The organism is Pseudomonas sp. NPDC096925 (assembly GCF_044762545.1).
Lineage (GTDB): Bacteria > Pseudomonadota > Gammaproteobacteria > Pseudomonadales > Pseudomonadaceae > Aquipseudomonas.
The window spans coordinates 166,302-394,357 of the sequence record NZ_JBIWEM010000004.1 but is presented as its reverse complement, the minus strand read 5'-3'; the positions used below and the strand labels follow the sequence as shown (position 1 = coordinate 394,357).

Here is a 228,056-nt window from a genome sequence, read left to right as displayed (position 1 = left end):
AAGGCTACGCCTTGGGCGCCGACCAGCTTTGCCTTGCGCAACAGCCAAGGCCGGGTTTCCTGGTCCTGGAAGTTGTGCAAAGCCGCCGCCAGCAAACTGTGCTGTGACTTGTAGGTTACCGTGGGTTGATACAGTTTCTCGGCGGCCGAAGGCAGTTTGAACTGCTCTTCGATCAAGACGAACGCCTGCCGAGGATCGACCTGCTCCAGCCCCGCGTCGCGCAAGGCCGTTTCCAGCCGCGCCAGGGCAAACGTCTCGATCGAAGGAACAGGCTGCATTACCTGGCGCAAACGCTCGGCGCAGGCCTGCTGGGCTGACAAGGCCTGGCGAAAGGCCCGCGCATGCGCAACCTCGGCATTGACGAGCCATGAAGGTAGTTGTCGCGCTATCAAGTGATCGACAGAGGTTTGGGCGAAGGAATGAATGGCAGCCACAGAGGGATCTCCAGTCTGGAAAGCCCGGATGTGAGCACGTGCGTTGATCCACCCCGCGGTAAATATGTCGAGCTTGATACAGCTCGCCGATCAGCCATTCGGGTTTCCGAACGCCATCCCGGCATTCGTTCGGAAACCCGTCACGACACAGCGAGCCTGCAGCATGAAAAATCGCTTGTATCCCTCGGAATATGCGACGTTATGATCGATATCAGGGCTTGGCACGACTCATGCTCTACACTTGGTAGCCGAATGCACTCGCTTCTTGCGGTATTCGTTGAACGAAAGAGTCCGCCAACGGCTCCATAAAAAAAACAAACACGTCGAGGAAAATTTGATGCGTATCGTTCGTCAATTGCTGGGCGCCGCCATCGCGGCCGCTGTGATCGCTTCGCCGGCCATGGCCGAAGAACTGACCGGCACCCTGAAGAAGATCAAGGATTCGGGCACCATCACCCTGGGCCACCGCGACTCCTCCATCCCGTTTTCCTACCTGGCCGGCAAGCCCGAGCCCGTGGGCTACTCGCATGACATCCAGCTGGCTGTCGTCGACGCCCTGAAGAAGCAACTGGGTACGGACATCAAGGTCCGCTACAACCTGGTCACTTCCCAGACCCGCATCCCGCTGGTGCAGAACGGCACCGTGGACCTCGAGTGCGGCTCCACCACCAACAACGTCGAGCGCCAGCAGCAGGTCGGTTTCTCGGTCGGCATCTTCGAAGTCGGTACCCGCCTGCTGACCAAGGTCAAGGACGGTCAGCCAGCATACAAGGACTTCCCGGACCTGGCCGGCAAGAACGTGGTGACCACCGCCGGTACCACCTCCGAGCGCATCCTCAAGGCGATGAACGCCGACAAGCAGATGAAGATGAACGTGATTTCCGCCAAGGACCACGGTGAAGCCTTCAACATGCTCGAAAGCGGCCGCGCCGTGGCCTTCATGATGGACGACGCCCTGCTCGCCGGCGAAATGGCCAAGGCGCGCAAGCCATCGGACTGGGTCATCACCGGTACCCCACAGTCGTACGAAATCTACGGCTGCATGGTGCGCAAGGATGACGCCGCCTTCAAGAAAGCGGTCGATGACGCCATCGTCGGTTACTTCAAGTCGGGCGAAGTCAACAAGAGCTACGACAAGTGGTTCCAGCAACCAATCCCGCCAAAGGGCCTGAACCTGCAGTTCCCGATGAGCGACGAGCTGAAGAAACTGATCGCCGAGCCGACCGACAAGGCCGCGGACGAGAAGAAGTCCTGATCCCCAGCCAGTGGCCTGCTGCGCTGCAACGCGCGAATTAAACCTGCAGGCCACCTGTTAGTGTCTAACCTTTCATCCGAGGGCCTTACGCCCTCGGATGCTGGAAGGTGCCCGTGAAACAACCGTCTGAGGGGAAATCCCGATGAATTACAACTGGGACTGGGGCGTGTTCTTCAAGTCCACCGGCGTGGGCAGCGAAACCTATCTGGACTGGTACGTCACCGGTCTGGGCTGGACCATCGCCATCGCCATCACCGCCTGGATCATCGCCTTGCTGCTGGGTTCGCTCCTCGGCGTCATGCGCACCGTGCCGAACCGTGTGGTAGCAGGTATCGCCACTGCCTACGTGGAGCTGTTCCGCAACGTGCCGCTGCTGGTGCAGCTGTTCATCTGGTACTTCCTGGTGCCGGACCTGCTGCCAGAAGGCCTGCAGGAATGGTTCAAGCAGGACCTCAACCCGACCACCTCGGCGCTGATCAGCGTGGTCATCTGCCTGGGCCTGTTCACCGCCGCCCGCGTGTGCGAACAGGTGCGTACCGGCATCCAGGCGCTGCCCCGCGGCCAGGAAGCCGCCGCCCGCGCCATGGGCTTCAGCCTGTCGCAGATCTACACCAACGTGCTGCTGCCGCAAGCCTACCGGATCATCATTCCGCCGCTCACTTCGGAATTCCTGAACGTGTTCAAGAACTCGTCGGTGGCGTCGCTGATCGGCCTGATGGAACTGCTGGCGCAGACCAAGCAGACCGCCGAATTCTCGGCCAACCTGTTCGAGGCCTTCACCCTGGCCACGCTGATCTACTTCACCCTGAACATGGGCCTGATGCTGCTGATGCGCATGGTCGAGAAGAAAGTCTCGGTGCCCGGCCTGATTTCCGTAGGGGGCAAATAAATGGACATGGATTTCAGCGAAATCATCCCGGCCCTGCCTGCCCTGTGGGAAGGCATGGTCATGACCCTGCAGCTGATGGTCATGGGCGTGGTCGGCGGCATCGTCCTGGGGACCATCCTGGCTTTGATGCGCCTGTCGTCGAGCAAGCTGCTGTCGAACGTGGCCGGTGCCTACGTCAACTACTTCCGCTCGATCCCGCTGCTGCTGGTAATCACCTGGTTCTACCTGGCGGTACCGTTCGTGCTGCGCTGGATCACCGGCGAGGACACCCCGGTGGGTGCCTTCACCTCCTGCGTGGTGGCATTCATGATGTTCGAGGCCGCGTACTTCTGCGAAATCGTCCGCGCCGGTGTGCAGTCGATCTCCAAGGGCCAGATGGGCGCCGCCCAGGCCCTGGGCATGACCTACGGCCAGACCATGCGCCTGATCATCCTGCCCCAGGCCTTCCGCAAGATGACCCCGCTGCTGCTGCAGCAGAGCATCATCCTGTTCCAGGACACCTCGCTGGTATACACCGTGGGCCTGGTGGACTTCCTCAACTCGGCACGCTCCAACGGCGACATCATCGGGCGCTCCCATGAGTTCCTGATCTTCGCCGGTGTCGTGTACTTCCTCATCAGCTTCTCCGCTTCGTGGCTGGTCAAGCGTCTGCAAAAAAGGATCGCCGTATGATTTCCATCAAGAACGTCAACAAGTGGTACGGGGACTTCCAGGTACTGACCGACTGCAGCACCGAGGTCAAGAAGGGTGAAGTGGTGGTGGTATGTGGCCCGTCGGGCTCGGGCAAGTCCACCCTGATCAAGTGTGTCAACGCCCTGGAGCCGTTCCAGAAAGGTGACATCGTGGTCGACGGCACCTCGATTGCCGACCCCAAGACCAACCTGCCCAAGCTGCGTTCGCGCGTTGGCATGGTGTTCCAGCACTTCGAGCTGTTCCCGCACCTGTCCATCACCGAGAACCTGACCATTGCCCAGCGCAAGGTGCTCGGCCGCAGCGAAGCGGAAGCGACCAAGAAGGGCCTGGCCCTGCTCGACCGCGTCGGCCTCGGTGCCCACGCCAAGAAGCACCCCGGCCAGCTGTCCGGCGGCCAGCAGCAGCGCGTGGCCATCGCCCGCGCCCTGTCGATGGATCCGATCGTCATGCTGTTCGACGAACCGACCTCGGCGCTGGACCCGGAAATGGTCAACGAAGTACTGGACGTGATGGTCGAGCTGGCCCACGAGGGCATGACCATGATGTGCGTGACCCATGAAATGGGCTTCGCCCGCAAGGTGGCCAACCGCGTGATCTTCATGGACAAGGGCAACATCATCGAGGATTGCCAGAAGGAAGACTTCTTCGGCAACCCGAGCGCCCGCCACGAACGTACCCAGCACTTCCTCAGCAAGATCCTGCAGCACTGATTTTGCTTCACTGAAGCGGTCGGCGCCGCTGCCCTTTCGGGCAGCAGGCGCTGGTCGTGACAAGGCCACTGTGATGAAATGCGATCCTTCGCTTCTTCTCCCTGCCAAGCCTGCCGTGAAATCCCGCCTCCTCCGCCAATTGCTGTTGCCGCCACTGATCATCCTGCTGATGGTCGGCCTGGGCATGGCTGGCTACCTGATCAGCGAGAGCAACGGCATCCGCACCCTCAGCGAAAACGGCGAGCGCCAGCTGGAGCTGCACGCGCGCACGGTCGAGAGCGAAATCAGCAAGTACACCTACCTGCCGAGCCTGCTGGAGCTGGAAGACAGCGTCTCGCACCTGCTCACCGACCCTGACGGCGGCTCGCGGCAGACCGTCAACGAATACCTCGAAGGCCTGAACCGGCGCAGTCGCAGCCGGGCCATCTTCGTCCTCGACACCAACGGCCGGGTCCAGGCCACCAGCAACTGGCGCGATGCCGACTCGTTCCTCGGCGAGGACCTGTCGTTCCGGGCCTACTTCCAGACCGCCGTGCGCGGCGAGCCCGGGCGTTTCTACGGTATCGGCAGCACCACCGGCGAGGCCGGCTATTACCTGGCCCATGGCCTGGAAGAGCACGGCAAGATCATTGGCGTGGCGGTGATCAAAGTGCGCCTGGACACCCTCGAGGAGCGCTGGCAGCGTGCCCGCCTGGAGGCGTTCGTCAGCGACGAGAACGGCATCATCATCCTCTCCAGCGACCCGGCCCGGCGCCTGAAGTCGGTACGCCCGCTGACCCCGCAAATCAAGGAGCGCCTGGCCCGAAGCCTGCAGTACTACTGGTGGCCGCTGAACGAGCTGCAACCCCTGGCCCGGGAAACCCTGGCCGATGGCGTGGAAAAGCTGACCTTCCCGGCCAACAGCGAAACCGCACAGGGCAAGGCCCACGAAGTGGCCTACCTGGCCCAGACCCGGCGCCTGGCCGATACACCCTGGCACTTCACCCTGCTGACCCCGCTGCAGGACCTGCGCCGCGAATCCATGGTGCAAGGCATCCTGGTGGGCGTGGCCTTCGCCTTGTTGGCGATCCTCGGCATCGCCTGGAACGAACGGCGCAAGGTCATCGCCACCCGCCTGGCAGCCCGCGAGGCCCTGCAGGAAGCCAACAGTCAGCTGGAGCGACGGATCGCCGAACGCACGGCCGACCTGCGCGCCAGCAACGAACGCCTGAAGGGCCAGATTCGCGAGCGCCGGCATGCCGAGCAAACCCTGCGCCACGCCCAGGATGAGCTGGTACAGGCCGGCAAGCTGGCCGCCATCGGGCAGATGTCGACCAGCATCGCCCACGAACTGAACCAGCCGCTGGCCGCGCTGCGCACCCTGTCCGGCAATACCGTGCGCTTCCTCGAACGCGGGGCGCTGGAAACCGCCAGCACCAACCTGCGCACCATGAACGACCTGATTGACCGCATGGGCCGTATCACCGCCAGCCTGCGCTCGTTCGCCCGGCGCGCTGACGACAGCGGCCAGGCCTCGCTGGCCAAGGCGGTGGACGCAACCCTGCAGGTGCTGGCCAACCGCATCAGCGCCTGCCACCTGCAGTTGCACAATCAGTTCGAGGACCAGCAACTGGCCATCGACCAGACCCGCCTGGAGCAGATCCTGGTCAACCTGATCGGCAACGCCCTGGATGCCATGGCCGCCCAGCCACTGCCGCAGCTGTGGCTGGAAGGCGAGCTGCAGGGCGACAAGTACCGTTTGCAGGTGCGCGACAATGGCCACGGCATCGACGCCGAGGCGCGCAAGCACCTGTTCGAACCTTTCTTCACCACCAAACCGGGCGAACACGGCCTGGGCCTGGGCCTGACCCTGTCGGCGAGCCTTGCCGCCGCCGCCAAGGGCAGCCTCAACGTCGAGCACCCCGCCAGCGGCGGCACGGCCTTCGTCCTGGCCCTGCCGCTGGTATCACCCCCTAGCGAATCGGCAGAGCACCCATGAACCAAGCGCCTCTTACCGTCCTGATCGTCGAAGACGACCCGCATGTGCTGCTCGGCTGCCAGCAGGCGCTGGCCCTGGAAGACATCGCCTGTGAAGGCGTGGGCAGCGCCGAGCAAGCGCTGGAACGCATCGGCGACGACTTCGCCGGCATCGTCGTCAGCGATATCCGCCTGCCGGGCATCGATGGCCTGGAGCTGCTCAACCGCCTCAAGGCCCGCGACCGCAGCCTGCCGGTGGTGCTGATCACCGGCCACGGCGATATCGACATGGCGGTCGGCGCCATGCGCAATGGCGCCTACGACTTCATGGAAAAGCCCTTCTCCCCGGAGCGCCTGGTCGACGTGGTGCGCCGCGCCCTTGAACAGCGCGGGCTGTCGCGCGAAGTGGTGGCCCTGCGCCGCCAGTTGGCCGAGCAAAGCAGCCTGGAGGGGCGCATCATTGGCCGCTCGCCAGCCATGGAGCACCTGCGCGAACTGATCGCCAACGTTGCCGATACCTCGGCCAACGTGTTGATCGAAGGCGAGACCGGTACCGGCAAGGAACTGGTCGCCCGCTGCCTGCACGACTTCAGCCGCCGCCAGGGCCAGCCGTTCGTGGCGCTGAACTGTGGCGGCCTGCCGGAAAACCTGTTCGAAAGCGAGATTTTCGGCCACGAAGCCAACGCCTTCACCGGCGCCGGCAAACGCCGCATCGGCAAGATCGAACACGCCAACGGCGGCACGCTGTTCCTCGACGAAGTGGAGAGCATGCCGATCAACCTGCAGATCAAGCTGTTGCGCGTGCTGCAGGAGCGCACCCTGGAGCGGCTGGGCTCGAACCAGAGCATTCCGGTGGACTGCCGGGTCATCGCCGCCACCAAGTCCGACCTGGATGCCATGGGCCAGAGCGGCCAGTTCCGCAGCGACCTGTATTACCGGCTGAACGTGGTAACCCTGGAGCTGCCGCCGCTGCGCGAGCGCCGCGAAGACATCCTGCAGCTGTTCGAACACTTCCTGCAGCAGTCTGCCCTGCGCTTCGACCGTGAAACACCTGCCCTGGACAGCCAGACCCTGTCGCGCCTGATGGCCCACGACTGGCCGGGCAACGTGCGTGAGCTGCGCAACGTCGCCGAACGCTATGCCCTCGGCCTGCCGGCGTTCAAGAAAGGCCCCAGCGGTGGTGCCAGCCAAGGTCTGGGCTTTGCCGAGGCGGTGGAAGCGTTCGAGCGCAACCTGCTCAGCGACGCCCTGCAACGCACTGGCGGCAACCTGAGCCAGGCCAGCCAGGAGCTGGGCATGGCCAAGACCACGCTGTTCGACAAAGTAAAAAAATACGGCCTCGGCTGACCTCAAACCCAACCTGGAAAGACAACGTGGACCTGGTATTCAAAGCGGCCCTTGGCGCTGGCGTGGTGCTGCTGCTGGCGGTGCTGTCGAAGACGCGCAATTACTACATCGCCGGGCTGGTGCCGCTGTTCCCTACCTTCGCCCTGATTGCCCATTACATCGTCGGCAAAGGGCGCAGCATTGCCGACCTGAAGACCACCATCCTGTTCGGCATGTGGTCGATCATTCCGTACTTCGTGTACCTGGCGACCTTGTATGTGCTGGTCGACCGCCTGCGCCTGGAGGCATCGCTGGCACTGGCCACGGTGGCCTGGCTGATGGCCGCGACCGTGCTGGTGACCTTGTGGGTGCGGATGCACTGATCGGAATCGGCGCTGGCCTCTTCGCGGGTAAACCCGCTCCCACAGGTTCCTCACATTGCCTGAGGTCTGTGCCGTACCCGTGAAGAGGCCAACGCGGATTCAGAGCCCTGCGATATGCGTGACATCCTGCCGATGCGCCTGCAGGTAGGGCAACACAGCCCCCAGCAGCGGCGCCTTGAACGGCTCCTGGAAGCGGTGCGCCAACCCCGGTATCAAACGCAACTGGCTACCTTGAATATGTGCCGCAAGGTGCACGCCATGCATTACCGGCAGCAATGGGTCGGCCGTACCATGCACCACCAATGTCGGCACCCTCAACCGGTTCAATAGCTCGACGCGGCTCGGCTCGGCCAGGATTGCCATGATCTGGCGCTTGGCCCCGTCAGGGTTGAACGCCCGGTCGTAGGCCACGGCCGCCTGCTGCAGCAAGGCTGCACGGTCGTCATGCACCTCGGGGCTGCCCAGCGCCGCCAGCAGGTCGGCCTGCTGTTCGATGGCCACTTTGCGGTTCGGCGCGCTGCGCCGGGCCAGCAGTTGCACCAGCGCCGGATCCGGCGCCGGCAACCCCGCCGCCCCTGAACTGGACATGACCAGCGTCAGGCTGCGCACGCGCTCGGGCGCCATGGCCGCCAGGTGCTGGGCAATCATGCCGCCCATGCTCACCCCCAGCACGTGGAACTGGCGCACGCCCAACGCATCCATCAGGCGCAGACCATCGTCCGCCATGTCGGTCAGCGTATAAGGCGCAACCACCGGCAGGCCCAGTTTGTAGCGCAGCAATTCGACCGTCAGGTTGGCCGACGGTGGCAACTGGCTCCAGCGTGACAGGCCGACATCGCGGTTGTCATAGCGGATCACCCGAAAGCCCTGGCGGCACAATGCCTCGACCACATCGTCCGGCCAGTGGATCAGCTGCCCGCCCAGGCCCATCACCAGCAGCAAGGCAGGGTCGCGTGGCGCACCGACACTCTGGTACACCAGGCTGACCGCCCCCAGCTCGGCCCGCTGCACCGGCACCTGGGCGTCACAACGCTGTTCAGCGAAACTCGCAGGTACGCCGAATACACAGAAAAGAAAAAGCCAAAAAGCCCGCATGAAAGAAACACCAGAATGCAGATCCCCAGTAGAGCGCGAGTCTGATGAATTCTGTTCGGGCGCGCTGCCACAGTTCAGTGACAGTTTGATGACTCCCGCCAGGCGGTGCGACCGAACGCCCAGTCGACAGGCGCGGCAACATGAGGGAAACTCAACTCATTCCCTGTTTCCTCAAATCCACACCCCGGAGTCAGCTGTGCTGGAGATCCGTCACCTGAAAACCCTTCATGCCCTGCGCGAGGCCGACAGCCTGGTGGAGGCTGCCGAGCGCCTGCACCTGACCCAGTCGGCGCTGTCGCACCAGTTCAAGGAGCTGGAAGAGCGCCTGGGCCTGCCGCTGTTCGTACGCAAGACCAAGCCGATCCGCTTCACCAGCGCCGGGCTACGCCTGCTGCAACTGGCCGATGCCACCCTGCCGCTGCTGCGCAGCGCCGAACGAGACATCGCGCGCCTGGCCGGTGGCACCGCCGGGCGCCTGCACATGGCCATCGAATGCCACAGCTGCTTCCAGTGGCTGATGCCGACCATCGACCAGTTCCGCGATGCCTGGCCGGAAGTGGAGCTGGACCTGGCCTCAGGCTTTGCCTTTGCCCCGCTGCCGGCCCTGGCCCGCGGCGACCTCGACCTGGTGGTGACCTCCGACCCGCTGGACCTTGCGGGCATCACCTACGTACCGCTGTTCACCTACGAGGCGATGCTGGCGGTGGCCAACCAGCATCCGTTGGCCAGCAAACCCTACATCGTGCCGCAGGACCTGCTCGACCAGACCCTGATCACCTACCCGGTGGAGCGCGATCGCCTGGACATCTTCACCCGCTTCCTGGAGCCGGCCGACATAGAGCCGGCCGCCGTGCGCACGTCGGAGCTGACGGTGATGATGATGCAACTGGTGGCCAGCGGCCGTGGCGTTTGCGGCATGCCGCACTGGGCGCTGCACGAGTACAGCTCGCGCGGGTATGTGAAGGGCAAGCGCCTGGGCGAGAAAGGCCTGTTCGCCACGCTTTACGCCGCCGTGCGCACCGACATGCTCGATGCGCCGTACATGCGCGACTTCTTGCTGACAGCCAAGGACACCTCGTTCGCCACCCTCGATGGTGTCAGCGCGGTGCGCTGACGGCCTGGCGGTACAGCGGCAGGATCAGATCGCGGGTCAGGGGAGCCAGGTGCATGGCGGGTACCTGGTCAGCGGCCAGCCAAACCACCTCTTCGATCTCCGCGGCCGGGCGCACGGCGGCGGCGCTGTCGACACGGAACAGTTCGGCCTGTACCTCGAAGCCCGGCTCGTTGGCGGCCGGGGCGCTGAACTGGCCCAGGTGCACGGCCTGGGCCGGGTCGAGGTGCAGGCCCAGTTCCTCATGCAGCTCGCGCACCAGCGCCTGCAGCGGGGATTCGCCAGCATCGATCTTGCCGCCAGGTTGCATGAAGGCCTGGGTGCCGCGCTTGCGAACCAGCAAGGTGCGGCCCTGGGGGTCGATCAGCAGGGCGGCGGCGATGCGGATGGTCTTGGGCATGGGCTGGGCTCACTTGAAACAATGGCCGGGGAGGATCCCATGGGGGTCCTGACCTGACAAGGCCAGTGTTTCCTGTGCCGGCCCTTTCGCGGGCACGCCCGCTCCCACAAGTCCTGCGCAGCACCTGTGGGAGCGGGCATGCCCGCGAAAGGGCCGCCACAGGATATAGCCGACCTGCCAGACGAACGGCCCCTTGCCAACCCGTCCCACACCCGCCATAACCAACACATGAACCTGCCCGCCAAACACCACCCGGTGCTCGAGCTGTTTCACCCTGCTGTGCGCACCTGGTTCCGTCGCCATTTCGCCACGGTCACCGATGCCCAGGCCAAGGCCTGGCCGTTGATCCACGCGGGCAATTCGATGCTGCTGGCCGCGCCGACCGGCTCGGGCAAGACCCTCAGCGCGTTCCTGGCCGTGCTCGACGAACTGTTCCGCCAGGGCCTGGAGCACCAGGGCGAGCTGCCTGCGCAAACCCAGGTAGTCTACGTTTCGCCACTCAAGGCGCTGTCCAACGATATCCGCCTGAACCTGCAAGCCCCGCTCGAAGGCATTAGCCAGGCCCTTGCGGACCAGGGCCTGAACGCCCCACGCATCAGTACGGCCGTACGTACCGGCGACACTCCGCAGAAGGAGCGTGCCGCCATGCGCAAGCTGGCGCCGCATATCCTGGTGACCACACCCGAATCGCTGTACGTGCTGATGGGCTCGGCGTCGGGCCGTGAAGGCCTGGCCAGCGTGCACACGGTGATCGTCGACGAAATCCATGCCCTGGCCGGCAACAAGCGCGGCGCCCACCTGGCATTGACCCTGGAGCGCCTGCAAGCCCTGTGCAACCAGCCACTGCGGCGTATCGGCCTGTCAGCCACGCAACGCCCGGTCGAGCGGGTGGCGCAATTCCTGGTCGGCAACGGCCGCACCTGCGCCATCGTCGATGTCGGCCATGCCCGGCAGCGCGACCTGGCCATCGAGGTGCCGCCAGTGCCGCTGGGTGCGGTGATGGCCACCGATGTCTGGGGCCTGGTCTACGACCGCCTGGCTACCCTGGCGCGCGAACACCGCACCACCTTGGTGTTCGTCAACACCCGGCGCCTGGCCGAGCGCATCACCCGTCACCTCAGCGACCGCCTGGGAAAAGAGGCGGTTGCCGCGCACCATGGCAGCCTGGCCAAGGAGCTGCGCCTGGAGGCGGAACAACGCCTGAAACACGGCCAGCTGCAGGTGCTGGTGGCCACTGCATCGCTGGAACTGGGCATCGATATCGGCGACATCGAACTGGTCTGCCAGATCGCTTCGCCAGGCTCGATCGCGGCCTTGCTGCAGCGGGTTGGACGCGCCGGCCACCAGGTCGATGGCGTGCCCAAGGGGCGCTTGTTCCCGACCTCGCGCGATGACCTGATCGAATGCGTGGCCCTGCTCGACTGCATACGCCGGGGCGAGCTGGACGAACTGCACCTTCCCCGGGCGCCGCTGGATGTGCTGGCCCAGCAGATCGTTGCCGAAGCCAGCAACCAGCCCTGGCACGAACAGGCGCTGTTCGACTGCCTGCGCCAGGCCACGCCCTACGCAGAACTCGACCGGCAACACTTTCAGGCCCTGCTGCGCATGCTCGCCGAGGGCTTCAACGGTCGCCAGGGCGTGCGCAGTGCCTACCTGCACCGCGATGCGGTGAGCGGCACGCTGCGTGGCCGCCGTGGCAGCCAGCTGACCGCTCTGACCAGCGGCGGCACCATCCCCGACAACGCCGACTACGCCGTGCTGCTCGAACCGCAGGCGCTGAACATCGGCAGCGTCAACGAAGACTTTGCGGTGGAAAGCATCGCCGGCGACATCTTCCAGCTGGGCAACGCCTCCTATCGCATCCTGCGCGTCGAGCCGGGCCGGGTGCGGGTGGAGGATGCCCATGGCCTGCCGCCGACCATTCCATTCTGGCTGGGCGAGGCGCCGGGGCGCAGCAACGAGCTGTCTGCCGCGGTGGCCCGGCTGCAGGCACAGATCGACCAACAGCTGGCGAGCGCCAACCAGGCCGAGGTGCTGGCCTGGTTGCAGGACACCTTCGACCTGGGCGAAGCCGCCGCCGGCCAGTTGCTCGACTACCTGGCCCGCACCCGCGAAGTGCTCGGCGCCCTGCCCTCGCAGGACACGCTGGTGATGGAGCGCTTCTTCGATGAGTCCGGCGGGACCCAGCTGATCATCCATTCGCCCTACGGCAGCCGCATCAACCGCGCCTGGGGCCTGGCCCTGCGCAAGCGCTTCTGCCGCACCTTCAACTTCGAGTTGCAGGCGGCAGCCAGCGAGGACGCCATCGTGCTGTCGCTGTCCACCAGCCACAGTTTCGAACTGGACGATGTGTGGCGTTACCTGAATAGCCGCAGCGCCGAGCCGATTCTTGTCCAGGCGCTGCTCGATGCGCCGCTGTTTGGCGTGCGCTGGCGCTGGAACGCCAGCGTGGCCCTGGCCCTGCCGCGCTTTGTCGGTGGGCGCAAGGTGGCGCCACAGATCCAGCGGATGAAGAGCGAAGACCTGATTGCCGCCGTGTTCCCCGACCAGATCGCCTGCCTGGAGAATATCGTCGGCGAACGGCAGATTCCTGATCATCCGCTGGTCGAGCAAACCCTCGACGACTGTCTGCACGAGGCGATGGACTGCGAAGGCTGGCTGGCGCTGTTGCGGCGAATGGAAAGCGGCACGGTGCGCCTGCTGTGCCGCGACCTGCCCGCCCCTTCGCCGCTGGCTTCGGCCATCCTCAATGCCCGTCCCTATGCCTTTCTGGATGATGCGCCGCTGGAAGAACGGCGCACTCAGGCGGTGCTCAACCGGCGCTGGAACGAGGTGCACAGCGGCGACGCCCTGGGCGCACTGGACGCCGATGCCATTGCCGCCGTTGCTGCCGAGGCCTGGCCGCAGCCGGGCAATGCCGATGAAATGCATGAGGCGTTGATGGGCCTGGGTGCCATCAGCCAGGACGAAGTGCAGGACAATGCCAGTTGGGAGCTGCTGCTCAGGCAGTTGGCCCAAGCCGGCCGGGCCTTGCGCCTGGTGGATGAAAAGCTGTGGCTGGCGCGCGAGCGGTTGAGCCTGCTGCAGGTGCTGTATCCCGGCTCCCGGCTGGAACCTGCGTTGCAGGTACTGCCAGGCTTCGATCAGGCCATCGAGCCGGACATTGCGCTGGTCGAACTGCTGCGAGCCCGCCTGAGCGGCCATGGCCCGCTGACCCGTGCGCAGATTGCGGCAGCACTTGGCAAACCGCTGCCGGCCATCGAACAGGCACTGGCCCGCCTGGAAACCGAAGGCTATGTGCTGCGTGGGCATTTCAGCCCCGGGGCAAGCGAACTGCAGTGGTGCGAGCGCCATTTGCTGGCGCGTATCCACCGCTACACGGTCAAACGCCTGCGGCGGGAGATCGAGCCGGTCAGCCTGCAGGACTTCATGCGCTTTCTGTTCGACTGGCAGCACCTGGCCAACGACACACGCCTGCGCGGCCCGCAAGCGGTGGCCGAGGTACTGGGCCAATTGCAAGGCTTCCCGAGTGCCGCTGGCGCCTGGGAGGCCGAACTGCTGCCGGCACGCATCAAGGACTACAGCCCGCACTGGCTCGACGATGCCTGCCGTAGCGGGCAGTTCGCCTGGAGCCGGCTGGCGGCGACCGTGTCGAGCAACACCTTGTCGAGCACACCGCTGGTGCTGCTGCCGCGCGAGCACCTTGGCCTGTGGCGCAGCCTTGCCCCCGTGCCAGCCCTGGATAGCCTCGGCGCACGGGCGCAACGCGTCCACGAGGTGCTGCATGCACATGGCGCGCTGTTCTTCGACGAGCTGACACAGGATGCCCACCTGCTGCCCAGCGAACTGGAGACGGTCTTGCAGGAGTTGGTAGGTGCAGGCCTGGTTGGGGCCGACAGCTTCACCGGCCTGCGCAGCCTGATCACCCCGGCGGCGAAACGCGCTTCACGCAACAGCCGACGCGGCCACCCGCCGCTGTCCAGCAGCATGTCCCATGCCGGGCGCTGGGCCTTGTTGCGCACGGGCGCGGTGGACGACAGCCAGCGTCTGGAGCACATCGCCCGTGCCTTGCTACGGCGCTATGGCGTGGTGTGCTGGCGGCTGCTGGAGCGCGAAAGCGATGTGCTGCCGCCGTGGCGCGAGCTGCTGCGCTGCTATCACCGGCTGGAAGCGCGTGGCGAGATTCGTGGCGGGCGCTTCATTGCCGGGCTGGCCGGTGAACAATTCGCCTTGCCAGAGGCGGTGGGGCTGCTGCGGCAGGTGCGGCGGCGTGAGCTGGACGGGGCACTGGTATTGGTGAGCGCCAGTGACCCGCTGAACCTGGTCGGGTCGTTGCTACCGGGGGCGAAAGTGCCGGCGGTCAGTGGCAACCGCCTGTTGTATCGCGACGGGGTACCAGTGGCGGTGCGGGTGGCCGGGCACTATTCGTACCTGGTCGAAGCGCCGGCACAAGAGCAGGAAAGCTGGCGGCAGAAGCTGCTGCGCGACACCATCTGAGTGTTTTTTGCTGTACGGGCCCTATCGCCGGCAAGCCGGCGATAGGGCCCGTACAGCCTGCACAAGGCTTGGCGAGAATGATTTTCGCTACCCCGATTTTAATTTGCACAGCCGTGCAACTTGGCTATGGTCGGGGTTTACCCCAGGCCCTGAGCCTGACCGCGCCATCGCAAGGACCCTGTATGAGCCTGTCACTTCTCAGCCGCTATGCCTTCTTCGCCGCCTGTGTGCTGTTCACCCTGGCGAGCCTGCCCTTCACCCACCACGAATGGTTGTGGCCGTTCACCCTGACCACTGCCATCCTCAGCCTGATCGGCCTGTTCGACCTGCTGCAGCAACGCCACGCAGTACGCCGCAACTACCCGATCCTGGGCAACATCCGCTACCTGGTCGAGGCCATTCGCCCGGAAATCCGCCAGTACCTGCTGGAGGCCGACAGCGACGCCCTGCCGTTCTCCCGCGCCCAGCGCTCGCTGGTGTACGCGCGGGCGAAGAACGAAGCCTCGGACAAACCCTTCGGCACCCTGATCGACGTGTACGAGTCTGGCTTCGAGTTCATCGGCCACTCCATGCGTCCGGCGCCATTGGCCGACCCGGCCAGCTTCCGGGTCGTCGTCGGCGGGCCGCAGTGCAGCCAGCCCTACTCGGCGTCGATCTTCAACATATCGGCGATGAGCTTTGGCTCGCTCAGCGCCAATGCCATCCGTGCCCTCAACCAGGGCGCCAAGCTGGGCAATTTCCACCATGATACTGGCGAAGGCAGCATCAGCCCCTATCACCGCGAGCACGGCGGCGACCTGGTCTGGGAACTGGGCAGCGGCTACTTCGGGTGCCGCACGCCGGATGGGCGCTTCGACCCCGAACGCTTCGCCGCCCAGGCGCGCAGCCCGCAGGTGCGGATGATCGAGATCAAGATGAGCCAGGGCGCCAAGCCCGGCCATGGCGGTATCCTGCCCAAGCACAAGGTAACCCGGGAAATTGCCGAAACCCGTGGCGTGCTGATGGGCGAAGACTGCATCTCGCCGTCGCGCCACAGCGCCTTCTCCACCCCCATCGAGATGATGCAGTTCATTGCCCGGTTGCGTGAGCTGTCTGGCGGCAAACCGGTGGGCTTCAAATTCTGCCTGGGCCACCCGTGGGAGTTCATGGGCATCGCCAAGGCCATGCTGGAAACCGGCATCCTGCCCGACTTCATCGTCGTCGACGGCAAGGAAGGCGGCACCGGCGCGGCGCCAGTGGAGTTCACCGACCACATTGGCGTACCGCTGCGCGAAGGGCTGCTGTTCGTGCACAACACCCTGGTCGGCCTGAACCTGCGCGACAAGATCAAGCTGGGCGCCAGCGGCAAGATCGTCAGCGCCTTCGACATTGCCAGCGTGCTGGCCATTGGCGCCGACTGGGCCAACTCGGCACGCGGCTTCATGTTCGCCATCGGCTGTATCCAGTCGCAGAGCTGCCACACCAACAAGTGCCCGACCGGTGTGGCCACGCAAGACCCGCTGCGCCAGCGGGCGCTGGTGGTGCCGGATAAAGCCCAGCGGGTGGTGAACTTCCACCACAACACCTTGCGGGCCCTGGCCGAAATGCTTGCGGCAGCGGGCCTGGAGCACCCTGCGCAACTGGAAGCCAAGCACCTGGTGCGGCGCATCTCGGCCACCGAGATCAAGCTGTTCTCGCAGATGCATGTGTTCCTGAAGCCGGGTGAACTGCTGACTGGCGAGGTGAACGGGCAGTTCTATTCGCGCATGTGGCAACTGGCGCGGGCGGACAGCTTCGAGCCGCACAGCGAGGTGGCGGCCTGATTGAACCTGGGGCTGCTACCCAGCCCACCGCGACACAAGGCCGCTCCCACAGGAGTACGCGATCTCCTGTGGGAGCGGCCTTGTGTCGCGAAAGGGCCGCAAAGCGGCCCCAGCCATTTCAGATCAGGAAGCAGTACTGGCCACACCCTGCGCGTCTTTCGGCGCCAGGCGCAAGGCGTAGTACAGCACCGTCAGCAGCACCAGGAACGCCGGGCCGATGTACAGGGCCACGCGGGTATCCTCGAAGTAGGCCATCAGGCCGACCACCAGCACCAGGAAGGCTAGCGCCAGGTACGAGCTCAGCGGCCACAGCCACATGCGGTACTTCAGTGCCTTGCGCTCGGCAGTGGTGAGGCCGGCGCGGAACTTCAGCTGCGCCAGCAGGATCATCACCCAGGTCCAGATCGCGCCGAAGGTGGCGATGGAAGTAACCCAGACGAAGACCTTCTCCGGCACCAGGTAGTTGGCCAGCACGCCCAGCAGCAGCGCGCCGATCGACAGCAGCAGCGCATTGCGCGGTACGCCGTTCTTCGAGGTGCGAGCGAAGGTCGCCGGGGCCTGGCCGTTCTGCGCCAGGCTGTAGAGCATGCGCCCGGTGCTGAAGATGCCGCCGTTGCACGACGACAGCGCTGCAGTGATGACCACGAAGTTGATGATGCCGGCGGCGGTCTTGATGCCGAGGCGCTCGAAGGTCATGACGAACGGGCTACCCTGGCTGCCGATCTCGTTCCACGGGTAGATCGACAGGATCACGAACAGCGCACCGACATAGAACAGCAGGATGCGCCAGAACACCGAGCCGATGGCCTGCGGAATGGTCTTTTGCGGGTTGCGTGCTTCACCGGCGGTCAGGCCGATCATTTCCACGCCCAGGTAGGCGAACATCACCATCTGCAGCGACATCAGCACGCCGGTCACGCCGTTGGGCATGAAGCCGCCATTGCTCCACAGGTTGGAGATACCCATTGCCACGCCGTCATTGCCGAAGCCAAAGGCAATGATGCCGATGCCGCCAAGGACCATGGCGATGATGGTGACAATCTTGATCAGGGCGAACCAGAACTCGAATTCACCAAAGGCCTTCACTGCCACCAGGTTGACCGCACCCATGCTGCCCAGCGCCGCCAGGGCCCAGATCCAGCGCGGTACGTCGGGGAACCAGATGCCCATGTAGATGGCCACCGCGGTGATTTCGGCAACGCAGGTCACCAGCCACAGGAACCAGTAGTTCCAACCGGTAAGGAAGCCCGCCAGCGGGCCAAGGTAGTCCTGGGCATAGCGGCTGAACGAACCGGCGACAGGGTTGTGCACGGCCATTTCGCCAAGGGCGCGCATGATCACCAGAATGGCCAGGCCGCCGATGATGTAGGACAGCATGATGGCGGGGCCGGCCATTTCGATGGCCTTGGCCGAACCGAGGAAGAGACCGACACCGATACAGGCGCCCAGCGCCATCAGGCGGATGTGCCGTTCGCCCAGTTCACGTTTGAGCGGGCCGCCTTCAGTGGCCTGGCCGTGGGCAGGGTGGTTGCCGACTGGCATAGCAATACAACCTCATTTTGTTATTGGATTTGACCTTCGTGCAGCACCGGCCAGGCCGATAGGCGTGGCGTTGGCTTGCCGGGCTGGCCTCGTGGGCCGGCCCGTGTACCGGAATAGAGCGGCCGGCAGGGCGAAGGGGGCAAGCAGTATAGGAAGACCGTTGTAGGAGTTTTCACTATAAATATGCAGAAATTTGGCAAGAAGTCGGGCTCTGTGGGAGCTGGCTTGCCTGCGATCAGGCGCAAAGCGCCCGCAAAATTTCCTGCGGCACCATAGCAACATCGCCGTATGAAGAAACCCACACCAAAGCCGCATAGCCCTACACCACTTTTCTCCACCTCTTACAAAATTTTCACCTCACCCGCTCAACGTCTAAGCTTCAGACAAGCAAGACGAAAATACCTGGCCGGATAGAAGACTATGGGCGCACTGTGGCAATCGGAACCAAGCAGAACGGAAGCACCCGAGATACCTCCGGCCGAGACGCCACAACCCGAATCCCCCCGTCAGCGTCGGCTATGGTGGCGGCTGATCATCCTCATCCTGCTGGTGGCGCTGGTGGCCATCGGCTTCGCTGCGTATGACGAATTCCGCACCTCCAACCTGCAGTCGCGGGAATTCAGCAAACTGGCCAGCACCCTCACCTATTCGCTGCAGCCAGGCCCCAGCGATGCCATCGTCTACCCCGGTGAAGGGCCGTTCGACAAACGCCTTGGCTACAGCGCCCTGGGCGAGTTCCTGCCGCGCCTGCTCAAGCGCGACTACCTGATCAGCGAGCAGGTGAGGTTCTCGCCGGCGTTGATGAACTACGTCGATCATGGGCTGTTCGCCCCCTATATCGAGAAAATCCAGGCGGGCCTGTCGATCACCGACTGCCGCGGCGACATGCTGTACCAGTACAACTACCCGCAACACCTGTACCCGGACTTTGCGGCGATCCCGCCGGTGATCGTCAACAGCCTGCTGTTCATCGAGAACCGCGACCTGCTCGACACCAAGGACCCGCGTAACAACCCGGCCGTGGACTGGCCGCGCTTCGCCAAGGCCGCCTACAGCCAGGTGGCCAAGTACCTGGCCTTGCCCGGCCAGTCCGCTGGCGGCAGTACCTTGGCCACGCAGCTGGAAAAGTACCGCCATTCACCGGACGGCCTGACCGTGTCCGGCGCCGAGAAGATCCGCCAGATGATTTCCGCCAGCGTGCGCGCCTACCAGGGCGGCCCGGACACTACCGAGGCGCGCCAGCGCATCGTGCGTGACTACCTCAACAGCGTGCCGCTGTCGGCAGTGCCTGGGCATGGCGAAGTGCATGGCATGGCCGAAGGCCTGCGGGTGTGGTACGGCGCCGACTTCGACCAGGTCAACCAGGCCCTGAGTTCCACCGCCAGCGACCCCGAGAGCATGGCCACGCGCGGCCTGGCCCTGCGCCAGGTGCTGTCACTGATGATTGCCCAGCGTCGGCCCTCGCACTACCTGTCCAAGGGGCGGGTCGAGCTGGCCGAACTGACCGACGCGCACATTCGCGTACTGGCCGCCAACAAGGTCATCGAGCAGCCACTGGCCGACGCAGCACTGGCCAGCAAGGCGGTATACCGCGACTGGGTGGCGCAACCGACCATCGTGCCGATCGTCACCAACAAGGGCATCAGCCTGGCACGCAACCGTCTGGCGGCCATGCTCAACCGCCCGCTGTACGACCTCGACCGGCTCGACGTGTCGGCCACCAGTACCCTGCAGTCCGACCTGCAGTTGCAGGTCAGCCAGTACCTGAAAAACCTTGCCGACCCTGAATTCGCGGCGCAGATCGGCCTGATCGGCGAACGCCTGCTCACGGCCAAGACCACCGACCAGGTGAGCTACAGCTTCACCTTGTTCGAGCGCACCGCCGACGGCTCGCGGGTGCGGGTGCAGACCGACAGCACCGACCAGCCCTTCGACATCAACGAAGGCAGCAAGCTGGAGCTGGGCTCCACCGCCAAGTTGCGGGTGCTCACCACCTACCTGGAGATCATCGCCGAGCTGCACGACAAGTACGCCGGCAAGCCTGCCGCGGAGTTGAAGAAAGTCGAAGTCGCCGAACTCGACCGCATCAGCCAGTGGTCGCTGGAATGGCTGGCGCAGAACAGCAAGAACCAGAGCCTGGACGCCATGCTCGATGCCGCGCTGGAACGCAAGTATTCGGCCAACACCGGCGAAGCCTTCTTCACCGGCGGCGGCATGCATGTGTTCAACAACTTCCGCAAGGAAGACAACAGCCGCAACCCGACCCTCAAGGATGCGTTGCGCGAATCGATCAACCTGCCGTTCATCCGCCTGATGCGCGACCTGGTGCGCTACGTGACCTACCAGCAGCCGTATAACCGTGTGCCGCTGCTCAAGGACGACTCCGACCCGCGCCGCCAGGAATACCTGGCCCGTTTCGCCGACAAGGAAGGCACCAACTACCTGATGCGCTTCTGGAAGAAATACCAGCGCAAGACCTCGCAGCAGCGCCTGGACACCTTCCTCGACAGCATGCGCGTGACCCCGCAACGGTTGGCGGCCGTGCACCGCTACCTGTTCCCCGAGGCTGGCCAGGAAACCTTCAACGCCTTCGTCCGCGCCCACCTCAAGGGCGACAAGATCGTCCTGGGCAAACTGACCGATGGCCGTCTGTCGGAGATGTACGACGCCTATGGCCCGGGCAAGTACGACCTGCCCGACCAGGGCTATATCGCCAAGGTCCACCCGCTGGACTTGTGGCTGCTCGGTTACCTGCTGAAGAACCCCGGCTCGACCTTGACCGAAATGGTCAATGCCAGCCGCTTCGAGCGCCAGGAGGTCTACGGCTGGCTGTTCAAGAGCCGCCATCAGGGCGCCCGTGACAGCCGTATTCGCACCATGGTCGAGATCGAAGCGTTCCTCGACATTCACCAGCGCTGGAAGCGCGTGGGCTATCCGTTCGACCACCTGGTGCCTTCGCTGGCCACCGCCATCGGCAGCTCGGGCGACCGCCCTGCCGCCCTCTCCGAACTGGTTGGCATCATCCAGAACGACGGCGTGCGCCTGCCGACCTTGCGTATCGACACCCTGCACTTTGCGGCCAACACGCCTTACGAGACCAAGCTGGTCACCGACCCGGACCGGGGCGTACGGATTCTGCCGGTCGAAGTGGCGCGCGCCCTCAAAGGCGCCATGTCGCAGGTGGTGGATGCGGGCACCGCGCGGCGTATTTCCGGCAGCTTCAAGCTGCAGGACGGCACGCCATTGGTAATGGGCGGCAAGACCGGTACCGGTGACAACCGCATCGAAAGCTTTGGTGCTGGCGGCCGGCTGATCGGCTCGCGCTCGCTGAACCGTACCGCCACCTTCGTGTTCTTCCTGGGTGACAACCACTTCGGCACCTTGACCGCATTCGTGCCGGGGCGCTCGGCAGAGGCCTTCAAGTTCACCTCGGCGCTGCCGGTGCAGGTACTCAAGGGCATGGCGCCGATTCTCATGCCATACCTGCAACCGGGCAATCCGAATGAGTGCAAACCGCCGCAGGTGGCCACGCACACAGCCACGCCACAAGGGGATGCATCGAACAACTAGATGATAATCATCTGCAATTAAGGGCTTGTCTTTAGATATATCTTGAGTAATATCTTACGATATATCGCAAACGACGGAGCCCTTTCCCCATGCGCGAACCTACCCCCCATGACCCCTTCGAGCGGCGCCCCGGCCGTGGCGAACGCGGCCCTCGCGTCTTCGCCCCCGGCGACCTCAAGCTGCTGATGCTGGCCCTGCTCGCCGAGCAGCCAGGCCACGGCTACGACCTGATCCGCCAGATCGAGAACCTGTTCGACGGCAGCTACAGCCCAAGTCCCGGGGTGATCTACCCCACCCTCAACTTCCTTGAGGAGGCCGAGCTGATCAGCGGCCAGGTGCAGGGCAGCAAACGCCTCTATGCCATCACTGAAGCCGGCCGCACCGCCCTGGCCGAACAGGCCGTTGCCCTGGACGGCGTGCGCATGCGCATCGAAGTCAGCAAACGCGCCCTGCGCGGCCACGACCGCCCGCCAGAGATTCATGAAGCGGTCGGCAACCTGCGCCACGCACTGCACATGCACAGCGGCCGCTGGACACCGGAAGAAATCGAGCGGGTCCGCGACCTGCTCAACCACACCGCCAAGGCCATCGCCTCCGGGCCGGCCGAACCTGTCAGGGAGACACCCCATGAGTGACACCATTCACCGCGTCAACCACGAGATCCGCCAACGCCGCCTGCAGGTGCTGCGGGTCACCGAACTGACCCCGCGCATGCGCCGCATCACCCTCGGTGGTGCCGAGCTGCAAGGCTTCACCAGCGTGGGCAGCGACGACCATATCAAGCTGCTGTTCGCCGAAACGCCGGAGCAACAGCAAGCCATCGAGGCCCGTAATCTGGGCCGAGAAGGTGGCGCACGGCCCACCATGCGCGAATACACGCCGCGGCGCATCGACCTGGTGGCCAATGAGCTGGATATCGACTTCGTGCTGCACGGCGATGGCCCTGCCTCCACCTGGGCCGCCCAGGCCGCACCCGGGCAAACCCTGGACATCGCCGGGCCGCGGGCTTCGATGGTGGTGCCGGACATCTTCGACAGCTATCTGCTGATCGGCGACGAAACCGCCATTCCGGCCATTGGCCGCCGGTTGGAGGAATTGCCGGCAGGCCGCCAGGTGCTGGCGGTTATCCAGATCGAAGACGAGCAGGAACGCCAGCCACTGCCGAGCAAGGCACAGGTGGAGGTGATCTGGGTACGTCGCCAACAGGAAGACTTGCTGGCACTGGTGAAGAACCTGACCTTGCCAAAAGGCCGGTTGTACGGCTGGGTGGCGCTGGAAAAAGCCCTGACCCGCCAGGCCAAGGCGCTGTTGCTGGAGAAAGGCCTGCCTGAGGATGCGCTGAAGGCTGTGGCCTACTGGCGTGCCGACGGGACTGCGGACGACGAATGATTGTTTATTGCCTGCACTGGCTTGCCGGCGAGAGGGCCAGTGCAGCTCAAGCCAATCTGTGCAGCCCCCGCCACCGATCCAGCCCCAGCAACACCAGCCCAATCCCCCAGAACCCCGCCAGCACTCCCAGGGCATTGAGCATCACCTGCCCATACCCCAGGCTCGCCACATCGATGAACGGGTAGGCATATACGCCAATCTCGCTCCCTCGCCACAGCGCGTAGGCAAAATACACCGCCGGGTACACCGCCCAGACCAGCAAGTGCCATAGCCGCAACCTGCCCTTGGGCACTTCGCACCACCAGTACAAGGCATAGAGCACGGGCATCACATCGTGCAGCAACTCGTCCGCCAGCCATTGCCAGCCCTGCGGTTGCCACAAGTGACGCAACAGCACGCTGTAGGCCAATGCCACCAGCACGATGCTGGCGGCCACCGCGGAACCCACCGAAGGCGACAGGAAAAAACGCTTGGCACGGCCTTCCCGGCCGAACGCCGCATAACTGAGCACCGTTGCCACCAGGGTATTGGTCAATACGGTGAAATACCCGAACACATTGATCAGGCCGCCAACCAGGCTGGCCTGTTCCTGCCAACGCGCCAGCAGCACCAGGTACACCTGCACGGTCAAACCGAACCAGCCCAGCACGGCCATGCCGGTCAGCCAGGTACGACGCGGCATGTCAGGCCTGGCGCTGCAGTTTCACGTACAACTGCTCGACCTTTTCCCGTGCCCACGGTGTCTTGCGCAGGAAGGTCAGGCTCGACTTGATGGTCGGGTTGCTCTTGAAGCAGCGTACATCGATGCGCTCGGCCAGGCCCTGCCATTGGTAGTGCGCCACCAGCTCGGTGAGGATCTGTTCGAGGGTCTTGCCGTGCAGCGCGTTGTGTTGGGCCGTGCTCATGCCAGTGCTCCATAGGAAAGATGCGCACCTTACACGAGTGTAGTGGTGGGTGGGATCAGGCGAGTCGACAGAAAAACCGCTGGCCAGGCGCAAAACCTCTGTGCTGAAATAGAGATGTTATATTGTAACAATACAAAAGCATCTGCCAAGGAACGCCCCATCCCCATGCTGTACACACCGCTTCGCCTCTCTCCCCTCGCCGTCGCGCTGTGGCTGGCCGCAGCACCCGGCCACGCAGTGGAACTCGAACCCCAGGTCATCACCGCCAACCCTTTGGGCAACCGCCAGCTGGCCGCCCCCAGCAGCGTGCTCGAAGGCGACAACCTGCTGCAACAGCAGCACGGCAGCCTCGGTGAAACCCTGAACAAGCAGCCCGGGGTCGCCTCCACCTGGTTCGGCCCTGGCGCCAGTCGCCCGGTAATTCGTGGCCTGGATGGCGACCGCATTCGCATCCTGCGCAATGGCGTCGGCGCCCTGGATGCTTCGTCGCTGTCCTACGACCACGCCGTGCCGCTGGACCCGGTCACCGTCGACCGCGTCGAGATCGTCCGTGGCCCGGCTGCCCTGCTCTACGGCGGCAACGCCATTGGTGGTGTGGTCAACACCTTCGACAACCGCATCCCGGACACCCCCATCGAGGGCATCCACGGTGCCGGTGAACTGCGCTACGGCGGCGCCGACACCACCCGCAGCAGCGCTGGCAAGCTGGAGGCCGGCAACGGTGCCTTCGCCCTGCACCTGGATGCCAACAGCCGCCAGTTCAACGACCTGCGCATCCCCGGTTACGCGCGCAGTTCCAAGGTGCGTGATGCCGACGAGCCCGGTAGCAAACACCGCCTGGAAAACAGCGACGGCCGCCAGGACGGTGGCGCCGTGGGCGGCGCCTACCATTGGGACCAAGGTTACGCCGGCCTGTCGTACAGCCACTACGACAGCAACTATGGCTCGGTGGCCGAACCAGGTGTGCGCCTGGACATGAAGCAGGACCACTACGCCTTCGCCTCCGAGCTGCGTGACCTGGACGGCCCGTTCACTTCGCTCAAGGTCGATGCCGGCTATACCGACTACGAGCACCGTGAAATCGAAGAAGGCGAAGTCCACACCACCTTCAGGAACAAGGGCTATGAAACACGCATCGAAGCCCGCCACCAACCGTTCGGGCCGGTGGAAGGCGTGATCGGCGCCCAGGTCAGCCGCAATGAATTCTCCGCCCTGGGCGAGGAAGCCTTCGTGCCGCACACCGACACCGACAGCCTGGCGCTGTTCATGCTGGAACAGTGGCAAGCCACCGAGCGCCTGAACCTGAGCCTGGGCGCTCGCATGGAGCACACACGGGTCGACCCGGATGCCAAAGGCAACGAGAACTTCGTCGATGCCGACAGCGCCAGCAGCTTCAACGCCTTCAGCCTGTCTTCCGGGGCGGTGTACCAGCTCGACCCGATCTGGTCGCTGGCCGCCAACCTCGGCTACACCGAGCGCGCCCCGACCTTCTACGAGTTGTATGCCAATGGTGCCCACGTGGCCACCGGGGCCTTTGAAGTCGGCGATGCCAGCCTTAACAAGGAAAAAGCCATTTCCGCCGACCTGGCGCTGCGGTTCGACAACGGCACCCACAAGGGCAGTGTCGGGGTGTTCTACAGCCACTTCCGCAACTACATCGGCCTGATCGGCACCGGCAACATCCGCGAGGGGCATGACCACGACCATGATGAGGATGACCACGACCACGATCACGACCATGATGGCTTCCCGGAATACCAGTACCAGGGCGTGCGGGCGCGCTTCTATGGCATCGAGGCCCAGGACCGCTGGCAACTGGTCGAGAACCGTTATGGCAGCTTCGCGCTGGAGCTCTCCGGTGACTACACCCGGGCGAAGAACCTCGACAGTGGCGAGCCACTGCCCCGCATCGCCCCGCTGCGTCTGAACAGCGGCCTGGTCTGGGAGCTGGAGCGCTGGCAGGCGCGGGTCGATGTGCAGCATGCTGCGTCGCAGCACCGCAAGCCGGCCAACGAAACCAGCACCGATGGCTACACCACGCTGGGGGCCAGCGTTGGTTACCGCTTTGACGTTGGCCAGAGCCAGTGGCTGGCGTTTGTACGCGGCGAGAACCTGACCGACCAGACCGTACGCTATGCCAGCTCGATCCTGCGCGATATCGCCCCGGCGCCGGGGCGTAGTGTGGAAGTGGGCCTGCGTACCACCTTCTGATTGCAAATGAGTATCTGTGGGAGCGGGCATGCCCGCGAAGAATCCAACGCGGTGGATGGCACCGGCTTCGCCGGTGTTCGCGGGCACGCCCGCTCCCACAAAGATCTCGCAAGCTTTGGACTGTTGCCAGATCGGCAACAATCCACTGCGACAATTTGTCTTTTTTTCTTACAACTTCCCCTATATCCTCCCCGCCGCAAGCTGAATCGCTTCATCGAAACCATCTTGTCGCCATATCCATTGGAGGGCCCGCCCTTCGATGCGCTTGCCGTTTGTTCAACAATCAAAAGATAGCGCTATCTCATGCTCCAACTGCCCAAAACCTGTTACATCGGCCTTGCCTTCAGTGCCCTGGCGACCTCCACCAGTGCCAGCGAGATGTTCGCCAGCGACTCCCCATGGATGCTCGGCGACTGGAGCGGCACCCGCAGCGAACTGCTGGAAAAAGGCTACGACTTCACCCTCGGCTACACCGGCGAGATGGGCAGCAACCTGCACGGTGGCTACGACCACGACCGCACCGCGCGCTACAGCGACCAGTTCACCTTCGGCAGCCACCTGGACCTGGAGAAGATCCTTGGCTGGCACGACACCGAATTCCAGCTGACCATCACCGAGCGCCACGGCGACAACATCAGCAACGACCGCATCAACGACCCGCGAGTCGGCGGCTTTACCTCGGCCCAGGAAGTGTGGGGCCGTGGCGAAACCTGGCGGCTGACGCAAATGTGGATCAAGCAGAAGTACTTCGATGGCGCACTGGACGTGAAATTCGGCCGTTTCGGCGAAGGCGAGGACTTCAACAGCTTCCCCTGCGATTTCCAGAACCTGGCCTTCTGCGGCTCGCAGGTAGGCAACTGGGTGGGCGGCATCTGGTACAACTGGCCGGTCAGCCAGTGGGCCCTGCGCGTGCGCTACAACCTCAGCGACGCGCTTTACGCCCAGGTCGGTGTGTTCGAGCAGAACCCCTCCAACCTGGAGTCGGGCAACGGCTTCAAGCTCAGCGGCAGCGGCACCCAAGGCGCGGTAATGCCGATAGAACTGGTATGGAGCCCACAGGTCAATGGTCTGAAAGGGGAATATCGCGCCGGCTACTACTACAGTAATGCCAAGGCACAGGATGTTCTCAAGGACAGCAACGGCCAGCCGGCAGCCCTCAGCGGCGCCGCCTACCGCAGCAGTTCGAGCAAGCACGGCTTGTGGCTCGGCGCCCAGCAGCAGGTGACTTCGCTGGCGTCCGACCAGTCGCGTGGTCTGAGCCTGTTCGCCAATGCCACGGTACACGACAAGAAAACCAATGCCATCGACAACTATGTGCAGGCAGGACTGGTGTACAAAGGGCCCTTCGACGCCCGCGCCAAGGACGACATCGGTTTCGCCCTGGCCCGCGTGCACGTCAACCCTGCCTATCGCAAGAACGCGCGCCTGGCCAACCAGGCCGCCGGCCTCGACGACTACGACAACCCCGGTTACCTGCCAGTGCAGGACACCGAGTACAGCGCCGAGCTGTACTACGGCATCCACCTGGCCGACTGGCTCACGGTCCGCCCCAACCTGCAGTACATCCGCCACCCGGGTGGGGTGTCGCAGGTCGATGGCGCCCTGATCGGCGGCCTGAAGATCCAGAGCAGTTTCTAACCCCCCCTTTTTGACCTGACGGAGAACCTACGATGAGCACTGAAGGTGCCAACAATGGAAGCCGCTGGCTACCGCGCCTGATCGGCGCGCTGCTGTTGCTGATGGGCCTGGCTCTGCTGGCCGGCGGCATCAAGCTGAGCCAGCTGGGCGGATCGCTGTACTACCTGATCGCCGGTATCGGCTTTGCCCTGTCGGGCATCCTGCTGCTGGCCCAGCGCCGCATCGCCCTGGGCCTGTACGGTCTGGTACTGTTGGGCAGTACCGTGTGGGCCCTGCTCGAAGTGGGCCTGGACTGGTGGCAACTGGTACCGCGCCTGGCCATCTGGTTCGCCATCGGCGTGGTCCTGCTGCTGCCCTGGGCGCGTCGCCCGCTGAGCGGCCCGGCCAGCAAGGCCAACACTGCGCTGCTCAGCGTTGCAGTGATCGCTTCGGGCGCTTGCGCCGTGGGCAGCCAGTTCACCCACCCCGGTGAAGTGTTCGGCGAACTGGGCCGCGACAGCAGCGAAATGGCCAGCGCCGCCCCGGCCATGCCCGACGGTGAATGGCAGGCCTACGGTCGCACCGAACACGGCGACCGCTATTCGCCGCTGCGCCAGATCACCCCGCAGAACGCCTACCGCCTGGAAGAGGCCTGGCGCATCCGCACCGGTGACCTGCCGACCGAAAACGACCCGGTGGAGCTGACCAACCAGAACACCCCGCTGAAGGTCAACGGCATGCTCTATGCCTGCACCGCGCACAGCCGCTTGCTGGCCCTGGACCCGGACACCGGCGCGGAAATCTGGCGCTATGACCCACAGGTCAAGAGCCCGGTCGGTACCTTCAAAGGCTTTGCCCACATGACCTGCCGTGGCGTTTCGTACTATGACGAAAACCGCTATGTCAGCCGCGACGGCAGCCCGGCACCGAAAATTACCGACGCAGGCCAGGCCGTGGCCCAGGCTTGCCCGCGCCGCCTCTACCTGCCGACTGCGGACGCCCGCCTGATTGCCATCAACGCCGACAACGGCAAGGTCTGCGAAGGCTTCGCCAACCAGGGCGTGATCGACCTTACCACCGGCATCGGCCCGTTCACCGCTGGTGGCTACTACTCCACCTCGCCTGCTGCGGTCACCCGTGACCTGGTAATCATCGGTGGCCACGTCACCGACAACGAGTCGACCAACGAGCCGTCCGGCGTGATCCGCGCGTATGACGTGCACGATGGCCACCTGGTGTGGAACTGGGACAGCAACAACCCGGACGACACCCAGCCACTGGCTCCCGGCAAGATGTACAGCCGCAACTCGGCCAACATGTGGTCGATCGCCAGCGTCGACGAAGACCTCGGCATGATCTACCTGCCGCTGGGCAACCAGACGCCCGACCAGTGGGGCGCCGACCGTACCCCGGGCGCCGAGAAGTACAGCGCCGGCGTGGTCGCCCTGGACCTTGCCACCGGCAAGGCCCGCTGGAACTACCAGTTCACCCACCACGACCTGTGGGACATGGATGTGGGTAGCCAGCCGACCCTGGTCCATCTGAAGACCGACGACGGCGTGAAGCCGGCAATCATCGTGCCGACCAAGCAAGGCAGCCTGTATGTGCTCGACCGCCGCGACGGTACGCCGATCGTGCCGATCCGCGAAATCCCCACCCCGCAAGGTGCGGTGAAGGGCGATCACACCTCGCCGACCCAGGCCCGCTCCGACCTCAACCTGCTCGGCCCCGAGCTGACCGAACAGGCCATGTGGGGCGCCACGCCGTTCGACCAGATGCTGTGCCGCATCCAGTTCCGCGAGCTGCGTTACGAAGGCCAGTACACCCCGCCGTCCGAGCAAGGCTCGCTGGTGTACCCGGGTAACGTCGGTGTGTTCAACTGGGGTAGCGTGTCGGTCGACCCGGTGCGCCAACTGCTGTTCACCTCGCCCAACTACATGGCCTTCGTGTCGAAGATGATCCCGCGTGAGCAGGTGGCCGAAGGCAGCAAGCGCGAAAGCGAAACCAGCGGCGTGCAGCCGAACACCGGCGCGCCGTATGCCGTGACCATGCACCCGTTCATGTCGCCACTGGGCGTACCGTGCCAGGCCCCGGCCTGGGGCTATGTCGCCGCCATCGACCTGTTCACCAACAAAGTGGTGTGGAAGCACAAGAACGGCACTACCCGCGACAGCACCCCGGTGCCGATCGGCTTGCCGGTTGGCGTGCCGAGCATGGGCGGCTCGATCGTCACCGCCGGTGGCGTCGGCTTCCTCAGCGGCACCCTGGACCAGTACCTGCGCGCCTATGACGTGAACAACGGCAAGGAACTGTGGAAAGCCCGCCTGCCAGCGGGTGGCCAGGCCACGCCGATGAGCTACAGCGGCAAGGATGGCAAGCAGTACGTGCTGGTGACTGCCGGCGGGCATGGCTCGCTGGGCACCAGGATGGGCGACTACATCATCGCCTACAAGCTGGCTGAGTAATCCAGGGATGCGGCAGTGAACCTGCTGCCGCATTTGCGGGTAAACCCGCGAAGAGGCCGGTCCAGGCATCACTCCTCTCTACACCCATCATCTACCATTGAAACCCATCCCCCCGCGCCCCATCTAAGCACCATAGTCATTCACGCAGGTGCCCCATGAGCGACCAGCAGGATTTCCCGGAACATCCCGACGAACACAGCGAAGTCGAGCACACTCCCCACCAGGCCGAAGCCGGCCACGCCCTCGCCCTGCCCGGCCAGCAGCTGCCGGACAAGGTCTACGTGATCCCCATCCACAACCGTCCGTTCTTCCCGGCCCAGGTGCTGCCGGTCATCGTCAATGAAGAGCCTTGGGCAGAAACCCTCGACCTGGTCGCCAAGTCACCAGACCACTGCCTGGCCCTGTTCTTCATGGACACCCCGCCAGAAGACCACCGTCACTTCGACACCTCGGCGCTGCCGGAGTACGGCACGCTGGTGAAGGTGCACCACGCCAGCCGCGAAAACGGCAAGCTGCAGTTCGTTGCCCAGGGCCTGACCCGGGTACGCATCCGCACCTGGCTCAAGCACCACCGCCCGCCGTACCTGGTCGAGGTCGAATACCCGCGTCAGCCCGCCGAGCCGACTGACGAGGTCAAGGCCTATGGCATGGCGCTGATCAACGCGATCAAGGAGCTGCTGCCGCTCAACCCGCTGTACAGCGAGGAGCTGAAGAACTACCTCAACCGCTTCAGCCCCAACGACCCGTCGCCGCTCACCGACTTCGCCGCCGCCCTCACCTCGGCCACCGGCAGCCAGTTGCAGGAAGTGCTCGACTGCGTGCCCATGCTCAAGCGCATGGAAAAGGTCCTGCCGATGCTGCGCAAAGAGGTGGAAGTCGCGCGCCTGCAGAACGAGATCTCGGCCGAGGTCAACCGGCAGATCGGTGAGCACCAGCGCGAGTTCTTCCTCAAGGAACAGCTCAAGGTCATCCAGCAGGAGCTGGGCCTGACCAAGGACGACCGCAGCGCCGACCTCGAACAGTTCGAGCAGCGCCTCGAAGGCAAAACCCTGCCGGAGCAGGCGCGCAAGCGTATCGATGAAGAGATGGGCAAGCTGGCCATCCTCGAAACCGGCTCGCCCGAATACGCCGTCACCCGCAACTACCTGGACTGGGCCACCGCCCTGCCCTGGGGCGTGTACGGCAAGGACAAGCTCGACCTCAAGCACGCGCGCAAAGTCCTCGACCAGCACCACGCCGGCCTCGACGACATCAAGGAGCGCATTCTCGAATTCCTCGCCGTAGGCGCCTGGAAAGGCGAGATCAGCGGCTCGATCGTGCTGCTGGTGGGCCCGCCCGGGGTGGGCAAGACCAGCATCGGCAAGTCCATCGCCGAATCGCTCGGCCGGCCGTTCTACCGCTTCAGCGTCGGCGGCATGCGTGACGAAGCCGAGATCAAGGGCCATCGCCGCACCTACATCGGCGCCCAGCCCGGCAAGCTGGTGCAGGCCCTGAAGGACGTCGAAGTGATGAACCCGGTGATCATGCTCGACGAGATCGACAAGATGGGCCAGAGCTACCAGGGCGACCCGGCTTCAGCGCTGCTGGAAACCCTCGACCCGGAGCAGAACGTCGACTTCCTCGACCACTACCTGGACCTGCGCCTGGACCTGTCCAAGGTGCTGTTCGTGTGCACCGCCAACACCCTGGACTCGATCCCCGGGCCATTGCTCGACCGCATGGAAGTGATTCGCCTGTCCGGCTATATCACCGAAGAAAAACTGGCCATCGCCAAGCGCCACCTGTGGCCCAAACAGCTGGAAAAGGCCGGCGTGGCCAAGACCAGCCTCGGCATCAGCGACAGCGCCCTGCGCACGGTGATCGAAGGCTATGCCCGCGAAGCCGGGGTACGCCAGCTGGAGAAGCAACTGGGCAAGCTGGTGCGCAAGGCCGTGGTCAAGCTGCTGGAAAACCCCGATGCCAAGCTCAAGATCGGCACCAGGGACCTGGAAGCCGCGCTCGGCATGCCAGTGTTCCGCAGCGAGCAGGTGCTGGCCGGCAAAGGCGTGATCACCGGCCTGGCCTGGACCAGCATGGGCGGCGCCACGCTGCCGATCGAAGCTACCCGCATCCACACCCTCAACCGCGGCTTCAAGCTGACTGGCAAGCTGGGCGAGGTGATGAAAGAGTCGGCCGAAATTGCCTACAGCTACGTCAGCTCCAACCTCAAGCAGTTTGGTGGCGACCCTGGTTTCTTCAACGAAGCGTTCATTCACCTGCACGTGCCCGAAGGCGCCACGCCCAAGGACGGCCCGAGTGCCGGCATCACCATGGCCAGCGCCCTGCTGTCGCTGGCCCGTGACCAGGTACCGAAGAAGGGCGTGGCCATGACCGGCGAGCTGACCCTGACCGGGCAAGTACTGCCGATTGGTGGTGTGCGCGAGAAGGTGATTGCGGCGCGGCGGCAGAAGATCTTCGAGCTGATCTTGCCGGAGCCTAACCGTGGCGATTACGAAGAACTGCCGGACTACCTGCGCGAAGGCCTGACCGTGCATTTCGCCAAGCGCTTTGCCGACGTGGCCAAAGTTCTGTTCTAGCCAGCACCGGCCTCTTCGCGGGTAAACCCGCTCCCACAGGGATAGCGCAGGGCTGAGCCCAGTGAGCCCCCTGTGGGAGCGGGTTTACCCGCGAAAGGGCAAGTACTGGCAACACAAAAGCCCACCAGCATCGGTTATCCTCAGGCCATCGCCAGCCTACGGAGCCAACATGACCGCCCTTCGTCTGCTCGTTCCCCTGAGCTTCGCCCTGCTTTCTGCCTGCGCCCAACAGCCCACGCAACCTGTCGCACTGGACGCCGAAAGCGAATGCCCGACGCGCCTGCAAGTTGGCCAGACACTGACCCTGACCTTGCCCAGCAACCCCTCCACCGGCTATCGCTGGCGCGTTGAAGACCCCGCCGCGAACGTGCTGCAAAGCCTGGGCCCAGAGGTGTACAACGCCCCCGAAGAAGAAGACGTGGTCGGCAGCGCCGGTGTATCCACCTGGCGCTACCAGGCCAACAGCGTCGGCACATCCCAGTTGGTGCTGGTTTACCAACAACCCTGGGCTACAGATGTCGCCCCGGTGCAGATCTTCGAATGCAAAGTCATCGTCCGTTGAGGGCAATCAGCTGCGGTCATACGCCATCTGAACCACCATCAGATATTCGCAGAACTCCTGCAAAGCGGCCGTGCCATCCGGCAACGCCATCGTCGGGTCGAGCTTTGCAGCTTGAGCCTGCCACTGCAGTTCCAACTTGCGAAGCTCTTGCAGCCACTCATTCTTGAGTGGCTCGACCCGGACCAACGCCTTGACGGCATCGCGCTCATCCAAGGTGCTTTCCAAGGTTTGCTGAACATGCCGCCGGTCACTCAGCGCCCCCTCGATTCTTGCATCAAGCCTGCTGCAGGCGTCACTCAAGTCACTGAATGTCTTGACCCCCTCCAGCACATCGGCATGCTCGCGCAGCTTTTGTGTTGCTGCCTTGATCACACTCAAATCGATTTTCGGATCCGTGATCAAGCCTGCTATCTGGTCAATGTCGTCATCTTTCGGTATCAGCCCCTTCAAGGCACTGGCAACAGAAGGCTTTTCCAATACCTCGATAGCCGCGACAATATCTGACTGTTTTTGCCGCAGTTCAGCCAAACGCTCATCGAATGCCACGACTTGTTGCCTATGCAGGTCGACGCGGCTTTCGAGTTCCGGCAGTAACTCAATCAAGGTGGCTAACGAGAAGAGCTCCAAGCGCTGATTTTGCCTGGCCAATACCGAGTGAAGCTGACTCAGACGATTCAGAACAGTTGCAAGTCTGTGGTGGGGATCAGCGCCTGGTTGGCTCGAAACAAACTGCCGATCCTCCAGCAACACGATAGCGCCTATCAGGCTTTCCTTGAAAGAACGCTCGACCGCAAGCAACAGTGTTCGCAAATCACCAAGTTGCTCACGCGCCCGCGGGAGCACTTTCATGCCCCATGCGTCTACAAGGCTGAATATCTGATCTTGCACTTGCTGCATGCGTACAAAATCGGGTACAGCGGCTTTAATATCTATTACGTCCATGTCAGGCATCCTCATACTCTTCAACGAGTTCATCAAACAGTTCAGACAGCGTGTGGCAGATGCTTCCTATCTTTGTCCAGGGCTTGATAACTTCCGAAAAATCATGAACGAACGCCTCCAACTGGTTCATATCCTTCAACTCGTTTGCTTCGTTTACCGAATTGTTGGCATACGAGGCCAGGAACAACCAGACATCCGCCAGACGCCGGGTTGCCGATGACAGGTCCTTGCACCTGAATTGCAAATCCCTGACCAATGTCGAGATACGCTCGAAGTCTTGGAGGGCTGGCAAGAGCTTTGCCATTTCTTGCGTCAGCTCATCACGCTTTTCGATCAGTGCATTCTTTTCTGCACGAATGCTTTCGGCTTTCGAGCCGAAGACGCCGCCGGTCACGGCGACCCCAATCGGTCCGAACCAAAGACCAGTGAATGCATAGCCCACGTTGGTAGAATAATCAGACGCCAGCTGATCGATCTTTTCATCCCATTCATCGAGTTGCTGCCGTTTTTGCATGATGACTTCACTGGAAGCCTTTTCGTCGAAATGCGCGATCAAGCGCCCCAGGCGCGGCTTGATCTCGCGCTTGATTTCACTATTGAACCAATTGGCGCGGGCGTCCACTTCATCGATGCGGCGCCGAGTGCCTTCGATTTCCCTTACCAATTCGGTAATGCCGGGTGCCAGCACACTCTTTAGCTGCGCCTGCTCCTCTTCACTCAACGCCGTGATATACACGTCGTCACCTTGTTCAGCCCTGGCTCTCTTGATCGTCAGAAATACATCGCTGCTTTCCAGGTTGTTCAACAAGGTGCCACCACGCTGTACCAGGCTCTCAGCGAACAGCTCGATTTCCGGGCCCAGTTGCTTGACGCTACGCTCGAGTTTGTCCCATTCATCGATATGCCTGTGTAGCGCACGATAAAGCTCATACACAAGCGCAGCGTCCAGCCCCAAGGCTGCGTAATCAACTTCCTTCTCGACCTGACCCAAGGTACGCGGCAACTGACTCACCACATTGGCGTACCTTTTTATTGCTTTCAGGTTCTCCGCAGTCAACAAGCCCCCTGCTTGCTGACCACTGCTCAGCCGGCTTTCAAGAAACTCAAAATAGCGCTCCGGTAGCATTTTAACTTTGCTAAGCGGATCCATTTCATCTACGGTACATTTTTCCAAGTCAGTTGCGACAGCCATTACTCACCTCAAGCTATTGACTACAGCATGCACAGTCATGCGCTTGAATTTTGTTTCTTCGTCGGCCTCGATACTGTCGCTTTGATAACGTATCGATGTGGGAAACTTCGATTTATGCTGGGCTAACTGTCCAGCCCTCTCGTAGCATTGCCATGGCAAGACGCGTGGCCTTTGGCTAAAATGCGCCTCCGTTTCACCCTGTATCGAGCCTGCCGTGAGCAAACAACCCGACCGCCTTTTCGCCCAGCCCCTGGAGCAGGTGCCCGACTTCGTCTTCAACGAGGATGTGGTGCGCGTGTTCCCGGACATGATCAAGCGCTCGGTGCCGGGCTATCCGACCATCGTCGAGAACCTCGGCGTGCTGGCTGCACGTTTTGCCCAGCCGCATACCGCGCTGTACGACCTGGGTGCTTCGCTGGGGGCCGTTACCCAGTCGCTGCGTCGCCATGTGCGCAGTGACGGCTGCCGGGTGATTGCCGTGGACAACTCCGCCGCCATGGTCGAGCGTTGCCGTCAGTACCTCACCGCCCAGGACTCGATGTTCCAGGAACTGCTGCCGGTGCAGGTGCTGGAAGCCGACATCCTGGCCCTGCCCTTCGAGCCCGCCTCGGTGGTGGCGATGAACTTCACCCTGCAATTCATCGCCCCCGACCAGCGCCTGGCGCTGCTCGGCCGCATCCGCCAGGCGCTGTTGCCCGGTGGCGCGCTGATCCTCTCGGAAAAACTGTGCTTCGCCGATGCTGAACAGCAGGACCTGCTCAATGAACTGCACCTGGACTTCAAACGTGCCAATGGTTACAGCGAACTGGAAATTGCCCAGAAGCGCAGCGCCATCGAGAACGTGATGAGGCCCGACACCCTCGAAGCCCACCAGGCGCGCCTGCGCGCAGCCGGCTTCTCGAAGGTGGTGCCTTGGTTCCAATGCCTTAACTTCGCCTCTTTGATAGCCCTGCCATGATCGATCTGTCCCCCCTCGTCCGCCGCCTGGCGGGTACGCCCCTGGCTTCCTGGTCGCAAGGCCTGCAAGCGCAACTGGAAGCCAAGCTGGAGAAGGGCCACGGTGACCTCGACCGCTGGCGCGGTGCGCTGGAGGCCCTGCCCGCCCTGCAGCCAAGCGAAATCGACCTGGTCAACGGGCTGCGCCTGGACTGCGATTGCGACGACGCGACCCGCACACAGATGCGCCAGGCACTGATGGGCCTGTCGCCCTGGCGCAAAGGGCCGTTCGACCTGTTCGGCGTGCATGTGGACACCGAATGGCGTTCGGACTGGAAATGGTCCCGGGTTGGCCCGCACCTGGACCTCAAGGGCAAGCGCGTGCTCGACGTGGGCTGCGGCAACGGCTACTACCAGTGGCGCATGCTCGGTGCCGGCGCCGACATGGTGATTGGCGTCGACCCCAACTGGCTGTTCTTCTGCCAGTTCCAGGCCGTACAGCAGTACCTGCCCGAGCTGCCCGCCTGGCACCTGCCGTTCGCCCTGGAAGACCTGCCGGCCAACCTCGAAGGTTTCGACACGGTGTTTTCCATGGGTGTGTTCTACCACCGCCGCTCACCCATCGAGCACCTGCTGGCGCTCAAGGACTGCCTGGTCAAAGGTGGTGAACTGGTGCTGGAAACCCTGGTGATCGAGGGTGACGAAAACCAGGTGCTGGTACCTGAGGACCGCTACGCGCAGATGCGCAACGTCTGGTACCTGCCGTCGGTGCCGGCCCTGGCGCGCTGGTTGCGCCGTGCCGGTTTCAGCGATGTGCGTTGCGTCGATGTCAGCGTGACCAGCGTAGAGGAACAGCGCAGCACCGAGTGGATGCGCTACCAGTCACTGGGCGACTTCCTTGACCCGAACGACCACAGCAAGACCATCGAAGGCCTGCCGGCCCCACGCCGAGCCACCCTGCTGGCGCGCAAATAAAAAAAGCGCCCGGATGGGCGCCTGAATACACCTGCGCCGAGGAGCTGTCACGGCGCAGGTGCTGTTAACTCAGTCCTTGGCCAACTCGCGGGCCTTCTCCTGTGCTTTACGCTCACGCTCGACAACGGCCTGTTGCTTGTCGCCGTACAGGCGCTGCTGGTCTTCGCGGAACGCTTGCCAGAATTGTTTCGAACGTTCCGCGCCGCCCTCGGCATAAACACTGGCGCTGCCCAGGGCAAGGGTGGCCAACAGCAGGTACTTGGTCAGGTTCATCGTGGTTGCCTCGTGATAACCGATCAGACAGGGCCATCCTAGCGAGGGTTAGCTAACGGCAAGGTGAGGCGGGGATTACAGTCTTGCAATGTGGCCCTGTGTTGTCTGTGCTGGCCTCTTCGCGGGTAAACCCGCTCCCACAGGAACTGCACAGATTTCAGCGTCTGTAAGTTCCTGTGGGAGCGGGTTTACCCGCGAAAGGGCCGCAACAGACAGCCAGATAACAGCAGCATTACAAATCCGTTATCTGCGCCGCGCGCCCTTACTCATGCCGTAACATCCTGCGCCTTGACCCTGATGCCACTACAGGGTCGAGAATCGCCCCCTTTCATCACACCGAGCCCACCCATGCGCCTACTGATCATCGAGGACGAACTGCGTACCGCCGACTACCTGCAACAGGGCCTGCGCGAGAACGGCTACGCGATCGACTGCGCCCACACCGGCACCGACGGCCTGCACCTGGCCCGCCAGCAGCCCTACGACCTGGTCATCCTCGACGTCAACCTGCCCGAAATCGATGGCTGGACCGTGCTGCAGCGGCTGCGCGCCGAATCGGCCACGCGCATCATGATGCTCACCGCCCACGGCCGCCTGGCCGACCGGGTCAAGGGCCTGGACCTGGGTGCCGACGATTACCTGCTCAAACCCTTCGAGTTCCCGGAACTGCTGGCACGCATCCGCAGCCTGCTGCGCCGCAACGACCAGCAACTGCAGCCCAGCACCCTGCGCGTCGCCGATCTGGAGCTGGACCCCGGCCGCCACCGTGCCTACCGTGCCGGGCAGCGTATCGACCTCACCGCCAAGGAATTCGCCCTGCTGCACCTGCTGATGCGCCAGACCGGCGAGGTGCTGTCGCGCACCCAGATCATCTCGCTGGTGTGGGACATGAACTTCGACTGCGACACCAATGTGGTGGAGGTTTCGATCCGGCGCCTGCGGGCAAAGATCGACGACCCGTTCGACAACAAGCTGATCCATACCCTGCGTGGCGTCGGCTACGTGCTCGAGGCACGCTTTTGAAAAACGCCAGCCTGTCACTGCGCCTGGGCCTGAGCATGACGCTGATGGGCGCCGCACTGGTGATGCTGCTGGCCTGCCTGGCCGTGTTTGCCCTCGATCACGAACTGGACAGCCGCGCACGCAAGGACCTGGCGCGCAAGATGCTGCAGGTCGAGCACAACCTGCGCGTAGACCTGCGCAGCGAAGACCTGGGCACCCGCGCCCATCCTTTGCTCGACCTGGTGATGGGGCACGACAACCTCAGCCTCAGCGTGCTGGCCCTCGAAAGCCGCCACCCGCACCTGCTCAGCCTGGGGCCAGCACTGGAATCGCAGGTTGGCGAGCTGCGCACCGAGGCCCGCCTGGCCTTTCATGCGTGGCGCGACAGTAATGGCAACCAGATACTCACCGCGACCCGGCTGATGCGCCTGCGCGACGACACCCCGGTCAAGGTGATGATGTCGCTCAACCGCGCCGACGACAACGCCCTGCTACAGGCCTACCTGCACTCCACCTTGCTCGCGCTGCCGCTGCTGTTACTGCTGATCGGTGCCGGCGCCTGGTGGCTGATGCAGCGCGGCCTGAAACCACTGCGGCACTTCCGGCGCATTGCCGGCCAGGTGTCGGCCCAGGACCTGCAACATCGCCTGCCCGCTACCGGTCTGCCGCTGGAGCTGGCAGAGCTGGCCCGCAGCATCAACGTGATGCTCGACCGCCTCGACCAGGGTGTCAGCCAGCTGTCGCAGTTTTCTGACGACCTGGCCCATGAACTGCGCACACCGTTGAGCAACCTGATGGGCAAGGCGCAAGTGACGCTGGCCCGCGAACGGGACAACGCGAATTACCGGGAAGTGCTGGAAGACAGCATCGAAGAGCTGACCCGGCTCAACCGCATCATCAACGACATGCTGTTTCTCGCCCAGGTCAGCCAACCCCAGGCCCAGGTTGCGCTCAAGCCCATGGCATTGGCCGACGAGACTGCGCGGGTCGTCGAGCTGTTTGCCTTCAGTGCCGAGCTGAAAGGGATTGAATTGCGTGTTCAGGGCTGGGGGACGGCGCAGGGTGATCGGCTGATGTTTCAGCGGGCATTGTCGAACCTGTTGAGCAATGCCATTCGGCACTGTCCCGATGGCAAGCCTGTGGAGCTGCGCATCGAGCGCCTGGGCAGCGAAGTTCGGCTGTCGGTGGAAAACCAGGGGCCTGGTATTGCTCAAGAGCATCAGTCGCGCTTGTTCGAGCGGTTTTACCGGGTGGGCTCGGGGCGCTCGCGGCTGGAGGGTGGGACCGGGTTGGGGCTGGCGATCGTGAAATCGATCATGCAGTTGCATGGCGGGCGGGTCGAGGTTAGCAGCAGCCCCTTGGGGCCTACCCGCTTTACCCTGGTGTTTCCTGCCGATTGATCGCTGCCTGTGCCGGCCTCTTCGCGGGTAAACCCGCTCCCACAGGGATCGCACACGCCTCAGGCCTGTAGGGTACCTGTGGGAGCGGGTTTACCCGCGAAGAGGCCGGTACAGGCGACCAGCGGTTAGCGCGAAGCCGCCACGATCAGCGCCTTCATCTCGGCCACTGCGGCCTTGAAGCCGACGAACAGCGCATGCGCCACCAGCGCATGACCGATGTTCAGCTCATTGATGCCCTTGATCGCCGCCACCGCCTCGACGTTGTGGTAATGCAACCCGTGGCCGGCATTGACGATCAGCCCCTGCCCCACGCCAAACGCCACGCCATCGACGATACGCTTGAGTTCCTCGGCCACTTCGGTCGGGGTTTCGGCATCGGCGTAGCGCCCGGTGTGCAGCTCGATGGCTGGCGCACCAACCCGGCGCGATGCCTCGATCTGCCGCTCGTCGGCATCGATGAACAGCGACACTTCGGCACCGGTACGCGACAGGCGTTCAACCGCCGCCTTGATCCGCGCCTCCTGGCCCGCCACGTCCAGGCCACCTTCGGTGGTCAGTTCCTGACGGGTTTCCGGTACCAGGCAGATGTGCGCCGGGCGAATCTTCTCGGCAAAGGCCATCATCTCTTCGGTGACGCCCATCTCGAAGTTCATGCGGGTCTGCAGCACATCCTTGAGCAGTACCACGTCACGCTCCTGGATGTGCCGGCGGTCTTCACGCAGGTGCACGGTGATGCCATCGGCGCCTGCTTCCTCGGCATCCAGGGCAGCCTTGACCGGATCAGGGTAACGCGTGCCCCGGGCCTGGCGCAGGGTCGCCACGTGGTCGATGTTTACGCCAAGAAGCATGCGGTTGCTGTGAGTCACGAAAGGCTCTCCTGAAGATTGAGCCCCACAGCATACGTCGTGATCAGCGCTTGCGAAACAGTTCCCGGCTGACCAGTGGTTTTGCCCCCAGGTGAACGGCCAACGCCTGGCGCATCAGGCGCTTGGCGGCGAGCAAGGCACCTGGGGCATCCCAGTCGGCTTCGGCCAGGGCCAGCAGCTCGGTACCGCGGAACAGCCCGGGTTGCACCAGTTCGATTCGCTCCAGGCCGGCATCCACACGCAAGCGGTACAGGCCGTCGGCCGTGATCGGCTGATCATTGACGTCGTGGTGCAACGAAAACGCATAACCGAGCTCATCCAGCAGCCGCCATTCGAAGGAGCGCAGCAGCGGCTCCAGCGGACGACCGGCGGCCAGGGCCTGCAGGGTCAGGGTGTAGTGCTCGAACAGCACCGGGAAAGGCGCTTCGGCGGGCAGCAGGCGCATGAGCAGTTCGTTGAGGTACAACCCGCTGAACAGGGCATCGCCATGCAGCCAGGCGGCGATGCCGGCGCTGTCCATCCGCCCGACATTCTTCAGCTCGCCACGTCCGCGCAGCTCCAGTTCCAGCGGCACGAACGGCCGTACCAGGCTGCCACCCTTGCCACGCGCACGGCGCAGCACGGCGCGCATGCGGCCCTGCGGGGTGAAGAAGTCCACCAGCGCGCTGGTTTCCTTGTAGGCACGGCTGTGCAGCACGTAGGCTGGCTGGCCGACAGGTTGTTCCATGGAAGATCACTCAGCCCAAGTTTGATGCAAATCCCTGTGGGAGCGGCCTTGTGTCGCGAAAGGGGCGCGCAGCGGCCCCAAGATCTTGGCTATTGCATAGATTCTGGGGCCGCTTCGCAGCCCTATCGCGACGCAAGGCCGCTCCCACAAAGGGGGGCCGTGCGAGGCTTACAGGTCGCCGTAACCCAGCGAACGCAGGGCGCGCTCGTCGTCGGACCAGCCGCCTTTCACCTTGACCCACAGGTTGAGCATGACCTTGGAGTCGAACAGCACTTCCATGTCCTTGCGCGCCTCGGAGCCGATGCGCTTGATGCGCTCGCCCTTGTCGCCAATGATGATCTTTTTCTGGCCGTCGCGCTCGACCAGGATCAGCGCGTGAATGTGCAGCACGTGGCCCTGCTGCTTGAATTCTTCAATTTCCACAGTGATCTGGTACGGCAATTCCGCACCCAGCTGACGCATGATCTTCTCGCGCACCAGTTCGGCGGCCAGGAAGCGGCTGCTGCGGTCAGTGATCTGGTCTTCCGGGAAAAAGTGATCGTTCTCGGGCAGGTGCTTGGCGATCTGTGCTTCCAGCGCCTGGAGGTTGTGCCCCTGCTGTGCGGAAATCGGCATCACTTCGGCGTTCGGCAACTGCTCCTGCAGCCATTGCAAGTGCGGGATCAGTTCGGCCTTCTCTTCCATGCGATCGGTCTTGTTGACCGCGATGATCAGTGGGCCGGTCACGTACTGCACGCGCTCCAGTACCAGTTGGTCCTCGTCGGTCCACTTGGTGCGGTCGACCACGAAGATCACCACGTCGACGTCCTTCAGGGCCGCCGAGGCGTTGCGGTTCATGTAGCGGTTCAAGGCCTTGTCGTTGGCCTTGTGCATACCGGGGGTATCGACGTAGATCGCCTGCACGTCACCCTCGGTCTTGATGCCGAGCATGTTGTGGCGGGTGGTCTGCGGCTTGCGCGAGGTGATCGCCAGCTTCTGGCCGAGGATGTGGTTGAGCAGGGTCGACTTGCCCACGTTCGGGCGGCCGACAATGGCCACGTAGCCGCAGCGGGTCGGGTTGCTATCAGTCATTGCCATTCTCCACGCCCAGGGCGATCAGTGCAGACGCGGCGGCGACTTGCTCGGCGATACGCCGGCTAACGCCCTGGCCACGGCTCTTGTTGTTCAGCAGCACCACTTCGCATTCGACGAAGAAGGTCCGGCAGTGCGGTTCGCCCTGGATATCCACCACTTCGTAACGCGGCAGCTCACAGCTGCGCGACTGCAGGAACTCCTGCAGGCGGGTCTTGGGGTCCTTGTTGGTATCGACCAGGGTCAGGCCTTCGAACTCATCGGCCAGCCAGGCCAGCACGCGCTCCCGCGCCGTTTCCATGTCGGCGTCCAGGTAGATGGCGCCAATCAGCGCCTCCAGGGCGTCGGCCAGGATCGACTCGCGGCGGAAGCCACCGCTCTTGAGCTCGCCCGAACCCAGACGCAGGTGATCACCCAGGTCGAAACCACGGGCCAGGCGGGCCAGGGTTTCCCCCTTGACCAGGCGCGCACGCAGGCGCGACAGCTGGCCTTCGCGGGCCTGCGGGAAGCGCTCGAACAGCGCTTCGCCGGCGACGAAGTTGAGAATGGCGTCACCGAGAAACTCCAGGCGCTCGTTGTTGCGCCCGGCGTAGCTGCGATGGGTCAGTGCCAGGAGCATCTGGTCCTGGTTCTTGAAGGTATAACCGAGCTTTCGCTCCAGACGGGCAAGGGGAGCACTCATGCAGCCACCCGTTCGTTGTTCAACGCGTTGTTCAAATCAACATCCTGAAAGACTGTTTGGCTGTGGTCCGCCGCGATTTGCGACGAATCTCCCGATCCCTGAGAACACAGCCTATGTCAGAAATGCATTCGGCGCTGCCTGCTGGCCAGCGCCGATGGGTATCAATGGATCAGACCGACCCGCGACAGGTTGGGCAGGTGGCTGAGCTTGGGCTCTGGCCAGCTCATCCACACCGCGAAGGCCTTGCCGACGATGTTCCGGTCCGGAACCATGCCGTGCAGTTCCTTCGGGATGTTCGGGTCATCCCAGTAACGGCTGTCGTTGGAGTTGTCGCGGTTGTCGCCCATCATGAAGTAATGGCCTGCCGGCACGGTCCATTGCTGGTCCGGCGGCATGCGGTAACGGCTCATTTCCTTGCGGATCAGGTGCTCGGCCTCGCCGAGCTTTTCCTTGTACAGCTCGGCGCTGCCCAGGGTGCCCGGCTCGGTGCCCACCAGTTGTTCGGCAATCGGCTGGCCGTTGACGAACAACCGTTTGTCGTTGGTATAGCGCACCACGTCGCCTGGCAGGCCGACCACACGCTTGATGTAGTTGACGTTCGGGTCGCTCGGGTAACGGAAGACCATCACATCACCGCGTTGCGGGTCACCCACCTCGATGACCTTCTTGTCGATCACCGGCAGGCGAATGCCGTACGAGAACTTGTTCACCAGGATGAAGTCGCCCACTTCCAGGGTCGGCTTCATCGACCCCGAAGGGATCTGGAAAGGCTCGACCAGGAACGAACGCAGCACCAGCACGATGAACAGCACCGGGAAGAACGACTTGCCGTACTCCACCAGCAGCGGCTCCTTGCCCAGGCGCTCGACCACCGCCATCTCGGGCTGGCTGACGCTGCCCTGGTAGTTGGCGATTGCCGCACGCCGGCGCGGGGCCAGGAACAGCAGGTCGATCAAGCCCAGCAAGCCGCAGACGAAGACGGCGATGACTAGCAACAGCGGGAAATTTAGCGACATAGGACCTAGCTATCCAACCTGAGCACGGCGAGGAAGGCTTCCTGTGGAATCTCCACGTTGCCCACCTGTTTCATGCGTTTCTTACCGGCCTTCTGCTTCTCCAGCAGTTTCTTCTTACGGCTGACGTCACCACCGTAGCACTTGGCCAGTACGTTCTTTCTGAGCGCCTTGACGGTTGTCCGAGCAATGATCTGGCCGCCGATAGCTGCCTGGATCGCCACGTCGAACATCTGCCGAGGGATCAGTTCCTTCATCTTCTCGGTCAACGCACGGCCCTTGTAGGCCGCGTTGTCGCGGTGCACGATCAATGCCAGGGCATCGACCTTGTCGCCGTTGATCAGTACGTCCAGCTTGACCAGGTTGGCCGACTGGTAGCGATCGAAATGATAGTCCAGCGAAGCATAGCCACGGCTGGTGGACTTGAGGCGGTCGAAGAAGTCCAGCACCACTTCGTTCATCGGCAGGTCGTAGCGCACCTGCACCTGGCTGCCGAGGAACTGCATGTCGCGCTGCACGCCACGCTTCTCGATGCACAGGGTAATGACGTTGCCCAGGTGCTCCTGCGGCACCAGGATGGTGGCGGTGACGATCGGCTCGCGGAAATCGGCGACCGCCGAGACGTCTGGCAGCTTCGATGGGTTGTCGACGGTGATGGTCTCGCCGGTTTTCAGTTCCAGCTCGTAGATCACGCTTGGCGCAGTGGTGATCAGGTCCAGGTCGTATTCGCGCTCCAGGCGCTCCTGGATGATCTCCATGTGCAGCATGCCGAGGAAGCCGCAACGGAAGCCGAAGCCCAGGGCGTCGGAGCTTTCCGGCATGTATTGCAGCGACGAGTCGTTCAGGGTCAGCTTCTGCAGCGCATCGCGGAAGTCCTCGAAGTCGTCGGAGCTGACCGGGAACAGGCCGGCGTAAACCTGCGGCTGGATCTTCTTGAAGCCTGGCAGCACCTCGACCTCAGGGGTGCTGGACAGGGTCAGGGTGTCACCGACCGGGGCACCGTGAATGTCCTTGATGCTGGCGATGATGAAGCCCACTTCGCCGGCTTTCAGGTCGGCGGTCTGGGTGTGTTTCGGGGTGAACACGCCCACGCTGTCGACCAGGTGCACCTTGCCGGTGGACTTGACCAGGATCTTGTCGCCTTTCTTGACGCGGCCGTGGCGCACGCGCACCAGCGAGACCACGCCCAGGTAGTTGTCGAACCAGGAGTCGATGATCAGCGCCTGCAGCGGCGCCTCGATATCGCCTTCCGGCGCGGGGATGGTCTGCACCAGGCGCTCGAGCACCTCGTCCACGCCCATGCCGCTCTTGGCACTGCAGGCCACGGCGTCGGTGGCGTCGATGCCGATGATCTTCTCGATCTCGTCCTTGACGCGATCCGGGTCGGCCTGGGGCAGGTCCATCTTGTTCAGTACCGGCATGACCTCCAGGCCCTGCTCGATGGCGGTGTAGCAGTTGGCCACGGACTGGGCCTCGACGCCCTGGCCGGCGTCCACCACCAGCAGCGCGCCTTCACAGGCCGCCAGCGAGCGCGAGACTTCGTAGGTGAAGTCGACGTGGCCGGGGGTATCGATGAAGTTCAGCTGGTAGACCTTGCCGTCCTGCGCCTTGTAGTTGAGCGTGACGCTGTGGGCCTTGATGGTGATACCGCGCTCACGCTCCAGGTCCATGGAATCGAGCACCTGGGCTTCCATCTCGCGTGCCGACAGGCCACCGCACATCTGGATGAAACGGTCGGCCAGCGTCGACTTGCCATGGTCGATGTGGGCGATGATGGAGAAATTGCGGATATGACTCAAATCACTCACGGGTCAACACTCGAAAAGGCTGCGAGCCGGACGCCCGCCGAAAAATAGCCGGGAATTGTACCTTAAGCTGCCGGGATATGGGAGATTCCTCTATCGGGCTGTACACAGCATTGGCCCCTGAATTGTGAACTTTCATGAAAAAGGGCAGCCGAAGCTGCCCCTTTTCTCCTAGCGAAGCCGCTTATTCAGCCAGCTTGAAGGTAATGAAGCTGGCACGGCCCTGACGCAGCACGCGCATCGACACCGAACGGTTCTTCGGCAGTTCCTTGGCGATTTCGGTGAATTCCTTGGCCGAACCGATGGCCTGGTTGTTCAGGTGGCTGATGACGTCACCCGGGCGCAGGCCGATCATCGCGGCCGGGCCATCCTGGACTTCCTTGATGACCACGCCACCCTTGAGCTCCAGGGCTTTCTTCTGCTCGGCGGTCAGATCGGCTACCGAAACGCCCAGGCGGTTGCTGCTGCGCTCGGCGCTGCCTTCGGCGCCGGCAGCGATGTCGGCATCGTCGTCCGGCAGTGCGCCAACGCTGATGTCGAGGTTCTGGCGCTTGCCGTTGCGAATGATCTCCAGCTTGGCCTTTTCACCATCCTTGAGGCTGCCGACCAGATGCGGCAGGTCGGCCGACATGATGATCGGCTGGCCGTTCATGCTCAGGATCACGTCACCCACCTGCAGGCCGCCCTTGGCCGCCGGGCCGTTTTCCAGCACCTGGGCCACCAGGGCGCCAGCCGGCTTGTCCAGGCCGAACGATTCAGCCAGGTCCTTGTTGACCTCCTGGATCACCACGCCCAGCCAGCCGCGGCTGACCTTGCCGTCTTTCTTCAGCTGATTGGAAACGTCGATCGCCACGTCGATCGGGATGGCGAACGACAGGCCCATGAAACCGCCGGAACGGGTGAAGATCTGCGAGTTGATACCCACCACTTCACCGTTCATGTTGAACAGCGGGCCACCGGAGTTGCCCGGGTTGATGGCCACGTCGGTCTGGATGAACGGTACGTAGGTGTCGTTAGGCAGGGTACGGCCCTTGGCGCTGACGATACCTTTGGTCACCGAATGGTCGAAGCCGAACGGCGAACCGATGGCCAGCACCCACTCGCCCACCTTGAGTTTCTCGGAGTCACCCAGCTTGACGGTCGGCAGGTTCTTGCCCTCGACCTTGAGCAGGGCCACGTCGGTGCGCGGGTCGGTGCCGACCAGCTTGGCCTGCAGCTCGCTGCGGTCCGACAGGCGGACGATGATCTCGTCGGCATCGGCTACCACGTGGTTGTTGGTCAGCACGTAGCCATCGCTGGAAATGATGAAGCCCGAACCCAGCGACTGGGCCTCGCGCTGGCGGTCGCCACGCGGCGAGCGCGGCTGCTGCGGCATGTTGCGCTCGAAGAACTCGCGGAACATCGGCGGCAGGCCTTCCAGGTCGGGCATCTGCCCGGCGGCCATGCGGCGGTCCGGCAGCTTCTGCTTGGTACTGATGTTGACCACGGCTGGCGAGGCCTGCTCGACCAGGGTAGTGAAGTCCGGCAGGGCTTCCTCGGCCTGGGCGCTGAGCACCTGGCCGAGCATCAGCACGGCGGCGAACATCGATAGGTAGGATTTCAAGCGTGGTATTGACATACGGCTCCCGTCACAACGAGCGGTAGTTTAGAAAGGCCCCTGCGCAAAGCAGGAAAGGCCAGGCTCCAAGAAGCCTGACCTATAGAAAATTTGCCGAAGGATTGCAAATGACAATGCTTTAATTTCATTTCAGCGGCATGCCTGCGCGCCTTGGCATGGCCCGCACACCAGGCCCGCAAAAGCGCACCATCACTGGCGCGCCTGGTCATCCTGAGGGCGCATCGACAGCGCCACGCGCTCTGCGGTACCCAGCGGAATTTCGCCGACCACAGTGACCATTACCCTGCCCTTTGGCGTGTTCAGCCGACGCGAAACCGCCGAAGTCGGGCCAAGCTGGGTACGCATGTCAGTACCCCCCTCATCCTTCACCGGTTCGAGGAATACCGAGAAGCGCGCCAGGCCATCGTCATACATCAGGCTGCTGACCGTGCTGTCATGCTTCGGATCGCGGCGTACCGAGCTGTTGACCAACTCGAAGCCTGGCGGCAGCCAGTCCGAACGCCAGCCGACGACCCTGTCGTTCCCGGCAGCAGCCACCTGCTGCACCGGCTTGCACGCAGCGCTGGGGCGCAGGTCATCGTCGCTGGGCAGCTCGTCGGTTTCGAGGCGGGTCATCTGGAAGCGCTCCAGCAACTGCCCCTTGTCATTGATCATCAATGAGCGCAGCGGCAGGCCGGTAGAACGGTCCAGGTGCAATTCGAAGGCATAGCGATGCTGGTCGCGCGGGGTGAGCGTCACGATCACGGCATCGCGCCCGGCGACCCGTGACTTGCCCGCCACGCTCAAGTCATACCAGCCCATCAGTTTCAGCGGATCAAGCACACGCGGCGCGGCGTCCGGGGGTGTCGTAACACCACTTGCCAAGGCCCCGCTGACGCACTCTGCCTTGCCATCCACGCGCACGATTTCCTGGGCGGCGCCATCGAGCTGCAACAGCCGCTCGCTGACCTTGCCGTCGTCGACCCTGTGCCAGATCTCGTGGGAAGAGAAGCTGCCATTGCGTTCGTAGACAAAAGAGCCCTGGTAGCTCTGCTTTTGCTCGGCCTGTGCCAGCTTGTTCAGCCACTCGCTCGCCTCGGGCGAGGAATTGGCCGCCAATGCTGGCACCGTCATGCAGCTGCCAATCAGCAGCGACAGGAGAGGTAGCGCGCGCATGATCCTCCTTACTTAACGGTTTTCCAGGCTGGCGGCGCGGGCATACGGCAATGCGGTTTCAGTGCCCTTGAGCGCAGATTCCTGAGCATGCTGGCGCAGGTAGCCTGGCAGACGCTGATCCCAGCCGGCCTGGTTCTGCAGCACGCCGTTGGCCATCGGCCCGGTCGGTTGCTCACTGCTCTCACTATAGCCTGCCAAAACGGCTGGGCCTTGCGCTTGTGGCACACTCAGGCCTTGCTGGGCAGGTTGCTGGGCAGCCAGCTCGGCGCCAGTGATCTCGTCCTGGTTGTACATGCGTACACCAGCCAGCACCGCCAGAGTGACCGAGGCAGCTACCGCCAGGCGGCCAATGCTGCGCCATGGGCCTTTCTTGACCTTGGCCGGCACGGCTTCGTCAGCCAGCGCTGCAGACACCGCCGAGGCGATATCCAGGTTAGGCAGCAGCAGCTCCTTGTGCATGGCTGCGCGGGCAACCTGGTAACGCGACCAGGTGGCACGGGTTTCAGCATCGTCTACGGCGTTCAACACCCGACGCAGTTCAAGCTCGTCCGCTTCGTTATCCATCACCGCGGACAGCGATTCCTGCAAAGCTTCACGACTCATGGCGGTTCCTCTCTTGGCTGTCGCCGCTGTCTCAGGTTTCCTGCAGCAAAGGTTGCAGGGCTTTGTCTATGGCCTCCCGAGCGCGGAAGATTCGAGAGCGCACGGTACCCACCGGACATTGCATGACACTGGCAATGTCTTCGTAACTCAGCCCGTCGAACTCGCGCAGGGTCAGTGCCGTGCGCAGGTCTTCAGGCAGCTGCTGGATGGTGCGATGGACGGTGCCTTCGATTTCATCCCGCAACAAGGAGCGTTCTGGGGACTCGAGATCCTTGAGACCATGATCGCCGTCATAAAACTCCGCATCCTCGGAGCTCACATCGCTGTCTGGCGGCCGTCTTCCACGGGACACCAGGTAGTTCTTCGCCGTGTTGATGGCGATGCGGTACAGCCACGTATAGAACGCACTGTCTCCGCGGAAGTTGCCAAGCGCACGGTAGGCCTTGATGAAGGCTTCCTGTGCTACATCCTGGGCCTCGTGGGTGTCGTGAACGAACCGCACGATCAACCCGAGAATCTTGTGCTGATACTTCAGCACCAACAGATCGAACGCTCGCCTGTCACCGCGCTGAACGCGCTCTACAAGCTGCTGATCCTCTTCCTGGGTTAGCATGAACACTCCTCAGTGAACTCGAAGGAGCGCTGCAACGGCCATCGTTCAGGCTTGCAACCATAGACTCGGGCTTTGCGCAAAAGTTCTCCCCTCCAAGCAAGTTTCCTGCAGCCCTTGGTCGGCTTGCACGGAAGACGCGGCGCGGTCACGGCCGGCTACGTCGATAATCAGGTTTCGAGTACGCAGGGACAGCCAGGACGGGCCTGCCACCCTGCGTCGCCGCGGCATGTTGTGGCGCGTGGGCAGCCTTCATAGGATTTCCGGCCATGTCGGAAAGTTCCCACAAAGGTTGTCGCGACCAGGCAAGTGGCATGGAAATTGGCCACCCGGGGCTGCTATAAAGGCAACCCGGCCAGCTTTAACGATAGTTTCACAATGCCATCGGCGCGTGACTATTGTGCCGCGCCCCTTCCAAAGAATACTAGTGTCCCGACATGAGCCAACAATTCCAACATGATGTCCTGGTGATCGGCAGCGGCGCCGCCGGTCTCAGCCTGGCACTGAACCTCCCCAGCCACCTGCGAGTCGCCGTACTCAGCAAGGGCGACCTGGCCAACGGCTCGACCTTCTGGGCCCAGGGCGGTGTCGCGGCGGTACTGGACAATACCGATACCGTGCAGTCGCATGTCGAGGACACGCTCAATGCCGGCGGCGGTCTGTGCCATGAAGAGGCGGTGCGCTTTACCGTCGAGCACAGCCGCGAAGCCATCGAGTGGTTGATCGAGCAAGGCGTGCCCTTTACCCGCGACGAGCACTACAGCGTCGACGACGGCGGCTTCGAGTTCCACCTGACCCGCGAAGGCGGCCATAGCCACCGACGTATCATCCACGCCGCCGACGCCACCGGTGCAGCCATCTTCACCACGCTGCTGGAGCAGGCCCGCAAACGCCCGAACATCCAGTTACTGGAGCAACGCGTGGCGGTCGACCTGATCACCGAACGCCGCCTCGGCCTGCCCGGCGAGCGCTGCCTGGGCGCCTACGTGCTCGACCGCAACACCGGCGAAGTGGACACCTTCGGCGCGCGCTTCACCGTGCTGGCTACTGGCGGCGCGGCCAAGGTCTACCTGTATACCAGCAACCCCGATGGCGCCTGCGGCGACGGCATCGCCATGGCCTGGCGGGCCGGCTGCCGGGTGGCGAACCTGGAGTTCAACCAGTTTCACCCGACCTGCCTGTACCATCCACAGGCCAAGAGCTTCCTGATCACCGAAGCCCTGCGCGGCGAAGGCGCGCTCCTGCGCTTGCCCAATGGTGAGCGTTTCATGCCACGCTTCGACCCGCGTGAAGAACTGGCCCCGCGCGACATCGTCGCCCGCGCCATCGACCACGAGATGAAGCGCCTGGGCGTGGACTGCGTATACCTGGACATCACCCACAAACCGGTCGACTTCATCAAGAGCCACTTCCCCACCGTGTACGAGCGTTGCCTGGCGTTTGGCATCGACATCACTCGCCAGCCGATCCCGGTGGTACCGGCGGCGCACTACACCTGCGGCGGGGTGATGGTCGACGACCGTGGCCACACCGACGTGCCGGGCCTGTACGCCATTGGCGAAACCAGCTTCACCGGCCTGCACGGTGCCAACCGCATGGCCAGCAACTCGCTGCTGGAATGCTTTGTCTATGGCCGTGCCGCTGCGTCCGACATCCAGGCGCACCTGGATGAAGTGGCCATGCCCAAGGCCCTGCCCGGCTGGGATGCCAGCCAGGTCACCGACTCGGACGAGGATGTGATCATTGCGCACAACTGGGACGAACTGCGGCGCTTCATGTGGGACTACGTCGGCATCGTGCGCACCAGCAAGCGCCTGCAGCGAGCGCAGCACCGCATTCGCCTGCTGCTGGACGAAATCGATGAGTTCTATAGCAACTACAAGGTCAGCCGCGACCTGATCGAATTGCGCAACCTGGCGCAGGTGGCCGAGCTGATGATCCTGTCGGCCATGCAGCGCAAAGAAAGCCGCGGGCTGCATTACACCCTGGATTACCCGGGGATGCTGGACGAGGCCAAGGACACCATTCTTAGTCCTCTCTGAAAGTTGTAGCGCCTGCGAGATCGAGCGCCGCCCGCGCGGCGCTTCGCGGGACAAGCCCGCTCCCACATTTGTTGCAACGTGGCCATGCCTGTGGGAGAGGCGTTGTCAGCCTGGGGGGCATGGCTTGAGGCAGGTGATGCGGCAGCAATGCCAACTCAGAAATCCAGTCAACCCACCAAGGCTGGCCACCATGGCCTGACAGGTTCGGCACGTTGCAACAAATGTGGGAGCGGGCTTGCCCCGCGAAGCGCCGCGCGGGCGGCGCTCGATCTCGCAGGCGCTGAAGCTGCCACGACGAACACCTGTCAGCCCTGACTCGCCCCCACCCCTGCCCACCTGCGCCGGCTGAACTTCAGCCGCACCCGCAAGCGCCGGTGCTCATCAGCCCCCAACGCATCACGCGGTACGCATTGGCTCCGCCCCAACCAGCACCCCGCCCGCACAAAGCGCAACACTACAAGCCCTGGCAACGCCACACTGTCCCGGCACAAGCGCACCGGCTGCCAGCCACGGGCACGGCTGAACACCTGCCAACCGCGCACATCACGGCGCAAGCCAACAACAGCATGTTCATGCGTCAGCAAAATACGTCGGGGAATGGCCCAGCCAGCGTGGGCAATACAGGTAGCGACAACAGCAAGGGCCAACCACCCGGGCAGCGGGCTCGCCCATACGGCGAACCACGCCAGTACCTGGCAACCCAGGTAGACCGCCAGCAGCAGGCGCGAGCCTTGCCAGCGGCACTCGAAGCACTCACTTGGGCTGAACACGGTCCAGGATGATGCGGACCATGCGCTGCAGCTCCGGGTCTTCGGACTCGGTGCGCTCCATGAACCAGCCGAACATGTCCTGATCCTCGCAGCTCAACAGACGCACGTAGAGTTCGCGGTCGGTCTCGTTGAGCGTGGGGTAGACTTCCTGGGTGAAAGGCACCAGCAGTACGTCCAGTTCCAGCATGCCGCGGCGGCTGTGCCAGAAAAGCCGGTTGAGTTCAGTTTGTTCGACCATGGGGCCCTCCTCGAATGGCCCGCCAGTATACAGCCAGGCGAGCGAAGCGACACCGGGCGTTGGTCTAGTCACCTACCTATTTTGTTACCGGCGTTCTATGATGGCCGCCAGTCTTTAGCCACCGCGATGACCCATGGCCGATTCCGCTTTCTTCTGCCCCCTGTCCCACGAGGGCATCCTCGCCGTCCGCGGCTCCGATGCAGGCAAGTTCCTGCAGGGCCAGCTGACCTGCAACATCAACTACCTCAGCCAGGAACACGCCAGCCTCGGCGCCCGCTGCATGGTCAAGGGGCGCATGCAGTCGAGTTTCCGCATCCTGCCCGAAGGCAACGGCTACCTGCTGGCCATGGCCAGCGAGCTGCTCGACGCCCAGCTGGCAGACCTGAAGAAGTACGCCGTGTTCTCCAAGGCCACGCTGACCGATGAAAGCGCTGCCTGGGCACGCTTCGGCCTGCAAGGCGGCGATGCGGCGCTGCAGGCGCTGGGGCTCGATGTGCCTGCAGCAGCTGGCAGCACCGTGCGCCACGACGGGTTGATCGCCATTGCCGTGTCAGCTGGCCGCGTGGAGCTGTGGGTGCCGGCGGAGAACGCCGCCAGCATTCGCCAGGCGCTGGCCGCCGCATTGCCCGAAGGCAGCCTCAACGACTGGCTGCTGGGGCAGATTCGTGCCGGGATCGGCCAGGTCATGGGGCCGACCCGCGAGCTGTTCATCCCGCAGATGATCAACCTGCAGGCCGTGGACGGCGTCAGCTTCAAGAAAGGCTGCTACACCGGCCAGGAAATTGTTGCGCGCATGCAGTACCTGGGCAAACTCAAGCGCCGCCAGTACCGCCTGGCACTGGACCAGCAGGCCATTCCGGCCCCGGGCGCCGAGATCTTCTCGCCCACCCATGGTTCGTCGGTCGGTGAAGTGGTCATGGCTGCCGGCAACGGCACAGGCTGCGAACTGCTCGCGGTGCTCAGCGCCGAAGCGGTGGAAGACGACAACCTGCACCTGGGCAGCCTTGAAGGCCCGCGCCTGCAGGTGCTGACCCTGCCCTACGAACTGGACCGCGACCGGGAAATCCAACGCTGACCAGCCTGCCCCGCCGACGTGGCGGGGCCGCACCACCACTGCGGTAGACACGCCCATGAACAAGCTGGCCGAGATGGTTCAAGCACAGTTGCTCGATGCCATCGAAAAGGATGACCTGGTCCTGCCGACCCTGCCCGAGGTTGCCTTGAGCATCCGCGAGGCAGCGGAAGACAGCGAGATCAGCGTAGCGGCCCTGAGCAAGGTGATCGGTCGCGATGCGGCCCTTTCAGCGCGCCTGATCAAGGTCGTCAACAGCCCGCTGCTGCGCGCGGCGGTCGAGGTCACCGACCTGCACACCGCCATCACGCGGCTGGGCATCAACTACAGCTGCAACCTGGCCATTGGCCTGGTGATCGAGCAGATTTTCCATGCCCGCGCGCCGGCGGTTGAGCAAAAACTGCGCGACATCTGGGCCAACAGCCTGGATGTGGCGGGTATCAGCTACGAAATCTGCCGCCGGTACACGCAACTCAAGCCCGACCAGGCCACCCTCGGCGGGCTGGTCAACCAGATTGGCGCGCTGCCGGTGCTGATCTATGCCGAAGAGCACAACGAACTGCTGTCCGACCCGGTGTGCCTGCATTATGTGATCGAGCAGATCCAGCCGGTGCTGGGCGACAAGATCCTCAAGGCCTGGGAGTTTCCGGAGCAACTGGTCAATCTGCCGAGCCAGGTACAGGACCTGGACCGACAGACCGGCAAGATCGACTACATCGACATCGTGCAGATCGCCCGCTGCATCAGCCAGCCCGGGCGCCACCGGCCGCTGGCGGCACTACCGGCATACCGCCACCTGGGCTTGCCGTTTGGTACCGAGCTGGAAGTGGATGAACTGATCGAGGCGCGGAGCATGTTGCGCTGACCGGTGTCAGCCTGTGCCGGCCTCTTCGCGGGTATAGCGCAGCCTTCAGCAGCGGCGCGGTCCCTGTGGGAGCGGGTTTACCCGCGAAAGGGCCGGTACAGGCAACACATCAATCCGCGATAAAACTCACCCGCACCCGCAACCCGCCCTTCGCACCGTCATGCAGGCTCACCTGCGCCAGGTGCGCCCGGCAGATCTCGCCAACGATCGCCAGGCCAAGCCCACTGCCCTGCGCACTGCGCCGGTAGAAGCGCTCGAACACCCGCTCACGCTCGGCCTCGGGAATCCCCGGCCCGTCGTCCTCCACCTCCAGCACCGCCGGCGCCAGCACCCGCAAGATCACGTTGCCGCCCGCTGGCGTATGGGCCAGGGCATTGTCCACCAGGTTGCTCAACAGCTCGTTGAGCAGCGTCGGCTCACCCTTCAGCCACACCGGCGCCTCGGCCTCCAGGGCCAGCGCTACCCCGCGCTTGTGCGCCAGCGGTGCCATCGCCATGCCCAGCTCACGAGCCAACTGGCCCAGGTCCAGGCGCTGCGCGCCGCCTTCGGCAATCGCCCGGGCGCCGTTCTCGACCCGCGCCAGCGACAGCAACTGGTTGGCCAGGTGGGTCAGCCGATCAGTGCCCTGGGCGGCAGCCTCCAGCGTCTGCCGCCACTCCTGCGGCTCGGCCGAACGCAAGCCCAACTCGATCCGCGCCTTCAGCGCGGCCAGTGGTGTGCGCAACTCGTGGGCTGCATCGGCAATGAACTGCGCCTGGCGCTCGAACTGGCCGCGCAAACGCTCGGTGAAGTGGTTCAAAGCCCGCACCAGCGGGCTCAGCTCACGCTGCACCTGCACCACCGGCAAGGCCCGCAGGTCGTCCGGCTGGCGCTCTTCCACCGCGGTGCGCAGGCGCTCCAGCGGCCGCAACGCGGCACTCACGGCAAACCACACCATCACCAGCGCGCCCAGCGCCAGCATGCCCAGGCGCAGCAGGGTGTCGGCCATCAAACCACGGGCCATGCGTATCCGCGCTTCCTCGGTTTCGGCCACACGGATTTCCGCCATGCCGTTCATGTTCGGCTCGCTCACTGGCTTCAGCAGGCTGACCACGCGCACGTCCTGGCCCAGATAGGTGGCGTTGTAGAACCGCGCCAACGCCGGGTAGTCGTCGGTACGTGGCGTGCCCGGCGGCGGCGCTGGCAGGTTCTCGTAACCGGAAATCAGCCGCTGCTGGATGTCCAGCACCTGGTAGTAGATGCGCCCGGCACTGTCGTAGGCGAAGGTGTCCAGGGCCACGTAGGGCACATCCGCGCTCAGCGAACCATCCCGCTGGGACAGGCCCGCGGCAATGGTCCGCGCCGAGGCCAGCAGGGTCCGGTCGTAGGCAGTGTCGGCAGCCTCGCGACCGTTCCAGTAGGCGCTCAGGCCGCTGGCCAGCATCAGCACCACCAGCAGCAAGGCCAGGTTGCCGAGCAAGCGCCCGCGCAGGCTGCCGTTGTCACGCATCGCGGTGCTCGAGCAGGTAGCCCAGGCCACGAAAGGTGACAATGGCCACCGGCTGGCCGTCGAGCTTCTTGCGCAGGCGGTGGATGTAGATTTCGATGGCGTCGGGGCTGGCCTCTTCATCCAGGCCGAACACCTGGGCGGCCAGTTGCTCCTTGCTCATCACCCGGCCCGGACGGGCGATCAGCGCTTCCAGTACGCTTTGCTCGCGTGAGGTCAGGGTCAGGTTGTCGCCACCCAGCGTGAAGCGCCGGGTGTCCAGGTCGTACACCAGCGGCCCGCAGCGTTGCTGGCGCTCGCCACCGAGCACGCTGCGGCGCAGCAGGGCCTTGACCCGTGCTTCCAGCTCGGTCAGCTCGAACGGTTTGGCCAGGTAGTCGTCGGCGCCCAGGTTAAGGCCGTGGACCCGGTCCTTGACGTCGCTGCGTGCGGTCAGCATCAGCACCGGCAGGGTCTTGCCACGGCCACGCAAGCGCGCCAGCACCTCGAAGCCGTCCATGCGCGGCAAGCCGACATCCAGCACGGCCACGGCGTATTCCTCGCTGGCCAGGGCCAGGTCGGCGGCCACGCCGTCATGCAGCACATCAACGGTCAGGCCATGGCTCTTCAAGGCCTGGGCCACGCTTTCGGCCAGTTGCAGGTGGTCTTCGACCAGCAGCACACGCATCGGAATCTCCCTGCTCGGGTGGGACGGTGGCGCGGAGTGTACCGCTGTCGGCAGGCCTGTGAAGCCCCTGTCGACAAACCTTTCACGCTGAAAGGTTAGCGAAAGGTTGGTTACCTAGCATCGCACCAAGGTCGCCCTTCGCGCCGAAAAAAGCACCAGCAAGGTGCAACGAATAAGAACAATAAACGGAGCCATCAGTGATGCTGTCATTGCAGCCGCAGGCGTTTGCGCCTACCCGTCCCTTTGCCGCACGCCCCTCCGCCATCGCCAGCGCCCTCGCGCTTGCCGGTGTCGCCCCGCTGAGCCAGGCCGCCTTCTTCGAAGACAGCACGGCCACCTTCGAAACCCGCAACATGTACTTCAACCGCGACTTCCGCGACGGCACCAGTGCGCAGCAATCCAAGCGCGACGAGTGGGCCCAGGGCTTCATGCTCAACTTCGAGTCTGGCTACACCGATGGCACCGTGGGCTTCGGCCTGGATGCGCTGGGCATGCTCGGCATCAAGCTCGACTCCAGCCCCGACCGCACCGACACCGGCCTGCTGCCGACCCACGATGACGGCAAGGCCGCCGACGAATACTCCAAGCTCGGCCTGACCGGCAAGGTGAAGGTGTCGCAGACCGAACTGAAGATCGGCACCCTGATCCCCGAACTGCCGACCCTGCAGCCCAACGACGGGCGCATCCTGCCGCAAACCTTCGAAGGTGGCCTGCTCACCTCCAAGGAGGTCAAGGGCCTGACCTTCACCGGCGGCCGACTGGACAAGGCCAAGGACCGCAACGACACCAACTGGGAAGACCTGGCCCTGAACAACAAGAACGGCCGTTTCGGTGGCTCGTTCAGCGCCGATAACCTGGACCTGGCCGGCCTCGACTACCAGTTCACCGATCGCATCACCGGCAGCTACCACTTTGCCCAGCTCGACGATATCTACCGCCAGCACTTCATCGGCATGGTCGCCACCCAGCCGTGGGGCCCGGGTACCTTCGGCGCCGACCTGCGCCTGGCCGTGAGTGACGACGCCGGCGCCGCCAAGGCCGGCAACATCGACAACACCACTGTCAACGGCATGCTCAGCTACGCCCTGGGCGGGCACAAGGTCAGCGCCGCCTGGCAGCAGCTGTCCGGCGACAGCGCCTTCCCGTACGTCGATGGTGCCGACCCGTACCTGGTCAACTTCGTCCAGATCAACGACTTCGCCGGCGCCGACGAGCGCTCCTGGCAAGCGCGCTACGACTACAACTTTGCCGCACTCGGCGTACCCGGCCTGACCTTCATGACCCGCTACATCAGCGGCGACAACGTCAGCCGCGCCGCCGGTGGCGAGGGCAAGGAGTGGGAGCGCAACACCGAACTGAAGTACGTGGTACAAAGCGGCCCGTTGAAGAACGTCGCCGTGCGCCTGCGCAACGCCACCTTCCGCTCCAACTTCGCCCGCGACGCGGACGAGGTACGGCTGCTGGTGAGCTACAGCGTGGCGCTGTGGTAACCCCATAGCGATAACTTGATAACAACAACGCTCACGGAGATTGACGATGACCTTTTCACTGCGCCGCCTCGTCCTCGCTACCGGCTGCCTGCTGCTGGCCGGCAACGCCCTCGCTGCCGAACCTAAACGCCCCGAATGCATTGCCCCCGCCTCGCCCGGTGGTGGCTTCGACCTGACCTGCAAGCTGGTACAAAGCGCCCTGGTGCAGGAGAAGATTCTCAGCAAGCCGATGCGCGTCACCTACATGCCCGGTGGTGTCGGCGCGGTGGCCTACAACGCCGTGGTCGCCCAGCGCCCGGCCGATGCCGGTACCCTGGTGGCCTGGTCCAGCGGCTCGTTGCTGAACCTGGCCCAGGGCAAGTTCGGCCGCTTCGACGAGAACGCCGTGAAATGGCTGGCCGCCGTCGGCACCAGCTACGGCGCCATCGCGGTGAAGAGCGACTCGCCCTACAAGACCCTCGACGACCTGGTCGCAGCGCTGAAAAAAGACCCGAGCAAGGTGGTGATCGGCTCTGGCGGCACCGTGGGTAGCCAGGACTGGATGCAGACGGCGCTGATCGCCAAGGCCGCCGGCATCAACCCGCGCGACCTGCGCTACGTGGCGCTGGAAGGCGGCGGCGAAATTGCCACGGCGTTGCTGGGCGGGCATATCCAGGTCGGCTCGACCGACATCTCCGACTCCATGCCACACATTCAGAGCGGCAACATGCGCATCCTCGCGGTGTTCTCGGAAAAGCGCCTGGACGAGCCCGAGATGAAAGACATCCCCACCGCCAAGGAACAGGGCTACGACATCGTCTGGCCAGTGGTGCGCGGCTTCTACCTGGGGCCAAAGGTGAGCGACGAGGATTACGCCTGGTGGAAGCAGTCGTTCGACAAGATGCTGGCCTCGGAAGACTTCGCCAAGCTGCGTGACCAGCGCGAGCTGTTCCCGTTCGCCATGACCGGCGAAGAACTGGACGGCTATGTGAAGAAGCAAGTGGCTGACTACAAGGCGCTGGCCAGGGAATTTGGCCTGATCCAGTAACACTGGCCGGAGTCACCACAATCCCTGTGGGAGCGGCCTTGTGCCGCGATGGGCCGCACGGCGGCCCCTGTCTCAGCCGATGCGATGCTTCAGACAGATCGCAGTGGCAGGTTTGCGGCCGCTTCGCGCCCGATCGCGACGCAAGGCCGCTCCCACAGGATTTGCATCTCGCTTGAGCGATCCCAACGAGGACTCTCTGATGATCCTGCAACGCATCTTCGCCCTGGCCCTGCTGGCGGTGTGCGCCGCCCTGGCCGTGATGGCCTGGCCTTACCAGGCGGCGTTTTCCTATGAACCGGTGGGCCCGCGCGCCTATCCGCTGTTGATGCTCGGCCTGATGGGCCTGGGCCTGCTGTACCTGGTGTTCCGCCCCACGCCCATCGTGCGCAAGGACGACGAGCCGGAACTGGACCGTGAAACCCTGACCAAGATCGCCGCCTGCGTCGGCCTGCTGATCGTTTTCGCCAGCACCTTCGAAGCCCTGGGCTTCATCCTCAGCGCCATCCTGGTCGGCGTGCCCATGGCCCGCCTGTACGGCGGCCGCTGGCTGCACAGCTTCATCGTGGTGGCGGGCATGAGCCTGTTCCTCTACTGGCTGTTCGACCGCGTCATGGACGTGCCCCTGCCCCTTGGCCTGCTGAGCGCACTGGAGAACTGACACATGGATACCATGAGCTACCTGGGCCAGGGCTTCGGCGTCGCCCTGTCCCCCTACAACCTGGTCACCGCCCTGTCCGGCACGCTGATCGGTACCGTGGTCGGCCTGCTGCCGGGCCTGGGCCCGATCAACGGCGTGGCCCTGCTGATCCCCATCGCCTTCGCCCTCGGCCTGCCGCCGGAATCGGCGCTGATCCTGCTGGCGGCGGTGTACCTGGGCTGCGAGTACGGCGGGCGCATCAGTTCGATCCTGCTCAACATCCCCGGCGAAGCCTCGACGGTAATGACCACCCTCGACGGCTACCCGATGGCCCGCAATGGCCTGGCGGGCGTCGCGCTGTCGCTGTCGGCCTGGAGTTCGTTCATCGGTGCGCTGATTGCCACCTGCGGCATGGTGCTGTTCGCCCCGCTGCTGGCGAAATGGGCAATCGCCTTCGGCCCGGCGGAGTACTTCGTGCTGATGGTGTTCGCCATCGTCGCCCTTGGCGGCATGGCCGGCGACAAGCCGTTGAAAACCTTCATTGCCGCACTGATCGGCCTGTTCCTGTCGGCAGTCGGTATCGATGCCAACAGTGGCGTGTACCGCTTCACCGGCGACAGCGTGCACCTGGCCGACGGCATCCAGTTCGTGGTGCTGGTGCTGGGCCTGTTCTCCATCAGCGAAATCCTCCTGCTGCTGGAAAAGACCCACCATGGCCACCAGGCGGTCAAGGCCACCGGGCGCATGCTGTTCAACCTCAAGGAAGCGGCGTCGGTGTTCATGGTCAATATCCGCTGCGGCCTGCTGGGCTTCATCATGGGTGTGCTGCCAGGTGCCGGTGCAACACTGGCGAGTGCCGTGGCCTACATGACCGAAAAACGCCTGGCAGGTGAAAAAGGCCAATTCGGCAAGGGCGACGCCCGTGGCCTGGCCGCCCCGGAAACCGCCATTGGCGCCTCCTGCTGCGGCGCCCTGGTACCGATGCTGACCCTGGGCGTACCCGGCTCGGGCACCACCGCGGTGATGATCGGCGCACTGACCCTGTACAACATCACCCCTGGCCCACTGTTGTTCGAACAGCAGCCAGACATCGTCTGGGGCCTGATCGCCTCGCTGTTCATCGCCAACATCATGCTGGTGATCCTCAACATCCCGATGATCCGCATCTTCACCCGCATCCTCGCCGTGCCGAACTGGGCGCTGGTGCCGGTGATCGCCATCATCACGGCGATCGGCGTGTATGCCGTGCATGCCACCACCTTCGACCTGTTCCTGATGGTCGGCATCGGCATCATGGGCTATATCCTGCGCAAGCTGGACTTCCCGCTGTCGCCGATTCTGCTCGGCTTCATCCTCGGAGGGCTGATGGAGCAGAACCTGCGCCGGGCGCTGTCGATCTCCAACGGCGAACTGGGCATCCTCTGGTCGAGCCCGATCAGCATGTCGGTGTGGGTACTGACCCTTTGCATGCTGACCCTGCCGCTGCTGCGCATCTGGCGCAAACGCAGCCTGCAGCGCCGGGCGATGGCCGATGCCTGATCGCTGGTTGCCGTTGTTTGTCGCAACCGGGCTGGTCGGCCTTGCTGGCGGTTTTGCCGCCAGCAAGGTCGGCTGGCCTTTGCCGTGGATGGTCGGCTCGCTGCTGGCGATCATCCTGGTACGCTGCCTGACACGCTGGCAGCTGCCGGAAATCCCCAATGGCCGCAAGTGCGGGCAGTGGATCATCGGCATCGGCATTGGCCTGCACTTCACCCCGGCGGTGATCGAGCAGGTGGCCAGCCATTTCGCGCTGATCTTCTTCGGCGCACTGTTCACCACCCTGTCCAGCGTGATCAGCGTATGGCTGCTGCGGCGCAGCGGTGAGGATCGTGCCACTGCGTTCTTCGCCAGCATGCCGGGCGGTTCGGGGGAGATGGTCAACCTTGGCGCGCGCAATGGCGCAGTGCTCAGCCAGGTGGCGGCGGCGCAGAGCCTGCGCGTACTGGCGGTGGTACTGTGCGTGCCGGCGCTGTTCAAGTTCCTGCTGGGTGACGGGGTGCCGTTGAATCACACCGGCAGCGTGAACTGGGGCTGGCTGGCATTGATTGCCCCGCTGGGCATTGCCGCTGCGTTGCTCTGGCAGCGTTTGCGCCAGCCCAACCCGTGGTTGTTCGGGCCATTGCTGGTGGCAGCGACGGTGAGCCTTGCCGGCAACCTGCAGATTGCCCTGCCCAATGGCGCCAGCCAGATCGGCCAGTGGCTGATCGGCAGCGGCCTGGCCTGCCACTTCAACCGGGCGTTCTTCCGCCGCGCACCCTGGTTCCTTGGGCGTACCCTGGTGGCTACGGCGTTGTGCATGGCGATTGCCGGCAGTGCGGCCTGGGTATTGAGCGTGATGAGCGGGCTGGATTTGCGTTCGCTGACGCTAGGGATGATGCCGGGCGGGATTGCCGAGATGAGCCTGACGGCAGAGACCCTGCAGCTGTCGGTGCCGCTGGTGACGGCACTGCAGGTGATGCGCTTGTTGTTCGTGCTGTTTCTGGCGGAGCCGTTGTTCCGGGTGTGGAATGCAACCCCGGAATGACTGTGACGGCCTCTTCGCGGGTAAACCCGCTCCCACAGGGACCACACAGGCCCTGAGGGTAGCGCTGTACCTGTGGGAGCGGGTTCACCCGCGAAGAAGGCGACGCGGTCTTTCAGGTGATCACAGCGGCGGCAATGCCCAGTTGATCGGCGCCAGCCCGCGCTGCTGGAGGAAACTGTTGGCCCGGCTGAAATGCCCGCACCCCAGGAACCCACGGTAAGCCGACAACGGCGACGGATGCACCGACTTCAGCACCAGGTGCTTGGTCCCGTCGATCAGCTTCTGCTTGCTTTGCGCATGCGAGCCCCACAACAGGAACACCACGTTCGGGCACTGCTCGCTGACCACCTGGATGACCCGGTCGGTAAAGAACTCCCACCCCTTCTTGGCATGCGACGCGGCATTGGCGCGCTCCACGGTCATGGTCGTGTTGAGCAACAGCACACCCTGCTCGGCCCAGCTCTGCAGGTAGCCATGATTGGCAATCGGGATGTTCAGGTCGCGCTGCAGCTCCTTGTAGATGTTGACCAGCGACGGTGGCGTGGCCACGCCCGGCTGCACCGAGAAGCACAGGCCATGGGCCTGGCCCGGCCCGTGGTAAGGGTCCTGGCCGAGGATGACCACCTTCACCTGGTCCAGCGGCGTCGAGTTGAGGGCATTGAAGATCAACGGCCCTGGCGGGTAGATCTCTTTGCCGGCGGCGTATTCGCTGCGCAGGAACTCGCGCAGCTGATGCATGTAGGGCTGGTCGAATTCGGCGCGCAAGGCGGCCTTCCAGCTGGGTTCGAGTTTGATGCGATCGTCGTCAGTCATGGGGCCTTCCATAAACAATGGCGCGACACTAGGTAAGCCCTTCCCGCTTGTCAAACGATCCGACCGACGACCGGCATGTTCGGCCAGGCAAGCCATACTTGTGCGATGACTTGCGCGAGGTTGTCCATGGCCATTCATTGCGAGGTACTCACCGGCGCCGATGGCGCCCGCATCGGCATCGCCACCCTGGATGCGCCCAAGGCGCTCAATGCGCTGAACCTGCCGATGATCGAGGTATTGGGCGAACAGTTGCACGCCTGGGCTCGCGACCCGGGGATCGTCTGCGTACTGCTACGCGGCAACGGTGCCAAGGCCTTCTGCGCCGGCGGCGATGTGCGTGCGCTGGTACAAGCCTGCCGCGACCACCCCGGCAGCGTGCCGCCGCTGGCCGCCGCCTTCTTCGCCGCCGAATACCGCCTGGACTTCGCCCTGCATACCTATCCCAAGCCGCTGCTGTGCTGGGGCCATGGGCATGTGCTGGGCGGTGGCATGGGCCTGCTGCAGGGCGCCAATGTGCGCATCGTCACCCCCAGCAGTCGGCTGGCCATGCCGGAAATCAGCATCGGCCTGTACCCGGACGTGGGCGCCAGCTGGTTCCTTGCCCGCCTGCCGGGCAAGCTGGGGTTGTTCCTCGCTCTGACGGGCGCGCCGATCAATGCCCACGACGCCCTTGACCTGGACCTGGCCGACCGCTTCCTGGGCGAACACCAGCAAGATGCGCTGATCGAGGAACTGCTGCAATTGAACTGGCAGGAACAGACCGCCCTGCAACTGAACAGCCTGCTCAAGGCCGAACAGCACCGCGCCTGCGCCGAGTTGCCTGAAGCCCAGTGGCTGCCGCGACGGCAGGTGATCGATCAGTTGCTTGACGTGGCCGATGCCGCCGCCGCCTGGCGCGCGCTGGAGGGGCTCAAGCACCACGACGACCCGCTGCTGGCAGATGCCGGCCAGCGGTTGCATGAAGGTTGCCCGCTGACCGCCCACCTGGTGTGGGAACAAATTCGCCGGGCACGGCACCTGTCGTTGGCGCAGGTGTTCCAGATGGAATACAGCATGAGCCTGAACTGTTGCCGCCACCCGGAATTCAGCGAAGGTGTGCGGGCGCGCTTGCTGGACAAGGACAACCAGCCGCGCTGGCACTGGCCCGATGTGGCGCAAGTGCCGGCGGCGGTGGTCGAGGCGCATTTTGCCAAGGTGTGGGAGGGGCGGCATCCGCTGGCGGATCTCGGGTAGCTTCGAGAGTCTGGGGCTGCTTTGCAGCCCATCGCGACACAAGGCCGCTCCCACAGGTACAGCGATGGTTTCCAATGCTGCGCCGTACCTGTGGGAGCGGCCTTGCGTCGCGAAAGGGGCGCAAAGCGCCCCCGGTTTTCAATTCACCTACCGCTGCCAGTTCCCCCCTTGCCCGTGCCCACGCCGCCCGTCCCAACGCCGGTCACCGTCCCCCCGCCCGTTGGAGTGCCAACGGTCATTCTGGTAGCGCTGGCTGCCACCGCGATAATCATGACGGTCCCGGTCGCGCCCATAGTCATACCGCTGGCGGTTGCCATAGTCATGGCGCGGGTTGCCATACCACTGCTGCATCCGCGGCTGCGGATAAGACCGGTAATGAGGCGCTGGCGCCGAGCGGTAGTAGTAGCGCGGCGCCGGCTGATAGTAATAGCGCGGTTGCGGCGTCACGTAATAACGGTCATAGCGGTAATAATCCGGTGATACGTAACGGTCGGAATAGTAGTGGTCAGACCGGTAATAGCCCCCGCTCTCGTAGTACGGAACGCAGGCGGAAGTCATCAGCCCCAGCAGGGCGATCAACAGGATTCGATAGAACATGGCGGCCTCCTGGACCGCTGGAGTGCCCGAACAGCGGCGCTGGCGAGCGTCGATGTGAAATGCGATCATCGACATCGAATAAGACAGTGGCGCCGAAGTGCAGTGCCATTTCTGCAACAATTTGATACATGTGAGCGGCAGCCATGCATGACAACCAGCACTGCCCCGCCTGTGGAGCCCTCAACCAGTGCAGCCTGGCCGACCCGCGTCGGGCCACCCAGGCCTGCTGGTGCTTCGGCGTGAGCATCGACCCTGCCGTGCTCCAGGCCCTGCCCGCCGAGCTGCGCGACAAAGCCTGCCTGTGCCCGCGCTGCGCCGCCGTTGAAGAACAACTCCGCTCACCCGCTTCCCACTGACCGTTTGCCATGCGCCTCGACCGTTTCCTCGCCAACCTGCCCAACCACAACCGCCAGCAAGTCCGCCTGATGCTGGCGCAACGCCGCGTGCGGGTAGATGGCCAAGTGGTCAGTGACCCGCTGGCCGAGGTGCGCGAATTCAGCCGTGTGGAGCTTGACGACCAGTTGCTGCAGGCTGGCCGCCCGGCGCGCTACCTGATGCTGCACAAGCCCACGGGCTGTGTCAGCGCCACCCAGGACCCGCAACACCGCACCGTGCTCGACCTGCTGCCTGCCGCGTTGCGTGAGGACCTGCACATTGCCGGGCGCCTGGACTTCAACACCACCGGCCTGATGATCCTGACCAACGATGGCCAGTGGTCACGGCGGCTTACCCAGCCCGCGACCAAGCTGCCCAAGCACTACCTGGTGGAAACCGAGGACGAGATTGGCGAGCACTATGTGGCCAAGTTCCTCGAAGGTTTCTACTTCGCCTTCGAAAACCTCACCACCCTGCCCGCCCAGCTGGACATCCTGGGGCCGCGCCTGGCGCGGCTGGCAATCGTCGAAGGGCGATATCACCAGGTCAAGCGCATGTTCGGCCATTTCGACAACAAGGTAGTGGGGTTGCATCGCGAGAGCATGGGGGCGATCCGGCTGGACCCGGGGTTGGCGCCAGGGGCATTTCGTGAGCTCACGGCGGATGAAATAGCCACGGTCTAGTCAGCCTGTTCCTGCCTCTTCGCGGGCACGCCCGCTCCCACAGGGATCACACCAGCCCGGAGGCCAGGGGTGTACCTGTGGGAGCGGGCGTGCCCGCGAAGAGGCAGGAACAGACCGCACGGGGTGCGTCATACGACCGCCCAGCGGCAAAAGTCACATTTTCCCCCGAACGGCACTTGCGGGATTCCCCACCCACTGCTTGAATCCAAATCGTCAGTCTGCATGTGACTACCAAGTCACGATTGCGGTCGAAGACACCTTTTGTCGGCCACCCGGGGCCTCGATGCCTTGGGGCACGGCAAATTGCCCGCCAAAAACAATACCGTCGACGCACGTGCCAAGGATCGACACAGGGCCCCCCGGTTTCTCTTCAGGCAAATGCCTACCTGTCATAAAGAACGTGCACCCTAGGTGACGCGAATACCCTTTTTGCGCCAGGAGTCGATGACATGAGGCCAGAAATCGCTGTACTTGATATCCAAGGTCAGTATCGGGTTTACACGGAGTTCTATCGCGCGGATGCAGCCGAGAAAACGATCATCCTGATCAACGGCTCGCTGGCCACCACGGCCTCGTTCGCCCAGACGGTACGTAACCTGCACCCGCAGTTCAACGTAGTACTGTTCGACCAGCCATACGCGGGCAAGTCCAAGCCTCACAATCGCCAGGAACGCCTGATCAGCAAGGAGACCGAAGCACATATCCTCCTTGAGCTGATCGATCACTTCCAGGCAGACCACGTGATGTCGTTCTCGTGGGGTGGCGCAAGCACACTGCTGGCGCTGGCGCACCAGCCGCGGTACGTGAAGAAAGCGGTGGTAAGCTCGTTCTCGCCGGTGATCAACGAACCGATGCGCGATTACCTGGCCCGTGGCTGCCAGTACCTGGCCGCCTGCGACCGCTATCAGGTCGGCAACCTGGTCAACGACACCATCGGCAAGCACCTGCCATCACTGTTCAAGCGCTTCAACTACCGGCACGTCAGCAGCCTGGACAGCCACGAGTACGCGCAGATGCACTTCCACATCAACGAAGTGCTGCAGCACGACCTGGAACGGGCCCTGAACGGCGCGCGCAACATCGACATCCCGGTGCTGTTCATCAACGGCGACCGCGATGAATACACCACGGTCGAAGATGCCCGGCAGTTCAGCAAGCATGTGGGCAAGAGCCAGTTCAGCGTGATCCGTGACGCGGGCCACTTCCTCGACATGGAAAACAAGGCCGCCTGCGAGGACACCCGCAGCGTCTTGCTCGGCTTCCTCAAGCCGACCGTGCGCGAGCCTCGTCAACGCTACCAGCACGTACAACAGGGGCAGCATGCATTGGCCATCTGAGCGCATCGGCGCCCCGTAGGTGATACCCGCAGGCTATGGGGTGCCGACAAGCTTTTTTATAACTTGGGCTTCTAATTCGTGGAGGGTTCTGGTAAAAAGTGCAGCGCAGATGCGGGTATAGTTTAGTGGCAAAACGAAAGCTTCCCAAGCTTTAGTTGAGGGTTCGATTCCCTCTACCCGCTCCACATCGCATTACCGCATGGCGTTCCATTAACGTCATCGCTGTCAAAAGGAGCCTTGGCTCCTTTTTTCGTTTCTGCCCCCTCCGTTGACCTGTCCCATGGCCATTTGCCTGCCGATCCGCTTCAATGCGTGGATGGTTTCGTGAAACATTTCGAAAGGACGACGCATGTTTCTCTCCCGCTGGCTACCGGGCCTTGCCAACCTGCTGCACTACCGCCGCGAGTGGTTCCACGCCGACTTGCAGGCTGGCCTCTCGGTGGCGGCGATCCAGATTCCCATTGCCATCGCCTACGCGCAGATCGTCGGCCTGCCGCCGCAGTACGGCCTGTACGCCTGCGTGCTGCCGATGATGGTCTACGCCCTGATCGGCAGCTCACGCCAGCTGATGGTTGGCCCCGACGCCGCCACCTGCGCGATGATCGCCGGCGCCGTGGCGCCGTTGGCCATGGGCGAGCCGCACCGGATTGCCGAACTGTCGGTGATCGTCACCCTGCTGGTCGGGGTAATGCTGATCGCTGCCGGCGTGGCCCGGGCCGGGTTCATCGCCAGCTTCTTCTCGCGGCCGATCTTGATCGGCTATCTCAACGGCATCGGCCTGAGCCTGATCGCCGGGCAGTTGTCCAAGGTGGTGGGGTTCAAGATCGAGGGCGACGGCTTCATTCTCAGCCTGATCAACTTCCTCCAGCGCCTGGGCGAAATTCACTGGGTGACGCTGCTCATCGGCATCGCCGCACTGGGCCTGCTGATCTGGCTGCCACGGCGCTACCCACGCCTGCCCGCGGCGCTAACGGTAGTGGCGCTGTTCATGCTGCTGGTCGGCCTGTTCGGCCTCGACCGCTTCGGCGTCGCCATCCTCGGCCCGGTACCTGCCGGCATCCCGCAACTGGCCTGGCCACACAGTAACCTGGCAGAAATGAAAAGCCTGCTGCGCGACGCCCTGGGTATCGCCACCGTCAGCTTCTGCAGCGCCATGCTCACTGCACGCAGCTTTGCCGCCCGGCACGGCTACGCGATCAACGCCAACCATGAATTCGTCGCCCTGGGCGTAAGCAACCTGGCAGCCGGGGTTTCCCAAGGTTTTGCCATCAGCGGCGCCGACTCGCGCACCGCGGTCAACGACATGGTCGGTGGCAAAAGCCAGCTGGTGGGCATCATTGCTGCGCTGGTCATCGCCCTGATCCTGCTGTTTTTCACCGCACCGATGGCGTGGATCCCTCAGGCTGCGCTGGGCGCCGTGCTGCTGATGGCCGGCTGGGGGCTGATCGATATCAAGTCGCTTAGGCACATCCGCCGCCTGAGCCGCTTTGAGTTCTGGCTGTGCCTGCTGACCACGGTTGGCGTGCTGAGCCTGGGCGTGCTGCCCGGCATCGTGTTTGCCGTGACCCTGGCGATCCTGCGCCTGCTGTACAGCATCTACCAACCCACCGACGCGGTGCTGGGCTGGCTGCCGGGCACCGAAGGCCAGGTGGACATCCGCAAACACAAGGATGCCCGCACCGTACCAGGGCTGGTGGTGTACCGCTTCGACGACGCGATCCTGTTCTTCAACGCCGACTACTTCAAGATGCGCCTGCTCGAAGCGGTGCAGAGCCAGGACCAGCCCAAGGCCGTGCTGTTCGATGCCGAAGCGGTAACCAGCATCGACGTCAGCGGCATCGCCGCCCTGCGCGAGGTACGCGACACCTTGGCGGCCCAAGGCATCTTTTTCGCCATCGCCCGCGCCCGCGGCACCTTCCTGCGCATGCTGGTGCGCTCGGGGATGGCAAGGGAGATGGAAGACAAACTGCTGTTCGGCTCGGTGCGGGCGGGCATCCGCGCGTATCGGGTGTGGCGTAACAGGAGCCGCAGTGTGAAGGTGGCTGAGCAAGGTTGAAGAGATGCATTGTTGCCACTGGCCCTATCGCCGGCAAGCCAGCTCCCACAGGTATTGCACTGACCTCGGATTCAGTGCAGTACCTGTGGTAGCGGGTTCACCCGCGAAGAGGCCGGCATTGCCGACACAAGGCCCTTGCCTGGATACAACCCTCGCACACCTTGCATGACATGCTAAAGTCGCCCCCGTTCCCGCTCCACCCAACGGACCCCAGCATGCCCGCACTCGACGCCACCCTCACCCCCTGGCCAGAACTCGCCGCCCTACACCCTTGCGACGCACTACTGCTGGGCAACGGCGCGAGCCGCGCGCTGTGGAAGCCGTTCGGTTACTTCTCGCTGTTCGAGGAAGCGCAACGCGCCGGTCGCAAGAAAGGCCTGGCCGTCAGCGACCAGGCATTGTTCAAGTCGCTGGGCACGGAACTGTTCGAGCCGGTACTCAGCACCCTCAACACCACAGTGCGCGCCAACGCCGCACTGGCCATCAACTCCACCGCGCCGCTGAACCGCTACTACTCAATCAAGGAAGCGCTGATCCACGCCGTACGCACGGTGCACCTGCCGTGGCCACTCATGCCGGCGGCCACCCTGGCAACCCTCAACCAGGCCCTGCGCGGCTACCGCAGCGTCTACACCAGCAACTATGACCTGCTGCTACCCTGGGCCGTGCAACACGCCCCGCACGGCTTCGCCGAACTGTTCGACGAGCAAGGTTTCTTCGACGTGCGCCGCACCAGCGGCGAAGGCACCCGGGTGCTGCACCTGCATGGTGGCCTGCACCTGCTGAAGCTGCCCGACGGCACCACCCGTCAACGCAGCGCCGACAGCGCCGAACTGCTCGATGGTTTTGCCGTGAACATCCCGGGCGAAGTGCCGCTGTTCGTCAACGAAGACCGCAGCGACGAGAAACTGCGCGCCATCCGCAACTCGGATTACCTGGGCTGGTGCCTGGGGCAACTGGCGCGGGAAAGCCAAGGGCTATGCCTGTTCGGGCAGCACCTGGACAGCAGTGACCAGCACCTGCTCGAAGCCATCCGGCTGGCCCGACCGACGCATCTGTCGATTGCCATAAGGCCGTTGAGCGAGGCATCGGTGATCAACCAGAAGCAGCATTTCATCGATCGCTTCGGGGATATGCCGGGGACAGCGCTGCATTTCTTTGATGCCGGTACGCATCCGTTGGGGCAAGCAGCGCTGGCTATTGAAGCACCGCTCACCCACAGGTGAAATGAACCCATCAGGGGCCGCTTTGCGGCCCATCAAGGCGCCGATGCCGTTGTCACCTGCACGGCCGGGCCAACTGCAATGGGCTCGGGCATCGCCACATCGCCGCCCATCTGGCGGATTTGCCGAATCTGCTGGACCCTGTTCAGGTTTTCCCAGGCGATGGGATAGTGCCCCGGCGACAACTCGATGGCGCTGCGGAAAAACTGCTCGGCCACATCCAGCTTGCCTTCCACCAGGCAGACATAGCCGACATCATTGCTGGCTTCGGCACGCTTTTCGACCTGTTCGAAGGCAGACACAGCCTCCTCATAGCGCCCCATGCGAGCCAGCAGCAACCCATAGTTGCGCCAAAGCGGTTTGTAGGTCCCGTCGTAGCTCACGCCACGTTTGTAGCGTAGCTCGGCATCGGCCCATTGCCCGGCCATGTAGTAGGAATACCCCAGGCTGTTCTGCACCAACGCCGAACGTGGATCGATGAGCTCGGCCAGGCGGTAGTACGTCTGCGCCTCGGCGAAGTTGTCGGCCAGATCCGCGAGCACCCCCAGCCCGTTGTAGGCCTTGAGCGGTGACTTGCTGTCGACCCTGAGCGCAGCCGCCCCTGTCTGGGTATTGGCCGGGTCCTTGGTGAAGCGCTGCTGATCCACGGCAACAGCCTTCAACAGCATCGCCTTGGCTTGCTCATGTTTACGCATGGACAGATTCAGCAGGCCCATTTCGGTCAGGGCATCGGGGTTTTCAGGTGCCTTGCCCAGCACCTCGGTGAAGGCCATCTCGGCCAGCTGGTTATTGCCGCGTTCGCGGTGGATACGGCCAACCCAGACCAGCGCCTCATAACGTTCGGGCGCCAGCTCAAGGACGCGCAAGTACTGGTACAGCGCCTGGTCCAGGTCACCGGCCTGGTAAGCCATTGCCGCCACCTGCATCGCCTGGTCGGGCGAGTTGCTTTGCGACTGCACCTGGTAGAGCACCGAATTGCCAGCGGAGTAGACAGAACGTACACCATTCAGGTCTGGCCCCGTGCTCTGGCAACCTGAGAGCACGGCTATCATCGTCAACAGCAAGCTGATCCTGTTCATGTCATGGCTTCCCGAACGTTTTAAGTATCCCGATGATCACCGGGCCGATGGCTACCAGAAAGAAGCTTGGCCACAGACAGAAAATTAGCGGAAAAACCAGCTTTGTCCCGATTTTCGCGCCCATTTCCTCGGCGGCCTGCATGCGCCGGTCACGAAACTCCTCGGCATAGATGCGCAAGGTAGCCGCTACGCTGGTACCGAAGCGGATGCTCTGGGCCAACAAGCTCACCAGGCCCTGGATGTCTTCCAGACCGGTGCGGTCAGCCAGTTGCCTGAGCGCTTCGGTACTGGAAATGCCGGCGCGGATCTGCGCATTGACCAACGCCAGTTCCTCGGCCAGCTCGGCCTGGCTGACCGCCATTTCTTCGGCCACCCGCTCGATCGCCTGGGGCAACGCCAGGCCCGACTCCACGCAAACCACCATCAGGTCCAGGGCGTCAGGAAAGGCCGCACGCAACCGCCCCTGCCGAGCCGTCTTGCGCTTGTCGACATACATTGCCGGCAATAGCCATCCGCTAGCAGCCCCCATGGCCACCACTCCCATGCCCGTCATCAGGGAAAGGTTCGGAACCAGTGGCAATACCAACAGCGAAACGCCTACCAGCAGCAACGGCAACAGCAAACGCACTGCCCAATACACCTGTACCGCCGACGCCGAACCATAACCCGCGTGGGTCAACAGGGTTCGAGTAGCTGACACCTGTCCATCCGTAGACGGGGTAACGCGCCGACCAACCCGCTCCAGTAGAAGCTGAAGGTTTCCTGGCGCCTCCCGCCCGGGCGCAGCGCTGGAGTGGTCACGCTTGATCAATGCAAGACGGCGTTGCAGCGGGCTCTGCAACCCCAGCACAAGCAACGTCACGGTGATGACCGCAATGACCGTGCTCATCCCGATCGCACCGACGATCAGCAGGCGTGCCAATGCCTCGTTGTCCGTCACCCCACTCAACAAACCGAGCAAATAGTCCATGACCGACGCCCCCATGCGAGAACTGCCTAAATCTGGATACGGATAATTTTACGAATCCAGAAAATCCCCACCAACATTGAGCCAAAAGCCCCCATGACCAACATTTGCCCAGTGGGATCCTTGATCAGTAACGTCAGGTAGTCCGGGCTCGTGATAATGATCGCTGCCGCCAACAGGAAGGGTATGGCCACCAACACCCAAGCCGACATACGCCCTTCGGCCGACATGGTCTTGACCTTGCGCTGAAAGCGGAAACGCCCGCGGATCAGGTTGCTCAGGCGCTCCAGTACTTCGGTCAGGTTGCCGCCGGTCTCTCGGTGAATGAGGATCGAGGTGACCAGCATCATCACCGTCATGCTGGGCATCCGCTCCAGCAGGCCAAGCATGGCCCGGCGCACATCATTTCCGTAGTTGATATCGGCGAAGGTCAGGCCGAATTCATGCGCCACCGGCCCCTTGTGTTCCTCTGCCACCAGGCGCAGGGTTTCATTGAAGGGGTGTCCGGCGCGCAATGCCCGGCACATGGCCTCCAGCGCATCCGGCAAACCCTCTTCGAACTGGGCGAAACGCTTGCCACGGTCATGGGTGATTTTCAGCAGCGGCAGCCAGAACGCCACGAACGCAGCCGCCAGCGCCAACCACCAGTAAGGAAAGAACAGCCAGGCCAGCATCCCGGCAGCCGCTGCCAGCACGAGCCCCAACAGCAGTACCCGATAGGCCCGGTACTCATGCCCGGCCTGCTCGATCATTTGCGTCAGCGTCGCCATGAAGGGTAACTGCTCGAGCCACGCCTCCAGCGGCGACAAACGAGTCAGGTATTTCTGCCGCAACACGGTCTGCATGTTCGGCAGATGGCTTGCGCGCTCCAGGATCACCAGTCGGCTGCGGATACGTTTACGTACCTTGCCCGCCTCGCCGAACACCGGCACCACCAACCCTTGGCTGAGGAGAAACACGGCAATGAACACCATGCCGAGAAATATCAGGATGTATTCACCGGGTATCTGGCTCATGGCTGACGAGCCTCCATCCATTCAGGCCTGAACATCGTCAGCGGCAGTTCGATCCCGCGCTTGGCCAAGGCATCGCGAAAGGCCGGGACCATGCCACTCGGCCGGAAGTCGCCAAGCACCTGGCCCTGCTCGCCCACACCATTGCGGACAAAAGAGAAGATCTCGGTCATGGTGATGATTTCGCCTTCCATGCCGTTGATCTCCTGCACGCTTACCAACCGCCGCTTGCCGTCTTCCTGCCGCTCCAGCTGGATCACCACATCGATGGCCGATGCGATCTGCTGACGCATGGCCTTGATCGGGAACGTGGCGCCAGACATCAGGACCATGTTCTCGACCCGGCCCAACGCATCGCGCGCGGTGTTGGCGTGGATGGTAGTCAGTGAGCCATCGTGGCCGGTGTTCATCGCCGTCAGCATGTCCAGCGCCTCGGCACCACGCACCTCACCGATCACGATACGGTCCGGGCGCATCCGCAGGCTGTTGCGCACCAGCTCCCGCTGGCCCACCTCGCCGCGCCCCTCGATGTTCGCAGGCCGTGTTTCCAGGCGCACCACATGTGGCTGCTGCAGTTGCAGCTCGGCAGAGTCCTCGATGGTGACAATGCGCTCGTTGTGGGGAATGAAACTGGACAGCACATTGAGCATGGTGGTCTTGCCACAGCCGGTGCCGCCCGAGATCAGCACGTTCAGCCGGCCCCGCACGATCGCCTTGAGCAGCAACGCGATGGCCGGGGTCAGGGCGCCCGCCTGGATCAGGCTGTCGGTATTGAGCAGGTCCACCGCAAAGCGGCGGATCGAGATACTTGGCCCATCGATGGCCAGCGGCGGGATGATCGCATTGACCCGCGAACCATCCTTGAGGCGGGCATCGACCAACGGCGAAGACTCGTCGATACGCCGGCCGAGGCTGGAGACGATGCGGTCGATAATGTTGAGCAGGTGCTGATCGTCGCGAAAACGCACATCGGTGCGCTGCAACTTGCCGAACCGCTCGACGTACACCGAGTCATGCCCGTTGACCAGAATGTCGGACACCGTGTGGTCGGCCAGCAGCGGCTCCAGCGGGCCAAGGCCAAGCACTTCATCGGTGATCTGCTTGATGATCAGCTGGCGGCTGACAGAGCTCACCGGCGCCGAATGCTCATCGAGCAGACGTTGGCAGATATCGCGGATCTGCCGCACGGCCTCGGCCTGCTCGAGCGAGTCGAGCAAGGACAAGTCCATGACCTTGAGCAGTTGCTGATAGGTCTTCTCCCGCCACTCGGCTTCCACCTGGGTGACCTGGCTTCTGGTTTCAAAAAGAACGTCCGGCGCTGAATGCTCCCAGGCCATCATCGCCTCAGCCGGATCCTTCGCAGCGCCACCCTGCTTCGACGGCGTCGATGCCTCGGGGGTGACTGCCTGTTTGCGCAAACGGTTACGGAAATCGCTAAGCATGGTTCACCCCCGAAAAACACGCTTGAAGGCGCGTTTGAACAGTCCGCTGTCAGTGGCCACCTGCTTGCCAACCAGTTCCTCGGCCATCCCACGCAGCGCCTGGGTGATCGCCGACCGAGGTGCTTGCAGGCCTAATGGCACACCCGTGTTCTGACTCTGGTTGATGACGCTGAAGTCATTGGGCAGCTTCACGATATTGGTGCAGCGCATCGCCTCGCCGATATCCTTGAGGCTGACCGGTGCCGCCTTGTCGTAGCGGTTGACCACCACCTCCAGCTGATTGCCGCGTACGCCCAGGTCATCGCGCAGAATGCGCGCCAGGGAACTGGCGTCGCGCAGGTGGTTGACGCTCTGCTGCACCACGACGTACACCCGGTCCGCCTGCTCCAGCACTGACGCGGTGATGTGGTCAATCTGCCGTGGCAGGTCCGCCACGACCCAATCATAGTTGGCGCGCGCCAACTGCAGCAGCGCATCGAGCTGTTCGGCCTGGACATCCTGCGGCAAGCACAGCTCATTGGCGCGACTGCCAAGCACATGCAAGGACGGGCTGAAATGGCTGCAGAACCCGCGCAGTGCCACCCCGTCCATCTCTTTTATCTGCTGCAACACATCCAGTTGGGTGTGCGACTGCGCGACATCCAGGTGATGCGACACACTGCCAAACTGCAAGTCCAGGTCAAGCAACAGCGCGTTGCCCTTGAGGCTGAGCTGATGCGCCAGGTTACAAGCCAGTACCGTGCCGCCGGAGCCACCCTTGGCATTCATCACGGCGATCAGTTTCCCGGTTGCCGCACTGCTGGTCTGGGTCTCCATGACCATACGGTTCAAGGCTGCCATAAGCTCCGTGGCAACGATGGGTTCCGGCAGAAAATCGCGGGCACCGGCCTGCATTGCCAGGCGCATGCCTTCCCGATCGTCCAGCAGGCCGCACACCAACAGCGGCGGGCGTTCATGGGCCGGGCGTTGCAACAGGGCTGCCAGCTCCTCACGCCACAAGTGGCCAACACGCAAGAGCAAGAAGTCGGGCTTCCGGTCCAGCCCGAAAAGCGGGTCGGAATGCCCATTGCTCACCTGGCGAACATTCACCTCCAGACCGGAGATGCGCTGACAGATCTCTTGCAACTGACGCAAGGCCAAGGCGTCGGAGCTGCTGATCAACAGACGCATCCCGGGCTTGATGGAGGTAGCGGATACGGAAGACTCCCTAAGATTCAGCATGGCGTGATCTCCGGTGCGACATCCGCCTCGGTATGACGCCCGAGGCTTTCGCGAGGTAAGGTCGCCTTGAATACTGGCAGGGTAATGGGCACCCCAAAACCTGGAATAAACAGGCTGAATTGAAAGTTCTGCAGGGTCAGCTGGACATAGCGGACAGCGGCAAACCCGGTGGCACTCACCAGATCACCGGGGTTGGCTACCAGCGCGCCGTTCTTGTCCAGGTAACGCAGGGTCAGGTCCCCGGTGTCCAGGTCGGCCAGCAGGGTACTGGCGCCACTGTTGCCGGCGCTGTTGAATATCGCCCGACGCAGCACTACCGGGTCGCTGATATTGCAGACCGCTGCCAGACGTGCGCCACGCCGAACGGATTCATTCAGCACGTTCACGGTGTAGTACAACCGGCCTATTTCCAGCACCCCGAACAACAGCGTGAACAGCAATGCGCTGATGATCGCGAACTCTACGACGTAGACGCCTTCCTGCATGCCTCTGCGCTTCATCACAGTGCCCTCATCACGGTGGTGGCAACCAACGGGAAGTTCAGCGCCGCGCTGCCTCCGATAAAGGCCGGAATGCCGTTGGCGACCAGCGGGGAAAAAACAGAGCTGATGGTCACCTGCACGTGGTCGTTGGTGCCTGCCACCTTGGCCACCTGCACAGTGATGTTGGCCGGCATGCCGGTCAGGCTGCAGGGCGGCGCGGAAGGTGCACCGTACACCGCCACTTTCTTGGTCATGCACTCGAGATCAGCGCTCACCTCGACCTTGCCCAAGGTCGAGTTCCAGGCCTGGCTGGCGACGAAGCGCGCGGCATCACGGCTGCCTTGCAGCAGACTGTTGTACTGGTAAAGCATGCGGCCAAATTCGCCAAAGGCCAGCAAGGTCAGGAGCAACAGCGGCAGGGTGATGGTGAACTCGACGATTGCCACCCCTTGCTGGCGCTGCGCACGCTTGAGCCGGTGAAGTTCCATGACAGTTCCTCAGGAGTCGATGCTCGGTGTGCCACTGCCGTTGAGAAAGGTTTTGTACAGCTGGATGATCTGCGGGCCGGAATCGTCTTGCGGCGTGGGCCCAGGTACGTTGTCGCCTTCGCATTGCTTGACGAACTGGCCGAAGATCTGCGAATTCCCGCCCGAATTATCGGCCGGCTGCACTACATAGAAGCAACCGAAACCGAGGACCGGAATCGAGGATGCCCCCGCGTTCTTGCCCGAGCAGTTGCCCACTACGATCTTCAGTATCCGCCGCTCGAAAACTCCGTTTGACTGGCACCCCGTCCCCCCGCCGGCGACACATGCGGCGCTCTGAGCGGCATAATCGTTGTAATCGAACAGCGACGTACCGCCAGCAGAGAGGTTGCCATTGCTCGAAGTGACAGGTTGGCCCTGATGCTCCAGTCGCGCCGGCGTGGTGCTGTCGTTGTACTTGATCTTCGGGTTGTCGTAGGTCGTCACCAGGTCGGGCGGATAGTCCGTCCCCTTGAACGACCCTGTGTAGTCGCCAAAGCGCGTATTCAAACCTTGAACGGAAGGGCCTACCGTGTTGCCTGGCTTGGTGTCGACGTTTTCCCCGACATTGCGGCAAACCGAGCCGCCGCCAGCCATGAGTTCGCCAACCTCCTTGCCGCCCGAGCCAAAATCGAGCAGCTGGAAATTGCCGGGGCCAATGGGGTCACTGTTCTTGGCGGCTGACTTCAAGACCTCCAGGTCACCGAAACGATAGCCCCAGAACATGCCCGCATCCGGGTTGTATTGAGCCGGGTTGCCACACACCAGCAGCGGCGCAAGATCGCATGGGCTGGTCGGGCTCGGCCCGGCGGTGGCAATCGCCGTCACGCTCTTGGCCCCCACGGTTCCCGTACCGATTGACTGGGCGAAGCTCCAGAAAAAACCCGCCAGTGAGTAATTCGATACCGAGACCCGCACATAAGTGGCATTGACCGGCCCCGGGAAGGAGAAAGGCCCATAGACATTGTCTGCCAGCTCCACCACGGCGAATGCTCCAGGGTTGCCGCCTATTGCCGTCAACAGTTCGTTGTTGCCTGCGGCCTTGGCATTTTCGTTCAGGGTGAAGAGCGCGGCGGCTCGCGCGGTACTGGCACTATTGCCAGAGCCCATCACCTGGCTCAGGGTCTTTGCGCCACTCAGGGCGGCAGCGTCCACAGCATTCTGCAAGCGTGTCTTGTTCAACAGCATGTGGCCCCCGTCGAGCACCAACGCTGCCATCATCAATATCGCTACCAGAGCGATCACGATCATGACAGTCACTGCCCCCCGCTGTTGGCCTGGCCGCGCGGTGAACATCCGTTGAGCTCGAGGAGACATGGTCACACCCTCAATCAGCGAGTTGAATCAGTGACTTGGATCTGGATCGGCTGACCGACCTGCTGCGCATCGCCAGTCGCCCCCCGATAACCATTGATCACATTCTCCAGCAATGGCCCATCGGCGCCGGCGGCAGGCAGTTCGGTGCCTGGGTTGGCGGCCACTTGCTTGTCGGCAATCTGCTGGTAGGTGGTCTGGTAGACGCTGTAGCCCAACGGACCAACGCGCCCTTCGTCATACGTCATGCAGCCGGACAACCCCGATACAAGCGCGCAACCCACGATCATGCTTTTCATGCTGGTTCTCTCCGATCAGTTAACATCATGGCCAAAGTTGCCACCGCTGACCCCGAGGCTGACGGGCACCGCGCGCCCAGGCTCACTGCCCTTGGTCTTGCCGAGCAGGTAGAAGTCCAGGTCACTGGGCTCGACGAACTTCTCGGTGGGCAGGCGCACCGCCTTGGCATCCACAGGCTTGGCGAGGTGCGGCGTCACCAGGATCACCAGTTCGGTTTCACCGTTGATGAACGATTGGCTGCGGAACAGGTGCCCGAGTATCGGCAGGTCCCCCAGCCCTGGGAAACGGCTGACGAAATCGCGGGTGTTCTCACTGATCAAGCCGGCAATGGCGATGGTCTGGCCATTGCCAAGTTCGACCGTGGACTCGGCACTGCGCTTGGTCAGCGACGGAATGACCTGGGTAACACCATCGCCCAGGACACTGCTCAGGCCCGTGTCCAGCACCAGCGAGTTGACGTTGGAAAGCTCGCTCACCGAGACATTCAGGTTGAGGTTGATGCGCCCGGAGTCGAGCACCACCGGCAGGAACTTCACCCCGACCCCGAATTCCTTGTATTCGACGGTGATGCCGTCATCCTCGGTGATCGGCACCGGGAACTCGCCACCTGAAATGAACTCCGCCTGCTGGCCGGTCAGCGTGGTGAGGGTGGGTTCAGCCAGCACTTTGGCCGAACCATTGTCCTTGGACGCCTCCAGCACCACGTTGAAGAGGAAATCGTCGGACAGGAACTGGGCGAACAACCCTTTGCCGCCACCAATCAACGAACCAGGCGAAAGGATCGACCCGCCACCGGGAGTCAGGCCCAGCCCTTGACCATTGTTGAACCCGCCACCGCTCCAGTTGCCGGAGGTGCCAAGGGCATTGAAGCGCACGTTGAGGTTCTTGATCAGGCTGCGCTGCATCTCCGCCACCTTGACTTCCAGCATTACCTGCTGGCTGCCACCGACACTGAGCAGGTTGATCACCTCCAGCGACTGGGTCGGCGTCGCCTCAGCAGCTTCACCCTTGCCTTGCACCACGCTGGCGGTTTGCGCGGCATAGGTCTTGGCAACCTTCATCGCCGTGTCCATGGCGGCAGCGCTGCGCACCTGGCCACGCAGCACCAGCGCGCCCTGGGCACTGAACACCTCGATGTTTTCCTCGGGCAGCAGCTGGTGCAGTTTGGTCTTGAGCCCGGTGAGGTCATGCACGACCTCCACATCCAGGGTCTCGATCAAGCGGTTGTTGCTGTCCCAAAGCAACACGTTGGTAGTGCCCAGAGAACGGCCGAGCAGGTAGAGCTGGGTCGGGCTGGTGATGAGGATGTCGGCAATATCCGGGTTGCCGACCGAGATTTTCCTGACCGGTGTACGAGCGCTGATCGTCCGCGACTTGTAGATGGGTACCTGGATCATGTTGGTATTGGCCGCCGGCATGGCGCTGTATCCCGCCCCCGGTCCTTCAGCCTGCGCCACGCCAGCGAACAGCAGCTGCGTACCCAGCCCACACAACAGGTACAGCCCTAGTCTCTGCAAAGTATTCATTGACTACTCCCTGCGAGGTGATCTTGTTCCTGCCGAAGGTTAGCTATTCGGAAGCCAGCTGCCTTAAAACCTTGCTTTTGCTATCTCGACTTCAGTCCCGCGGATGATGGTGACCGCGCCAACGCCACTGCTGCGATTCACCACCGGTTTTGGTTGCGGCCTGGCGGCTGGCGGCGCGGCCTTGGCCGGCTCGACAGTGGCAACGACTGGTGGCTGCTTCTGAGCGTCCAGCGGGTTGCGCAGGGCCAGTTGCAACCTCCCTTCCGATTGCGCCTTGACCAGGACCTCGGCCTCTTTGGCCGACATTTCCAGGGTCACGGCACGCACCACCACCGGTTGCGTCTTGTCCGTCCCCGCGGTCTGGTCCACGGCCAACACCCGCAAGTCCTGGAGGATGGTCGTGGACTCTGCTTCATTACTGCTGCCATTGCTTTGCCTGGTCGCCAGTACATCGACCCGGTTACCCGGCAAGAGGAAGCCCCCCACCCCGACCACGTCATCGACACGCACCGAAATGGCACGTTTGTCAGGAGCGATCAACGAAGCCAGGGTACTGCCACCCAGGTGCTCGGCCAGGCGTGCGCTGCGCAGGACATCGCCGCGCAGCAGGGCGAAGGTGGCGATCTTGCCCAGCACCTTTTCGTTGCTGTCGAAGGCATCATCAGGTACCGCATCCTTGGGCATGCGCACGATGGCAACCTGCTGGGCCTCGATCATCTGCCCGAACGGGATCTCCACCGTGGCGACCACCACGTTCTTCATGTTGTCATCCGGGGTGGTGTTGAGCCGCCCATTGAGCCAGTTGTTGGCCATCCAGGCGGCACCAAGCCCCAGGGTCAGGGAAACAGCAATCAGGGTAAGCGTACGGGCGCTCATGTCTGCAACTCCTTATCCGAGGAAGTCGATCTGAACGAAGTAGCTGTGCCAGGCCCATTCCAGCTCCTGCGGCGACAGCGGACCATCGCCGCCCTGGTATCGCTGGCGGTCGAGCGCCATGCTCAGCAGGTCGCGAGGGTGGCATGGCACCAGCGGCACGCCTTCGGCCTCGTACAGCGTCTGTAGCGCATAGCGCAACAGCGACGGATCGTAAGCCAGGCCCAGGCGTTCGCATTCCTGGCGCCAGATGCGTTCGTACTCATCGACTTTCAGGTAGCTGAACTGCAGCTTGTAGCCAATGCGCCGCAAGAAAGCCTCGTCAGCCAGCTCCAGCGGGTTGAGGTTGGTGGAGAACACCAGCACCAGATCGAACGGCAGCTCGCAATGACGCCCGCCGCCAAGGTTGAGGAAGTCGCGCTTCTCTTCCATCGGCACGATCCAGCGGTTGAGCAGTTCGGCCGGGGCCATGCGCTGGCGCCCCATGTCGTCGATGATGAACAGGCCATTGCTGGCCTTGAGCTGCAGGGAGGCCTGGTACTGACGGGTAATGGGATCGAAACGGACATCCAGTTGCTCCATGCCCAGTTCACCGCCGGTGATAACGACCGGGCGCTTACATCGCACCAGCCGGCGATCGATTCCTTCGTTGAGCAACAGGCTGTTCGGTTGGCTCTCTTCCTCCAGGCGCTGATGCACCTGGGGGTCATACACCTCGATGACCGACTCGTTGATCTCTATGGCATGAGGGACCCAGATGTATTCGGCGAACAGGCGAATCAACCGGCTGCTGACGTAGGTCTTGCCGGTGCCTGCGGGGCCGTAAATCATGATTGCGCGCCCGGAGTTCAGCGCTACGCCCAGTTGATCGAGCATGCTCTCCGAAAGCACGACACCGGTGAAGGCCGTATGCATGTCCTGCGTAGTGATGCGTCCATGGTGAATGGTCTGCAGCTTGAGCAGGTCACGGTAGGCACTTACCGGGAAGGGCGCCGCGCCGATGTAGCCGCTGCGCGCCAGTGCATCACGGGCGGTACCGCGACCACGTTCGGTCAAGCCGTAGCGCAGCACCTGCCCCCCCGTTTGCACACCGACCTGGCCCAGTACTTCGACGCGGCCATCCTTGCGCAGAAAGGCCAGCACTTCTTCCACCACCGCACCGGTCAGCGCCAGGCGCTCCACCAGACGCGACAGGTCCAGCGTACCGGCGTCATGCAGGTGCTTGCACAACAAATCACCGAGAAAGCTTTCTGCCAGGCCAGTCTCGCGAACCGTACGTGGCTGAGGTGCCAGGCCCTGCACTGCGTCCTTGGCACAGGCGCAGGCACCACTGTCTCTGAGTGCGTACATTGTTAGCCTCCCAGGCTATAGGCCAAGCGGTTGCCAATAAAGGCTGACAAGGGTTCCGGACAGGATCGCGACTGAATAAGGGAACGGTTTACCTGCCACCTCATCCGCCTTCGGCGCAAAATAGGCCTGCGCAGTCAAGATCAACCAGTAGCGTTCTAACGTCTGTTTCAACTGTCCGCGCAGGAGCACTATCAACATCCCGCACACGCCACCGGCGATCAGGCTAAAAAGTGCTGCTGAAAGTGCGTCAGGCGGTGTAAGAAAACTACCGACCATGGCCATAAGTTTGACGTCGCCGGCTGCCATGCCCCCCAGCGCGTACATCGGAATAAACACGGCAAATCCGATAAACATACCCAGTACGCCATAACCTAGCCCGGTAAGTTCTGCGGAATAAACCTGGCCTGCCAACCCCAACCCCAACCCCAGCAAGACCAGAAAGTTGGGAATGCGGTGGTTACGAAGATCCCCGACCACCGCAATACCCAGCAGCCCTAGCAGCACGACAATGGCGAACAGAGACTCTGCTGACATTGCTGCATCCCCCTTGGGGCTTAGTTAAGAATGAGTTCAAGGGGCAGCGGTGCCTCCAAGCGCAGTGATCAGCCCGTTGATTTTCCCCTTGACCGCGGTTCCCAAGTTGGTGAACGCAGTAATAAGGGCGAGGGCAACCAACCCACCTGCTACCGCATATTCCACGACGGTCAGGCCATCTTCATCTTTGACGAACTTCATCAACGAAGCCTTGAAAGTTTGCATATTCATTTCGCTCACCTCGCTAAGGACATTATTTTTATTCCCAGGCAGTGGTGTTTTGCACTACCTGTTGGGAATCCTAGTCAGAGGGTGACAGTGGTGGTTAGGAGATTTTTGCGAATCGCTAGGACTTTTTTGCGGCCATTTGCCAGCATCGAAAAAAGTGACAGGCCACCAGGGAAACAAGCGGGAAAGGATAATGTGAGAAGCACTTTCGAACGCATTTGCACTCGATTCAGCATAAGCGTACGGCCCACTCAGTCAAAGGCGACAAGCGGTCGTTCTGGCCAAACACCAACAAAAATCCGCAGCCCGTCTAACATCAGGGCTTTAGACAACACATAGAACGCAATAGACAAAAACTAGCTAGCCTAATAACCAAATCAATCGGCGAGCTGATGGCATGTTGTCAATACTGCAGCACGTAGGGACACCCTCAGGAGCAGGTTAGGTCATGATGTCTAACCCGGGCAAAAAGCCCCTGTTGTTGTGGTTCGATCTGACACGTGATCGCTCCACCGAAGCCTTGATGGCACAGTTCAGTCATGTCTGCGATTGCAAGCTGGCAAAGACGGTCGCGCATTCCGAACGTCAGCAGGCAGACATGATCTGCATGCATTTCGATCGTCCCGACACCCTGAACCTCAACCTGCTCCTTGAGGTAAAGCGCAGCTCGCCTGCCATCCCGATCACCATGCTCACAGTGCAGCACTCCGAAGAACTGGCCGTCTGGGCCATGCGTTCGCGTGTCTGGGAATATCTGGTATTGCCGCTTACAGCCAGCGAGATGAGTCGCTACCTCGGCGTCCTGAAGCAGCTTTGCGAAGTCCGCCGCACTATCAAGAGTCAGGGCAATTCGCAGCAGATCGACCATCTGCCGTCGCTGCCCGACAGCATTCGCCTGACTGGCGAACACCACAAGCACCAGGCGCTCAGCAAGGTGATGCCGTACATCGACCAGCATTTTCGCGAATGCATCGATCAAAAGGACCTGGCGCAGCGCTGCGGAATGACTACCGCTCGCTTCAGCCGCCTGTTCAAGGAGGTCAACGGCGTGGGGTTTCTGGATTACATCCTGAGCAAGCGCATGAACCTGGCCATGGACCTGCTGGTCAACAGCCAGATGCCGATTACCAGCATCGGCTATGAGGCAGGTTTCAAGGACCCGTCCTACTTCGCCCGCGCCTTCAAGCAGGTCAGCAACTGCACGCCCAGCGAATATCGGCAGGCCCGTCAGCCTGGAGCATCTGCCAGCGAAGCCGAGCCCCTGAAAGGTGCAAATGCGTCCGTGCCGGATAACGTGTTACCGAGTGCTGCGCTTCACAAGAGCCGCTGATAAATCATTTGCCCAAGGCTCACTCTGCTGAGAAGCAATGGCGCCAGCCTGGCGTTATGGAAGCCGTTTGGCTATTCACCAAACGCGCGTCCGGTGCACCTGTCGATTGCCATCCGGCCGTTGAGCGAGGCTTCGGTGGTCAACCAGAAGCAGCACTTTGTCGAGCGACTCAGGAGCTTGTGGGGGCCAGCGCTGCATTGACGATCACAGGGCATGCCGATCAGGGCGTTGAAATAATCCATCGCTCTCAAGAGGTCGAGGAATGCATCTATACGACTACAGGTAGAGAACTGAGAGTTCAAGACAAACTCAAGCTCCATAACCAAAAGATAACGAAGCCTGTGATCGCACCTACGAATGCAAAAACACAACCCACTTAAGAACAAAGAACTTTCCTACAGCTTTAAAAGAAACTTCCGTAGGAATAACACCGCCCACCAGCACTTAACTACCCCCAGAAACAAACACCCTAAAAAACCTGTTGACTTCAGCAAAAAAACAGTGATGTCATTATTGCACGAAATGGACCTCAAAAAACAAAGGCCAAACAGGGACAAACTCAATGTCATCCATGCATCTTTCTACCCTAACAAAAAGCTCACGCCTCTTCGTGCCGAACTTTAAATACCCTAGAAAAACCATCAGGACCTACCACCACTACCCATAACAACAATAATATTCAACACAAAATTAGCTACCTTCCACACCTTATCCATCAGTACGACATTGGCCACTCACTCGCTTGCTTATAGGTGTACACATGCCCAAAAACAACAGGAAAAGCCTCTTCAAAAACACGATATCAATGCAGGAGTTTGGACATAAATTTATCGAATCATTACCCAGCCACTTGCAAAACCTGAAAATACCTGGACGACAACTCAGCATAGACCATAGAAGAAAACCTCTACTCGCCAAGATTGAGGACATACCTGCAATTCAAAAAGCAATGATCGAAGTGCTCAACCATCCCATCACGCAGGACTCTCACCACCTTACCGAAAGTGCCTTTCAACTCTTTCTAGAAAAGAAAAATACTGACATAGGAGTTTTAAAGTTCTTCAACGGATGGAATGAGACACATAAAACGACAAGCTTGGTCTCCGCAAAGGTCATCATGCGATTGTCGAATGACACCCTATCCCTACCGCTGGAGAAGCAAAGTGGTCATTGCATCGTCATGGCCCACATGCACGAAGTTGCAAAAGATGATTTCGGCTTAGGACATGAGGGACATGATGGAATGTACCCGAACATGACAGGCGCCTTCAGCGCAACCGACTGGAGTCAAGACCGATTCTCTGTAAAGCAGTGTAACGATTTCTCCGGTTTCCTCTACAGCGTTGGCGTAGCAGGGAATAAACTTCCGATGAATTCTATCGAATATATGCAATCCATGATGAATGCCATGATGGTCTCCATCGCATCTGAACTCTGGAATGGACGCGAGTACAATTTTCTCGCCCAACACATTGAAGATAAACTTTTGGCTATCAACCCGTCACTTGGTTCAAATACCAATGATCTAAGAAACGCAAAAGGCTATGTACTCAGCCATTCCGGCGAAGTCGAGAACAAGCATGGTCTGCATGCCTTGGCCGCTGCGCAAGCGTATGGCCGGGTTACAGGACTGACCTTTGACCCAGTTCGACTGCAGACGATCATGCTTGATTACAACCAACGTGTTGGCAAGGCGTTTTATAACCTTCGCGAGGTCTTGAGCCAAATTAACTGACCGATTTGATCGGCCACACGCCTGACTGCCGTATCAAAAAGCCGATAGATCTCCACTCATAAACCTGGTGTCCCCCATGGAATTCGAGCACGCTCTGATCACTCTGGGCCTTTTCGCTTTTTGCGGCGGATTAATTGATGCAGCAGTAGGTGGCGGAGGGCTTGTGCAAGTCCCCGCCCTCCTTCACGCACTGCCAAACCACAGTTTGGCCACCGTATTTGGCACTAACAAAGTCGCTGTTTTCGCGGGTAACATTTTCTCCACCCTGAGCTATGCGAAACGAATCAAGATCGTATGGCGACTGATGCTACCGACAGCACTTTCTGCGTTTGTCTTTGCATTCCTGGGCGCCTACTCCGTCTCGCTGGCGCCCAAAGCCTTGATGGAGTACATTGTCTTCGTCGTTCTGGTAGCAATGGCAATTTATACATTCATCAAGAAAGACCTTGGGCAAACCCATACATCTATACAATGCGGCAAGAAAGAAATCGTACTGGGTATTTTCTTTGGTGGCACCATCGGCTTCTACGATGGTATCTTTGGACCCGGCAGTGGCAGCTTGCTGCTGTTCATTTTCGTCAAATATTTTGGTTTCGACTTCCTGAACGCATCGGCCTCTGCAAAGTTGGTCAACCTGGGTACATTTACTGCGGCACTGCTTTTCTTCATCCCCTCCGGCCATGTGCTATGGACAATCGGTGGTGTGGTGGCTGCCTGCAATGTTGCAGGTTCGTTGACGGGTACTTTCCTGGCATTACGTTACGGAAGCCGGTTTATCCGCACCTTCTTTTTAATCCTCTTGATCTTTCTGATTGGAAGAATGGGCGTTTCGCTATTCCTGTAGGAGTACGCCAAGCCCTTTGGGAGCGCTGTGGGAGCGGGCATGCCCGCGAAGAATACAACGCGGAGGCTGGCACCGGCTTCGCCGGTGTTCGCGGGCACGCCCGCTCCCACAGAGGCACGCGTGAGCAGGTCAAACGGTGGCAACAATCAGAGCAACCCATCCGCCCGCAACAACGTTTCCAGGCAATGCTCCTGCACCCCATAGAACGCCTTGAGCTGGGCAATCTTCTCCAGCAACGCCCCGTTGTCCCCTGCCTGGCGCCGCTTCACCGCAAGAATCATCTTGTTCTTGTTGGTGTGCTCCAGCGAGATGAACTCGAACACCTTGGTCTCGTACCCGCAGGCTTCCAGGTACAGCGCGCGCAGGCTGTCGGTCAACATCTCGGCCTGCTGGCCCAGGTGCAGGCCGTACTGCAGCATCGGTTGCAACAACCCCGGGCTGTGCAGTTGCGGGCGGATCTGCTTGTGACAGCACGGCGAGCACATGATGATCGCGGCGTTGCAGCGGATGCCGGTGTGGATGGCGTAGTCGGTGGCGATGTCACAGGCATGCAGGGCGATCATCACCTCGATGGCCTCCGGCACCACGCTACGCACGTCGCCACACTGGAATTCCAGGCCTGGGTGTTCCAGGCGCGAGGCGGCGGCGTTGCACAGGTCGACCATGTCCTGGCGCAACTCGACGCCGGTTACCTGCGCTTCGCGGCCCAGGCTGTTGCGCAGGTAGTCGTGCATGGCAAAGGTCAGGTAGCCCTTGCCCGAGCCGAAGTCGGCCACCCGCAGCGCCTGCTCCACCGGCACCGGGGCGCTGGCCAGGGCGTGGTCGAAGACTTCGATGAACTTGTTGATCTGCTTCCACTTGCGCGACATGGACGGGATCAGCGCGCCTTGTGCGTCAGTTACGCCGAGGTCACGCAGGAACGGCCGTGACAGCTCCAGGTAGCGCTTCTTCTCGCGGTCATGGCCACTGCTGGTGGCAGCTTCACGCGGGGCCTGTGCGCCGTGGCGCTGGAGCATGGGCTTGCCCTTCTTGCTGAAGGTCAGCTGCACTTCACCGTCGGCGTCGAACAGGTGCGCGTTGCGGAAGCTGTCCGGCAGCAGCTCGGTGACCAGCGCCTGGGCCTGGTCCAGCGCCAGGTTGCGGGTGATGTCGCGGGTCTGGTGGCGGTAGACCAGCGACAGGCACGGCTGGCCCTTGACCTGCAGCGGCTTGGCGATGATCCGTTGCAAGGTCTGGTCGGCACCGACATGGCGCGCCAGCACCAGTTTGACCAAGGTATTGCCATGCAAGGCGGCTTTCAGCAGGTCGAGAAACTGGGTGCGCGCATCCGGCGCGGATGGGGCAGAAGAACTGGCGGACATGGAGAAACGGTGCCTCGGATAGCGGGGAGCGCTTGGCGCAATGCACGCATTCTACAGGGTGGCTAACTTCCTGTGGGAGATCGCCCAGTCCTTTGGGCTGCGCTGTCGCGTAGAGAGCTGAATTCGCAAGCGGCCCGCGTACCCTGTGTGCATGGCACCGGCTGCGCCGGTGTTCGCGGCTAAAGCCGCTCCCACAGAATCCCCGCTAATTCAATGAGTTATGTACAGTTCTGTGGGAGCGGGCTTGCCCGCGAACACCGGCGAAGCCGGTGCCATACACCGCGTTGCCTGTTTCGCGGGCGCGCCCGCTCCCACAGGGGAAGCATCAAGCCATCGGACGCCGACTCAATCGAGAATCACCAGCCGGTTGGGCAACTCGTTACGCGCATGGGTAGGTGGCACGTGCTCGCTGAGCAGCTCGCCGCACGCCTCGATGCACTCGACAAAACCCTGCAAGGTGCGGCCCTGGCGTACCTGTTCGGCAAAGCGGGCGACGATGGCCGCGCGGGCGGAGGCATCCAGGTAGTGCTCGATGCCCCGGTCGACCAGGATCTCCACATGCCGCTCCGCCTCGCTGACGAAAATCAGTACGCCCGTGGCACCAGCAGTACGCTGCAGGTTCTGCTCGCGAAACTGTTGGCGGGCCAGGCGCGAAGCGCGCCAGCGGCGCAATGCCCGGGGGATCAGCCAGCCGGCCAGGCGTGGGTTGCGCAGCAGCAGGCACAGGCCGACGAACAGCAGCACATTGGCCACCAGCAGGCCACGCACGCCGGGCCAGCCCAGCAGCCAGTGCATCAGGCACGGCACGGCCAGCGCCAGCACGGCGGCCCAGAACAAAGGCCAATAGGCGTAATCATCGGCACGGCGGGCCAGCACCGTCACCAGTTCGGCATCGGTGCGCCGCTCGGCACGGGCAATGGCTTCAGCGATCTGGCGCTGATGGTATTCGTCGAGGGGGGTCATGCCGTCGGTCTCTTGAGCGTTCTTATAGTTGTTGTCCCGGCATTCGGGGCTTCGTCCGCAGGCGACATATTCAGGCATAATCCGCCGCTGGAAGAAATGCCTGCAAATCGTACAACAATAGCCGCCTGAAAAACTCGGCCGCGCACGTATCACCGTGGATACGGCAGAGGCCCCATAACGGAATTGATGATGAAACTGTCTTTGCTGGGCCTGGCCATGGGCCTTGCCAGTCAGGCGGCCCTCGCCGCCCCCTCCGCCCCGCCCCTGCAGGACAAGCAGGCGTTCATCGACCATCTGATCAGCCAGATGACCGAAGCCGAGAAGATCGGCCAGCTGCGCCTGATCAGCATCGGGCCGGAAATGCCCAAGGATAAGATCCGCGAGGAAATTGCCGCCGGGCGCATCGGCGGTACCTTCAACTCACGCACGGCCCCCGAGAACCGCCCCATGCAGGACGCGGCGATGCGCAGCCGGCTGAAGATTCCGATGTTCTTCGCCTACGACACCGTTCACGGCGAGCGCACCATTTTCCCGATCGGTCTGGGCATGGCCGCGACCTGGGACATGGACGCCGTTGCCAAAGTCGGCCGCACCGCTGCCATCGAAGCTGCTGCCGACGCCCTGGACATGACCTTCGCACCGATGGTCGATATCGCCCGCGACCCGCGCTGGGGCCGCACCAGTGAAGGCTTCGGTGAAGACACCTACCTGACCTCGAAGATCGGCCAGGTGATGGTCCGCTCGTTCCAGGGCAGCAGCCCGGCCAACCCCGACAGCATCATGGCCATCGTCAAGCACTTCGCCCTGTATGGCGCAGTGGAAGGCGGGCGCGACTACAACACGGTCGATATGAGCCTGCCGAAAATGTACAACGACTACCTGCCGCCCTACCGCGCCGCACTCGACGCGGGTGCCGGCGGGGTGATGGTGGCGTTGAACTCGATCAACGGCGTGCCGGCCACCTCCAACACCTGGCTGATGAACGACCTGCTGCGCAAGGAGTGGGGCTTCAAGGGCGTGACCATCAGCGACCACGGCGCCATCCAGGAACTGATCCGCCATGGCGTCGCCCGCGACGGCCGCGAAGCCGCCAAGCTGGCGATCAAGGCCGGCATCGACATGAGCATGAACGACACCCTGTACGGCGAAGAGCTGCCAGGCCTGCTGAAGTCCGGTGAAGTTACCCAGGGCGAGCTGGACCAGGCGGTGCGCGAAGTGCTTGGTGCCAAGTACGACATGGGCCTGTTCAAGGACCCGTACGTACGCATCGGCAAGGCCGAAACCGACCTGAAGGACTACTACGGCAACGACCGCCTGCACCGCGACGCCGCGCGTGACGTGGCGCGCCGCAGCCTGGTGCTGCTGGAAAACCGCAACCAGACCCTGCCGCTGAAAAAGGCCGGCACCATCGCCCTGGTCGGCCCGCTGGCCGATGCCCCGATCGACATGATGGGCAGCTGGGCTGCCGACGGCAAACCAGTGCACTCGGTGACTGTGCGCGAAGGCCTGCGCCGTGCCGTGGAGGGCAAGGCCAAGCTGGTCTACGCCAAAGGTTCCAACGTCACCGGCGACAAGGCGATGTTCGATTACCTGAACTTCCTCAACTTCGATGCCCCGGAAATCGTCGACGACCCGCGTCCGCCTGCAGTGCTGATCGACGAAGCGGTGAAGGCGGCGAAGCAGTCCGACGTGGTAGTGGCAGTGGTCGGCGAATCCCGCGGCATGTCTCACGAGTCGTCGAGCCGCACCACCCTGGAAATCCCGGCCAGCCAGCGTGAGCTGATCAAGGCCCTGAAGGCCACCGGCAAGCCGCTGGTGCTGGTGTTGATGAACGGCCGCCCACTGTCGATTGCCTGGGAACGCGAGCAAGCCGACGCCATCCTCGAAACCTGGTTCGCCGGTACCGAAGGCGGCAACGCGATCGCCGACGTGCTGTTCGGCGATTACAACCCGTCCGGCAAGCTGGCCATCACCTTCCCCCGTTCGGTCGGGCAAATCCCGATGTACTACAACCACACCCGTATTGGCCGCCCCTTCACGCCGGGCAAGCCGGGCAACTACACCTCGCAGTACTTCGAGGAGCCCAATGGCCCGCTGTACCCGTTCGGCTATGGCCTGAGCTACAGCAGCTTCGAGCTGTCGGACCTGACCTTGTCCACCAACAACCTCAAGCGTGGCGACACACTGTTGGCCAAGGTAACAGTGACGAACACCGGCAAGCGTGACGGTGAAACCGTGGTGCAGCTGTACTTGCAGGATGTGTCGGCGTCCATGAGCCGCCCGGTCAAGGAACTGAAGAACTTCCAGAAACTGATGCTCAAGCCTGGCGAGTCGCGCACATTGAGCTTCCGCATCAGCGAGGAAGACCTGAAGTTCTACAATGGCCAGCTGCAGCGGGTTGCCGAGCCAGGGGAGTTCAATGTCCAGGTAGGGCTGGATTCCCAGGCGGTGCAGCAGCAGAGCTTTGAACTGCTGTAACTGACAGGTTTTGCCTGTACCGGCCCCTTCGCGGGCAAACCCGCTCCCACAGGTACTCCGCAAGCAGATGGCCTGCGCGATACCTGTGGGAGCGGGTTCACCCGCGAACAGGCCGGCCCTGATGTCCCATTCATCCGGATCCGCCCCATGCCCTTTTCCGTTCGCGCCCTGCGTCTGGGGCTGATCACCCTGCTGATCGTGCTGGGCACCGCCTTCAGCGCCGGCTGGGCCATGCACCAGGCCAAGCGCCAGGCCATGGAAGACGACGCCCGGCGTGCCAGCCAGCAGTTGGGCCTGTACGCCAATGCCCTGCACACCCTGATCGACCGCTACCGCGCCCTGCCCGCCGTGCTGGCGCTGGACCCGGAACTGATCGCCGCTCTGCGCGGCCCGGTCAGCGAACCGGTGCAGGACGCCCTGAACCGCAAGCTTGAGCGCATCAACGGAGCGGCCAATTCCTCTACCCTCGAACTGCTCGACCGCACCGGCCTGGCCATCGCTGCCAGCAACTGGCGACTGCCCAGCAGCTACGTGGGCTCCAACTACGGTTTCCGCCCCTATTTCAAGCAAGCCCGCAGCCAGGGCAGTGGCCGCTTCTACGCCGTGGGCGTGACCAGTGGCGTGCCGGGCTACTTCCTCGCCAGCGCGGTGAACGACGAGCATGGCCGCTTCCTCGGTGCCATGGTGGTGAAGCTGGAGTTTCCCGAACTGGAGCGCGAGTGGCGCCAGGGCAGCGATATCCTGCTGGTCAGCGATGCCCGTGGCATCACCTTCATCGCCAACCAGGACGGCTGGCGCTACCGCGAGCTGCAGCCACTCAGTGGCGCCGACCGTGCCGAGCTGGCCGAAACCCGTCAGTACGACAAGCAACCGCTGGTGCCGCTGCAGCACCAGGTGCTGACGCGCTTTGCCGCCAATAGCACCCTTAGCCGCGTGCAAGGCCCGGAGGGCAATGCCGAGTACCTGTGGGAAAGCCTGCCGCTGGAGGGCGAGAACTGGACGCTGCACCTGCTGCGCAAGCCGCAGGTCGCCGCCGACGGCCGCAATGCCGCGCTCGGCGCCGCCGCCGTATGGCTGAGCCTGGTGTTCGCTGCGCTGTTCGTCAGCCAGCGCCTGCGCCTGGCCCGCCTGCGCCAGCGCAGCCGGGAGGAGCTCAAGCGCCAGGTCGAGGAGCGCACCCGGGAGCTGCGCACCGCCCAGGAAGGCCTGGTGCAATCGGCCAAGCTGGCCGCGCTGGGGCAGATGTCGGCAGCCATGGCCCATGAAATCAACCAGCCGCTGACCACCCAGCGCATGCAGCTGGAAACCCTGCGCCTGCTACTCGACCATGGCCGCCATGACGAAGCACGCCGGGCGCTGGAACCGCTGGAGCAGATGCTCACGCGCATGGCCGCGCTCACCAGCCACCTGAAAACCTTCGCCCGCAACAGCCCGGTCGGCCTGCGCGAGCGCCTCGACCTGGCCACCGTGGTCGACCAGGCCTTGCACCTGCTGGAAGCGCGCATCCGCAGTGAAGAAGTGGAGGTAGCCCTGTACCTGGCGCGCCCGGCCTGGGTGCGCGGCGATGCCATTCGCCTGGAGCAGGTGCTGATCAACCTGCTGCGCAATGCCCTCGACGCCATGGCCGACAAGCGCTACAAACGCCTGGAAATCCGCATCGAGCCCGACGGCGAACTGTGGCGCCTGAGCGTGCTGGATTCGGGTGGCGGCATCGCCGAGGCCGACCTGGCCAAGGTCTTCGACCCGTTCTTCACCACCAAGCCGGTGGGCGAAGGCCTGGGGCTGGGCCTGGCCATTTCCTACGGTATCGTCCATGAGGCCGGTGGCCAACTGCAGGCCGAAAACCTGCCCGGCGGTGCGCGCCTGAGCCTTACCCTGCCCCGTGACCTGGAGCCTGTATGTTGAATTCAGTGATCGTCGTCGACGATGAAGCCAGTATCCGCACTGCGGTCGAACAATGGCTGAGCCTGTCCGGCTTCAGCGTGCAACTGTTCGCCCGCGCCGAGGAATGCCTGGCGCACCTGCCGCGGCACTTTCCCGGGGTGATCATCAGCGATGTGCGCATGCCGGGCATGGATGGCCTGCAATTGCTCGAACGCCTGCAGGCAGACGACCCCGACTTGCCGGTGATCCTGCTGACCGGCCACGGCGATGTGCCCATGGCGGTGGAAGCCATGCGCAGCGGAGCCTATGACTTCCTGGAAAAACCCTTCACCCCGCAGCACCTGCTGGGCAGCCTGCGCCGGGCCCTGGAAAAGCGCCAGCTGGTGCTGGAAAACCGCCGGCTGCACGAGCAGGCCGACCTCAAGTCACGCCTGGAAGGCACGCTACTGGGCATGTCCCAGGGCCTGCAACAGCTGCGTCGGCAAGTGCTGGACCTGGCCAGCCTGCCGGTCAATGTGCTGATCCGTGGCGAAACCGGCAGTGGCAAGGAGCGCGTGGCCCGCTGCCTGCACGATTTTGGCCCGCGCGCCAGCAAGCCGTTCGTCGCCCTCAACTGTGCAGCCATCCCCGAGTCGCTGTTCGAGGCCGAGCTGTTCGGCCATGAAAGCGGCGCCTTTACCGGCGCTCAGGGCAAGCGCATCGGCAAGCTGGAGTACGCCAACGGTGGCACAGTGTTCCTCGACGAAATCGAAAGCATGCCACTGGCCCAACAGGCCAAGCTGCTGCGGGTGATCCAGGAACAGAAGCTGGAGCGCCTGGGGGCCAATCAGAGCATCAGCGTCGACCTGCGCATCATTGCCGCGACCAAGCCCGACCTGCTCGAAGAAGCCCGCGCCGGGCGCTTCCGCGAAGACCTTGCCTATCGCCTGAACGTGGCCGAGTTACGCCTGGCGCCATTGCGTGAGCGGCGTGAGGACATTCCACTGCTATTCGAGCACTTTGCCCGTGCCGCTGCCGAAAAGCTTGGCCGTGCGGCCCCGCCGCTGTCGGGTGCACAACTGGCGCAGCTGCTGTCGCATGACTGGCCAGGCAACGTGCGTGAACTGGCCAATGCGGCGGAACGCCATGCGTTGGGGCTGGGTTCGCCGAACATCGAGGTGGCGCCTGCCGGGCAGTCGCTGGGCGAGCAGATGGAAGCGTTCGAGGCGCAATGCCTGCGCGCGGCGCTGCGCCAGCATGGGGGCGAAATCAAGGCGGTGATGGAGGCCTTGCAGCTGCCGCGGCGCACGCTTAATGAAAAGATGCTGCGGCATGGTTTGGTACGCGAGGATTTTATTGGGCGGGAATGAGCGAAAATCCGCCTATAGCGCTCAGCCAGTAAGCAAAAAGCCGCTCATTTTCAAGATTTTTTGGGACTGCGTTGCAGCCCTTCGCGGGCACGCCCGCTCCTACAAAGAACTGCGACACGTCAGGCGCCACGCGGTACCTGTGGGAGCCGGCGTGCCCGCGAAGGGGCGCACAGCGCCCCCATTTGAAGCCCCATGCACCCATTTGGCACACCTTCTGCAATCACCTGTGCAAGCTGCGCCACGGCGCGCTCCACAAAAACAACGAGAAGGTATCCCTGATGGATAATGCCACCTCCCTGCCCGCCGGGGCGGCCACCGCGCCTGCCGCAGAAAAAACCACCGCCAGCCGCCTGAAGTCGATCTTCAGCGGGTCCATCGGCAACATGGTCGAATGGTACGACTGGTACGTCTACGCCGCATTCTCGCTGTACTTCGCCAAGGCCTTCTTCCCGGCCGGCGACTCCACCGCACAATTGCTCAATACCGCCGCGATTTTCGCTGTGGGCTTCCTCATGCGCCCGATCGGTGGCTGGCTGATGGGCCTGTACGCCGACCGCAAAGGCCGCAAGGCCGCACTGATGGCTTCGGTGCTGCTGATGTGCGCCGGCTCGCTGGTCATCGCCCTGACCCCGGGTTACGAAACCATCGGCGTCGCCGCGCCAATCCTGCTGGTCATCGCACGCCTGATGCAGGGGCTGTCGGTGGGCGGTGAATACGGCACCTCGGCTACCTACCTGAGCGAAATGGCCAGCAAGGACCGCCGTGGCTTCTTCTCCAGCTTCCAGTACGTGACCCTGATCTCCGGCCAGCTCATCGCCCTGGCGGTACTGATCGTCCTGCAACAGACCCTGACCACCGAGCAGCTGTATGCCTGGGGCTGGCGCGTTCCGTTCGTGATCGGTGCGCTGTGCGCCGTGGTAGCCCTGTACCTGCGTCGCGGCATGGAAGAAACCGCCTCGTTCACCAAGAAGGAAAAGGCCAAGGAAAGCCTGATGCGCACCCTGCTGCGCCACCCCAAGGAGCTGATGACCGTGGTCGGCCTGACCATGGGCGGCACCCTGGCCTTCTACACCTATACCACCTACATGCAGAAGTACCTGGTCAACACCGTGGGCATGAGCATCAGCGACTCGACCACCATCTCGGCCGCGACGCTGTTCCTGTTCATGTGCCTGCAGCCGGTGATCGGCGGCCTGTCCGACAAGATCGGTCGCCGTCCGATCCTGATCGCCTTCGGTGTACTCGGCACCCTGTTCACCGTACCGATCCTCAGCACCCTGCACACCATCCAGACGTGGTGGGGCGCGTTCTTCCTGATCATGGCGGCGCTGATCATCGTCAGTGGCTACACCTCGATCAACGCCGTGGTCAAAGCCGAGCTGTTCCCCACCGAAATCCGCGCCCTCGGCGTGGGCCTGCCGTACGCCCTGACCGTGTCGATCTTCGGCGGCACCGCCGAGTACGTGGCCCTGTGGTTCAAGAGCGCGGGCATGGAGAGCGGCTTCTACTGGTACGTCACCGCCTGCATCGCCTGCTCGTTGCTGGTGTACGCGACCATGAAGGACACCAAGCAGCACTCGCGAATTACCACTGAGTGATGCTGGCCTGGCAATACTGAAAAGGGGCGCTCCAGTGCATGGGGCGCCCCTTTTTTATCGGGCGTTTGAGGATATGTCAGGGTTGCCAGGCGTTCGTCGTGAGCGGTTCAGCGCCTATCAGATCGAGCGCCGCGCGGGTGGCGCTCGATTTCAGCAACACCGCAAACATCAAGCCATACCTCCAAAACCCTCTGACGAGCCGATTAGAAATCCTATTCGGCTCACCATGTGAGCCGAATAGCCCAATTAATCGGCTCATAAGTACCTGAAAGCAGGCTCAGGACATCTCCAACACCTGACGCGGTTCACGGCGCTGGTACCAGGTGGCCATCAGCACCAGCACCAGCAACACCCCGCCCAATACCGCCGAAGAGCCGACCGTGCCGAAGTCCAGGCCGCCCTTCTCGTGGGGCTTGGTGAGGAAGTCGCCCAAGGTGGCACCGAACGGCCGGGTGAGCACGAACGCAACCCAGAACAACACCACGCCGGGGATGCGCGTCCAGTAGCGGGCCACCACCACCAAGGCGATGGCACTGCCGATCAGCAATGCACCACCGGCAAACCCGAGCCCCGAGTCATCGGCCAGGTAGTCGCCCAGAGCAGTGCCCAGCGTGTTGGAAAACAGGATCGCCACCCAGTAGAACAGCTCGCCCGTGCGGTTCTTGATGCGGGTGACATCCAGTGGGTTGCCGCTCAGGCGCCATACCAGGAAGGTCAACAGCAGGATGCCGATGAGGATGGCCGAACCTGCGGCATAGCCCAGGCCCAGGGTGCGGTCCATGAAGTCGGACATGGTGGTGCCGGCAGTACTGGTAGAGAGGATCACCAGCCAGTACAGCATCGGGTGGTAGCGGCGCGAGTACAGCTGGCCGAGCAGGGTCAGCAGGAACACGCTGATCAGCAGCAGCGAGCTAAGGGCATAGCCGATGTTCAGGGTCATCGACAGCAAGTCACCTGCCGTTTCGCCAAGGGTGGTAGCGCAGATCTTCATGACCCAGAAGGCCAAGGTGATTTGCGGGAGTTTGTTCATTGTTGTGCCGCTCCGGTTTGAGGTGCGGCGATGGTGCTGAGCAGCATTTGAAAAATCGGTTGGTGATGTATGAAAAATGCGTTGAGCAGCCTTCAATGAAAGATCTTTCATCCTTAACGCCCCATTAATTCCCCCCGCTCAAGCTGAAATGGCTGGCAGAACGTCGCCTTATGGGAAGGCACATCCTGAGCCAGAACCGCTGCCAGAGCCACAGGATCCACGCCAACATATATCGAATTATTCGATTTTTAAGCACTATTATTTGCGCTTTTTAATCAAATTAATCGGCGTAGGATTAAACCCATAGAAACAAACAACCCCAAAAACCCCTGGAGCAACGACCATGAAAAACAAACTGATCCTCACCCTGGCCCTCTCGGTTTTCGCTACTGGCGCCTTCGCCGAAGATGGCTTCAACCGCACCAACGCCCACACCTTCGCAGCGACCCAGAGCCAATCCGCTGCCTACGCTGAAGATGGTTTCGACCGCACTGGCGGCCAGCGCTTCGCCGAAGACGGCTTCGACCGCACCGGTGGCCAGCGCTTCGCCGAAGACGGTTTCGATCGCACCGGTGGCCAGCGCTTCGCCGAAGACGGCTTCGACCGCACCGGTGGCCAGCGCTTCGCCGAAGACGGCTTCGACCGCACCGGTGGCCAGCGCTTCGCCGAAGACGGCTTCGAGCGCACCAACGCCCACCGCATCAGCTGATCCCTGATGCGCGCCCCCAGCCCGGCTTCGGCCGGGCTTGATCATTTGCAGGCGGGCACAGGCTTGGCACACTAGGCACCTTGTCCACCAGGAGGTAGGGCCAGCAAGCCCAGCACAGATGTATTACTACGAACCCGCCAAAGGCCACGGCCTGCCCCACGACCCGTTCAACGCCATCGTCGGCCCCCGCCCTATCGGCTGGATCTCCTCACAGGACCGCGAAGGCCGCCTGAACCTTGCGCCCTACAGCTTCTTCAACGCCTTCAACTACATCCCGCCGATCATCGGTTTCTGTAGCGTCGGGCGCAAAGACAGCCTGAACAACATCGAGCAGACCGGCGAATTCGTCTGGAACCTGGCCACCCGCCCGTTGGCCGAGCAGATGAACCAGAGCTGCGCACCGGTTGCCGCCGAGATAAACGAATTCGAATTGAGCGGCCTCACTGCCACAGCGTCGAGCATTGTCAACGTGCCGCGTGTCGGCGAAACCCCGGTGGCCTTCGAGTGCAAGGTCAGCCAGATCGTCCAGCTCAAGCGGGCCGATCAGGAACCGGTGCCCAGCTGGCTGATCCTGGGTGAAGTGGTGGCGGTGCACATTGCCGAGCACCTGTTGAAGAACGGCATCTACGATACCGCTGCTGCCGAACCGATCCTGCGTGGCGGTGGCCCGGCAGACTATTTCGAGCTGGGCAACCTGTTCAAGATGGCCCGCCCGCCGGCCTGATCACCAGATCAGCTCACCGTCTTCGCTGACGCCCTGCAGGCGTTGCAACTCGGCCGTGGCCGCTTCGTCGGCGGCCACGGCGCCCTTGAACACCTGGCCGTCGAGAATCTTGTGAAAGCGCGGCGCACCGCCCATGCCCAAGGCCTTGGTCGCGATGGCCGCGTTGTAGCCGCCGCCTTCCACCGGGACCATCGCCGAAACCGCTTCGAAATGCGGGAACTCCCTACGTGCCATGTTGCTGTCCGCTTCGTTGATCGAGGGCCGGCATTTTACCCTATTTGCCTGTACCGGCCCTATCGCCGGTACAGGCGACAGATCAATCAAAGGTATGCAGATCCAGGCTGCTGACCACCCGTGCCTGCACCAGCTCGCCAAACACCTCCAGCGTTGGCGAAGCAAAGTACCCACTCATCGCCTGCTGGTCACGCCAGCTTCCACTGAGCAACCATAGGTCGGCATCTGCCTGGGAACGCTGCACCGTGAAACTCAGGCAACCCGGTGCCCGCAGTGAGGGCTCGAGCAGGTCACGCAGGCGCGCGCCCAGCTCCGCCGAGCGCCCGCTGCTGGCACGGATGAAAGCAAGGTGGGTGACCGGTTGTGTCGGGGTCATTGCACAATCTCCTTGAAGCAGGCGGACGGAAAAGCCAGGTTGCCAAGGTTAGGGGCTCACCCGCGCGGCGCGTTAGGCCATTACTGCTCGGCGATTGCCTGATCCTGCGGCGCGGCAGGATCAGGCAATCGACGTGCAGCTTTTGACTAGCGCCCGCCATTGCCCAAACCTATGCTGCGTCGGTCAGCAGAGGAAAGCCATCATGACCACCGCCACGTCCATCGACCCGAGCCTGGAACTGCAACGCCAGGAGCTGGCCGAGCTGATCCGCCGCCACGCCGGCGAGCCTCACGGCCCGGCATCGGCCATCGATGACCTGTACCTGGTGCGCTACACCGAGAACGTGCGCTCGGTGCCGACCCTGGCGCAACCCGCGCTGTGCATCCTCGCCCAGGGCAGCAAGAGCCTGTTCCTTGGGGACGAACAGTACGCCTACGACCCGCTGCACTACATGGTGGTTTCGGTAACCTTGCCGTTGAGCGGCGTAAGGCTCGACGCTAGCCCCGAGCACCCCAGCCTTGGCCTGCGCATGGACCTGGACCCGGCCGAGATCAGCCAGCTGATCGCCGAAAGCGGGCCGATGCTGGTGCCCAACCGGCCTTCCGGCCGTGGCCTGTATGTGGAGAGAACCGATGCCGCGTTGCTCGACGCCCTGCTGCGGCTGATCCGCCTGCTGGATACCCCGCGCGACATCGCGATGCTGGCGCCACTGTTCCGCCGGGAGATTCTCTACCGCCTGCTGCGTGGGCCGCAGGGTTATCGGCTGTACGAAATCGCCTTGGCCAACAGCCAGACCCACCGGGTTTGCCAGGCCATTACCTGGCTCAACCAGAACTACCAGCTGCCTTTGCGCATCGAGGACCTGGCACGGGAGGTCAACCTCAGCACCTCGACCTTGCACCACCGGTTCAAGGCCGTGACGTCGATGAGCCCGTTGCAGTACCAGAAGCAACTGCGCCTGCAGGAGGCGCGGCGGTTGATGCTCAATGACGGGCTGGAGGCAGCGGTGGCGGCCTATCGGGTGGGGTATGAAAGCCCGTCACAGTTCAGCCGTGAATACAGCCGGCTGTATGGCGCGCCGCCGATTCGTGATGTGGCCAGGTTGCGGGCGACTGCTGGCTGAAGTTCAGCTTTCGCCTGCCCCGGCCCTTTCGCGGGTAAACCCGCTCCCACAGGTTTTGCACAGAAACTGAAAACTGTGCAGTACCTGTGGGAGCGGGTTCACCCGCGAAGAGGCCAGCTCAGGCAATAGCAATTCCTCAACCCAACACAGCCCCCTGCCACTGATTCTGGTCAACCTGGATCAGGGTCGGCCCCTTGCGCTCCACCGCGTGCCCCAACGCCGCCTGCAACTGCGCCACATCCGCCACCTGCTCCGCCGCAGCGCCCAAGGCCCGCGCCACACCAATGAAGTCCGGGGTATGGATATCCACCCCGACCGGCTCGATCGCCCGGTTGACCATGTATTTCTTGATCTCCTCATACCCCTGGTTGTTCCACAGCAGCACGATCAGCGGCACTTGCGCCTCCACCGCGCTGGCCAGCTCCGGCAAGGTGAACTGCAAACCGCCATCCCCAATCAGGCACACTGCAGGCGCACGCTCGCCGACCTGTTCCGCGCTGCCCAGCCAGGCGCCCATGGCCGCCGGCAACGCATAACCCAGGGTGCCGTAGCCGGTCGAGGCATTGAACCAACGCCGTGGCTGCTCCATGTCCAGGGTCAGGTTGCCGGTGTACACCGGCTGGGTCGAATCGCCCACCAGAATGGCATTGGGCAGGCGCTCGAGAATCGCCGTCAGCAAGCGCGTCTGGCTCAGGGTCGGCTGGTCCCAACCCGTCGCCAGTGCCTGGCGCAGATTGGCCACGCGCGCCACACCCCAGGTGCTTTCGCGCATCGGCTGCGGCAGGGCTTGCAAGGCACCGAGCAGCGCTTCGGCGGCCAGTGCGGCATCAGCCACCAGCGAAAGCTCCGGCAGGTAATTGCGCACGGTCTGGTCCGGGTCGATATCGATGCGCAACAGGCTGCCCGGGATCTCGAAACCACCCTTGAAGGTCACGTCATAGTCGGTTTCGGCCAATTCGGTACCGATTGCCAGTACCACGTCGGCCTCGGCCACCAGCGCCCGCGTGGCCGGCAACGACTGCGTCGAGCCGATCTGCAGCGGGTGGCTGGACGGCAGCAACCCCTTGGCATTGATGGTCAGCGCCACCGGGGCCTGAAGGTGTTCGGCCAGGCGCGCCAGCGCAGCGCCGGCAGCCAACGCGCCGCCCCCGGCCAGGATCAAGGGCCGCCGTGCATTGGCCAGGCGCTCGGCCATCTGCGCCACGCCCTGTGGCGCTGCCCCCGCCCGGCTGCCACGCACCGGACGCCCCGGCAGCAGGTGATCGGCCGGTTCGACCAGCACATCGAGCGGGATCTCGATATGCACCGGCCGCGGGCGGGCGCCTTCGAACACGGCGAACGCCCGGGCCAGCACCTGTGGCAGGTCATCGGCACTCATCAAGGTGTGGGAAAACGCAGCAACACCCGACACCAGTGCCGCCTGGTTGGGCAGCTCATGCAGCTTGCCGCGGCCACCGCCCAGCTGGTCGCGGGACTGCACGCTGGAAATCACCAGCATCGGGATCGAGTCGGCATAGGCCTGGCCCATGGCGGTGGTGATGTTGGTCATGCCCGGGCCGGTGATGATGAAGCACACCCCGGGCTTGCCGCGGGTCCGCGCATAGCCGTCGGCCATGAACCCGGCACCCTGCTCGTGGCGCGGGGTGACATGACGGATGGACGAGCCGGCCAGTCCGCGGTAGAGCTCCACGGTATGTACACCAGGAATGCCGAAGACATGGTCCACGCCATAGCCTTCAAGGAGTTTTACCAGTACTTCGCCGCAGGTTGCCATCGGGTTTCACCATGAATCTTGGTTGGGTTATGCCCTTATTGGACCCAGCCACGGCTATCGCCACAATGCAAAAAAACACATACTAGCCATGTCCTGTAATCATGGCTTAGCGCAATGAAACGCCTCCCGCCCCTACCCGCCCTGCATACCTTTCTGGTTACCGCCCAGCACTGCAACTTCACCCGTGCCGGGCAGCAGCTGCATATCACCCAGGGCGCCGTCAGCCGGCAGATCGCAGCGCTCGAGGAGCACCTGGGTTATGCCTTGTTCCAGCGCCAGGCCCGCGGGCTGAGCCTGACCCGTGAAGGCCAGGACTGGCTGCCACGAGTGCAGCAGGTGTTCGCGCTGATCGAACAAGGGGTGCGTGAGGTAGGTGGGCGCAGCACTACCTTGCAGCTCAAGGCTCCGACCTGCGTGATGCGCTGGCTGCTGCCGCGCCTGATGGAATGGCAGGCGTTACGCCCGGATGTGCCGGTGGAGCTGACCACCACGGTGCAGCATGGGGTGGATTTCCGCCGCGAGGGTTTCGATGCGGCGGTGGTCTACGGCGAGGCGCCGAACCACGGGCTGCGCGTGCGCAAGCTGTTCGATGAGCAACTGACGCCGGTGTGCGCGCCGTCATTGCGCCAGGGGCCGGTACCGTTGCAGCAGGTCGAGGACCTGGCGCGACACATGCTGCTGCACCCGTCGCGGGATGAGCATGACTGGCGGTTGTGGCTGCAGGCAGCGGGGGTGACGCTGGGCACTCAAGGGCCGAAGCAGCATTTCGAGACGCTGGACATGGCGATGGCCATGGCCTCGCAGGGGACCGGGGTGGCCATCGGCGACTGGTCGCTGATCGGCGATGACTTGCGCGGGGGGCGGTTGTGCATGCCGTTTGCGCTGAAGGTGATGACCGGCAAGGGGTATTACCTGGTGAGCCAGGCCAGGAGCTTGCCGGCGGGGTTGGGGGAGTTGCTGGATTGGCTGGAACACCAGGCCAGCCAGTGAGGGCCTCTTCGCGGGCACGCCCGCTCCCACAGGTACTGCACGGATTCCAAGACCTGTGCTTTACCTGTGGGAGCGGGCGTGCCCGCGAAGCAGGCGACTCAGTACCCGACCGTGAATCGCTGCCGCGAATGTTGCGGCTTTTCCAGCTCGTCGAGCATGGCAATCGCGTAATCGGCAAAGGTGATCCAGCTCTTGCCATCCGCACCGATCAGCAGATGATCCTTGCCCAGCGTGTAGTGCCCGCTGCGCTCACCTTCAACGAACTCCGCCGACGGCGACAGGAAGGTCCAGTCCAGGTTCGGTTCCCGTTGCAACACCTCCAGAAAACGCACCCCGGCAGTGGCCTCGGCCTTGTATGCCTCGGGGAAGTTCGGGCTGTCGATCACTCGATGCCCCGATGGCAGCAACAGGCTGCCGGCACCACCCACCACCAGCAGGCGCCTGACCCCGGCCCGCTTGACCGGCTCAATGATGGCGTGCGGTTCGATGGTCGAGAAATGCGCCGCACTCAGCACCGCATCCATACCCGCGACCGCCGCTTGCAGGGCCGCGCTGTCCCTGGCATCCAGCGCCTTGACGGTCACCCCGTCCCGCCCCTGCAGCCGCGACGGGTCGCGGGCGATGGCCAGCACACTGTGGCCACGGCGCAGGGCCTCTTCCAGCAACTGGCTGCCAGCGCGGCCAGTGGCACCGATGATTGCGATCTTGCTCATGGGATACTCTCCATCAGTTGAACGGAATTACCACTTCATCTCGCCCTTGGCGACCTTGGCCCCCAGCTCCAGCGAGCTTTCATCGGCCAGGCCCGGGTAACGTCGCTTCATCGCCGCGATCAACGCACCGGCGTCCTTCGCCTTGGCGGTCTCGGCATCGAAATCACGAATATAGTTCGCCGTGAAATGCACGGACTCCAGCGATCGGCTGCTGTCCCCCAGGTAGTGCCCGGGGATGACCGTGCGCGGCGCCAGCGCTTCGATGTGCGCCAGGGTGCCGAGCCAGTCGGCGTGGGATTTGGCCGTTTGAGTGTCGGCCATCCACACATGAATGTTCTCCGACACCACCACGCCACCGACCACCGCCTTGATCGACGGGATCCACACAAAACTGCGGTCAGGTTGCGGGCCGTCCAGGCCGACCACCTCGAGAGCCTGCCCTTCCAGCGTCAGGCGGTTGCCTTCGAGCACCTGTGGCAGCACCAGCCGCGCTGGCTTGTCCGTGCCCATCTGCGGGCCCCAGTAAGCCAGCTTGGCATCCATGGTCTGGCGGATATGGGCAACCGTGGCGGCCGAAGCCAGCACCTTGGCGTCGGGGAAGGCCTGGGTCAGGGTATCCAGGCCGAAGTAGTAGTCCGGGTCGCCATGGCTGATGTAGATGCTGGTCAGCTGCTTGCCACCTGCCCGCAGGCGCTGCACCAGCTGCTCGGCCTGGGCCTTGCCGAACTGGGCATCGACGAGGATGGCGTCGTGCTCGCCACTGACGATCACCGAACTGACCGGGAAAATCGCCTCGTGCCCGGGGTTGTACACCTCCAGCCGCAAGGGTTCGGCAGCCAGCACCGGGCCGGCCAGAGTCACGCAGGCCAGCAGCAGACCACGCAAGGGAGTGAAAAGAGACATCGCAAACACCCGTCAGATGAACAATGCCCACCAGCTTAGTTGCCCAATCCATGACAAAAAATGCGATGCTCGAACATAGTTTGTTTCTGAAATCGGGCAAATCATGGACCGTCTCAACGCCATGCGCGTTTTCGTCACCGTCGTCGACCTGGGCAGCCAGTCGGCGGCGGCGGATCATCTGCAACTGTCCCGACCGGTGGTGTCGCGCTACCTGGCAGAGCTGGAAGACTGGGTTGGCGCAAGGCTGATGCAGCGCACCACGCGCAAGCTCAGCCTCACCGCAGCCGGCCAGGAAACCCTGCCCCGCTGCCGGCAACTGCTGGAACTGGCCGGCGACCTGCAGGCCGCGGTGCAGCAGCCGGATGACGCGCCCAAGGGCGCGCTGCGCATCAGTGTCAGCACCTCGTTCGGCCAGGCACAGCTGGTGGATGCAGTGGCCGCCTACGTCCGGCGCTACCCCGGGGTGAAGGTGGAACTGCAGATGCTCGATCGCACAGTCAACCTGGTGGACGAGCGCATCGACCTGGCCATCCGCACCAGCAATGACCTGGACCCCAACCTGATCGCCCGGCGTCTGAGCGTGTGCCGCTCGGTGGTATGTGCGGCACCGGCCTACCTGCGCGAGCACGGCACGCCGCAACGGGTCGAGGAACTGAGCCGGCACAACTGCCTGACCCATGCCTACTTCGGCCACAGCCTGTGGCATTTCGAGGTGGCCGGCCAGCAGGTCGCTGTGCCGGTGGCGGGGAACATCAGTGCCAACGAGGCGATGACACTGCAGAAGGCGGCGCTGGCCGGCGCTGGTATCGCCATGCTGCCGACCTACCAGGCTGCGCAGGCCCTGCGCCGGGGCGAGCTGGTGCGCCTGCTGCCCGAGGCCAGGCCGCGCGAGCTGAACCTGAATGCGGTGTACACCTCACGCAAGCACATGCCGGCGACCTTGCGCAGCATGCTGGATTTTCTCGTGCAGCGGTTCCAGGACGAACCCGAGTGGGATCGGGACCTGTGACGCTCCTACAGGGAGCGCGCTGTCACTCCTCGACGCTCATGTATTCCTTGGCCCAGCGGATGTAGTCCTCGGGCTGGGTGTAGGTGTGCGAGAGCTCGGTGGCGCTGAGGTTTTCCGACTTGTTCTGCTGGCCGCGCTGCAGCCGCAGGCAGTCGTAGGTGGCCTTGATCGCGGCAAAGTAGGCTGCGTGACCATCGACCACGATGCGCACGCCCAGGCGCGCCAGGCGCTCGTCGTCGCGCAGGTTCGGGTTGCCGTAAGTCACCAGCATCAGCGGCACCGTCAGGTGCTCGGCAATCTGCTCAAGCTGCTCGAAGTCCTTCACCCCCACCATGCAGATACCGTCGGCTCCGGCCTTCTGGTAACTCTGGGTACGCACGATGATTTCTTCGGTGGTGAGCACGCCAGCGTTGGTCCTGGCAATGATCGACAGTGACGAATCGACCCGCGCCTCCAGCGCCGCACGGATCTTGCCGACGCCCTCTTCAACCGGGATCAGGTCGGTGGACTTGCGCCCGAACTGGGCCGGCAGCAGGGTGTCCTCGATGGTCAGCGCAGCCACGCCGGCGCGCTCCAGTTCGATGACCGTGCGCATGACGTTCAGCGCGTTGCCATAGCCGTGGTCGGCATCAGCCAGCACCGGCAGTTGCGCCACGCGACCAATACGGGTGGCCTGCTCGACGAACTCGCTGAGGGTAATCAGGGCGAAATCCGGTGCGGCCAGTACCTGCAACGAAGCGACGGAACCACCGAGGATGCCGACCTCGAAGCCCAGGTCTGCGGCAATGCGTGCCGACATCGGGTCGAACACCGATGCGGTGTGATAACAGGAACCTGAAGCGAGCAGCTCGCGGAAGGCAAAACGCAGATCTTGATGGGAAGCCTTGGGCATGATCACTCCGCAAAATAAGTTGAAATTCGAACGGTAACTACCGACCCCTGTAATCGGGTCTACCTGGGCTGTTCCAACCGTCGCCATCTGGGCGGTCATGCTCGACATGCAGGCAGAGGAATAAAAGGTGTGGGAGACAGCGGCGCGAAAACCCTGCGGCATAATGCTGCACCAAGCTGGTGCAGGCCCCGGTTTTCAGCCTCTGTGGCATACCAACGATATCACGCAGCCATGCCGCACTGGATGAATGCGCCAATGCCGATCTTGCATAGGGGATGCAGATAGTACATAGGAAGCTACCTAACTCAGGTTACAATCCAAGGGCCCTTTCGCGGGTAAACCCGCTCCCACAGGTACGGCGTTGCCCTCAGGAACAGCGACATACCTGTGGGAGCGGGTTCACCCGCGAAGAGGCCGCCAAAGACAAACAAGGTATCCCCGTGACCGCCGCCCTGCCCCCCACCACTCTGCGCAACGTGCTCACCGCCCTGATGCTGGCCATCTTCCTCGGCGCCCTGGACCAGACCATCGTCGCCGTCTCGCTGCCGGCGATCTCGGCGCAGTTCAACGATGTCGGCCTGCTGGCCTGGGTCATCTCCGGCTACATGGTGGCGATGACCGTGGCCGTGCCGATCTACGGCAAGTTGGGTGATCTGTATGGGCGGCGCCGGATGATCCTCACCGGCATCAGCCTGTTCACCCTGGCCTCGATCGCCTGCGCCCTGGCCCAGGACATGCAGCAACTGGTGCTGGCCCGGGTACTGCAGGGCATTGGCGCAGGCGGCATGGTCTCGGTGAGCCAGGCGATCATCGGCGACTTCGTGCCCCCGCGAGAACGCGGCCGCTACCAGGGCTACTTCAGCAGCATGTACGCGGTGGCCAGCGTCGCCGGGCCGGTGCTGGGCGGCTGGCTGACCGAATACCTGTCCTGGCGCGGGGTGTTCTGGATCAACCTGCCGCTGGGGCTGGTTGCACTGTGGGCGATCCGCCGCGCCCTCGGCGGCATGCCGGCACAGCGCCGCAAGGCGCAGGTGGACTACCTCGGCGCCGTGCTGCTGATCCTTGGCCTGGGTAGCCTGTTGCTGGGCATTACCCTGGTTGGCCAGGGCCACGCCTGGGCCGACCCACCCGTGCTGGCCCTGTTCGCCTGCGCCGCGCTGGGCCTGGTGCTGTTCATCGCCCATGAACGCCGCTGCCCGGAGCCACTGCTGCCGCTCGGCCTGTTCGGCAACCGCGTGGCGGTGCTGTGCTGGGGCGTGATCTTCTTCGCCAGCTTCCAGTCGATCTCTCTGACCATGCTCATGCCGTTGCGCTACCAGGGCATCACCGGCGCCGGTGCCGACAGCGCGGCCCTGCACCTTCTGCCGCTAGTGATGGGGCTGCCCATGGGTGCCTTCACCGGCGGGCGCATGACCAGCCTGACCGGGCGCTACAAGCCGCAGATCCTGGCCGGCGCGCTGCTGATGCCGCTGGCCATTTTCGCCATGGCACTGACCCCGCCACAGTCGGCCTTGCCCAGTGCGCTGTTCATGTTGCTGACCGGCATCGCCTGCGGGCTGCAGTTCCCGACCTCGCTGGTAGGTACGCAAAGCGCGGTGGACAGCAAGGACATCGGCGTGGCCACCAGCACCACCAACCTGTTCCGCTCGCTGGGCGGGGCCATGGGGGTGGCGTGCATGTCCAGCCTGCTGCTGGCGCTGCTGCACCAGGGCGGGTTCGAGTCGCTGGGTAATCCGTTGCTGGGGAGCCTGAAGGCCGGCGAAGTGGACCTGGTGACACAGGGGCGGTTGCTGGAGACGTTCCGGCAGTTGTTGATGGGGAGTGCCGGGGTAGCTGTGCTGGGACTGTTTGCAGCGTTTGCATTGCCCGACCGGCAACTGCGCGGACGCTGAAGGCGGCCGTACTCTTGTGGGGGCTGCTGCCTTGCTGCAAACCTGCATCTTGTGCGATCCCTGTGGGAGCGGGTTCACCCGCGAAGATGGCTGCGCGGTGAATGGCACCGGCTTCGCCGGTGTTCGCGGGTAAACCCGCTCCCACAGAGATCTCGGCGCGTCGGCAGAACCTGCACGGCTGAGCAATCCGAAAGCATTAATCGCCCCTTAACACAAAGGGGTAACACTCCCTCACAATCCTTCACAAAGAGTCATTTGCGCAGAGCCGGGCTCAAGCGCAGCATATCCAGCCCGGTGTCGACCCATTTTTCGACATCCTTCAACAGATCGACACTGTCAGGCAGCAACAGCCAGCGCCCGATCAGGCCATCGACATAGGCGAACATGGCCACCGCTGCGCGCTCGACATCCAGCTCGCCTGGCAACTGGCCCCGGCGCGCGGCATTGGCCAACGCCAGGGTGATGCCCTTGTGGCAATCCAGCACCGCCCCCTGGCGCTGCTGGCGAATTTCACACATGTCATCGGTGAACTCGCACTTGTGATGCAGGATTTCATTGATACGCCGGGTTCGGGCATCGAGCACCAACTCGTTGAACACTTGCAGCAACAACTTGCGCATGCAGCCAAGCGGGTCCACTTCGTCCTCGCTTTCGCTCGCCCGCGCCAGGTGGTCATGGGTTTCATGCAGGCTGTCGAGCAGCGCCTGCACCAACTCGGCCTTGTTGTTGAAGTGCCAGTAGATAGCCCCCCGCGTCACACCCGCCAGTTCGGCGATGTCGGCCAGGGTGGTTCGCGCAACCCCGCGCTTGTAGAAGGCCTTTTCCGCCGCCTCGATGATCTGGGCGCGGGTTTCCTGGGCTTCTTCTTTGGTTCGACGGACCATGGCAGTACAAACCTCATCTGCCCCGAACGCGCAGCGCGTGCGGGGAACACTCCGGGGGCACCTCTGCAGGGTGCCTCGCGGATGAGCTAATCAAGGACTGTGGCAGTACCCGAGTACAACCCAGCGGTATTTACAAACAACCATGAATGTAAGTATATTCCTTAGCAAGCTATTTATCCACCGGATAGCAATTTTTCCAGATCAAGACTCTTCCACTACTCTTGAGCGTCTCCCAGCTCCAGCGACCCGAGGATCCTCATGCAATTCAAGCCAGCCGTTACCGCTCTGGTTTCCGCCGTCGCCCTGGCCACCCTGCTCAGTGGCTGTAAGAAAGAAGAAGCAGCGCCAGCGGCGCAGGCTCCTCAGGTCGGCGTCGTGACCATTCAGCCCCAAGCCTTCACCCTGACCTCGGAATTGCCGGGGCGTACCAGTGCCTACCGCGTCGCCGAAGTGCGCCCGCAGGTCAACGGCATCATCCTCAAGCGCCTGTTCAAGGAAGGCAGTGAGGTCAAGGAAGGCCAGCAGCTGTACCAGATCGACCCTGCCGTGTACGAAGCCAACCTGGCCAATGCCCAGGCCAACCTGCAGGCCACCCGCTCGCTGGCCGAGCGCTACAAGCAGCTGATCGACGAACAGGCTGTCTCCAAGCAGGAATACGACGACGCCAATGCCAAACGATTGCAGGCCGAGGCTTCGCTCAAGAGCGCGCAGATCGACCTGCGCTACACCAAGGTCCTGGCACCGATCAGCGGCCGTATCGGCCGTTCTTCGTTCACCGAAGGTGCACTGGTGAGCAATGGCCAGGCCAACGCCATGGCCACCATCCAGCAACTCGACCCGATCTACGTCGACGTCACCCAGTCCACCGCCGAGCTGCTCAAGCTGCGCCGTGACCTGGAAAGCGGCCAGCTGCAGAAGGCCGGCGACAACGCCGCCTCGGTGCAGCTGGTGCTGGAAGACGGCAGCCTGTTCAAGCAGGAAGGCCGCCTGGAGTTCTCCGAAGTCGCGGTCGACGAGACCACGGGCTCGGTCACCCTGCGCGCCCTGTTCCCCAACCCCGATCACACCCTGCTGCCAGGCATGTTCGTGCATGCGCGGCTCAAGGCCGGGGTCAACGCCAACGCCATCCTGGCCCCGCAACAGGGCGTGACCCGCGACCTGAAAGGCGCGCCGACCGCGCTGGTGGTCAACCAGGAGAACAAGGTCGAACTGCGCCAGCTCAAGGCCAACCGTACCCTGGGCAGCGACTGGCTGATCGAGGAAGGCCTGAACCCGGGCGACCGCCTGATCACCGAAGGGCTGCAGTACGTGCGCCCGGGTGTCGAGGTCAAGGTCAGCGAAGCCACCAACGTCAAGAAGCCGGCCAGCCCTGTTCAGGCCAATGCGGCGAAAGCAGACGCCAAAGCGGAGTAAACCATGTCGAAGTTCTTTATCGATCGCCCGATCTTCGCCTGGGTGATCGCCCTGGTGATCATGCTGGTCGGCGCCTTGTCGATCCTGAAGCTGCCGATCAACCAGTACCCGAGCATCGCGCCGCCGGCCATCGCCATCGCCGTGACCTACCCGGGTGCCTCGGCGCAAACCGTGCAGGACACCGTGGTACAGGTAATCGAGCAGCAGCTCAACGGTATCGACAACCTGCGTTATGTGTCGTCGGAAAGTAACTCCGACGGCAGCATGACCATTACCGCCACCTTCGAGCAGGGCACCAACCCCGACACCGCGCAGGTGCAGGTGCAGAACAAGCTGAACCTGGCCACCCCGCTGCTGCCGCAGGAAGTGCAGCAACAAGGTATCCGCGTCACCAAGGCAGTGAAGAACTTCCTGCTGGTGATCGGCCTGGTGTCCGAAGACGGCAGCATGACCAAGGACGACCTGGCCAACTACATCGTCTCCAACATGCAGGACCCGATCTCGCGGACTGCCGGTGTGGGTGACTTCCAGGTGTTCGGTGCACAGTACGCCATGCGTATCTGGCTCGATCCGGCCAAGCTGAACAAGTTCCAGCTGACCCCGGTCGACGTCAAGACCGCCGTGGCCGCGCAGAACGTGCAGGTGTCCTCTGGCCAGCTCGGCGGCCTGCCGGCCATGCCGGGTACCCAGCTGAACGCCACCATCATCGGCAAGACCCGCCTGCAGACTGCCGAGCAGTTCGAGAAGATCCTGCTCAAGGTCAACAGCGACGGTTCGCAGGTGCGTCTGGGTGATGTCGCCCAGGTTGGCCTGGGTGGTGAAAACTACGCCGTCAGCGCACAGTTCAACGGCAAGCCGGCTTCCGGCCTGGCTGTAAAACTGGCCACCGGCGCCAACGCCCTGGACACCGCCAAGGCCCTGCGCCAGACCATCGCCGACCTGGAACCGTTCTTCCCGCCCGGGGTGAAAGCGGTATTCCCGTATGACACCACTCCGGTGGTCACCGAATCGATCAGCGGCGTGATCCACACCCTGATCGAAGCCGTGGTCCTGGTGTTCCTGGTGATGTACCTGTTCCTGCAGAACTTCCGCGCCACCATCATCACCACCATGACCGTACCGGTGGTGTTGCTGGGTACCTTCGGCATCCTTGCCGCTGCCGGCTTCAGCATCAACACCCTGACCATGTTCGCCATGGTCCTGGCCATCGGCTTGCTGGTGGACGACGCCATCGTCGTGGTGGAGAACGTCGAGCGGGTGATGTCCGAGGAAGGCTTGCCGCCCAAGGAAGCGACCAAGCGCTCGATGGAGCAGATCCAGGGTGCCCTGGTGGGTATCGCCCTGGTGCTGTCGGCGGTACTGCTGCCCATGGCGTTCTTCGGCGGCTCCACAGGTGTGATCTACCGGCAGTTCTCCATCACCATCGTCTCGGCCATGGGCCTGTCGGTACTGGTGGCGCTGATCTTCACCCCGGCCCTGTGCGCCACCATGCTCAAGCCGCTGAAGAAGGGCGAGCACCATGTGGCCAAGCGCGGCTTCTTTGGCTGGTTCAACCGCAACTTCGACCGCAGCGTTACCGGCTACGAGCGCAGCGTGGGCACCATCCTGCGCAACAAGGCTCCGTTCCTGCTGGCCTACGCGCTGATCGTGGTCGGCATGATCTGGCTGTTCGCCCGCATCCCGACCGCGTTCCTGCCGGAAGAGGACCAGGGCGTACTGTTCGCCCAGGTACAGACCCCGGCCGGCTCCAGTGCCGAGCGCACCCAGGTGGTGGTCGACCAGATGCGTGAGTACCTGCTCAGCGAAGAGGCAGACACCGTGGCTTCGGTGTTCACCGTCAACGGCTTCAACTTTGCCGGCCGCGGCCAGAGCTCGGGTATGGCATTCATCATGCTCAAGCCGTGGGATGAGCGCTCCAAGGAAAACAGTGTGTTCGCCCTTGCCCAGCGCGCCCAGCAGCACTTCTTCACCTTCCGCGATGCAATGGTGTTCGCCTTTGCCCCGCCTGCGGTGCTGGAACTGGGTAACGCCACCGGCTTCGACGTGTTCCTGCAGGACCGCGGTGGTGTCGGCCATACCAAGCTGATGGAGGCACGCAACCAGTTCCTGGCCAAGGCCGCGCAGAGCAAGATCCTGAGCGCCGTGCGCCCGAACGGTCTGAACGATGAGCCGCAGTACCAGCTGACCATCGATGACGAACGTGCCAGCGCCCTGGGCGTGACCATCGCCGACATCAACAACACCCTGTCGATTGCCCTGGGTGCCAGCTACGTCAACGACTTCATCGACCGTGGCCGGGTCAAGAAGGTGTACATCCAGGGCGAACCGAACGCGCGGATGAGCCCGGAAGACCTGCAGAAGTGGTACGTGCGCAATGGCGCCGGCGAAATGGTGCCGTTCTCCTCCTTCGCCAAGGGCGAATGGACCTACGGCTCGCCGAAGCTGTCGCGTTACAACGGCGTCGAGGCAATGGAAATCCTCGGTGCACCGGCCCCGGGCTACAGTACCGGTGAAGCCATGGCCGAAGTCGAGCGCATTGCTGGCGAACTGCCAAGTGGCATCGGCTTCTCCTGGACCGGCATGTCCTACGAGGAAAAACTCTCCGGTTCGCAGATGCCGGCGCTGTTCGCACTCTCGGTACTGTTCGTGTTCCTGTGCCTGGCAGCCCTGTACGAAAGCTGGTCGATCCCGATCGCCGTGGTGCTGGTAGTACCGCTGGGTATCATCGGTGCCCTGATCGCCACCAGCCTGCGCGGGTTGTCCAACGACGTGTACTTCCTGGTCGGCCTGTTGACCACCATCGGCCTGGCGGCGAAAAACGCCATTCTGATCGTCGAGTTCGCCAAGGAACTGCACGAGCAGGGCCGCAGCCTGTACGACGCGGCGATCGAGGCGTGCCGCATGCGTCTGCGCCCGATCATCATGACCTCGCTGGCGTTCATCCTCGGCGTGGTACCGTTGACCATCGCCAGTGGCGCCGGCGCCGGCAGCCAGCACGCCATCGGCACTGGCGTGATCGGCGGCATGATCAGTGCGACCGTGCTGGCTATCTTCTGGGTACCGCTGTTCTTCGTCGCAGTGTCGTCGCTGTTCGGCAGCAAAGAGCCGGAAAAGGACGCCACCCCTGAAACTCCACGTTATGAGGCTGGGCAATGACCAAGTCTTTGTTGTCCCTGGCGGTAACCGCTTTCATTCTTGGCGGCTGCTCGCTGATCCCCGACTACCAGACCCCGGAATCGCCGGTGGCTGAGCAGTGGCCGCAAGGCCCTGCGTACTCGCCGACGCAATCGGCGGAGGTTGCCGCCGCCGAACAGGGCTGGCGACAGTTCTTCCATGACCCGGCACTGCAGCAGCTGATCCAGACCGCGCTGGTCAACAACCGCGACCTGCGCGTCGCCGCGTTGAACATCGACGCCTACCGTGCGCAGTACCGTATCCAGCGTGCCGACCTGTTCCCGGCGGTTTCGGCCACCGGCAGTGGCAGCCGCCAACGCGTACCGGCAAACATGTCGCAGACGGGCGAAGCAGGTATCACCAGCCAGTACTCGGCCACTCTGGGCGTCAGCGCCTATGAGCTGGACCTGTTCGGCCGTGTACGCAGCCTGACCGAGCAGGCCCTGGAAACCTACCTGTCCAGCGAGCAGGCGCGTCGCTCCACGCAGATCAGCCTGGTAGCCAGCGTGGCCAATGCCTACTACACCTGGCAGGCCGACCAGGCGCTGTTCAAGCTGACCGAAGAAACGCTGAAGACCTACGAGGAAAGCTACAACCTCACCCGTCGCAGCAACGAAGTCGGCGTAGCCTCGGCACTCGACGTCAGCCAGGCGCGTACCGCCGTGGAAGGCGCCCGGGTCAAGTACTCGCAGTACCAGCGCCTGGTCGCCCAGGACGTCAACAGCCTGACCGTGCTGCTGGGCACCGGCATTCCCGCCGACCTGGCCAAGCCACTGGAGCTCAATGCCGACCAACTGGCCGAAGTACCGGCCGGCCTGCCGTCGGACATCCTCCAGCGTCGTCCGGACATCCAGGAAGCCGAGCACCTGCTCAAGGCCGCCAATGCCAACATTGGCGCGGCCCGCGCAGCGTTCTTCCCGAGCATCAGCCTGACCGCCAATGCCGGCAGCCTGAGCCCCGACATGGGCCACCTGTTCTCGGGCGGCCAGGGTACCTGGCTGTTCCAGCCGCAGATCAATCTGCCGATCTTCAACGCCGGCAGCCTGAAGGCCAGCCTGGACTACTCGAAGATCCAGAAGGACATCAACGTCGCCAAGTACGAAAAGACCATCCAGACCGCCTTCCAGGAAGTCTCCGATGGCCTGGCGGCGCGCAAGACCTTCGAAGAGCAGTTGCAGGCGCAACGCGACCTGGTGCAGGCGAACCAGGATTACTACCGCCTGGCCGAACGCCGCTATCGCATCGGTATCGACAGCAACCTGACCTTCCTCGACGCCCAGCGCAACCTGTTCAGCGCCCAGCAGGCGCTGATCGGCGACCGCCTGTCGCAGCTGACCAGCGAGGTCAACCTGTACAAGGCGCTTGGCGGTGGCTGGTACGAGCAGACCGGGCAGGGCAACAACCAGCAGGCAGCGGTGGAAGCACCGAAGAGCTGATCAGCCCTGTTACAGCAAAGAGCCCACCTTTAACGGTGGGCTTTTTGTTTGTCGGTTGCCTGTACAGGCCTCTTCGCGGGTAAACCCGCTCCCACAGGGTTTTGCACGAATTCTGAAGGCAGTGCAGTACCTGTGGGAGCGGGTTTACCCGCGAAGAGGCCAGTACAGGAAAACAATTAACCAACCGGAACATTCTGTTCGATTATCGCCCGTTTCCGTTTGCGGCGAATTGCCTCACCCCTGCCCTACCCCGCACCATCCTCCCCACGCAACGTTGCCCCGGTTCATCCCAAAAGACCCGCACCTGCAGGCCGCATCCTGCAGCGCCCCGGCTCGCCCATAAAAACAAGAGATCCACGACAGATGAGCACTTTGCAACCCGCACGCCAGCTGCTGCCCGGCCTGTTGGCCATGTCCTGCGCACTCCCCGTGTTCGCCGCCGACAACGGTGGCTTCCTGGAAGACGCCAAGGCCACCCTCAACCTGCGCAACTTCTACATCAACCGCAACTTCGTCGACCCGGCCCACCCGCAGGCCAAGGCCGAGGAATGGACGCAGAGCTTCATCCTCGACGCTCGCTCCGGCTTCACCCAGGGCACCGTCGGTTTTGGCGTGGACATACTGGGCCTGTACTCGGTCAAGCTCGACGGCGGCAAAGGCACCACCAACACCCATCTGTTGCCGGTGCACGACGATGGCCGCCCCGCCGATGACTTCGGCCGCCTGGGCGTGGCACTGAAGGCCAAGCTGTCCGAAACCGAGCTGAAAGTGGGTGAATGGATGCCGGTACTGCCGATCCTGCGCTCGGACGATGGCCGCTCGCTGCCGCAGACCTTCCGCGGCGGCCAGCTGACCTCGAAGGAAATCGCCGGTCTGACCCTGTACGCCGGCCAGTTCCGCGGCAACAGCCCACGCAACGACGCCAGCATGGAGGACATGTCGCTGAACGGTAAGGCCGCGTTCACCTCCGACCGTTTCAATTTTGGCGGCGGCGAGTACACCTTCAACGACAAGCGCACCATGATCGGCCTGTGGGATGCCCAGCTCAAGGACATCTACCGCCAGCAGTACCTCAACCTGGTGCACAGCCAACCCTTGGGCGACTGGACCCTGGGCGCCAACCTGGGCTACTTCATTGGCAAGGAAGACGGCGCCGAACGCGCTGGCGAACTGGACAACCGCACCGCCTCGGCCATGCTCTCGGCGCGGTACCAGGGCCACACCTTCTACGTCGGCCTGCAGAAGGTCAGCGGCGACAACGCCTGGATGCGGGTCAACGGCACCAGCGGCGGCACCCTGGCCAACGACAGCTACAACTCCAGCTTCGACAATGCCAAGGAACGCTCCTGGCAGGTGCGTCATGACTTCAACTTCGCCACCGTCGGCGTGCCAGGCCTGACCCTGATGAACCGCTACATCAAAGGTGACAACGTCACCGCAGGCGGCGTGGACGATGGCAAGGAATGGGCGCGGGAAACCGAGCTGGCCTACGTGGTGCAGTCGGGCAGCTTCAAGGACCTGTCGGTGAAGTGGCGCAACTCCACCATGCGCCGGGACTTCAGCACCAACTCGTTCGACGAGAACCGGTTGATCGTGAGTTACCCGCTGAATCTGCTTTGAATTCTTCGCGGGTAAACCCGCTCCCACAGGTTCACCACAGTTTCAGAATCTGTGGTGAACCTGTGGGAGCGGGTTTACCCGCGAAGAGGCCAGATGCCACCACAAATAACCTCAAGCTATAAACAAATCAATAAACCTTCTTTGACGACATATGCAGCAACCGCTTGAATAGGTCCCTGATCCCCGCCCCAGAGCCGTGAAATGGACCTCCGTCAGCTGCGTTACTTCATCGCCCTCACCGAATACCGCAGCTTCGTCCGCGCCGCCGAGGCCATGGGTATCACCCAACCCGCCTTCAGCCGCGCCATCCAGAGCCTGGAGCACAGCTTCGGCTGCCCACTGGTCGATCGCGCCAGCAAAGCCCTGCCGCCCACCCCCGAAGGCCTGGTGGTGCTGCAACATGCCCGGCGCCTGGTACAAGGTGCCACACAACTGAGCAACGAAGTGCTGCAGATGACCAAGCTCGACGCCGGCGAGCTGCATTTCGGTAGCGGCCCGGCGCTGGCCGTGCGCCTGGTGCCCGATGCCCTGCGCCACTTCCTCGAACGCTACCCTGGCATCCGCACCTCGCTGCTGGTGGACAACGCCGAACGCCTCGGCCAGGCCCTGCGCCGCGAACAGATCGAGTTTTTCGTCGACGATATACGCCCGTTCGAAGCCGACCCCAACTTCCACACCGAGCCCCTTTCACCGCGCCCCGGCCTGTTCTTCTGCCGCCCGGGGCACCCGTTGCTGGCCAAGGACAGCCTGTCGACCAACGACCTGTTCAGCTACCCGCTGGCCAGCGCCCTGCTCGCCCCTGGTGTGCGCAAGCGCCTGGCCAACCTGAGCGGGCGCAGTGACTTCACCCCGCACCTGCAGACCGAGCACCTCGCAGTGCTGCGCAGTGTGGTGCTGGCCAGCGACGCCATCGGCAGCGCCAGCGAGGAGGCCGTTGCCGAAGACCTGGCCAGCGGCCGCCTGGTGCGCCTGCACTGGCGCAACCTGCCGCCGGCGCTGGAGGTGCTGAGCGTGCGCTGTGGCGTCGTCAGCCGCAGCGGTTACCGACTGTCGCCGGCGGCGCGGGCGATGATCGAGACGCTGGTGGGGCTGGATACGCCAGTGCGGGCTGCTGCCATTCGCTGAGCTGATGATGGTGGCAGGGGCGGTCTATCCTGAGCTATACCGGTCGCCTGTAGCGGCCCTTTCGCGGGTGAACCCGCTCCCACAGGGTCACCACAGTTCCTGAGGGCTGCGCTGTACCTGTGGGAGCGGGTTCACCCGCGAAGAGGCCAGAACAGGCAATACACCTCGATCAGGCAACCAGGGAGGCACAACCATGAAAACCCTCGTCGACCACCTGAGCCAATACGCCAGCTATCACCGCGACCCACGCAATATCGCCACCCACTTCGTCGGTATCCCGATGATCGTACTGGCGGTCACCATCCTGCTGTCGCGCCCGGGTTGGGACGTGGCCGGCATGTGGCTGTCCCCTGCCCTGCTGGCAGCAGCAGCCTCGGTCTGGTTCTACCTGCGTCTGGACCTGCGCTTCGGGCTGGTGATGGGGTTGTTGCTGGGGCTATGCCTGTGGGTCGGCCAGGTACTGGCAATGCAGACGACAGCGCTGTGGCTCGGAGCCGGGCTGGGGGCGTTCGTGGTGGGCTGGATCATCCAGTTCGTCGGCCATTACTACGAAGGCCGCAAGCCGGCGTTTGTCGATGATGTCAGCGGGCTGATCATCGGGCCGTTGTTCGTGGTGGCAGAAGCTGCGTTCATGCTCGGCCTGTGCCCGTCCCTGAAACGCGCCGTCGAGGCCAACGCCGGGCCCGTGGTCATGCGGCAGAAGAATGCGACCCTGTAAACATTCATGGCCCTATCGCCGGCAAGCCAGCTCCACAGGGACTGCACTGCCCTCAGGCCTGATGCAATCACTGTGGGAGCTGGCTTGCCGGCGATAGGGCCGGTACAGGCATTACTGCTGTCGCGACTCCACGCCCAGCTCATCCCACACCGACTCCGCCATGTGGAAGGTGGCATTGGCCGCCGGAATGCCGCAATAGATCGCGCTCTGCATCAGCACTTCCTTGATCTCGTCGCGGGTCACGCCGTTGTTGGCCGCCGCGCGCAGGTGCAGCTTCAGCTCGTCGTTGCGGTTCATGCCGATCAGCATGGCGATGGTAATCAGGCTACGGGTATGCCGCGGTAGGCCCGGGCGGGTCCAGATGTCACCCCAGGCGTGGCGGGTGATCATCTCCTGAAACTCGCCGTTGAAGTCGTTGAGCTTCTCCAGGCTGCGGTCCACGTGGGCATCGCCAAGCACAGCACGGCGTACTTGCATGCCGGCGTCGTAACGTTGTTTCTCATCCATGGCGGTGTCCTCAGTGAGCCAGCAGGAAATCGAGCACGCGGCGGCTGAAGCGCTCGCCGATCTCGACATTGGACAGGTGCGCCGCCGGGAAGTCGACGTACTCGGCACCCGCGATACCGGCCTGCATGAAGCGGCCGTGCTCCGGGGTGGTCACCACGTCTTCGGTACCGGCAACGATCAGCGTCGGCACCTGGATGCGGCCCAACTGCTCACGGTAGTCGGCATCCCGCACCGCGGCGCAGTTGCCGGCATAGCCTTGCGGGCTGGTTTGCGCCAGCATCTGACAGATGCGCTGGGCTTGCGCTGGCTGGGCCTGGGCGAAACCCGGGGTAAACCAGCGGGCGATGGAGGCATCGCGCAGGTCGACCATGGCCTGCTGGCCACCCTTGAGCACGGTGTCGATACGGGTGTTCCACACCTCGTCGTTGGCGATCTTGGCTGCGGTGTTGCACAAGGTCAGGCTGTGCAGGCGCTGGCCTGCATTGATGCCCAGCCACTGGCCGATCAGGCCACCCATCGACAGGCCGACGAAATGCGCCTTGGCGATGTCCAGGCCATCGAGCAGGGCCAGCACGTCACGCCCCAGCTGTTCGATGCGGTAAGGGCCTTCAGTGACCAGCGACCCACCGTGGCCACGGGTGTCGTAGCGCAGCACGCGAAAGTGCTGGCTCCACAGTGGAATCTGCGTGTCCCACATGCCCAGGTCAGTGCCCAGCGAGTTGGACAGGACCAGCACCGGGGCGTTTTCCGGGCCATCGATCTGGTAGTTCAAAACGCCATCGGCCAGTTGCAAGTGCGCCACAGCGGTCTCCTTCAGGCAGTGAAACGTTGATGTTCGGACACGGCGCGCGCCACCCAGACGCGGGCCTGCCCCAGGTAATGGGCAGGGTCGAGCAAGCGATCGAGTTCTTCGGCGGACAGTTCGGCGCTGACCTGCGGCTCGTCACCCAGCACGGTGCGCAGGTGGCGCTGTTCGGCCACGGCGCGCTGGCAGCACTGCTCCAGCAGGTGGTGGGCGCGGTCGCGGCCCAGGCGCTGGGCGAGGACGATGCTCACCGCTTCGGCCAGCACCAGGCCCTGGGTCAGGTCGAGGTTACGGCGCATGCGCGCGGCATCCACTTCCATGCCCTCGGCAATCACCTGGGCCTGGCGCAGCGCACCAGAGACCAGGCAGCAGATGTCCGGCAGGGTTTCCCATTCGGCATGCCACAAGCCAAGGCTGCGTTCGTGCTCCTGAGGCATGGCCGCGAACAGCGTCGATACCAGGCCCGGCACCCGGGTCGCGGCACCGATCAGCACTGCGGCGCCCACCGGGTTGCGCTTGTGCGGCATGGTCGAGGAACCGCCTTTGCCCGGCGCGGAAGGCTCGAACAGCTCCCCCGCCTCCGTCTGCATCAACAGGCTGACATCACGGCCGAACTTGCCCAGGCTACCGGCAACCAGGCCCAGCACCGAGGCAAACTCCACCAGGCGGTCGCGCTGGGTGTGCCAGGGCTGCTCGGGCAGGGTCAGCTGGAGCTGCTCGGCCAGGGCTTCGGCCACCGGCATCGCCTTGCTGCCCAGGGCGGCCAGGCTGCCGGAGGCGCCGCCGAACTGCAGCACCAGCAAACGTGGGCGCAGCTCCTGCAGGCGCTGGCGGTGACGGGTCAAGGCGCCCAGCACACCGGCCAGTTTCATGCCCAGGGTCACCGGGGTGGCGTGCTGCAGCCAGGTGCGCCCCACCAGCGGCGTGTCGGCGTGCTGCAAGGCCTGACGCGACAGGGTATCGGCCAGCTTGCCAAGGTCGGCCTCGATCAGGTCGAGGGCAGCGCGCAGCTGCAGGACCAGGCCGGTGTCCATCGCGTCCTGGCTGGTGGCGCCCAGGTGCACGTAGCGTTCGGCCTCGGGCACGCAACTGGCGATCACCTTGCCCAACGCCTTCACCAGCGGGATCGCCGAGTTGCCAGCAGTGGCGATGGCATTGGCCAGGGCGCCAACGTCATAGCGCTCGGCGTGGCAAGCCGCCTCGATGGCCGCTACCGCGCTGTGCGGGACCAGCCCGGCAGCCGCCTCGGCCCGAGCCAGCGCCGCTTCGAAATCGAGCATGCCCTGCAGGCGGCCACGGTCGGAGAAGATCTCGCGCATGGCCGGCGCGGTGAAGTAGGCGTCGAACAGTTGGTTGGTCATGCCACGTCCTTAATTATCGTGGTGCAGGTACGCCGCCTGCTTCGGCAAGCGCAGGCTGAACAGGAAGGCAATCGCCATCATCGCCGTCACGTACCAGTAGAAAGTGTTTTCCATGCCCAGGGTCTTCAGGCCCAGGGCCACGTACTCGGCCGAACCGCCGAACGCCGCGTTGGCCACTGCATAGGCCAGGCCTACACCCAGCGCGCGCACCTGCGGCGGGAACATCTCAGCCTTCACCAGACCGCTGATCGATGTGTAGAAACTGACGATACACAACGCCAGGGTAATCAGCACGAAGGCCATGAACGGGCTGCTCACGGTTTTCAGCGCCATCAGCAGCGGCACGGTGAACAGCGTACCCAGGGCGCCGAACAGCATCATCGAATTACGCCGGCCGATGCGGTCGGAGAGCATGCCGAAGAACGGCTGCAGCACCATGAACAGGAACAGCGCACCGGTCATCACGTAGCTGGCGTTTTTCGCGGTCATGCCGGCGGTGTTGACCAGGTACTTCTGCATGTACGTGGTGAAGGTATAGAAGATCAGCGAACCGCCTGCGGTGTAACCGAGCACGGTGATGAAGGCCGCCGCGTGGTCGCGGAACAGGCCCTTGATGGTGCCGGCATCCTTGTCCTTGCGGGTTTCAGCGCTGCTGGTCTCATGCAGCGAGCGGCGCAGCATCAGCGAGATCAGCGCGGCGATGGCACCGACCACGAACGGAATGCGCCAGCCCCAGGCGCGCAGCTCTTCTTCAGTAAGCAACTGCTGCAGGATCACCACCACCAGCACCGCCAGCAACTGGCCACCGATCAGGGTCACGTACTGGAACGAGGCGAAGAAGCCGCGCTGGCCGCGCAGGGCCACTTCACTCATGTAAGTGGCAGTGGTGCCATATTCGCCGCCTACCGACAGGCCCTGGATCAGCCGGGCCAGCAACAGCAGCGCCGGGGCCCAGGTGCCGATGCTGGCGTAGGTAGGCAGGCAGGCGATCATCAGGGAGCCGAAGCACATCATCAGCACCGAGATCATCAGGGAATTCTTGCGACCATGGCGGTCAGCGAGGCGGCCGAAGATCCAGCCACCGATGGGGCGCATCAAAAAGCCCGCGGCGAATACGCCCGCCGTGTTCAACAGCTGCACGGTGGGGTCGTCGGAGGGGAAGAAAGCCGGGGCAAAGTAGATTGCGCAGAAGGCGTAGACGTAGAAGTCGAACCATTCCACCAGGTTGCCTGAAGAGGCACCAACGATAGCGAAGATGCGTTTGCTGCGTTCTTCGCCGGTGTAATAGGCTGAGGTCATGACGGTTTTACTCCTGGAGGGTCGCAGGTAATTCTAGACACACCTGGTAACACACTCGTTCCGCAATCTGGCTGGCAATTGGCCTTGTGTCTGGCAGGGCCGGCCTCTTCGCGGGTAAACCCGCTCCCACAGCGGGAGGCGTGGTCCCCCTGTGGGAGCGGGCGTGCCCGCGAAGAGGCCGGTACAGGTCAAACCCGCTCGATGGCCAGCGCCAAACCTTGGCCGACACCCACACACATGGTCGCCAGGCCCTTGCGCCCACCACTCTTCTCCAGCTGGTGAAGCGCGGTCAGCACCAGACGCGCACCGCTCATGCCCAGCGGATGGCCCAAGGCGATGGCACCGCCGTTAGGGTTCACCTGCGGCGCATCGTCGGCCACACCCAGCTCGCGCAGCACCGCCAAACCTTGGCTGGCAAAGGCTTCGTTGAGCTCGATCACATCGAAATCATTCACCGCCATACCCAGGCGCTCGGTCAGCTTGCGCACCGCCGGCACCGGGCCAATACCCATCACCCGCGGTGCAACACCGGCACTGGCCATGCCCAGTACTCGGGCACGTGGGGTCAGGCCGTGCTTCTTCACCGCCTCGGCCGAAGCCAGGATCAGCGCCGCAGCACCGTCGTTAACGCCCGAGGCATTGCCAGCGGTGACGGTCTTGTCCGGGCCGTTGACCGGCTTGAGCCTGGTCAGGGCTTCCAGTGTGGTTTCCGGGCGCAGGTGCTCGTCATGCTCGACGATGGTCTCGCCTTTCTTGTGCGCGATACGCACCGGCACGATCTCTTCGGCGAAGAAGCCGGCGGCCTGGGCGGCAGCTGCCTTCTGCTGGCTGCGCAGGGCGAATGCGTCCTGGTCAGCGCGCGAAACCTGGTAATCGTCGGCCACGTTGTCGGCAGTTTCCGGCATGGAGTGCACACCATACTGGCTCTTCATCAGCGGGTTGATGAAACGCCAGCCGATGGTGGTGTCTTCAAGCTTCATGTTGCGCGAATAGCCGCTTTCGGCCTTGCCCATGACGAACGGGGCACGCGACATCGACTCGACGCCGCCGGCAATCGCCAGTTCCATTTCGCCGCTGGCAATGGCGCGGAAGGCAGTGCCAACGGCATCCATGCCCGACGCGCACAAGCGGTTCAGGGTAACGCCCGGGATGCTCTCCGGCAGGCCGGCCAGCAGCAGCGCCATGCGCGCCACGTTGCGGTTGTCTTCACCGGCCTGGTTGGCGCAGCCGAAGAACACTTCGTCAACCTGATCCCACTGCACGCCGGGGTTGCGCTCGATCAGCGCCTTCAGCGGCACGGCGGCCAGGTCGTCGGCCCGCACGCCGGCCAGGGCGCCGCCGAAGCGGCCGATCGGGGTGCGGATGGCGTCACAGATGAATACGTCGCGCATCAGGCTTCTCCTGCCACCTGGCCATGGGCCACGGCGGTGCGGGCTTCGAGGTCACGCAGGGCGGACAGCTCGACTTCGGTAGGTTCGGCAGTGGTCTGCACATCATCGGCAAAGCGGATCGCCCAGCCAGTGGCAGCGATGATCTGCTCACGGGTCACGCCCGGGTGGATGGCGGTGACGACGAATTCATGGGTGCCGGCTTCCGGCTCCATGATGCACAGGTCGGTGATGATGCCGACCGGGCCATCGCCTGGCAGGCCAAGGCGTTTGCGCGAGTCGCCACCTTCACCGTGGCCAACCGAGGTGATGAAGTCCAGCTTGTCGACGAAGGCACGCGGCGACTGCTTGAGGATGATCAGCACCTGCTTGGCGGAACCGGCGATTTCCGGTGCGCCACCGGCACCCGGCAGGCGGGTTTTCGGGGCGTGGTAGTCACCGACCACGGTAGTGTTGATGTTGCCGAAGCGGTCGACCTGGGCGGCGCCAAGGAAGCCGACGTCGATGCGACCACCTTGCAGCCAATAGCGGAAGATCTCGCCGGTCGGCACCACGGTGTCAGCGGTTTCGGCCAGCTCGCCGTCACCGATCGACAGCGGCAGCACGCTTGGCTTGGCGCCGATCGGGCCGGATTCGTAGATCAGCACCACGTCAGGCGACGAGGTCAGGCGCGCCAGGTTGGCAGCCTTGGACGGCAGGCCGATGCCGACGAAGCACACAGCACCGTTGCGCAGGCGACGGGCTGCGGCGACGGTCATCATTTCGGAAGTGGAGTAGCTCATTGTGCGGCCTCCGCAGTGCTGGCCAGCTTGGCCTTGAATTCGTTGAAATCGGCAGTGCCACGGATGTAGGTGTCGATCCAGGCGGTGAACGATTCACGGCTACGCGCAATCGGGTCCCAGGCCTGGTAGAAGCGGTTGTCACGCTCGTAGTAGCCGTGGGCATAGGACGGGTGCGCACCACCCGGTACCAGGCATACCGCGCTCAGCGCCCAGGTCGGCAGCACGCAGGCGTTCATCGGGGCCTGCAGGTCGTCGACGATTTCCTCGACGGTGACGATGCAGCGCTTGGCGGCCAGGGCGGCCTCCTTCTGCACACCGAGGATGCCCCACAGCAGCACGTTGCCTTTGCGGTCGGCCTTTTGCGCGTGGATCACGGTCACGTCCGGGCGTACCGAGGGCACGGCTGCCAGCACTTCACCAGTGAACGGGCAGGTGACGCTCTTGATCAGCGGGTTGACCTTCGGCAGGTCGGAGCCGGCGTAGGCACGCAGCACGGCGAACGGCAGGCCCGAAGCACCGGCGACATAGGCGTTGGCCAGGTCGGCGTGGCTGTGCTCTTCGATTTCGATGGCGTGTGGCCACTGCTTCTCGACGGCATCACGCAGGCGGTGCAGCGAACCGACACCCGGGTTACCACCCCAGGAGAAGATCAGCTTGCTGGCGCAACCGGCGCCGATCAGCTGGTCGTAGATCAGGTCCGGAGTCATGCGCACCAGGGTCAGGTCGCGCTTGCCCTGACGGATGATCTCGTGGCCGGCGGCTGTCGGGATCAGGTGAGTGAAACCTTCGAGGGCGACGGTATCGCCATCCTGGATGAACTGCTTCACGGCTTCGTGAAGCGGGAGAATTGCAGCCATTTGGAGACTCCTGGTCAGGGTGCTTCGGTAAGCTCAGATTAAGGAGACTCATGGGCGGCTTACAATCCGATAATCGACTATTCGTGCGATTATCGAACCAATTATTGCATCCCTACCTATCCCCCTGGCTGCCCGTACTGGCCTCATCGCCGGCAAGCCAGCTCACACAGGTACGGCACCGGCCCGGGGCCTGATGCATTCCTGTGTGAGCTGGCTTGCCGGCGATGAGGCCATTGCGTCAGGTCGCGTCAGCGTGGCTCACCAGCCCTTTCACGATCACACCCACGGTCGCCAGCCCCGCCGGCACCAGCAATGCCGTGAGCACCTGTTCGAAGGTCCAGCCCAGCCCCAGCAGCGTCGCACCACTCCAGGCGCCGAGAATCGCCCCGAAGCGGCCAATACCCAGCATCCACGATACGCCCGTGGCGCGGCTCTGGGTCGGATAGAAGCGCGCCGCCAGCGACGGCATCGCCGACTGGGCGCCGTTCACGCACATGCCGGCAACCAGCACCAGCGTGGCCAATACGGTGATATTGCCCAGGCTCTGCCCCACGGCGTAGGCGAAGACCCCGGCCAGCAGGTAGAAAATGCCGATCACCTTGTGCGGATTGAAGCGGTCCATGGCCCAGCCCACGCCGACGGCACTCAGCACGCCACCGAACTGGAACAGTGCGCCGATGAAGGCAGCCTGCTCCATGCTCGCACCGCTGTCGCGCATCAAGGTTGGCAGCCAGCTGGTCAGCAGATAGACGATCACCAGGCCCATGAAGTAGGTCAACCACAGCAGCATGGTGCCCATGCCGTAGGTGCCGGAGAAAATCAGCGCAAACACGTTGCGCGCGGCCACCGCCTTCTGTTCCGGCACGCTGAAGCTGCCCGCCTCGGCCACCACCTGTGGCGCGATGGGCGACAAGGTCTTGCGCACCTTGTCGGTGCCCCGGTTGCGCACCACCAGGAACCGCGCCGACTCCGGCAACCACACCATCAGCACCAGCGCCAGCAGCAACGGCAGCACGCCACCGATCACCAGCAGGCTGTGCCAACCGTAGGCAGGGATCATCTTGGCGGAAATGAAACCACCACCGGCCATACCCAGGTTGAAGCCACAGAACATGCTGGTCACCAGCAGCGACTTGAGGCGCTCGGGGGTGTATTCAGACAACAGCGTGGTGGCGTTGGGCATGCCTGCGCCAAGGCCCAGGCCGGTCAGGAAGCGCAATACCAGCAACTGGTCGACGTTGGTGGCGAAGGCCGAGGCCAGGCTGAAGCCGCCGAAGACCAGTACCGCGCCCACCAGCACGCCCTTGCGGCCAAAGCGGTCGGCCAACGGGCCGGAGCCGAGGGCACCGAACACCATGCCGATCAATGCAGCACTCATGACCGGGCCGAGGCTGGCGCGGTCAATCCCCCACTCCTGCGACAGGGCCGGGGCGATGAAGCCCATGGCGGCGGTGTCCAGGCCATCGAGGAAGACGATCAGGAAGCACAACAGCACCACCCGCCACTGGTAGCGGGACAGCGGCTGCTGATTGATGAACGACTGGACGTCGAGGCTTTTGCCGACGTTGGTTTGCGCTTGGTTCATTATTGTTATCCAGAATGAGGGGCACAGCCAGGCCACTGCACACGATCAAACGGTACAGAGGACAATGGTTTTGGGGGAATGGAGCCGGCGTCAGCCTGGATACAACGGTACTGCGCACGGGTGCGGCCGCGGCAGCGAGGGGACAGTATTCATGGTAAGTGCCTCTTATGTTTTTCTTGTTCGGTCGGCATAGCCGACTGCGGAGACATTAATCAGCGGGCGGTGGAGGCGCAATTGACTGCGAACGACACTGTGCGTTTATCGCACAGGAAACGGTTTTGCCTGTTCCAGATTTGAAAGGGGGCGCTTTGCGGCCCCCTGCAGGCTCAGCCAAACAGCTGATGGCAAAGGTCCCGGCTAGCCGCCAGCAAAATCGGCAGGAACCGCTGCTCCAGCTCACTGCGCGTCACTCGCCCGACATGGGTACTCACATTCAACGCAGCCAACACCTGCCCCGAGGCGTCATACACCGGCACGGCAATCGAGCGCAGCCCCTGCTCCAGCTCCTGGTCCACCACGCACCAGCCCTGGGCACGCACCTGCTGGATACAGGCGAACAGCGACTCGGGGTCATGCAAGGTACGGCTGGTTCGCGCCTTCAGGTCGGCACGTTCCAGGTATTCACGCAGGCTGGTGTCATCCATGGCCGCCAACAGAATGCGCCCCATCGAAGTGCAATAGGCCGGCAGGCGCCCGCCCACCGACAGGTCGACCGAGATCAGCCGCTCCACCGTGGCCGAACGGGCTATATAAAGAATGTCGTCACCTTCGAGCGTGGCCATGTTGGCCGCCTCGTGCAGCTGATCGCTGATGCGGTCCAGGTAAGGCTGGGCAGAAATCGCCAGCGGCGTCGACGACAGGTACGCATGCCCCAGCGTCAGCACTTTGGGCAACAGCGAATAGGTGCGCCCGTCGGTGGTGGCGTAACCCAGCTTGATCAGCGTGTGCAGGCAACGGCGCACCGCCGCCCGGGGGATTTCGGTGCGGTGGCTGATCTGGGCGATGGTCAGGTGGCGCTTGCGTTCCTGGAAGGCCTGGATCACAGCCAGGCCACGCGCCAGGGAGGTCATGAAGTCCGGGTCGCCGGTAAAGGCCTGGATGCGTTTGGCCGGGGAAGCCACGATCGGCGGTGCCAGGGCTGCCGAGGCAGATCGTGCCTGCTCTGGATTGGCCGACTCTGGATTGACGGAATCGTTGACCAGGGTTTCGTCACTCATCGCACACCTCAAAAAAACGCCCACTCGTGCGATTATCGAACAAACGGCCGATAATCGCAATTGACCGCTGACACTTTTACTTATACCTTTCTCCTGCCACTTGTGGCTTCTTTGGAGAGACTGGTCAGGTACCCACCGTAGAAGTCCCCAGGCAACGGCCTCGCCTTTTGGCGAGGCCGTTTTTCATTACCCTCCCGGTCAACGGACCCGCTACTGCATTGCAGCGAACTTTTGTCCGTCTTGCCTTTCAAACTTGCACGAAAGGCCCAAACTGTTGTCGGACGCATCCCGTTACTTGCGTCAGGTGATGTAAGGGTTGGGTAAACAACGATGTTCGGCGCAATATCGGTTGCTATAATCGATTGCGCAGGCCTCGACGATGCCGTGGTAACGGAACCTTCCGCTGTATCAAGCCGTTGCGGCCAGCAAGGCATGTGCACGCGGTACAACGCACAACAACACTCATCGAACTTGATTCAGGTACTACTGTGACGAAAGATGAACTGCGCGCGGAACTCGAGCGCCAGGCGGAGCGTTACAAGGATGTTTACGGTGGTGAAGTCACCACTTACGCCGCACAACCGGACCCGGAACGCAAACCTTGGCGCAAGCGTGCCAGCGTGCGCGACCAGGCCTTCAGCCAGGAACTGGAACGTATGGAAAAGGAACTGCGCAGCGACAATCCCTGACTCACGGGACCACGCCAGCGCGTCGCCGCCCGGCCAGCCGGGCGCGGTCGATCTTTACTGTCAGGCCGAAGATGAAATGGAATCACACAAATTTCATACGACCGTTTGAATAGTAGGGAAGCGGCTTTTTCTCCATCATTTTGCCGGTTTTAGCCAGATTTCGCGATTTTTCGCAGACATTTCCCTGCCTGCACGCCCTGACATGCACATCGTGCTCACGTCAGGAAGATTGCCGTCGGTCTGTCGCAGATGCATCGATTGCCAACGTTTTCTGGCATAATCCCGCCCCCCTAAGACCGCCAGACAACCTTCATGATCGAATTATTCAGCGGACTGGATGCCTGGGTGTTGGTGAGCCTGCTGCTCGCCTTGACCTTCGTACTCGCCTTCGAGTTCATCAATGGCTTTCATGACACCGCCAATGCGGTAGCTACCGTCATCTATACCAAAGCCATGCCGCCGCACCTCGCCGTGTTCTTCTCCGGCGTGTTCAACTTCCTTGGCGTTCTGCTCGGCGGTGTCGGGGTGGCCTATGCCATCGTGCACCTGCTGCCGGTAGAGCTGCTGATCAATGTGAACACCGGACACGGCCTGGCCATGGTCTTCTCGCTGCTGGCTGCGGCCATCACCTGGAACCTGGGCACCTGGTACTTCGGTATCCCCGCCTCCAGCTCGCACACGCTGATCGGCTCCATCCTCGGTGTCGGCCTGGCCAATGCCCTGATCAACGACATCCCGCTGGGCGACGGTGTCAACTGGCAGAAGGCGATCGACATTGCCATGTCGCTGGTGGTCTCGCCCATGGCCGGCTTCGCCGTTGCAGCACTGGTGCTGATCGGCCTGAAGTGGTGGCGCCCGCTGTCGAAGATGCACAAGACCCCCGAGCAGCGCCGCAAGCTCGACGACAAGAAGCACCCGCCGTTCTGGAACCGCCTGGTACTGGTGGTTTCGGCCATGGGCGTGAGCTTCGTGCACGGCTCCAACGACGGCCAGAAAGGCATCGGCCTGATCATGCTGGTGCTGATCGGTATCGTCCCGGCCAAGTTCGTCCTCGACCTGAACAGCACCACCTACCAGATCGAGCGTACCCGCGACGCCACCCTGCACATGAGCCAGTTCTACCAGCGCAACGCCGCCACCCTGGGCGAGTTCCTGGCACTGGGCAAGGCCAAGTCCAGCGACCTGCCGGAGCAGTTCAGCTGCAACCCGCAGCAGACCGAGCCGACCATTGCCGCGCTGCAGTCCTCGCTGCAAGGCGTTACCGACTACCACAGCCTGAGTGCCGACAAGCGTGTCGAAGTGCGTCGCTACCTGCTGTGCCTGGACGACACGGCGAAGAAGGTCGGCAAGCTGCCGGGCCTGGAAGCCCGTGAAAAGGCCGACCTGGAAAAACTGCGCAAAGACCTGACCGCCACCACCGAGTACGCCCCGTTCTGGGTAATCGTGGCCGTCGCCCTGGCCCTGGGCCTGGGTACCATGGTCGGCTGGAAGCGCGTGGTACTGACCGTTGGCGAGAAGATCGGCAAGCAGGGCATGACCTATGCCCAGGGCATGTCGGCGCAGATCACCGCGGCTTGCGCCATCGGCATGGCCAACATCTTCGCCCTGCCGGTATCGACCACCCACGTGCTGTCGTCCGGCGTGGCCGGTACCATGGTTGCCAACAAGAGCGGCCTGCAAGGCGGCACCGTGAAGACCATCCTGCTGGCCTGGGTACTGACCCTGCCTGCGTCGATGGGCCTGGCGGCCGGCCTGTTCTGGCTGGCGTCCAAAGCCATTGGCTGAGTGATACGGTTCTGAAAGAGGCGGCCTTCGGGTCGCCTTTTTTCTGTAGCGGCCCCTTCGCGGGCAAACCCGCTCCCACAGCTCATGCACAGCTCTTGATATCTGTGGAGAACCTGTGGGAGCGGGTTTACCCGCGAAGAGGCCGCTACAGGCAACCTACCTTTTCTTGCCCCCCAGCAACGACCCCATCAAGCCCCGCACCAACTGGCGCCCCAACTGGTTGGCCGCCTGGCGCACCGCCGACTTGATCGCCTGCCCCGCCGCACTCTGCAAGAACTCACCGGCCTTGTCGGCAAAGCTCTCCTCATCCGCCTTGGGTTGCGGCGCCGGCTCCACCGGTTCGCCCTTGCGCTGGGTCAGCATCTCATAGGCCGACTCACGATCCACCGGCTTGTCATAACGCCCCGCCAGCGGCGAAGCGGCAATCAGCGCACTGCGCTCAGCCCCGCTCAACGGCCCGATACGCGACTGCGGTGGTGCAATCAGTACCCGTTGCACCATCGCAGGCGTGCCCTTCTCTTCCAGCGTCCCCACCAGCGCCTCGCCAATCCCCAGCTCGGTCAGCACCGCCAGGGTGTCGAACGCCGGGTTGGGGCGGAAGCCATCGGCCACCGCCCGCAGCGACTTCTGCTCTTTGGCGGTAAATGCCCGCAAGCCATGCTGAATGCGCAAGCCCAACTGGGCCAGCACCGCATCCGGCAAGTCCCCCGGCGACTGGGTGACGAAGTACACCCCCACGCCCTTGGAGCGGATCAGCCGCACCACCTGTTCCAGGCGATCCTGCAATGCCTTGGGCGTATCGTTGAACAGCAAGTGCGCTTCATCGAAGAACAACGCCAGTACCGGCTTGTCGGCATCGCCGCGCTCGGGCAACTGCTCGAACAACTCGGCCAGCAGCCACAACAGGAAGGTCGCGTACACCTTGGGCGCCTCGTGCACCAACCGGCTCGCGTCCAGCAGGTGGATACGCCCACGGCCGTCCGGGTCTGGCCGCAAGAGGTCCTCGAGCTGCAAGCCAGGTTCACCGAACAGCGCCTCGGCGCCCTGCTGCTCCAGGGTAGCCAGCCGGCGCAACAGGGCCTGGGTGGAGGCCGTGGTCATCAGCGCACTGTCTTCGCCCAGCAGTTGCGGGTTGTCCTTCAGGTGCGCGAGCAGCGCCTTGAGGTCCTTGAGGTCGAGCAGCAGCAGGCCTTCGCGGTCGGCCACCTTGAACGCCGCATACAGCGCCGCCTGTTGACTGTCGGTCAGCTCCAGCAAGTTGCCCAGCAGCAGCGGCCCCATTTCACTGAGGGTGGTGCGCAGCGGGTGGCCGGACTGGCCCGCAATGTCCCACAGGCTCACCGGGTAAGCCTGCGGCCTGTGCCCTAGCCAGGGCATGCCGGCGATACGCTCGGCCACCTTGCCCTGCGGCGCACCAGCAGCGCCCAGGCCGCACAGGTCGCCTTTGACATCGGCGGCGAACACGGCCACCCCCGCATCACTGAACGCTTCCGCCAGATGCTGCAGGGTGACGGTCTTGCCAGTACCCGTCGCACCCGCCACCAGGCCATGGCGGTTGGCCAGCCTCATCGCTTGCCCAACTGGCTGGCCATCCGGGCCAGCGCCTACAACGATGGTCGAAAATTCCGACATCTCTTTAATCCTCTGCTCAAGCTTTGCCTTAATTCGGCCGATACCTGTGGGTGATATTCGCCTTAATAGAGAGGGACAACCGAAAAGGGACTTTTCGGGATGTTGCACTGCATTGTGACTCCACGGGTGCAAACGCCTGATATAAAACCTTAGCGGAACCGATTACGCCATGAACAAAAGCCTTCGTTTCAGCCACAAGATTCTTTTGGCCGCATCACTGATCGTGATACTCGCCTTCAGCCTGTTCACGCTCTACAACGATTACCTCCAGCGTAATGCGATCCGCGAGGACCTGGAAAACTATCTGGCTGAAATGGGCGCCTCCACTTCAACCAACATCCGCAACCTGTTCGAAGGCCGTATCAAGCTGGTGGAAAACCTGGCACAGAACATTGCCCAGGACCCGACAAACGCCGAAACCCTGTTGGGCCAGAATGCACTGATCTCAAGCTTTCTCACGGTATACGTGGGCAAGGTCGACGGCGGCTTCAGCGTGCGCCCGGACACGAAGATGCCCGACGGCTACGACCCACGCACCCGCCCCTGGTACAAGGACGGCATGAACGCCGCCGGTGCGATCCTGACCGAGCCGTACATCGACATGGCCACCAACAAGATGGTCATCGGCATCATCGACAAAGTGTCCAGTGGTGTCGGTGTGGTCGGTGGCGACCTGGCCCTGGACGGCCTGGTGCAGATCATCAACTCGCTGAACTTCGGCGGCATGGGCTACGCCTTCCTGGTCAACGACCAGGGCAAGATCCTGGTGCACCCGGACAAAGACCTGGTGATGAAGTCGCTGTCGGACCTGTTCCCGCAGCACACGCCGAAACTGACCGGTGAGCTGACCGAAGTGCAGAGCGAAGGCCAGGCCCGCCTGCTGACCTTCACTCCGATCAGCGGCCTGCCGTCGGCCAACTGGTACATCGGCCTGTCGGTGGACAAGGACAAGGCCTTCTCGATGCTCAGCACCTTCCGCACCTCGGCGGTGATCGCCACGCTGGTAGCGGTGGTGATCATCATCGGCCTGCTCGGCCTGCTGATCCGCGTGCTGATGCAGCCGCTGCACACCATGACCCGCGCCATGGAAGACATCGCCGAAGGTGAAGGCGACCTGACCAAGCGCCTGCGCATCCACAACCACGACGAATTCGGCATCCTGGGCAGCGCCTTCAACCGTTTCGTCGAGCGTATCCACAACTCGATCCGCGAAGTGTCCTCGGCCACCGAACAGGTCAACGAAGTGGCCCTGCGGGTCATCAGTGCCTCGAACTCGTCGATGACCAACTCCGACGAGCAGTCCAACCGCACCAACAGCGTAGCCGCCGCCATCAACGAACTGGGCGCCGCCGCCCAGGAAATTGCCGGCAACGCCGCCCAGGCCTCGCAGCACGCCAGCTCGGCGCGGTTGCTGGCCGAGGAAGGGCAACAGGTGGTGGAGCGCAACATTGCGGCGATGAACCGCCTGTCCGACCTGATCGTCACCTCCAGTGCGCACATCGAGACGCTGAACAGCAAGACCGTCAACATCGGCCAGATCCTCGAAGTGATCACCAGCATTTCCCAGCAGACCAACCTGCTGGCGCTGAACGCGGCCATCGAAGCGGCCCGTGCCGGTGAAGCCGGGCGTGGTTTTGCCGTGGTCGCCGATGAAGTACGCAACCTGGCGCACCGCACCCAGGAGTCGGCGCAGCAGGTGCAGACCATGATCGAAGAACTGCAGGTTGGCGCCCGCGAGTCGGTCGAAACCATGGACCAGAGCCAGCGCCACAGCCAGGACAGCATGCAGATCGCCAACCAGGCCGGTGAGCGGCTGGACAGCGTTACCGTACGTATCGGCGAGATCGACGGCATGAACCAGTCGGTGGCCACCGCCACCGAAGAGCAGACCGCCGTGGTCGAGGCGATCAACATGGATATCAACGAGATCAACATGCTCAACCAGGAAGGCGTGGAAAACCTGCAGGCCACCCTGCGCGCCTGCTCCGACCTGGAGCAGCAGGCCGGCCGCCTGAAGCATCTGGTGGGCAGCTTCCGCATCTGATCACACACCGCGTCGCCCGCTTCCACAGCAACTGCACAGCCCCTGAGGCCTGTGTAATTCCCGTGGGAGCGGGCAAGCCCGCGAAGAAGCCCACATCGTTCCCCCGCCTTACCCTGCCCCACCCAACCCCGATCGAACAAACTATCCTTCTGATAGGTCAACCTTTAGGCGCGTCATCGCCGGCCCGCTAGCGCCGGATGACGGACCCGAAGACGATCCCGGAGGGATGCTGATCGTGCACATCGCCGACATCACCATGTTCTACGCCCCCGCCAGCGGCGGCGTACGTACCTATCTTGATGCCAAACACCACCGCCTCGACGCCATCCAGGGCGTGCGCCACAGCTTGCTGATACCCGGTGCCAGCGCGCAACACGCCGATGGCATCTACCAGGTACCCGCACCACCGCTGCCGTTCGGCAACGGCTACCGCTTCCCGGTGCGCCTGGCCCCTTGGTGCAATGTACTGCGCAGGCTCAAACCCGACCTGATCGAAGTCGGCGACCCCTACCTGACCGCCTGGGCTGCGCTGGAGGCCCGACGCAAGCTCGATGTGCCGGTGATCGGCTTCTACCATTCCGATCTACCGCTGCTGGTCAGCAACCGCATGGGCAACTGGTTCACCCCTAACGTTGAAGCCTATGTCAGCAAACTGTACGGCAATTTCGACCGGGTCCTGGCCCCAAGCCAGGTCATGGCCGACAAGCTGCGCCGCCTCGGGGTGCGCGATGTGCATGTGCAGCGCCTGGGCGTGGACCTGGCCACCTTCCACCCCAGCCGGCGCGACCCGCAGCTGCGTGCCGAACTGGGCATTGCCGACACCAGTCGCCTGCTGATCTACGCCGGCCGTGGCTCACGGGAAAAGAACCTGCCGGTGCTGCTCGACTGCATGCAGCACCTGGGCCACCCCTACCACCTGTTGCTGGTGGGCTCGAACATGCCGGCCAACGTGCCCCAGAACGTCAGTGTGATCGACCACTTCTGCCCGGCGCCGGAAGTCGCCCGGCTGATGGCCAGCGCCGACCTGCTGGTACACGCCGGCGACCAGGAAACCTTCGGCCTGGTCATTCTCGAAGCAATGGCCAGCGCCACACCGGTGGTGGCCGTGCGCGCCGGGGCCTTCGGCGAAATCGTCAACGAACAGTGCGGGCGCCTGTGCCGCCCCAACGATAGCCAGGCCATGGCGACGGCCGTACAAGAGGCGTTCGAGGCCGGCGTGCGCAAACTCGGGGCACAGGCCCGTCGCCATGCCGAGCAGCACTATTCCTGGGACAACGTGGTCGCCGGCCTGCTGCAGCACTACCAGGCCGTGCTCGGCCACCAGCCGCAGGTTCGTGCCCATGGCTGAGCCACTGCCAGCGTCGCGCAGCCTGATGCTGGTGCTGCACGATGTAGCACCCGAGACCTGGCCCGACTACCAACCCTTCGTCCAGGCCATCGACGCCATCGGCGGCATCCCCATGACCTGGCTGGTAGTGCCGGACTTTCATCACCGCAACGCGCTGCAGCGCTCGCCCACCTTCTGTCGCTTGCTCGAACGGCGCCTGGCCCGTGGCGACGAGCTCGCCCTGCACGGTTTCTACCATGCCGACAACGGCCCGCCACCGCGCACGCCCGGCGAATACTTCATGCGCCGCATCTATACCCATGAAGGTGAGTTCTACGCCCTCGACCGGCAGCAGGCCCTGCAACGCCTGGAGCAAGGCCTGGCCCTGTTCGGCCAGCAGGGCTGGCCAGTGGCCGGCTTCGTCGCGCCCGCCTGGCTGATGAGCGAAGGCACCCGCCAAGCCTTGCGCTGCCTGCCGCTGCGCTACACCAGCACCCCACAGCACCTGTACCGCTTGCCAGACTTTACCGCGATCAAGGCTCCTGGGCTGGTCTGGAGCGCCCGCAGCGCCTGGCGTCGCGGCCTGTCACGGGTGCTGTGCGACTGGCAATGCCGGCGCTGGCGCGACGCCGAGACCCTGCGCCTGGGCCTGCATCCGGTGGACATGCGCCATCGCGCATCGCGCGACTATTGGCTGAACACCGTGCGCACCCTGCTGGCACAGGGCCGCGAGCCCCTGACCAAGTCCACCTGGCTCGACCGCCAGGCCAGCGCATGAGCCGTCTGGCCTGGCTGGCCCTGGCACTGCTCGGCGCCGTGCTGGTGCCGGCCCTGCTCGGTGGCAGTGAGCTGCTGCCAAGGCTGCAGCGCTTCGCACCCAGCCTGATGCTGACCTTGCTGGGCATGATCCTGCTGTGCTGGGTCATCAACGCCATTCGCCTGCGCCTGCTGCTTGGCCAGCAAGGGGCAAGGCTTGGGCGCCTGCGTAGCCTGGGCGTGGTGATGGCCACCGAGTTCGCCATCTGTACCACCCCCGGTGGCAGCGGTGGCCCCTTGACCCTGATGGCCCTGCTGGCACGCGACCGTATCGGCCCGGCGCGCAGCGGCGCGGTGTTTGCCATGGACCAGTTGAACGACCTGGTGTTCTTTTTCTGCGCGATGCTGGCGATTGCCGGCTATGCGCTGTTCCACAGTCTGGGCCGCAGCCAGGAGAGCATGTTACTAGGTAGCGCGTTGCTGCTGTGCACGGCATTGGCCGGGGTGATCGGCCTGTTGCGCTACCGGCGCACGGTGATGCGCGTGAACGGCAGATTGCTGCGCCGGCTGGGCATGAGCCGACAGCGCAAGCGCCGCTGGGCGCGCAAACTGCTGCGCTTCATCGACGCACTGGCGCAGACCTGGCGCCTGCCCAAGCGCACGCTGACCCTGGTGTTCACCCTGACCTGCGCCCACTGGGGCCTGCGCTACAGCGTGTTGTACCTGGTATTGAGAGGGTTGGGGGTAGACCTGGCGTGGATCCCCAGCTTCCTGGTGCAGATGCTGTCGCTCAGTGCCGGCCAGTTCAGCCTGCTGCCTGGCGGTGCCGGTGCCGCCGAGCTGACTTCGGCCAGCCTGCTGACGCCACTGGTGGGCAGTTCGACCGCGGCTGCGGCGATCCTGATATGGCGGGCGGTCACTTACTACTTTTATCTGCTGGCGGGTGGGCCAGTGTTCGTGTGCCTGCTGGCGCGCCCGCTGCTGGAGCGCTGGCGGCGTCAGGCGGGTTGAGCTGCTGCCAAAGTTCGGCAGCGCCGGGGAAATCGGTGCCATCGGTGTCGGCCAGTGCTTCAGGGTCGTAGCGCGCCAGGCAGCCTTCACCGAGGGTGGGTGGGGGTGAGGCGGTGGGGTTGTTGCGGGTCTTGGCCATTGCGTATCCCTCAGGATTGCCGGGGACGCCTTGCGCCCCTTTCGCGACACAAGGCCGCTCCCACATGGAATGGGGCGCACCTCACTTTGTGGGAGCGGCCTTGCGTCGCGAAAGGGCTGCGCAGCAGCCCCAGGATCTCACCGACAACCCGACTCTGTCAGTCAAACACCACAGTCTTGTTGCCATGCACCAGCACCCGGTCTTCCAGGTGGTAACGCAGGCCACGGGCCAGCACCATCTTCTCCACATCACGGCCAAAGCGGACCATGTCGTCGATGCTGTCGGCATGGCTGACACGCACCACGTCCTGCTCGATGATCGGGCCGGCGTCCAGCTCTTCGGTGACGTAGTGGCAAGTCGCGCCGATCAGCTTCACACCACGCAGGGCGGCCTGGTGATACGGCTTGGCGCCGACGAACGACGGCAGGAAGCTGTGGTGGATGTTGATCACCTTTTCAGCATAGTCCTGGCACAGTTGCGGCGGCAGGATCTGCATGTAGCGGGCCAGCACCACCACATCGGCAGCGTGCTCCTGCACCAGGCGCGACACTTCGGCAAAGGCCGGGGCCTTGTCCTTGGGGTCGACCGGTACATGGAAGAACGGAATACCGTGCCACTCGACCATGCTGCGCAGGTCGTTGTGGTTGGAAATCACGCAGGGGATCTCGCAGTCCAGCTCATCGGTGTGCCAGCGGTGCAGCAGGTCGGCCAGGCAGTGCGACTCGCGGCTGGCCATCAGCACCACGCGCTTTTTCTGCGCCGAGTCGGTAATGCGCCAGGTCATGGAGAACTCTTCGGCGATCGGCGCAAACGCCTCGCGGAAGGCTTCGATACCGAACGGCAGCGATTCGGCGCGGATTTCATGGCGCATGAAGAACCAACCGCTCTGCTCATCGGAGTGGTGGCTGGCTTCGTTGATCCAGCCATTGTACAAGGCCAGGAAATTACTGACTTTCGCCACGATGCCAACACGGTCGGGGCAGGCGATCACCAGACGATAGGTGCGCATGAATGAGACTCCAGAACTTCGCAAAGGCGCTCATTCTAGCGGCCCGCCAGGAAAAACGCAGTATTGATCGCAGCGGCCGTAGCCTGTGTAGCTGTCGAGATGCACCGCCGTCACTCTCTGACAGACATGACGAAATGCCGGGTTAATTGTAAATTTTTGTTCACGCAGAGATATGTTGTCACAGCTTAATTAACAGTTAATTGCCCAACAATATGTTTACTTGCGAGTATCGCCTGTCTATTATTGCCCCACACATTTCTGAAACGCATTAAGGAACACTCCATGTCCCTGATCAACGAGTACCGCGCTACCGAAGAAGCCATCAAGGAACTTCAGGCCCGCCTGGCCAACCTGTCGCAGGATGACAAGCTGAAGAAAGAACTGGAGTTCGAAGGCAAACTGCGCACCCTGATGGGCGAGTACTCCAAGTCGCTGCGCGACGTGATTGCCCTGCTCGACCCAGATTCGAAACTGAGCAAAGCCCCTCGTGGTGCGGTCAAGACTACCGCCACCAAGCGTGCGCGCAAGGTCAAGCAATACAAGAACCCGCACAACAATGAAGTGATCGAAACCAAAGGCGGCAACCACAAGACCCTGAAAGAGTGGAAAGCCAAGTGGGGTGGCGATGTGGTTGAAAGCTGGGCAACCCTGCTGGACTGATAGTCCGCATACGCCTTTTGCTTATCGCAACGAAAACGCCGGCACATTGCCGGCGTTTTTGTTTGTCCGCGTTTTTTTCAGCGCTCAGCCAACTGCAAACTGTGCCTGCAATTGCCGGGCATGCACCTGCCAGGCCTCCAGCACACGCCGCCCCGCCTCGTCGGCGCCTTCCCAGGCCTGCTGCCGCGCCCGTTCGAAGTCGCCCAGCGTATTCGGCGCCCCCCACTGCGGGTCACTCAGGCGTTGCTGGCAGAAGCTGAACCAGCGTTGCCGCTCTTCGCCGGTCAAGGTCTCCGGGAAGTTGCGCGCCCGATAGCGGAACAACAGTTCAGGCAGGCGCGGATCATCGAACATCCAGTGCCCGCGGCCCAACTGCGCCGGTTCCAGTGCACGAACTTGCTCGCATAAGCGGCGGTCACGGTCCCCCAGAAAACCGTCATACAACTGTTGTTCCGGGTCTTCACTCGGGGTGAAGTCTTCCTTGCCGTAGATGTGTTCCAGCTTGTCTTGCCATTGCGCCTGTTGCTTGGCCAATGCTTCGCCGCGCAATTGTAACAACGTCAAGTCCAGGCCCAACCGTTGTTGATCGGCCGGGCGCAATACCGAGAGTGGCGCCAGTACCGGGCAGCGATTGATCTGCACCAGTTTGAGCGGCACGGGTAATTCACCCTCGGCCAGTTCTTCATGGCGGGTATACAAACGCTGGCGTAGAACTTCAGCACTTTCCCGTAGTAACGGTAGGGTTTCCTGATGCAGGTCGCACACAATCAGTGCATTGCGATTACGCGGGTGCCAGGCTAATGGCAATATGACACCAAGGTAATTACGTGCCGCCGAAAAGCGCCCGGATATATGCACCAGTGGCTGCAACAAACGGACCTGCTCCATCACTTTATGCTTACTGCGCAACTGGAACAGCCACTCATACAACTTGGGCTGTTTCTGCCGGATCAGGCGGGCCAGGGCGATGGTTGCCCGCACGTCGGAAAGCGCTTCGTGGGCATGCCCATGGTCGATGCCATTGGCCTTGCTCAGCAGTTCCAGACGCAGGCTGGTGCGCCCATCCTGTTGTGGCCACTCGATGCCGTCCGGGCGCAATGCATAGGCCGTGCGCACGATGTCGATCAGGTCCCAGCGGCTATTGCCGCCCTGCCATTCTCGGGCATAAGGGTCGAAAAAGTTGCGGTACAGGCTGTAGCGGGTCACTTCGTCGTCGAAGCGCAGGGTGTTGTAGCCGGCGCCGCAGGTACCTGGGAGCGCCAGTTGCGCGTGCACCCGGGTCATGAACTCGGCTTCGCACAAGCCCTGCTCGGCCAGCAGTTGCGGGGTGATGCCGGTCACCAGGCAGGCGGCCGGGTGCGGCAGGATATCGTCGGAGGGCCGGCAATAAAGGCTGATCGGCTCGTCGATTTCGTTGAGGTCGAAGTCGGTGCGCACGCCGGCCACCTGCAGCGGCCGGTCACAGCGCGGGTTGATGCCGGTGGTTTCGTAGTCGTGCCAGAAAATGCTGGAGGTCACGGGGTCGTCCTGTATCGAGGTCGACCCGATTCTAGCGCGATTCCGGCACGACTCCAGCGAGCCAGAGCGCGGGGCTCAGACGGAAGCGTTGGCAGGGCGGAAACTGAAATAGTCACGCAACGAGCGGACGAATTCGTCGTACTCGCGGGGCGCCTGCAGCAGCATGAAGCCCGAATCGTAGTGGCCGGGCGTCTGGTCTTCGCGGCACCACAGGCAGCTGGCGGTGAGGTTGACGAACTGATGCCCGCCGCCGACCAGCGGCAGGCGCAATTGCAGCTCGTAGTCGGGCCCTACCAGTACAGGTAGCTGGCTGATCAGCATCAGCCCGTCTTCGGAGGCGTTGCCCAGCTGGCCGATCGACTGACCGGTAAAGCGGTTGAACACCTTGAGAACACAAGGCAGCTGATGGCGTTCGATGTGGCGCTTGTTGAACATGATCGCAAGTGCAGTCCGTATCCGATGCCAGGAATACGAGGAACTGGCGGTTGTTGTAACAGCTGAGTTACAGATTAGCGCAGCGCGCGCGGCAAATCCCGTGAAATAAATCACACCTTGGTGTTAACGCCAAGGTGCGGCACTCACCGGGTGGGCCACGGCGGCTTCGGCGCCGCGCAAATGGCCGAGTTTCTCCAGGGTCTGCAGGCGTGCCTGGGCGCGATAGGCATACTCATTGCCCGGGTACTGCTGGATCAGGTACTGGTAGGTTTGCGCGGCATCCACGTACAACGCCTGGCGCTCCAGGCACTGGCCGCGCAGCAGTGACACTTCGGGGTGGATGAACGGGCGCGCACGGCTGGTGCGGTCGACCTGCGACAGCTCGAGCATGACCCGTGCGCAATCGCCACGGTCGTAGGCGCGGTAGGCGTTGTTCAGGTGGTGGTCCATGGACCAGCGGGTGCAGCCGACGGCGCTGGCCGCCAAGACTAAAACGATCAGGGCTCGCATGGGGGTCTCCTTTGATGCCAGTGTATCGGCCTTTGCCGGCAAATCTTCACACCCTTTTGCAAGGATACCCTGCCCGTTCAAATGCCACCCTGCCTTGGTCGCAGGTAGTGCAACGGAACAATGACTACAGCGCAATTGAGGAGTAGCCTTTCGCTGCGCTTCACTATAGGAGTCTGTGCATGAGCATCCGCCGTACCAAAATCGTCGCCACCCTTGGCCCCGCCAGCAACTCGCCGGAAGTGATCGAACAGCTGATCCTCGCCGGCCTGGACGTGGCACGCCTGAACTTCTCCCACGGCACTCCGGACGAGCACAAGGCCCGCGCGCGCCTGATCCGAGACATCGCCGCCAAGAACGGCCGCCATGTTGCACTGCTGGGCGACCTGCAGGGTCCGAAGATCCGCATCGCCAAGTTCGCCAACAAGCGCATCGAACTGAAGATCGGTGACAAGTTCACCTTCTCCACCGCCCACCCGCTGACCGAAGGCAACCAGGACATCGTCGGTATCGACTACCCGGACCTGGTCAAGGACTGCGGCGTTGGTGACGAATTGCTGCTCGACGATGGCCGCGTGGTCATGCGCGTCGAGACCGCCACCGCAGACGCCCTGCACTGCGTGGTGATCATCGGTGGCCCGCTGTCGGACCACAAAGGCATCAACCGTAAAGGTGGCGGCCTGACCGCGCCGGCCCTGACCGAAAAAGACAAGGCCGACATCAAGCTGGCCGCGGAAATGGACCTGGACTACCTGGCCGTGTCCTTCCCGCGTGACGCCAGCGACATGGAATACGCGCGCAAGCTGCGTGACGAAGCCGGCGGCAGCGCCTGGCTGGTGGCCAAGATCGAGCGCGCCGAAGCCGTTGCCGACGACGAGACCCTCGACAAGCTGATTGCCGCCTCCGACGCCGTGATGGTTGCCCGTGGCGACCTGGGCGTGGAAATCGGCGACGCCGAGCTGATCGCCATCCAGAAGAAGATCATCCAGCACGCCCGCCGCAACAACAAGGCGGTGATCGTGGCGACCCAGATGATGGAGTCGATGATCCAGAACCCGATGCCGACCCGCGCCGAAGTGTCCGACGTGGCCAACGCCGTGCTGGACAACACCGACGCGGTAATGCTGTCGGCTGAAAGTGCCGCCGGTGCCTACCCGATCGAAGCCGTCCAGGCCATGGCCCGCATCTGCCTGGGTGCCGAAAAGCACCCGACCAGCCAGAAGTCCAGCCACCGCCTGCACACCACCTTCGAGCGCTGCGACGAGAGCATCGCCCTGGCGGCCATGTACACCGCCAACCACTTCCCGGGCGTGAAGGCGATCATCGCGCTGACCGAGAGTGGCTACACCCCGCTGATCATGTCGCGCCTGCGTTCGCACGTGCCGATCTTCGCCCTGTCGCCGCACCGTGCTACCCAGGCGCGTGCCTCGATGTTCCGCGGCGTGTACCCGATCGCCTTCGACCCGGCCTCGCTGCCGGCCGACAAGGTGAGCCAGGCAGCGGTCGACGAACTGCTCAAGCGTGGCCTGGTGGAGCAAGGTGACTGGGTGATCCTGACCAAAGGTGACAGCTACCACACCATCGGTGGCACCAATGGCATGAAGATCCTGCATGTCGGTGATCCGCTGGTCGGTTGATCCCGCCAAGGGGCCGCGCCATGGCCCCGTTCGCGGGCACGCCCGCTCCCACAGGGTTAGCAACAAGCCTGAGGCTAGCGCTGTACCTGTGGGAGCGGGCGTGCCCGCGAATGGGCCGGCACGATCAACACAAATGCCTCAGGCATGCTCGACAAACACATCAGCAAACACCTGCCCCCGCGGCACCCCGGCAATGAACAGCCGTCGGGCAAACCGCTCGACACTCCCCGGCGCCCCGCACACCAGCGCCACCGTCTGCCGCGTTGAAGGCCGCAACCCGGCCAACGCTTCATCCAACTGCTCCACCAGTACCAACTCGACATTCACATTCGCCATTTCCCGCAACGGCTCTGCCAAGTAATGCCCGGTGCTGTCCCGCGCCACATGCAGTACCCGAATCTCGCCACGGTGCCCCTGCCGTACTGCCTCGCGCAAGATGCCCCACAGCGGAGCAAGCCCCGTTCCGGCAGCCAGCAGCCAGAGCGGCCGATCCTGCCAGTCCGGGTCGTAATGCAAAGCCCCGCCCCTGAATTCACCCAGGCGCAGCACATCACCCACCTGCAGGCCACGGACCTTGTCGCAAAAAGCACCTGGGCGCTGGCAATCGATGTGAAACTCCAGAAAGTCATCTTCCCCCGGCAGGCTGGCCAGGGAATACGGCCGCGCTACCGAACCCTTCCACAACACCACATGCTGCCCCGCCTGGTAACGCAGTGCCCGCTCGGGCCGCAGCCGCACACGCAACACATCGCCGAACCAGTCCAGGGCACAGACCTGAGCCGGCACACCATCCTGTTGCGGGTCGAACAACGCTACATGCAGGTCCTCGACCACACGGCACTGGCAAGCCAGACGCCAGCCCAAGGCATGCTTGTCCAGCGCCATGGCCTCGGGCAGCGCATCCAGCGGTTGCCCGGTCAGGCAGTGCACCAGGCAGGCATGGCAGCTGCCGGCGCGGCAGCTGTAAGGCACGTTCAGCCCGGCCTCGTTCAAGGCATCGAGCAGGTTGCTGCCGGCCGGCACCGCCCAGCGGCGCTCGCCCACGCAAAGTTCGGGCATGTTCAGCTATCTCTTCCAGCTCTTGGGTTTCCGGGGCCGCGTTGCGGCCCCCTCCCAGCATCCTATCTCTACAGCAAGGCAGCAAGAACAATGCCTGCCCCCTGCCGACCATGGTCCAGACCACTCGCAGGTGTTTCAGACGGAGAGGCACGCTATACTGCCGCGCCCTTTTGCGTCGGCCATGCTGCCGGCGCGCCTTTGCAAGGCGTTTCGACACGCTGGTCGGCACCGTCGAGCGTCTATATGAATGTTCCCGTCTTTAAGAGGAGCGCGCTGCATGACCGTGATCAAGCAAGACGACCTGATTCAGAGCGTCGCCGATGCCCTGCAATTCATCTCGTACTACCACCCCGTCGATTTCATCCAGGCCATGCACGAGGCCTATCTGCGTGAAGAGTCGCCTGCTGCGCGCGATTCCATCGCCCAGATCCTGATCAACTCGCGCATGTGCGCCACCGGCCACCGCCCGATCTGCCAGGACACCGGTATTGTCACCGTGTTCGTGCGCGTGGGCATGGACGTGCGTTGGGACGGCGCCACCCTGAGCGTCGACGACATGATCAACGAAGGTGTGCGTCGCGCCTACAACCTGCCTGAAAACGTCCTGCGCGCTTCGATCCTGGCCGACCCGGCCGGTGCCCGCAAGAACACCAAGGACAACACCCCGGCAGTGATCCACTACTCCATCGTCCCCGGCGACAAGGTCGAGGTCGATGTCGCGGCCAAGGGCGGCGGCTCGGAGAACAAGTCGAAGATGGCCATGCTCAACCCGTCCGACTCGATCGTCGACTGGGTACTGAAGACCGTCCCGACCATGGGCGCTGGCTGGTGCCCGCCTGGCATGCTCGGCATCGGCATCGGCGGTACCGCCGAGAAGGCCGCGGTGATGGCCAAGGAAGTGTTGATGGAGTCCATCGACATCCACGAACTGAAAGCCCGTGGCCCGCAGAACCGCCTGGAAGAAATCCGCCTGGAGCTGTTCGAGAAGGTCAACCAGCTGGGCATCGGCGCCCAGGGCCTGGGTGGCCTGACCACCGTGCTCGACGTCAAGATCATGGACTACCCGACCCACGCCGCTTCGCTGCCGGTGTGCATGATCCCCAACTGCGCCGCCACCCGCCACGCCCACTTCGTGCTCGATGGCTCCGGCCCGGCCGAGCTGGAAGCGCCGTCGCTGGACGCCTACCCGGAAATCGTCTGGGAAGCCGGCCCGAGCGCCCGTCGCGTCAACCTCGACGCCATCACCCCGGAAGAAGTCGCCAGCTGGAAGCCGGGCGAAACCATCCTGCTCAACGGCAAGATGCTGACCGGCCGCGATGCCGCGCACAAGCGCATGGTCGAAATGCTCAACCGCGGCGAAGAGCTGCCGGTGGACCTGAAAGGCCGCTTCATCTACTACGTCGGCCCGGTCGACCCGGTCGGTGACGAAGTGGTAGGCCCAGCCGGCCCGACCACCGCTACCCGCATGGACAAGTTCACCCGCCAGATCCTCGAACAGACCGGCCTGCTGGGCATGATCGGCAAGTCCGAGCGCGGCCCTGCCGCCATCGAAGCGATCAAGGACAACAAGGCCGTGTACCTGATGGCCGTCGGCGGCGCTGCCTACCTGGTGGCCCAGGCCATCCGCAAGTCGAAGGTCCTGGCCTTCGCCGAACTGGGCATGGAAGCGATCTACGAGTTCGAGGTCAAGGACATGCCGGTGACCGTCGCCGTGGACAGCAACGGTGAGTCGGTACACATCACTGGCCCTGCCCTGTGGCAGAGCAAGATTGCCCAGAGCCTGGCAGTCGAAGTGAAGTAAGCCTGATGTAACCGTGTCGCCTTCTTCGCGGGTAAACCCGCTCCCACAGGGACAGCGCAAGCCTGGGGCTACGCGCTACCTGTGGGAGCGGGTTCACCCGCGAAGAGGCCGCCCCTGTTCTACACAATTCGTTCGAACTGCTCCGGCCAGTCCCTGCGGGTAAAAACCTGCCCTTCCCGCCTCACCCGCCGTACTTCCTCCAGATCCACCTCACAGACCAGCCACTGACTAGTGACAGGGCTCAATTCTTCACTCAAGGCCACCACCCCATCCCCCGGCATCCCGTGATCCGGCGGTACGAACAACCCTGCCCGGCCGATATTCTCGTCCAGCGCCGGCGACCAGGGCGCCAGCCCGACCGTAGGGCTCTGCAACACCGCAAGCTGGTTCTCCAACGCCCGCGCCTGCGCGCCAATGCGCACCCGGTGGTAACCGGCCTCGGTGTCGGTACAGCTCGGCGCCAGGATCAGGTCGGCACCAGCCTCGGCCAGGCGCCGGGCCAGCATCGGGAATTCGTTGTCGTAGCAGATCAGGATCCCCATGCGCCCCAGTTCGGTTTCAAACACCTGCAGCCCCTGGCCCGCAGCTATGTCCCACTGCTCCCGCTCGAAGCGGGTCATCATCAGCTTGTCCTGGTAGCCCATTACACCCTTGGGGCCGAACAGCCAGGCACGGTTGCGGTAGCGCCCATCACTGTCCAGCACCGGTACGCTGCCCGGTTGCAGGTAGATCCCCCAGCGCCTGGCAAGGCTCTCGCACAGCGCCTTCCATGGCTCGATCAGCGGCTGGATGCCGGCGATGGAAGCCTTCAGGTCACCCCGCTGCTCGGCACTCAGCTGCCCGCTTAGCACCAGCCCGGCGTACTCCGGCAACAGCAGCAGGCGGGCCCCCGCCTCCACCGCCTCGGCGCACAGGCCTTGCAGGTGGTCGGCGTAGGCGTCCCAGGTTTCATGCAGCTCGATGGCGTACTGGCAGGCAGCCAGACGGATCATATCGGCAGTTCCTTGAGCCAGAACGACATCAGCTTGTCGGAGCTTTCCTGCTCGTCCAGGTCACGCCAGGCGTAGCTGGTGCGCAGCGACGGGTCGTGCAGGAAGCCGCGGTTCCGCCAGAAGCCGTGCAACGGCTTGTAGTCCACTGGCCGCCGCGGATGCACCCCTGGCCGCTCGACCGCACAGAACGCGCAGTAATCGAACTCGGCCAGCTTGTGCGCGTAGGACTCGCGCTCGATGAAAAAGCGCACCCCCAGGCCCTGGCCACGGTATTCGGGCAGTACTACCGATTCACCGAAGTAGTACACGCTGGCCGGGTCACGCCCCTGGGCCAGGAACGGCTGCTGGAACTCGGGGGCGACATCCACCAGCGGCAGGCCGGTGGAGGCGCCGACCACCTTGCCGTCGTCCAGCGCCAGCACCACCAGGCTGCGCCCGGAGCGCGCATAGGTGGCCAGGTACTCGGCCTCGTACTCCGGGGTGCCGTCATAAAGGTAGGGAAACTCGCGGAACACGGTAAGGCGCAGGCGAGCGAGGTCATCGATGTAAGGCGCGATAGCGGCGCCGTGCAACAGGCGTATTTCCATGCTTGGCGGTCGTTTTGTCGATGTGGATGACGCGCTCGGCTAAGCCGGGCTTGAGGGGAAACCCTATCATCCGGAGCAACGACCCGCCTTTTCCCTCCACGACAGGTATTGTTCCATGACCGCTACCGAACTGGTAAATGCTTACTACGCCGCCTTCAACGCTGGAGACATGCCCGCCTTTCTCGCCCTGCTCAGCGAGGATGTGATCCACGACATCAACCAGGGCGAGCGGCAGATGGGCAAGGCCCGGTTTGCAGCGTTCATGGACAAGATGAACCGCTGCTACCGCGAGCGCCTGGCCGATATCGTGGTGATGCAGAACGCCGACGGCAGCCGCGCGGCGGCGGAGTTCACCGTGCATGGGGAATATCTGGCCGATGACGAAGGGTTGCCGGCGGCCAACGGGCAGACCTATGTGCTGCCGGCGGGGGCGTTCTTCTATATCCACTGTGGGAAGATTGCCCGGGTGACCAACTACTACAACCTCAATGACTGGGTCGAGCAGGTGGCCTGATCAGGGGGGATTGCCTGTACTGGCCTCTTCGCGGGCACGCCCGCTCCCACAAGGATCCCACACGACTTCAGAGCAGTGAGGTACATGTGGGAGCGGGCATGCCCGCGAAGAGGCCCTGTCAGACAATACGGGTACCAAGCACCTTGAGGAAGGCTGCCAGCCACGCCGGATGCGCCGGCCATGCCGGTGCCGTCACCAGGTTGCCGTCCACATGCGCCTGGTCCACCGCGATATCGATGAATGTCCCACCCGCCAGGCGCACTTCCGGCGCACACGCCGGGTACGCACTGCATTCACGCCCTTCCAGCACACCGGCAGCTGCCAGCAACTGGGCACCATGGCATACCGCCGCGATCGGCTTGCCGGCCTGGTCGAACGCACGCACCAGCTCCAGCACCTTTTCATCCAGACGCAGGTACTCTGGCGCACGGCCACCCGGGATCAACAACGCGTCGTAACTCTCGGCCCGCACCCGCACAAAGTCATAATTCAAGGCAAAGTTGTGCCCCGGCTTTTCGCTGTAGGTCTGTTCGCCCTCAAAATCATGAATCGCGGTACGCACCGTCTGCCCCGCGACCTTTTCCGGGCATACCGCATGCACCGTGTGCCCGACCATGCTCAGCGCCTGGAACGGCACCATGACCTCGTAGTCTTCGACGTAGTCACCAACCAGCATGAGAATTTTCTTCGCCGTCATCGCACCCACTCCTTCGATTGCCTTGAGAAGTCACTGCACGATAGCCGGTCTCAGTCGCGACGGTCGAGCAAGTTGACCACCAACCGGTCCAGCCAACCCCACAACCGCTGCTTCACCCGGCGCCATAGCGGCCGGGCATGCCACTGCCCGAGGTCGACCACCTCGCTCAAGGCAAAATCACGCTCGAAGCTGGCCTGCACGGCCGCCGTCAGCGGCGGGTCGAGGGCCTCGATATTGGCCTCGAGGTTGAAGCGCAGGTTCCAGTGATCGAAATTGCATGAGCCGATACTGACCCAGTCGTCGATCAAAACCATCTTCAGGTGCAGGAAACACGGTTGATACTCGTAGATGCGCACCCCGGCGCGCAGCAAACGGGGGTAATAGCGGTGCCCGGCGTAACGTACCGAGGGGTGATCAGTGCGCGGACCGGTCAGCAGCAGCCGCACATCGACCCCCTTGCCGGCAGCCCGTCGCAGCGAGCGGCGCACGCTCCAGGTCGGCAGGAAGTAAGGCGTGGCCAGCCACACTCGCTGCTTGCCGCTGTTGATCGCCCGCACCAGCGAATGCAGGATGTCCTGGTGCTGGCGGGCGTCGGCATAGGCTACCCGGCCCATGCCCTGCCCCTGCGCAGGCACCTTGGGCAGGCGCGGCAGGCCAAAGCCCTCGGCGGGGCGCCAGGCGGTGCGACGGTTGTTGGCGTGCCACTGGCGGTCGAACAGCAACTGCCAGTCGTTCACCACAGGCCCCTGCATCTGCACCATCACCTCGTGCCACTCACTGGTCGCCTCGCCCGGCGTCCAGAACTCGTCGGTGACGCCCGTGCCGCCCACCACGGCCCAGCGCTCATCCACCAGCAGCAGCTTGCGGTGATCGCGGTACAGGTTGCGCAGGCCGCGCTTCCAGCGCAGGCGGTTGTACCAGCGCAGGTACACACCCGCGTCCAGCAGGCGCTGACGCAGCTTGCTGTTGAAAGCCAGCGAGCCATAGTCGTCGAACAGGCAGCGCACCCGCACGCCGCGTCGGGCGGCCTGCTCCAACGCTTCGACCACCGCATCCGCGCAGTCACCGGCCTCGACCAGGTACAGCTCCAGGTCGACCTGGATTTCGGCGCGCATGATCGCCAGGAGCATGCGCGGAAAGAACTCGGGGCCGTCGATCAGCAGTTCGAACTGGTTGCCATCCCGCCAGGGGAAGACCGGCCCCGGCATGTCAGCGGGCGGTGAAGATCAGCACCGCGCTAACCGGCACCGACGGGTTGATGGACGTGAGCCCGGCGAACTTGCGCAGGCGTTGCAGCCCGGGCAGCAGGCCGAAATCCTCGGCGCGCAGCACCAGGGGCTCAAGGGTCACCACCTGGAAGCGTCGCTCGTCCAGGCGGGTGGCCAGCAGCAAAGCGTTGTAGCTGTGCGACTGGCCATGCAGAGTCACCGTCAGCGGCAGGCGCAGCTCGATCTGGGCACCGTTGGCCAGGTCGTTGATCGGCCGCAGGTCCAGTTGCGCCTGCACCTTGGCTTCGGTAAAACGCTCGACCTCGAACAGGTCCTCGCGCATGCGTTCGTCACGCAGCGGAACGCCACTGCTCACCGAGTCCATCTCGATACTCAGCCCGGCAACGCCCTTGCGGTCGACCGTGCCATGCAGCACCAGAAAGCGGTGCACTTCGGCGGTGTTACCGTTCTTGCCGGTAATGAACGAAAGGCGCGAAGACTCGCCATCGAGGTGCCAGTTGGCGTGGGCGGGCAGGCAAAAAGCCAGCAACAAGGCGGGCAGCAGGCGGGGCAGCTTGAACATGACAGATCTCGTGAAACCAGACCGCCAACCTTACCCGCCCGCCTTCATGGCAGCAAGCGGCAGCCCTCGCGCGGGCCTTGCCAGGCGGCCTGATTGCGTCGGCCCAGGCCTTCGGCGGTGACCTGCCGCTGTTGGCTGTTTTCCTCCAGCAGGCTCAGCGGCAGCCATTGCTTCACGTAGCCTTGGCAATACGCCGGTTCGAAACCCATGACGAAGCGGCACGAGCAGTATTCCTTGGCCGAGTAGGCCGAAAGGATACCGGGGAAGTCCGCCAGGGCCTGGCGCTCGTGCCAGGCCCAGTACACCAGCCCCAGCAATACCAGCAGTACTACCCGCTTCATGCCCCCTTCCCGGCCAGCGCCACCAGTATTCGCCTGAGCATCTCGTCGTGCTGGTAGCTGCCGTCGCGGTCATCGGCGTATCGCACGATCACCAGCTTTTGCGCGGGCAGCACGTACAGCGCCTGGCCCCAGTGGCCAAGGGCTGCGTAGGTGTCGGCAGGCGCACTCGGCCAAGGCCGTGCAGCGCCGGCCAGCGGCTGGTTGAGCCACCAGTGTCCGCCGGGGTTGGCCTCGCCGGGCACTGCTTCGGCCGTGGCGAACGGCGTGCGGTTGAAGGCCACCCAGGGCCTGGGCAGCAATTGCCGATCCTGCCAGCGCCCCTCACGCTGCATCAGCAGGCCGATGCGTGCCAGGTCGCGAGCGCTGAGGTACAGGTAGGACGAGCCCACGTAGGTCCCCGCCCTGTCACGCTCCCATACCGCGCTGTCGATCCCTAACGGGGTGAACAGCGCATGCCAGGGGTAGTCGGGGTACTGACTGGCATCGAGCATGCCGCGCAGCGCGGCGGCCAGCAGGTTGCTGTCGCCACTGGAGTAGAGAAACCGCTGGCCCGGGCTGGCCACCGTGTCCCGCGCTGCCGTATAGGCCGCCATGTCGTCGCGGCCACGGGTATACAGCATGGCAACCACTGATGACTTGAGCGGGGCGTACTCGTAGTCCTCCTGCCAGTCCAGGCCGCTGGCCCAATGCAGCAGGTCGGCCATGCGCACGCCAGGATGGGCCTGCATGGCCGGGTAGAAGCGGGTGACCGGGTCCTGCAGCTGGAAGCGGCCTTCGCCCTGGGCTACCCCCAGCAGCGTGGCAAGCACGCTCTTGCTGATCGACCAGGTGAGGTGGGCGGTGGCGGCGCTGGTCGGGGGGGCGTAGCGTTCGTGGAGGATGCGCCCGTCGCGGATGATCAGCAGCGCGTCGGTGCGGATGCCGCTGCGTTCGGCAGTGGTGCGTGCGGGGAAGGCGTAGGCGTCGACGGCTTGCCAGTCGAGGGGGGCAGGGTCGTTGTGCCAGTCAGGGTCAGGCCAGACCTCAGCCTTGGCAGGGGCCATGGCCATACAAAAAAACAGCAGCAGACCTTTCAGCATCCCAGTACAGGCTCGCGTTATTTGGGGCTGCCTTGCAGCCCTTCGCGGGCCCGCCCGCTCCCACAGGGATCGCACCATTCATGGAGTCAGCGACATACCTGTGGGAGCGGGCAAGCCCGCGAAGGGCCGCACAGCGGCCCCAGGAATCATCGGATCACACCAACCTACCAGGCATTCATGACAATCCCGCAGCAGCCCACGCCTTGTTCAGCCGCTTCTCCCGCGCCGCCGCCGCCAGCGCCATCACCCCCTGGTCACGCTGCCAGATCTGCGCCCAATGCGCCGCCCCCGCCGCCAACGCGGCATCGATTTCCCCCCGCAGCGCCTGGAACTGCGCAAACAACCCGCCCAGCAACAAATGGCAGCCAACGCTATCGGCACACTGCCGGCTACCCTCGGCACACCCGGCCAGCAGCCCAAGCAACTGCAGGCGCAGGGCCTGCGGCCAGGCGCACTCCTGCCCAACGCCATACAGCCAGGCCGTCAACGCCGTAAGCACATACAAGTCCTCCAGCGAACGGAACGGCTTCACATAGGCATCCCAACCATCACCGGCCAGCAACTCGCACGCAGCCTGCTCCAGCACCAGCCGCCCATGGCCCACCTCTGGCATCAGCGGCAGGGTGGGCAGCGCTTCCAGCGTCACCCCTGGCTCCCCGGGGTAGACCACCGCCAGGTTCAACTGCGGCGCCGCCCCCGTCGCCTCGCTGCGCGCCGCCACCAGCAGCCATTCCGCCTCCAGGCCCGCAGTGACGAAATCCTTGCTGCCGGTCAGCCGCAAGCCGTCCAGGCGCGTGCGCATGTCCGCCGGCCGCACGCTGCGCCGTTCGGTGGCACACAGGGCACCGAGGCTGGGTGGGGCACTGGGCCACAGCACGCGCAAGGCGGCCTGGTAGCCGACCAGGAAAGCCAGGCCCGGGGTGGCCATTGCGCGCCCACCGAGCACCGCCAGTTCGAACGGGGCAACCGGGCCAAGGCGCTCGAGCAGCACTGCGTAGGTTTCGCCCAGGGTGCCCGCCAACCCTTGGCGAAGCGGGTCGTTGAGTCGTTGCAACCAGGCCATCGGTCGGCTCCTTGCTGAGGGGCTTTCTGTTAAGACTCAGGGGGTGTCACGCAAGCATCACCAAAGATTCACAGGGGTGACACCCCGTCTACCTAGGCTGACTTTGCACAACAAAGCCGACCGGCCGCAACCCTTCATGGCTGGCTTATGGAGACTCGTAATGACTCGGATCGCTCACGCTGGCGACAACAGCACCGAACGCCGTCTGCAAGCCGAACGCCTGGTTGGCGCCGCGGCCCTGCAAGAAGCCCAGGCCCTGCGCTACAAAGTGTTCAGCGCCGAATTCAAGGCCAGGCTCAAAGGTGCCGAGCAAGGCCTGGACATGGACGACTACGACGTGCACTGCCGCCACATTGGCGTACGCGACCTGAGTACCGGCGAGCTGGTTGCCACCACCCGCCTGCTCGACCATCAGGCCGCCAGCAGCCTGGGCCGCTTCTATAGCGAAGAAGAATTCAGCCTGCACGGCCTGTTGCAGCTGCAGGGCCCGATCCTGGAGCTGGGCCGCACCTGCGTAGCCCCCGACTACCGCAACGGTGGCACCATCGCCGTGCTCTGGGGCGAACTGGCCGAAGTGCTCAACGAAGGCCGCTACAGCTACCTGATGGGCTGCGCCAGCATCCCCATGCAAGATGGCGGGGTACAGGCCCACGCGGTGATGCAGCGCCTGCGTGACCGCTACCTGTGCACCGAGCACCTGCGTGCCGAGCCAAAGAACCCGTTGCCCAACCTGGCCCTGCCACACAACGTCATCGCCGAAATGCCACCGCTGCTCAAGGCGTACATGCGCCTGGGCGCGAAGATTTGCGGCGAGCCATGCTGGGACGAAGACTTCCAGGTGGCCGACGTGTTCATCCTGCTCAAGCGCGACGAGCTGTGCCCGCGCTACGCCCGCCACTTCAAGGCAGCGGTCTGATGCCGAAGCTGCGGGTACTGGCCCGCCTGACTCGACTGCTGCTGGTACTGCTGCAGGGCATGCTGATGGCCAGCGTGATCGCCCTGGGCGAACGCCTGGGGTTCAAGGCGCCCATCGAGCGCCGCCAGCGCTGGACCTGCCTGTTCATGAAGCGCCTGGTCGCGGCCCTGCCCTTCGATGTGCGGGTGGTTGGCGAGCTGCCGCAGCGGCCGATGCTGTGGGTCAGCAACCATGTGTCCTGGACCGATATCCCCCTGCTCGGCATGCTGCTGCCGCTGTCGTTCCTGTCCAAGGCCGAGGTGCGCCACTGGCCGGTGGCCGGCTGGCTGGCGGAGAAGGCCGGCACCCTGTTCATCCGCCGTGGCGGGGGCGACAGCCAGCGCCTGCGTGAACAGATCGCCGGGCAACTGGGCCTGGCCCGGCCGCTGCTGATCTTCCCGGAAGGCACCACCACCAACGGCCGTAACCTGCGCACCTTCCATGGCCGCCTGCTGGCAGGCGCCATCGACCGCGGCGTGGCGGTGCAGCCGGTCGCCATCCAGTACCTGCGCGCTGGCCAGATCGACCCGATTGCGCCGTTCATTGGTGATGATGACCTGGTGTCGCACCTGATGCGCCTGTTCGCCCAGCCGCGTGGGGAGGTTTGCATTCAGCTGCTGCAGCCGATCGGCAGCGTGGGCAAGGAGCGAGCGGTGCTGGCGTTGCAGGCGCAGCAGGCGATTCACCTGGCGTTGTTCGGGGTTGAAGACGTTGAGCTGGCGCCACGGCGGCAGGCGCGGGCAGCCTGAATTCTTGCACTGCCAGTACCGGCCTCTTCGCGGGTAAACCCGCTCCCACAGGGATAGTGTGATCCCGAAGATAGCGCTGTACCTGTGGGAGCGGGTTCACCCGCGAAGAAGCTGGCACAGGACTAACAGCCAGACAACCGGCCAGCCGCTGCAAACACCTGCAACTGCGGATAAAACGCCCTGAAGTCCGCCAGCAATGGCTCATACAGCCGCTCCAGCTCCCCCATCACCCCAACCATCCCCTCCGGCCGCGACAAGCGCCGGGCAATGCCGTTGAACACCTGCTCCAGCGTGGCAAAATCCCCATACGCCCCCAGCCAGTCATCCGCCGCCATGAACGGCGCAATCCGCGCCAGCCGCCCCGGCAACTCGGGCTCCGCCAGCAACACCCGATAAAAGTCCCCGGTGAACTGCTCCAACGGTTGCTCGGCATAATCCCGCCAATGCCGCGCCAGGCAATGGTCGAAAAACACATCCAGAACAATGCCGGCAAAACGCCGCCGTTCCCGTGGGAAGCGCGCCAGTGCCGCCTGCACCAACGGGTGCTGGTCGGTATAGCTGTCGATATGCCGATGCAGCCGGATGGCCGCCTCCAGCGCAGGTGGGAAGCGCCCTTCCAGCGAGCCCTTGACGAAGTCGCCATACAGGCTGCCAAGCAGTTGTTGCGGCGCCGGGCCGCCGAGGTGCAGGTGTGCGAGGTAGTTCATGAGCGCAGTCTAACACCGCCGGCCAGTATATCGTTATAACGCGATATAGCGATTCGCACTCAGCTCAGAACCTCTTGGTATTTGTATATCGGGAAACCACGATTTACATTTCGCCCTATCGCGATATACCGCTACAACGAGCCTCAACCCATGCCTCTCGATCTCGACGAAATCATAAAAGCGCTGGCCCACCCGGTCAGGCGAGAAATCCTCAGCTGGCTGAAGGACCCGGCAACGCAGTTTCCCGACCAGTACCACAGCACCGAGAACGGTGTGTGTGCCGGGCAGATCGACCAACGCTGCGGCCTGTCGCAGTCGACCGTTTCCGCCCACCTGGCCACCCTGCAGCGCGCCGGGCTGATCAGCAGCCAGAAGATCGGCCAATGGCACTTCTTCAAACGTAACGAAACCACCATCCAGGCGTTTCTCGAACAACTGCGCCAAGCACTCTGAACAGGCAGGTAACCGTCATGACCACGCTTTTCGATCCGATCACCCTGGGCGACCTGCAACTGCCCAACCGCATCATCATGGCCCCGCTCACCCGCTGCCGGGCCGACGAAGGCCGCGTGCCCAATGCGCTGATGGCCGAGTACTACGTGCAGCGCGCCAGTGCCGGGCTGATTCTCAGCGAGGCGACTTCGGTCAGCGCCATGGGCGTCGGCTACCCGGATACCCCCGGTATCTGGAACGACGAGCAGGTGCGTGGCTGGAACAACGTGACCAAGGCCGTGCATGCCGCTGGCGGGCGCATCTTCCTGCAGCTGTGGCACGTTGGCCGCATCTCCCACCCCAGCTACCTGAACGGTGAACTGCCGGTGGCCCCCAGCGCGATCCAGCCCAAGGGCCATGTAAGCCTGGTGCGCCCGCTCAGCGACTACCCCACCCCGCGCGCGCTGGAAACCGAAGAAATCATCGACATCGTCGAGGCCTACCGCAGCGGAGCCGAGAATGCCAAGGCTGCCGGTTTCGATGGCGTGGAGATCCACGGTGCCAACGGTTATTTGCTCGACCAGTTCCTGCAGAGCAGCACCAACCAGCGCACCGACCACTACGGCGGCTCGCTGGAAAACCGTGCGCGCCTGCTGCTGGAAGTGACCGATGCGGCCATCGAGGTGTGGGGCGCGAACCGCGTGGGCGTGCACCTGGCGCCGCGTGCCGATGCCCATGACATGGGCGATGCCGACCGTGCCGAAACCTTTACCTACGTGGCCCGTGAGCTGGGCAAGCGGGGCATCGCCTTCATCTGCTCGCGGGAACGGGAAGCCGATGACAGCATCGGCCCGCTGATCAAAGAGGCGTTCGGTGGCCCGTACATCGTCAATGAGCGGTTTGACAAGGCCAGCGCCAATGCGGCCCTGGCCAGTGGCAAGGCCGATGCAGTGGCGTTTGGCGTGCCGTTCATCGCCAACCCTGACCTGCCGGCGCGGCTGGCGGCGGATGCGCCGCTGAACGAGGCGCGGCCGGAGACCTTCTATGGCAAGGGGGCGGTGGGGTATATCGACTATCCGCGTTTGTGATTGAGGGCCATTCGCGGGCACGCCCGCTCCCACAGGTACAGCGACAAGCTTGAAGATTGTGCTGCCCCTGTGGGAGCGGGCGTGCCCGCGAAGAAGGCTCAGGTAATCTCAGGGCCGGGCGTTGATCTGCTGCTGCAGGTTCTGGATCTGGCTCTGCAAGGTATTCAGGTTGCGGGTCGTCTGCGCCCGGAACGCATCGAACTCCTGCACCGAAGCACCACCCGCCGACGACGCAGCCGGGCGGTTGTCGATCTGGCTCTTGAGCACCAGGATGTCCTGCTCCAGGTCCTGGATGGCCGCGCTCGGGTTACCCTGCTTCTTCAGCGCCGCCACTTCGCTGCCCAGGCTCTTGAGCTGCCCGTCCAGCTTGGCGCCATCCACCTGCGCGGCCTTCAGCGCAGCAACCTGTTCGTTCAGGCCCTTGAACTGGGTATCCAGCTTGCCACCATCGACCTGACCCGAGCGCAACGCGGCCAGTTCGCCATTCACCAGCTTCAACTGCGCCTGCAACTGGCTTTGCAGCTCGGTCACGGCCTTCTGCTGTTCACGGGTATCGGCCAGCACTTGCTCCAGGCGCTTGCCCAGGTCGCCGGTCTGCCCGGCCACCCCCTTCTGCAACTGGCGCAGCTGCAGCTTCAGCGCCTCGCTGCTGGTAGTGGCGCCGGACTCGCTGGCCGCCACCTTGCCGCTGATCGCCTGCAGGCGCCCGGCCGCCTCTTCGCTGATGCGGGCAAAGCTTTCCTGGGTCGCCACCAGCTGCTGCTCCATCAGCGAGATCTGCTGGAAGCTCCACCAGCCGAGGCCCGCCAAGGCGATGAACGAGGCCCCGAGCAATGCCCACAGCGGTGCCGTGCTGGCACCGCGAGCGGCTTTCTGGCGGCTGCGCACCACGTGCGCCGGCATCAGTTCGTCATCGTCATGGGTGCCGGCCCGCAGGGTAGGCACGTCATCGTAGTCATCGTGGGCATGGTTACGCATGGATACATTCAACCGCGGTAGTCGCAAAGAGGCACGAGTATAAACCGCCAGCGCGGCGTGTTGATGTCCATTGTCGGCCCGGCGGTTTCACTGCCCCGGCGGCTGGTGCTTCCACCAGGCACAGAACTCATCCAGCGCCGTCCACAGGCTGACCTTGGGCTGGTAGTCCAGGTACTGCCGGGCGCGGCTGATATCCAGGGTGAAATCGCGGCTCATCACCTGCATCCCCAGGCGCGACAGGGTCGGTTGCGGGCGCCCCGGCCACAACATGCAGGCCGCCTCGTTCAGCGCGGCCAGGCTGTAGGCCAGGCCGTAGGAGCGGTAGCGGGTAACTTGCGGCAGCTGCATCTGGCGCATCACGTAGTTGACCACGTCCCATAGCGGCAACGGCTGGCCGTTGCTGATGTTGTAGGCCTGGCCCAGCGCCCGGTCGTCGGCGAGCAGGGCGCTGAGCAGCGCTTCGTTGAGGTTGTGCACGCTGGTGAAATCGACTTTGTTCAGGCCGTTGCCGATGATCGCCACACGCCCCTTGCGCTGCATCTGCATCAGCCGCGGGAAGATACTGGCATCGCCGGCGCCGGTGACGAAGCGCGGACGCAGCGCCAGCACCTCAAGGCCGAACTCCTGGGCACCGAACACTTTCTGCTCGGCCATGTACTTGGTCTGCCCATAGTGGTCGTGGAAGCGGCGCGGCACCTGGTCTTCACGGATATCCAGGCGCGAGCGGCCATTGAAGTAGATCGATGGCGATGACAGGTGCACCAGGCGTCGTACGTGCTCCTTCAAACAGCCCTCGACCACGTTTTCGGTGACCACCACATTGCCTTGGTAGAAGTCCTGGTAGCGCCCCCAGTTGCCCACCGCGCCAGCGCAGTGCACCACGGCCTCGACGCCCTGGCACAGGCGACGGGCCAGCTCGGCATCACCCAGGTCGCCGGGGATGAACTGGGCGCCGCGCTTGACCAGGTGCTCGACCCCTTCGGCCCGACGGCCGCTGACCCGCACGTCCAGGCCCTGCTCCAGGGCAAAGCGCGCAAAGCGCCCGCCAATGAAGCCACTCGCGCCGGTGACCAGAATTCGCATGTAAGACTCCGTCTTGCCAGATTTCAGATGCAACTGACGCCAGCCGTGGCTACAAGGGCACCAGCCATTGCCGTGCGGTGTGCCGCAGGTGGTCGGTCAGTTGCGCGAGCAGTTGCCCGCCATTGCGCCAATGATGCCAGTACAGCGGCACATCGATGGGGGTATCGCTGCAGATTTCCACCAACTGGCCGCTGGCCAGTTGCTCGCGGGCCTGCAATTCGGGCACCAGGCCCCAGCCCAGGCCGGCTTCGGTCATGCGCAGGAAGCCTTCGGACGACGGGCACAAGTGGTGCAGGAAGCCATCCGCGATGCCCAGCGATGCCAGGTAGCGGTGTTGCAGGAAGTCGTCCGGGCCGTACACGATCGCCGGGGTACGGGCCAGGCGGCTGGCAGCGAAGCCCTGCGGAAAATGCCGCGCCATGAACCCGGGGCTGGCCAGCGCCCGGTAGCGCATGGCGCCCAGTGGCAGGCTGCGCGCCCCGGCCACCGGCCGCTCGCTGCCACACAGGCAGGCCGCCACTTCGCCCGCACGCATGCGTTTCAGGCCCACTTCCTGGTCCTCCACCACCAGGTCGGTCAGCACGTTCTGCTGTGCGCAGAAATTGCCCACTGCGCCGGCCCACCAGGTGGCCAGGCTGTCGGCGTTGAGGGCGATGCGCAGGCGCTCCGGCATGCCCTCCTCGTCCAGCGCCGGCACCTGGCGCTGCAGGTCGCGTTCAAGCAGGCGCACCTGCTGCACATGGTTGAGCAACTGGCGGCCGACTTCGGTCGGGCTTGGCGGTGTGGCTCGCACCAGCACCGGCTGGCCGACCCGCGCCTCAAGCAGCTTGATGCGCTGGGAGATGGCCGACTGCGACAACCCAAGCACCTGCGCCGCGCGTTCGAAACCACCCTGTTCGATCACCGCGGCGAGGGCGGCCAGCAGCTTGTAGTCGAACATCGATTTCCCTAATGACTGATCAGCTCTATTTGTTTTTCTTATACAGCGCAGTTCATCACAATGGCCAGCATCTTTTACGGCAATTCATTTCTGGAGAGCACGCCATGTGGCAAAGCTATCTCAACGGCATGCTCGTGGCCTTCGGCCTGATCATGGCCATCGGTGCACAGAACGCCTTCGTCCTCGCCCAGAGCTTGCGCCGCGAGCATCACCTGCCGGTGGCGGCCCTGTGCATCATTTGTGACGCCATTCTGGTGGCCGCCGGGGTGTTCGGCCTGGCGACGGTGCTGGCGCACAACCCGACCTTGCTGGCGATCGCCCGCTGGGGCGGCGCGGTGTTCCTGATCTGGTACGGCGCCAAGGCTTTGCGCAGCGCCTGCTCCAGGCAGAGCCTGCAGCATCAGCAAGGCCAGGGAGCACGCTCACGCCGCGCGGTATTGCTCAGTGCCCTGGCGGTGACCCTGCTGAACCCGCACGTGTACCTCGACACGGTGTTGCTGATCGGCTCGCTGGGTGCCCAGCAGACCGCACCTGGTGCCTACGTGGCCGGTGCCGCCAGTGCCTCGCTGCTGTGGTTCTCGACCCTGGCAATCGGCGCGGCCTGGCTGGCACCGTGGCTGGCCCGGCCAGCGACCTGGCGCATGCTCGACCTGATGGTGGCGGTGATGATGTTCGCGGTGGCGGCGCAGTTGATCTTCAACTGACTCTGGGCTTGTCACAACATTTTTAGCGCCTGTGAGATCGAGCGCCGCGCGGGCGGCGCTCGATCTGCCAGGCGCCACAAGGGGTAAGCCGAGCACCACCGGTCGGCACGCCCCACCCGCTCTGGAACCTCTATTCCCTATCTTTGTTGCGTGGTTATGCGCCGGGCCCGGTGCTATGATCCAGCCCTTGCGTCGCAAAGAGTACAAACTCGCCGACGCTCATCGGGCCGCCCGTGATCGGCCTTGCGCAAACCGCAAACAGACCTGAATCAGGAGATCCACCATGGCTTTTGAATTGCCGCCGCTGCCGTACGCCCACGATGCCCTGCAGCCGCACATCTCCAAGGAAACCCTGGAGTATCACCACGACAAGCACCACAACACCTATGTCGTGAACCTGAACAACCTGGTCCCAGGCACCGAATTCGAAGGCAAGACCCTGGAAGAGATCGTCAAGACCTCTTCGGGCGGCATCTTCAACAACGCCGCTCAAGTCTGGAACCACACCTTCTACTGGAACTGCCTGGCACCAAACGCCGGTGGCCAGCCGACCGGTGCCCTGGCTGACGCCATCAACGCCGCTTTCGGTTCCTTCGACAAGTTCAAGGAAGAGTTCACCAAGACCTCGGTTGGCACCTTCGGTTCCGGCTGGGGCTGGCTGGTGAAGAAGGCTGACGGTTCCCTGGCCCTGGCCAGCACCATCGGCGCCGGCTGCCCGCTGACCAGCGGCGACACCCCGCTGCTGACCTGCGACGTCTGGGAACACGCCTACTACATCGACTACCGCAACCTGCGTCCCAAGTACGTCGAGGCATTCTGGAACCTGGTCAACTGGGCCTTCGTTGCCGAACAGTTCGAAGGCAAGACCTTCAAGGCCTGAGTCATCCAGCCTTGAGACAGAACCCCGGCGCCACGCCGGGGCTCTTCGAAAATCCGATGCCAGTCCTCTGGTATCGGATTTTTTTTCGGGGCATGCGAGGGGCCAGAACGCCGTATTTTCAGGAAACGTACCGATCAAGCCAGCCAAGGCTATCTACAGTGGCACCCGTAGGCCGATACTCACATCCAACCCACCCTGCATACCCGCGCTGCTCCAGCGCCGCCAGCAACCCTGCAACATCCATCTGCCCCGTCCCCGGCTGATGCCGCCCCGGGCAGTCGGCCACCTGCACATGCACTGTCCGCTCAAAGAACTGCGCCAGCACATCGGCAGCATTTCCGGTCAGCAACTGTGCATGATAAAGATCAAGGATCAGCCCCATACCGGGATGCGCCTCCAGCACCCGCTGCGCCTTGCCGAAGTCGGACATGTAATACCCCGGCATTGCCTGCGTGCAGATCACCTCGATCAATGGCCGAAGCCCCTGGTCTTCAAAATACTTCACGGCATAGTCCAGGTTGCTCGCATACACCTTGTCGGCGCCATCCTCATGGGTTACCCCGGACATCAGGTGCACATCCGCACACGCCAGTGCGCGGGCATAGCTGACGGCCTGGCGTAACCCGTCACGGAACTCGGGCTCCTTGCCCGCCACCGCGGCAATACCCTTGGAAACGCCAGCCGGCGCAGCGAACTGGACCAATGGCAACCCATATTGCGCCAGTTGATCAGCCAACAAACTCGCATCGAATTCATAGGGCGACGGGAATTCCACCGCACGAAATCCGGCGGCGGCAGCGGCTTCGATACGCTGCAGAAAAGGCAGTTCATTGAACTGGAAGCCGAGATGAGCATTGAATTTGAGCATGCGTATAGATCCATCCGTGTGTGGTATTTTCCTGCCCCCAGTCCGACCCGAATCTGCTGGATCGACTGAAGATAACCATTCGGAATACAGCCTGTGATAAAGAAAGATCTCGCCCTGCAGTTGGCCCCTCGCGTCATCGAGATGATCCGCGCCCGGTCGATGAAGGCCGGCGAGCCATTGCGCGAGCAGACCTTCGCCCAAGCCTTCGATGTCTCCCGCTCCCCCATTCGCAGGGTATTTGCCCTGCTCGCCGAGTGGAACATCGCGGTGCAGGAGCCCAATCGCGGCTACTTTCTGAAACAGGACGCCGGGCAGATCCAGGAAACCACTGTACCGCCCACCTGCGACCCATTCGAAGACTTCTACCTGCGCGTGGTGGACGACATCCTCAGCGGGGAAGTCCCTGCCGAATTCTTTGAGGCCCAATTACTGCGACGCTACTCCGTGCCCCGCGGGCAACTGCTCAAGGTCCTCAACCGGCTGGCCAGCGAAGCCATGGTCGAGCGCAAGCCCGGGCAAGGCTGGAGCCTTAACGAATTCGTACACAACGCCCAGACCCACATCCAGAGCTACCGCTTCCGCATGGCCATCGAGCCGGCCGCACTGCGCGAGCCAGGCTACAAGGTCAACCAGGCCGCATTTGCCAAAGCCCGGGAGCAACAGCAGGCCATGCTCGACGGCGAAATTCACCAGCTGTCACGTGCCCAACTGTTCGAAATTGGCGCCCAGTTTCACGAAATGATCGTGCAGTGCTCGGGCAATCTCTTCTTCATAGATGCCATACGCCGGCAAAACCAGCTCAGACGCTTCATGAGCTACAAAGCCAACGTCGACCGCAGTCGCCTGATGACGCAATGCCTGGAGCACCTGCACCTGCTCGACTTGATCGAGTCCGGTCGGCGTGAAGAAGCCGCTCAGTTTCTCTGGAAACATCTGGACGAAGTCGGCCGGCTCAAGACCCGTCAGGATGCCTTGCTGGAAAGCCAGCAGGCGTAACCCCTTCCCCCGCCTACCTTTCATTACCCACGCGTTCAGATCAGGGAAGGCAGCTTAGACATTGCCTTCTTTTCACGCAAGATACAAAACCACCCTGAGATTCAGCGCCAGGAGTAAATTTCGCGCCACTTATTGTATTTCATTGCAAGAATAAGCAATTATGCGCGCCGCTCGGACGCACTGTGGCACCGAATCACACAGGGATGATTGCAATGAAACAAGGAACGTTGGCTAACGGGACGGGGGTCTCCAGCCTGCTGTTCGGGGTGTACACGATTCTGCTGGCCCTGCTTGGCCTGACGCTGGCCTGTCAGGGAAGCACGCTGGTCAGTGCCGGCGGCTCGCCTTACTACGCAATGATGGGTACCGCATTGCTGCTGTCAGCCGCACTCATGGGCCTGAAGAAGTCGCTCGGCATCTATCTCTACGGTGCAGCATCCCTGGCCACCTACGGCTGGGCAATCTGGGAATCCGGCTACAACGGCTGGGCCTATATCCCACGTCTGGCATGGCTGGTACTTCTCAGTGTGATCTTTCTGGCCTTCTGGCCTCTTGTCCGGCGCGACTTTGCCAAAGTCAACAAGGCACTGTATTTCAGCATCATGGGGGGGCTGCCGCTGCTGATGGCGGCCACCATCCTGACACCGCTGTTCTTCCCCAACACCGTTCACCTGGCCGACTCGCCCGCTATCACCGCGCATACACAGCAACCCTTCAGCCGCAGTACGGTGACCTCACCGGACGCCAATGTCGCCGCGTCCCACGACAAGACCAACTGGACCGCCTATGCCGGCTCCAACCTCGGCAACCACTATTCCGCTGCGGCGCAGATTACCCCAGGCAACGTTTCCGGCCTGGTCAAGGCCTGGGAGTATCATCATGGCGATGTGAAACAGCCTGGCGAAAAAACCAAGTATCTGAACGAGGCCACGCCAATCAAGGTTGGCGACTCGCTGTATACCTGCACGCCCAAGCAAATCATCATTTCGTTGAGCGCCACTACCGGCAAGGAGAACTGGCGCTACGACTCGAAAGTCGACCCGGACTATTTCGCCAACGGTGGTGCCTATTGCCGTGGTGTCTCGTACTACGAAGTACCCAATGCCAGTGGCCTGTGCGCCAAACGCATCATCTGGGGCACCAACGACATCCGCCTGGGTGCAGTTGATGCGCTCACCGGGCAGGCCTGCCCAGATTTCGGCACGGCAGGCTTTGCCGACCTCAAGGACGGCCTGGGCACGTTCCGCAAAGGCTCCACCGGCATCACTTCTGCACCATTGGTAATCCGCGGTGTGGTCATTACCGGTGGCCGGGTGCTTGACTCGGATGTGCGCCCGGCGCCGTCAGGTGTGGTTCGCGCCTACGACGCAGTCAGCGGCAAACAGAAGTGGGCCTGGGACCTCGGTCGCCCCGACAGCACTGCGCCTGCCGACGCCGATGAAACCTATACGCTCAGCACGCCCAACTCATGGGCGCCGATTTCCGCCGACGACGAACTGGGGCTGGTCTACATCACCACCGGCAATGCTGCAGGCGACTTCTATGGCGGTACCCGTACCGAACAGGAAGACAAGTTCAGCTCTTCACTGGTGGCCCTGGATGCGCTCACCGGCAAGGTCAAATGGCATTTCCAGACCGTCCATCACGACCTCTGGGACTACGACCTGAGCCCACAACCGGCGCTGATCGATTTCCCCACGAGCAGCGGCCCACGCCCGGCAGTCATTCAAGCCACCAAATCAGGCCAGTTGTTCGTCCTCGACCGCGCCACCGGCGAACCGCTGGTCGATGTCGTGCAGGCTGCCGTCCCGCAAGGCACGGCCCCTGGGGACTACACCGCGGCCACGCAGCCGCTGTCACCGGGCATGCCGAGCACCATGGGCCGCCCATCGAAAACCCCGGAAGTGCTGAACGAAACCAATGCCTGGGGCCTGACGCCGTTCGATCAGTTGCAATGCCGCATCGAGTTTCGCCAGGCGCGTTACGAAGGGATCTTTACGCCACCGGTGGTCGGCCAGCAAAGCCTGATCTTCCCCGGCCATCACGGCGGCCTGAACTGGGGCGGGGTGATGGTGGACCTGCAACGAGGCCTGCTGATCATCAACAACCAGCGGCTGCCGTACATGCAGGGGCTGGTTCCACGGGAGCAGCTCGATGCGATCAATGCCAAGTCGTTCCAGGAGTCGCCAGGCAATAACCAGGGGTTCCGCGTCCAGGCCGGTCTGCCGTTCGGGGCAATCAAGGACCCATGGATGTCAGCGCTGGAACAGCCGTGCATCGCACCACCCTGGGGGTTCATCTCCGCTATCGACCTGCGCACACGTGAAGTGCGCTGGAGCCGCCCGTTCGGCACCGGCTATGACAGTGGGCCCTTGGGCATCGCCTCGAAACTGCGCTTCGAAATCGGCACTCCGAGCGACGCCACTGGCGTGGCTACAGCAGGAGGCGTGACCTTCATTGGCGCTGCCATCGACCGTTTCATGCGCGCCTACAACAGCGAAAGTGGTGAATTGCTGTGGGAGGAGCGCCTACCGGCCGGCAACCAGGCTTCGCCCCTGACCTACATGAGCGAAGGGCGGCAGTACGTTGTTGCCGTGGTCGGCGGGCATGACCGGATTCCGACCAAGCTGGGTGACAGCATCATTGCCTGGGCGCTGCCGGAGAAATAGCGCGCCCGCTGCGTAAAGGCGCTGCTCGGCACTGAAAGCCAGGCGCTGACATACCCGCTATCAACCAATCATCGACAGCCGATGGCGCGCCGTGCGCCGTCGGGTGGCTGCGTGCGCGCCACAAACAGCAACGAGCAACTGCGGTACAGAAGTGCCCGCTTGAATTCATGTCAATCAGACAGGAGTGACAATGTTTGAACTATCCGCTGGCCTATATGTTTTGGTGGGCGTCAGCTTTCTAACTTCTTTGATGACTGCCGCTATCGGCGTAGGCGGCGGGATTGGCCTATTGGCAGTCATGCCGCAGTTCCTGCCCATTTCTGCCGTTGTGCCGGTGCATGGCCTGATTCAGATGGTCAGCAACGGCAGCCGCTTCGCCTTCGATTACAAGCACGCAAAAATCGAGATTCTCCCGCGTTATGTCATCGGCTGCCTTTCAGGGGCAGCCATCGGTTACTTCTTCATTGGGCATTTCCCGGAAAAGTACCTGTCGTTGATTCTCGGCATCTTCATCCTGGCGATTACCTGGACCAAGCTGGTCGCCTCGCTCGGCTTTGTCCTGAAAAACTTTGCCATCGTTGGCTTCCTGCAAACGTTTCTATCACTGTTCGTTGCCGTCACCGGGCTTATTTCCCAGCCGATCCTGATGAGGATGAACATCAACAAGGATCAGGTCATCGTCACCCACGCCATGCAGATGAGTGTATTGCACGGCCTGAAAGTAGCTGCCTTTGTCTTTGCCGGCTTCGCCTTCATGGACTATGCCCAGTTGATCATCATCATGATCACCGCCTCCACCGCCGGTTCCTACCTGGGCGGCTTTCTTCGAAATCGAATATCGCAACGTGTTGGCGCCATCCTGCTTAAAGCCGGGGTGACGTTCTTCGGTTTGAAAATGATTGTGGACCATTTTATTCAAAACGTCTGAGCTTCATCCATTCAAACAAGGAGTTTGAAATGATCGCGCGTAAAAAGTTTGATTCCAAGGACACCCAGGGGATCTCGACTTTTCTTCATGAACATGGATATTGTGTAATCAACCCCGAGGACGATTCGCTCGAGGCCTTTCGCGCGGTGGCAGGCCGGTTCGGCCTGATCCAGTTCCATACCAAATCCGACAAGACTGGCGTGGTCGGCGGCGGCGATCCGATCAACAAGGACTGGCAAGCGTTCAGGGACGACTACCACGGCGAACTGTCGAGCGACTTCTATCCCCATACGGATGGCTCGTTCCTCAATGGCATGGCGTATATCGATGGGGTTGCCAGGAAGATTACCCCGCCCAAATACGTCATTCTGCAGTGCGTTTCCAAACCGCAGTTTGGCGGTGACAACTTCCTGGTGGATGGGCAACGCATTTATAATGACCTGCTGGTGAATCATCCCGACATCCTGAAGATCCTGATGACCAGTGGCAGTGTCACGTACTGCCGTGATGACCTGCTGTCGATCGATTGTTCTGTCTTCGAAAAGGTCAACGAGAACAAACTACGTATTCGCTACCGCTATGACAGCACTGCGTTCAGTCCGGAATGGGCCAGTTCCGCCTTCCAATATATCCAGGATAAATATTCAACCAACCCGGACTACATCACCAACATTAGCCTGGAACCCGGCGAAATCCTGGTCATGGACAACTTGCGAGTATTGCATGCACGCCACCAGTTCACTGACGGCAACATGAAAAGAAAAGTCCGTCGGCTGTGGATTGCCGATGACACCAGCATGGTATTCAAGAATATTCTCAACCAGTCGCCGGTGCGCAGGGCCATGTTGCCGTTCCAGAAATACAATATTGCCGCCGCCGAGAACGCGCCTGCCTTCATCGATTACAGTTGCGGGATTCGGTTTCAGTCGGACATGTTCCTGACCCCGCCCTGTGCCGAACTTGAACAATGGCCGGCCAGCAGTGCCAATCGCCAATAACCCTTTCCCCGCACTACTGTAACTGCCCGATAACGCGTGCCTTCACAGTGCCTGCCTGATGGCGGATGCTGTGCTCGTCTGCATGCGTACACAGGTGGTTGCCTTTCATCGCAGGGATCCGTCCGCTTCTCCAGCGGCGAGCAAATCCCGGTCCGCTCCCACAGGCTTTACACTGTTCGAAGAATGTGCAATGCCTGTGGGGGCGGGCTTGCCCGCGAAGTGGCCTGCACAGTTTTCACCTGCGCCCCACCCGCAAAATGCTTGCTCAACCCGCATACCACGCTAACATCAAACCTCTGGAAGATTGATACAGCGCATTCAAGTTGCGGGGTCAGGCAACCGATACACTACTAATGGTCGGCCGATAGTGTATCGTCATCGTTGATGGCAAAATGATGCCATGCGTATGGATTAAGGAAACCCCATTGAAGCTGGAATTGCGGAACAGCTTGTCGGTCAAGTTGCTCAGGGTCGTGCTGCTGTCGGCGCTGGCGGTCGGTGTCGTGCTCAGCTGTGCGCAAATCGTCTACGACACCTACAAGACCCGCCAGGCCGTGAACAACGATGCCCAGCGCATCCTCGACATGTTCCGCGACCCCTCGACCCAGGCGGTATATAGCCTGGACCGCGAAATGGGCATGCAGGTGATGGAAGGCCTGTTCCAGGACGAATCGGTACGCATGGCGTCCATCGGCCATCCCAACGAAACCATGCTGGCAGAAAAGTCCCGCCCGCTGCAGGACACGCCCATGCGCTGGCTGACCGACCTTATCCTCGGCCAGGAACGTACCTACACCACGCAACTGGTCGGCCGCGGCCCCTACAGCGAATACTATGGCGACCTGAGCATCACCCTCGACACCTCGTCCTACGGCGAAGACTTTCTGATCAACGCCGTGATCATCTTCATTTCCGGTGTGCTGCGGGCCCTGGCCATGGGCCTGGTGCTGTACCTGGTCTACCACTGGCTACTGACCAAACCGCTGTCGAAGATCATCGAGCACCTTACCCAGATCAACCCCGACCGCCCCAGCCAGCACCAACTGCCGCTGCTAAAGGGCCACGAGAAGAACGAACTGGGCTTGTGGGTAAACACCGCCAACCAGTTGCTGGCCTCGATCGAGCGCAATACCCACCTGCGCCATGAAGCGGAAAACAGCCTGCAACGCATGGCGCAGTACGACTTCCTCACAGGCCTGCCCAACCGCCAGCAGTTGCAGCAGCAACTGGACAAGATCCTCGTCGACGGCGGCCGCCTGCAACACCGTGTGGCGGTGCTATGCGTAGGCCTGGACGACTTCAAGGGCATCAACGAGCAGTTCAGCTACCAGGTCGGCGACCAGCTGCTGCTGGCCTTGGCCGACCGCCTGCGCGCCCACAGCGGCCGCCTGGGCGCCCTGGCACGGTTGGGCGGTGACCAGTTCGCCCTGGTACAGGCCAATATCGAGCAGCCCTACGAGGCGGCCGAGCTGGCACAGAGTATCCTCGACGACCTGGAAGTGCCGTTCGACCTCGACCACCACCAGCAGATCCGCCTACGCGCCACCATCGGCATCACCCTGTTCCCGGAAGACGGCGACAGCACCGAGAAGCTGCTGCAGAAAGCCGAACAGACCATGACCCTGGCCAAGGCCCGTTCGCGCAACCGCTACCAGTTCTACATCGCCAGCGTCGACAGCGAGATGCGCCGCCGTCGCGAGCTGGAAAAGGACCTGCGCGAAGCCCAGGCGCGCAACCAGCTGTACCTGGTGTACCAGCCACAGATCAGCTACCGCGACCACAGCGTGGTCGGTGTCGAGGCACTGCTGCGCTGGCAGCACCCGGAGCTGGGCATGGTGCCGCCAGATCAGTTCATCCCCCTCGCCGAACAGAACGGCAGCATCATCAGCATCGGCGAGTGGGTGCTCGACCAGGCCTGCCGGCAGCTGCGCGAATGGCACGACATGGGCTTCAGCGACCTGCGCATGGCGGTCAACCTGTCCACCGTACAGCTGCACCACAACGAACTGCCGCGGGTGGTCAACAACCTGCTGCAGGCCTACCGCCTGCCGCCACGAAGCCTGGAGCTGGAAGTCACCGAGACCGGCCTGATGGAAGACATCAGCACCGCCGCCCAGCACCTGCTGAGCCTGCGCCGCTCCGGAGCACTGATTGCCATCGACGACTTCGGCACCGGCTACTCGTCGCTCAGCTACCTGAAATCGCTGCCGCTGGACAAGATCAAGATCGACAAGAGCTTCGTCCAGGACCTGCTGGACGACGATGATGACGCCACCATCGTTCGCGCCATCATCCAGCTGGGCAAGAGCCTGGGGATGCAGGTGATCGCTGAAGGCGTGGAAACCGCCGAACAGGAAACCTACATCGTCGCCCAGGGCTGCCACGAAGGCCAGGGCTACCACTACAGCAAGCCGCTGTCGGCCCGTGAGCTGACCAACTTCCTCAAGCAGGCGCAGCGCAACCAGGTTTCGATGTTCTGAGCCGCCTGCCCGGTTACAGGCCGTGACCGGCATTTACCCGAATTGCACGCCCGCCCCTTTACAGCAAATGCAAATCTTTCGCATGATGTTGTGGTTTCGCGTGCCACGGCGCACGGTCCACCCCTTGGTCCAACCACACGATGCAGGAAAACCAATAATGATTCGAATGCCTCTGGCCTCCGCCAGTCTGCTGGCCATTGCCATCGCTCTCGCCGGTTGCGGTGAAGGCAAGGACGACAAGGCCGCCGCGCCGCAAGCCCAGGCACCTGCTGCCGCCAGCACCACCGCTGCAGCGCCCGGGGCTGTCGACGAAGCTGCCGGCAAAGCCGTGGTCAAGCACTACGCCGAGCTGGTCTACACCGTCTACAGCGACTCGCTGAGCACCGCCAAGGCCCTGCAGACCGCGGTCGACGCGTTCCTGGCCAAGCCCAACGACGAAACCCTGAAGGCCGCCAAGGAAGCCTGGTTCGCCTCGCGCGTTCCGTACCTGCAGACCGAAGCCTTCCGCTTTGGCAACACCATCATCGACGACTGGGAAGGCCAGGTGAACGCCTGGCCGCTGGACGAAGGCCTGATCGACTACGTCGACAAGAGCTACGAGCACGCTCTGGGCAACCCGGCGGCCAGCGCCAACATCATCGCCAACACCGAGATCCAGGTGGGCGAAGAGAAGGTCGATGTCAAGGACATCACCCCCGAGAAGCTGGCCAGCCTGAACGAACTGGGCGGCTCCGAAGCCAACGTTGCCACCGGCTACCACGCCATCGAGTTCCTGCTCTGGGGCCAGGACCTGAACGGCACCGGCCCGGGCGCTGGCAACCGCCCTGCGTCGGACTACCTGGAAGGCAAGGGCGCCACCGGCGGCCACAACGACCGCCGCCGTGCCTACCTGAAAGCAGCCACCGACCTGCTGGTCAAGGACCTCGAAGAGATGGTCGGCAACTGGGCACCCAACGTGGCAGACAACTACCGAGCCAAGCTGGAAGCCGAGCCGGTCAACGACGGCCTGCGCAAGATGCTGTTCGGCATGGGCAGCCTGTCGCTGGGCGAACTGGCTGGCGAGCGCATGAAGGTTTCGCTGGAAGCCAACTCGCCGGAAGACGAGCAGGACTGCTTCAGCGACAACACCCACTACTCGCACTTCTACGACGCCAAGGGTATCCGCAACGTCTACCTGGGCGAGTACACCCGCCCGGATGGCACCAAGGTGACCGGCCCGAGCCTGTCGTCACTGGTGGCCAAGGTCGACCCGGCCGCCGACGCCACCCTCAAGGCCGACCTCGAAGCCACCGAGGCCAAGATCCAGGTGATCGTCGACCACGCCCTCAAGGGCGAGCACTACGATCAGCTGATCGCGGCCGACAACGCTGCCGGCAACCAGATCGTACGCGACGCCATTGCCGCCCTGGTCAAGCAGACCGGTGCGATCGAGCAGGCCGCGGGCAAGCTGGGTATTGCCAACCTGAACCCGGATACCGCGGATCACGAGTTCTGATCCTGCTGTAGTGGTTCTGAAAAAGGCGGCCTTCGGGTCGCCTTTTTTGCTTGCCGGCGATTGGGCCCGACCAGGCCCCCACAAACCATGGCCAACTGACACCGATTTCATCCAGCAATTGCAAATTGCTCTTATTCAAACTCCCCCACCCTGCTAAGCTTGCACGCCGGTTTTTCGCTCACGCCCAGGATTCTCGATGTCCTTGTCGCTGTCCCGACTCTCCCCCCTGCTGCTGGCCTTTGCCCTCGCCGCCTGTGACGACGCCCCGCGTTTCACCCAGGCCGAGCCCGGCGAAGCGCTGTCGGGCGGCAACGCCACCGTGCAGCGCACTGACCGCAATGCCTATTCCCTGCCCTCGGCCAACCTCTCGCCCGAGCGGCGCCTGGACTTCGCCGTCGGCAACAGTTTCTTCCGCAACCCCTGGGTAATCGCCCCGTCCACCACCACCGCACGTGACGGCCTGGGCCCGCTGTTCAACACCAATGCCTGCCAGAACTGCCACGTACGTGACGGCCGCGGCCACCCGCCAGAACCGGGCGACAGCAATGCCGTATCGATGCTGGTACGCCTGTCGATCCCCGACCAGCCCTACCTGGCCAAGGTGGTGGAGCGCCTCGGCGTGGTGCCGGAACCGGTCTATGGCACCCAGCTGCAGGACATGGCCATCCCGGGCGTGACGCCAGAAGGCAAGGTGCGGGTGAGCTATACCAGCGAAACGGTGTCGTTCAAGGACGGCCACCAGGTCGAACTGCGCAAGCCGGCGCTGCAGATCACCCAGCTTGGCTATGGCGTGATGCACCCCGACACGCGCTTTTCGGCGCGGGTGGCGCCGCCAATGATCGGCCTGGGCCTGCTCGAAGCCATCCCCGAAGCCGACCTGCTGGCCAACGAAGACCCCGACGACCGTAACCGCGACGGCATCCGCGGCCGGGCCAACCGGGTGTGGGACGACGCCCAGGGCAAGACCGTGGTCGGCCGCTTCGGCTGGAAGGCCGGGCAGCCCAACGTCAACCAGCAGAACGTGCACGCCTTTGCCGGCGACATGGGCCTGACCACCACCCTGCTGCCCAACGACGACTGCACCGCGGCGCAGGCCGACTGCCTGGCCGCGCCCAACGGCAACGGTGCCGGTGACGAGAAGGAAGTCAGCGACAACATCCTGCGCCTGGTCACCTTCTACACCCGCAACCTGGCCGTGCCGGCCCGCCGCGATGTGGGCTCGCCGCAGGTGCTGGCGGGCAAGAACCTGTTCTACCAGGCCGGCTGCCAGGGCTGCCATACGCCGCAGTTCACCACCGCCGCCAATGCCGCCGAGCCGGAGCTGGCCAACCAGCTGATCCGCCCCTACAGCGACCTGCTGTTGCATGACATGGGCCCGGGCCTGGCCGACGAGCGTACCGAGTTCGCCGCCAACGGCCAGGACTGGCGCACCCCGCCACTGTGGGGCATCGGCCTGAGCGAAACGGTCAGTGGGCACAGCCAGTTCCTGCACGACGGCCGCGCCCGCAACCTGCTCGAAGCCGTGCTCTGGCACGGAGGAGAGGCCGAGGCGGCACGCAATTTCGTACTCACTTTCAATGCCGGGCAGCGTGCCGCGTTGCTGGCGTTCCTGAACTCACTTTAAAAAGCGCATAGGAGCCGGGCATGTTCCGACCCAAACTGTTGTTCACCAGCCTCGCCGCACTCGCCCTCGGCGCCTGCTCGCCGCAGGACCCGCAAGCCGTGACCTCCGCTGCCATCGCCAAGCAGGTGATCCTGCCTACCTACAGCCGCTGGGTCGAAGCCGACCGCACGTTGGCCGCCAGCGCCCTGGCCTACTGCGAAGGCAAGGAAACCCTGGACAAGGCCCGTACCGACTTCCTCAACGCGCAAAAGGCCTGGGCCGAGCTGCAACCGCTGCTGGTCGGCCCGCTGGCCGAAGGCAACCGTGCCTGGCAGGTACAGTTCTGGCCCGACAAGAAGAACCTGGTCGGCCGCCAGGTCGAGCAGCTGGTCAACGCCGACCAGCCGGTCGATGCCGCGGCCCTGGGCAAGGCCAGCGTGGTGGTACGTGGCCTGTCGGCCTACGAGTACATCCTCTTCGACAGCAAGCCGGATATCGCCACTGCCGAGCAGAAAGCCCGCTACTGCCCGTTGCTGGTGGCCATCGCTGAACACCAGAAAGCCCTGGCCGAAGAGATCCTCAAGGGCTGGAACAGCACCGACGGCATGCTCTCGCAGATGACCAAGTTCCCCAACCAGCGCTACGCCGATTCCCACGAGGCCATCGCCGACCTGCTGCGCGCCCAGGTCACCGCCCTGGACAGCCTGAAGAAAAAGCTCGGTGCACCGATGGGCCGCCAGAGCAAGGGTATCCCGCAGCCACTGCAGGCCGAAGCCTGGCGCAGCCACAGCTCGCTCAAGAGCCTGGAGGCCAGCCTCAAGGCCGCCGAAGCGGTCTGGGTCGGGGTCGACAACCGAGGCCTGCGAGGCTTGCTGTCCAGCGATCAGAAAGCCCTGGCGGACAAGATCGACGCCGCCTACGCTGCCTCGCTCAAACTGCTGGCCGACAACCAGAAGACCTTGGGCGAGCTGCTGGCCGACGACGCCGGCCAGCAAACCCTGAACCAGATCTACGACAGCCTCAACGCCGTCCACCGCCTGCACGAAGGCGACCTGGCCAAGGCGTTGAACATCCAGCTGGGCTTCAATGCCAACGACGGTGACTGATCATGCTGCGACGCCAGGCCCTCAAACTCGGTAGCGTATTGCTCAGCGCCCTCACCCTGGGCGGCTGGAGCCTGTTCCGCAACAAAGGCAGCGAGCCCCTGCTGCTGTCGGCGCGTGACGACGGCGACGGCAAGCACTATGCGGTCGGGTTCCGCCTGGACGGCACCCCGGTGTTCAGCACCCAGGTCGCCCAACGTTGCCATGCCATCATCCATCACCCGCAACTACCGATCGCCCTGTTCGTCGCCCGCCGGCCCGGTACCGAAAGCTACCTGGTCGACCTGCGCGACGGGCGCCTGCTGCAGACCGTCACCTCGCAGCCGAACCGGCACTTCTACGGCCACGCGGTCATCCACAAAGGTGGCGAATGGCTGTATGCCACCGAGAACGACACCACCGACCCGGGGCGTGGCGTACTCGGTGTATACCGCTTCGAGGGCGAGCGCCTGGTGCATAGCGGCGAGATTCCGACCCACGGCATCGGCCCGCACGAAGTGGCCTGGCTGCCGGACGGCGAGACGCTGATCGTGGCCAATGGTGGTATCCGCACCGAAGCCGAAAGCCGGGTGGAGATGAACCTCGACGCCATGGAACCGAGCCTGGTGCTGATGCAGCGCGACGGTACCCTGCTGAGCAAGGAAACCCTGGCCCAGCAGATGAACAGCGTGCGCCACCTGGCGGTGGGCAGCGATGGCACGATCGCCGCCTGCCAACAGTTCATGGGCGATGCCGATGAAACCGCCGAACTGCTGGCAATCAAGCGCCCGGGCGAGCCGTTCAAGGCCTTCCCGGTGCCGGAGCGGCAGTTGCAGGCCATGGCCCAGTACACCGCCAGCGTGGCTATCCACAGTGAGCTGCGGCTGGTAGCGCTGACCGCGCCACGGGCCAATCGCCTGTTCATCTGGGACCTGGACAGTGGCGCGGTACGGCTGGATGCGCCAATGCCCGATTGTGCGGGGGTGGGCGCGGTGCAGGACGGTTTTGTCGTCACCTCCGGGCAGGGCCGTTGCCGGTTCTATGATTGCCGCAAGGCCGAGCTGGTCGGGCAGCCGATGAACCTGCCGTCCGGTTTCTGGGACAACCACCTGCATCTCGTCTGATTTTCGGGTTGGCTGTACTGGCCCCTTCGCGGCTAAAGCCGCTCCCACAGGAACAGCGCAACCCACTGACTGCGCGGTCCCTGTGGGAGCGGCTTTAGCCGCGAAGGGGCCCTCACAGGCATTTATCCCTCCATCCAACAAAAAACAGTCAATACTTCCCCCATTCACACGTGGGCAGGATCGCCCGTTGTCGTGTCCAAGCGAATAACAACCGCATCCAAGGAACCGGACCTATGCTGCGCCGCCGCATGCTCATCATGTTGGCCGTGGTTCTGCTGATCGTGCTGGCCCTGGGGGGCTACAAAGCCTTTTCGATCTACCAGCAGATCCAGATCTTCACTGCCCCCAAGCCGCCCATCACCGTGGCGGCCGCCTTGGCCGAACAGCGCCCGTGGCAAGAGCGCCTGCCCGCCGTCGGCAGCCTCAAGGCGCTACAGGGCGTGGAGCTGAGCCTGGAGGTGGAAGGCATCGTCAAAGCCCTGCACTTCGACTCGGGCCAGCAGGTAAAGGCCGGGCAGCTGCTGCTGCAGCTCAATGACGACCAGGAAACCGCCCTGCTCGGCACCGCCCAGGCCGACCTGGGCCTGGCCAAGGTCGATTTCGGCCGTGGCAGCCAGCTGGTCGGCGACTCGGCCATCTCCCGCGGCGAGTTTGACCGCCTCACCGCCCAGTACCGACGGAACCAGGCGGTGGTCGACCAGCTCAAGGCATCGAAGACCAAGAAAAGCATCAGCGCCCCGTTCAGCGGCACCATCGGTATTCGCCAGGTGGACGTTGGCGACTACCTGGCCGCCGGCACGGTGATCGCCACCCTGCAGGACACATCCAGCCTCTACGTCGACTTCAACGTACCGGAACAGGCTCTACCACACCTCAGCCTGGGCCAGCAGGTACTGGTGCAGGTGGCCGCCTACCCGGGCCAGACCTTCCCCGCCAGCCTCAGCGCCATCAACCCCAAGGTCGAGGAAACCACGCGCAACCTGCTGGTGCGCGCAACCATGGCCAACCCGGACGGCAAGCTGCTGCCGGGCATGTTCGCCAGCCTGCTGATTCTGCTGCCCAACCCGCAGCCACAGGTGGTAGTGCCGGAAAGCGCCATCACCTACACCCTGTATGGCAACTCGGTGTACGTCGCCACGCCGAAGAAGGACAAGGACGGCAAGCCGGAAAACGACGACAAGGGCCAGCCGCAGCTCACCGCCGAGCAGCGCACGGTGCAGACCGGCGAGCGCCGTGACGGCGTGGTGGTGGTCAGCAAGGGCCTGCAGGCGGGGGAACAGGTGGTCACCGCCGGCCAACTGAAGCTCACCCCCGGCGCCGCAATCCGCATTGGCCAGGACAAAGCCCTCAAGCCCGCACAGGGCGCGCCGGGCAAGGACTGACAGGAGGCTGGCATGGCGTTCACCGACCCGTTCATCCGCCGCCCGGTGCTGGCCAGCGTGGTCAGCCTGCTGATCCTGCTGCTGGGCTTCCAGGCCTGGAACAAGCTGCAGATCCGCCAGTACCCGCAAATGGAAAACGCCCTGATCACGGTGACCACTGCCTACCCCGGTGCCAACGCCGAGACCATCCAGGGCTATATCACCCAGCCGCTGCAGCAAAGCCTGGCCAGCGCCGAAGGCATCGACTACATGACCTCGGTGAGCCGGCAGAACTTCTCGATCATTTCCATCTACGCACGTATCGGCGCTGACAGCGACCGGTTGTTCACCGAGCTGCTGGCCAAGGCCAACGAAGTGCGCAACAAGCTGCCCCAGGACTCGGAAGACCCGGTACTGAGCAAGGAAGCCGCCGATGCCTCGGCGCTGATGTACATCAGTTTCTACAGCAAGGAGATGAGCAACCCGCAAATCACCGACTACCTGTCGCGGGTGATCCAGCCCAAGCTGGCCACCCTGCCGGGCATGGCCGAAGCGGAGATCCTCGGCAACCAGGTGTTCGCCATGCGCATCTGGATCGACCCGGTGAAACTGGCAGGCTTCGGCCTGTCGGCCACCGACGTGACCAATGCCGTACGCCGCTACAACTTCCTCTCCGCGGCCGGTGAGGTAAAGGGCGAATACGTGGTCACCAGCATCAACGCCAGCACCGAACTGAAGTCGGCCGAGGCGTTCGCCGCGCTACCGGTCAAGACCAGTGGCGACAGCCGCGTGTTGCTGGGCGATGTGGCGCGGGTCGAGATGGGTGCGGAAAACTACGACACGGTCAGCTCGTTCGACGGCACCCCATCGGTGTACATCGGCATCAAGGCTACACCGGCCGCCAACCCGCTGGACGTCATCAAGGAAGTCCGGCGTATCATGCCCGAGCTGGAAAGCCAGCTGCCCTCGGCGCTGAAGGTATCGATCGCCTACGACGCCACGCTGTTCATCCAGGCCTCCATCGACGAAGTGATCAAGACCCTCGGCGAAGCGGTACTGATCGTCATCGTGGTGGTGTTCCTGTTCCTCGGTGCCCTGCGCTCGGTGCTGATCCCGGTGGTGACCATCCCGCTGTCGATGATCGGCGTGCTGTTCTTCATGCAGATGATGGGCTACTCGCTCAACCTGCTGACCCTGCTGGCCATGGTGCTGGCCATCGGCCTGGTGGTGGACGATGCGATTGTCGTGGTGGAGAACATCCACCGGCACATGGAAGAAGGCAAATCGCCGTTCGACGCGGCCCTCGAGGGCGCCCGCGAAATCGCCATGCCGGTGGTGTCCATGACCATTACCCTGGCGGCAGTGTATGCGCCGATCGGCTTCCTTACCGGGCTCACCGGCGCACTGTTCAAGGAGTTTGCCCTGACCTTGGCCGGTGCAGTGATCATCTCCGGCATCGTTGCCCTCACCCTGTCGCCGATGATGTGTGCCCTGCTGCTGCGCCAGGAGCAGAACCCCAGCGGCCTGGCCCATCGCCTGGACGTGCTGTTCGAACGCCTGAAGGTGCGCTACCAGCGCCTGCTGCACGCTACCCTCGACAGCCGGCCGGTGGTGCTGGTGTTCGCCGTGATCATCCTGTGCCTGATCCCGGTGCTGCTGAAGTTCACCCAGAACGAACTGGCGCCCAACGAGGACCAGGGGGTGATCTTCATGATGAGCAGCTCGCCGCAGCCGGCCAACCTTGATTACCTCAACGCCTACACCGACCAATTCACTCCGCTGTTCAAGGCTTTCCCGGAGTATTACTCGTCATTCCAGATCAACGGCTTCAATGGCGTGCAGACCGGCATCGGCGGCTTCCTGCTCAAGCCCTGGAACGAGCGCGAGCGCACGCAGATGGAACTGCTGCCGCTGGTGCAGAGCAAGCTTGAGGAAATCAGCGGCCTGCAGATCTTCGGCTTCAACCTGCCGTCGCTGCCCGGCACCGGCGAGGGCCTGCCATTCCAGTTCGTGATCAACAGCGCTGGCGACTACCCGGCACTGCTGGATGTGGCTCAGCGCATCAAGGCCCGCGCCCAGGAGTCCGGCAAGTTCGCCTTCCTCGACATCGACCTGGCCTTCGACAAACCCGAGGTGGTGGTGGACATCGACCGGGCCAAGGCGGCGCAGATGGGGGTGTCGATGGACACCTTGGGCGGCACCCTGGCGACCTTGCTGGGCGAAGCGGAAATCAACCGTTTCACCCTCGAAGGCCGCAGCTACAAGGTGATTGCCCAGGTCGAGCGGCCTTACCGCGATAACCCCGGCTGGCTGAACAACTACTACGTGAAGAACGACCAGGGCCAGTTGCTGCCGCTATCGACCCTGATCACCCTCACCGACCGCGCCCGTCCGCGCCAGCTCAACCAGTTCCAGCAGCTGAATTCGGCGATCATCCAGGGCGTGCCCATGGTCAGCCTGGGCGAGGCACTGCAGACCGTGCAGGGCATCGCCCGCGAAGAGGCTCCGGAAGGCTTCGCCTTCGACTATGCCGGCGTGGCCCGCCAGTACGTGCAGGAAGGCAGTGCGCTGTGGGTGACCTTCGGCCTGGCGTTGGCAATCATCTTCCTGGTGCTGGCGGCGCAATTTGAAAGCTTCCGCGACCCGCTGGTGATTCTGGTGACCGTGCCGTTGTCGATCTGTGGCGCGCTGCTGCCGCTGTTCCTCGGCGTATCGAGCATGAACATCTACACCCAGGTCGGGCTGGTGACGCTGATCGGGCTGATCAGCAAGCACGGCATCCTGATTGTCGAGTTTGCCAACCAGTTGCGTGAGGAACGCGGCCTGAGCGTGCGCGAAGCGATCGAGGAAGCCGCGGCGATTCGCCTGCGACCAGTGCTGATGACCACGGCGGCGATGGTGTTCGGCATGGTGCCGCTGATCCTGGCGACCGGGGCGGGGGCGGTCAGCCGTTTTGACATCGGCACGGTGATTGCGACCGGGATGTCGATTGGCACGCTGTTCACCCTGTTTGTGTTGCCTTGTATCTACACCTTGCTGGCGCACAAAGAGGTGGCCAGACAGACATCGGTTGCCTGAACCGGCCTCTTCGCGGGTAAAACCGCTCCCACAGGTACGGCACCGGTATCCGAAATTGGTGCAGTACCTGTGGGAGCGGGTTTACCCGCGAAGAGGCCGGCAATGCAGAAGCAAAAATGCCAGAGGCCCCGCAATCGCGAGGCCTCTGGCATCCATCTACACCGGGTTCAACCGAACGGCCGCAACCCCTGTCGCATGCCGAACAGGAATAGCAGCAGGTCCTGATCCGGCGCGACCTCGGCCTGTTGCTGCGGTTTCACTTCCCGCGGCAACGCGCACTGGTCAGCCGTCTCGGCCTTGCTGAACACTGTCGGCCTCGGCTCTTCCCAGGCGGCCACCGCCACGGTGGTCACCGCCAGGCCAGCTACCAGGAACAAAGCTCGAGCTATTTCTAGTTTCATTGCCCTAACCCTTTGACAGCGCTGCCAAACGCCATCTGGTAAAAGTAGAGCAGGGTTTGCCATTCTGCGTCATTGATCGACGAATGGCGGCGCAGCTGGCGCAGGTCATTGCCCGCCGCGCGCTGGCAGCTGATACGTCGCCGACACTTTTCCAGGTCCAGCAGCGCGACTTCGACCCGAGCCTGCTCACCCTCGCCAATTACCTTGATGAACACGTGCTTGCCATACAGGCAGCCGTGCTGCCAGTGCCCCAGGTGCATCCGCGCCAGGTTGTCCGCCAGGTCCTTGAGCATGCGCTCATGCACCACCTGCGGGTAACGCTCGCGGGCACCTTCGGCATGCCAGGTGTCGAGCTCGACGAAACCGTCGAGTGCTTCGCTCACCAGCAGCGCACGCCACTGGTGGTCGGCATCACGCTCGGCGCCACAGAAGACGATGCGCGGTACGCGCACGCCCAGTTGCTCGAAGCTGTTCAGCGCATCGAGTTCACGCAATACGGTTGGCCGACCGAAAGGGTGCAGCAGGCTCCGGTAGATATGCCCGACCTGGCGCTTGGCATACAGCAGCTTGCCATTGCCATCGTTGAGGCGTTGCACACCACTCTCGCCACCACGGCGCTGGTTAGGCTCCTCGACCCACTCGCCCTGCTGGCGCCAGTAAAAATCGAACCGCGACTCCCCTTTCTGGGCTACAGCCATCAAACACTACCCCTTACGCAATACATAGACCCGCCACATGGCATAGAACGGCAGGAAGTCGAGGCGTTCCTGGATTCTGAAGCCGGCGGCTCGGAATTCTTCTTCGACCGTTTCGGCCGGTAACACAAATCGGTTCTGGTAATTGTCCTGGTCGCCCTTCCTGGCGCTGCGACGCTGTTCCAGCTTCTTCCGGCGCCAGGCTTTGAAATTACCGTCCACCCACAATGACAGGATCACACTATCACGGCTAACCCGTTGAAATTCCGAAAGAATGGTTTTTCTGTGGGCCGCTTCGCCAATGTGGTGGAACAGGCGCATGCAGAAAATGCTGTCCACCGAGTTGTCTGGCAAGTCGATGGCAAACGCCGATGTCTGCAAAGGACGTACCCGCGCCACCACCTCTGGCGGTTGCGCGGTACAGGCTGTCTCGATCATCGCTTCGGAGTTGTCGGCGCCGATGATCACCCGGTTGGGCTTTTCTGCCAGCAACGGCCAGAAGCGGCCGGCACCGCATGGCAGGTCGAGGACCAGGCCAGGCTCACCCGCCAATGCCAGGGCGCGACGCGCCAGCTGCTCATCTCGCTTGTGGGAAAGGCGACGCGCCAGGCCATCCTGGTGCTTGAGAAAGTACTCGCGCGCATGTTCTTTGTCGTACTTCTCGGAAAATTCAAGCTTGATGGGGCTACGCATTGGGCATCTCCTGACTCCATTCCGCCCACATTAGGTAAGCAAGCGTAGGAATCAGGTCATGCCGATGTGAAAAAAATGTTGAGCCCCGCATGACCTGTTACAACAGATTACTAGACCAAAGCCTCCGGGTCGCCCTTGGCCGCAGTATTGCTCAGGTCCACCCTGAAACGGCAGCCGTGCGGCAAGGTCGATGTCAGGGTGACACGCCAGCCCTGGTCGTCACAGATCCGCTGCACCAGCGACAGGCCCAGGCCCAGGCCCTCGCCGCGCCGCTCATCGCCGCGCACGAACGGCCGGAACATCGCCTCGCGCTGTTCTTCCGGGATACCCACGCCACTGTCCTCTACGCTGAAACCGTTGGCTTCCAGGCTCAGGCGGATGTAGCCGCTGTCGGTGTAATGCGCAGCATTGCGCAGCAAGTTGCCCATCACCGACTGCAGGAAGGTGGCGTTGTACAGCACCGGGCTGGCACTGACGCGGCCATCGAAATACAGGGCCAGGCCTTTCTGCTCGATGGTGTCGCGCCAGACCCCGACGAGTTCGTCGGCCACTTCCCGCAGGGTGGCCCGTGAAGCCACCGCGCCCTCGTCGCGCTGTGCCCGGGCCAGCATCAGAAAGGTCTTGACCAGTTCACGCATTTCTTCCGTGGCACGCGCCACACGTTCCACCTGGCTGCGCGAGCGGGCGTCCAGCGTCGGGTTCTCCATCAGCAGTTCGCACGAAGTGGCCAGCACCATCAAGGGCGTGCGCAGTTCGTGGCTGACGTCGCTGGTGAACAACCGTTCGCGGGTCAGCGCATCGCGCAGGCGGCCCAGGGTATCGTCGAAGGCTACCGCCAGCTGGCCGACTTCGTCCGCGGCATAGTCCGGCGCCAGCGGCGGGGCCAGGCCCAGCAACTGGTCGCGGTGACGAACCTGGCGCGCCAGGCGGATCACCGGCGCCATCACCCGACGCGCCACCAGCCAGCCGAGGATGACCGCCAGCACCAGGCTGAGCACGAAGCCCACCACCACTACCGCGAACAGCACGCGCTCGCGCTCTTCGAAGTCGCTCTGGTCCTGCAGCAGCACATAACGGCGGCCATCGACGATCTCGACCATGGCGTGGTACGACAGCTGGTCGCGGAATACCTCGTGGAAGCCGCGGTCGAGATGACGCAGGTCCTTGGGCAGCTCGAAGTCGTCACGCCCGCCACTGAAGTAGAACAACTGGTCGGGGCGTGGCCGGTGGCTCCAGTCGCTGACGCTGTCCATGCGCAGCAGGCGCTGCAGGTCACCGCCCAGCACCGAGGAAATCAGCCGCTCTTCGACCAGGTGCACGGTGCCGACGATGCCGAAGGCGAAGGCCCCGGCCACTAACGCGCTCATCAGGGCAAAGGCGATGATGATGCGCTGGGCAAGGCTTTGCTTAAACTCCATCACGGCCCTCGGCGAGGCGATAGCCGACGCCATGGACGGTATGCAGCAGCGGTTTTTCGAACGGCTTGTCGATCACCTGGCGCAGTTGGTGCACGTGGCTGCGCAGGCTGTCGCTGTCGGGGCAATCATCGCCCCACAGGGCTTCCTCCAGCACTTCGCGGCGCAATACGTGCGGGCTTTTCTGCATCAGCACCGCCAGCAGCTTGAGGCCGACCGGGTTGAGCTTGAGCAGGCGGCCCTGGCGGCTGACTTCAAGGGTGTCGAGGTCATAGCTGAGGTCGGCCACCTGCAGGGTGCGGCGCCCGCCACCCTGGGCTCGGCGCAGCACAGCTTCGATGCGGGCTGCCAGCTCCGACAGGGCGAAGGGCTTGAGCAGGTAGTCGTCGGCACCGGAGCGGAAGCCTTGCAGGCGGTCGTCCAGTTGGTCGCGGGCGGTGAGCATGATCACCGGCGTGTCACGGCGGGCGTCTTCGCGCAGGCGCTTGCACAGGGTATAGCCGTCGATGCCGGGCAGCATGATGTCGAGCACGATCAGGTCGTAGTGCTCGGTGGCAGCCAGGTGCAGGCCGGACAGGCCATCCTGGGCGCAGTCGACGGTGTAGCCTTTCATGCCCAGGTAATCGGCCAGGTTGGCCAGGATATCGCGGTTGTCTTCAACCAAAAGAATGCGCATCGGTTTCTCCTGTGCGGCGCTTCTCGCTGTGGTGCGCGGCAGGCGCAGCTTAAGGCCTATGCCTGCAGGGTGCCAGCCCCAGGGATAATTCACCGCACTTGACGGTTTTTTCACTGATCCTTCACGGACACAGGATAGCGGGCGGTCGACAATGCCCGATCTTTTTCGCGCCCTGGAGCCGTCATGCAGCAACCAACCCGCCCTCGCCCGATCAATTTCTGGCTGTACCTTGGGCTCCCCCTGGCGACCGCGCTGGGCTTGATCCTGCTGGAACTGACCTCGATCGACATGGACATTGCCAACCTGTTCTTCGACCCTGCTGCCGGGCAGTTCATCGGCCGCCACAGTTATTTGCTGGAGAACATCCTGCATGACCGGGTCAAGCAAGTGGTGATCCTGCTGGGCGTGCTGTCGCTACTGACCTTTGCCGCCAGCTTCTTCGTGAAGCGCCTGTTCGGCTGGCGCCGTGAACTGGGCTGCCTGGTGCTGGCACTGGGCCTGTCCACGGCGTTTGTCACGCCGCTGAAAAAGGTCACCCAGGTGCAGTGCCCGTGGAGCCTGACCCAGTTTGGCGGCACCGAGACCTACAGCAAGCTGCTGGAACCGCGACCGGCAACCGAAAAGCCCGGGCTGTGCTGGCCGGGCGGGCATGCGGCGACCGGGTTCTGCCTGTTTGGCTTGTTCTTCATGCTGCGTGACCGCAAGCCGCGGCTGGCGCGGGTGGCATTTGCAGTGGCGCTGATAGCCGGCTCAGTGCTGTCGGTTGGCAGGATGATGCAAGGGGCGCACTTCCTTTCGCATAACGTGTGGACGGCGGTGTTCTGCTGGTTGATCGGGTTGGGGTCGTATTACCTGGTTCTGTATCGTCGGGGAATGGCTGAGGTACCTGCCGCTGAGCGTAGCGTCGCCTGACCCAGGGGCCGCTTTGCGGCCTACTCACAGTTGCAGGTGCAAAACGGCGCAGCGCTCCTGGCATTAAGCCTTACCTGACATTTTTACCAGTGTCTTCGACTCAAGTTATCGGCCACACTTTCCAGGCCAGATGAGAAGAGCTTGAAATTCGATGACTACTCGATGCAATTTCTTTTACCTCAGCAGCCAATTAAGTGTAGAGCTGTCCGAAACGCAGTCGCGCTACGCATTTCAAGCAAGTCATCACTTGCTGGCCCAGCTTCATTCAACGGCAAGCAATGCGGCACTGCTCACCACTGACACTCAAAATACAGTGCAGCACTGGCATCTCACAGGCAGTACGCTGCAATTCGTCCATAGCGTCTATGGACATTGCAGCGATGCCTCAGCAGCATTGCTTTTTCTCAGCTTCAGCGGGCAGCATCTCGACATCCCCACCAATGCCTACCTCTTGGGATCAGGCTATAGGGCTTATAGTCCGACGAAAATGCGGTTTCACTCACCGGATACCTTGAGCCCGTTCGGCGCAGGTGGGCTCAATGCTTACGCTTACTGTGCAGGGGACCCAATCAATGCCTCTGACCCCAGCGGACATTCACGGCTACGAAGGTCCAACTCAGTACCAACCCTGCACGCCCAACCTAAATTGCGAAGACTCTCCATGCCAGAACTACAGGGTGTACCTGCAGGGCTAGAAAAAATTTCGCACCTGCCGCCCATGGACAAGATTCTTTCACATCTGGGTAATAAGGATCTCATAAACCTTTCCCAAACATCCAAAGCGCTCGCGAACACCATCGGCGCCCGCTCTTTGCATAGGGCTAAACAGCTTTCCGATTCAATGGAGATTCTCGCTGCAGCTGAAGGTAATCGGGAGGGTATTCTGCCAAAACATGCTTTAGAAATGGCCGCTGAGCGCTACCCTGATTACAAACCTGGAGCCAAGGATCTCATGAAGGTATGGCAGACCTCTAGAGAGGCAGACAGTTATCAGGGAACTTCAACCACGACCTCCGTGTTTGTTGGTCCCCGCGGAATCCTCGGCATCCGGCAAGGACATCAAAAGCATTACCTATCGCCCATCTGACTTTGACATTAACCTTGAAAGCAAAAAGCCCCGGCTCTCACGAGCCGGGGCTTTCTGATGGTGCAGGGGGTAAGGCTGGCTTACATCATGCCGCCCATGCCACCCATGCCGCCCATGTCAGGCATGCCAGCAGCTGGCTTGTCTTCCGGCAGGTCGGCAACCATGGCTTCGGTGGTGATCATCAGACCGCCGATCGAAGCAGCAGCTTGCAGCGCCGAACGGGTGACCTTGGCTGGGTCCAGGATGCCCATCTCGATCATGTCGCCGTATTCGCCGGTGGCAGCGTTGTAACCGAAGTTACCCGAACCTTGCTTGACCTTGTCAGCGACAACGCTTGGCTCGTCGCCGGCGTTGGCAGTGATCTGGCGCAGCGGCGCTTCAACGGCGCGACGCAGCAGGGCGATACCGACGTTCTGGTCTTCGTTGTCGCCTTTGAGGTTGGCAATGGCAGCCAGGGAGCGAACCAGGGCCACACCACCGCCAGGCACCACGCCTTCTTCAACGGCTGCACGGGTAGCGTGCAGGGCGTCTTCAACGCGGGCTTTCTTCTCTTTCATTTCAACTTCGGTGCCGGCACCCACCTTGATCACGGCAACACCGCCAGCCAGCTTGGCCAGACGCTCTTGCAGCTTCTCACGGTCGTAGTCCGAGGAAGTCTCTTCGATCTGGGCACGGATCTGCTTGACGCGTGCTTCGATCTCGCCGTCGGCGCCAGCGCCGTCGATGATGGTGGTGTTTTCCTTGGACAGGATGACGCGCTTGGCGTTACCCAGGTGCTCCAGGGTAGCGGTTTCCAGGGACAGGCCGATTTCTTCGGAGATGACCTGGCCGCCAGTCAGGACGGCGATGTCCTGCAGCATGGCCTTGCGACGGTCGCCGAAGCCTGGGGCCTTGACCGCTGCAACCTTGACGATGCCGCGCATGTTGTTGACTACCAGGGTAGCCAGGGCTTCGCCTTCAACGTCTTCGGCAACGATCAGCAGTGGGCGGCCGGCCTTGGCAACGGCTTCCAGAACTGGCAGCAGCTCGCGGATGTTGGAGATCTTCTTGTCGACCAGCAGCAGCAGCGGGCCTTCCAGCTCGGCAACCATGGTGTCCGGCTTGTTGACGAAGTACGGCGACAGGTAGCCACGGTCGAACTGCATGCCCTCTACAACGGACAGTTCGTTTTCCAGGCCCGAGCCTTCTTCAACGGTGATCACGCCTTCTTTACCGACTTTTTCCATGGCTTCGGCGATGATCTCACCGATGGAGTTGTCGGAGTTGGCGGAGATGGTACCTACCTGGGCGATGGCCTTGGAGTCGGCGCATGGCTTGGACAGGTTCTTCAGCTCGGCGACAACGGCAGCGGTGGCCTTGTCGATGCCGCGCTTCAGGTCCATCGGGTTCATGCCGGCAGCGACGGCTTTCAGGCCTTCGTTGACGATGGCCTGAGCCAGAACGGTAGCGGTGGTGGTGCCGTCACCGGCAGCGTCGTTGGCCTTGGAAGCAACTTCCTTGACCAGCTGGGCGCCCATGTTTTCGAAAGCGTCTTTCAGCTCGATTTCTTTGGCGACGGATACGCCGTCCTTGGTGATGGTCGGCGCGCCGAAGCTCTTGGCCAACACTACGTTGCGGCCTTTCGGGCCCAGGGTAGCTTTTACCGCGTCAGCCAGAACGTTGACACCAACCAGCATTTTTTTACGAGCGGAATCGCCGAATTTTACGTCTTTAGCAGCCATGATCGTTTAATCCTTGGAATTCTTTGGAGTAACGGGAAGTCGGGGAAATCAGCCTTCGATAACGGCGAGAATTTCGTTCTCGGCCATGACCAGCAGGTCTTCGCCATCGACTTTCACGGTGTTGCTGCCCGAGTAAGGGCCGAAAACCACTTTGTCACCCACTTTCACGGCCAGCGCACGCACTTCGCCGTTGTCCAGGATGCGACCGGTGCCGACGGCGACAACTTCGCCGCGGTTTGGTTTTTCAGCGGCCGAACCTGGCAGGACGATACCGCCAGCGGTTTTCGATTCTTCTTCGCTGCGACGGATGACTACGCGGTCATGCAGAGGACGAAGCTTCATTGTCGATCTCTCCCAAATAGTGGTTTTCATCGGCCGGTGTCGACACCGGCGGGTTGATGCTGTCCGGCGTTGCCGGGGGTGGCCCGCAATGGGCGAACCACCTGAGTTATGCCTGGTGTTGCCACCAGAAACCTTGCGGTGACCACTACATGAGGCCGCCATATTCAATTACAAGGCTTGTTTCAGAAAATTTTTCACTAGCGTCTTTGGCCCCGTAAAAAGCTGGGGCCGCTTCGCGCCCCTTTCGCGACACAAGGCCGCTCCCACAGGAGGTATGCGTCCCCTGCCGGAGCGGCCTTGCGTCGGGAAAGGGGCGCGAAGCGGCCCCCGGTTGTTACTTGTCGCGGCGCTCGTACTCGCCTTCGATCACGTTCGGACGGTGCCCGCCATCACGCGGCTGTGCCTGGAACGGGTCGTCCTGGAAGGCGCGCTGGCGCATGGCCTGGGCCTCGGCACGCTCGCGCATCTTGCGCGCAGCCAGGTGACGGGTGAATGGCAGCAGGCACAGCAGGCCCAGCACGTCGCTGATGAAACCTGGCAGCAACAGCAGGCCACCACCAACAGCCAGCATCATGCCCTGGAACATGTCCTCGGCGGGCAGTTCGCCGCGCTGCAGGCTTTCACGGGCGCGCAATGCGGTGGCCAGCCCGGCCACCCGCATCACCAGCACACCCAGGGCGGAGCCGGCGATGATCAGCAGCAGCGCCGGGAAAAAACCGATGGCGGCACTGACCTTCACGAAGACGAACAGCTCCAGCACGGGAAACAGGAGAAACAACAATAGAAAAGCACGCATCAAAGCATTCCTCGTTGGAAGAGAACCTTCCTGTAAGACCAACAGATGGATGCGTGCGCTCGGCTTTTCAACCCTCGACTTCCGTCGCAACCGGCCACTGGTCGGCGCGGGCCAGTAAAACCAGGGCTTCGCGGACTTGTGTCGGTGTGTTGCAAGTACTGGGGAAAGGTAACCAGTGCACCGCCTGACCAATACGCAGGTGCATGCCTTCGCTGTCCACCCCGACCATTTGCGCCGGCGCATGGCGTGGCAAATCGGTCAACTCCACATAATGGGCGATGGCGTTGGCGTGGTCATTGTTCATGTGCTCGACCATGCTCGCCTCGGCCTTGCCGGCGAACGGGTTGGCCAGGGTCACCTGGTCGAGCCAGTGGATCGCGCCGAAGCCGCCGATGTAGCGGTGGCGCACCGGCTGCAGCACCCAGAAGTCGAAGTCGTGGGCCTTGTGGTAGTTGGCTGCGTCCGGGAAATAGCGGTAGTAACGCTCGGCGGCGGCCTCGATGGCGGCCTCCTCCACCAGCTTGTGTGCCTCGGCCATCACCGTCAGGCGCCCCACGGCCTGTACGTCCTCGGCTTCGCGCTCACCTACCAGCAGCGAGCACTTGGGGTCTTTCTGCAGGTTGTGGGTGTGCTGGGCGATGCGGCTGATCAGGATCAGCGGGTTGCCCTGGGCGTCCAGGCAGTACGGCACGACCGAGCCGAAGGGGTAGCCGGGCATCGACTTGGAATGGGTCGAGAGCACGCCGCGGTATTCCTTGAGCAGCAGCTCCCGGGCGGGACGGATGGCGTTGGTACTCACTTGGGGGCGGCTCCTGGCGGCAGACTGGATGGGGACAAGATAAGCATTATCAGATCCAGTGCCAATGGGGCTGCTTTGCAGCCCATCGCGACACAAGGCCGCTCCCACATGGACCGATGTACATCTTGCCTTTGTGGGAGCGGCCTTGTGTGGCGAAAGGGGCGCAACGCGCCCCCGGCGGTTTACCAGGTAACGCCGAAGCCTGCGGTATAGCGGGTCTTGTCCAGGTCACTGTCCCGCGTACCGGTGATGATGTCCTTCTCCGCCTTGAGGTTGAGCGAGGCCCACTCGGTGACCTTGTAGCGCAGGCCAACCTCGGCATCCAGTGCATAATCGGCCACGCCACCCAGCGGTTTGGCGAACTCGCCGTTGGTGAACAGCTGCACGTTCTTGCCGATCAGGTAGCGGGTGTAGTCCCACTTCACCGCCGCAGAATAGAAGTTGTCCTTGGCGCCATCCTGGTATTCGAAGTCGGTGCGGTTGATCAGCGAACCCAGCGAGAACGCGCCCAGTTCGTCGTCCCAGAACTGGTAACCCGGGCCGGTACCCACGGTGCGCTGGCGGGCCAGGTCTTCGATGCGGTCGCGCTTGTACTCCATGCGCCCCTGCCAGAACCACTTCTCGGTGAGGAAGCGGTCCAGGGCATACTCGGCACTCCAGTTGTCGGTGGTGGTGACGTCGTCCTTGGTCTCGCGGTTGTATTCGCCTTCGGCGTTGTGCCGCCAGCGGCCATGGCGGGCGCTGGTCTTGAAACCGACGTCGTAGTCGTCGGTGTCGTTCTCGGCGCGCTTGTAGTCCAGCGCCACGTCAACGTTGCCCTTCCACACGAAGTCCTCGACCAGCGGCTTGGGCTTCATGATCTGCTCGATGCTGGCCAGCTCCACGGTCTTCGGCGCATCGCCATTGGCCAGGGTCACCTTGCCGGGCTCGGCGGCCTTCAGCGACTTGGCCCGCTCACCGCTGTAGGCGTCCTGCTTGACCAGCATTTCCTGGTCGCTCTGCAGGGTCTGGACCTCTTTCCAGTCCAGGGCGATGGAACCGCCATAGGGGGTTTCCAGCAGCAGCTTGCCGCCGTCGAAGACTTTGATCTTGCCGCTGAGCCGATCACCGTTCTTCATCCACACGGTGTCGGCGAACACCGGGGAGGCGCACAGGGAAACAGCAAGCAGGCACAACAAGGATCTAGAATACATAAGCGGGCTATTGTTTGCAGACTACGGGTTCGATTTGACGAAAAAAGCCGGGCATTATCCAGATAACGACGACCAGAGCAAGGACAGACCGGGAGCATGCCGTTGAGTTCAACTCTCATTTGCCAGACCGCCGGTCCGGTTTCATCTGCAGCCCAGGGAGGGCCTGATGTCTGATGGATATGAACACGCCCTCGACTCCGCCGAGGGCCGACGGACGGCGCTGTATTCGGTACTCGGCCAAGTGCCGGCCGGCAAGGTGGTCAGCTATGGCCAGCTGGCCGAGCTGGCGGGGCTTGGGCGGGCGGCACGCTGGGTCGGGCGCACCCTTGGGCAACTGCCCGCGGACACCCGTCTGCCCTGGCACCGGGTGCTCGGCGCAGGCGGCCGGCTGAGCCTGGCACTGGGTACCCCGTCGGGGGATGAACAACGGGCGCGGCTGCGCGCGGAGGGTGTAAATGTAACCAACAATCGTGTGGATATGACGCGCCATGGCTGGCGCCCGATGGAGCACAGCGGTTAGAGTGCGCGCTTTGTTTTCGCAAACTTGAGGCAGATGTTGGCCCATGCCCCGTAAAACCTGGCGCGCTGCGCTTGCTGCCTATGCCAGCCCGTCAACCTTGGTACTTTTGCTGCTCGGCTTCGCCGCCGGTCTGCCCTACATGCTGGTGTTCTCCACCCTTTCGGTGTGGTTGCGCGAAGCGGGCGTGGCCCGCGAGACCATTGGTTACGCCAGCCTGATCGGCCTGGCCTACGCCTTCAAGTGGGTGTGGTCACCGCTGCTCGACCAATGGCGCCTGCCGCTGCTCGGCAGCCTGGGGCGCCGGCGTTCGTGGCTGCTGCTGTCGCAGGCGCTGGTGGTGATCGGGCTGGTCGGCATGAGCCTGTGCGACCCGCAGCAGCACCTGTCATGGCTGATCGCCCTGGCGGTACTGGTGGCCTTCGCTTCGGCCACCCAGGACATCGCCGTCGATGCCTACCGCCTGGAAATCGCCGACGACCAGCGCCAGGCCGCGCTCGCCGCCAGCTACATGGCCGGCTACCGGGTGGCGGCCCTGCTGGCCACGGCTGGTGCACTGTTCTTCGCCGAGTGGTTCGGCTCCACCGGTTTCAGCTACCTGCACAAGGCCTGGGCCGGCACCTACGTCATGTTCGCGGTGATGATGCTGCCCGCCGTATTCACCACCCTGATCATGCGCGAGCCACCCGTGCCCATGCGTACCCAGCTGTCGGCAGCGCGCTATGGGCTGGTGCACCAACTGGCCTCGGTGTTCGTGCTGATCATCCTGCTGGTGTCAGTACCGGCCAGCTTCACCCAGATGTTCAATACCGGCTGGTCCAGCGTCATCTCCGGTGATGCCACGCCACTGGACCTGCTGCTGGAAGACCGCGCCTTCCTGCGCCTGATCCTCTATGTGCTGCTGACCTGGGCGTGCCTGTCGAGCCTGGGCCGTCGCGGCCTGGCCCCGGTGCTGACCCCGGTCAACGACTTCATCGCCCGCTACCGCTGGCAGGCCTTGCTGTTGCTCGGCCTGATCGCCACCTATCGCATGTCGGACACGGTCATGGGCGTGATGGCCAACGTGTTCTACATCGACATGGGCTTCACCAAGGACCAGATCGCCAGCGTCAGCAAGATCTTCGGCCTGATCATGACTTTGGTCGGCGCCGGGGTTGGCGGCCTGCTGATCGTGCGCTTCGGCATCATGCCCATCCTGTTCATCGGCGGTGCGGCCTCGGCGGGCACCAACATCCTGTTCCTGATGCTGGCCGACATGGGCCCGAACCTGCAAATGCTGGTGGTAACCATCTCGCTGGACAACTTCAGCTCCGGCCTGGCCACTTCGGCTTTCGTCGCTTACCTGTCGAGCCTGACCAACCTGAAGTTCTCGGCCACCCAGTATGCGTTGCTCAGCTCGATCATGCTGCTGTTGCCGAGGCTGATCGGGGGGTATTCAGGGGTCATGGTGGAGAAGTTCGGTTACCATGACTTCTTCCTGATCACTGCCCTGCTGGGCGTGCCGACGTTGATCCTGATTGCCCTGCAGTGGCGCCAGGAAGCCGGGCCGGGCAAGCCGGTGGCTGAGGAAGGTTCGGCGGCCGAGCGGCCCTGACAGATTTGTATTGCCTGTACCGGCCTCTTCGCGGGCTTGCCCGCTCCCACAGGTAAAGCACTGCCCTTGAGAGCTGTGCAGTCCCTGTGGGAGCGGGCAAGCCCGCGAAGAGGCCGGTACAGGTAATCAAAGATTATTGAGTGACAGCCCCTTCCCCAGGCCGCCCACCCACCACGAACCACAGCGGCCACAGCGCCAAGGCCCCCGCCACACCCGCCGCCAGGGCAAAGTGCAGCAAGCTGGCCCCGGCACCAATCATCGCCAGCACCGCCCCACCCAGCCCCAGCAAGGCAATGGTGATCATCCCCAGCATGGCCGAGACCAGGCCTTTGCTCTGCTCGCTGGCGAACAGCGTCATGCGATACAGCACCGCGTTGGCCACGCCCAACCCCAGCGCGTACAGCGACATGCCCGCCACCACGCTGGTCACGCTTGGCCAGTACCAGGTCGCCAGCAGCATCAGGCACAGGCCGGCCAGGTAAGGCCACAACGCACCACGCACCAGCGCCGGCAGCGGATAGCGGTCGGCGATGCGGTTGATGATCAGGTTGCCAAGGATCAGTCCGCCAAACACCGGCAACTGCCACAAGGCGTACGCCATGGTGCTCAACCCCTCGTCGTGGATCAGCAGCACCGGTGACAGGCCAATCCAGCCAATCAGCGGCAAACCGACCAGGCCCAGGGCTGCGCTGCCAGCGACAAAGCGACGGTTGGCCAGCAACTGGCCGTAACCGGCCAGCAGCGGCAGCAGGTGGATCGGCGTGAACGCCAGGCGCGAGCCGTCACGGCGCTCCACGCCCAGGGTTTCCGGCATCAGCCGGTACAGCAGCAGCCAGGCCACGACCGCGCCGATGGCAAAGGCCACGAACAGCCAGCGCCAGTCCAGCCACTGCAGCAGCAAGGTGCCCACCAGCGGCCCGAGCAGTGGCGAGAGCAAGGCGATATTGGCCAGCAGGGCCATCATGCGCACGGCGTCCGCCTCACTGAAGGCTTCGTTCAGGGCCGGGTAGCTGACCGTGACCACAAAGCCCAGGCCGATACCCTGCAGCAGGCGCAGCACGTTGAACAGGCCGATGTCGTGGACCCAGAAGGAGGCCAGGCAGGCCGCGCCGAAGAACGCGCAACCGGTCAGCAGCAACGGGCGCCGGCCATAGCGGTCGGCCAGCGGGCCGATCAGCCATTGCAGCACCACGCCGCCCAGCAGGTACAGGTTGAGGGCGTGGGGAATGTATTCGGGGCTGGCGTTCAGGTCGCCGACCACCACCGGCATGGCCGGCATGACGGCGTCGCTGGCCAGGTAGGTGAGCAGCTCGAACAGGGCCAGGGTCAGGCCGAACAGCAAGGCGCGCAGGGGGGTGATGTACAGCAGTGGTTTCATGATGGCGTATCGGGTGTGGCAGGTGGGGTCAGGCTATATGCCAGAAATCCCGGGGTATTGCTGTGAACAAGTGTAAAAAAGCCGGGGCCGCTTTGTGCCCCGGCTTCAGCGCGGTATTACTGCGCTGCAGTCTCCTGCACCACGCGAATCACCCGCTGCGGGAACGGAATGTCGATCCCTTCGGCCTTCAACCGGTCACGCGCATGCTCGTTGAGCATGAACATCACATCCCAGTAATCGGCGGTCTTGGTCCACAAGCGCAACGACACGGTGATCGAGCTGTCGCCCAGGGTCGCGACCACCGCCTGCGGCGCCGGGTCGGACAGCACACGCGGGTCCTGCGCCAGCTCCAGCAACACGTTGCGGGCCTTCTGCAGGTCGGCCTCATAGTCCACGCCCACGTCGAATACCACCTTGCGCGTCGGCTGGCGGTTGGTGTTGGTGATGATGCCGTTGGACAGGCTACCGTTGGGCATGATCACGGTCTTGTTGTCACCGGTACGCACCACGGTGTGGAAGATCTGGATGCTGTCGACGGTACCGGCCACGCCTTGCGCCTCGATCCAGTCACCGATGCGGAACGGGCGGAATAGCAGGATCAGCACACCACCGGCGAAGTTTGCCAGGCTGCCCTGCAACGCCAGACCGATGGCCAGCGTGGCACCACCAATCGCGGCCACGAACGAAGTGGTCTCAATGCCGATCATCGAGGCAACGCTGATCGCCAGCATGACCTTGAGGATGATGTTAGCCAGGGTGCGGATGAAGCCCTGCAGTGCCGGGTCTTGTACGCGCAAACCCACCAGCCTGGCGAGTCGATCACTGACCACGTTGGTAAGCCACCAGCCGATCGCCAAGGTCAGCAGTGCCAGCAGCAGGCGGCTGCCGTATTCCATGATCAAGGGGACCCAGGTCTGCGATTGGCGGACCAGCTGATCGACTTCAGCGCTCAAATCCATATTCATCTCCTGATGCCGAGCGGCATGTACACGTATAGCAGGCCGCCGTCGGTTCGGCGGCCATGGCCCCCATGGACATCATTACGCCATCGGGGTTCCGGACAACCCTGCGATCAGTCGCGGAAGTTGTTGAACTGCAGCGGCATGTCGAATTCCTTGGTACGCAGCAGGGCAATGGCTTCCTGCAGGTCGTCACGCTTTTTACCGGTAACGCGCACCTGCTCGCCCTGGATCGCGGCCTGCACTTTCAGCTTGGCATCCTTGATGGTGGCGACGATCTTCTTCGCCAGGTCCTTGTCGATGCCTTCGCGGAACTTGGCTTCCTGCTTCTTTTCCTTGCCCGAGGCGTACGGGTCCTTGGTTTCCAGGCACTTCACGTCGATCTTGCGCTTGACCAGCGCCAGGCGCAGGATTTCCAGCATCGCTTCGAGCTGGAACTCTTCCTCGGCGGTGAGCATCACGGTCTGCTCTTTGTCCTTGAACTCGAAGGTACCCTTGCCCTTGAGGTCGTAGCGGCGGTCCAGATCCTTGATGGCGTTGTCGACCGCGTTCTGCACTTCGTGCTTGTCCAGTTCCGATACCACGTCGAACGAAGGCATGGTTGTTCTCCCAAAATAAAAGCGCGCTCAGGCTGAAGATGGAGCGCGCTGGGTTTGACGGTTAAAATGCGGGCTCATTATAACGGGTTGCGAAACGCATATGAGCAGCACCTGGCATATTCTCGGCGCCGGCAGCCTGGGCAGCCTATGGGCTTGCCGCCTGGCGCGCGCGGGCAAGGCAGTGCGCCTGATCCTGCGTGACGGGCAACGGCTGCAGGCCTACCAGCAGGCCGGCGGCCTGACCCTGGTCGAACAGGACCAGCCCCGCCACTTCGCCATCCCCGCCGAAACCGCGCAGGCACCCGGCCCGATCCATCGCCTGCTGGTGGCCTGCAAGGCCTACGACGCCGCCCCGGCTATCGCCGGTGTGGCACCGCGTCTGGCCGAGGGCGCCGAAGTGCTACTGCTGCAGAACGGCCTGGGCAGCCAGGACGAAGTCGCCGACCTGGTGCCGCGCACGCGCTGCATCTTCGCCTCCAGTACCGAAGGGGCGTTTCGCGAGGGTGACTGGCAGGTACGCTTTGCCGGCCACGGCTTCAACTGGCTGGGTGACCCACGCAACCCGACGATCCCGGCCTGGTTCGACGACCTGCACCAGGCGGGTATCCCCGCCGAGTGGACGCTGGACATCCTCACCCGCCTGTGGCGCAAGCTGGCGCTCAACTGTGCCATCAACCCGCTGACCGTACTGCACGACTGCCAGAACGGCGGGCTGCTGGGGCACCTGGGTGAAGTGGATGCCCTGTGCGGCGAGCTGGCCCAACTGCTGCGCCGCTGTGGCCAGCCAGAAGCGGCAGACGGGCTGGACGAAGAAGTACAGCGGGTGATCCTCGCCACCGCGGCCAACTACTCTTCCATGTACCAGGATGTACGCGCAGGCCGACGCACCGAGGTGCACTACCTGCTTGGCCACGCCTGTCGCGCCGCCGGCCGCCATGGCCTGCAGCTGCCAGAGCTGGAACGCCTGCTGCAGCGCCTGGTCGATAACCTGCGCGTGCGTGGTTTGCCCTGCGACTGACGCGGCCCTTTAAACGGATACGGATATTGCCTAGCCCATGACCTTGCGCCAACGCCTGGAAAACCTCCCGGTCGGGCAGAAACTGCTGGCGGCCCTGCTGGTGTTGCTGGTGACCATCTTGCTGGTGGCCAACCTCACTTTCATCAGCGCCGCCTACTGGATTACCCAGGAAAGCATGGCACCGCAGGCACTGCACACCATCGGCCGGCTGGTGGCCAACCCGCAGCTGGCGGCACGCGCCGGCGATGCGCCGGACACCGCCAGCGCCCTGCTCAAGGAACTGGACAGCTATACGCCGCTGCGCGCCGCCGCTGTCTATGGAGGCGATGGCCGCATACTGGCGCAGTTGCAGCACGGCGAGCCGCTGGCCCTGCCCAGGCGTTTTCGCGACATTGACGGCTGGCGCCTGATGGAGTTTCGCAGCACCCAGCTGATCCGCATGCCACGTGACGCCAACCCGCCAGCGCACCTGCTGCTGGTGGCCAGCAGCGAATTGCCCACAGCCTTCTACACCGGCACTCTCAGCGCCAGCCTGGGCATCCTGGTGTTCAGCATCCTGCTGTGGATCGTCATTGCCCGGCAAATCAAACGCCTGATCACCCAGCCGATCAACCAGCTCGAAGAGCTCAGCCGCCAGGTCACCCGCGAAGAGAGCTATGCCCTGCGTGCGCAGCGCGGCAACGACGACGAAATCGGCAGCCTGGCCGAAGCGTTCAACACCATGCTCTCGCGCATCGAGGCCCGCGAACAGCAACTCAAGCGCACCCGCGACGAGTTCCAGGAGGCCTATGACCAGGCCCAGGGCCTGGCCGAGGAAACCCGCCACACCAACCGCAAACTGGAGCTGGAAGTCCAGGTGCGCAGCAAGATCGAGAAAAAACTCACCGGTTTCCAGAACTACCTCAACAGCATCATCGACTCGATGCCCTCGGCGCTGATCGCCCTCGACGAACAGCTCTACGTGACCCAGTGGAACCACGAAGCCACGGTGCTTTCCGGCACGCCACTGGACGAAGCGCTGAACCAGCCGATCTTCATCGCCTTCGAACCGCTCAAGCCGTTCCTGCCGCAGTTGAAGGAAACCGTGGAGAAACACCGCGTTGCGAAGATCGAGCGGGTCACCTGGCCTAAAGGCGACGACCTGCGCCACTACGCCCTGACCTTCTACCCGCTGACCGGTGGCGGCGGCCGTGGCGTGGTCATCCGCATCGACGACATCACCCAGCGCCTGTCGCTGGAAGAAATGATGGTGCAGTCGGAGAAGATGCTTTCGGTCGGTGGCCTGGCCGCCGGCATGGCCCACGAGATCAACAACCCGCTAGGCGCGATCCTGCACAACGTGCAGAACATCCGCCGGCGCCTGTCACCAGAGCTGCCGCGCAACCAGGAGCAGGCCGAGGAACTGGGCATCGACCTGCCCACGGTCAACCGCTACCTGGAGAGCCGCGAAGTGCCGCAATTGCTCGACGGCATCCAGCAGGCCGGTGCCCGGGCGGCAAAGATCGTCACCCACATGCTCAGTTTCAGCCGACGCAGCAATCGCCAGCTGGCGCCATGCGACCTGCCGGCGCTGATCGACCAGGCGGTGGAGATTGCCAGCAACGACTTCGACCTGGCCATCGGCTTCGACTTCAAGGGCCAGGCCATCGTGCGCCAGTTCGACCCCGAACTGGGGCCGGTGCCATGCACCGCCAACGAACTGGAGCAGGTGCTGCTCAACCTGCTGAAAAACGCCGCCCAGGCCATCCACCAGCGGCCGCAGCCGAGCGAGCCCGGGCGCATCATCCTGCGTACCCGCTTGAACCCGCCATGGGCGGAAATCCAGGTCGAGGACAACGGCGTCGGCATGCCCGAGGGGGTGCGCAAGCGCACTTTCGAGCCGTTCTTCACCACCAAGGAAATCGGCCAGGGCACCGGCCTGGGCCTGTCGGTCTCTTACTTCATCATCACCAACAACCACAAGGGGCAGATGGAAGTGCAGTCCACGCCCGGCCAGGGCACCTGCTTCACCCTGCGCCTGCCCCTCGGCCAGCCGGCAACGGCGTTGCCGGCCAAAACGGAGAAGTGACATGGGCTACCGCCTGTCGAAGATCTACACCCGCACCGGCGACAAAGGCGAAACAGGCCTGGGCGACGGACGCCGGGTGCCCAAGGACCACCCACGGATCGAGGCCATTGGCGAGGTGGACAGCCTGAACAGCCAGTTGGGTTTGCTACTGGCGGGGCTGGCCGAACAAGGGCTGGATGAAGTGAGCGCGGTGTTGGCGCCGTGTCAGCACCGCTTGTTCGACCTGGGTGGTGAGTTGGCGATGCCCAGTTACCAGGCGCTGAACCAGGCGGAGGTGGAACGGCTGGAGGCGGCGATCGATGTGTGGAACGAAGAGCTGGGGCCGTTGAAGAACTTCATTCTGCCCAGTGGTTCGGCGCTGGTGGCACAGGCACATGTGTGCCGCAGCCTGGCGCGCAGTGCGGAGCGGCGGTGTCAACAGTTGAATGCGCTGGAGCCGTTGGCGGGGGTTGGGCTGGCGTATATCAACCGGCTTTCGGACCTGCTGTTTGTGGCGGCGCGGATCATTGGGCGGCGGCAGGGGGTGGCAGAGGTTTTGTGGCAGCCTGCACCAAAGCCGGAGGTTTGAGATTGCCGGGGCTGCTGTGCAGCCCTTCGCGGGCTTGCCCGCTCCCACAGGTACGGCACAGGTTTCAGGGCTTGTGAGTTCCCTGTGGGAGCGGGCAAGCCCGCGAATGGGCCGCAAAGCGGCCCGAATTACAGGCGACTCAGATCTCAGGCCAGAACGCCCGGATCCCGGCAACACCCTGCGCCCCCGCTTCCCAAGCCTGCTCGCGCTCGCCCGGCCCAACCCCACCCAGCAGGTAGACCGGCTTGTTGAAGCCGGCGATCAACCGCTGCGCCTCATCCCACCCCAACGGCACCGCCTCGGGGTGAGTCCGGGTCGCCTGGACAGGCGACAGGGTGACAAAGTCCACGCCCATCTGCTCCGCCAGCGCCAACTCTTCAGCACTGTGACAGGACGCCGCCAGCCAGCGCTCCTTGGGGAACGGCCGGCCGTTGGCGGCATACTTGCGCAGTTGTGCAGCCGTCAGGTGCCAACCCGCGGCAGGAAAATCACCCAGCCACTCCAGCGGCCCCTTGAGCATCAGCTGCGCCTTGCCCGCGCACAGGCCGACCGCATCCACCGCCACATCGCGGTACTTGGGGTCGTACATGTCCGGGGCACGCAACTGGATCAGGCGAATGCCGCTGGCCACCGCCTTCTGGATGCCCTTGAGCATCTGCGGCACTTCCAGGCCATCAGGGGTGATCAGGTACTGGTCCGGCAGGCGCGCGGCCGCAACGATCGGTTTATTGGCCTCGGGGAATTCGTACTGGGGCAAATCGCGCGGGGCAACCCACTCCAGCGGTTGGCCCTCGGCACCATGCGGCTCGCCAGTGAACGCCTCGACTTCACGCACGTCCAGCAGCACCTGCTTGTCCGGGTAGTCGTGGCTGACCTTGATCAGCGCGCGCGAACGGCTCACCTCGATGCCCAGCTCTTCGCGCAGCTCGCGGGCCAGTGCCGCCTCGACACCCTCGCCCTCTTCCACCTTGCCGCCCGGGAATTCCCACAGGCCGCCCTGGTGCTGGGTATCGGCACGGCGTGCGATCAGAATGCGGCCGTCAGTACCGCGAATGACGGCGGCTACAACATGAATCCGTTTCACCCTTCACGCTCCGCCAGGCCAGCCTGCTGCCAGGCCTGGAAGGCCGGCCACTGGTAAATGGTTTCGATATAGGCAGCCGCCTGCGCAGGCACTTCCACGCGGTAGGTGCGCAGGCGCACGGCCACCGGGGCGAAGAAGGCATCGGCCAGGCTCGGCTTGCCGAACAGGAACGGGCCGCTGTCCTTGGCCGCCAGGCGGCATTCCGACCACAGTGCAACGATACGGTCGATATCGATTTGAACCTCCAGCGGCACGCTGTCCAGCGCCTGGTCGCGCGACAGGTCGAACGGCATCGCGCCGCGCAGGGCGAAGAAGCCACTGTGCATCTGCGCGCAGGCCGAACGGGCCTGGGCCCGGGCCGCCACGTCGGCAGGCCACAGCTGGGCGTCGGGGTGGCGTTCGTTGAGGTATTCGGCAATGGCCAGCGAGTCGGCGATCACACCGTGCCCGGTCTTGAGCAGCGGTACCTTGCCGGTGGCAGAGAAGGCGAGGATGCGCTGACGGGTGTCAGGCTGGTTGAGTTTGATCAGGGTTTCTTCGTAGGGCACGCCAGCCAGCTCGAGAGCCAGGGCGCCACGCAGCGACCAGGAGGAATACAGCTTGTCGCCGATGATCAGGTGATAGCTCATGGTTCGGCTCCATCGTTTGGGAATTTTGGGGCTGCTCTGCAGCCCCTCTCGCGACACAAGGCCGCTCCCACATGAAGCGGTGTACGCAGGAGCCTTGTGTCGCGAAAGGGCCGCAAAGCGGCCCCAATTACATCAGGTACGGTACTCGGCGTTGATCTTCACGTACTCGTGGGACAGGTCGGTGGTCCAGATGGTTTCGCTGCACTGGCCACGGCCCAGCTCGATACGGATGGTGATCTCTTCCTGGGCCATTACCTTGGCACCCTGGTCTTCGGTGTAGCTCGGGCTGCGGCCGCCTTTGCTGGCAATGCACACGCTGTCCAGGTACACATCGATCAGGCTCACATCCAGCTCTGGTACGCCGGCACGGCCAACGGCAGCGAGGATGCGGCCCCAGTTCGGGTCGGAAGCGAACAGCGCGGTCTTGATCAGTGGCGAGTGGGCCACGGCATAGCCGACGTCCAGGCACTCCTGGTGGTTGCCACCGCCGTTGACCTGCACGGTCACGAACTTGGTAGCGCCTTCGCCGTCACGGACGATGGCCTGGGCCACTTCCATGCACACTTCAAACACCGCCTTCTTCAGCGCTTCGAACAGTGCGCCGCTGGCTTCGGTGACTTCCGGCAGGTTGGCCTTGCCGGTGGCGATCAGCATGCAGCAGTCGTTGGTCGAGGTGTCGCCATCGATGGTGATACGGTTGAACGACTTGTTGGCGCCGTCCAGCATCAGGTCCTTGAGCACCTTTGGTGCCACCTTGGCGTCGGTGGCGATGTAGCCGAGCATGGTGGCCATGTTCGGACGGATCATGCCTGCCCCCTTGCTGATGCCGGTGACGGTAACGGTCACGCCATCGTGCTGGAACTGGCGGCTGGCACCCTTGGGCAGGGTGTCGGTGGTCATGATGCCGGTGGCAGCTTCGGCCCAGTGGTTTTCCGACAGGTTGTCGAGGGCGGCCTGCAGCGCGCCTTCGATCTTCTCGACCGGCAGCGGCTCGCCGATTACACCGGTGGAGAACGGCAGTACCGACTCGGCCGGTACACCGGCCAGTTCGGCCAGCTTGGCGCACGTACGTTCGGCGGCGGCCAGGCCTGGCGCGCCGGTGCCGGCGTTGGCGTTACCGGTGTTGGTCAGCAGGTAGCGCACGGTGCCCTGTACACGCTGCTTGGACAGGATCACCGGCGCCGCGCAGAAGGCGTTGAGGGTGAACACGCCAGCCACGCTGGAGCCTTCGGCACAGCGCATGACCACCACATCCTTGCGCCCCGGGCGCTTGATGCCGGCAGAAGCGATGCCGAGTTCAAAACCCGGAACCGGGTGCAGGGTGGGCAAAGGACCAAGACCAACAGCCATTAGAGCGCTCCTAGAAAATACGGTTGATATCGAAAAGCGGGGCCGCTTCACGCCCCATCGCGACACAAGGCCGCTCCCACATAGGACGGCGCAGCGTTGCGGCTGTGCGCTATCCCTGTGGGAGCGGCCTTGTGTCGCGACAGGGCCGCAACGCGGCCCCATTCAGGTCAGATCACTCGATCTGCCCGTGGCAATGCTTGAACTTCTTGCCCGAGCCACACCAGCACGGCTCGTTGCGGCCCAGCTTTTGTTCGTTGCGCACCGGTGCCGAGGCGACGGCCACTTCGGCGCCCTCCTCGCTCAGTTGCTCGCTTTCCAGGCCCGGAGCGGCGGCATGCTGGAACTGCATGCGGCTGGCCAGTTCCTCGGCCTCGCGGCGCAGGCGGGCTTCCTCTTCGACCGGGTCTTCGCGGCGTACCTGAACGTGCGACAGCACACGGATGGTGTCGCGCTTGATCGACTCGAGCAGCTCCTGGAACAGGCTGAAGGATTCGCGCTTGTACTCCTGCTTCGGGTTTTTCTGCGCATATCCACGCAGGTGAATACCGTGACGCAGGTGGTCCATGGTCGACAGGTGGTCTTTCCACAGGTCGTCCAGCACGCGCAGCAGGATCTGCTTCTCGAAGGTACGCAGGGCTTCGATACCGGCCTGGTCTTCCTTCTCGGTGTACGCGCTGGTGATTTCGTTCAGCAGCTTCTCGCGCAGGGTCTCTTCGTAGAGGTGATCGTCCTCGTCGAGCCACTGCTGGATCGGCAGCTTCATGGCGAAATCGCTGGCCAGCGAAGCTTCCAGGCCGGCCACGTCCCACTGCTCGGGCAGCGACTGCGGCGGAATGTGCTGGCTGATGGTAGCGTCCAGTACTTCCTTGCGGAATTCGACGATGGTGTCGCCGATGTTCTCGGCGGCCAGCAGGCTGTTGCGCATGTGGTAGATCACCTTGCGCTGCTCGTTGGCCACGTCGTCGTATTCCAGCAACTGCTTGCGGATGTCGAAGTTGCGGCCTTCGACCTTGCGCTGGGCCTTCTCGATGGCGTTGGTGACCATGCGATGCTCGATGGCCTCGCCCGACTGCATGCCCAGCGCCTTCATGAAGTTCTTCACCCGGTCAGAGGCGAAGATACGCATCAGGCTGTCTTCCAGCGACAGGTAGAAGCGGCTGGAACCCGGGTCGCCCTGACGGCCGGAACGGCCACGCAGCTGGTTGTCGATACGGCGCGATTCGTGGCGCTCGGAAGCGATCACGTGCAGGCCACCCGACTCGATCACTTGCTGGTGGCGCTTCTGCCAGTCGGCCTTGATCTGGGCGATCTGCTCGGCGGTGGGGTTTTCCAGGGCGGCCACTTCGGCTTCCCAGTTACCGCCCAGCAGGATGTCGGTACCACGACCGGCCATGTTGGTGGCGATGGTCAGGGCACCTGGCGCACCGGCTTGCGCGATGATCTCGGCTTCCTTCTCGTGGTACTTGGCGTTGAGCACCTTGTGGTCGATACCTTCCTTCTTCAGGAGGTTGGACATGTGCTCGGAGGTTTCGATGGTCGCAGTACCCACCAGCACCGGGCGGCCCTGGGTCATGCTTTCCTTGATGTCGGCGATGATCGCGGCGTATTTCTCGTCGGCGGTCAGGTACACCAGGTCGTTGAAGTCCTTGCGCGCCAGCGGCTTGTTCGGCGGAATGACCATCACGTTGAGGGCGTAGATCTGGGCGAACTCGAACGCTTCGGTATCGGCGGTACCGGTCATGCCGGACAGCTTGGTGTACAGGCGGAAGTAGTTCTGGAAGGTGGTCGAAGCCAGGGTCTGGCTCTCGGCCTGGATGTTCAGGTTTTCTTTCGCTTCGATGGCCTGGTGCAGGCCTTCGGACAGGCGACGGCCGGGCATGGTACGGCCGGTGTGTTCGTCGATCAGCAGGACCTGGCCGTCCTGGACAATGTACTCGACGTTGCGGTGGAACAGCTTGTGCGCGCGCAGGCCGGCGTAGACGTGGGTCAGCAGGCTCAGGTTGTGCGCCGAGTACAGGCTCTCGCCCTCGGCCAGCAGGCCCGACTGGGTGAGCATTTCCTCGATGTACTGGTGACCGGCTTCGTTCAGCTCGACCTGGCGGCTCTTCTCGTCGATGGTGAAGTGGCCTTCCTGGGTGACCTGGCCTTCCACTTCCTCGATGTGCTGCTTCAGGCGCGGGATCAGGCGGTTGATCTCGATGTACAGCTTGGAGCTGTCCTCGGCCTGGCCGGAGATGATCAGCGGGGTACGCGCTTCGTCGATGAGGATGGAGTCGACTTCGTCGATCACGGCGAAGTTCAGTTCACGCTGGAACTTCTCCTCTTGGCTGAACGCCATGTTGTCGCGCAGGTAGTCGAAACCGAATTCGTTGTTGGTGCCGTAGGTGATGTCGGACGCGTAGGCAGCGCGCTTTTCTTCCGGCGGCTGGAAGGCCGAGACGATGCCGACCGACAGGCCGAGGAACTCGTACAGCGGGCGCATCCAGTTGGCGTCGCGGCGGGCCAGGTAGTCGTTGACGGTGACCACGTGCACGCCCTTGCCGGACAGTGCGTTGAGGTACACGGCCAGGGTACCGACCAAGGTCTTGCCTTCACCGGTACGCATTTCTGCGATCATGCCCTCGTGCAGGGTCATGCCACCGATCAGCTGCACGTCGAAGTGGCGCATGCCCATCACGCGCTTGCCGGCCTCACGGGCCACGGCGAAGGCTTCAGGCAGCAACTGGTCCAGTGTCTCGCCTTTGGCCAGGCGCTCCTTGAACTCTGCGGTCTTGCCCCGCAGTTGCTCGTCGGAGAGGGCCACCATCTTCTCTTCGAGAGCATTGACGATGTTCACCGTCTTGAGCATGCGTTTGACTTCACGCTCGTTCTTGCTTCCAAAAAGTTTCTTTAACAAAGGCGCAAACATATCGGCAGGATCTTCCACACGTAGGGATGGAGGGCGGCCCCATGAGTCGCCCGTGCAGCCCTGAGGCCGCATGCGAACGAGCATTCTACCCGGAAACGATGGTGAAGAAAGTGGTGGATTGCCACGATGCTTGTACAGCGTTTTGGCGGGGGCTTGTTTTAGATAGGGGCATTTTCCCTGAGTTCAAGGTTCGGGAAGATGAAACGTATCGAGAATGAGTCTTGTCTCTTGTTAACTGTGGGAGCGGGTTCACCCGCGAAGAGGCCGGGACAGGCTATAGAGGTGTTAGACTGCGGACCATGTAACCTCATGCGTACTCCCATGGCCTACAAACCCTCCCCCGCCCAGCCGCCCTCCGCCCTGCTCCGCCAGGTGCGCCCGCTGCGCCTGCTGCTGAACCAGGCCGAACGCCTGGAACACCTGCAGCGCCTGCTGGAAAGCCAGCTGCAACCGGCCGCCCGCGAGCACTGCCATGTGGCGTCGTGGCGCGATGGCACATTGTTGCTGGTGGTAACCGACGGCCACTGGGCCACTCGTCTGCGCTATCAGCAAAAACGCTTGCTGGCGGCATTACAGGCGATGGAAGCATTCGGCAACCTCAGGCGTATCCTGTACAAGGTGCAGCCGCCGCTGGTGCCGGCCAAGCGTGGTGGCCATGCCGCAGAGCTGTCGAACAACGCGGCCGAGAGCCTGCGCGATACCGCCGAGGGCATCAACGACCCCAAGCTGCGCGCGGCACTGGAAAGGCTGGCAGCTCATGCCCAGGACAAGCGCTGACACCTTCGGGACTACTGCGCAGTCCATTCGCGGGCACGCCCGCTCTCATAGAACTGCACATAACTCATTGAATTAGCGGGGACTCTGTGGGAGCGGGCGTGCCCGCGAATGGCCGGACCTGCCGGGCAAAATGCGTCAGCCATAAAAAAGGCCACCCGAAGGTGGCCTTAATGAACTAGAGAGTGTTCGAACTTACACGGCCGCAACAGGGCGCATGTACGAGATCGGTGCCGTGCTGGCATCTTCGAAAGTGACCACTTCCCAGGCGTCTTTTTCGGCAATCAGCTTGCGTAGCAGCTGGTTGTTCAGCGCGTGTCCGGACTTGTAGCCCTTGAACTCGCCGATCAGGCTGTTGCCCAGCAGATAAAGGTCGCCAATGGCGTCGAGGATCTTGTGCTTGACGAATTCGTCATCGGAACGAAGGCCGTCTTCGTTGAGCACACCGGTCTCGTCGACCACGATGGCGTTCTCGACACTGCCACCCAACGCAAGGTTGTGCTTGCGCAGGTACTCGATGTCACGCATGAAGCCGAAGGTACGCGCGCGGCTGACTTCCTTCACGAACGAGGTGCTGGAGAAGTCGACGACCGCACTCTGGGTCTGGCCCTTGAGGACCGGGTGATCGAAGTCGATCTCGAAGCTCACCTTGAAGCCGTCGAAAGGCAGGAACGTGGCGCGCTTGTCGCCCTCTTCCACGGTTACCTCACGCAGGATGCGGATGAACTTCTTGGCTGCGTCCTGTTCTTCCAGGCCGGCAGACTGAATCAGGAATACAAAGGGTCCGGCGCTGCCATCCATGATCGGCACTTCCGAGGCGGAGAGCTCGACGTAGGCGTTATCGATGCCCAGGCCCGCCATGGCGGAGAGCAGGTGCTCGACCGTATCGACCTTGACGTCACCGTTGACCAGCGTCGTCGACATGGTTGTCTCGCCGACGTTGGCCGCGCGCGCCGGGATTTCGACCACAGGGTCGAGGTCGGCGCGGCGGAAGACGATGCCGGTGTCAACAGGTGCAGGCTTGAGGGTCAGGTAAACCTTCTCCCCGGAGTGCAGACCGACACCTGTGGCACGGATGGTATTCTTCAGGGTGCGTTGTTTAATCATGGCATTGGCCGCTTCAGCGCAAATTGCGAACAGGTATCAACAAAGGCTGGGGATGATAACAGACCCAACCTTTGATGAATACCAATCACCTTTATACCCCTGATAAATTCCATTAATCAGCCTGACGACGCAGGAATGCCGGGATATCAAGGTAGTCCAGGTCATCCTGAGGGTTCAGTTTAGCGGCTGCAGCAGCCCCTGCATGGGCCTGGTTGCGCATTACGGTCGGGCGCTCCAGGTCACGGTAGTTGACCGCAGGCTGCTCCTGGCGAACCGGCGCCGGGTTGGATGCCTCGTACACCTGCTGGGCAGTCTGCAGGGTGTTGTCGACCACCTTCACAGGCTTCTCGATGCGCGCGCCAAGGCCAGTGGCCACTACGGTCACGTGCAGCTCGTCACGCATGTCCGGGTCGATCACGGTACCGACCTTGACCATGGCGTGGTCGGAGGCGAAGGCTTCGATGATGCTACCCACGTCGGAGTACTCGCCCAGCGACAGGTCCGGGCCTGCGGTGATGTTCACCAGGATACCGCGGGCGCCCTGCAGGTTGACGTCTTCCAGCAGCGGGTTGCGAATTGCTGCCTCGGTGGCTTCACGCGCACGGTTCGGGCCGCTGGCACAGCCAGTACCCATCATGGCCATGCCCATTTCACCCATCACGGTACGCACGTCGGCGAAGTCGACGTTGATCATGCCCGGGCGCTTGATGATATCGGAGATACCACGCACGGCACCGGCCAGTACGTCGTCAGCCTTGGCGAAGGCGGACAGCAGGCTGGCATCCTTGCCCAGGATGGTCAGCAGCTTCTCGTTGGGGATGGTAATCAACGAGTCGACGCTTTCAGCCAGCATGCGGATGCCTTCATCGGCAATCTGCATGCGCTTGCGGCCTTCGAACGGGAACGGACGGGTCACCACGGCAACGGTGAGAATGCCCATTTCCTTGGCCACTTCGGCGATGATCGGCGCTGCACCGGTACCGGTACCGCCGCCCATGCCAGTGGTGATGAACACCATGTTGGTGCCCTGCAGCACTTCAGCGATGCGCTCACGGTCTTCCAGCGCGGCCTGGCGGCCGACTTCCGGGTTGGCACCGGCACCCAGGCCTTTGGTCACGCCAGTGCCCAATTGCAGGATGGTGCGCGCGCCGATGTTTTTCAGCGCCTGGGCATCGGTGTTGGCGCAGATGAATTCCACGCCTTCGATGCTGCTCTTGACCATGTGATTGACGGCGTTGCCACCACCACCACCAACGCCGATCACCTTGATGACCGGGCTTTGCGGGACGTTGTCTACGAGCTCGAACATTTTCCCTCTCCTTACAGTTCTCTAGTTGTCGCGCCTACCACTACTGCTTTGAAACTTAGAAGTTGCCCTGGACCCAGCGCTTGAAGCGTTCAAGCACTGGAGCCTTCGGTTCATCGCCATAGCTGTTGTTGCTGCTGTTACCGGTCAAGGGCAGGTCTTCGGTCTGCTTCTGCAGGCCGTAGGTGAGCAAGCCCACGCCGGTGGAATAGATCGGGTTGCGAACCACGTCGCTAAGCCCCCGAACGCTGTGCGGTACGCCCAGGCGTACCGGCATGTGGAAGATTTCCTCGGCCAGTTCCACGGCGCCTTCCATCTTCGCGGTGCCGCCGGTCAGGACGATGCCGGCCGGCACCAGGTCCTCGTAGCCGCTGCGGCGCAATTCGGCCTGGATCAAGGTGAAGAGCTCGTCGTAACGTGGCTCCACCACCTCGGCCAGGGCCTGGCGCGACAGCTCGCGCGGTGGGCGATCACCCACGCTCGGCACCTTGATGGTCTCGCCGGCGCCAGCTAGTTTGGCCAGGGCGCAGGCGTAGCGGATCTTGATTTCTTCGGCGTACTGGGTCGGGGTACGCAGGGCCATGGCGATATCGTTGGTCACCTGGTCGCCGGCAATCGGGATCACCGCGGTGTGACGGATCGCGCCCTCGGTGAAGATGGCGATGTCGGTGGTGCCACCACCAATGTCCACCAGGCACACGCCCAGTTCTTTTTCATCGTCGGTCAGCACCGAGTAGGCCGAGGCCAGCTGTTCGAGGATGATGTCGTCGATTTCCAGGCCGCAGCGGCGGACGCACTTCTCGATGTTCTGCGCCGCGTTGACCGCGCAGGTGACCACGTGGACCTTGGCTTCCAGACGTACGCCCGACATGCCCAGCGGCTCGCGCACGCCTTCCTGGTTGTCGATCACGTAGTCCTGCGGCAGGGTGTGCAGCACGCGCTGGTCGGCCGGGATGGCCACGGCCTGGGCGGCGTCGAGTACGCGCTCCAGGTCGGCCAGGCTGACCTCGCGGTCGCGGATGGCGACGATGCCGTGGGAGTTCAGGCTGCGGATGTGGTTGCCGGCCACGCCGACGAAGGCCGAGTGGATGCGGCAGCCGGCCATCAGCTGCGCCTCTTCCACGGCGCGCTGGATCGACTGCACGGTGGACTCGATGTTCACCACCACGCCTTTTTTCAGGCCACGGGAGGGATGGGTACCGATCCCGACGATCTCCAGGGTACCGTCCTCGCCCACTTCGCCCACCAGCGCCACCACCTTGGAGGTGCCGATGTCCAGCCCGACGATCATTTTGCCGCTATGCGCGTTTGCCATGGTCCTGCCTCTCTCTAATTCTTCGCAACGGCGGGTTGGGCCGTCGTCGGTGCAATCGGTTCCCGCCAACCAACGGCAAGTCCGTTGGAATAACGCAGATCAATGCGGGCGATAGTGGTGATCTGGTCTTTGAGTGTTTTGTCGTATATGGCAATGAAACGGCGCATTTTCTCCACCAGATGGTCGCGCCCCAGCAGCAGCTCGATGCCCGGCCCGGCGCTGCTCGCGCCGGTGGTCAGGAACCAGCTGCCTCGCTCGCGCAGCTCCAGGCGAGCGATGGAAAAGCCCAGGGGGCGCAGCATCTGGCTCAATACCTGATACTGCTGCATGACTTGTTGCTGAGCACGCTGCGGCCCGGCCAGCTGCGGCAGATGCTCGTAGTTGGCCAGCTCGCGCGGGGTGAAGGCCTGGCCCTGGTTGTTGAGCAAGGCTTCGTCACCCCAGCGTGCCACCGGCAACTGTTCTTCCAGGCGGATCACCACCTCGTCGGGCCATACCCGCCGCACTTCGGCATGGGCAATCCACGGCATCTGTTCGAGCTCGGCGCGCATCGCCGGCAGGTCGACGCTGAAGAAGCTCGCCGCCACGTAGGGCGCGATACGCTGCTGCACCGACTGCTGGCTGATGTAGCTGAGGTCACCCTGCACGTCGATCTTGGTGATCGGCCGGTCGGCGTATGGCATCAGGCGAATGGCGCCCTCATAGGCGCCAAACCCGGCCGCCACCAGCAGCACCGGCCACAGCAGGCGCTTGAGCCCCCCCAGGCTTGGCCGCGGCAGGCGCGCCGATACGGGCTCGTCGGCCACCAGCCGACTGGCACCACGCGGCACCGGCTTGCTACGGCCGGTAACGGGTTGCTGCTGACGTATCATCGCGCCTTGCATGGTTGTTAACCTCGCGTCGCCACGCTTTCGGCCAGGATTGCCAGCACCAGTTGCTGGAAGTCCAGGCCGGCCGCGCGGGCCGCCATGGGCACCAGGCTATGATCGGTCATGCCGGGTGCGGTGTTGACTTCGAGCAGCCAGAACCGGCCCTGCTCGTCCTGCATCACGTCCAGCCGCCCCCAGCCTTCGATGCCGATGGCATCGCAGGCGCGCGCGGTCAGGTCGATCAGTTCCTGTTCCTTGACGCTGTCCAGGCCGCACGGAATGCGGTACTGGGTATCGTTGGCGATGTACTTGGCGTCGTAGTCGTAGAACACGTGCGGCGTACCCAGGGCGATCGGTGGCAGCACCTGGCCACGCAATACCGCGACGGTGAACTCCGGCCCGTGGATCCACTGCTCCACCAGTACCTGGGAATCGTATCTGGCAGCATCCTGCCAGGCGGCGACCAGTTCCTGGGCGCTGTTCACCTTGGCCATGCCGATGCTGGAACCTTCATGGGCCGGTTTGACGATAAGCGGGAAGCCCAGTTCCGTAGCGGCCTGCAAACAATCGCTTTCGCTCGCCAGCACGGCGTGGCGCGGGGTCGGAATGCCCAGGCTCTGCCACACCTGCTTGGTACGCAGCTTGTCCATGGCCAGTGCCGAGGCAAGGATGCCACTGCCGGTGTACGGGATGCCCAGGCACTCGAGCAGGCCTTGCATGCTGCCGTCTTCACCGCCACGGCCGTGGAGGATGATGAAGGCGCGGTCGATCTTCTCGCTTTGCAGGCGGTCGAGCAGGTCGTCACCCACGTCGATGGCGACCACGTCGACACCGGCGGTAGTCAGCGCGTCGATCACCGCAGCGCCGGATTTGAGCGACACTTCACGCTCGGCACTCTTGCCGCCGTACAGCACGGCAACACGGCCGAACGCCTTGACGTCCAGGGTCGAGTGCAGCTTTTCGTAGGCGCTGGTCATTTCGACTTCTCCTGCTTGGCGCCAGCGAACAGCGGGCTTTTCATCAATTGCGGGGCCAGGCCGCCGACATCACCGGCACCCTGGCAGATCAGGATGTCGCCAGCACGCAGCAGTGGCTTGACCAGTGGCGCCAGGTCGACGCCACGTTCGATGTAGATCGGGTCCAGCTTGCCGCGCTGGCGGATGCTGTGGCACAGCTGGCGGCTGTCGGCACCGGGGATCGGCTCTTCGCCAGCCGGGTAGACTTCCATCAGCAGCAGCACGTTGGCATCGCCCAGCACCTGGACGAAATCGTCGTACAGGTCGCGGGTACGGCTGTAGCGGTGCGGCTGGTAGACGATCACCAGGCGGCGGCTCGGCCAGCCACCGCGCACGGCCTTGATCACCGCAGCCACTTCGGTCGGGTGGTGGCCATAGTCGTCGACCAGCATCACGCTGCCGCCTTCGACCGGCAGTTCGCCATACACCTGGAAGCGGCGGCCGACGCCCTGGAAGCCGGACAGGCCCTGGACGATGGCCTCGTCAGTGATGCCTTCGTCGGTGGCGATGGCGATGGTGGCCAAGGCGTTGAGCACGTTGTGGTTGCCGGGCATGTTCACCGACACCTCCAGCGGCTCGCGGTCACGGCGCAGCACGGTGAAGTGGGTCTGCATGCCCTTCTGGCGCACGTTGATGGCGCGGATGTCGGCCTCGTCGCTGAAGCCATAGGTCACGGTCGGGCGCTTGACCTGTGGCAGGATCTCGCGCACTACCGGGTCGTCCAGGCACATCACGGCCAGGCCGTAGAACGGCAGGTTGTGCAGGAACTCGACGAAGGTTTTCTTCAGTTTGTTGAAGTCACCTTCGTAGGTCGCCATGTGGTCGGCGTCGATGTTGGTGACCACGGCCACCATCGGCTGCAGGTGCAGGAAGCTGGCATCGCTCTCGTCCGCTTCGGCAATCAGGTAGCGGCTGGTGCCGAGCTGGGCATTGGTGCCGGCAGCGGTCAGGCGGCCGCCGATGACGAAGGTCGGGTCCAGGCCGCCGGCAGCGAACACCGAAGCCAGCAGGCTGGTGGTGGTGGTCTTGCCGTGGGTACCGGCAACGGCCACGCCATGGCGGTAGCGCATCAGCTCGGCGAGCATCTCGGCACGCGGCACCACCGGAATGCGCCGCTCCAGGGCGGTGGCGACTTCCGGGTTGGCCGGGTTGATGGCGCTGGACACCACCAGCACATCGGCGGTGGCGGCGTTCTCGGCGCGGTGGCCGACGAAGATCTCGGCACCGAACGATTCCAGGCGCTCGGTGACCGGCGAGGCCTTCAGGTCGGAACCGGACACTTCATAGCCCAGGTTCAGCAACACTTCGGCAATGCCGCACATACCCACGCCGCCGATACCGACGAAGTGAATACGGCGGATACGGCCCATCTTCGGCTGGGGCATGGCTTTCTGGCTCTCAACCATGGGCCACCTCCAGGCAGATATCGACCACGGTGCTGGTTGCGGCAGGTTTGGCCAGGCGCCGTGCGGTGCCTGCCATGACGTTGAGTTTCTCGGGTTGCATCAGCACCTCGTTCAGGCGTTCAGCGAGCTGCGCTGCGCCAGTTGTCGCTTGTGGCATCAGGAAGGCAGCACCTTCCCGGGCCAGATATTGGGCGTTGTGGGTCTGGTGGTCGTCGATCGCGTGGGGCAATGGCACCAGCACCGAAGGCAGGCCTGCTGCCGCCAGCTCGCTGACGGTCAGGGCACCGGCCCGGCACACCACCATGTCGGCCCAGCCATAGGCTTGGGCCATGTCCTTGATGAAGGGCTCTACCTGCGCCTCGACACCCGCCTCGTGATAACGCTCGGCGGTGATCGGCGCGTGTTGCTTGCCAGCCTGGTGGAACACCTCTGGCCGCAGCGCGGCGGGCACCTCGGACAGGGCCTTAGGCAACAATTTGTTCAATGGTTCCGCGCCCAGGCTGCCACCGAGCACCAACAGGCGTGCACGGCGCTCGGTCAGGGGCGCGCGATGCGCGTCCATGAACAGCTCCGGGCGCACCGGGTTGCCGGTGGTGCGACGTTTGTCGCTGGCCTCGAAGGTGTTCGGGAAAGCTTCGCAAACCCGTGCCGAGAGTGGCACCAGCAACCGGTTGGCAGTGCCGGCGCGGGCGTTCTGCTCATGGATCACCAGCGGTACGCCGCACAGGCGTGCGGCGACGCCGCCCGGGCCGGTCACATAGCCACCGAAGCCGACCACGCATACCGGCTTGAGCTCACGCACGATACGCCGCGCCTGCAGCACGGCCTTGACCAGGGTGAACGGCGCCTTGAGCAACGACAGCTTGCTCTTGCCGCGCAGGCCACTGACCTGGATCAGGTGCAACGGCAGGCCAGCCTGGGGCACCAGTTCATTCTCGATGCCACGCGGGGTGCCCAGCCAGTGCACGCTGTAACCACGTGCCTGGAACTCACGGGCGCAGGCCAGGGCCGGGAACACGTGGCCCCCGGTGCCGCCCGCCATGATCAGTACATTCTTGCCGTCAGCGGCCATGATTGGTCTCCTCGGCAAAATCGCTTTCGCTGAACTCGTGTTCCTCACTGCCCAGGTGCGTGCGGCTTTCCCACTCGATACGCAGCAACAGGCCCACGCAGGCACAGCAGATCACCAGCGAGCTGCCCCCGTAGCTGAGGAACGGCAGGGTCAGGCCCTTGGTCGGCAGCAGGCCGACGTTCACACCGATGTTGATCAGGAACTGGCCGATCCACAGGAACGCCAGCCCGAAGGCGACATAAGCGGCAAAGAACTGCTTGGCTTTTTCAGCCCACAGGCCGATGTACAGGGCACGCACGGTCACGAACACGAAGAGCGCGATGGTCAGCAGCGAGCCGACCACGCCGAGTTCTTCGGCCAGTACCGAGAACACGAAGTCGGTGTGCGCTTCAGGCAGGTAGAACTGCTTCTGCACGCTGTTGCCCAGGCCAACGCCCAGCCACTCGCCACGGCCGAAGGCAATCAGCGCCTGGGTCAGCTGGTAGCCCGAGCCGAACTGGTCGGACCACGGGTCGGTAAAGGTAATCAGGCGCGCCATGCGGTAAGGCTGCGCCTGTACCAGGACGAACACCGCGACCACCGCCAGCACCACCATCAGGCTGAAGCGGAACAGCCCCACACCGCCCAGGAACAGCATGGCCGCCGCCGCGCCCATCATCACCACGGTGGCACCGAAGTCCGGCTCCATCAGCAGCAGGGCCGCCATGGGCAGCAGCACGATGAACGGTTTGAAGAAGCCCATCCAGGTTTCGCGTACCTCGGTCTGCCGGCGTACAAGGTAGCCGGCCAGGTAAATGACCACGAACACCTTGGCGATTTCCGAGGGCTGCACGTTGAAGAAGCTGAAGCCGATCCAGCGCATGGAGCCGTTCACTTCGCGGCCGATACCCGGCACCAGCACCAGCACCAGCAGGCCGAAGGCCCCCAGCAGCATCATGAAGCCCATGCGCTGCCAGGTGGCGATCGGCACCAGCATGGTGGCGCCACAGGCGACCAGGCCGAGGAACACGTACACCAGGTGGCGGAACATGTGGTAAAGCGGGTTGCCCGACTGCACCGCAGCCACTTCCGAGGACGCCGAGGTGATCATCACCAGGCCCAGGCCCAGCAATGCCAGGCAGCCAGCGAGCATCGCAAAGTCCAGGTCGATGCCACGGCCGCTGATCAGCGGCGACGGATAGGGCTTGAGGATGCCGAAGATCATGCAAGGCCTCCCGCTGCCTGGGCGAACAGGCGCCCGCGTTCTTCGAAGTTCCTGAACATGTCGAGGCTGGCGCACGCCGGCGACAGCAGCACGGCATCACCCGCCTGGGCCAGTTCGGCGCATTGCTGCACGGCATCGTCGAGGGTTTTCACGCGGACCAGTTGCACACCATCGCCAAGGGCTTCGGCCAGGCGCTCGGCATCACGGCCAAGCAGTACCACAGCACGGCAGAAGCGCTGGACCGGCTCGCGCAGCGCAGCGAAGTCGGCGCCCTTGCCATCGCCACCGGCGATCAGCACCAGCTTGCCTTCGATATCGGCACCCAGGCCCTCGATGGCGGCCAGGGCAGCACCGACGTTGGTGGCCTTGGAATCGTCGTACCAGTTCACGCCGTTGCGCTCGCGCACCCACTGGCAGCGATGGGCCAGGCCACCGAACTCGCGCAGGGCTTCGAGCATCGGCTCGAACGGCAGGCCGGCAGCATGCCCCAGGGCCAACGCCGCCAAGGCATTGCTCTGGTTGTGGGCACCACGAATCTTCAGTTCGCGCACCGGCATCAGCGCCTGGAACTCGAATGCCAGGTATTTCTCGCCGTCCACTTCGCGCAGGCCAAAGGCCTTGAAGTCTGGCTGGTTGAGGCCGAAGGTCCAGCATGGGCGGCCTTCGACCGGCAGTGGGCGGCTCAGGGCGTCCTGACGATTGACGACAACCTGTTTGGCGCCACGGAAGATCCGGTGCTTGGCCAGGTGGTAGGCCGGCAGGCCGCTGTAGCGGTCCATGTGGTCTTCGCTGATGTTCAGCACCGTGGCCACTTCGGCGTTGAGCTGGTCAGTGGTTTCCAGCTGGAAGCTGGACAGTTCCAGCACGTACAGCTCGACATCATCGGCCAGCAAGTCCAGCGCCGGGGTACCGAGGTTGCCGCCCACCGCCACGCGCTTGCCGGCCTTGGCGGCCATTTCGCCAACCAGGGTGGTGACGGTGCTCTTGGCGTTGGAGCCGCTGATGGCAATGATCGGGGCCTTGGCGTAGCGGGCGAACAGTTCGATGTCACCGGACAGCTTCACGCCACGCGCGGCCGCCTGCTGCAGGGCCGGGGTGGCCAGGGCCAGGCCGGGGCTTACGTACAGCTCGTTGGCGCGGCACAGGAAGTCCACGTCCAGCTCACCACAGCGCACTTCCACCTGCGGGTAATCACGGCGCAGGGTGTCCAGTTCCGGCGGTTGCTCGCGGGTGTCGGCGACCGCAAAGGCAACGCCCCGGCTCGCCAGGAAGCGAACCAGGGACATGCCGCTCTTGCCGAGGCCGACAACGATGCGGAATTGGTCGGAAGCGATCAAAGACACGCTCATCTACCTCAGTTTCAGGGTTGCAAGGCCGATCAGCACCAGGATCACGGTGATGATCCAGAAGCGGACGATCACCCGTGGCTCTGGCCAGCCCTTGAGTTCAAAGTGGTGGTGGATCGGCGCCATGCGGAACACGCGCTTGCCGGTCAGCTTGAAGGATGCAACCTGGATCACCACCGACAGGGTTTCCATGACGAACACGCCGCCCATGATGAACAGCACGATTTCCTGGCGAACGATCACGGCGATGGTGCCCAGCGCGGCGCCCAACGCCAGTGCGCCGACGTCACCCATGAACACCTGCGCCGGGTAGGTGTTGAACCACAGGAAGCCCAGGCCGGCACCGATCAGCGCGCCGCAGAACACGATCAGCTCGCCCGAGCCCGGCACATAGGGGATCAGCAGGTATTCGGCGAACTTCACGTTGCCCGACAGGTAGCAGAAGATGCCCAGGGCACCACCGACCATCACCGTCGGCATGATCGCCAGGCCGTCGAGGCCGTCGGTAAGGTTGACCGCGTTGCTCGAGCCGACAATGACGAAGTAGGTCAGCACGACGAAGCCGATGCCCAGCGGAATGGTGACATCCTTTACGAACGGCAGGATCAGCGTGGTTTCGACGCTGGTCGGTGCGGTCTTGTACAGGAAGATGGCGGCTGCCAGGCCGAACACCGACTGCCAGAAGTACTTCCAGCGGCTTGGCAGGCCGCGCGAGTTCTTTTCGATCACCTTGCGGTAGTCGTCGACCCAGCCGATGGCACCGAATGCCAGGGTAACGATCAGCACCACCCACACGTAGCGGTTGGTCAGGTCGGCCCACAGCAGGGTGCTGACGGCGATGGCGGACAGGATCAGCGCCCCGCCCATGGTCGGGGTGCCGGACTTGGACAGGTGCGATTGCGGGCCGTCGTTACGCACGGCCTGGCCGATCTGGCGGATTTGCAGGGTACGGATCATCCACGGCCCCAGCCACAGCGCCAGGGACAACGCGGTCAGCACACCCAGAATCCCGCGCAGGGACAGGTACTGGAAGACCGCGAAGCCTTTGTGGAACTGTTGCAGATACTCGGCCAACAGCAGCAGCATTAATGTTTCTCCCCGCTGGCACCGCACAATGCCGCCACGACGTTTTCCATCGCAGCGCTGCGCGAGCCCTTGATCAAGATAGTGGTGTCGCTGGCATTCTCGGCGCCAACCGCGTCGATCAGTTCAGCTTGAGTAGCGAAATGGTGGCCATTGGCGCCGAACGCCTTGACCGCGTGTGTCATGTTGGTGCCCACCGCGTACAGGGCGTCTACCTTGCCACGCGCGTAGTCACCCACCTGACGGTGGCCTTCCTCCGCCCATTGCCCCAGTTCGCCGATATCCCCAAGCACCAGGATGGTGCGTCCGGAAAAGCCGGCGAGTATATCAATGGCTGCGCACATGGAGGTGGGATTTGCGTTGTAACTGTCGTCGATCACCCGCACGCCGTTCGGCGCGATCTGCGCCACGGTACGGCCCTTGACCGGTTGCACGGCAGCCAGGCCGGCGGCGATGCCGCTCAGGCTCAGACCAACGGCATGGGCAGCGGCGGCGGCGGCCAGGGCGTTGCTGACGTTATGCGTACCCAGCAGGTTCAACTGCACCGGCACCTTGCCATCAGGCCCATGCAGGGTGAACGACGGGCAGCCACGGGCATCACGGCCGATGTCACTGGCATGGAAGTCAGCCTGCGGGTTGTCCAGGGCAAAGCTGAGGATGCGGTGGTTGCCGGCACGTTTGCGCCAGATATCGAAGGCCTTGTCGGCCAGATTGAGGATGGCAGTGCCGCCCTCGCCCAGGCCTTCGAGAATCTCGCCCTTGGCTTCGACGATCTTTTCCGGGCCGCCGAACTCGCCAACGTGGGCGGTACCGGCGTTGTTGATGATGACCACCTGAGGCCGGGTCAGGCCGACGGTGTAGCGGATCTCGCCAATGCGCGAGGCGCCCAGCTCGATCACCGCGGCGCTGTGCTCTGGGGCGATCTCCAGCAGGGTCAGTGGCGCACCGAGGTCGTTGTTCAGGTTGCCGCGGGTGGCGTGCACCAGGCCACGGGTACGCAGGATGCTGGCGAGCATCTCCTTGACCGTGGTCTTGCCGCTGGAACCGGTGATGGCCACCACCGGCTTGTCGAAGGCAGCACGGTTCAGCGCGCCAAGCTGGCCGAGGGCCAGGCGGCAATCGGCCACCAACAGCTGCGGCAGGTCGACATCGGCCACTTCACGCTCGACCAGGGCCGCGACAGCGCCCTTGGCTTTTACATCGGCCAGGTAGTCGTGGCCATCGAAGCGCGGGCCGGCCAGGGCAACGAACAGCTGCCCGGCGCCAACACTGCGGCTGTCGATGCTGACGCCGGTGAACGTGGCGTCGGCACCGACTTGTTGACCACTCAGTGCTGTGGTCAGCTGGCTGAGTGACATCGGCTTAAGCATGTGGAGCCTCCCAGGCTGCAAGTGCCTTTTCGGCCTCGGTCAGATCGGAGAAGTCATGGCGCTCGCCATTGATCTCCTGGTAATCCTCGTGCCCCTTGCCGGCCAGCACGATCACATCGTTGGCAGCGGCGGTAGCGATCAGATACGCGATGGCTTCGCCACGACCGGCAACGAACTCGACTTCGGCAGGCTTGGTGAAGCCCGGGCGGATGTCGTCAAAGATGCGCAGCGGGTCTTCAGTACGCGGGTTGTCGTCGGTGACCAGCACGCGGTCAGCCAGGCGCTCGGCCACTTCGGCCATCAGCGGGCGCTTGCCGCGGTCACGGTCGCCGCCGCAGCCGAACAGGCACAGCAACTTGCCGTGGGCGTGCGGGCGCAGGGCTTCGAGTACTTTTTCCAGGGCGTCCGGGGTGTGTGCGTAGTCGACCACCACCAGCGGCTTGTCACCGCCTCCCAGGCGCTGCATGCGGCCGACCGGCCCCTGCAGCTGCGGGGTGACCTTGAGGATTTCATCCAGCGCATAGTCCAGCGCCAGCAGGGTCGCCACGGCGGCGAGCATGTTGCTCAGGTTGAAGCGGCCCAGCAACTGGCTACGCAGGGTACGTTCACCCTGGGCGGTGACCAGGGTGGCGCGCACGCCATCGTCATTGAACACGGCCTCACGGCAGAACAGCGAGGCCTCCGGGTTCTCCAGGCTATAGCTGAGCAACCGGGTCTCGATATGGTCGGCACTCGGGCGGCGGGCAAAGTCCGCGGCCAGGCGACGGCCAAAGTCATCATCCAGGTTGACCACCTGGCAACGCAGGCCCGGCCAGGCGAACAACTTGGCCTTGGCGGCCTCGTAGGCCTCCATGCTGCCGTGGTAGTCCAGATGGTCGCGGGACAGGTTGGTCATGACCGCGATGTCGAACTCCAGCGCGGCGACACGCCCCTGCTCCAGGGCATGGGAGGAAACCTCCATGGCCACGGCCTTGGCGCCGCCTTTCCTGAGGTCGTTGAGGGTCGACTGCACGGCGATCGGGTCGGGCGTGGTCAGGCGGCCACTCTGCAGCTCACCATAGAAGCCGGTACCCAGGGTGCCGATCAGGCCACAACGCTGGCCAAGCACGTCCAGCGCCTGGGCCACCAGCTGGGTGACGCTGGTCTTGCCGTTGGTGCCGGTCACGCCCACCAGGTTCAGCTGGCGGCTCGGCTCGCCATAGAAGCGACCTGCGATATCCGAAAGCTGGGCGATCAGGCCCTTGACCGGGATCAGCGGCACATCGGTGATTGGCAACACGCTCGCGCCCTGTTCTTCATAGGCCACGGCGGCAGCGCCACGGGCCAGGGCATCGGCGATATGCTCGCGGCCATCGACCTTGGCACCCGGCACGGCCAGGAACAGGTCGCCCGGGCGCACGTTGCGACTGTCCAGGGTCAGTTCACGGATCAGCGGGTCACGGCTGGCGTGAGCGAAAAGCTTGCTCAATGGCATTGTCATCATCCACGCCCTCCCTTGGCGGTTGCTGCTGCATTGACTTGCGATTGTTCGACGGGGGCTGGTGGCGGCAGGTTGTCTGGCGGCACGTTCATCAGGCGCAGCGTGCCGGACATGACCTTGCTGAACACCGGTGCCGAAACCAGGCCACCGAAGTAGCCGCCCTTGCCCGGCTCGTCGATGACCACGACGATGGCGTAGCGAGGGTCGCTCATCGGCCCGAAGCCGGCGAACAGCGAGCGGTAGGCGTTTTCGGTGTAGCCCTTGGACCCCACGGTGGCCTTGCGCGCGGTACCGGACTTGCCGGCCACGTGGTAGAACGGCACCTGGGCGCGGAACACGCCGCGCGGAGCTTCGATCACCTGCTGCAGCATGCCCTGGACGGTCTCGGCGGTTTCCTTCGGAATGGCCTGCACGGCTTCCGGGGCCTTGTCGACCTTGAGGATCGACAGCGGCACCATCTTGCCGTCGTTGGCCAGCGCCGCGTAGGCATGCACCAGCTGCAGGGCGGTCACCGACACGCCGTAGCCATAGGACAGGGTCGCGGTCTCGGCCTTGCGCCACTCGCGGTGGTTGGGCAGGTTGCCGACGCGCTCGCCGGGGAAGCCAAGGCCGGTGTACTGGCCCAGGCCGACCTGGGACATGACCCGGTAGATGGCCTCGCCACCGATGTCGAAGGCGATCTTGCTCATGCCGACGTTACTGGAGTTGATCAGGATGCCGGTCAGGTCGAGGATCGGGCCCTCGCTCTTGGACACGTCCTTGATGGTGTAGCGGCCGATCTGCAGGCTGCCGGGGTACACCTCGACCTTGTCGGTCGGCTTCCAGCGGCCACTCTGCAGCGCCGCGCTCATGGAGATCGGCTTGACCGTGGAGCCTGGCTCGAACACGTCGATGATCGCGCGGTTGCGCATTGCGGCCGGGAACATGCTGCGGCGGTTGTTGGGGTTGTAGGTCGGCTGGTTGACCATGGCCAGAACCTCACCGGTCTTGACGTCCATGATCACCAGGCTGCCGGCCTTGGCGTCCTGTTCGGCAATGGCGTTGCGCAGTTCGCGGGTGGCCAGGTACTGCAGGCGCAGGTCTATCGACAACGCCAAGGTCTTCCCTGCCTTGGCGTTCTTGGTTACCTGAATGTCCTTGATCAGCCGGCCGCGCCGGTCCTTGATCACCTGCCGCTTGCCGGGTACACCGGCCAGCCACTCGTCATAGGCCAGTTCCACCCCTTCGCGACCGTGGTCATCGAGGTCGGTAAAGCCGACCATGTGCGCGGTGACATCACCGGCCGGGTAGAAGCGGCGGAATTCTTCCAGGCCGTATACACCCGGCACTTTCAGGTCGAGCACATGCTGGCCCTGCTCCGGGGTCAGGCCGCGGACCAGGTAGATGAACTCTTTGCTGGCCTGTTGGGTCAGGCGCTCGGTCAGTTGCTGCGGGTTCTGCCCCAGCGCGGCGGCCAGCTGTGGCCAGCGGTCTTTGGAGGCCTGCATTTCCTTGGGGTTGGCCCACAGGGTGGTGACCGGGGTGCTGACTGCCAGCGGTTCGCCGTTACGGTCGGTGATCAGCCCACGGTGCGCCGGGATAGGGATGTGACGCAGGCTGCGCGCATCGCCCTGGCCCTTGAGGAAGTCACGGTCGACCACCTGCAGGTCGATGATGCGCCAGCAAATGGCACCGACCATCAGCGCCAGCAAGCCGATCACCACGCGGAAGCGCCACGGGTAGAGTGCACCTTCGAGCTTCATCATGGCGCCACCATCCGTACTTCGTCAGCCGAAGGTACGCGCATCTTCAGTTGCTCGGAGGCCAGGTTTTCGATGCGGCTGGCGGCGGTCCAGGTGCTTTGTTCGAGGATCAGCCGGCCCCACTCGGCCTGGGCCTTGTCGCGCTCGTTCAACTCGCCGTACAGGGTATTGAGCAACTGACGGTTCCAGTGCGCGCTGTAGGACACGGCGATGGCCGAAATCAGCACGGCAACGAACAGCAGAAGCATCAGGAAGCTTCCGCCTGGCAAGGGTTTGGCAAACAGCCTGCTCACCGCAGTTTCTCCGCCACGCGCATCACGGCGCTACGCGACCGTGGGTTGGCCTTGAGCTCGGCTTCGGAGGCGAACTGGGCCTTGCCGATGAGCTTGATTTTCGGCTCGAAGACCTTGTGCTGAACCGGCAGGTTGCGCGGCAGGTTGTCGGCCTCTCCCTTGGCCAGCTTGCGCATGAACAGTTTGACGATGCGGTCTTCCAGCGAGTGGAAGCTGATCACCGCCAGGCGGCCCCCAACTTCCAGCGCATCGATCGCGGCCTCGAGGCCCGCCTCGAGGTCACCCAGTTCGTTGTTGACGTGAATGCGCAGGCCCTGGAAGGCGCGGGTCGCCGGGTTCTTGCCCTTCTCCCAGGCCGGGTTGGCCACCTTCAGCACCTCGGCGAGGTCACCGGTGCGGGTGAACGGTTGCTGTTCGCGGCGCTGCACCACGGCGCGAGCCATGCGCTTGGCGAAGCGCTCTTCGCCGTATTCCTTGAACACGCGGGCAATTTCTTCTTCAGGTGCAGTGGCGATGAACTCGGCGGCACTGATGCCCTGGTCCGGGTTCATGCGCATGTCCAGCGGGCCATCATTGAGGAAGCTGAAGCCCCGCTCAGGGTCATCCAGCTGCGGCGAGGAAACGCCCAGGTCCAGCAATACGCCGCTGACCTTGCCATCCAGGCCGCGCTCGGCCACTTCCGCGCCCAGCTCGGCAAAGCTGCGCTGCACAATGACAAAGCGGCCGTCTTCGGCCGCCAGCGCTTGCCCCGTGGCAATCGCCTGTGGATCTTTGTCGAAACCCAGCAGCCGCCCTTGCGGCCCGAGCTTGCTGAGAATCAACCGGCTGTGCCCGCCACGGCCAAAGGTGCCGTCCAGATAGCAACCGTCGGCGCGCAGGGCCAATGCCTCGACAGCTTCGTCGAGCAGGACGGTAATGTGGTTGAAGCCGCTATCTATGGTCACAGGATCAGGTCACGCAATTCGTCGGGCATGGCGCCCGGTTGTTGAATAGCTGCAAGGTCAGCTGCCGAAACCGCGTTCCAGGCATCCTCATCCCACAGCTGGAATTTGTTCAGTTGCCCCACCAGCATCGCCTTCTTGTCGAGCTTGGCGTACTCACGCAGACGGGGCGGCACCAGGAAACGCCCACTGCCATCGAGCTCCAGGTCAACCGCATTACCGATCAGCAAACGCTGCAGGCGGCGGTTTTCCTCACGCAACGATGGCAAGGCACGCAACTTGGCTTCTATCTGTTCCCACTCATCGAGGGGATAAACACACAAGCAGGGGTCAACGGCGTCGATGGTCACGATCAGCTGACCATTGCAACGCGAATCGAGCTCGTCACGGTACCGGCTCGGCATGGCGAGACGGCCCTTGGCATCGAGGCTGACGGCGTTGGCTCCGCGGAACACGGCTGCGATTCCCCACAATGTTAGCTTTTTTGTGCCAGAAAACCCACTTCATCCCACTTTCTGCCACTTGCGCACACTATAGGAATCCGCCCGCAGCACCGTCAAGGCACGTTCGGAAGGAAAAGCCTTACAGGACCGAGATTTAGCGCAATAAGGGAATGCGGAAGGATTACCAAGGAGAAAAAAACACGAGAAAAATCAAACCCACGCAAGCAGGTGGAGTTCGAAGTTAAAGTGATTTATCAAGAGTAAGATTTTTTCGGTATTACCAGCGGGCATCTGCTATCGAATCAAGCAGGGAAGGAAAGGTGGAGAGTCGATCTGTAAGCCGGGTTTTGTCGAGGACAGTCATTCCTCTACGACGGCCATCGCTGGACGCCTCTAGCAACCTACCCGGTTCCGACGCGGGCCACGCCTGATGGAACCCTATTTGGTCTTGCTCCGAGTGGGGTTTACCTAGCCACGAACTGTTGCCAGCCGTGCGGTGCGCTCTTACCGCACCTTTTCACCCTTACCGGCACCGAAGTGCTTAGGCGGTTATTTTCTGTGGCACTTTCCGTAGGCTCGCGCCTCCCAGGCGTTACCTGGCACTCTGCCCTATGGAGCCCGGACTTTCCTCCCCCTGCTATTGCGGAACAAAAGCAGGCAGCGACTGTCCGATCGACTCTCCACCGCCAAGATTAACGGCACGCGCGCCCAAGGACAAGCAATACCGGCATTTATATCAATTAGCCACTACTCGGTTTTCTGCTTTTCCAGGGCAAGTTGATACAGCAGGTTCTTGCGCACCCCGGTAATTTCCGCGGCCAGCGCCGCCGCCCGCTTGAGCGGGAGCTCGGCCAGCAGCAGGTCGAGCACCCGCCGCGCCTCGGCACTGATCGCCTGCTCGCCCTCCGGCGCACTCCAGCCACCGACCAGCACCACGCACTCACCGCGCTGCTGGTTGCTGTCACCGGCAACGAATGCGCGCAGTTCGGCCAGGGGCAGGCCCTTGAGGGTCTCGAAGGTCTTGGTCAGCTCTCGCGCCAACAGCGCCGGGCGCTCGCCACCGAATACCGCCTCCATGTCTTCAAGGCACTCCAGGATACGGTGCGGGGCCTCATAGAAGATCAGCGTGCGCGGTTCCTCCTTTACCTGCTCCAGGCGCGCCCGACGCCCCGCCGCCTTGGCCGGCAGGAAGCCTTCGAAGATGAAGCGGTCCGACGGCAGGCCGGCCGCCGACAGTGCGGCGATCAGC

Annotated in this window: 201 protein-coding genes, 1 tRNA gene, 1 other RNA gene and 2 pseudogenes (2 of these 205 cut by a window edge); 93 read left to right on the top strand and 112 right to left on the bottom strand. The window is 63.3% G+C overall.

Going from position 1 to position 228,056, the window contains the following annotated elements:
* Positions 1-278: the beginning of an NEL-type E3 ubiquitin ligase domain-containing protein gene (locus ACIQYU_RS15585; protein WP_402800677.1), read on the bottom strand. It extends 3,706 nt beyond the left edge of the window; only the first 278 of its 3,984 coding nucleotides appear in the window; it begins with the start codon at positions 276-278; its stop codon lies off the left edge, out of view.
* 493 nt (positions 279-771) lie between these two features.
* Between ACIQYU_RS15585 and ACIQYU_RS15580 the strand changes: the two genes are divergently transcribed.
* The 7 genes from ACIQYU_RS15580 to ACIQYU_RS15550 all read left to right on the top strand — a co-directional run bounded on the left by ACIQYU_RS15580 (position 772) and on the right by ACIQYU_RS15550 (position 7,646).
* Complete coding sequence (locus tag ACIQYU_RS15580) at positions 772-1,689, top strand: glutamate/aspartate ABC transporter substrate-binding protein (RefSeq protein ID WP_025340398.1); 918 nt, start codon at positions 772-774, stop codon at positions 1,687-1,689.
* 142 nt (positions 1,690-1,831) lie between these two features.
* Entirely contained in the window at positions 1,832-2,578 is a 747-nt protein-coding gene (locus tag ACIQYU_RS15575; protein ID WP_063913147.1) for an amino acid ABC transporter permease, read from the top strand.
* A complete protein-coding gene (locus ACIQYU_RS15570; RefSeq protein ID WP_047595781.1) occupies positions 2,579-3,250 on the top strand; it encodes an amino acid ABC transporter permease in 672 nt (223 codons plus the stop codon).
* Positions 3,247-3,981 (top strand): amino acid ABC transporter ATP-binding protein, encoded by a 735-nt coding sequence (locus ACIQYU_RS15565; RefSeq protein ID WP_003258023.1) that lies wholly within the window; start codon positions 3,247-3,249, stop codon positions 3,979-3,981. Before ACIQYU_RS15570 ends, ACIQYU_RS15565 begins: the two co-directional genes overlap by 4 nt.
* A gap of 73 nt (positions 3,982-4,054) precedes the next feature.
* Positions 4,055-5,959, top strand: a complete 1,905-nt coding sequence (locus ACIQYU_RS15560; protein WP_207832950.1) for an ATP-binding protein — start codon at positions 4,055-4,057, stop codon at positions 5,957-5,959.
* A complete protein-coding gene (locus ACIQYU_RS15555; protein WP_013973972.1) occupies positions 5,956-7,284 on the top strand; it encodes a sigma-54 dependent transcriptional regulator in 1,329 nt (442 codons plus the stop codon). The genes ACIQYU_RS15560 and ACIQYU_RS15555 overlap by 4 nt, the downstream gene beginning before the upstream one ends.
* Before the next feature lie 26 nt (positions 7,285-7,310).
* Positions 7,311-7,646: a GlpM family protein gene (locus ACIQYU_RS15550; protein WP_025754578.1), complete on the top strand. Its 336-nt coding sequence runs from the start codon at positions 7,311-7,313 to the stop codon at positions 7,644-7,646.
* A gap of 99 nt (positions 7,647-7,745) precedes the next feature.
* On the opposite strand, the gene ACIQYU_RS15545 is transcribed toward ACIQYU_RS15550, so the two are convergent.
* A complete protein-coding gene (locus ACIQYU_RS15545) occupies positions 7,746-8,741 on the bottom strand; it encodes an alpha/beta fold hydrolase (RefSeq protein ID WP_233687019.1) in 996 nt (331 codons plus the stop codon).
* Between the two features lie 196 nt (positions 8,742-8,937).
* Here ACIQYU_RS15545 and metR point away from each other — a divergent pair, with 196 nt between their 5' ends.
* Complete coding sequence (gene metR / locus ACIQYU_RS15540) at positions 8,938-9,855, top strand: transcriptional regulator MetR (RefSeq protein ID WP_207832952.1); 918 nt, start codon at positions 8,938-8,940, stop codon at positions 9,853-9,855.
* Here metR and ACIQYU_RS15535 read toward each other — a convergent pair.
* Positions 9,839-10,252: an NUDIX domain-containing protein gene (locus ACIQYU_RS15535; RefSeq protein ID WP_233687020.1), complete on the bottom strand. Its 414-nt coding sequence runs from the start codon at positions 10,250-10,252 to the stop codon at positions 9,839-9,841. The two genes, metR and ACIQYU_RS15535, sit on opposite strands and share 17 nt — an antisense overlap.
* A gap of 228 nt (positions 10,253-10,480) precedes the next feature.
* Between ACIQYU_RS15535 and ACIQYU_RS15530 the strand changes: the two genes are divergently transcribed.
* Together ACIQYU_RS15530 and ACIQYU_RS15525 are read left to right on the top strand one after the other, a co-directional pair.
* Complete coding sequence (locus ACIQYU_RS15530) at positions 10,481-14,749, top strand: DEAD/DEAH box helicase (protein WP_233687100.1); 4,269 nt, start codon at positions 10,481-10,483, stop codon at positions 14,747-14,749.
* A gap of 182 nt (positions 14,750-14,931) precedes the next feature.
* Positions 14,932-16,551, top strand: a complete 1,620-nt coding sequence (locus tag ACIQYU_RS15525; protein WP_207832957.1) for an FMN-binding glutamate synthase family protein — start codon at positions 14,932-14,934, stop codon at positions 16,549-16,551.
* A 123-nt stretch (positions 16,552-16,674) separates the two neighbouring features.
* Here ACIQYU_RS15525 and ACIQYU_RS15520 read toward each other — a convergent pair whose 3' ends face one another.
* The gene (locus ACIQYU_RS15520; RefSeq protein WP_207832959.1) at positions 16,675-18,093 is read right to left on the bottom strand and encodes an amino acid permease; all 1,419 of its coding nucleotides are present in this window, start codon (positions 18,091-18,093) and stop codon (positions 16,675-16,677) included.
* A 420-nt stretch (positions 18,094-18,513) separates the two neighbouring features.
* On the opposite strand from ACIQYU_RS15520, the gene ACIQYU_RS15515 reads away from it, so the two are divergent.
* From ACIQYU_RS15515 to ACIQYU_RS15505, 3 genes are all read left to right on the top strand, one after another.
* Entirely contained in the window at positions 18,514-21,663 is a 3,150-nt protein-coding gene (locus tag ACIQYU_RS15515; RefSeq protein ID WP_233687021.1) for a transglycosylase domain-containing protein, read from the top strand.
* An 89-nt stretch (positions 21,664-21,752) separates the two neighbouring features.
* Positions 21,753-22,298: a PadR family transcriptional regulator gene (locus tag ACIQYU_RS15510; RefSeq protein WP_207832965.1), complete on the top strand. Its 546-nt coding sequence runs from the start codon at positions 21,753-21,755 to the stop codon at positions 22,296-22,298.
* Positions 22,291-23,052, top strand: a complete 762-nt coding sequence (locus ACIQYU_RS15505; RefSeq protein WP_207832967.1) for a siderophore-interacting protein — start codon at positions 22,291-22,293, stop codon at positions 23,050-23,052. Before ACIQYU_RS15510 ends, ACIQYU_RS15505 begins: the two co-directional genes overlap by 8 nt.
* Before the next feature lie 46 nt (positions 23,053-23,098).
* On the opposite strand, the gene ACIQYU_RS15500 is transcribed toward ACIQYU_RS15505, so the two are convergent.
* Positions 23,099-23,734, bottom strand: a complete 636-nt coding sequence (locus tag ACIQYU_RS15500; protein WP_063913158.1) for a Pr6Pr family membrane protein — start codon at positions 23,732-23,734, stop codon at positions 23,099-23,101.
* Position 23,735: 1 nt separating this feature from the next.
* On the bottom strand, positions 23,736-23,957 hold the full coding sequence (locus tag ACIQYU_RS15495; protein ID WP_003252112.1) for a VF530 family DNA-binding protein: 222 nt from the start codon (positions 23,955-23,957) through the stop codon (positions 23,736-23,738).
* Between the two features lie 165 nt (positions 23,958-24,122).
* Here ACIQYU_RS15495 and ACIQYU_RS15490 point away from each other — a divergent pair, with 165 nt between their 5' ends.
* The 5 genes from ACIQYU_RS15490 (at position 24,123) to ACIQYU_RS15470 (ending at position 33,388) form a co-directional block, all read left to right on the top strand.
* Positions 24,123-26,168: a TonB-dependent receptor gene (locus ACIQYU_RS15490; protein WP_207832970.1), complete on the top strand. Its 2,046-nt coding sequence runs from the start codon at positions 24,123-24,125 to the stop codon at positions 26,166-26,168.
* A gap of 303 nt (positions 26,169-26,471) precedes the next feature.
* The gene (locus tag ACIQYU_RS15485) at positions 26,472-27,806 is read left to right on the top strand and encodes a carbohydrate porin (protein WP_233687022.1); all 1,335 of its coding nucleotides are present in this window, start codon (positions 26,472-26,474) and stop codon (positions 27,804-27,806) included.
* Between the two features lie 32 nt (positions 27,807-27,838).
* Positions 27,839-30,250, top strand: coding sequence for a glucose/quinate/shikimate family membrane-bound PQQ-dependent dehydrogenase (locus tag ACIQYU_RS15480; RefSeq protein WP_063913161.1), 2,412 nt, complete (start codon positions 27,839-27,841; stop codon positions 30,248-30,250).
* A gap of 155 nt (positions 30,251-30,405) precedes the next feature.
* Positions 30,406-32,826: an endopeptidase La gene (lon, locus tag ACIQYU_RS15475; RefSeq protein ID WP_207832975.1), complete on the top strand. Its 2,421-nt coding sequence runs from the start codon at positions 30,406-30,408 to the stop codon at positions 32,824-32,826.
* A gap of 169 nt (positions 32,827-32,995) precedes the next feature.
* Positions 32,996-33,388 carry a protease inhibitor I42 family protein gene (locus ACIQYU_RS15470; protein WP_207832976.1) on the top strand — a complete coding sequence of 131 codons (393 nt, stop codon included), beginning with the start codon at positions 32,996-32,998 and terminating at the stop codon, positions 33,386-33,388.
* Between the two features lie 6 nt (positions 33,389-33,394).
* On the opposite strand, the gene ACIQYU_RS15465 is transcribed toward ACIQYU_RS15470, so the two are convergent.
* Both ACIQYU_RS15465 and ACIQYU_RS15460 read right to left on the bottom strand, forming a co-directional pair.
* A complete protein-coding gene (locus ACIQYU_RS15465) occupies positions 33,395-34,330 on the bottom strand; it encodes an alpha-xenorhabdolysin family binary toxin subunit B (RefSeq protein ID WP_207832979.1) in 936 nt (311 codons plus the stop codon).
* A gap of 1 nt (position 34,331) precedes the next feature.
* Positions 34,332-35,522, bottom strand: coding sequence for an alpha-xenorhabdolysin family binary toxin subunit A (locus tag ACIQYU_RS15460; protein ID WP_207832981.1), 1,191 nt, complete (start codon positions 35,520-35,522; stop codon positions 34,332-34,334).
* A gap of 214 nt (positions 35,523-35,736) precedes the next feature.
* On the opposite strand from ACIQYU_RS15460, the gene cmoA reads away from it, so the two are divergent.
* Both cmoA and cmoB read left to right on the top strand, forming a co-directional pair.
* On the top strand, positions 35,737-36,480 hold the full coding sequence (gene cmoA, locus ACIQYU_RS15455) for a carboxy-S-adenosyl-L-methionine synthase CmoA (RefSeq protein ID WP_207832984.1): 744 nt from the start codon (positions 35,737-35,739) through the stop codon (positions 36,478-36,480).
* Entirely contained in the window at positions 36,477-37,433 is a 957-nt protein-coding gene (gene cmoB / locus ACIQYU_RS15450; RefSeq protein WP_207832986.1) for a tRNA 5-methoxyuridine(34)/uridine 5-oxyacetic acid(34) synthase CmoB, read from the top strand. Before cmoA ends, cmoB begins: the two co-directional genes overlap by 4 nt.
* A gap of 69 nt (positions 37,434-37,502) precedes the next feature.
* On the opposite strand, the gene ACIQYU_RS15445 is transcribed toward cmoB, so the two are convergent.
* Positions 37,503-37,706, bottom strand: a complete 204-nt coding sequence (locus tag ACIQYU_RS15445) for a hypothetical protein (RefSeq protein ID WP_207832988.1) — start codon at positions 37,704-37,706, stop codon at positions 37,503-37,505.
* Between the two features lie 348 nt (positions 37,707-38,054).
* On the opposite strand from ACIQYU_RS15445, the gene ACIQYU_RS15440 reads away from it, so the two are divergent.
* Entirely contained in the window at positions 38,055-38,729 is a 675-nt protein-coding gene (locus ACIQYU_RS15440) for a heavy metal response regulator transcription factor (protein ID WP_207832990.1), read from the top strand.
* On the top strand, positions 38,726-40,108 hold the full coding sequence (locus ACIQYU_RS15435) for a heavy metal sensor histidine kinase (RefSeq protein ID WP_207832992.1): 1,383 nt from the start codon (positions 38,726-38,728) through the stop codon (positions 40,106-40,108). Before ACIQYU_RS15440 ends, ACIQYU_RS15435 begins: the two co-directional genes overlap by 4 nt.
* A gap of 125 nt (positions 40,109-40,233) precedes the next feature.
* On the opposite strand, the gene pdxJ is transcribed toward ACIQYU_RS15435, so the two are convergent.
* From pdxJ to rpoE, 10 genes are all read right to left on the bottom strand, one after another.
* Positions 40,234-40,956, bottom strand: a complete 723-nt coding sequence (gene pdxJ / locus ACIQYU_RS15430) for a pyridoxine 5'-phosphate synthase (protein ID WP_153670549.1) — start codon at positions 40,954-40,956, stop codon at positions 40,234-40,236.
* A 61-nt stretch (positions 40,957-41,017) separates the two neighbouring features.
* Positions 41,018-41,701, bottom strand: a complete 684-nt coding sequence (recO, locus tag ACIQYU_RS15425; RefSeq protein ID WP_063913171.1) for a DNA repair protein RecO — start codon at positions 41,699-41,701, stop codon at positions 41,018-41,020.
* Positions 41,702-41,869: 168 nt separating this feature from the next.
* On the bottom strand, positions 41,870-42,772 hold the full coding sequence (era, locus tag ACIQYU_RS15420) for a GTPase Era (RefSeq protein WP_063913172.1): 903 nt from the start codon (positions 42,770-42,772) through the stop codon (positions 41,870-41,872).
* The gene (rnc, locus tag ACIQYU_RS15415; RefSeq protein ID WP_003258487.1) at positions 42,765-43,454 is read right to left on the bottom strand and encodes a ribonuclease III; all 690 of its coding nucleotides are present in this window, start codon (positions 43,452-43,454) and stop codon (positions 42,765-42,767) included. The genes era and rnc overlap by 8 nt, the downstream gene beginning before the upstream one ends.
* A gap of 161 nt (positions 43,455-43,615) precedes the next feature.
* Positions 43,616-44,470, bottom strand: a complete 855-nt coding sequence (gene lepB / locus ACIQYU_RS15410) for a signal peptidase I (protein WP_063913173.1) — start codon at positions 44,468-44,470, stop codon at positions 43,616-43,618.
* Positions 44,471-44,475: 5 nt separating this feature from the next.
* A complete protein-coding gene (gene lepA, locus ACIQYU_RS15405; protein ID WP_025340425.1) occupies positions 44,476-46,275 on the bottom strand; it encodes a translation elongation factor 4 in 1,800 nt (599 codons plus the stop codon).
* A gap of 181 nt (positions 46,276-46,456) precedes the next feature.
* Positions 46,457-47,857 (bottom strand): DegQ family serine endoprotease, encoded by a 1,401-nt coding sequence (locus ACIQYU_RS15400; RefSeq protein WP_370464236.1) that lies wholly within the window; start codon positions 47,855-47,857, stop codon positions 46,457-46,459.
* 222 nt (positions 47,858-48,079) lie between these two features.
* Positions 48,080-49,045, bottom strand: coding sequence for a MucB/RseB C-terminal domain-containing protein (locus tag ACIQYU_RS15395; RefSeq protein WP_207832996.1), 966 nt, complete (start codon positions 49,043-49,045; stop codon positions 48,080-48,082).
* 12 nt (positions 49,046-49,057) lie between these two features.
* Positions 49,058-49,648, bottom strand: coding sequence for a sigma-E factor negative regulatory protein (locus ACIQYU_RS15390; protein ID WP_063913177.1), 591 nt, complete (start codon positions 49,646-49,648; stop codon positions 49,058-49,060).
* A gap of 31 nt (positions 49,649-49,679) precedes the next feature.
* Entirely contained in the window at positions 49,680-50,261 is a 582-nt protein-coding gene (gene rpoE, locus ACIQYU_RS15385) for an RNA polymerase sigma factor RpoE (RefSeq protein WP_003252049.1), read from the bottom strand.
* 434 nt (positions 50,262-50,695) lie between these two features.
* On the opposite strand from rpoE, the gene nadB reads away from it, so the two are divergent.
* Positions 50,696-52,300, top strand: coding sequence for an L-aspartate oxidase (gene nadB / locus ACIQYU_RS15380; RefSeq protein WP_207832998.1), 1,605 nt, complete (start codon positions 50,696-50,698; stop codon positions 52,298-52,300).
* 305 nt (positions 52,301-52,605) lie between these two features.
* Here nadB and ACIQYU_RS15375 read toward each other — a convergent pair whose 3' ends face one another.
* Together ACIQYU_RS15375 and ACIQYU_RS15370 are read right to left on the bottom strand one after the other, a co-directional pair.
* The gene (locus ACIQYU_RS15375; RefSeq protein WP_233687023.1) at positions 52,606-53,070 is read right to left on the bottom strand and encodes a protein YgfX; all 465 of its coding nucleotides are present in this window, start codon (positions 53,068-53,070) and stop codon (positions 52,606-52,608) included.
* Positions 53,054-53,308, bottom strand: coding sequence for a succinate dehydrogenase assembly factor 2 (locus tag ACIQYU_RS15370; protein WP_003252043.1), 255 nt, complete (start codon positions 53,306-53,308; stop codon positions 53,054-53,056). Before ACIQYU_RS15370 ends, ACIQYU_RS15375 begins: the two co-directional genes overlap by 17 nt.
* Positions 53,309-53,441: 133 nt before the next feature.
* On the opposite strand from ACIQYU_RS15370, the gene ACIQYU_RS15365 reads away from it, so the two are divergent.
* Positions 53,442-54,383 (top strand): folate-binding protein YgfZ, encoded by a 942-nt coding sequence (locus ACIQYU_RS15365; protein ID WP_207833001.1) that lies wholly within the window; start codon positions 53,442-53,444, stop codon positions 54,381-54,383.
* Between the two features lie 55 nt (positions 54,384-54,438).
* The gene (locus ACIQYU_RS15360; RefSeq protein WP_207833003.1) at positions 54,439-55,245 is read left to right on the top strand and encodes an HDOD domain-containing protein; all 807 of its coding nucleotides are present in this window, start codon (positions 54,439-54,441) and stop codon (positions 55,243-55,245) included.
* A gap of 109 nt (positions 55,246-55,354) precedes the next feature.
* On the opposite strand, the gene ACIQYU_RS15355 is transcribed toward ACIQYU_RS15360, so the two are convergent.
* Positions 55,355-56,734, bottom strand: coding sequence for a sensor histidine kinase (locus ACIQYU_RS15355; protein WP_207833005.1), 1,380 nt, complete (start codon positions 56,732-56,734; stop codon positions 55,355-55,357).
* On the bottom strand, positions 56,727-57,398 hold the full coding sequence (locus ACIQYU_RS15350) for a response regulator (RefSeq protein WP_063913183.1): 672 nt from the start codon (positions 57,396-57,398) through the stop codon (positions 56,727-56,729). Before ACIQYU_RS15350 ends, ACIQYU_RS15355 begins: the two co-directional genes overlap by 8 nt.
* A gap of 200 nt (positions 57,399-57,598) precedes the next feature.
* Here ACIQYU_RS15350 and ACIQYU_RS15345 point away from each other — a divergent pair, with 200 nt between their 5' ends.
* From ACIQYU_RS15345 to ACIQYU_RS15325, 5 genes are all read left to right on the top strand, one after another.
* Entirely contained in the window at positions 57,599-58,888 is a 1,290-nt protein-coding gene (locus ACIQYU_RS15345; protein ID WP_207833022.1) for an OprD family porin, read from the top strand.
* Positions 58,889-58,934: 46 nt separating this feature from the next.
* Positions 58,935-59,915: a tripartite tricarboxylate transporter substrate binding protein gene (locus tag ACIQYU_RS15340; protein ID WP_207833007.1), complete on the top strand. Its 981-nt coding sequence runs from the start codon at positions 58,935-58,937 to the stop codon at positions 59,913-59,915.
* A gap of 199 nt (positions 59,916-60,114) precedes the next feature.
* A complete protein-coding gene (locus tag ACIQYU_RS15335; RefSeq protein ID WP_207833009.1) occupies positions 60,115-60,573 on the top strand; it encodes a tripartite tricarboxylate transporter TctB family protein in 459 nt (152 codons plus the stop codon).
* A gap of 3 nt (positions 60,574-60,576) precedes the next feature.
* Positions 60,577-62,091 (top strand): tripartite tricarboxylate transporter permease, encoded by a 1,515-nt coding sequence (locus tag ACIQYU_RS15330; protein ID WP_233687024.1) that lies wholly within the window; start codon positions 60,577-60,579, stop codon positions 62,089-62,091.
* On the top strand, positions 62,084-63,115 hold the full coding sequence (locus tag ACIQYU_RS15325) for an AbrB family transcriptional regulator (RefSeq protein ID WP_207833014.1): 1,032 nt from the start codon (positions 62,084-62,086) through the stop codon (positions 63,113-63,115). Before ACIQYU_RS15330 ends, ACIQYU_RS15325 begins: the two co-directional genes overlap by 8 nt.
* Positions 63,116-63,235: 120 nt before the next feature.
* Here the strand turns inward: ACIQYU_RS15325 and ung are convergent, their stop codons facing one another.
* Positions 63,236-63,928 (bottom strand): uracil-DNA glycosylase, encoded by a 693-nt coding sequence (gene ung, locus ACIQYU_RS15320; protein WP_063913189.1) that lies wholly within the window; start codon positions 63,926-63,928, stop codon positions 63,236-63,238.
* Positions 63,929-64,054: 126 nt separating this feature from the next.
* Here ung and ACIQYU_RS15315 point away from each other — a divergent pair, with 126 nt between their 5' ends.
* Entirely contained in the window at positions 64,055-65,161 is a 1,107-nt protein-coding gene (locus ACIQYU_RS15315) for an enoyl-CoA hydratase/isomerase family protein (RefSeq protein ID WP_233687025.1), read from the top strand.
* 147 nt (positions 65,162-65,308) lie between these two features.
* Here the strand turns inward: ACIQYU_RS15315 and ACIQYU_RS15310 are convergent, their stop codons facing one another.
* Positions 65,309-65,758 carry a hypothetical protein gene (locus ACIQYU_RS15310; protein WP_233687026.1) on the bottom strand — a complete coding sequence of 150 codons (450 nt, stop codon included), beginning with the start codon at positions 65,756-65,758 and terminating at the stop codon, positions 65,309-65,311.
* 143 nt (positions 65,759-65,901) lie between these two features.
* On the opposite strand from ACIQYU_RS15310, the gene ACIQYU_RS15305 reads away from it, so the two are divergent.
* The 6 genes from ACIQYU_RS15305 to ACIQYU_RS15280 all read left to right on the top strand — a co-directional run bounded on the left by ACIQYU_RS15305 (position 65,902) and on the right by ACIQYU_RS15280 (position 71,435).
* Positions 65,902-66,114: a cysteine-rich CWC family protein gene (locus tag ACIQYU_RS15305; RefSeq protein WP_207836556.1), complete on the top strand. Its 213-nt coding sequence runs from the start codon at positions 65,902-65,904 to the stop codon at positions 66,112-66,114.
* Positions 66,115-66,123: 9 nt separating this feature from the next.
* Positions 66,124-66,816, top strand: coding sequence for a pseudouridine synthase (locus tag ACIQYU_RS15300; protein ID WP_233687027.1), 693 nt, complete (start codon positions 66,124-66,126; stop codon positions 66,814-66,816).
* Between the two features lie 449 nt (positions 66,817-67,265).
* Positions 67,266-68,153 (top strand): (R)-3-hydroxydecanoyl-ACP:CoA transacylase, encoded by an 888-nt coding sequence (gene phaG, locus ACIQYU_RS15295; protein WP_207836576.1) that lies wholly within the window; start codon positions 67,266-67,268, stop codon positions 68,151-68,153.
* Between the two features lie 111 nt (positions 68,154-68,264).
* Positions 68,265-68,338 (top strand) — tRNA-Gly (locus ACIQYU_RS15290).
* Between the two features lie 164 nt (positions 68,339-68,502).
* Positions 68,503-70,209, top strand: coding sequence for a SulP family inorganic anion transporter (locus ACIQYU_RS15285; RefSeq protein WP_063913197.1), 1,707 nt, complete (start codon positions 68,503-68,505; stop codon positions 70,207-70,209).
* 215 nt (positions 70,210-70,424) lie between these two features.
* A complete protein-coding gene (locus tag ACIQYU_RS15280) occupies positions 70,425-71,435 on the top strand; it encodes a DUF4917 family protein (protein WP_233687028.1) in 1,011 nt (336 codons plus the stop codon).
* Between the two features lie 32 nt (positions 71,436-71,467).
* Here ACIQYU_RS15280 and ACIQYU_RS15275 read toward each other — a convergent pair whose 3' ends face one another.
* From ACIQYU_RS15275 to ACIQYU_RS15210, 14 genes are all read right to left on the bottom strand, one after another.
* Positions 71,468-72,511 (bottom strand): lipopolysaccharide assembly protein LapB, encoded by a 1,044-nt coding sequence (locus tag ACIQYU_RS15275; protein WP_207836582.1) that lies wholly within the window; start codon positions 72,509-72,511, stop codon positions 71,468-71,470.
* A gap of 1 nt (position 72,512) precedes the next feature.
* Positions 72,513-73,481, bottom strand: coding sequence for a type II secretion system F family protein (locus ACIQYU_RS15270; RefSeq protein ID WP_207836585.1), 969 nt, complete (start codon positions 73,479-73,481; stop codon positions 72,513-72,515).
* 26 nt (positions 73,482-73,507) lie between these two features.
* Entirely contained in the window at positions 73,508-74,494 is a 987-nt protein-coding gene (locus ACIQYU_RS15265) for a type II secretion system F family protein (protein WP_207836588.1), read from the bottom strand.
* Positions 74,491-75,933: a CpaF family protein gene (locus ACIQYU_RS15260; RefSeq protein WP_233687029.1), complete on the bottom strand. Its 1,443-nt coding sequence runs from the start codon at positions 75,931-75,933 to the stop codon at positions 74,491-74,493. The genes ACIQYU_RS15265 and ACIQYU_RS15260 overlap by 4 nt, the downstream gene beginning before the upstream one ends.
* 3 nt (positions 75,934-75,936) lie before the next feature.
* Positions 75,937-77,154 (bottom strand): AAA family ATPase, encoded by a 1,218-nt coding sequence (locus ACIQYU_RS15255; protein WP_233687030.1) that lies wholly within the window; start codon positions 77,152-77,154, stop codon positions 75,937-75,939.
* Positions 77,148-77,654 carry a TadE/TadG family type IV pilus assembly protein gene (locus ACIQYU_RS15250; protein ID WP_063913203.1) on the bottom strand — a complete coding sequence of 169 codons (507 nt, stop codon included), beginning with the start codon at positions 77,652-77,654 and terminating at the stop codon, positions 77,148-77,150. Before ACIQYU_RS15250 ends, ACIQYU_RS15255 begins: the two co-directional genes overlap by 7 nt.
* The gene (locus tag ACIQYU_RS15245; protein WP_233687031.1) at positions 77,654-78,124 is read right to left on the bottom strand and encodes a TadE/TadG family type IV pilus assembly protein; all 471 of its coding nucleotides are present in this window, start codon (positions 78,122-78,124) and stop codon (positions 77,654-77,656) included. Before ACIQYU_RS15245 ends, ACIQYU_RS15250 begins: the two co-directional genes overlap by 1 nt.
* A 9-nt stretch (positions 78,125-78,133) precedes the next feature.
* The gene (locus ACIQYU_RS15240) at positions 78,134-79,477 is read right to left on the bottom strand and encodes a TadE/TadG family type IV pilus assembly protein (RefSeq protein WP_233687032.1); all 1,344 of its coding nucleotides are present in this window, start codon (positions 79,475-79,477) and stop codon (positions 78,134-78,136) included.
* A 14-nt stretch (positions 79,478-79,491) separates the two neighbouring features.
* Positions 79,492-79,773, bottom strand: a complete 282-nt coding sequence (locus ACIQYU_RS15235) for a hypothetical protein (RefSeq protein ID WP_063913206.1) — start codon at positions 79,771-79,773, stop codon at positions 79,492-79,494.
* Between the two features lie 15 nt (positions 79,774-79,788).
* On the bottom strand, positions 79,789-81,300 hold the full coding sequence (locus ACIQYU_RS15230; protein ID WP_233687033.1) for a type II and III secretion system protein family protein: 1,512 nt from the start codon (positions 81,298-81,300) through the stop codon (positions 79,789-79,791).
* A gap of 63 nt (positions 81,301-81,363) precedes the next feature.
* Positions 81,364-82,176 (bottom strand): Flp pilus assembly protein CpaB, encoded by an 813-nt coding sequence (cpaB, locus tag ACIQYU_RS15225; RefSeq protein WP_063913207.1) that lies wholly within the window; start codon positions 82,174-82,176, stop codon positions 81,364-81,366.
* Positions 82,177-82,188: 12 nt separating this feature from the next.
* Positions 82,189-83,523, bottom strand: coding sequence for an AAA family ATPase (locus tag ACIQYU_RS15220; protein WP_207836622.1), 1,335 nt, complete (start codon positions 83,521-83,523; stop codon positions 82,189-82,191).
* A gap of 15 nt (positions 83,524-83,538) precedes the next feature.
* Entirely contained in the window at positions 83,539-84,057 is a 519-nt protein-coding gene (locus ACIQYU_RS15215) for a prepilin peptidase (protein WP_233687034.1), read from the bottom strand.
* A 36-nt stretch (positions 84,058-84,093) separates the two neighbouring features.
* Entirely contained in the window at positions 84,094-84,288 is a 195-nt protein-coding gene (locus tag ACIQYU_RS15210; protein WP_207836634.1) for a Flp family type IVb pilin, read from the bottom strand.
* Positions 84,289-84,733: 445 nt separating this feature from the next.
* Here ACIQYU_RS15210 and ACIQYU_RS15205 point away from each other — a divergent pair, with 445 nt between their 5' ends.
* The 4 genes and pseudogenes from ACIQYU_RS15205 (at position 84,734) to ACIQYU_RS15190 (ending at position 88,194) form a co-directional block, all read left to right on the top strand.
* Positions 84,734-85,615 carry an AraC family transcriptional regulator gene (locus tag ACIQYU_RS15205; protein WP_207836638.1) on the top strand — a complete coding sequence of 294 codons (882 nt, stop codon included), beginning with the start codon at positions 84,734-84,736 and terminating at the stop codon, positions 85,613-85,615.
* An 84-nt stretch (positions 85,616-85,699) separates the two neighbouring features.
* Positions 85,700-85,813 (top strand): annotated as a pseudogene (locus tag ACIQYU_RS15200) (DUF4917 domain-containing protein); the annotation flags it as partial.
* 562 nt (positions 85,814-86,375) lie between these two features.
* On the top strand, positions 86,376-87,350 hold the full coding sequence (locus ACIQYU_RS15195) for a hypothetical protein (RefSeq protein WP_233687035.1): 975 nt from the start codon (positions 86,376-86,378) through the stop codon (positions 87,348-87,350).
* Between the two features lie 76 nt (positions 87,351-87,426).
* Positions 87,427-88,194: a TSUP family transporter gene (locus ACIQYU_RS15190; protein WP_207836647.1), complete on the top strand. Its 768-nt coding sequence runs from the start codon at positions 87,427-87,429 to the stop codon at positions 88,192-88,194.
* A 146-nt stretch (positions 88,195-88,340) separates the two neighbouring features.
* On the opposite strand, the gene ACIQYU_RS15185 is transcribed toward ACIQYU_RS15190, so the two are convergent.
* Both ACIQYU_RS15185 and ACIQYU_RS15180 read right to left on the bottom strand, forming a co-directional pair.
* Complete coding sequence (locus ACIQYU_RS15185; protein ID WP_207836649.1) at positions 88,341-89,555, bottom strand: SAM-dependent methyltransferase; 1,215 nt, start codon at positions 89,553-89,555, stop codon at positions 88,341-88,343.
* 345 nt (positions 89,556-89,900) lie between these two features.
* Positions 89,901-90,518: a TPM domain-containing protein gene (locus ACIQYU_RS15180; RefSeq protein ID WP_207836673.1), complete on the bottom strand. Its 618-nt coding sequence runs from the start codon at positions 90,516-90,518 to the stop codon at positions 89,901-89,903.
* A gap of 186 nt (positions 90,519-90,704) precedes the next feature.
* Here ACIQYU_RS15180 and bglX point away from each other — a divergent pair, with 186 nt between their 5' ends.
* From bglX to ACIQYU_RS15160, 4 genes are all read left to right on the top strand, one after another.
* Positions 90,705-92,996 carry a beta-glucosidase BglX gene (gene bglX / locus ACIQYU_RS15175; protein ID WP_063913214.1) on the top strand — a complete coding sequence of 764 codons (2,292 nt, stop codon included), beginning with the start codon at positions 90,705-90,707 and terminating at the stop codon, positions 92,994-92,996.
* Between the two features lie 147 nt (positions 92,997-93,143).
* On the top strand, positions 93,144-94,901 hold the full coding sequence (locus tag ACIQYU_RS15170) for an ATP-binding protein (RefSeq protein ID WP_063913215.1): 1,758 nt from the start codon (positions 93,144-93,146) through the stop codon (positions 94,899-94,901).
* On the top strand, positions 94,895-96,229 hold the full coding sequence (locus tag ACIQYU_RS15165; protein ID WP_233687036.1) for a sigma-54 dependent transcriptional regulator: 1,335 nt from the start codon (positions 94,895-94,897) through the stop codon (positions 96,227-96,229). Before ACIQYU_RS15170 ends, ACIQYU_RS15165 begins: the two co-directional genes overlap by 7 nt.
* A 278-nt stretch (positions 96,230-96,507) precedes the next feature.
* Complete coding sequence (locus tag ACIQYU_RS15160; protein ID WP_063913444.1) at positions 96,508-97,827, top strand: MFS transporter; 1,320 nt, start codon at positions 96,508-96,510, stop codon at positions 97,825-97,827.
* Positions 97,828-98,104: 277 nt separating this feature from the next.
* Here ACIQYU_RS15160 and ACIQYU_RS15155 read toward each other — a convergent pair whose 3' ends face one another.
* Positions 98,105-98,857 carry a hypothetical protein gene (locus tag ACIQYU_RS15155; protein ID WP_063913217.1) on the bottom strand — a complete coding sequence of 251 codons (753 nt, stop codon included), beginning with the start codon at positions 98,855-98,857 and terminating at the stop codon, positions 98,105-98,107.
* Positions 98,858-99,200: 343 nt separating this feature from the next.
* On the opposite strand from ACIQYU_RS15155, the gene ACIQYU_RS15150 reads away from it, so the two are divergent.
* A complete protein-coding gene (locus ACIQYU_RS15150; RefSeq protein ID WP_207836680.1) occupies positions 99,201-99,566 on the top strand; it encodes a heme utilization protein in 366 nt (121 codons plus the stop codon).
* A 118-nt stretch (positions 99,567-99,684) separates the two neighbouring features.
* Complete coding sequence (locus ACIQYU_RS15145) at positions 99,685-100,290, top strand: flavin reductase family protein (RefSeq protein ID WP_063913219.1); 606 nt, start codon at positions 99,685-99,687, stop codon at positions 100,288-100,290.
* On the opposite strand, the gene ACIQYU_RS15140 is transcribed toward ACIQYU_RS15145, so the two are convergent.
* Both ACIQYU_RS15140 and ACIQYU_RS15135 read right to left on the bottom strand, forming a co-directional pair.
* Positions 100,291-100,524 carry a hypothetical protein gene (locus ACIQYU_RS15140; RefSeq protein ID WP_233687037.1) on the bottom strand — a complete coding sequence of 78 codons (234 nt, stop codon included), beginning with the start codon at positions 100,522-100,524 and terminating at the stop codon, positions 100,291-100,293.
* 82 nt (positions 100,525-100,606) lie between these two features.
* Positions 100,607-100,900, bottom strand: a complete 294-nt coding sequence (locus tag ACIQYU_RS15135) for a putative quinol monooxygenase (RefSeq protein ID WP_063913220.1) — start codon at positions 100,898-100,900, stop codon at positions 100,607-100,609.
* A gap of 202 nt (positions 100,901-101,102) precedes the next feature.
* Between ACIQYU_RS15135 and ACIQYU_RS15130 the strand changes: the two genes are divergently transcribed.
* Positions 101,103-102,023, top strand: a complete 921-nt coding sequence (locus ACIQYU_RS15130) for an AraC family transcriptional regulator (protein WP_196178570.1) — start codon at positions 101,103-101,105, stop codon at positions 102,021-102,023.
* 136 nt (positions 102,024-102,159) lie between these two features.
* Here the strand turns inward: ACIQYU_RS15130 and ACIQYU_RS15125 are convergent, their stop codons facing one another.
* Entirely contained in the window at positions 102,160-103,797 is a 1,638-nt protein-coding gene (locus ACIQYU_RS15125) for a 5-guanidino-2-oxopentanoate decarboxylase (RefSeq protein ID WP_233687038.1), read from the bottom strand.
* Positions 103,798-103,911: 114 nt separating this feature from the next.
* Between ACIQYU_RS15125 and ACIQYU_RS15120 the strand changes: the two genes are divergently transcribed.
* Entirely contained in the window at positions 103,912-104,787 is an 876-nt protein-coding gene (locus ACIQYU_RS15120) for a LysR substrate-binding domain-containing protein (RefSeq protein ID WP_207836698.1), read from the top strand.
* A gap of 98 nt (positions 104,788-104,885) precedes the next feature.
* On the opposite strand, the gene ACIQYU_RS15115 is transcribed toward ACIQYU_RS15120, so the two are convergent.
* Entirely contained in the window at positions 104,886-105,500 is a 615-nt protein-coding gene (locus tag ACIQYU_RS15115; protein ID WP_233687039.1) for an NAD(P)-dependent oxidoreductase, read from the bottom strand.
* Positions 105,501-105,527: 27 nt separating this feature from the next.
* On the bottom strand, positions 105,528-106,403 hold the full coding sequence (locus ACIQYU_RS15110) for an MBL fold metallo-hydrolase (RefSeq protein WP_207836703.1): 876 nt from the start codon (positions 106,401-106,403) through the stop codon (positions 105,528-105,530).
* Between the two features lie 103 nt (positions 106,404-106,506).
* Between ACIQYU_RS15110 and ACIQYU_RS15105 the strand changes: the two genes are divergently transcribed.
* Complete coding sequence (locus tag ACIQYU_RS15105) at positions 106,507-107,412, top strand: LysR family transcriptional regulator (protein ID WP_207836705.1); 906 nt, start codon at positions 106,507-106,509, stop codon at positions 107,410-107,412.
* A gap of 22 nt (positions 107,413-107,434) precedes the next feature.
* On the opposite strand, the gene ACIQYU_RS15100 is transcribed toward ACIQYU_RS15105, so the two are convergent.
* Positions 107,435-108,304 carry an oxaloacetate decarboxylase gene (locus ACIQYU_RS15100; protein ID WP_003259571.1) on the bottom strand — a complete coding sequence of 290 codons (870 nt, stop codon included), beginning with the start codon at positions 108,302-108,304 and terminating at the stop codon, positions 107,435-107,437.
* A 440-nt stretch (positions 108,305-108,744) separates the two neighbouring features.
* On the opposite strand from ACIQYU_RS15100, the gene ACIQYU_RS15095 reads away from it, so the two are divergent.
* On the top strand, positions 108,745-110,196 hold the full coding sequence (locus tag ACIQYU_RS15095) for an MDR family MFS transporter (protein WP_207836707.1): 1,452 nt from the start codon (positions 108,745-108,747) through the stop codon (positions 110,194-110,196).
* A 251-nt stretch (positions 110,197-110,447) separates the two neighbouring features.
* On the opposite strand, the gene ttgR is transcribed toward ACIQYU_RS15095, so the two are convergent.
* The gene (ttgR, locus tag ACIQYU_RS15090; protein ID WP_207836720.1) at positions 110,448-111,080 is read right to left on the bottom strand and encodes an efflux transport transcriptional regulator TtgR; all 633 of its coding nucleotides are present in this window, start codon (positions 111,078-111,080) and stop codon (positions 110,448-110,450) included.
* A gap of 258 nt (positions 111,081-111,338) precedes the next feature.
* Between ttgR and ttgA the strand changes: the two genes are divergently transcribed.
* The 6 genes from ttgA (at position 111,339) to ACIQYU_RS15060 (ending at position 120,566) form a co-directional block, all read left to right on the top strand.
* Positions 111,339-112,493 carry a toluene efflux RND transporter periplasmic adaptor subunit TtgA gene (gene ttgA, locus ACIQYU_RS15085; protein ID WP_063913228.1) on the top strand — a complete coding sequence of 385 codons (1,155 nt, stop codon included), beginning with the start codon at positions 111,339-111,341 and terminating at the stop codon, positions 112,491-112,493.
* Between the two features lie 3 nt (positions 112,494-112,496).
* A complete protein-coding gene (gene ttgB, locus ACIQYU_RS15080; RefSeq protein ID WP_207836723.1) occupies positions 112,497-115,649 on the top strand; it encodes a multidrug efflux RND transporter permease subunit TtgB in 3,153 nt (1,050 codons plus the stop codon).
* The gene (locus ACIQYU_RS15075) at positions 115,646-117,103 is read left to right on the top strand and encodes an AdeC/AdeK/OprM family multidrug efflux complex outer membrane factor (protein WP_063913230.1); all 1,458 of its coding nucleotides are present in this window, start codon (positions 115,646-115,648) and stop codon (positions 117,101-117,103) included. The genes ttgB and ACIQYU_RS15075 overlap by 4 nt, the downstream gene beginning before the upstream one ends.
* A gap of 363 nt (positions 117,104-117,466) precedes the next feature.
* On the top strand, positions 117,467-118,723 hold the full coding sequence (locus ACIQYU_RS15070; protein ID WP_402800628.1) for an OprD family porin: 1,257 nt from the start codon (positions 117,467-117,469) through the stop codon (positions 118,721-118,723).
* A gap of 201 nt (positions 118,724-118,924) precedes the next feature.
* Positions 118,925-119,848, top strand: coding sequence for a LysR family transcriptional regulator (locus ACIQYU_RS15065; protein ID WP_207836738.1), 924 nt, complete (start codon positions 118,925-118,927; stop codon positions 119,846-119,848).
* Between the two features lie 193 nt (positions 119,849-120,041).
* On the top strand, positions 120,042-120,566 hold the full coding sequence (locus ACIQYU_RS15060) for a DUF962 domain-containing protein (RefSeq protein ID WP_402800624.1): 525 nt from the start codon (positions 120,042-120,044) through the stop codon (positions 120,564-120,566).
* A gap of 111 nt (positions 120,567-120,677) precedes the next feature.
* Here the strand turns inward: ACIQYU_RS15060 and pcaC are convergent, their stop codons facing one another.
* From pcaC to pcaR, 9 genes are all read right to left on the bottom strand, one after another.
* Positions 120,678-121,073, bottom strand: coding sequence for a 4-carboxymuconolactone decarboxylase (gene pcaC / locus ACIQYU_RS15055; protein WP_003259581.1), 396 nt, complete (start codon positions 121,071-121,073; stop codon positions 120,678-120,680).
* A 10-nt stretch (positions 121,074-121,083) separates the two neighbouring features.
* Positions 121,084-121,875, bottom strand: coding sequence for a 3-oxoadipate enol-lactonase (gene pcaD, locus ACIQYU_RS15050; protein ID WP_207836742.1), 792 nt, complete (start codon positions 121,873-121,875; stop codon positions 121,084-121,086).
* Positions 121,876-121,886: 11 nt separating this feature from the next.
* Positions 121,887-123,239 (bottom strand): 3-carboxy-cis,cis-muconate cycloisomerase, encoded by a 1,353-nt coding sequence (locus ACIQYU_RS15045; protein ID WP_402800620.1) that lies wholly within the window; start codon positions 123,237-123,239, stop codon positions 121,887-121,889.
* Positions 123,240-123,248: 9 nt separating this feature from the next.
* Positions 123,249-124,538, bottom strand: coding sequence for an MFS family transporter (locus tag ACIQYU_RS15040; protein WP_207836746.1), 1,290 nt, complete (start codon positions 124,536-124,538; stop codon positions 123,249-123,251).
* Positions 124,539-124,726: 188 nt separating this feature from the next.
* Positions 124,727-125,932: a 3-oxoadipyl-CoA thiolase gene (gene pcaF / locus ACIQYU_RS15035; protein ID WP_207836767.1), complete on the bottom strand. Its 1,206-nt coding sequence runs from the start codon at positions 125,930-125,932 to the stop codon at positions 124,727-124,729.
* Complete coding sequence (locus ACIQYU_RS15030) at positions 125,929-126,708, bottom strand: CoA-transferase subunit beta (protein WP_063913238.1); 780 nt, start codon at positions 126,706-126,708, stop codon at positions 125,929-125,931. Before ACIQYU_RS15030 ends, pcaF begins: the two co-directional genes overlap by 4 nt.
* Positions 126,705-127,565, bottom strand: a complete 861-nt coding sequence (locus ACIQYU_RS15025; protein ID WP_015271654.1) for a CoA transferase subunit A — start codon at positions 127,563-127,565, stop codon at positions 126,705-126,707. Before ACIQYU_RS15025 ends, ACIQYU_RS15030 begins: the two co-directional genes overlap by 4 nt.
* Positions 127,566-127,803: 238 nt before the next feature.
* Entirely contained in the window at positions 127,804-129,150 is a 1,347-nt protein-coding gene (locus ACIQYU_RS15020; protein WP_207836748.1) for an MFS transporter, read from the bottom strand.
* Positions 129,151-129,476: 326 nt separating this feature from the next.
* The gene (gene pcaR, locus ACIQYU_RS15015) at positions 129,477-130,367 is read right to left on the bottom strand and encodes a pca regulon transcriptional regulator PcaR (protein WP_063913240.1); all 891 of its coding nucleotides are present in this window, start codon (positions 130,365-130,367) and stop codon (positions 129,477-129,479) included.
* A gap of 488 nt (positions 130,368-130,855) precedes the next feature.
* On the opposite strand from pcaR, the gene ACIQYU_RS15010 reads away from it, so the two are divergent.
* A complete protein-coding gene (locus tag ACIQYU_RS15010; protein WP_063913241.1) occupies positions 130,856-131,056 on the top strand; it encodes a hypothetical protein in 201 nt (66 codons plus the stop codon).
* A gap of 312 nt (positions 131,057-131,368) precedes the next feature.
* Positions 131,369-132,841: an inorganic phosphate transporter gene (locus tag ACIQYU_RS15005; protein WP_085590382.1), complete on the top strand. Its 1,473-nt coding sequence runs from the start codon at positions 131,369-131,371 to the stop codon at positions 132,839-132,841.
* A 156-nt stretch (positions 132,842-132,997) separates the two neighbouring features.
* On the opposite strand, the gene ACIQYU_RS15000 is transcribed toward ACIQYU_RS15005, so the two are convergent.
* A complete protein-coding gene (locus ACIQYU_RS15000; RefSeq protein ID WP_207836750.1) occupies positions 132,998-134,473 on the bottom strand; it encodes a helicase HerA-like domain-containing protein in 1,476 nt (491 codons plus the stop codon).
* Between the two features lie 169 nt (positions 134,474-134,642).
* On the opposite strand from ACIQYU_RS15000, the pseudogene ACIQYU_RS14995 reads away from it, so the two are divergent.
* From ACIQYU_RS14995 to ACIQYU_RS14975, 5 genes and pseudogenes are all read left to right on the top strand, one after another.
* A pseudogene (locus tag ACIQYU_RS14995) lies at positions 134,643-135,659 on the top strand (cache domain-containing protein); the annotation flags it as partial.
* 93 nt (positions 135,660-135,752) lie between these two features.
* Entirely contained in the window at positions 135,753-136,517 is a 765-nt protein-coding gene (locus tag ACIQYU_RS14990; RefSeq protein WP_370464237.1) for a methyl-accepting chemotaxis protein, read from the top strand.
* A 226-nt stretch (positions 136,518-136,743) separates the two neighbouring features.
* Positions 136,744-137,865 carry a glycosyltransferase family 1 protein gene (locus tag ACIQYU_RS14985; RefSeq protein WP_207838236.1) on the top strand — a complete coding sequence of 374 codons (1,122 nt, stop codon included), beginning with the start codon at positions 136,744-136,746 and terminating at the stop codon, positions 137,863-137,865.
* Positions 137,858-138,622, top strand: coding sequence for a DUF2334 domain-containing protein (locus ACIQYU_RS14980; protein ID WP_207838237.1), 765 nt, complete (start codon positions 137,858-137,860; stop codon positions 138,620-138,622). The genes ACIQYU_RS14985 and ACIQYU_RS14980 overlap by 8 nt, the downstream gene beginning before the upstream one ends.
* Positions 138,619-139,611, top strand: a complete 993-nt coding sequence (locus ACIQYU_RS14975; protein ID WP_207838239.1) for a lysylphosphatidylglycerol synthase transmembrane domain-containing protein — start codon at positions 138,619-138,621, stop codon at positions 139,609-139,611. The genes ACIQYU_RS14980 and ACIQYU_RS14975 overlap by 4 nt, the downstream gene beginning before the upstream one ends.
* Positions 139,612-139,907: 296 nt before the next feature.
* Here the strand turns inward: ACIQYU_RS14975 and purU are convergent, their stop codons facing one another.
* Complete coding sequence (purU, locus tag ACIQYU_RS14970) at positions 139,908-140,759, bottom strand: formyltetrahydrofolate deformylase (protein WP_023662871.1); 852 nt, start codon at positions 140,757-140,759, stop codon at positions 139,908-139,910.
* Between the two features lie 282 nt (positions 140,760-141,041).
* Here purU and mvaT point away from each other — a divergent pair, with 282 nt between their 5' ends.
* Complete coding sequence (gene mvaT, locus ACIQYU_RS14965) at positions 141,042-141,419, top strand: histone-like nucleoid-structuring protein MvaT (RefSeq protein WP_063913248.1); 378 nt, start codon at positions 141,042-141,044, stop codon at positions 141,417-141,419.
* A gap of 84 nt (positions 141,420-141,503) precedes the next feature.
* Here the strand turns inward: mvaT and sbcB are convergent, their stop codons facing one another.
* The 3 genes from sbcB to ACIQYU_RS14950 form a co-directional block, all read right to left on the bottom strand.
* On the bottom strand, positions 141,504-142,937 hold the full coding sequence (gene sbcB / locus ACIQYU_RS14960) for an exodeoxyribonuclease I (protein ID WP_233694145.1): 1,434 nt from the start codon (positions 142,935-142,937) through the stop codon (positions 141,504-141,506).
* A 75-nt stretch (positions 142,938-143,012) separates the two neighbouring features.
* The gene (locus ACIQYU_RS14955) at positions 143,013-143,372 is read right to left on the bottom strand and encodes a PilZ domain-containing protein (RefSeq protein ID WP_207834632.1); all 360 of its coding nucleotides are present in this window, start codon (positions 143,370-143,372) and stop codon (positions 143,013-143,015) included.
* 123 nt (positions 143,373-143,495) lie between these two features.
* Positions 143,496-143,882, bottom strand: a complete 387-nt coding sequence (locus ACIQYU_RS14950; RefSeq protein WP_207834621.1) for a tetratricopeptide repeat protein — start codon at positions 143,880-143,882, stop codon at positions 143,496-143,498.
* A gap of 179 nt (positions 143,883-144,061) precedes the next feature.
* On the opposite strand from ACIQYU_RS14950, the gene pyk reads away from it, so the two are divergent.
* A complete protein-coding gene (pyk, locus tag ACIQYU_RS14945) occupies positions 144,062-145,516 on the top strand; it encodes a pyruvate kinase (RefSeq protein WP_063913252.1) in 1,455 nt (484 codons plus the stop codon).
* A gap of 138 nt (positions 145,517-145,654) precedes the next feature.
* On the opposite strand, the gene ACIQYU_RS14940 is transcribed toward pyk, so the two are convergent.
* On the bottom strand, positions 145,655-146,575 hold the full coding sequence (locus ACIQYU_RS14940) for an iron-sulfur-binding ferredoxin reductase (RefSeq protein WP_233687043.1): 921 nt from the start codon (positions 146,573-146,575) through the stop codon (positions 145,655-145,657).
* Between the two features lie 277 nt (positions 146,576-146,852).
* Here ACIQYU_RS14940 and ACIQYU_RS14935 point away from each other — a divergent pair, with 277 nt between their 5' ends.
* Positions 146,853-148,376 (top strand): fumarate hydratase, encoded by a 1,524-nt coding sequence (locus tag ACIQYU_RS14935; RefSeq protein WP_025340505.1) that lies wholly within the window; start codon positions 146,853-146,855, stop codon positions 148,374-148,376.
* A gap of 119 nt (positions 148,377-148,495) precedes the next feature.
* Here the strand turns inward: ACIQYU_RS14935 and ACIQYU_RS14930 are convergent, their stop codons facing one another.
* A complete protein-coding gene (locus tag ACIQYU_RS14930) occupies positions 148,496-149,368 on the bottom strand; it encodes a carbon-nitrogen hydrolase family protein (RefSeq protein ID WP_207834616.1) in 873 nt (290 codons plus the stop codon).
* Positions 149,365-149,955 (bottom strand): GNAT family N-acetyltransferase, encoded by a 591-nt coding sequence (locus ACIQYU_RS14925; RefSeq protein ID WP_063913256.1) that lies wholly within the window; start codon positions 149,953-149,955, stop codon positions 149,365-149,367. Before ACIQYU_RS14925 ends, ACIQYU_RS14930 begins: the two co-directional genes overlap by 4 nt.
* Before the next feature lie 115 nt (positions 149,956-150,070).
* On the opposite strand from ACIQYU_RS14925, the gene ACIQYU_RS14920 reads away from it, so the two are divergent.
* Entirely contained in the window at positions 150,071-150,469 is a 399-nt protein-coding gene (locus tag ACIQYU_RS14920; protein WP_025340507.1) for a nuclear transport factor 2 family protein, read from the top strand.
* 118 nt (positions 150,470-150,587) lie between these two features.
* On the opposite strand, the gene ACIQYU_RS14915 is transcribed toward ACIQYU_RS14920, so the two are convergent.
* From ACIQYU_RS14915 to ACIQYU_RS14890, 6 genes are all read right to left on the bottom strand, one after another.
* Entirely contained in the window at positions 150,588-151,166 is a 579-nt protein-coding gene (locus tag ACIQYU_RS14915; RefSeq protein ID WP_063913257.1) for a DJ-1/PfpI family protein, read from the bottom strand.
* 50 nt (positions 151,167-151,216) lie between these two features.
* Positions 151,217-152,374: a phosphatidylserine/phosphatidylglycerophosphate/cardiolipin synthase family protein gene (locus ACIQYU_RS14910; RefSeq protein ID WP_207834614.1), complete on the bottom strand. Its 1,158-nt coding sequence runs from the start codon at positions 152,372-152,374 to the stop codon at positions 151,217-151,219.
* A gap of 1 nt (position 152,375) precedes the next feature.
* The gene (locus ACIQYU_RS14905; RefSeq protein WP_402800606.1) at positions 152,376-152,957 is read right to left on the bottom strand and encodes a YceI family protein; all 582 of its coding nucleotides are present in this window, start codon (positions 152,955-152,957) and stop codon (positions 152,376-152,378) included.
* Between the two features lie 44 nt (positions 152,958-153,001).
* Entirely contained in the window at positions 153,002-153,298 is a 297-nt protein-coding gene (locus tag ACIQYU_RS14900; RefSeq protein WP_063913260.1) for a hypothetical protein, read from the bottom strand.
* Positions 153,295-154,377, bottom strand: a complete 1,083-nt coding sequence (locus tag ACIQYU_RS14895) for a serine hydrolase domain-containing protein (RefSeq protein WP_402800602.1) — start codon at positions 154,375-154,377, stop codon at positions 153,295-153,297. Before ACIQYU_RS14895 ends, ACIQYU_RS14900 begins: the two co-directional genes overlap by 4 nt.
* Before the next feature lie 175 nt (positions 154,378-154,552).
* Positions 154,553-155,440, bottom strand: a complete 888-nt coding sequence (locus ACIQYU_RS14890) for an acyl-CoA dehydrogenase family protein (RefSeq protein ID WP_241105971.1) — start codon at positions 155,438-155,440, stop codon at positions 154,553-154,555.
* Positions 155,441-155,600: 160 nt separating this feature from the next.
* Between ACIQYU_RS14890 and olsB the strand changes: the two genes are divergently transcribed.
* Complete coding sequence (gene olsB / locus ACIQYU_RS14885) at positions 155,601-156,356, top strand: L-ornithine N(alpha)-acyltransferase (RefSeq protein WP_207834606.1); 756 nt, start codon at positions 155,601-155,603, stop codon at positions 156,354-156,356.
* Entirely contained in the window at positions 156,356-157,144 is a 789-nt protein-coding gene (locus tag ACIQYU_RS14880; RefSeq protein ID WP_207834604.1) for a lysophospholipid acyltransferase family protein, read from the top strand. Before olsB ends, ACIQYU_RS14880 begins: the two co-directional genes overlap by 1 nt.
* 122 nt (positions 157,145-157,266) lie before the next feature.
* Here ACIQYU_RS14880 and ACIQYU_RS14875 read toward each other — a convergent pair whose 3' ends face one another.
* Positions 157,267-157,851 carry an ACP phosphodiesterase gene (locus tag ACIQYU_RS14875; RefSeq protein ID WP_207834602.1) on the bottom strand — a complete coding sequence of 195 codons (585 nt, stop codon included), beginning with the start codon at positions 157,849-157,851 and terminating at the stop codon, positions 157,267-157,269.
* 150 nt (positions 157,852-158,001) lie between these two features.
* Between ACIQYU_RS14875 and ACIQYU_RS14870 the strand changes: the two genes are divergently transcribed.
* Both ACIQYU_RS14870 and ACIQYU_RS14865 read left to right on the top strand, forming a co-directional pair.
* Positions 158,002-158,304, top strand: a complete 303-nt coding sequence (locus ACIQYU_RS14870) for a helix-turn-helix transcriptional regulator (protein ID WP_063913266.1) — start codon at positions 158,002-158,004, stop codon at positions 158,302-158,304.
* A 17-nt stretch (positions 158,305-158,321) separates the two neighbouring features.
* Positions 158,322-159,371, top strand: a complete 1,050-nt coding sequence (locus ACIQYU_RS14865) for an alkene reductase (protein ID WP_207834600.1) — start codon at positions 158,322-158,324, stop codon at positions 159,369-159,371.
* A 108-nt stretch (positions 159,372-159,479) separates the two neighbouring features.
* On the opposite strand, the gene ACIQYU_RS14860 is transcribed toward ACIQYU_RS14865, so the two are convergent.
* The 3 genes from ACIQYU_RS14860 to ACIQYU_RS14850 all read right to left on the bottom strand — a co-directional run bounded on the left by ACIQYU_RS14860 (position 159,480) and on the right by ACIQYU_RS14850 (position 162,372).
* A complete protein-coding gene (locus ACIQYU_RS14860; protein WP_207834598.1) occupies positions 159,480-160,349 on the bottom strand; it encodes an ATPase in 870 nt (289 codons plus the stop codon).
* Between the two features lie 87 nt (positions 160,350-160,436).
* Complete coding sequence (locus ACIQYU_RS14855) at positions 160,437-161,432, bottom strand: NAD(P)-dependent oxidoreductase (RefSeq protein WP_207834596.1); 996 nt, start codon at positions 161,430-161,432, stop codon at positions 160,437-160,439.
* A 49-nt stretch (positions 161,433-161,481) separates the two neighbouring features.
* Positions 161,482-162,372 (bottom strand): LysR family transcriptional regulator ArgP, encoded by an 891-nt coding sequence (locus ACIQYU_RS14850; protein WP_207834594.1) that lies wholly within the window; start codon positions 162,370-162,372, stop codon positions 161,482-161,484.
* Between the two features lie 104 nt (positions 162,373-162,476).
* On the opposite strand from ACIQYU_RS14850, the gene ACIQYU_RS14845 reads away from it, so the two are divergent.
* Positions 162,477-163,076, top strand: coding sequence for a LysE/ArgO family amino acid transporter (locus ACIQYU_RS14845; protein WP_207834591.1), 600 nt, complete (start codon positions 162,477-162,479; stop codon positions 163,074-163,076).
* 283 nt (positions 163,077-163,359) lie between these two features.
* Positions 163,360-163,956: a superoxide dismutase gene (locus ACIQYU_RS14840; protein WP_039612983.1), complete on the top strand. Its 597-nt coding sequence runs from the start codon at positions 163,360-163,362 to the stop codon at positions 163,954-163,956.
* Between the two features lie 118 nt (positions 163,957-164,074).
* Here the strand turns inward: ACIQYU_RS14840 and ACIQYU_RS14835 are convergent, their stop codons facing one another.
* Complete coding sequence (locus ACIQYU_RS14835; protein WP_054573318.1) at positions 164,075-164,824, bottom strand: hydroxypyruvate isomerase family protein; 750 nt, start codon at positions 164,822-164,824, stop codon at positions 164,075-164,077.
* A 93-nt stretch (positions 164,825-164,917) separates the two neighbouring features.
* Between ACIQYU_RS14835 and ACIQYU_RS14830 the strand changes: the two genes are divergently transcribed.
* From ACIQYU_RS14830 to ACIQYU_RS14780, 11 genes are all read left to right on the top strand, one after another.
* Positions 164,918-165,820, top strand: a complete 903-nt coding sequence (locus tag ACIQYU_RS14830) for a GntR family transcriptional regulator (RefSeq protein WP_015271681.1) — start codon at positions 164,918-164,920, stop codon at positions 165,818-165,820.
* 212 nt (positions 165,821-166,032) lie between these two features.
* On the top strand, positions 166,033-168,489 hold the full coding sequence (locus tag ACIQYU_RS14825) for a membrane-bound PQQ-dependent dehydrogenase, glucose/quinate/shikimate family (protein ID WP_402800588.1): 2,457 nt from the start codon (positions 166,033-166,035) through the stop codon (positions 168,487-168,489).
* Between the two features lie 190 nt (positions 168,490-168,679).
* Positions 168,680-169,417 (top strand): TSUP family transporter, encoded by a 738-nt coding sequence (locus tag ACIQYU_RS14820; protein WP_043935892.1) that lies wholly within the window; start codon positions 168,680-168,682, stop codon positions 169,415-169,417.
* Positions 169,418-169,446: 29 nt separating this feature from the next.
* Positions 169,447-170,415, top strand: a complete 969-nt coding sequence (locus ACIQYU_RS14815; RefSeq protein ID WP_144171236.1) for a TauD/TfdA family dioxygenase — start codon at positions 169,447-169,449, stop codon at positions 170,413-170,415.
* A gap of 425 nt (positions 170,416-170,840) precedes the next feature.
* A complete protein-coding gene (locus ACIQYU_RS14810; RefSeq protein ID WP_207834585.1) occupies positions 170,841-172,895 on the top strand; it encodes a bifunctional diguanylate cyclase/phosphodiesterase in 2,055 nt (684 codons plus the stop codon).
* Between the two features lie 157 nt (positions 172,896-173,052).
* A complete protein-coding gene (locus tag ACIQYU_RS14805) occupies positions 173,053-174,390 on the top strand; it encodes an imelysin family protein (RefSeq protein WP_207834582.1) in 1,338 nt (445 codons plus the stop codon).
* Between the two features lie 196 nt (positions 174,391-174,586).
* A complete protein-coding gene (locus ACIQYU_RS14800; protein ID WP_207834580.1) occupies positions 174,587-176,014 on the top strand; it encodes a di-heme oxidoredictase family protein in 1,428 nt (475 codons plus the stop codon).
* Between the two features lie 20 nt (positions 176,015-176,034).
* Positions 176,035-177,099 carry an imelysin family protein gene (locus ACIQYU_RS14795; protein WP_207834578.1) on the top strand — a complete coding sequence of 355 codons (1,065 nt, stop codon included), beginning with the start codon at positions 176,035-176,037 and terminating at the stop codon, positions 177,097-177,099.
* 2 nt (positions 177,100-177,101) lie between these two features.
* Positions 177,102-178,199 carry a DUF1513 domain-containing protein gene (locus tag ACIQYU_RS14790; protein ID WP_207834575.1) on the top strand — a complete coding sequence of 366 codons (1,098 nt, stop codon included), beginning with the start codon at positions 177,102-177,104 and terminating at the stop codon, positions 178,197-178,199.
* Between the two features lie 233 nt (positions 178,200-178,432).
* Positions 178,433-179,581, top strand: a complete 1,149-nt coding sequence (locus tag ACIQYU_RS14785) for an efflux RND transporter periplasmic adaptor subunit (protein WP_207834573.1) — start codon at positions 178,433-178,435, stop codon at positions 179,579-179,581.
* Positions 179,582-179,593: 12 nt separating this feature from the next.
* Positions 179,594-182,638 (top strand): multidrug efflux RND transporter permease subunit, encoded by a 3,045-nt coding sequence (locus ACIQYU_RS14780; protein WP_207834571.1) that lies wholly within the window; start codon positions 179,594-179,596, stop codon positions 182,636-182,638.
* Positions 182,639-182,805: 167 nt separating this feature from the next.
* Here ACIQYU_RS14780 and ACIQYU_RS14775 read toward each other — a convergent pair whose 3' ends face one another.
* The 5 genes from ACIQYU_RS14775 to colR all read right to left on the bottom strand — a co-directional run bounded on the left by ACIQYU_RS14775 (position 182,806) and on the right by colR (position 186,518).
* Complete coding sequence (locus ACIQYU_RS14775) at positions 182,806-183,039, bottom strand: hypothetical protein (protein ID WP_063913281.1); 234 nt, start codon at positions 183,037-183,039, stop codon at positions 182,806-182,808.
* Complete coding sequence (locus ACIQYU_RS14770; RefSeq protein WP_063913282.1) at positions 183,036-183,737, bottom strand: lipopolysaccharide kinase InaA family protein; 702 nt, start codon at positions 183,735-183,737, stop codon at positions 183,036-183,038. The genes ACIQYU_RS14775 and ACIQYU_RS14770 overlap by 4 nt, the downstream gene beginning before the upstream one ends.
* 6 nt (positions 183,738-183,743) lie before the next feature.
* Positions 183,744-184,427: a class I SAM-dependent methyltransferase gene (locus ACIQYU_RS14765; RefSeq protein ID WP_207834569.1), complete on the bottom strand. Its 684-nt coding sequence runs from the start codon at positions 184,425-184,427 to the stop codon at positions 183,744-183,746.
* 110 nt (positions 184,428-184,537) lie between these two features.
* On the bottom strand, positions 184,538-185,845 hold the full coding sequence (locus ACIQYU_RS14760; RefSeq protein WP_241105973.1) for a HAMP domain-containing sensor histidine kinase: 1,308 nt from the start codon (positions 185,843-185,845) through the stop codon (positions 184,538-184,540).
* Positions 185,835-186,518 (bottom strand): two-component system response regulator ColR, encoded by a 684-nt coding sequence (gene colR, locus ACIQYU_RS14755; protein ID WP_063913285.1) that lies wholly within the window; start codon positions 186,516-186,518, stop codon positions 185,835-185,837. Before colR ends, ACIQYU_RS14760 begins: the two co-directional genes overlap by 11 nt.
* A gap of 183 nt (positions 186,519-186,701) precedes the next feature.
* On the opposite strand from colR, the gene ACIQYU_RS14750 reads away from it, so the two are divergent.
* The gene (locus tag ACIQYU_RS14750; protein WP_207834565.1) at positions 186,702-187,430 is read left to right on the top strand and encodes a phosphatase PAP2 family protein; all 729 of its coding nucleotides are present in this window, start codon (positions 186,702-186,704) and stop codon (positions 187,428-187,430) included.
* Between the two features lie 151 nt (positions 187,431-187,581).
* Positions 187,582-188,517 carry an RHS repeat-associated core domain-containing protein gene (locus tag ACIQYU_RS14745; protein WP_233687051.1) on the top strand — a complete coding sequence of 312 codons (936 nt, stop codon included), beginning with the start codon at positions 187,582-187,584 and terminating at the stop codon, positions 188,515-188,517.
* A gap of 80 nt (positions 188,518-188,597) precedes the next feature.
* On the opposite strand, the gene groL is transcribed toward ACIQYU_RS14745, so the two are convergent.
* The 5 genes from groL to ACIQYU_RS14720 form a co-directional block, all read right to left on the bottom strand.
* Positions 188,598-190,238: a chaperonin GroEL gene (groL, locus tag ACIQYU_RS14740; protein ID WP_063913287.1), complete on the bottom strand. Its 1,641-nt coding sequence runs from the start codon at positions 190,236-190,238 to the stop codon at positions 188,598-188,600.
* A gap of 48 nt (positions 190,239-190,286) precedes the next feature.
* Positions 190,287-190,580: a co-chaperone GroES gene (locus tag ACIQYU_RS14735; protein ID WP_003260750.1), complete on the bottom strand. Its 294-nt coding sequence runs from the start codon at positions 190,578-190,580 to the stop codon at positions 190,287-190,289.
* A gap of 334 nt (positions 190,581-190,914) precedes the next feature.
* Positions 190,915-191,376 (bottom strand): FxsA family protein, encoded by a 462-nt coding sequence (locus tag ACIQYU_RS14730; protein ID WP_063913288.1) that lies wholly within the window; start codon positions 191,374-191,376, stop codon positions 190,915-190,917.
* Between the two features lie 67 nt (positions 191,377-191,443).
* A complete protein-coding gene (locus tag ACIQYU_RS14725) occupies positions 191,444-192,175 on the bottom strand; it encodes a HugZ family protein (RefSeq protein WP_063913289.1) in 732 nt (243 codons plus the stop codon).
* Between the two features lie 182 nt (positions 192,176-192,357).
* Entirely contained in the window at positions 192,358-193,368 is a 1,011-nt protein-coding gene (locus ACIQYU_RS14720) for a DUF481 domain-containing protein (RefSeq protein ID WP_207834555.1), read from the bottom strand.
* A 166-nt stretch (positions 193,369-193,534) separates the two neighbouring features.
* Between ACIQYU_RS14720 and ACIQYU_RS14715 the strand changes: the two genes are divergently transcribed.
* Positions 193,535-193,888, top strand: coding sequence for an MGMT family protein (locus tag ACIQYU_RS14715; protein WP_085592113.1), 354 nt, complete (start codon positions 193,535-193,537; stop codon positions 193,886-193,888).
* 43 nt (positions 193,889-193,931) lie between these two features.
* Positions 193,932-195,479, top strand: a complete 1,548-nt coding sequence (locus tag ACIQYU_RS14710; RefSeq protein ID WP_013974096.1) for an AmpG family muropeptide MFS transporter — start codon at positions 193,932-193,934, stop codon at positions 195,477-195,479.
* A gap of 133 nt (positions 195,480-195,612) precedes the next feature.
* On the opposite strand, the gene ACIQYU_RS14705 is transcribed toward ACIQYU_RS14710, so the two are convergent.
* From ACIQYU_RS14705 to ACIQYU_RS14695, 3 genes are all read right to left on the bottom strand, one after another.
* Positions 195,613-196,857 carry an MFS transporter gene (locus ACIQYU_RS14705; protein ID WP_207834553.1) on the bottom strand — a complete coding sequence of 415 codons (1,245 nt, stop codon included), beginning with the start codon at positions 196,855-196,857 and terminating at the stop codon, positions 195,613-195,615.
* Between the two features lie 116 nt (positions 196,858-196,973).
* A complete protein-coding gene (locus ACIQYU_RS14700) occupies positions 196,974-197,816 on the bottom strand; it encodes a mechanosensitive ion channel family protein (RefSeq protein WP_207834551.1) in 843 nt (280 codons plus the stop codon).
* Between the two features lie 113 nt (positions 197,817-197,929).
* On the bottom strand, positions 197,930-198,415 hold the full coding sequence (locus tag ACIQYU_RS14695) for a YajQ family cyclic di-GMP-binding protein (protein ID WP_013974099.1): 486 nt from the start codon (positions 198,413-198,415) through the stop codon (positions 197,930-197,932).
* Between the two features lie 100 nt (positions 198,416-198,515).
* Here ACIQYU_RS14695 and ACIQYU_RS14690 point away from each other — a divergent pair, with 100 nt between their 5' ends.
* The 3 genes from ACIQYU_RS14690 to ACIQYU_RS14680 are packed head-to-tail and all read left to right on the top strand — an operon-like array spanning position 198,516 to position 202,069.
* Complete coding sequence (locus ACIQYU_RS14690; RefSeq protein ID WP_207834549.1) at positions 198,516-199,433, top strand: putative 2-dehydropantoate 2-reductase; 918 nt, start codon at positions 198,516-198,518, stop codon at positions 199,431-199,433.
* A 37-nt stretch (positions 199,434-199,470) separates the two neighbouring features.
* On the top strand, positions 199,471-201,501 hold the full coding sequence (locus tag ACIQYU_RS14685) for an ATP-binding protein (RefSeq protein ID WP_402800554.1): 2,031 nt from the start codon (positions 199,471-199,473) through the stop codon (positions 201,499-201,501).
* 1 nt (position 201,502) lies between these two features.
* A complete protein-coding gene (locus tag ACIQYU_RS14680; protein WP_207834537.1) occupies positions 201,503-202,069 on the top strand; it encodes a cob(I)yrinic acid a,c-diamide adenosyltransferase in 567 nt (188 codons plus the stop codon).
* Positions 202,070-202,208: 139 nt separating this feature from the next.
* Here the strand turns inward: ACIQYU_RS14680 and ACIQYU_RS14675 are convergent, their stop codons facing one another.
* The 4 genes from ACIQYU_RS14675 to secA form a co-directional block, all read right to left on the bottom strand.
* Positions 202,209-203,153 (bottom strand): Nudix family hydrolase, encoded by a 945-nt coding sequence (locus tag ACIQYU_RS14675; RefSeq protein WP_061303700.1) that lies wholly within the window; start codon positions 203,151-203,153, stop codon positions 202,209-202,211.
* On the bottom strand, positions 203,150-203,782 hold the full coding sequence (locus ACIQYU_RS14670; RefSeq protein WP_207834526.1) for a glutathione S-transferase family protein: 633 nt from the start codon (positions 203,780-203,782) through the stop codon (positions 203,150-203,152). The genes ACIQYU_RS14675 and ACIQYU_RS14670 overlap by 4 nt, the downstream gene beginning before the upstream one ends.
* A 132-nt stretch (positions 203,783-203,914) precedes the next feature.
* Positions 203,915-205,132 carry a bifunctional glutamate N-acetyltransferase/amino-acid acetyltransferase ArgJ gene (argJ, locus tag ACIQYU_RS14665; RefSeq protein WP_063913299.1) on the bottom strand — a complete coding sequence of 406 codons (1,218 nt, stop codon included), beginning with the start codon at positions 205,130-205,132 and terminating at the stop codon, positions 203,915-203,917.
* Positions 205,133-205,304: 172 nt separating this feature from the next.
* A complete protein-coding gene (gene secA / locus ACIQYU_RS14660) occupies positions 205,305-208,040 on the bottom strand; it encodes a preprotein translocase subunit SecA (protein WP_063913300.1) in 2,736 nt (911 codons plus the stop codon).
* Between the two features lie 321 nt (positions 208,041-208,361).
* On the opposite strand from secA, the gene ACIQYU_RS14655 reads away from it, so the two are divergent.
* The gene (locus tag ACIQYU_RS14655; protein WP_063913301.1) at positions 208,362-208,817 is read left to right on the top strand and encodes a DUF721 domain-containing protein; all 456 of its coding nucleotides are present in this window, start codon (positions 208,362-208,364) and stop codon (positions 208,815-208,817) included.
* Between the two features lie 192 nt (positions 208,818-209,009).
* Here ACIQYU_RS14655 and lpxC read toward each other — a convergent pair whose 3' ends face one another.
* From lpxC to rsmI, 18 genes are all read right to left on the bottom strand, one after another.
* Positions 209,010-209,921, bottom strand: coding sequence for a UDP-3-O-acyl-N-acetylglucosamine deacetylase (gene lpxC, locus ACIQYU_RS14650; RefSeq protein ID WP_207834522.1), 912 nt, complete (start codon positions 209,919-209,921; stop codon positions 209,010-209,012).
* Positions 209,922-210,033: 112 nt separating this feature from the next.
* On the bottom strand, positions 210,034-211,230 hold the full coding sequence (ftsZ, locus tag ACIQYU_RS14645) for a cell division protein FtsZ (protein WP_003260772.1): 1,197 nt from the start codon (positions 211,228-211,230) through the stop codon (positions 210,034-210,036).
* A 55-nt stretch (positions 211,231-211,285) separates the two neighbouring features.
* The gene (ftsA, locus tag ACIQYU_RS14640) at positions 211,286-212,542 is read right to left on the bottom strand and encodes a cell division protein FtsA (RefSeq protein ID WP_015271706.1); all 1,257 of its coding nucleotides are present in this window, start codon (positions 212,540-212,542) and stop codon (positions 211,286-211,288) included.
* Between the two features lie 14 nt (positions 212,543-212,556).
* The gene (locus ACIQYU_RS14635) at positions 212,557-213,426 is read right to left on the bottom strand and encodes a cell division protein FtsQ/DivIB (RefSeq protein WP_012274056.1); all 870 of its coding nucleotides are present in this window, start codon (positions 213,424-213,426) and stop codon (positions 212,557-212,559) included.
* Between the two features lie 5 nt (positions 213,427-213,431).
* Positions 213,432-214,388, bottom strand: coding sequence for a D-alanine--D-alanine ligase (locus tag ACIQYU_RS14630; RefSeq protein WP_207834520.1), 957 nt, complete (start codon positions 214,386-214,388; stop codon positions 213,432-213,434).
* Positions 214,385-215,833, bottom strand: a complete 1,449-nt coding sequence (gene murC / locus ACIQYU_RS14625; protein WP_063913305.1) for a UDP-N-acetylmuramate--L-alanine ligase — start codon at positions 215,831-215,833, stop codon at positions 214,385-214,387. The genes ACIQYU_RS14630 and murC overlap by 4 nt, the downstream gene beginning before the upstream one ends.
* A complete protein-coding gene (murG, locus tag ACIQYU_RS14620) occupies positions 215,826-216,905 on the bottom strand; it encodes an undecaprenyldiphospho-muramoylpentapeptide beta-N-acetylglucosaminyltransferase (RefSeq protein ID WP_063913306.1) in 1,080 nt (359 codons plus the stop codon). Before murG ends, murC begins: the two co-directional genes overlap by 8 nt.
* Entirely contained in the window at positions 216,895-218,109 is a 1,215-nt protein-coding gene (ftsW, locus tag ACIQYU_RS14615) for a putative lipid II flippase FtsW (protein ID WP_063913307.1), read from the bottom strand. Before ftsW ends, murG begins: the two co-directional genes overlap by 11 nt.
* Complete coding sequence (gene murD, locus ACIQYU_RS14610; protein WP_063913445.1) at positions 218,106-219,452, bottom strand: UDP-N-acetylmuramoyl-L-alanine--D-glutamate ligase; 1,347 nt, start codon at positions 219,450-219,452, stop codon at positions 218,106-218,108. Before murD ends, ftsW begins: the two co-directional genes overlap by 4 nt.
* A 6-nt stretch (positions 219,453-219,458) precedes the next feature.
* Positions 219,459-220,541, bottom strand: a complete 1,083-nt coding sequence (gene mraY / locus ACIQYU_RS14605; RefSeq protein WP_063913308.1) for a phospho-N-acetylmuramoyl-pentapeptide-transferase — start codon at positions 220,539-220,541, stop codon at positions 219,459-219,461.
* The gene (gene murF, locus ACIQYU_RS14600) at positions 220,541-221,908 is read right to left on the bottom strand and encodes a UDP-N-acetylmuramoyl-tripeptide--D-alanyl-D-alanine ligase (RefSeq protein ID WP_207834518.1); all 1,368 of its coding nucleotides are present in this window, start codon (positions 221,906-221,908) and stop codon (positions 220,541-220,543) included. Before murF ends, mraY begins: the two co-directional genes overlap by 1 nt.
* Positions 221,901-223,391, bottom strand: coding sequence for a UDP-N-acetylmuramoyl-L-alanyl-D-glutamate--2,6-diaminopimelate ligase (locus tag ACIQYU_RS14595; RefSeq protein WP_333956984.1), 1,491 nt, complete (start codon positions 223,389-223,391; stop codon positions 221,901-221,903). Before ACIQYU_RS14595 ends, murF begins: the two co-directional genes overlap by 8 nt.
* Positions 223,388-225,130, bottom strand: a complete 1,743-nt coding sequence (locus tag ACIQYU_RS14590; protein WP_172827529.1) for a penicillin-binding protein 2 — start codon at positions 225,128-225,130, stop codon at positions 223,388-223,390. The genes ACIQYU_RS14595 and ACIQYU_RS14590 overlap by 4 nt, the downstream gene beginning before the upstream one ends.
* Positions 225,130-225,423, bottom strand: a complete 294-nt coding sequence (gene ftsL / locus ACIQYU_RS14585; RefSeq protein ID WP_025340552.1) for a cell division protein FtsL — start codon at positions 225,421-225,423, stop codon at positions 225,130-225,132. The genes ACIQYU_RS14590 and ftsL overlap by 1 nt, the downstream gene beginning before the upstream one ends.
* Complete coding sequence (gene rsmH / locus ACIQYU_RS14580) at positions 225,420-226,367, bottom strand: 16S rRNA (cytosine(1402)-N(4))-methyltransferase RsmH (protein WP_063913311.1); 948 nt, start codon at positions 226,365-226,367, stop codon at positions 225,420-225,422. The genes ftsL and rsmH overlap by 4 nt, the downstream gene beginning before the upstream one ends.
* Positions 226,364-226,819 carry a division/cell wall cluster transcriptional repressor MraZ gene (gene mraZ / locus ACIQYU_RS14575; RefSeq protein ID WP_004575120.1) on the bottom strand — a complete coding sequence of 152 codons (456 nt, stop codon included), beginning with the start codon at positions 226,817-226,819 and terminating at the stop codon, positions 226,364-226,366. The genes rsmH and mraZ overlap by 4 nt, the downstream gene beginning before the upstream one ends.
* A 308-nt stretch (positions 226,820-227,127) precedes the next feature.
* Positions 227,128-227,487: RNase P RNA component class A (gene rnpB / locus ACIQYU_RS14570), an RNA gene on the bottom strand.
* 67 nt (positions 227,488-227,554) lie between these two features.
* Positions 227,555-228,056: the 3' portion of a 16S rRNA (cytidine(1402)-2'-O)-methyltransferase gene (rsmI, locus tag ACIQYU_RS14565; RefSeq protein ID WP_207834514.1), read on the bottom strand. Its footprint extends 374 nt past the window's final position; 502 of the gene's 876 nt are visible here — the last part of the coding sequence; its start codon lies off the right edge, out of view; the stop codon is at positions 227,555-227,557.

What these genes read in the sequence shown, in the direction of transcription:
- ACIQYU_RS15580 (WP_025340398.1), top strand. Translation starts at nt 772, where the DNA reads ATGCGTATCGTTCGTCAATTGCTGGGCGCCGCCATCGCGGCCGCTGTG.
- ACIQYU_RS15575 (WP_063913147.1), top strand. Translation starts at nt 1,832, where the DNA reads ATGAATTACAACTGGGACTGGGGCGTGTTCTTCAAGTCCACCGGCGTG.
- ACIQYU_RS15570 (WP_047595781.1), top strand. Translation starts at nt 2,579, where the DNA reads ATGGACATGGATTTCAGCGAAATCATCCCGGCCCTGCCTGCCCTGTGG.
- ACIQYU_RS15565 (WP_003258023.1), top strand. Translation starts at nt 3,247, where the DNA reads ATGATTTCCATCAAGAACGTCAACAAGTGGTACGGGGACTTCCAGGTA.
- ACIQYU_RS15560 (WP_207832950.1), top strand. Translation starts at nt 4,055, where the DNA reads ATGAAATGCGATCCTTCGCTTCTTCTCCCTGCCAAGCCTGCCGTGAAA.
- ACIQYU_RS15555 (WP_013973972.1), top strand. Translation starts at nt 5,956, where the DNA reads ATGAACCAAGCGCCTCTTACCGTCCTGATCGTCGAAGACGACCCGCAT.
- ACIQYU_RS15545 (WP_233687019.1), bottom strand. Translation starts at nt 8,741, where the DNA reads ATGCGGGCTTTTTGGCTTTTTCTTTTCTGTGTATTCGGCGTACCTGCG.
- ACIQYU_RS15535 (WP_233687020.1), bottom strand. Translation starts at nt 10,252, where the DNA reads ATGCCCAAGACCATCCGCATCGCCGCCGCCCTGCTGATCGACCCCCAG.
- ACIQYU_RS15530 (WP_233687100.1), top strand. Translation starts at nt 10,481, where the DNA reads ATGAACCTGCCCGCCAAACACCACCCGGTGCTCGAGCTGTTTCACCCT.
- ACIQYU_RS15525 (WP_207832957.1), top strand. Translation starts at nt 14,932, where the DNA reads ATGAGCCTGTCACTTCTCAGCCGCTATGCCTTCTTCGCCGCCTGTGTG.
- ACIQYU_RS15520 (WP_207832959.1), bottom strand. Translation starts at nt 18,093, where the DNA reads ATGCCAGTCGGCAACCACCCTGCCCACGGCCAGGCCACTGAAGGCGGC.
- ACIQYU_RS15515 (WP_233687021.1), top strand. Translation starts at nt 18,514, where the DNA reads ATGGGCGCACTGTGGCAATCGGAACCAAGCAGAACGGAAGCACCCGAG.
- ACIQYU_RS15510 (WP_207832965.1), top strand. Translation starts at nt 21,753, where the DNA reads ATGCGCGAACCTACCCCCCATGACCCCTTCGAGCGGCGCCCCGGCCGT.
- ACIQYU_RS15505 (WP_207832967.1), top strand. Translation starts at nt 22,291, where the DNA reads ATGAGTGACACCATTCACCGCGTCAACCACGAGATCCGCCAACGCCGC.
- ACIQYU_RS15500 (WP_063913158.1), bottom strand. Translation starts at nt 23,734, where the DNA reads ATGCCGCGTCGTACCTGGCTGACCGGCATGGCCGTGCTGGGCTGGTTC.
- ACIQYU_RS15495 (WP_003252112.1), bottom strand. Translation starts at nt 23,957, where the DNA reads ATGAGCACGGCCCAACACAACGCGCTGCACGGCAAGACCCTCGAACAG.
- ACIQYU_RS15490 (WP_207832970.1), top strand. Translation starts at nt 24,123, where the DNA reads ATGCTGTACACACCGCTTCGCCTCTCTCCCCTCGCCGTCGCGCTGTGG.
- ACIQYU_RS15485 (WP_233687022.1), top strand. Translation starts at nt 26,472, where the DNA reads ATGCTCCAACTGCCCAAAACCTGTTACATCGGCCTTGCCTTCAGTGCC.
- ACIQYU_RS15480 (WP_063913161.1), top strand. Translation starts at nt 27,839, where the DNA reads ATGAGCACTGAAGGTGCCAACAATGGAAGCCGCTGGCTACCGCGCCTG.
- lon (WP_207832975.1), top strand. Translation starts at nt 30,406, where the DNA reads ATGAGCGACCAGCAGGATTTCCCGGAACATCCCGACGAACACAGCGAA.
- ACIQYU_RS15470 (WP_207832976.1), top strand. Translation starts at nt 32,996, where the DNA reads ATGACCGCCCTTCGTCTGCTCGTTCCCCTGAGCTTCGCCCTGCTTTCT.
- ACIQYU_RS15465 (WP_207832979.1), bottom strand. Translation starts at nt 34,330, where the DNA reads ATGGACGTAATAGATATTAAAGCCGCTGTACCCGATTTTGTACGCATG.
- ACIQYU_RS15460 (WP_207832981.1), bottom strand. Translation starts at nt 35,522, where the DNA reads ATGGCTGTCGCAACTGACTTGGAAAAATGTACCGTAGATGAAATGGAT.
- cmoB (WP_207832986.1), top strand. Translation starts at nt 36,477, where the DNA reads ATGATCGATCTGTCCCCCCTCGTCCGCCGCCTGGCGGGTACGCCCCTG.
- ACIQYU_RS15445 (WP_207832988.1), bottom strand. Translation starts at nt 37,706, where the DNA reads ATGAACCTGACCAAGTACCTGCTGTTGGCCACCCTTGCCCTGGGCAGC.
- ACIQYU_RS15440 (WP_207832990.1), top strand. Translation starts at nt 38,055, where the DNA reads ATGCGCCTACTGATCATCGAGGACGAACTGCGTACCGCCGACTACCTG.
- pdxJ (WP_153670549.1), bottom strand. Translation starts at nt 40,956, where the DNA reads ATGCTTCTTGGCGTAAACATCGACCACGTGGCGACCCTGCGCCAGGCC.
- recO (WP_063913171.1), bottom strand. Translation starts at nt 41,701, where the DNA reads ATGGAACAACCTGTCGGCCAGCCAGCCTACGTGCTGCACAGCCGTGCC.
- era (WP_063913172.1), bottom strand. Translation starts at nt 42,772, where the DNA reads ATGACTGATAGCAACCCGACCCGCTGCGGCTACGTGGCCATTGTCGGC.
- rnc (WP_003258487.1), bottom strand. Translation starts at nt 43,454, where the DNA reads ATGAGTGCTCCCCTTGCCCGTCTGGAGCGAAAGCTCGGTTATACCTTC.
- lepB (WP_063913173.1), bottom strand. Translation starts at nt 44,470, where the DNA reads ATGTCGCTAAATTTCCCGCTGTTGCTAGTCATCGCCGTCTTCGTCTGC.
- ACIQYU_RS15400 (WP_370464236.1), bottom strand. Translation starts at nt 47,857, where the DNA reads ATGTTCGCCGCCGTGCTGATGCTCGGCCAGGTGCTCAGCGCCCAGGCC.
- ACIQYU_RS15395 (WP_207832996.1), bottom strand. Translation starts at nt 49,045, where the DNA reads ATGCGCGCGCTACCTCTCCTGTCGCTGCTGATTGGCAGCTGCATGACG.
- ACIQYU_RS15390 (WP_063913177.1), bottom strand. Translation starts at nt 49,648, where the DNA reads ATGAGTCGTGAAGCTTTGCAGGAATCGCTGTCCGCGGTGATGGATAAC.
- rpoE (WP_003252049.1), bottom strand. Translation starts at nt 50,261, where the DNA reads ATGCTAACCCAGGAAGAGGATCAGCAGCTTGTAGAGCGCGTTCAGCGC.
- nadB (WP_207832998.1), top strand. Translation starts at nt 50,696, where the DNA reads ATGAGCCAACAATTCCAACATGATGTCCTGGTGATCGGCAGCGGCGCC.
- ACIQYU_RS15370 (WP_003252043.1), bottom strand. Translation starts at nt 53,308, where the DNA reads ATGGTCGAACAAACTGAACTCAACCGGCTTTTCTGGCACAGCCGCCGC.
- ACIQYU_RS15365 (WP_207833001.1), top strand. Translation starts at nt 53,442, where the DNA reads ATGGCCGATTCCGCTTTCTTCTGCCCCCTGTCCCACGAGGGCATCCTC.
- ACIQYU_RS15360 (WP_207833003.1), top strand. Translation starts at nt 54,439, where the DNA reads ATGAACAAGCTGGCCGAGATGGTTCAAGCACAGTTGCTCGATGCCATC.
- ACIQYU_RS15355 (WP_207833005.1), bottom strand. Translation starts at nt 56,734, where the DNA reads ATGCGTGACAACGGCAGCCTGCGCGGGCGCTTGCTCGGCAACCTGGCC.
- ACIQYU_RS15350 (WP_063913183.1), bottom strand. Translation starts at nt 57,398, where the DNA reads ATGCGTGTGCTGCTGGTCGAAGACCACCTGCAACTGGCCGAAAGCGTG.
- ACIQYU_RS15345 (WP_207833022.1), top strand. Translation starts at nt 57,599, where the DNA reads ATGCTGTCATTGCAGCCGCAGGCGTTTGCGCCTACCCGTCCCTTTGCC.
- ACIQYU_RS15340 (WP_207833007.1), top strand. Translation starts at nt 58,935, where the DNA reads ATGACCTTTTCACTGCGCCGCCTCGTCCTCGCTACCGGCTGCCTGCTG.
- ACIQYU_RS15335 (WP_207833009.1), top strand. Translation starts at nt 60,115, where the DNA reads ATGATCCTGCAACGCATCTTCGCCCTGGCCCTGCTGGCGGTGTGCGCC.
- ACIQYU_RS15330 (WP_233687024.1), top strand. Translation starts at nt 60,577, where the DNA reads ATGGATACCATGAGCTACCTGGGCCAGGGCTTCGGCGTCGCCCTGTCC.
- ACIQYU_RS15325 (WP_207833014.1), top strand. Translation starts at nt 62,084, where the DNA reads ATGCCTGATCGCTGGTTGCCGTTGTTTGTCGCAACCGGGCTGGTCGGC.
- ung (WP_063913189.1), bottom strand. Translation starts at nt 63,928, where the DNA reads ATGACTGACGACGATCGCATCAAACTCGAACCCAGCTGGAAGGCCGCC.
- ACIQYU_RS15315 (WP_233687025.1), top strand. Translation starts at nt 64,055, where the DNA reads ATGGCCATTCATTGCGAGGTACTCACCGGCGCCGATGGCGCCCGCATC.
- ACIQYU_RS15310 (WP_233687026.1), bottom strand. Translation starts at nt 65,758, where the DNA reads ATGTTCTATCGAATCCTGTTGATCGCCCTGCTGGGGCTGATGACTTCC.
- ACIQYU_RS15305 (WP_207836556.1), top strand. Translation starts at nt 65,902, where the DNA reads ATGCATGACAACCAGCACTGCCCCGCCTGTGGAGCCCTCAACCAGTGC.
- ACIQYU_RS15300 (WP_233687027.1), top strand. Translation starts at nt 66,124, where the DNA reads ATGCGCCTCGACCGTTTCCTCGCCAACCTGCCCAACCACAACCGCCAG.
- phaG (WP_207836576.1), top strand. Translation starts at nt 67,266, where the DNA reads ATGAGGCCAGAAATCGCTGTACTTGATATCCAAGGTCAGTATCGGGTT.
- ACIQYU_RS15285 (WP_063913197.1), top strand. Translation starts at nt 68,503, where the DNA reads ATGTTTCTCTCCCGCTGGCTACCGGGCCTTGCCAACCTGCTGCACTAC.
- ACIQYU_RS15280 (WP_233687028.1), top strand. Translation starts at nt 70,425, where the DNA reads ATGCCCGCACTCGACGCCACCCTCACCCCCTGGCCAGAACTCGCCGCC.
- ACIQYU_RS15275 (WP_207836582.1), bottom strand. Translation starts at nt 72,511, where the DNA reads ATGAACAGGATCAGCTTGCTGTTGACGATGATAGCCGTGCTCTCAGGT.
- ACIQYU_RS15270 (WP_207836585.1), bottom strand. Translation starts at nt 73,481, where the DNA reads ATGGACTATTTGCTCGGTTTGTTGAGTGGGGTGACGGACAACGAGGCA.
- ACIQYU_RS15265 (WP_207836588.1), bottom strand. Translation starts at nt 74,494, where the DNA reads ATGAGCCAGATACCCGGTGAATACATCCTGATATTTCTCGGCATGGTG.
- ACIQYU_RS15260 (WP_233687029.1), bottom strand. Translation starts at nt 75,933, where the DNA reads ATGCTTAGCGATTTCCGTAACCGTTTGCGCAAACAGGCAGTCACCCCC.
- ACIQYU_RS15255 (WP_233687030.1), bottom strand. Translation starts at nt 77,154, where the DNA reads ATGCTGAATCTTAGGGAGTCTTCCGTATCCGCTACCTCCATCAAGCCC.
- ACIQYU_RS15250 (WP_063913203.1), bottom strand. Translation starts at nt 77,654, where the DNA reads ATGAAGCGCAGAGGCATGCAGGAAGGCGTCTACGTCGTAGAGTTCGCG.
- ACIQYU_RS15245 (WP_233687031.1), bottom strand. Translation starts at nt 78,124, where the DNA reads ATGGAACTTCACCGGCTCAAGCGTGCGCAGCGCCAGCAAGGGGTGGCA.
- ACIQYU_RS15240 (WP_233687032.1), bottom strand. Translation starts at nt 79,477, where the DNA reads ATGTCTCCTCGAGCTCAACGGATGTTCACCGCGCGGCCAGGCCAACAG.
- ACIQYU_RS15235 (WP_063913206.1), bottom strand. Translation starts at nt 79,773, where the DNA reads ATGAAAAGCATGATCGTGGGTTGCGCGCTTGTATCGGGGTTGTCCGGC.
- ACIQYU_RS15230 (WP_233687033.1), bottom strand. Translation starts at nt 81,300, where the DNA reads ATGAATACTTTGCAGAGACTAGGGCTGTACCTGTTGTGTGGGCTGGGT.
- cpaB (WP_063913207.1), bottom strand. Translation starts at nt 82,176, where the DNA reads ATGAGCGCCCGTACGCTTACCCTGATTGCTGTTTCCCTGACCCTGGGG.
- ACIQYU_RS15220 (WP_207836622.1), bottom strand. Translation starts at nt 83,523, where the DNA reads ATGTACGCACTCAGAGACAGTGGTGCCTGCGCCTGTGCCAAGGACGCA.
- ACIQYU_RS15215 (WP_233687034.1), bottom strand. Translation starts at nt 84,057, where the DNA reads ATGTCAGCAGAGTCTCTGTTCGCCATTGTCGTGCTGCTAGGGCTGCTG.
- ACIQYU_RS15210 (WP_207836634.1), bottom strand. Translation starts at nt 84,288, where the DNA reads ATGAATATGCAAACTTTCAAGGCTTCGTTGATGAAGTTCGTCAAAGAT.
- ACIQYU_RS15205 (WP_207836638.1), top strand. Translation starts at nt 84,734, where the DNA reads ATGATGTCTAACCCGGGCAAAAAGCCCCTGTTGTTGTGGTTCGATCTG.
- ACIQYU_RS15195 (WP_233687035.1), top strand. Translation starts at nt 86,376, where the DNA reads ATGCCCAAAAACAACAGGAAAAGCCTCTTCAAAAACACGATATCAATG.
- ACIQYU_RS15190 (WP_207836647.1), top strand. Translation starts at nt 87,427, where the DNA reads ATGGAATTCGAGCACGCTCTGATCACTCTGGGCCTTTTCGCTTTTTGC.
- ACIQYU_RS15185 (WP_207836649.1), bottom strand. Translation starts at nt 89,555, where the DNA reads ATGTCCGCCAGTTCTTCTGCCCCATCCGCGCCGGATGCGCGCACCCAG.
- ACIQYU_RS15180 (WP_207836673.1), bottom strand. Translation starts at nt 90,518, where the DNA reads ATGACCCCCCTCGACGAATACCATCAGCGCCAGATCGCTGAAGCCATT.
- bglX (WP_063913214.1), top strand. Translation starts at nt 90,705, where the DNA reads ATGATGAAACTGTCTTTGCTGGGCCTGGCCATGGGCCTTGCCAGTCAG.
- ACIQYU_RS15170 (WP_063913215.1), top strand. Translation starts at nt 93,144, where the DNA reads ATGCCCTTTTCCGTTCGCGCCCTGCGTCTGGGGCTGATCACCCTGCTG.
- ACIQYU_RS15165 (WP_233687036.1), top strand. Translation starts at nt 94,895, where the DNA reads ATGTTGAATTCAGTGATCGTCGTCGACGATGAAGCCAGTATCCGCACT.
- ACIQYU_RS15160 (WP_063913444.1), top strand. Translation starts at nt 96,508, where the DNA reads ATGGATAATGCCACCTCCCTGCCCGCCGGGGCGGCCACCGCGCCTGCC.
- ACIQYU_RS15155 (WP_063913217.1), bottom strand. Translation starts at nt 98,857, where the DNA reads ATGAACAAACTCCCGCAAATCACCTTGGCCTTCTGGGTCATGAAGATC.
- ACIQYU_RS15150 (WP_207836680.1), top strand. Translation starts at nt 99,201, where the DNA reads ATGAAAAACAAACTGATCCTCACCCTGGCCCTCTCGGTTTTCGCTACT.
- ACIQYU_RS15145 (WP_063913219.1), top strand. Translation starts at nt 99,685, where the DNA reads ATGTATTACTACGAACCCGCCAAAGGCCACGGCCTGCCCCACGACCCG.
- ACIQYU_RS15140 (WP_233687037.1), bottom strand. Translation starts at nt 100,524, where the DNA reads ATGGCACGTAGGGAGTTCCCGCATTTCGAAGCGGTTTCGGCGATGGTC.
- ACIQYU_RS15135 (WP_063913220.1), bottom strand. Translation starts at nt 100,900, where the DNA reads ATGACCCCGACACAACCGGTCACCCACCTTGCTTTCATCCGTGCCAGC.
- ACIQYU_RS15130 (WP_196178570.1), top strand. Translation starts at nt 101,103, where the DNA reads ATGACCACCGCCACGTCCATCGACCCGAGCCTGGAACTGCAACGCCAG.
- ACIQYU_RS15125 (WP_233687038.1), bottom strand. Translation starts at nt 103,797, where the DNA reads ATGGCAACCTGCGGCGAAGTACTGGTAAAACTCCTTGAAGGCTATGGC.
- ACIQYU_RS15120 (WP_207836698.1), top strand. Translation starts at nt 103,912, where the DNA reads ATGAAACGCCTCCCGCCCCTACCCGCCCTGCATACCTTTCTGGTTACC.
- ACIQYU_RS15115 (WP_233687039.1), bottom strand. Translation starts at nt 105,500, where the DNA reads ATGAGCAAGATCGCAATCATCGGTGCCACTGGCCGCGCTGGCAGCCAG.
- ACIQYU_RS15110 (WP_207836703.1), bottom strand. Translation starts at nt 106,403, where the DNA reads ATGTCTCTTTTCACTCCCTTGCGTGGTCTGCTGCTGGCCTGCGTGACT.
- ACIQYU_RS15105 (WP_207836705.1), top strand. Translation starts at nt 106,507, where the DNA reads ATGGACCGTCTCAACGCCATGCGCGTTTTCGTCACCGTCGTCGACCTG.
- ACIQYU_RS15100 (WP_003259571.1), bottom strand. Translation starts at nt 108,304, where the DNA reads ATGCCCAAGGCTTCCCATCAAGATCTGCGTTTTGCCTTCCGCGAGCTG.
- ttgR (WP_207836720.1), bottom strand. Translation starts at nt 111,080, where the DNA reads ATGGTCCGTCGAACCAAAGAAGAAGCCCAGGAAACCCGCGCCCAGATC.
- ttgA (WP_063913228.1), top strand. Translation starts at nt 111,339, where the DNA reads ATGCAATTCAAGCCAGCCGTTACCGCTCTGGTTTCCGCCGTCGCCCTG.
- ttgB (WP_207836723.1), top strand. Translation starts at nt 112,497, where the DNA reads ATGTCGAAGTTCTTTATCGATCGCCCGATCTTCGCCTGGGTGATCGCC.
- ACIQYU_RS15075 (WP_063913230.1), top strand. Translation starts at nt 115,646, where the DNA reads ATGACCAAGTCTTTGTTGTCCCTGGCGGTAACCGCTTTCATTCTTGGC.
- ACIQYU_RS15070 (WP_402800628.1), top strand. Translation starts at nt 117,467, where the DNA reads ATGAGCACTTTGCAACCCGCACGCCAGCTGCTGCCCGGCCTGTTGGCC.
- ACIQYU_RS15065 (WP_207836738.1), top strand. Translation starts at nt 118,925, where the DNA reads ATGGACCTCCGTCAGCTGCGTTACTTCATCGCCCTCACCGAATACCGC.
- ACIQYU_RS15060 (WP_402800624.1), top strand. Translation starts at nt 120,042, where the DNA reads ATGAAAACCCTCGTCGACCACCTGAGCCAATACGCCAGCTATCACCGC.
- pcaC (WP_003259581.1), bottom strand. Translation starts at nt 121,073, where the DNA reads ATGGATGAGAAACAACGTTACGACGCCGGCATGCAAGTACGCCGTGCT.
- ACIQYU_RS15045 (WP_402800620.1), bottom strand. Translation starts at nt 123,239, where the DNA reads ATGACCAACCAACTGTTCGACGCCTACTTCACCGCGCCGGCCATGCGC.
- ACIQYU_RS15040 (WP_207836746.1), bottom strand. Translation starts at nt 124,538, where the DNA reads ATGACCTCAGCCTATTACACCGGCGAAGAACGCAGCAAACGCATCTTC.
- ACIQYU_RS15030 (WP_063913238.1), bottom strand. Translation starts at nt 126,708, where the DNA reads ATGAGCTACTCCACTTCCGAAATGATGACCGTCGCCGCAGCCCGTCGC.
- ACIQYU_RS15025 (WP_015271654.1), bottom strand. Translation starts at nt 127,565, where the DNA reads ATGGCTGCAATTCTCCCGCTTCACGAAGCCGTGAAGCAGTTCATCCAG.
- ACIQYU_RS15020 (WP_207836748.1), bottom strand. Translation starts at nt 129,150, where the DNA reads ATGAACCAAGCGCAAACCAACGTCGGCAAAAGCCTCGACGTCCAGTCG.
- pcaR (WP_063913240.1), bottom strand. Translation starts at nt 130,367, where the DNA reads ATGAGTGACGAAACCCTGGTCAACGATTCCGTCAATCCAGAGTCGGCC.
- ACIQYU_RS15005 (WP_085590382.1), top strand. Translation starts at nt 131,369, where the DNA reads ATGATCGAATTATTCAGCGGACTGGATGCCTGGGTGTTGGTGAGCCTG.
- ACIQYU_RS15000 (WP_207836750.1), bottom strand. Translation starts at nt 134,473, where the DNA reads ATGTCGGAATTTTCGACCATCGTTGTAGGCGCTGGCCCGGATGGCCAG.
- ACIQYU_RS14990 (WP_370464237.1), top strand. Translation starts at nt 135,753, where the DNA reads ATGACCAACTCCGACGAGCAGTCCAACCGCACCAACAGCGTAGCCGCC.
- ACIQYU_RS14985 (WP_207838236.1), top strand. Translation starts at nt 136,744, where the DNA reads ATGCTGATCGTGCACATCGCCGACATCACCATGTTCTACGCCCCCGCC.
- ACIQYU_RS14980 (WP_207838237.1), top strand. Translation starts at nt 137,858, where the DNA reads ATGGCTGAGCCACTGCCAGCGTCGCGCAGCCTGATGCTGGTGCTGCAC.
- ACIQYU_RS14975 (WP_207838239.1), top strand. Translation starts at nt 138,619, where the DNA reads ATGAGCCGTCTGGCCTGGCTGGCCCTGGCACTGCTCGGCGCCGTGCTG.
- purU (WP_023662871.1), bottom strand. Translation starts at nt 140,759, where the DNA reads ATGCGCACCTATCGTCTGGTGATCGCCTGCCCCGACCGTGTTGGCATC.
- mvaT (WP_063913248.1), top strand. Translation starts at nt 141,042, where the DNA reads ATGTCCCTGATCAACGAGTACCGCGCTACCGAAGAAGCCATCAAGGAA.
- ACIQYU_RS14955 (WP_207834632.1), bottom strand. Translation starts at nt 143,372, where the DNA reads ATGTTCAACAAGCGCCACATCGAACGCCATCAGCTGCCTTGTGTTCTC.
- ACIQYU_RS14950 (WP_207834621.1), bottom strand. Translation starts at nt 143,882, where the DNA reads ATGCGAGCCCTGATCGTTTTAGTCTTGGCGGCCAGCGCCGTCGGCTGC.
- pyk (WP_063913252.1), top strand. Translation starts at nt 144,062, where the DNA reads ATGAGCATCCGCCGTACCAAAATCGTCGCCACCCTTGGCCCCGCCAGC.
- ACIQYU_RS14940 (WP_233687043.1), bottom strand. Translation starts at nt 146,575, where the DNA reads ATGCCCGAACTTTGCGTGGGCGAGCGCCGCTGGGCGGTGCCGGCCGGC.
- ACIQYU_RS14935 (WP_025340505.1), top strand. Translation starts at nt 146,853, where the DNA reads ATGACCGTGATCAAGCAAGACGACCTGATTCAGAGCGTCGCCGATGCC.
- ACIQYU_RS14930 (WP_207834616.1), bottom strand. Translation starts at nt 149,368, where the DNA reads ATGATCCGTCTGGCTGCCTGCCAGTACGCCATCGAGCTGCATGAAACC.
- ACIQYU_RS14925 (WP_063913256.1), bottom strand. Translation starts at nt 149,955, where the DNA reads ATGGAAATACGCCTGTTGCACGGCGCCGCTATCGCGCCTTACATCGAT.
- ACIQYU_RS14920 (WP_025340507.1), top strand. Translation starts at nt 150,071, where the DNA reads ATGACCGCTACCGAACTGGTAAATGCTTACTACGCCGCCTTCAACGCT.
- ACIQYU_RS14915 (WP_063913257.1), bottom strand. Translation starts at nt 151,166, where the DNA reads ATGACGGCGAAGAAAATTCTCATGCTGGTTGGTGACTACGTCGAAGAC.
- ACIQYU_RS14910 (WP_207834614.1), bottom strand. Translation starts at nt 152,374, where the DNA reads ATGCCGGGGCCGGTCTTCCCCTGGCGGGATGGCAACCAGTTCGAACTG.
- ACIQYU_RS14905 (WP_402800606.1), bottom strand. Translation starts at nt 152,957, where the DNA reads ATGTTCAAGCTGCCCCGCCTGCTGCCCGCCTTGTTGCTGGCTTTTTGC.
- ACIQYU_RS14900 (WP_063913260.1), bottom strand. Translation starts at nt 153,298, where the DNA reads ATGAAGCGGGTAGTACTGCTGGTATTGCTGGGGCTGGTGTACTGGGCC.
- ACIQYU_RS14895 (WP_402800602.1), bottom strand. Translation starts at nt 154,377, where the DNA reads ATGCTGAAAGGTCTGCTGCTGTTTTTTTGTATGGCCATGGCCCCTGCC.
- ACIQYU_RS14890 (WP_241105971.1), bottom strand. Translation starts at nt 155,440, where the DNA reads ATGGCCTGGTTGCAACGACTCAACGACCCGCTTCGCCAAGGGTTGGCG.
- olsB (WP_207834606.1), top strand. Translation starts at nt 155,601, where the DNA reads ATGACTCGGATCGCTCACGCTGGCGACAACAGCACCGAACGCCGTCTG.
- ACIQYU_RS14880 (WP_207834604.1), top strand. Translation starts at nt 156,356, where the DNA reads ATGCCGAAGCTGCGGGTACTGGCCCGCCTGACTCGACTGCTGCTGGTA.
- ACIQYU_RS14875 (WP_207834602.1), bottom strand. Translation starts at nt 157,851, where the DNA reads ATGAACTACCTCGCACACCTGCACCTCGGCGGCCCGGCGCCGCAACAA.
- ACIQYU_RS14870 (WP_063913266.1), top strand. Translation starts at nt 158,002, where the DNA reads ATGCCTCTCGATCTCGACGAAATCATAAAAGCGCTGGCCCACCCGGTC.
- ACIQYU_RS14865 (WP_207834600.1), top strand. Translation starts at nt 158,322, where the DNA reads ATGACCACGCTTTTCGATCCGATCACCCTGGGCGACCTGCAACTGCCC.
- ACIQYU_RS14860 (WP_207834598.1), bottom strand. Translation starts at nt 160,349, where the DNA reads ATGCGTAACCATGCCCACGATGACTACGATGACGTGCCTACCCTGCGG.
- ACIQYU_RS14855 (WP_207834596.1), bottom strand. Translation starts at nt 161,432, where the DNA reads ATGCGAATTCTGGTCACCGGCGCGAGTGGCTTCATTGGCGGGCGCTTT.
- ACIQYU_RS14850 (WP_207834594.1), bottom strand. Translation starts at nt 162,372, where the DNA reads ATGTTCGACTACAAGCTGCTGGCCGCCCTCGCCGCGGTGATCGAACAG.
- ACIQYU_RS14845 (WP_207834591.1), top strand. Translation starts at nt 162,477, where the DNA reads ATGTGGCAAAGCTATCTCAACGGCATGCTCGTGGCCTTCGGCCTGATC.
- ACIQYU_RS14840 (WP_039612983.1), top strand. Translation starts at nt 163,360, where the DNA reads ATGGCTTTTGAATTGCCGCCGCTGCCGTACGCCCACGATGCCCTGCAG.
- ACIQYU_RS14835 (WP_054573318.1), bottom strand. Translation starts at nt 164,824, where the DNA reads ATGCTCAAATTCAATGCTCATCTCGGCTTCCAGTTCAATGAACTGCCT.
- ACIQYU_RS14825 (WP_402800588.1), top strand. Translation starts at nt 166,033, where the DNA reads ATGAAACAAGGAACGTTGGCTAACGGGACGGGGGTCTCCAGCCTGCTG.
- ACIQYU_RS14820 (WP_043935892.1), top strand. Translation starts at nt 168,680, where the DNA reads ATGTTTGAACTATCCGCTGGCCTATATGTTTTGGTGGGCGTCAGCTTT.
- ACIQYU_RS14815 (WP_144171236.1), top strand. Translation starts at nt 169,447, where the DNA reads ATGATCGCGCGTAAAAAGTTTGATTCCAAGGACACCCAGGGGATCTCG.
- ACIQYU_RS14805 (WP_207834582.1), top strand. Translation starts at nt 173,053, where the DNA reads ATGATTCGAATGCCTCTGGCCTCCGCCAGTCTGCTGGCCATTGCCATC.
- ACIQYU_RS14800 (WP_207834580.1), top strand. Translation starts at nt 174,587, where the DNA reads ATGTCCTTGTCGCTGTCCCGACTCTCCCCCCTGCTGCTGGCCTTTGCC.
- ACIQYU_RS14795 (WP_207834578.1), top strand. Translation starts at nt 176,035, where the DNA reads ATGTTCCGACCCAAACTGTTGTTCACCAGCCTCGCCGCACTCGCCCTC.
- ACIQYU_RS14790 (WP_207834575.1), top strand. Translation starts at nt 177,102, where the DNA reads ATGCTGCGACGCCAGGCCCTCAAACTCGGTAGCGTATTGCTCAGCGCC.
- ACIQYU_RS14785 (WP_207834573.1), top strand. Translation starts at nt 178,433, where the DNA reads ATGCTGCGCCGCCGCATGCTCATCATGTTGGCCGTGGTTCTGCTGATC.
- ACIQYU_RS14780 (WP_207834571.1), top strand. Translation starts at nt 179,594, where the DNA reads ATGGCGTTCACCGACCCGTTCATCCGCCGCCCGGTGCTGGCCAGCGTG.
- ACIQYU_RS14775 (WP_063913281.1), bottom strand. Translation starts at nt 183,039, where the DNA reads ATGAAACTAGAAATAGCTCGAGCTTTGTTCCTGGTAGCTGGCCTGGCG.
- ACIQYU_RS14770 (WP_063913282.1), bottom strand. Translation starts at nt 183,737, where the DNA reads ATGGCTGTAGCCCAGAAAGGGGAGTCGCGGTTCGATTTTTACTGGCGC.
- ACIQYU_RS14765 (WP_207834569.1), bottom strand. Translation starts at nt 184,427, where the DNA reads ATGCGTAGCCCCATCAAGCTTGAATTTTCCGAGAAGTACGACAAAGAA.
- ACIQYU_RS14760 (WP_241105973.1), bottom strand. Translation starts at nt 185,845, where the DNA reads ATGGAGTTTAAGCAAAGCCTTGCCCAGCGCATCATCATCGCCTTTGCC.
- colR (WP_063913285.1), bottom strand. Translation starts at nt 186,518, where the DNA reads ATGCGCATTCTTTTGGTTGAAGACAACCGCGATATCCTGGCCAACCTG.
- ACIQYU_RS14750 (WP_207834565.1), top strand. Translation starts at nt 186,702, where the DNA reads ATGCAGCAACCAACCCGCCCTCGCCCGATCAATTTCTGGCTGTACCTT.
- ACIQYU_RS14745 (WP_233687051.1), top strand. Translation starts at nt 187,582, where the DNA reads ATGACTACTCGATGCAATTTCTTTTACCTCAGCAGCCAATTAAGTGTA.
- groL (WP_063913287.1), bottom strand. Translation starts at nt 190,238, where the DNA reads ATGGCTGCTAAAGACGTAAAATTCGGCGATTCCGCTCGTAAAAAAATG.
- ACIQYU_RS14735 (WP_003260750.1), bottom strand. Translation starts at nt 190,580, where the DNA reads ATGAAGCTTCGTCCTCTGCATGACCGCGTAGTCATCCGTCGCAGCGAA.
- ACIQYU_RS14730 (WP_063913288.1), bottom strand. Translation starts at nt 191,376, where the DNA reads ATGCGTGCTTTTCTATTGTTGTTTCTCCTGTTTCCCGTGCTGGAGCTG.
- ACIQYU_RS14720 (WP_207834555.1), bottom strand. Translation starts at nt 193,368, where the DNA reads ATGTATTCTAGATCCTTGTTGTGCCTGCTTGCTGTTTCCCTGTGCGCC.
- ACIQYU_RS14715 (WP_085592113.1), top strand. Translation starts at nt 193,535, where the DNA reads ATGTCTGATGGATATGAACACGCCCTCGACTCCGCCGAGGGCCGACGG.
- ACIQYU_RS14710 (WP_013974096.1), top strand. Translation starts at nt 193,932, where the DNA reads ATGCCCCGTAAAACCTGGCGCGCTGCGCTTGCTGCCTATGCCAGCCCG.
- ACIQYU_RS14705 (WP_207834553.1), bottom strand. Translation starts at nt 196,857, where the DNA reads ATGAAACCACTGCTGTACATCACCCCCCTGCGCGCCTTGCTGTTCGGC.
- ACIQYU_RS14700 (WP_207834551.1), bottom strand. Translation starts at nt 197,816, where the DNA reads ATGGATTTGAGCGCTGAAGTCGATCAGCTGGTCCGCCAATCGCAGACC.
- ACIQYU_RS14695 (WP_013974099.1), bottom strand. Translation starts at nt 198,415, where the DNA reads ATGCCTTCGTTCGACGTGGTATCGGAACTGGACAAGCACGAAGTGCAG.
- ACIQYU_RS14690 (WP_207834549.1), top strand. Translation starts at nt 198,516, where the DNA reads ATGAGCAGCACCTGGCATATTCTCGGCGCCGGCAGCCTGGGCAGCCTA.
- ACIQYU_RS14685 (WP_402800554.1), top strand. Translation starts at nt 199,471, where the DNA reads ATGACCTTGCGCCAACGCCTGGAAAACCTCCCGGTCGGGCAGAAACTG.
- ACIQYU_RS14680 (WP_207834537.1), top strand. Translation starts at nt 201,503, where the DNA reads ATGGGCTACCGCCTGTCGAAGATCTACACCCGCACCGGCGACAAAGGC.
- ACIQYU_RS14670 (WP_207834526.1), bottom strand. Translation starts at nt 203,782, where the DNA reads ATGAGCTATCACCTGATCATCGGCGACAAGCTGTATTCCTCCTGGTCG.
- argJ (WP_063913299.1), bottom strand. Translation starts at nt 205,132, where the DNA reads ATGGCTGTTGGTCTTGGTCCTTTGCCCACCCTGCACCCGGTTCCGGGT.
- secA (WP_063913300.1), bottom strand. Translation starts at nt 208,040, where the DNA reads ATGTTTGCGCCTTTGTTAAAGAAACTTTTTGGAAGCAAGAACGAGCGT.
- ACIQYU_RS14655 (WP_063913301.1), top strand. Translation starts at nt 208,362, where the DNA reads ATGGCCTACAAACCCTCCCCCGCCCAGCCGCCCTCCGCCCTGCTCCGC.
- lpxC (WP_207834522.1), bottom strand. Translation starts at nt 209,921, where the DNA reads ATGATTAAACAACGCACCCTGAAGAATACCATCCGTGCCACAGGTGTC.
- ftsZ (WP_003260772.1), bottom strand. Translation starts at nt 211,230, where the DNA reads ATGTTCGAGCTCGTAGACAACGTCCCGCAAAGCCCGGTCATCAAGGTG.
- ftsA (WP_015271706.1), bottom strand. Translation starts at nt 212,542, where the DNA reads ATGGCAAACGCGCATAGCGGCAAAATGATCGTCGGGCTGGACATCGGC.
- ACIQYU_RS14635 (WP_012274056.1), bottom strand. Translation starts at nt 213,426, where the DNA reads ATGCAAGGCGCGATGATACGTCAGCAGCAACCCGTTACCGGCCGTAGC.
- ACIQYU_RS14630 (WP_207834520.1), bottom strand. Translation starts at nt 214,388, where the DNA reads ATGACCAGCGCCTACGAAAAGCTGCACTCGACCCTGGACGTCAAGGCG.
- murC (WP_063913305.1), bottom strand. Translation starts at nt 215,833, where the DNA reads ATGGTTGAGAGCCAGAAAGCCATGCCCCAGCCGAAGATGGGCCGTATC.
- murG (WP_063913306.1), bottom strand. Translation starts at nt 216,905, where the DNA reads ATGGCCGCTGACGGCAAGAATGTACTGATCATGGCGGGCGGCACCGGG.
- ftsW (WP_063913307.1), bottom strand. Translation starts at nt 218,109, where the DNA reads ATGATCTTCGGCATCCTCAAGCCCTATCCGTCGCCGCTGATCAGCGGC.
- mraY (WP_063913308.1), bottom strand. Translation starts at nt 220,541, where the DNA reads ATGCTGCTGCTGTTGGCCGAGTATCTGCAACAGTTCCACAAAGGCTTC.
- murF (WP_207834518.1), bottom strand. Translation starts at nt 221,908, where the DNA reads ATGCTTAAGCCGATGTCACTCAGCCAGCTGACCACAGCACTGAGTGGT.
- ACIQYU_RS14595 (WP_333956984.1), bottom strand. Translation starts at nt 223,391, where the DNA reads ATGATGACAATGCCATTGAGCAAGCTTTTCGCTCACGCCAGCCGTGAC.
- ACIQYU_RS14590 (WP_172827529.1), bottom strand. Translation starts at nt 225,130, where the DNA reads ATGAAGCTCGAAGGTGCACTCTACCCGTGGCGCTTCCGCGTGGTGATC.